Origin of the sequence: Planktophila turicensis (SeqCode), from assembly GCF_965234405.1 — a bacterium.
Taxonomy (GTDB): Bacteria; Actinomycetota; Actinomycetes; order Nanopelagicales; family Nanopelagicaceae; genus Planktophila; species Planktophila turicensis.
Map to the genome: position 1 here is coordinate 115,343 of NZ_OZ248346.1, position 224,526 is coordinate 339,868.

A 224,526-nucleotide genomic window follows, 5' to 3' on the forward strand; every position below is an offset into this window, starting at 1 on the left:
CAGAACCAAAGTCAGCGAATGCGATGCCACAGGGTGGCGGAGACATGGACTTCTAAGTTCACGCGTAATTAGTTACAGAAGGCCCTCGAGATTAACGTCTCGGGGGCCTTCTGCTTTACGATTAGAACATGAAGACATTTGATGCAGAACTCGTTGCACGTAACGCCGCCTTGGCTGAAGCGGAATTTGCAACACAGGTCGGCGACTTTGTCTCAGTTGAATTCGATGATGAAAATCGCGTAGCAACATATTTATTTGTTGCAGATATCGCTGGATACCGCGGATGGCGCTGGTGCGTCACCGTTGCTAAGGTTGATGAAGAAGCAGCACCAACAATCTGCGATCTCGTTGTTATTCCTGGCCCTGATTCACTTATGGCACCAGACCACGTTCCTTATATGGATCGCATCCTTCCTGAAGATATTCAGCCAGGTGTCATCGTTCCAAGCGTTCTTGAAGATACTCGTCTTGTTCCTGGTGTTAACGCACTTGTTCAAGATGAAGGACTTGATGCAACAGAAGTATTTGATCTTGGTCTTATGCGTCCACGAGTTCTTTCCATCGAAGGTCGCGATCAAGCAAGTAAGCGTTGGTACACAGGCGATCGCGGACCTAATACTCCGCTGGCACAAGGTGCACCAAAGCCATGCGCATCATGTGGATTCTTCTTGCCGATTGCAGGATCACTTCGATCATCATTCGGTGTCTGCGCCAATGCGATTGCACCTGATGATGCACGCGTAGTTTCAGTCGACCACGGCTGCGGCGCGCATAGCGAAGCGACTTTGTAAGCCCACTTACGCGTAAAACCCAGTAGCAAGGCCTTCGCTAAGTGCGATAAATTAGCCCCCTGTCCGAATCCCCCCGGCTCGCATGACTAAACGAGTACCGCAAATTTAAGGAGTAAGTGCAATGCCTACAGGAAAAGTTAAATGGTTTTCCCTTGAAAAAGGTTTTGGCTTCATTGCATCCGATGAAGGCGAAGATGTTTATCTCGCGTCATCAGCACTTCCTGAAGGCGTTTCAACAGTAAAGCCAGGCACCAAGCTTGAGTTCTCTGTAATTGATTCACGTAAGGGACCACAGGCAATGTCTGTGCACATCATCGATGCGCCAGTTTCTCTTGCAGAAAATTCACGTGTTAACAACGATGATCTTGCTGCGATGATTGAGGACACCATCAAGATTCTTGATCGCGTTGGAAATGGTCTCCGCAATGGACGCCACCCATCAGGTCCTGAAGCTGAACGTCTTGGCCGCGTATTGCGCGGAATCGCTTCTCAGCTCGAAGCTTAAATACCGGTACGGCGTGAACGTCGTATTGAGTAACGAATTCCTGTTGTACCTAAAACTGCGCCAACTACGCATGTCCAAATAATCTTCGATTCAGCACCAACTGCAATCGCGACGACGCCTGCGGCAAGCCAGCAGATAACGCCGATAGCGATTAGAGTTACAACAGCTTTGATATTTGAGCCTTGTTGGTTCGATGACATAAGAGAAGAGTAATGCGAATTAAGGTCGATGAGAACGGAAACTGGCGCTCGTTTCGCCATCGCAATTTCCGCATCCTCTTTCCCGCAAATGCCCTCTCCAATATCGGCACATGGGCGCAGCGCGTTGCGCAAGATTGGTTAGTCCTCGAACTCACCGATAACAATGGTTTCTATCTTGGCCTTGTCACTGCAATTCAATTTGCACCTGTGCTGCTCTTTAGCTTGCAAGGTGGAGCGATGGCAGATCGCATCGATAAGCGAAAGTTGTTAATCTGGACAAATATCGTTGCTGCCCTTGCTTGTTATGCACTTGGAATCCTTGTTGTCACCGAAGTAATCCAGCTCTGGCATGTATTTGTATGTGCGGCAATATTAGGTATTTCATCAGCGCTCGATGCACCTATTCGCCAGAGCTTTACCGCTGAAATCGTGGGGCACTCCGACGTTGCCAACGCGGTAAGCCTGAATTCAGCTAACTTCAATGCAGGTCGCCTTGTGGGGCCGGCGCTATCTGGCTTCCTTATTGCGCGCTTCAGCACTGGTCCTTCATTTCTGATTAATGCAACCACGTATCTCTTTGTAATTCTTTCACTGCTCTTTATGCGCCCATCTGATTTCTTTATTCAGAAGAAGGAAGAGACTCTTGGAACAATTCGCGAAGGTCTTCGCTACGCCAAGGCTCGTCCTGATTTATATGTTGTTATGGCACTGGTCTTCTTTGCAGCTACCTTCGGACTTAACTTCCAGATCTTTAATGCGCTGATGGCTTCTAAGGAGTTCGGTAAGGGCCCTGCAGAATTCGGGTTGCTTGGAACTTATATCGCTGTGGGCTCGTTATCTGGCGCGCTACTCAGTGCGCGATTAGAAAGATTTAGAAATGCCAAGTTGGTAATCAAGCTAGGCGTCTGGTTCTCTATCGTTGTCATCGTTCTATCTGTTATGCCGACCTATACCTGGTATTCATTGTGGTTACCTATCTGCGGTATTTCAGCACTGACGATGTTGATTAGCGCTAACTCATACGTTCAGGTCAATAGCGATCCTGCAGTGCGTGGACGCGTCATGGGAATTTATCTCTTGGTCTTCATGGGCGGAACTCCGCTTGGATCAATGCTGATTGGTTATCTCACCGAGGCACTTGGAACTCGCGAAACTATTGCGATGTGTGGTGGCTTCTCTTTATTGATGTGCGTACTTATCTGGTTCTTCTTCAACGATAAAGTTGAACGGCCAGATGACCTACGTGTTTCTAGCGTCCTACGACAATAAGTAGAACGAGGCCAACCAGAGTTAGCGCTGTGATTAAACGGCGGCTCTTATAGTTCAATCTCTTCCTCCACATGTGAAGGTACAAACTGCACAGTCAGATAAGCGATAAGAATCAATACCGGAACCATGATGTAAGCGCGTGAAATACCGAAGGCATCACCCAATACGCCGAGCAAGAATGGCGCTCCACCGATTGCAAGCCCAGCACCCAAAGATGCTTTACCGATAGCTAAATCAGGGCGGTGTTCGCTTAAACCAATCATGCGAAGTGAGCCCAGTGCGAATTGGCTTGAAATACCAAGGCCTGCGGCAAGGAGTGCGATGAAACTAAGCAATAGATTATGTGAGAACCAGAGAACGGCGAAACCAATAAATTGAACGCCAATAATGATGATCAACTGTTGATCAGGGTGCCAACGCTTCAGGATGCGACCCCAGAACCAGCGACCAAGTCCCATACCGGTACCAAGGGCTGCGATAACAAGAGTTGAAATAGCAGGAGATGAATCGGTGCGATCGATAACAAGGGCTGCTGCCCAGAACGATGTAGCGAATTCGCTGGAGATCATGGCAACAAAACCGATCCACGAAATCCAGAACTTAAGTGAGAGCTTTCCAGATTGAGGACCATGTTCACTTGGTACATGTTCTTCTGGGCTCTTATCGCGCATGACAAAGTAGAGAAAAGCGGCAAGTGGTAGAGCTAGCAATAGACCAAAGCGCCATAGGTCGCGATACGCAGTTGCAATACTTCCGACAATGAGCGTGCCGGTAACGTAACCAGCGGACGCGATTGCATTTGCCTGCATGATTGCCACAGATGAAATTTTCTTGTCATAGTGAGCATTAAGAGATGTGACAAAGTTATTAATGACGATTGAAATACCGATGCCAGTGATCAGTGCTGCCGTAATTGTTACTGGAACTGCAGTTGACGATACAAAGGTAATTAGTCCTACGGAGAAGACGCCGATTCCAATCCAGCCAGTCTGTCCGCGACCAAAGCGGTGAACAAGATGAGGATTGGCAAAGCCGGCGATGATTGAGGCTAGGCCAAGTGCTGTTCCATGAAGGCCTGCGATAGTAAGCGAAGTGCCCTGATCTGCGCGCAACAATGGCTGAGAAGGACCGAAGCCACCTAAGAAAATATTTACAACGACAGTCTGTAAAGCAATTGTCCAGAAGTACCTATCGCGTTTGATGAGGTGCGGCATTAGAGATTAGAGACGACGAAGTCGATAGATGCTGTTAAAGCATCGATATCAGCTGGGTCGATTGCAGGGAACATTCCGATGCGAAGCTGGTTCTTACCAAGCTTGCGATATGGCTCTGTATCCACAATTCCATTTGCACGAAGCGCTGCTGCAACCTTTGTTGCATCAATTGCATCGTCGAAGTTAATTGTTCCAACAACCTTGGAACGTTGTGCGGGATCAACTACGAATGGTGTTGTGTAGCTTGTCTTCTCAGCCCATCCGTACAGACGTGATGCTGAATCTGCGCTACGACCCGCTGCGAACTCAAGTCCACCGTTAGCGTTCATCCACTTGATCTGCTCATCGAGCAACATCAAAGTAACAAGAGCTGGTGTGTTGTAAGTCTGATCAAGGCGTGAGTTTTCAATTGCTGTTCCGAGATCGAAGAATGCTGGGATCCAGCGGCCTGATGTCTTGATCTTCTCTGCGCGTGCAATTGCAGCTGGGCTCATTAGAGCAAGCCACAATCCACCATCGGAAGCGAATGACTTCTGTGGTGCGAAGTAATAGGTATCGAAATCTTTTGCATCGACATCAAGGCCGCCTGCAGCAGATGTTGCATCGACGAGAACGAGTGCGCCATCTGTTCCTGCTGGGCGCTTGATAGGCATTGCAACGCCAGTTGAAGTTTCGTTATGTGTCAGTGCGTAAACATCGATACCTGCTTCAGCAATTGCTGCTGGGTGAGTGCCTGGCTCTGACTTAATAACTGTTGGCTCGCCAAGGAATGGTGCTTCCTTTGCAGCTGATGCGAACTTTGATGAGAATTCGCCGAAAACTAAGTGCTGTGAACGATCTTCAATGAGACCAAATGTTGCGATATCCCAGAACGCTGTTGATCCACCGTTGCCGAGAATGACTTCATAACCTTCAGGCAATGAGAAGAGTGAGTTAAGACCTTCGCGAACGCTCTTAACAACGTTCTTTACCGGCTTCTGTCGGTGTGATGTTCCGAGAATGTAATTACTTCCAGGCGCAGTCAACGAAGCAAGTGCTTCGGGACGTATCTTTGATGGACCACAACCAAAACGACCATCTTTAGGCTTGAGATTATCTGGAATAACGATGTCTGCGCTCATGACCTAAGACTACGGGTAGTACCTATGTACCGCCCAATCCGAATTGATGTTAGCCCGCTCATAGCGCAAGCGATCATGCAGGCGTGAGTAACGGCCCTGCCAGAATTCAATATTGACCGGCGTCACACGATATCCGCCCCACTGCGGTGGGCATGGAACCGTTGTTCCTTCGGGCCACTTCTCTGCTGCGCCTTTGAAACGTTGTTCAAGTTCTTCGCGAGATGCAAGGGGAGCGGATTGCGCAGATGCCCAAGCACCAATCTGTGAAGACCACGGACGAGTTGCAAAGTAATCTTCAGATTCTTCACGCGAAATTTTTTCTGCAAATCCACTTATCGAAACTTGGCGCTCCATTGCATACCAAGGAAAGAGCAGAGTAACTTGCGAATTTAATTCAATCGCTTGTCCCTTGCGAGATCCGTAATTGGTGAAGAATGTAAATCCGCCTTGCGAAACATCTTTCAATAGAACTGTGCGAGTTGTAATTGCATCCGCGCCACTTTCATCGGTGCCAAGAGTTGAGAGCACCATCGCATTTGCTTCGACGATAAAGGCGTTGCCGGCAGCTTCTGTCAGCCAAGAGTGGAAGGCGGCAAAGGGATCGTCGGGCAGAGATTCGAGGCCGACCTCGCCATAAGAGCGGCGCATTGCACGGATGGCATCGCGTTGAAGTTGTGGCTCATTTTCGCTCATGGATGTATCGAACCTCACTTTCGTCATGAGTGCATCCCCGCATCCTTTGGTGGAAAGCACCCCTGCGGGAGGTGCAGAATTGCCCACAGGATTACCAGAGGGAGCTCACCGTGTCAGATGATTTCAAGCCAGGTCTTGAAGGCGTAATTGCATTCGAATCAGAGATTGCAGAGCCAGATAAAGAAGGTAGCGCGCTTCGTTACCGTGGCGTTGATATCGAAGACCTCGTAGGTCGCGTCTCATTCGGAAACGTATGGGGACTTCTTGTTGATGATGAATTTAATCCAGGTCTTCCTAACGCTGAAGTTTTCCCACTTCCAGTTCACTCAGGCGATGTTCGCGTAGACGTACAGTCCGCAATCGCAATGCTTGCTCCAGCTTGGGGCTTTAAGCCACTCCTCGATATTTCAGATGAAGAAGCACGTAGCAACCTTGCTCGCGCATCAGTCATGGTTCTTTCATATCTTGCACAAGCTGCTCGTGGAATTGTTTCACCTGCGGTTCCTGAATCAGAGATTGATAAGGCACACACAGTTGTCGAGCGCATGATGATTCGCTGGCGCGGAGAGCCAGATCCACTTCACGTTCGTGCAATCGATGCATACTTCGTATCTGCTGCAGAACACGGAATGAATGCTTCAACATTTACAGGTCGCGTTATTGCATCAACTGGTGCAGATGTTTGTGCCGCACTCTCAGGTGCAATCGGTGCAATGTCAGGCCCACTTCACGGTGGCGCGCCATCACGTGTATTGCACATGATTGAAGAAGTAGAAAAGACTGGAAATGCCGAGGCGTACGTTAAGGATCTTCTAGATCGCAAGGAACGCCTCATGGGATTCGGTCACCGCGTTTATCGCGCTGAAGATCCACGTGCACGCACACTTCGTCGCACAGCCAAGGAACTTAACGCCCCACGTTACGCAGTTGCTGAAGCGCTTGAGCAAGCAGCACTTAAGGAACTTCGCGAGCGTCAACCAGATCGCGTTCTTGAAACTAACGTCGAATTCTGGGCTGCAATCATCTTGGACTTCGCAGAAGTTCCAGCACCACTCTTTACATCAATGTTTACCGCTGCACGTACTGCTGGATGGTCTGCACACATCCTCGAGCAGAAGCGCACCGGTCGCTTGATTCGTCCATCAGCTCGCTACGTCGGAAAGGCTGCTCGTAAGCCTGAAGATGTAAAGGGCTGGGATGCTTCTGTCGAGCAACTTCACAAGTAACTAAGTAGTCTCGCACCATGCGAAATATCGTCTGGTTCCGTCGAGACTTACGAATCGGTGATCATCCAGCGCTCGTTGCTGCCCTCGAAGGCGCCGACGAAATCGTTCCGGTATTTATCCTCGATAAGCAGCAGATCAGCGAAGCCGGCAGCAAGTTACTGGCTTATATGAGCAATTCTCTGCGCGCACTCGATGAATCATTGGGCAATCGCTTACACATCATCGAAGGTGATCAAATAGAAGTTCTCAAAGAACTTATTGCGCTCTATGACGTTAAAGAAGTTCATATCTCTACTGAATATGAACGTTATGGCGCAGAACGCGATGCCCGTGTTGAAGCAGCAGGTATTCCACTCGTTCGCACCGGAAGTCCTTACGCAGTAGCTCCAGGACGGGTTGTAAAGCCAAGTGATGCAACGCCATACAAGGTCTACACACCTTTCTATAAAGCGTGGTGTGCACATGGTTGGCGTGCACCTGCAAAGACTCCGAAAGAGATTAAGGCTCCAAATCCTGCCGATAAGTACCGCGCATTTCCTGACTTTCCTATTCCTGCAGGAACGACAATTATTGAAGCGGGCGAAGCTGCAGCACTCAAGCGCTTTAAAGAATTTACTAAAGATGGTCTCGATAGCTATGACGAGAACCGTAACTTTGCCGGCATTGATGGCACTTCAAAGATGAGTAGCTATCTAAAATTCGGCGAGATTCACCCGCGCACGCTTCTTGCTAATTTAGGCGAAAGCAAAGCGCACGACACTTTCCGTAAGGAGATCGCCTGGCGTGAATTTTATGCAGATGTTCTCTTTAACAATCCGCATACAGATACCGATTACTACGCCCCCAAGTTTAAAGAGATGCGTTATGACAAGCCGGGTGCACAGTTCAAGGCTTGGTGTGAAGGCAAGACTGGCTACCCATTTGTCGATGCAGCCATGCGCCAATTAGTTGTCGAAGGATGGATGCATAACCGCACCCGCATGGTCGTTGCCTCATTCTTGGTAAAAGATCTCCACCTCGAATGGCAGCTGGGTGAACGTTTCTTTGCAGAGCACCTCACTGATTACGACCCAGCTTCAAATGCTCATGGTTGGCAGTGGACAGCGGGCACTGGCACAGATGCATCTCCGTATTACCGCGTCTTCAACCCGATCGAACAAGGTCGTCGCTTTGATGAAAATGGCGATTACATTCGCAAATATGTTGCAGAGCTGGCTCACTTAAGTGCTGCAGAAATTCACGAACCATGGCTTTTCTTAGATGGTTATTCGCATGGATACCCAGAACGCATCGTTGATCACGCAGTAGAACGCATCGAATCTCTCGAAAGACTGAAAGAGATTAAGGCTGATAAGCCAGAACAACCAGAACGTAAGTAGTAGAAATTACTATCTGCAAGTTATTCGCAATTTTACAATCACGATTCACTTCTCTATCTTTCTCACTAATTAGTTTCTAGCGAGAGGTGGTCACGATGTTCTTCATTAAGCGTCGCGTTATTGACTACTGCCGCATCACCAGCACCAGCTGCTGTCTCTAAGTTTCACCTTCAAACTTTTCTGTTCATTTTCTTTCCAATTTAAATCTAATTACTAACAAAGGGATAACTATGTTTACATCGAAGAAAGTATTTGCAGGAGCGGTCGTTGCTGCCCTGATTTCAACAGTTGGAATTTTTCCAGCAGAAGCAGCTCCAAAGAACCAGGCACGTGCTGTTGCGCAGCCTGATTGGCTAGAGCAGAACCTTGATAACCCAAAGGTTCGCATTATTGAAGTAAGCACCGAGCCAGGTATCTACGAGCGCGGTCACATCAAGAACGCTGTGAAGTTTGTTTGGCATACCGATCTTGTTGACACTGTTAATCGCGACATCATCAACGCAAAGAACTTCAGCAAGCTAGTTCAGAAGGCTGGAATCAGCGATGACACAACTGTCGTTCTCTACGGCGATAAGAACAACTGGTTCGCTGCATGGGGCGCATGGATCTTTAACATCTACGGTCAGAAGGATGTTCGCGTCCTCGACGGTGGTCGCGTTAAGTGGGAGAAAGATGGACGCGCACTTACAACCGCAGTTCCAACATTTGCAGCAGGAAACTTCGCAGTTTCTAAGGGCGATAAGACACTTCGCGCAACACTGATCAACGATGTTCTTCCAATCGCAAAGAAGCGCGTTAAGGCAGATCTGATTGATATCCGTTCAGCTGATGAATACAACGGTAAAGTCTTTGCTCCAGCTGGTTTCCAGGAGCTCGCGGTTCGCGCCGGACATATCCCAGGTGCGATCAACATCCCATGGGGCCTTAACGTAAATTCAGATGGAACATTTAAGACAGTTGCAGAGCTCAAGAAGCTATACGCGGATAAGGGTGTCGATGGAAAGCAGAACATCATCACGTACTGCCGTATCGGTGAGCGTTCATCACTTACTTGGTTCGTTCTTAGCGAAATCCTTGGATATAACGTGAAGAACTACGACGGTTCATGGACTGAATACGGAAACTCTGTAGGCGTTCCAATCGTCAACAATGCAGGAACTATTTGGGGAGCTGCATAATTTCTACTCTTCATACACAGAGCAGCAACTCCGGTAACCCCGGGGTTGCTGCTTCTGCATGGACACGTGCAGAAAAGATTCGCACTGCAATCTCTTTTGCAGTTATCGCATCCTTACTTCTGACTGCATTTATTCTCTCTTCAAATGTCAATAACTCAACTGCACCAATCTCTCTTCTGATTGGTATGAGCCTTGGCCTATTGCTCGAACGTGGCCGTTTCTGTTTCTTCTGTATCTTCCGCGATGGAATCGAAGATAAGAACACCACCCCATTTATTTCAGTTCTCGTTGCAATCGCAACAGGATCAATCGGTTATGCGCTGATCTTCGGTCAGTTCTTACCTGATACCAGTACAGATCGCCTGCCACCGGTGGCTCACATCGGACCCGTCAGTTGGGTATTAGCAGTAGCTGCATTCGCTTTCGGTATTGGTATGGCGCTTTCGGGTGCATGTATCAGCGGCCATCTATATCGACTTGGTCAGGGTTACCTTCGCGCAATACCTGCGCTGATTGGAACTCTTATTGGTTTTGTTATTGCCTTCCTAACGTGGAACTGGCTCTACCTCAATGCAATCTCTGATGCACCAACAATTTGGTTGCCACATTACGTCGGATATTCAGGTGCGCTACTTATTACTTTGGCAGCTCTGCTTGGCCTTGCCTTCTTTGCAATTCGCAAGGGCGTTAACTCAGATCCAATTCGTAAAGAACCAGCTACATCACTTTCACTTTCAGCATCGCTGAAATCGCTGATTACAGATCGCTGGAGCCCAATCGCAACAGGTGCAATCGTTGGAGTAGTCGGAACTATCGCCTACCTTCGCGTTGAACCGCTTGGTGTTACACGTCAGCTCAGCACAACAGCGCGCACATTTATGGATGCCCAAGGCATTGGCACTGACACTCTCGTTGGTCTTGATCGCATGGCTGGATGTATTGCAGTTGTCGCCGAGACAATTACCAATAACGGCTGGCTTGTTATTGGACTTGTTGGAACATCATTTGCTGCAGCTTTTGCAGGTGGCCGATTCAAATTTTCAAAGCTCACCGCAAAGAATTCATCGACTGCTCTTATCGGTGGAATTCTTCTTGGCTGGGGCTCAATGACTTCTTTGGGTTGCACCATCGGTGTGCTTCTCTCAGGAACTCAAGCATTTGCACTCTCCGGTTGGCTCTTCTTCGCCTTTGTATTCCTCGGTAGTTACGTTGGAATCAAGTTGAAGTTTCATACAACTGGCTGAGAACGAACCACACCAACTCCGCTGCGCTTTGCTTCATACATAGCTGCATCTGCGCGCTCAAGTAGCGCGCCTTTGCCATCGTTATAGACATGGCCGATTGCAACGCCCACTGTGATCAGATGGCCTTCAATCGTAAATGGATAACTCACCGTTGCCTGCAGCGCTTGTGCAGCTTCTAGCGTCTCTTCGTAACTCCCTGAGATCAGCACGCCGAATTCATCGCCACCTAACCGGGCAAGAATCGCGCCTGTTGGAAGTGATCTACTAAACCGCGCAGCAACTTGTTGGAGCAATACATTTCCGAGTTCGTGCCCGTAGGTGTCATTCACGGGCTTAAACTCATTGAGGTCAAGAAGCAGTAGCGCACCTTCTGTCTTTGAGAAATTATCTAGCTCTGCAATTAGCCTGCGACGATTTGGTAAGCCAGTCATATCGTCGGTGCGGGCCATCACTTTCTCTTCACCCAAATTCTTCGCTTGCCGAATCACGATTGTCATGCGCGTAAATGCAAGAAAGAGAGTTCCGATTGCAGGGGCGACAATAAACATTGGAAATATGCCAGGTCGCAGAGCGATGAGTGCCAACAACGTTGGACTCATAAAGATAGAGAGTGCGATAAAGACAGGATGAATGGTGACATCGTGTCCACCCTTGCTCTGCTGTAACCAGAGCGATGATGCAATCAGGACGATTCCAACTAGCCATCCGTCGTCTGTTAACTGTCCAAATCGATAGTTGTCGCTGACGGCAAGCCAGAGAAAGAGCAGATCTGATGCGGAAAAAATCGCGATACCAAGAAATAACAGCGCCGGCCGCGCCTGAAGTCGATGCGTGACAAGTGCAACCGAAGCAATGACCAGAAGAAGCAAATCACACACTGGATAAAGAAGTGAGAAGAATTGATCTTGCAGGTTAATCAGAGATTGTGGAAAGACGCGCGATAGAAAGAGCGCAGTAGCAATTGATGAAATACCAAGACCAAAGATTGCAGAGTCCAATAGTTCAAGTGGATTAAGTCGTCGCCCGCGCACCAATGAACGCGGAATCGCAACAAGGGCGCATGGGTAAAAGAGTGCGTAGCTAGCTTGCGCAAAGAGCTGTGCGCTAACGGGCAGCAGATAGAACTCGCCATAGCTATTGAGCAGCGAACCGATTCCCCAGAATGTAATTGCAAGACAAGCGCTTGCAACTGCGACGGGGTCGTTACTCAAAGGCGATTGGGCGATTGCGATGACTGCAGCAATCCAAATTACGTTATAGAGAATGAGATCAAGGAAGATAGAACGCTCTTGCGTGAAGAGCTTAAAAACAAGATGTGAAGCCAGAAGAGCATGGGGGAGCCATCGGAGAACGCGGTACATCTAGTGAATTAAATAAGTAAGGCTTCCACCTATAAATAGGGGAAGCCTTACTTCTAAAGCGTTTTTTAAGAGTTAGAAACCCTTTGCACAGAGGAGATTCGCTGAAGCCTTCGCATCTGCTGCGTTGGTCTTGAGCTGTCCTGGAGCGCTGAGAAGAAGTGCCTTCTTCGCTTCGAGGTCCTTTACCTGTGTTGAGAGCTTGGTCTTTGAACCACTGAGAACGAGAACAGCATTTGCAAGCTTTGAGATTGCAGTCGCAAGCTTCTGCTTATCTGCAGAGTTTGTTGATGCATTCATCGTTGCCTGGAACTGCGTTACCTGTGCTCGTGCTTTATCAAGTGCTGCAGTTGTGCTGGCAAGGGCCGCGGATGCAGATGCGAATTCAGCATCAAGAGCTGCGGTCTGCTCTGAAACGTTTGCAAGATCTGCCTGAGCCTTCACTGCTGCTTGGTACTGACCAACTGCAGTAAGGCACTCAGCTGAAAGCCATGTGAGCTTTGAATTCTTAACCAATGGGTTCTTCGCGCACTTGTACTTGTAACCAGAAACGGTAGTTGTTGCATTCACCTTCTTGCAGGCGACACCGTTGCTAATTTTGGTTGCAGCAGATGCTGGCGCTGCAGAGATGCCGCTTGCCATAAGGACTGCAGCTACGAGTGAGACTGAAACTTTGCGAAACATAATTTCCTCCATTAGATACGTCGCTATGGTATCTAGCCAATATTGATTTTTACGCGTGACTGGGCGGTAGGACCATGGAATTTCATGTGAATTAGCACCGTCATACGTCCTGTATGATTAAGCCATCGAAGCATCCCGCATCGATGTACTTCCCCCCAAAGTGCGCCACATGGCCACTTACTTGCGAGTCTTATCAAGACCCTGATGGCGCTGGTTTTAAACCAGATCTGACCATCTAACCGAGACGCGCTTGTCGTCTCGATTGGTGTCTATTTTCATGTCTCTACAAACACGTACCGCTGCTCCCGGAAAAGCTCGTCGCGCAGCCAAAGGTAAGCCCCGCCATACATCAGCTCAGAAGGCAGCCCGTAAGACTGTGGTTGCAAAGCCAGCTGCTCGCGGAACTGCAAAGCGAAGCGCTCCTGTAAAGGAAGCAGCATCAACTGCAGCACGCACAACGGCACAGACTTCACGTTATTCAGATCGCGAGAACGTCACTAAGAAGGATGTACGTCTTGCAGATCGTTCAAAGCTACGCGCACAGCGTTTCCAGGAGCGCACAGCTTCTAAGTCAAAGAACATCGAGGGTGCTCCAAAGGGCAACCCAAAGCAGTCACGCGAAGAGCGCACATTTGAAAAGCCAAAGAAAGCTTTCAAATCTGCAGGAGATCGTCCAGCAAAGACTTTCAAACCAGCTGGAGAACGTCCAGCTACTAAGCCACAGTCACGCGCTGCAAAGTTCATTGCAGATCGCACAGAACGTGCAGAGCGTCCTTTCCGTCCAGAGCGTTTAGAGCGACCAGCGAAGTCTGACGTTCGTCCAACAACACGTCGCGAGGCAGTTAAGGCGAAGGTTGCTCACTCTGATGACGGCCGTCCAAACTTCGTTCCACAGAAGCGCGAAAAATATAATCCTTCAGCACCGCAGTCAGCTGCGCAGCGTCGTGGAGATTCACCACGTACACCTGCTAAGCCACCACGCGATCGTCGTAACGATTCACGCAACGATTCACCTGCGTATGCACGCGATGATTTCCGCGCATCAAAGACACATAACAAGGCAGCTGTCGATTTTGGCGCTGACGATAATTACATTTCAGTCAACCTAGCTGATGCGAACCTCGTAGAAGCAACGCCACTTACTGAAGTAACAACATCATTCCGCGATCTCGGTATTGCACCTGCGCTCGCAAATGCATTGAATGCGCAAGGAATTACGCATCCATTCCCAATCCAGATTGCAACACTTCCCGATGCTCTTGCAGGCCATGACATCTTGGGTCGCGGTCAGACTGGTTCAGGAAAGACTCTTGCATTCAGCCTCGCGTTGCTGACAAATATTTCAAATAAGGTCGCGCGCCCTCACAAGCCATTGGCACTTATCTTGACCCCTACTCGCGAACTCGCGCAGCAGATCGACGAAGTTCTTCGTCCACTTGCACGCGCTGTTGGCCACGAATCAGTAGTTATCGCAGGCGGAATGCCGTATGCAAAGCAGATCACTGCAATGCGTAAGGCGACAGCAATCTTGGTTGCAACTCCTGGTCGTTTGATTGACCTTCTCAACAAGAATGAAGTTCAGCTCGATCAACTTCAAATCACAGTTCTTGATGAAGCAGATCAGATGGCAGATATGGGCTTCCTTCCTGTCGTTAAGGAAATTCTTGATCAGGCACAACTCGATGGACAGCGTCTCTTGTTCTCAGCAACTCTCGATCGCGGTGTTGATTCACTCGTTCGTCAGTACCTCAAGAACCCAAAGACTCACTCATTGCAGAATGACCGTGCCTCAGTTTCAACAATGGAACACCACGTTCTTCAGATGCACCCTGGCGATAAAGATGACATCACATCGCAGATTGCAGCTCGTAATGGAAAGACGATTCTCTTCGTAAAGACTCAGCGCGGTGCAGATCGTCTTGCTGACAAGCTTGCTAACGCAGGTGTACCAGTTGGTGCGTTGCACGGTGGAAAGTCACAGGCAGTTCGTACTCGCACACTTGCACTCTTTAAGGAACAAGAGAACTCAGCTCTCGTTGCAACAGATGTTGCAGCACGCGGAATCCACGTTGATGGAATCTCACTCGTTGTTCACGTTGATCTTCCACAAGATCACAAGGATTACCTGCACCGTTCAGGTCGTACAGCTCGCGCTGGCGAATCAGGAACTGTTGTGACTTTGTCTTCATCAAAGAATCAGCGCGCAGTATCCGGCCTTCTCTCACGCGCAGGTGTGACACCGAAGTTTCACGATGTGCGCCCACTCGACGAAAAGCTCATGGTTATCACCGGTGCTCAAGAGCCTTCAGGTGTTCCTTACGTACCGCCAGTGATGGAGCGCAAGGCTCCTGCAGGTGGCTCACGTTCAGGCGGAGCTCGTCGTGGTGGTTCAGGTAAGTCTGGCGGATACCGTGGTGGCAACAGCCGCCGTGGACGCTAATTACTAACTAACGCTGCTTCTTACGAACATTCATTCCGATCTGGCGTACAAATTTTCTTGGAACAGTTGAGATAACTGCAACAAGAATTTTGTATTGCCAGCCAGGAATGCTCACTGGTTTATTTGCGACTGCATCAATCCATGATTGCTCAACTAATTTATCTGAGTTAAGCCACATAAATTTTGGTAGCCCACCCATCTTCATGCGGCCGCGCTCATGAAATTCAGTGCGAGTAAATCCTGGGCAGAGCGCTGAAACTTTCACTCCGCTGCTGGCAAGTTCGGTGTTGAGAGACTCTGAGAGAACTGTTAAATACGATTTAGATGCGCTATATGTTCCGCCTGCAATAAAGCCTGCAACGGAAGAGACGTTGATTATTGTCCCTGAATTACGTTGCTTCATTCCTGGAATAGCTGTGTGCATCAGGCGCATCGGTGTGCGCACTAATACATCGAACATCTGCTGCTCTGCCGTTATATCGCTAGCGCTAAATGCCTTATTAATTCCAAAGCCTGCATTATTAATCAGCACATCAATTTCGTAGGTCTTGATGTAATCCTCAACGGATGCGCAACCTTCATTTGTCGAAAGATCTGCCGGCAGAACAAAAGTCTGCACGCCATACTTTTCACGAAGCCCCGCTGCGCGCTCATGAAGACGTGCTTCATCGCGCGCAACGAGTGCGACGTTATAACCCTTAGACGCTAGTAACCGAGTAAAACTTTCGCCGATTCCAGCAGTTGCACCAGTTACAAGCGCCCATTGAGCCATTTAGATCTCGATTCCCTTTGGTTCTTCTTCGCGGATATGCCATGAAGATCCGTATTCGGCAATTAAATCAAGGAAGGGTTGTGCTGGGAACCATTCAGGGCCAGCTATTCCTGCTGGTTTCCAACTTCCATTTGCGATGAGCTCCATTGCAATAAGCGGATTGATAGCGGTCTGCCATACAACTGCTTGATTGCCATAGTTCTTCATCGACCATTCATTATCAACAACGTTGTAGATATAGACAGCCTTTGGCTTGCCATCCTTACCTAAACCTTTAACAAGAGTTCCTGCACAGGTCTTTCCGTGCATCTTGTCACCAATTGTTGCTGGGTCTGGCAGAAGAGCTGCAAGAAGTTCGCGCGGTGAAACTTCAACGCCTTGCACGGAAACTTTCTCTTTCTTATCGAGACCAAGTGTGTGAATAGTCTTCAAGGTCTCAATGAATTGAGCGCCGAGTCCATATTTAAAGCGAACTTCTTTCGCCTTCACCTTCATTGGAATCAGAACGGCTTCTTCATGCTCAACGTTGACACATTCGACTGGTCCGATGCCTTCAGGGAAGTCATAGGTTTCAAGTTCGCTAAATGGTTCGGTTGTATACCAACCGCGACCTTCTTCGAAGATCAAAGGCGGATTAAGACACTCTTCGATTGTTGTCCAGATTGAAAATGATGGAGCGAAGTCATAACCGTCAACAGTTAGGTTTGATCCATCCATCACAGCCAAATAATCAATACGAGAGAAGAGTTCATCTTCGGCATAACGCGCGAAGACATCGCTCATTCCAGGTTCGATACCCATTCCAACAACTGCGTAGTTGCCGTTCTTGTTCCAGGTATCTGCGCGAGCGAATTGTTCGTCGCCAAGTTTTACACCGGGCTTATTAAATGGATCGTCGGGATGCGCCTTTGAAAGGGACATCGCCATATCCATGTAATTAACTTTCTCTTCTTCACATGCTAAAAAGATTGGCATTACAAAACGCGGATCTACCGCGTTCACGACAATATCGGGAGCTGCTTTACGAATGAGAGCGCGAATATCGTTCACATCAGAGGCATCCACCTCCTCCGCAGAGAATCGTGGGTCATTTACCTTTGTTACGGCTGCTTGAGCTCTGGACAGACTGCGATCTGCAACGACCATCGAAGTAATAAATGGTCTACGTGATGCGATATTTGCGATTGCACTGCCAACTCCGCCTGCGCCGATAACGAGCGCTTTCATGGGTGGCCTTTCATTCTTAGTTCTACGCGCTTCGAATTAAGCGCGTTAAGGGAAGGCTAGCCGTACCGATAACCTTTGCCAAGCATCTTCACTGTTGAAGGCGCCACGTCCCCGTAGCTCAGTGGATAGAGCAACCGCCTCCTAAGCGGTAGGTCGCAGGTTCAACTCCCGCCGGGGACACTCACCTAAAGTAGGTTCTATGAAGATAAAGATTGTCGTTGTTGCTTTAACAATGGCACTCTCCACGGTTTTCATCCCCGTTTCTTCATCTCACACACGTTCGGTCACTATAAATATTGTCGGTGATGTCCATGGGGAAAGTGCGATTAATCGTAAAGCCATTCCTGCTCTAAAGAAATACTTTGCAGATGGCGACCTCAACATCTTCAATCTCGAAACTTCCGTTACTTCTGAGACTAAGAAAGTAGAGAAGGAATATAACTTCAAGACCGATGTAGCGTTTTTAAAGTCCTTACGCGCTGTCGGTTTTAACGTTGCCAACGTTGCCAATAATCACAGCTATGACTACGGGCTTGATGGATTCATTGATACGTTACAAAATTTGAGATCAACTGGTTTCACCTATGTTGGTGGAGGCAGGAATAGCGAGAGCGCCTACCAAGGTCGCATATACACAATCAATGGAATCAAGATTGCACTTCTGGGTCTTGCCAAGGTTCACGGTGGACCTGAATCAATCGCGAAGAAGGATAAAGCCGGCACAACTAATGGTTATGACTCAGCTTCATCCGAAGCGGCAATCACTCGCCTGGATAAAGCAAGCGATGTACTCATAGTTCTTACCCACTGGGGAGAAGAAGGCACATTTACTCCACGTAACTATGAGATTGCCAGTGCAAAGAGGTGGACCTCACTTGGTGCTGACATCATCGTAGGAAGCCATTCGCATACTCTTCAGCCAATTACCTATGTAAATAAGAAGCTTGTGGCCTATTCACTTGGTAACTTCATCTTTTATTCATCGCATATAGATAATCGAAAAACTGCAATCCTTAAGATTCAAATCAATTCAAAGAAACGCATCTCTTACAAAGTCAGGCCCTTCATCATTAATAATCTGACGAAGGTCCCAGAAATTGAGGTTTCTGAAGCTACGGCTTAAGCAAATACAACAGTGCGATGACCGACAATAAAGATTCGATCTTCGGCATATAACTTCACTGCACGAGCAAGAACTCGGCGTTCAATATCGCGACCAAGGGCAATCATCTCTTCTGGAGTTGCTGAATGGTTCACGTGTGCAACATCTTGTTCGATGATTGGACCTTCATCTAGATCTGCTGTAACAAAGTGAGCAGTTGCGCCAATAATCTTTACGCCACGGTCATGCGCCTGGTGATAAGGCTTTGCACCTTTGAAGCCCGGTAAGAATGAGTGATGAATGTTGATGATTTTTCCTGGCATCGCAGCGCAGAATGTTGAAGAGAGAATCTGCATGTAACGAGCGAGAACTACGAAATCAATCTTGAGTTCTGCAATCTTGGCCAGCATTACCTTCTCTTGCTCAGCCTTGTTCTCGGCTGTAACTGGAAGATAAAGGAACGGAATTCCGTGTGATTCAACGAGTGACTTGAGCTCTTCACGGTTAGAAATAACCAATGGAATTTCAATAGGGAGTTCGCCGAGTTCAAGCAGGTACATCAAATCGCGTAGACAGTGGCTCTCTTTAGTAACAAGAACAAGCGCGCGGGGCTTCTCCGCGGTCGGGCGAATGTGAAGTGCTGGTGAGAACTTACCGAGACCTTCATTAAGGCTCTTGTGTGCTGCATCTAGTCCCTGTGAAGTCTCAAAGCGAGTACGCATCACAAAGGTATTTGTCGTGTGATCTGTGAACTGTTGGTTCTCAATGATGTTGCCGCCGCAATTAAGTACGGCAGTAGTCATCGCGTGAACGATGCCTGGCTGATCCGCACATTGCAGGGAAGCGATGAGATCCATGTTCGTAAGTTTAAAGGGAACTAGTGAGTAATGGTAAATCGCTGCATCCACTTAGGTGCCCACCAGTTGCGCTCACCAAAGAGGCGCATCAGAGCAGGTACCAATAGGGCGCGAACGATTGTTGCATCGAGAATCACCGCAAGGGCAACGCCGAATCCCATCGACTTGATGGAAGTGACGCCGCTTGAGATAAAGGCTGCGAAGACAACTGCGAGAAGAACTGCAGCTGCAGTGATGATTCGCGCAGAACGTTGAAGTCCAGTTGCAACGGCTTCGACATTATCTTTGCCAGCTAGGTGTTCTTCGCGAATGCGTGAGAGCAAGAAGAGTTCGTAGTCCATAGAAAGCCCAAAGACGACGACGGCAATCAAGATAACAATGGATGTATCTAGTGTTCCAGTGAGAGTAAATGAACCAACTAGCCACTGAAGATGCCCATCAATAAAGACCCAAGTAAGAACACCCATAGTTGCAGCGAGTGAGAGAACGTTTAGGAGCACTGCCTTAATTGGAAGAATGATTGAACCAGTGAAGATAAAGATGAGCACTAATACGCTCAGCGCAATCCATCCAAGTGCCCAAGGCAGCGTTGATGAAATGCCATCTTGTGAATCGGTGTAATCCGCAGCTACTCCACCTACAAGAGTTCCTTCAGGTGAAGTTAGATCGCGAATCTCATGGATAAGCGCTTGTGCATCAGGTGTTCGCGGAAGCATTGATTGATAAGCAACAAGTCGAACATCTTGACCAATTACCTGTGGTGGAGCAACAGCGATAACGCCAGAAACTTGACCGATCTTTGCAGCATAGGCTGCGATCTCTTCGGTCTTATCAATTCCGTCGAAGATTACGATTTCAATCGGAGTTCCTGTTTGTCCAGGGAATCGCTCTGATTGGAGCGCAGTTGCAACGGCTGCAGGATTATCTGCAGGAAGCATTCGTGAATCACCTTGTGCAAATTTAATGTTCTGCACAGGTGCGGCCATGATGCCAAGAACAATGAGTGAAAGAATGACAACAGCGGTAGGGCGCTTCATCACCATACGTGCAGTGTTTGCCCAGCGGCCATCTTCTTTCGGCGTGATTGCTGATTTTCTGATGACGCCCTTATCGATCTTCTTTCCTACGAGAGCAAGAATTGGTGGCAATCCCAAGATTGCGCCGACAACAGCAAGTGCAACTACAGATACACCGGCATAGCCAAATGATTTAAGGAATGGAAGTGGGAAGAAAGTCAGCGAGACCATGGTGACAAGAACGGTAAGACCTGAGTAGAAAACAGTCTTTCCAGCAGTTGCCATAGTGGTGACGACAGAATCTTCAACGCTCTTGCCATGATGGATCTCTTCACGGAAGCGGTTGACCATCAAAAGCGCGTAATCGATTCCAAGTCCTAAGCCCATACCTGTTGTGAGGTTGAGTGCGTAGACACTCACTTCAGTAAAGAGTGAGATGAGATAGAGAATAAAGAAGGCTCCCAAGATTGCGGCAACGCCGACGATAAGTGGCATTGCAGAAGCGGCGAGAGCGCCAAATACAAAGGCAAGAAGAATAAAAGTGAGTGGAATAGAGATTGCTTCTGAGATTTTTAAGTCTTTGCCAATCTTCTCAGTGATGGCATTTCCAACTACGCCAACGCCACCTGCATAGAGAGTGAGGCCATCAATTTTTCCATCGTACTTTTCCTGGAAGATCGCGCCGAGCTTCTGGCTCTTAGGCGTAAATGCTTCTCCGTCGCCGTAGATAAGAATGAATCCAGCTTTACCGTCTGAAGATTTCAGAGTTTGTTCGCCACCTGAACTCCAGAATGAAAGTGTCTTAGTAACGCCTTCTTCTTGCGCCATCTTCTTCTCTAACGCAAGCGCTTTCTGAGTAACGATTGGATCAGTGATATCGGTATCACCGGAATCAAGAACAACTGCAACTGCAGGATCTTGAACCTTTAATTCGTCGCGAAGATATTCATAGACCTTGTATGAATCACTGTTTGGGTTTGAGTAACCACCTGAATCGAGTCGGCTGAAGATAAGAGAACCGATTGCTCCTGTGAGCAAGATTCCAATGACAAAGAGGGCAACTGCACTCTTCTTATAACGGACAAGAACATGACCAAGGCGCTCAAACATGAGTTAAGTATGTAGGATTGCGTTATCGGTTTCGAATTCAAAGAACAGGTGTTCCCTCATGAGCGATGTGTTTCCTGCAACAACTGAGGATGAACGCGACCCTCGTGAAGACCAGAGTGAAGATCGACGTCGCGAAGAAGAGATAAAAGGCGATAAGCCGCCACATCACGGTTAATTTATTCTGAAGTAGAAGCTGGCTTTGAAACAGAGTCGGTCTTGTAGAAACCTGAACCCTTAAATACAACGCCTACCGCCGAATACACCTTACGAACTTCGCCCTTGCATTCAGGACATTCTGTCAGCGGTGATTCAGAGAAACTTTGGAAAGCTTCGAAGGCGTGGTCGCACACGGAGCATGCATATTGATACGTAGGCACAATGTGACCTTTCTTCTATTCGTTCTTGGGTATCTATGCCTAAGTCTAAAGAAGTGAGACGATAGGCGCGAATCCACGCGGGTTCTGAGCACCGATATCGAAATATAAGAGGAGTATGTGAGCATGAAGAAGGTCAGCGTTATCGCATTGGTCATTGGAGCAATTTTCCTAACACCTATGACTGCCTTCGCCAATACTCTCGTTGCAACCTCTCCGCTTTCGGGTGCAACTCTGCAAAGCGCACCTAGCGCCGTGACCATCACAACAGAGCTACCTTTGATGGATACCGGAAACGAAGTCTCAGTGACTGATCCAACGGGTGTGCGTGTAGATGATGGCGCGCTCACCATCGATGGCATCAATGCCGTTATTGGCCTTAAGCAGTTGGTAAAGACCGGAATCTATAGCGTCAACTATTCGCTCTTGGCAGAAAATGATGTTCCGCTCATGGGAACTTTTACATTTAACTTTGCTGAACCTACTGTGATTGCAACAGTGGCTCCTGAACCATCAAAAATTCCAACACCTTCAGGAAATAATCTTGGAACAACAATTTTTGTTCTTGGACTTCTTGCAGCAGCAGTGATTGTCACTATTGCGCTCTCTCTATATGCGCGAAAGTTATATAGAGATCGATGAATTTTCTGTCAGGCAATCTGACTTCTGTTGAATTTCTAGGAACTCTCAACAAATCAGTTTCAACTCTCGCCGCATTTGCATTTATCGGTTGTCTCCTGGCCACGTCCTTTCTATTGCCAGAGCGCGAGGGCGCCTTTGAAAAGAGCTCCTTGGCGCTGCGTAAGAAGCTCCGTATCTTCGGATTTATCTGGCTCGCGACAAGCACCTTTCAGATCATTCTTACCCTCGCAAATATCTTAGGAACATCTCTTCTCGACGCCTTTGATGCGACATCACTTAACTCATTTCTCACACAGGTAGATCTCGGTAAATATCTGGCATACCAGCTGGCCTTAATTGCCGTAGTAGTTGTGGGAATTAACTTCGTCCAAAAAGTTCTCGCCAGCACCATCTTCTTGGGACTTTCACTTCTTGCTCTTGTAATACCGGTCTTTCAAAGCCACTCTGCAGCAAGCGGTTCCCACTCATTAGCAATTGGCGCTCTCGTTATTCACGTTGCCGGTCTATCGCTCTGGGTCGGGGGAATTCTCGCGTTACTTCTTATCTCATCCGATGATCGCACCATGGCACTTCCTCGATTTAGCCAACTGGCTTTATGGGCTGCAATCTCTGTTGTGGTCAGTGGAATTGCGAGTGCGTGGACGCGACTTAACTTTGAGGCAGCATGGTCAACTGCGTATGCAAGAGTCATTCTTCTCAAAGCGCTCTTCACATTTGTCTTGATTTTCCTTGGCTATCGAAATCGCAAGACTCTTCTGCAAAGCAATAAGACCGGTTGGAATTTGATGGGCCGAGTTCTTGCAGTTGAAGCGCTGATCATGGGCGTGACAGTTGTCCTTGGCAGTTGGTTATCAAGTTCTCAACCACCACTTGCACCTAATATTAAATACAGCCCAGCACTTTCTATCGTTGGAATGGCTACTCCAGAAGCACCTAGCTTCACGCGATTGCTTATCGCATATAACCCAGATGCACTTTTTATCGGAATACTCATCATCCTTGTCGCTCTCTACATTAAGGGCGTAGTAATTCTGAAACGTCGTGGTGATTCATGGCCGGTAGGAAGAACGATTGCATTCGCGCTCGGTATCTCTGCACTCGACTTTGCAACAAGTGGCGGCTTAGGGGTCTACGCCCTCTTCTCTTTTGAATATCACATGATCGCTCACATGGTCATCGGCATGGTGGCGCCAATCGGAATCGTGCTGGGAGCGCCGATTACTCTGGCTCTGCGCACACTTCCCCTTGGACGCACAAAAGATGAACGTGGCGTTCGAGGCATGTTGATTGCATTCCTACATTCACGTTATTCAGTGATTCTCACCAACCCATTGACCGCACTTGCCTTATTCGATGGCTCACTCTTTGTTCTGTACTTCACTGATCTCTTTGGAAACCTCATGCAATCGCATGCCGGCCACCTCTTTATGAATATCCACTTCTTCCTTGCTGGATTCCTCTTCTTCCATGTCATCATCGGAATTGATCCCAATCCAAAGAAGATTCCTCACATTGTTCGCATCGTGATGCTCTTTGCTGCCATGAGCATCCATGCATTCTTTGCAATCTCATTGCTTGCGACAACTACCTTGATTGATCAGGGTTACTACGCATCTCTTCAAACACCATGGCTCACTGACCTACTTGCAGATCAGCATGCAGCAGGTGCGATTGCATGGGGGATGGGCGAAGTTCCAATTATCTTGGCGCTGATTGCCACCTTTATTCAATGGATGCGTGATGATTCACGCGAAGCCAAGCGCATCGACCGCAATGAAGCTCGTCTTGCCGCCATGGGTGAACCTGATGAATTAGCGCAATACAATAATTATCTCAGCCAATTGCAACGTCGCGATGAGAGGGAAGGAAAGCAATGAGTCTCGAAAATATCTTTACGCTCCCATCTGAGTACAACGATTTACGCGATAGTTTGCGATCCCTTTCCGAGAATGAAATTGCCCCATTCGCACGCGAAGTTGATGAAGATCATCGCTATCCCCAAGAGGCACACGATGCACTTGTGAAGTCAGGGTTATTTGCAGCGCACGTTCCTTCCGAGTTTGGTGGAGATGGCGCAGATGCACTTGCAACATGCATCATCATCGAAGAAGTCGCACGTGTGTGTGGTGCCTCATCTCTTATTCCGGCAGTTAATAAATTGGGCTCTCTTCCATTGATTCTTGGTGGAAGCAAAGAACAGAAAGAGCGTTGGCTCCGTCCGCTCGCACAAGGAAAAGGTTTCTCTTACTGCTTATCCGAATCCGAATCTGGTTCAGATGCTGCATCCCTGAAGACAAAGGCCGAACGAAAAGGCGATTCTTGGGTAATTAACGGAAGTAAGAAGTGGATCTCAAATGCAGGTATCTCTGAGTTCTACACAGTCATCGCTCAGACAGATCCTTCACTTGGCTCTAAAGGAATAACAGCATTTATCGTTGAAAAATCAGATCCTGGCGTCTCCTTTGGTGCACCAGAGAAGAAGATGGGATTCCGAGGTTCACCAACGCGCGAGGTCTACTTCGACAATGTAACTATCGGAGATGATCGACGCATCAGCGAAGTCGGAAAAGGTTTCGCACTCGCGATGGATACCCTCGATCACACCCGCATCACCATTGCAGCGCAGGCACTTGGATTAGCGCAAGGCGCACTCGATGCTGCGAAGAAGTATTCACATGAACGTAAGCAATTTGGCAAAGAGATCTTTGATTTCCAGGGCGTTCAATTTATGTTGGCCGATATGGCAATTGCTGTTGAAACTGCTCGCCAGATTACTTACGCGGCTGCAGCTAAAAGTGAACGTGGCGATAAGGATTTGAAGTTCTTCTCTGCGGCAAGCAAGACCTATGCAACAGATGTCGCCATGAAGGTCACTACTGATGCGGTGCAGGTACTTGGTGGATATGGATACGTTTCAGATTACCCAGTCGAGCGAATGATGCGCGATGCCAAGCTGACTCAAATCTATGAAGGCACCAACCAGATTCAGCGAATTGTTATCGCTCGCAATCTTCCTTAATTAAATTTTTGAAATCTAAGAATTAAATCGGGCGTTGCTGCCGCATGTAATGGAAAATCCCATGGTTCGCGCGGTAGATCTTCACTTGAAATCTCATCTGGATGAATGAGACCAATCGACCACGCAGCTAGTTGCGGAAGTGCGCGGTCGTAATAACCACCACCTTGGCCAAGACGATAACCGCTTCGATCGATGCGAAGCGCCGGAACAACAACAATTTCAATCTTGCCAATATCGCTGATCGCCGGACCAACGGGTTCAAGAATTTTCTTTGCCTTCTCTAAACCTTCTGGCTCGCCAGTCCAGCGAACCCATTCGAGCTGATCGCCATTGATGCGGGGAAGAACGAGAGTTTTTCCTGCTGCGATGAGTGCTTGGTTGAGTTGATGAGTATCTGGTTCATCGCCATATGACATGTAACTTGCGATTGTGGTTGCGCGAGTAAATTCTGGAGAACTCACAAGAAATTCAAAGGTATGTTCGATGTAACGCGCGTTACGTTCTTGGCGGTATCGAGTTCGAAGTGATGACTTTTCATCGCTGATACCCATGAAATCCCCTAGTACGTAGACCTGTGCAAGTAAGGTTAGTGATTATGTCAGAACGATTGCGCGTAGATGAAGTACTTACTTCTCTTTTAGAACTATGCCGTCCTCTCGACCCATTTGATATGCCGCTTCTTGATGCGCACGATGCAACTCTTGCTGAAGATATCTTCGCTGGCGAACGTCTTGTCATGAAAGCCGGAAGCCGTATTCGCTCAACTCAGATCGGTCTTGCAGCTTCAATCGGACTTGATCACCTGCCCACTCGACCACATCCACGTGTTGTCGTGATTTCGGCTGGCCCAGATTTAGTTGAACCAGGAACTCCGCTCAAAGCTGATGAAGAGTACGAGACAAATTCTTGGCTGCTTACGACCGCTGTGCGCGAAGTCGGCGCAGTTGCATACCGCGTTCACTCGATTCCTGATGATGAATCACAATTGCAGAGCGTGATTGAAGATCAGCTGGTCCGCGCAGACCTGATCATTATTAGTGGCGAACGCCATGACGACTCTTTCGATCTCATCACTCGCACCCTCGAAAAGATAGGTGAAGTGAAGACAATTGAAATTGCCATCGAATCTAGCGGTCGCCATAACTTCGGAACCATCGGACCGGATAAGACTCCGGTAGTCACTTTGCCGGGCGACCCAATCGCTGCCTACATCTCATTTGAACTCTTAGTCAGGCCAATGATTCGCACCATGCTTGGTACAGCAACAATTCATCGCCCATCAGTAAAGGCGAAGCTTGAAAAGGCGCTTACTTCATCAGGTGGCGATCGCTCATACGTTCGCGCAATCTTGAGCGAAGACGGAAAGTCTGTAACGCCACTGAGCTCGCAGGATGAGCAGGCAACGCTTTCTGATGCCAATTCATTTATCGCAGTACCCGAAGGCGAAACTTCTCTCACAGCAGGCGCCGATGTCACCGTTGTGGTGCTCGAACGTCGATACCTCTAAAGCACTATTTCTATGTGGCCCGTAGTTCTTCACGGAGATGAAATCACTCTACGGCCAGCCAGATTTCGAGATCGCGCTCGCTGGAATAACGTCCGTGCCGAAAACCGAGAGTGGTTAAGCCCTTGGGAGGCAACGCTTCCGCTGATTCCAGAAGATAGTCCGGCGAGCGAATTTCACACAAAGCGCCCGTCTTTCTTTGAGATGGTCGCAAATCTCAATCGCGAAGCTCGTGCAGGTCGCTCATATTCATTCCTCATCTGGAACGGCAGCAATCTGGTCGGACAGATAACTATGGGCGGCGTTATGTATGGCGCGCTACGTGGGGCTCATATTGGATATTGGATCGATCGCAATTTCGCCAACCGTGGATTTACAACCCAAGCGGTGAAGTTGGTATCTGCCTTTGGTTTTTCACAGTTGGGGCTACATCGCATTGAGATAAATGTGCGCCCTGAAAATGCAGCATCATGCAGGGTTGCCGAGAAGGCAGGCTTTGAATTAGAAGGCCACCGCAAGGCTTTTCTGCATATTGATGGAGCATGGCGAGACCATGTCTGCTTCGTTAAGAACAATGAATTAATCAAGTAAACCCCCCTTGAAATCCACGGGGTTAAAGCCCTGCACCTCTAATCTTTACCCATCATGGCTTCGGGAATTATCTATCTAGCGATTATTGGCATGTGGGTTGCCTATTTTCTGCCTCGCTGGGTACATAACAAGAACGAATTTTCAGGAAAGAGCGTTGAAAGATATAAAAGCGCTCTTCGTGTAGTTGCCAGTAATACCCCCGGAGCGAATACAACTTCCGGTGTCATCTATACAGATGTAGATCGCGAAGGACGAGTAGCGCAACAACTCATGCGCCGCAGAATTATTTTCTCTCTCATCACAGCCACAATGATTCTCACAACGGTAGGTGCAATCATGCAGACCTTCACATATTTAGCTATCGCTCTTCCAGTAACTGGATTAGTTATCTACATCGCCCATGTGCGACGTCAAGAAAATAGTGATCGCATTCAACGTCGTCGCGTTGATCAATTACATCGCACCACCGAAGGTGTTTCACATACAAACCTTGCGGATGTTCTGACAACAAAGACACATCATGAAGTAAAGATTAATCAGGACCACTGGGTACCTCTAGCAGAGCGCGAACTTACTGGCGTTACCTTGCTTCCTAAGGGCACGGCGCAATCACGTGCACAGTGGCAACCAAATGAGATTCCAGTCCCAACATATGTCAATGCGCCAAAGGCTGTTCAGGCAAAGCGCGTCATTGATCTGACCGAGCCAGGTAAGTGGACTGAAGAACAAGAGCGTCTTGAGCGCGAAGCACTTGCGGCAGCTGCACCTTCACGCGATGAAGTATTTGATCAGCAATTAGCTGATGAAGCAGTACAGCGTCTGCGCGATGTTCGCGCAGCGAATCAGTAAGTAAACCTTTAAATCCAGCTCGGGAACCACATGCGAGAGCGCCATGCCTCGTATGTGATGACATCGCCTAAATAGACAGGCAAGAAGTAGAGAAAGTTAAAGAAGAGCACGATAAATGCTGCAGCAATAATTACTTCTCCCGCGCGCGCATAATGAGAAAGAATCCAGCGCGCACAATAAACAAGGGCAAGAATCAAGAATGGCTCAAAGACAATTGCATAGAAAGTAAAGACTGTGCGTTGTTGATAGAAGAACCACGGCAGATATCCAGCTGCAATTCCGGCAACAATCAAGGTAAGTGCCGGCTCCATCTCTTTAAGAACAAGCGCGCGGATCCACATTCCGAATACAACAAAGATTGCGATTGCACCTAGCCACCATAAGAAGGGTGTGCCCAGTGCGAGAATTTCTTGAGAACAACTTTCACTTCCACATCCTTGCGGAGTTTCGTAATAGAAAGATGTTGGTCGACCCATGACAAGCCAACTCCAAGGGCTTGCTTGATAGGTGTGTTTATCTGTTAAGCCTGTATGGAATCCCAACATTTGTTGGTGATAGTAAATGAAGGAAGAGAAGACATTTGATGAGTAGCTACGATCCCAACCGCGGTTACTTGCAAACCATCCAGCCCAAGAAGATATGTAAATGACTAGTGGAGTAATTCCAAATTGTCCGATGCGCGAAAGTGTTGGCTTGATCAAGTCACGCCCTGAATGGTGAGTAAATGCTCGGTACAGTCCGATTGCTCCAAAGATTGCAATGAAATAGAGAGCGCTCCACTTTGTTCCAAGTGCAAAGCCCAGTGCTATTCCGGTCCACCAATAGCGTTTAGTGAGGAAGAAATATGTAGCAACGAGAATAAAGAAAGCAAGGAAGTTATCAAGTAGCGCAGTTCTCGAATGCACTAAAGCAAGACCATCGATTGCCATTAAGCCTGCAGCAAGGGCTGTAAGTACTGTCTTTCTAAAGAGGCGATGAGCGATAAGTGCAATCAGCAGAATCATCAATGAACCCACGAGGGCGCTGGTAAATCTCCAACCAAAGCTATCGTCGCCAAATACTTTGATTCCAAGTGCAATCAACCATTTACCAACAGGTGGATGCACAATGAATTCAGCTTTATCTCCAGAGACTTCAACGCCGTATGCCAGTAAATCGCGTGCACCATCGACGTAATAGACCTCATCGAAGATAAATCCCTTTACTTGACCCAGATCAACGATGCGGAGAATGAAAGAGAGAAGTGCGATGAGTATCGGAGCAATAGCTGCAACCATAAGTACAGAATATGGGAGGATTCGCATATGGCCCTAGTTCTTGCAGCGACTCCACTTGGAAATCCGCTCGATGCAAGCCAACGCCTCAAGAACGCTATCGAATCTGCCCAAGTAATTGCCGCAGAAGATTCACGTCGATTCCATCGCTTAGCCTCAGATTTGGGCGTCACATTTACCGCTCGCATCATCTCTTTCTTTGAAGGTAATGAAACAGATCGCACCCAAGAAATTCTTCAACTGCTTCGAGAAGGCAAAGAAGTACTTGTTGTCACAGATGCAGGAATGCCAACAATCAGCGATCCTGGTTTCCGTTTGATGCGAGATGCAATTGCTGAAAATCTTCCTACTGTTGTTATTCCTGGACCAAGTGCTCCAACGATGGCGATCGCCCTCTCTGGACTTCCCACAGATCGCTTTACCTTTGAAGGTTTCGCACCGCGTGCACAAGGTGCGCGCAATACTTTCTACGAGTCACTCCGCTTTGAAGAGCGCACGATGGTGATTTTTGAAGCGCCTCATCGACTCCATGAATCACTTGTCGATGCTGCAGCAATTCTTGGTGAATCTCGCAAAGGTGCAATCTGTCGCGAAATGACAAAGACATACGAAGAAACAATCCGAGGCACTTTGGCTGAACTCATTACCTGGGCTGCTGGTAAAGAAGTACTTGGTGAAATCACATTGGTGATCGCCGGAGTTGAGGCTGGCTCGCAGAGCAAGACCGCCGATGATGCAGTTGCTCGAGTCCGCGAATATGAGGCCGCTGGAATGGACCGAAAAGGCGCGATCGCTACCGTCGCCGATGAATTCGACCTACCTAAGAAGATCGTTTATGCAGCCGTAGTCGATGCGAATAAGATGAGCAGATGAAGTCTTTCTACCTGACTACGCCTATTTACTATGTAAATGATGCGCCACATATTGGACATGCATATACAACTGTTGCCGGCGATGTCCTGACTCGTTGGCATCGCCAGCGCGGTGAGTCAGTTTGGTTCCTTACCGGAACAGATGAACACGGTCAGAAAGTCATGCGCACTGCAGAACAGAACAGCGTTGCACCGCAAGCATGGGTCGATAAGTTAGTTGCCGATGCGTGGAAACCTAATTGGCAAGCGCTCAATATCGCTAACGATGACTTTATCCGCACCACCGAACCGCGCCACACAGAGCGCGTTCAGAAGTTTTTGCAATCACTGAAAGATTCTGGCCATATCTATGCAGGTAAGTACGAAGGTCCTTACTGCGTTGGCTGCGAAGAATTTAAGCTACCTGGTGATCTCATTGATGCCGATGGTGAAAAGCTCTGCCCAATTCACAGCAAGCCAATCGAACTCGTTAATGAAAATAACTGGTTCTTCAAGCTCTCTGAATTCGCGCAACCACTTTTAGATCACTACAAGAACAATCCTGAAGCGTGCCAACCAGAAAGTGCGCGCAACGAAGTCGTTTCATTCCTCGAGGGCGGCGTTTCAGATCTCTCAATTTCACGTTCCACATTCGACTGGGGAATTCCTGTTCCTTGGGATACCGATCAAGTTGTCTATGTCTGGTTCGATGCTTTGCTCAACTATGCAACTGCAGTAGGACTTACCGATGCCCCAGATTCAGAAGGTGGCAAGAAGTTTGCAGCGACCTGGCCTGCAGATGTTCACCTCGTCGGAAAAGATATCTTGCGCTTCCACGCAGTGATCTGGCCAGCGATGCTTATGGCTGCCGGAATCGAAATTCCTAAGAAGGTATTTGCGCACGGTTGGTTGCTCGTCGGTGGCGAGAAGATGTCAAAGTCCAAGCTCACCGGTATTGCTCCATCAGATATCACCGACCACTTTGGTGTCGATGCATTCCGCTATTACTTCTTGCGCGCGATTCCATTCGGCAGCGATGGATCTTTCTCTTGGGAAGATATGAGCGCTCGATACACATCTGAACTCGCAAATGACTTTGGCAACTTGGCTTCACGTCTTGCTGCAATGATTGAAAAGTACTGCGGCGGAAAAGTCCCTGCAGTTGCTAAGGATGCGGGTCTTTCTGAGGCACTTCAGGTAACTGTCGATAAGGCAGATGCAGCAATGGTCGCTCTCGATTTCCAAGGTGGAATCAACGCGGTGATGGATTACTGCAAGCAGGTCAATGGCTTCGTCACAATCAAAGAGCCTTGGATTCTTGCGAAGGATCCTGCGAACCAGGCTGTTCTTGAAGAAGTTTTATATAACACCGCCGAAGCTCTTCGCGCACTTGCTGTTCTGCTCCACCCAGTTATGCCTGCAACTACAGAAATCTTGTGGGAATCATTGGGTGCAAAAGAGGCACTTGGTGAAATCGGAAAACAAGAAATTTCTAAGGTTGCGACCTGGGGTCAGTTGCCACAAGGTGCAACTGTCACAAAGACTCCGGTCTTATTCCCACGGTTAGAAGTTAAAGAGTAAATCTCTTATGGCCGATCGCCACAACCGCGATATAGATCGTCAACCTGCTCCACTTCCTGAACCGCTTCCTGTCCCAACAGTTGATGCGCATGCGCATATTGAAATCGTTACCAATGAAGCTCCAGATTCAGATGCAGTTCGCCAAGTTCTTGATGATGCCAAGTCAGTAAATGTTGATCGCATTGTGCAGGTTGGATATTCCGCAGAACAATCGCAGTGGTGTGTCGATATGGCCAATGCGTTTCCAGGCCGCGTACTAGCAGCTGTTGCCCTGCACCCCAATGAAGCACCCGTTGTTCCAGATCTGGAAGCTGATTGGGCAATCATTGAAAAGCTTGCACAAGATCCACGCGTTCGAGCAATTGGTGAAACCGGTCTTGATTACTTCCGCACCGAACCTGCGCTTCAAAAGCGTCAGCAAGAATCCTTTAAATGGCATATTGATTTAGCAAAGCGCACCAATAAAGCACTTGTGATTCACGATCGCGATTCACATGACGATGTTCTTTCGATTTTGCTTGAAGTAGGAGCACCAGAAAAGACTGTCTTCCACTGCTTCTCAGGCGATGTTGAGATGGCGAAGACTTGTATCGATCGTGGCTACATCCTCTCTTTCGCCGGCACTATGACATTTAAGAATGCGCCAGCTCTGCGTGATGCGGTCAAACTTGTTCCGCATGACCAGCTACTGGTTGAAACAGATTCACCGTTCTTAGCTCCATCTCCTCACCGCGGGGCTCTCAATACTCCGGCGCAGATTGCAAACATTGTGCGAGCTATGGCCGCTGAACGCGATGAAGATGTGGCAGAGCTAGCCACCGCACTATCTGTAAATGCTGAACGTATCTTCGGATCCTTTGCATGAGCCTGCTCGGCGCTGCTGAAATTCGTGAGCTTGCTGAAGCTCTCGATCTCAAACCTTCAAAGTCTCTGGGACAGAACTTTGTTCACGATGGAAATGTCTGTCGCAAGATTGTGCGAACAGCAGGTTTAACCCCAACTGATATCGCACTCGAAATCGGACCAGGACTTGGCTCGCTGACATTGGCAATGTTGGAAGAAGCGCAAGCAGTCGTGGCTGTTGAGATTGATTCTCGCTTGGCGAGCCAATTACCGATTACTGCTGCAAAACATTCAGAGCGCGCAGATATCTTGACTGTCATTAATCAAGATGCGCTGACACTGAAGAGCTTGCCGATTGATCCAACTGTCTTGATAGCTAACTTGCCATACAACGTCTCTGTTCCAGTCTTTCTGCACCTACTTGAAATCTTGCCTTCACTGCGCAGCGGAGTTGTCATGGTGCAGGCCGAAGTTGCAGATCGATTAGCGGCCAAGCCGAATTCAAAAGAGTATGGAATCCCCAGTGTTAAAGCTGCATGGTGGGCTGATGTCACTGGCGCAGGATCTGTATCGCGCAGCATCTTCTGGCCACAACCCAATGTGGATTCAAAGTTAGTTGGCTTTAAGCGCCGCGAGACACCGGGCGATGAAGAACTTCGCAAGAAGGTATTCGCAATTATTGATTTAGCTTTTGCACAACGTCGTAAGATGCTTCGTTCGGCGCTCTCATCAATGTATGGCGGATCTGCTGCAGCCGAAGCGGTATTAACTGCTGCAGGAATCGACCCAACTCTTCGCGGAGAGGCGCTTGATATTCATGGCTTCTGCGCAATTGCATCTCAACAGGTAGAGTCTTAACGTGGCTAAGAATTCAGTGACGGTACGAGTACCTGCAAAAGTTAATTTGCAGCTATCTGTCGGACCTCGTGAGGCCGATGGGTATCACAACCTTGTCTCTGTCTTTCAAGCGATTTCCATCTTTGATGATGTCACCGTTACCAAATCAAACCCTGGAAGTGGCGTCACCATCTCTGTCACCGGCGAGCACACACACGGCGTTCCTGAAGATCACTCAAATCTTGCAGTAAAAGCTGCACAGTTAGTTGGCCAGAAGTTTGATTTCGATGTCGATGTACATATTGAAATTAAGAAATCGATTCCCGTTGCAGGCGGCATGGCAGGCGGAAGCGCCGATGCCGCAGGCACTTTGGTTGCGATGGATGCCCTCTTTCAGCTCGAGATGTCACGAGAAGAGTTGCACGCACTAGGTTCGCAACTCGGTAGCGATGTTCCTTTCATGATCTCTGGTGGCACTGCAATTGGTCAGGGCCACGGTGATCAACTCACTGCAGCGCTTTCTCGCGGTACCTATCACTGGGTATTGGCACTTTCCAGCGTTGGTTTATCAACACCTGCTGTCTACACCGAATGCGATCGCATGCGCGCTGAACTCGATATCGCACCTCCTCAAGTTTCAGATCAATTGATGCAATCACTCCTTGCAGCTGATGCCGATGCAGTAGGTCGCGCGCTTACCAACGATTTACAGAACGCAGCATGTTCGTTGCGCCCAGCACTGAGCCTTGTTCTAGAAGTTGGTCGTGATTACGGCGCACTTGGTGCAATTGTTTCGGGTTCCGGTCCAACAGTTGCGTTCTTGGTTGCCGACGAGGATTCAGGACTCGATTTAGCTGTGGCGCTCACAGCAAGTGGTGTTGTGGGAAGCGTTGCTCGTGCGCATGGACCAGTGCACGGCGCAAAAGTTATTTAATTAATTCTCGTCAAACTCTGTAACAAGCTTGCTCAGTAACTCTGCCAACGTTTCACGATCGCCTGCCGATAAAGTTCCAAGCAGTTCGCGTTCATTTTCAAGAAGGCCTTCAAGTGCTGAATCAACTGCACGCATTCCAGATTTTGTGAGAGTAACGAGAGAACCGCGACCATCATCAGGATCTTGTTCGCGAGTAATCAGCTGAAGTTCTTCGAGGCGATCAAGGCGATTTGTCATCGTTCCGCTTGTCACCATGGTCTCTTGCATTAGCTGGCCAGGTGAAAGTTGATGTGGTTCGCCGGCACGACGCAGAGCTGCCAAAACATCGAAGCCCCAATTTTCAAGATCACCGAATGCATCGCGACGAGCGATATCGAGGTGGCGGGCGATACGAGTAATGCGGCTAAGGACTGCCAGGGGAGAGAGGTCGAGATCCGGCCGCTCGCGCTTCCAGGCTGCTATGAGGCGGTCTACTTCATCCCGCTCAAGAGGATTCGAATTGCTCTGCATAAGAAATGAGTTTAGTGGTCGCGAGCACTACCGAAGATAAGGGAGAATATAGGTTCCGCCATTGTGTAGTGGCTAGCACATGGGCCTTTGAAGCCCAGGGTCCAGGATCGATACCTGGTGGCGGAGCAATTTCGAAGTAGACTGCACACATGAGCCTTGAAACAGTAGTGATTCTCGCTGCTGGAGAAGGCACTCGTATGAAGTCGAGTACCCCCAAGGTTCTCCATCCAATCTCAGGTCGTTCCCTTGTTGGCCACGTTCTCCATGCTGTCGATGCGCTCGCTCCAAAGCATGTGCGCGTTGTTGTGGGCGCAGGTCGCGAACAAGTAGAAGCTCACCTTTCAGAAGTTGCTCCACATGTCACAACAGTCTTCCAAGAAAAGCGCGGCGGTACAGGCCATGCAACTCAGTTGGCACTCGATGGATTGAAAGCGACCGGAACAATCTTGGTTCTTGCCGGCGATACTCCGATGCTTACTGGAACTTCTCTTGCTCAACTTCTTGAGCAACACCATGCCGGTGGATTCACCGCATCAGTGCTGACAGCAGAACATCCCGATCCAACTGGGTACGGCCGCATCATTCGTGGCGATGATGATTCACTCTTGCGCATTGTTGAAGAACGCGATGCCGATGAAGTTCAGCGCGATATTCTCGAAGTTAACTCAGGCGTCTATGCATTTGATGCAATCAAACTTGCAGGAGCAATTGGAAAGCTTAAGAACGATAATTCACAAGGCGAGCTCTATCTCACCGACGTTATTGAAATTCTTCGCAACGAGGGCGGAAAGATTGCGGCAGTTCTTATCGATGACTTCATTGAAATTCTTGGCGTCAATGACCGCGTTCAGCTTGCTGAATCAGCAGCTCTTTTGCGCGATCGCATCAATGAAGATTTGATGCGCGCTGGCGTGACAATCGTTGACCCATTAAGCACTTGGGTTGATGCAACAGCTACGGTTGCAAACGATGTGGTCTTGATGCCAGGCACTGCAATTAGTGGCACAACCACAGTAGCTACCGGCGCGGTTATTGGCCCACGTACAACTCTTGTTGATTGCACCGTAGGTGCGGGTGCTCGCGTTATTGAATCTCGCGCAACTGAAGCAATCATTGGCGATGGCGCAAACGTTGGTCCATACACATTCTTACGCCCTGGAACTAAGTTGTTACCAAACTCAAAGGTCGGCGCATATGTCGAAATGAAGAATGCCACTTTGGGCGAAGGTTCAAAAGTTCCGCATCTCTCATATGTAGGAGACGCAGTTATCGGTGAAGGCAGCAATATCGGCGCCGCAACTATCTTTGTTAATTACGACGGCGTTGAAAAGCATTACACAGTCGTTGGCGATCATGTTCGAATCGGAAGCGATTCAATGTTGGTAGCCCCAGTCACAATCGGCGATGGCGCTTACACAGCTGCCGGATCTGTGATTACTGAAGATGTTCCTCCTGGCGCGATTGGTGTCGGTAGGGCAAAGCAGCGAAATGTAATAGGTTGGGTTCTGCGTAAGCGTCCCGGCACTAAATCTGCTGAGGCGGCATCGCGCCACAGCACCGATGAGCAGAAAGGCTAACTTCCTTGAGCGAGATCCGTTTATCCTCAGAGAAAAAACTTCGTCTTTTTTCAGGCCGCGGATTTCCAGAATTATCAGAGCAAGTTGCCACCGAACTAGGTATTCCTCTTACCCCAACATCTGCATACGACTTTGCTAATGGCGAAATCTTTGTTCGCTTTGAAGAATCAGTTCGCGGTTGCGATGCATTCGTAATCCAGTCACATGCTGCGCCAATCAATAAGCAGATCATGGAACAACTCATCATGATCGATGCGCTCAAGCGCGCATCTGCAAAGCGCATCACTGTTGTTGCACCGTTCTATGCATATGCTCGCCAAGATAAGAAGAGCCGTGGTCGCGAACCGATTACTGCGCGCCTCATGGCAGATCTTTTTAAGGCAGCAGGCGCCGATCGCCTCATGGTTGTTGATCTTCACACTTCTCAGATTCAAGGATTCTTCGACGGACCCGTCGATCATTTATTCGCACTTCCAATGCTTGCCAATTACGTCGGCAGCAAGGTCGATCGCTCAAAGCTCACCATCGTTTCACCTGACTCAGGTCGCGTTCGGGTTGCAGAACGCTGGTCAGAACTTCTCGGTGGTTGCCCAATCGCGTTTATTCATAAGACTCGCGACCCACTTATTCCAAATGAAGCAGTTGTTGGAAAAGTCGTCGGCGATGTCGAAGGCCGCACATGCGTCGTTATCGATGACATGATCGATACTGCAGGAACAATCACCAAGGCTGTCGATGCTCTCTTCGAAGGTGGCGCAAAAGATGTCATCATCGCTGCAACACATGCAGTCTTCTCAGGCCCTGCAGTCGATCGTCTCAAGGATTCACGCGCCGTAGAAGTAGTCGTCACAGACTCACTTCCATTGTCTGAGGACCAGAAGTTCGACAAGCTCACTGTGCTCTCAATTGCCCCACTTCTGGCTCGCGCCATCCGCGAAGTCTTCGAAGATGGCTCAGTAACTAGCCTTTTTGACGGCCACAGCTAAGTCACGCTAATCTTCACCTCGTTCCGGCGAGGGTGAAATTTATCCGTGATCGACGGCGTAGGTATTAACTCCTGCTGGAACTTCGCAACATAAAGAAGTCCGATAACAGCAACTAAATGAATTTATTAGGGGAGTTTTAAAATGGCAGAAGTATCAATCAAGGGAACAACACGTACCGAATTCGGTAAGGGTGCTTCACGTCGCGCACGCGTTGCAGGTCTCGTTCCAGCTGTTATCTACGGACACGGCGAGAAGCCACTTCACATCACTCTTCCAGCACGCGAACTCGGCGTAGCTCTTAAAGAGTCAAACGTTCTTCTTAACATCGATATTGATGGAAAGGCTGAGCTCACACTTCCAAAGTCTGTAGTTCGCCACCCACTCAAGCAGATCCTCGAGCACATCGACCTCGTTCTTGTTCGTCGTGGAGAAAAGGTAACTGTTTCAGTTCCAATCCACACTGAAGGAAAGCACGATCCAGACGGCATCCTTGAGACACAGCACAACTCAATCGAAGTTGAGGCAGAGGCAACAGCAATTCCTAAGTTCCTCGTTCTTAACATCGAAGGAATGGCTGCTGGAACTTCAAAGCATGCTTCAGATGTTGTACTTCCTGCTGGCACAACTCTTGTTAGCCCAGCGAACACAATCATCGTTCACCTTTCAGAGCGCTCAACAGCTGTTGAAGAAGTTGCTGTTGCAGCTCCTGCTGCTGATGCAGCTGCGGCACCTGCTGCAGATGCAGAGAAGAAGGACTAACAACCCGTACGATTTCGCGTTATGACGTGGTTGGTAGTGGGTCTCGGTAATCCCGGGGATGAATACGCTGCCACCCGTCACAATGTGGGTCAGATGGTCATTGATCATCTAGCTAAACGCCACAATGTAAAACTTTCTACACATAAATCTCGTACCGATATCGCCGCTTACAAATTGGGCGTTGGGGTCGATGCGCATTCAGTAATTCTCGCTAAATCAAAGAGCTATATGAATGAATCGGGTGGGCCTATTAAGGCACTCGCATCTTTTTACTCTGTTGAGCCAACAAAAATTATTGTTCTGCACGATGAACTCGATATTCCATACGCAGCTATTCGCACCAAGGTTGCTGGTGGCGATAATGGCCATAATGGTTTGAAATCACTTACATCTTCCTTTGGAACAGCTGATTACTTCCGTGTGCGTCTAGGCATCGGTCGTCCGATGGGGCAACAAGATCCTGGCGATTTCGTTCTCAAGCAATTTAGTAAAGAAGAGAAGAAGTCCATCGACGAATTTATTGATCGCGGAGCAGATTGCGTTGAGTTCCTGATTGATAAAGGGCTTGATCTCACGCAATCAAAGTTCAACTCTTAATCAGGCCGCATGAAGACTCTCTACGCCAACGGTGAGATTTGGTGCTCAAGAGGGCGGTATACCGAAGCTGTTCTTGTTGAGAACCACAAGATCATCGCTCTTGGTAGCGATGCTTTATCTGCACAGTACGACGAGAAAATTGATCTCGAAGGAAAGTTCCTCGCTCCAGGATTTATCGATGCACATGCACATCCGCTCTTTGCTGGACGCGAAAGCCAAGGGCCATTGCTTAATGGCCTGCAAAGCGTTGATGAGATGGTCGCAGAAGTCGCACGATATGCAGCCGCACATCCCTATAAAAGCTGGATCATTGGCGGTGCATACGAAGCATCTGTTGTTGCGGGCGGAGATTTTGAAGCTGCTTGGCTAGATAAGGCAGTCAGCGATATTCCCGTTGTTTTGCATGCAGTTGATCATCACACAGTCTGGGTAAATTCCAAGGCGCTCGAACTTTCAGGCATTACTGACGCTACACAAGATCCCGATGGTGGCTCTATTGCACGGTATGCAGATGGATCACCTAAAGGAACGCTGCGCGAACCTTCTGCGATTGATTTAATCCTTTCCAACACACCAGTGCGAACTATCGAAGATGACGTCGCAGCAATCGCCTGGGCTTGTGAACAATACCGAGCAGCAGGTGTCACAAGTACTACAGATGCTTGGGTTGAACCAGGTATGCCTGAGGCATATATCGCCGCATCTCGTAGCGGCGCTTTAACAATCGATACAAACCTCTTCTTCCTGGCCCAACCAGAATCCTGGCGTTCGCGCAGTGATGACTTCTTACACTTCCGCAAAGAGATTGAATCACTCGGTGAAGGTTCCAAACTTCATGCAAAGACGGTGAAGTTCATCTGTGATGGTGCGTTATCAGCGGGCACTGCCGCACTTCTTGATCCTTATCTCGATGATCCACAATCACGTGGATTAATGATCTGGAACGATGATGAACTACTGGATGCAATGGTTCACTTTGATGCAGCAGGCTTTCAGATTCATGCCCATGCCATAGGCGATGCAGCAATTCGGCAAGCACTTGATGCGATCGAGGCGATGCAAAGAGTTAATCCACGGTGGGATCGCAGACCAGTCATTGCCCATGCACAACTGATTCACCCAGATGATCTGCCACGTTTTGCAAAGCTTGGTGTGATTGCCAATATCCAACCGCTCTGGACATATCTTGATCCAATGAATGCACAGCTCATCGAGCCACGCATCGGGGCAGATCGCAATAATCAGCAGTATCAATTGAATTCACTACAGAAGAGCGGAGCACGCATCGCCTACGGAAGCGATTGGCCGGTAACGAGCCACGTACCGCTGGAAGCACTTGCCGTTCCTACGCACAGAACAGCGCCAGGAAGCGATAAAGCTTGGAGCCCACAGGAAGCTATTTCTATTGAAGATTCGTTGGTTCATTACACAGAAGATGCTGCGTATTCAAACTTCTGGAACAAGGGAGTAATTGCAGTTGGTGCAGATGCTGATTTTGTAATTCTGAATCAGAACCCAATGAAGACTGATATCAGCCAGTGTTACGTAGTCCCGCAGCCACACCGTTAATTGTTAAGAGCAAGGCGCGGATAAGCGTTGGATCTGCTTCACCTTCTGTGCGCACACGGTGCAAGAGATTTACCTGCAGCAACTGCAATGGAGCAAGGTAGGTATCGCGCACCTGCAAAGTACGAGCCAACACTGCTTGATCACCAAGAAGTGAACTCTTTCCGGTTAGCGTAAGAATTTCAGCAACTGTTAATTCAAACTCTTCCTTGATTGTTTCGAGGAAGTGGCGAAGCTCAGCCGGCACCAAGGTGTCGACATAACGCTGAGCAGTTGTTAAATCTGTCTTTGCAAGTGTCATCTCGACATTGCTAATAAAGGTTGAGAAGAAGTGCCACTCTGCGAGCATCTTCTTAAGTACATCTGTCTTTCCTGCTTCACGAGCTGCCTTGAGCCCAGAACCCACACCGAACCAACCGGGAACAATCTGACGTGATTGGGTCCAACCAAATACCCATGGAATCGCGCGGAGTGAATCAAGACCACCTGCTGCATCAGGACGTCGTGATGGACGAGAACCGAGGAAGAGATTTCCTAGTTGTTCTACCGGAGTTGAAGCATAGAAATATGCAGGTAGATCAGGATGGTCGATTAAAGAACGATAACGAGTAAATGAGTTGTCGCTGACAAGGTTCATGCACTCATTCCACTTAGCTAAATCTTCTGGGCTTTGACGTGGCCCACGGTTAAGGACCGTTGCTTCAAGAGAAGCGGCCAAAGTGAGTTCAACGTTCTCGCGAGCAAGGGCAGGAAGCGCGTACTTATCGGAGATAACTTCACCTTGTTCAGTCATCTTGATCTGGCCGTCGACAGAACCCCATGGCAGAGCAACAAGTGCTTCATAGGTAGGTCCGCCACCGCGACCGACAGAACCACCACGACCGTGGAATAAACGAAGTTTGACGCCATATTTGATGGCAACGTCGCGAAGCTTGCGCTGTGCGCGATGGATTTCCCACTGTGATGTTGCGATACCTGCATCTTTATTGGAATCTGAATACCCGAGCATTACCTCTTGTACGTTATCGCGAAGTTCAACGAGCTTGCGATAAGTAGGATCAGCAAGAAGTTTTTCAAGAATTTCACCTGCAGCGCGAAGTTCGGCAACAGTTTCAAGAAGTGGGGCAAAGCCAATCTTGGCAACCTTCTTATCGATATCGACAAGACCTGCTTGCTTACCAAGAACGGTTGCTGCAATGAGGTCGTCAGCGCCCTTTGTCATAGAGACGATGTATGTCTCGATAACTTCAGGCCCGAATCGTTCAATCAAATCATCGATTGCAATAAAAGTGCCAAGTGTCTTAGCTCCTGCTGCATCTAGCTTTGAGGCATCGAGCTTTTCAGACGAAGCGAGTTGCTTAACAAGAACTGGGAATTTATCTTCATGAGATAGATCGATGTAGTCGCCAGAGATCATCTGCTTGATTGCGTTGTGGTGAGCATCTGAATGTTCGCGAATATCAAGAGTTGCATGTGTCAGACCAAAGGCAGCAACGGTGCGGATGGTGCGCTCGAGTAAGCCCGTTGCAAGGAGTTCACCACGGTGAGCAAAGAGTGAATCGCGCATCAAAGTAAGGTCTGCAAGGAGTTCTGCTGTGTTCTTGTAATCGCGTCCTGGAACGTGTGGCCCATTGACGCTGTGGCGATTACGGGTAAATGCGAGACGGTGCACGATGGCAGTTGCCTTAAGTCGGTATGGCTCTTGCACATTAAGACGCAAGAAGCGCTCTTCGAATTCAGGGATGTTCTTGAGGTCTTCTTCAACAGATGCGCTGAGTTCAGGGGTTGCACCTGCAATACGAGTAGATACCGAAAGCATCTGGCGCAGGCGGTTCATTGCTGCGATTGTTGTACGAATGGCATGGCCCGCTTGAAGAACAACTGCTTCTTCCGTGATTTGAGGAGTGATATTTGGATTACCGTCGCGGTCTCCGCCGATCCAGGTACCGAATGTCAGTGGGCGAGCAGTAACAGGTAAATCAATATCAAGGCGCTTGAGTTCGCGAGCAAAGTCATTGAGAACTTCTGGAACAGTATTTGTTGCAAGGTCATCGAGGTAATAGAGAGCGTTCATCGCTTCATCGAGCGGTTCAGGACGATCAAGGCGAAGTTCATCGGTCTGCCACAGAAGATCAACAGTCTCTGCCAGACGCTCTTCTTGTGTCACAGTCTTTGGAGTATCGAGAAGCGATGCAATTTCACCGAGCTTGCTCAAGATGGAACGGCGCGCTGCCTCTGTTGGGTGCGCTGTAAAGACTGGACGAATATCGAGATCGTTAATCCACTTTTCAAGATCAGCATGAGAAATTTCGTGACCAGAAACAGGATTCTTAATCGCATCTTCAATCTTGTCGATGGCTCGAGTAATCCAAGAACCACCTTGTGCACGAACTTCTGCAAGAACGCGTGAACGGTGAACTTGTTCTGCGACATTTGCCAAGTGGAAGTAAGTACTAAAAGCACGTACCAGCTGAACTGATTCATCGACCGACAGCTTTTCTAGAATTTCGATTCCGCCACCTTCGCGGACTCCCTTGCGAACACTTTCAACGAGATCAAGGAGATCTTGTCCTTCTTGTCGAACAAGAGACTGTCCCAGGAGGTCACCAAGTCTGCGCACATCGCTGCGCAACGTCGCATCATCAGATGCAACGAGGTTCTTGGTTTGTGGGCTCTCCGTCACCCGAGAATTATCACAGATAGACGGGTGCCGATAGACTGTAATTGTTCGCCCCCCTTCTTTTTGAAGTGGGGCTTTAAGCCGTTTGTTGGATGAATAGGGGTGCGCGATGAGAGGAATTCTCTCGGTATTACATAGTGATACTGAAGTCTCTTCTGCGCTCAATGATTCAGCCAAGATCATTGCGCCTGCATCTAGCTATCCATTTTTGATCGCTCTGGCTGCACAAGAGAAGCCACTTCTGATTGTCACCAGTTCCAGCCGCGGCAGTGAAGATCTCTCTGAATATCTCAAGAGCCTTCATCCCACTGTCTTTGAATTTCCTGCCTGGGAGACCCTTCCGCACGAGCGCTTGAGTCCACGCAGTGACACCGTGGCTCGCAGACTTTCGACTTTATATTCACTGACCGAAAATCCAAGTAATCCAATTGTTGTTGCACCAGTGCGCGCAGTTATTCATCGCTTCATTGCAACTCTCGCAAAGAACCCGTTATGGACACTCGAAATTGGTCAAGAGATTGGCCTTACTGAACTCATTAAGCATTTAACGGAGTTAGCTTTTTCTCGCACTGACCTTGTCGAAAAGCGTGGAGAGTTTGCGGTTCGTGGTGGCATCGTCGATGTCTTCTTGCCACTTGCGATGCATCCAGTACGCATTGATTTCTTCGGTGATGAAATTGAAGAGATGCGCTACTTCGAAGTTGCAGATCAGCGCACCAGCGAAGCTGTTGTTGGAAAGTTAGCAATCTTGCCGTGCCGTGAATTCTTACTCACCGACAGCATCCGCGAGCGAGCAGAGAAGATAAAGAGCCAATACCCAAGCGCTCTGGAAATTCTCGACAAGTTAGCGCAAGGAACAATCGTTGATGGCATGGAATCTCTCATTCCATTGCTCACAGATGACTTTGAAACAATTCTTGAACGTATGCCCAAGGGCACTCAAGTTGTTTTCATTGACGACGAACGGATTCGCTCTCGCACCGCTGATTTGATTGAAACCAACCAAGAGTTTCTAGAAGCCTCTTGGTCCAATGCCGCAATCGGAGGATCGGCGCCGCTTCCAGTAAAGAACATCACGTACTTTGATTGGAAAGAGCTACAAGAAGAGATTGCTCGCCTGGCTTTGCCCGTGCGCGCACTCAATGCATTTGGAAGCGACCTCGATGACGATGCACGCTTCCTTGATATCTCAGCTATCGATCCGATGCGCGGAAATGTGGAAGCGCTCTGCGAGCTACTGCGCACTGGTTTAGAGGCTCACCAATCAGTCATCTTCTCAACCACTGGTCATGGAATGGCAGAGCGTTATGCAGGAATCTTCCGCGATGCAGATCTGCCTGTGCAGATGGTCCAGAACTTAAGCGCCCAACCTACTAAAGGCTCAATTCACGTTACTCAATCCTCTTTAGGTTATGGATTTAAGAGTGATCACGCCGAAATTCTCTTTGTTACCGAACGCGATTTGTCGGGCAGTAAGACCAGCAGTAAAGATGGTGCGCGCATGCCATCAAAGCGCAAGCAAGCTATTGATCCACTCGAACTTCGCGCAGGTGACTTTGTTGTTCACGAACAGCATGGAATCGGACGTTATGTCGAACTTATTCAACGAACTGTCGGGGGAGTTACCCGCGAATATCTAGTAATTGAATATGCACCAGCTAAGCGCGGCCAACCTAGCGATCGCATCTTTGTTCCCACAGATACTTTGGAACAGGTAAGTAAATACGTTGGTGGCGAAACACCTACGGTGCACCGCATCGGTAGCGGTGAATGGCAGAAGGCAAAGGGTCGTGCACGTAAAGCGGTTCGTCAGATTGCCGGCGAACTCATTCGACTTTATGCAGCGCGCACAAGTGCTCCAGGCTTTGCTTTTTCACCTGATACGCCGTGGCAGCGTGAACTCGAAGATGCCTTTTCTTACATCGAAACCCCTGATCAGTTATCGACTATCGAAGATGTAAAGCGCGATATGGAACGTCCATACCCAATGGATCGCATCATCTGTGGCGATGTGGGTTATGGAAAGACTGAGATTGCAATTCGTGCCGCTTTTAAAGCGGTGCAAGATGGCAAGCAAGTCGCCGTTCTTGTTCCTACAACTCTGCTGGTCCAACAACATTCAAAGACATTTGCAGAACGCTATGCAGGTTTTCCCATCAAAGTCGCAGGTCTCTCGCGTTTTAACACCGCAAAAGAGAGCAAAGAGATCCTTGCTCAACTCACATCGGGGGCTGTCGACGTTGTAGTTGGTACCCACCGAATTCTTTCGCAGGATGTGCAATTTAAAGATCTTGGCCTTGTTATCGTCGATGAAGAACAGCGCTTTGGCGTTGAACAGAAGGAATCGCTCAAGAAGATGCGCACGACAGTCGATGTCTTAGCGATGTCTGCAACGCCTATTCCGCGCACACTTGAAATGGCTGTTACCGGTATTCGCGAGATGTCCACGATTACAACGCCACCAGAAGAGCGCCATCCCATTCTTACCTATGTAGGACCTGCTGAAGATGCGCAAATTAAGGCTGCCATCCACCGCGAACTACTTCGCGATGGTCAGATCTTCTATATCCATAACCGCGTCGAATCCATTGATCGCGCAGCTTCAAAGATTCAAGAACTCGTTCCAGAAGCGCGCATTCGAATTGCTCACGGTCAGATGTCTGAAGGCCAGTTAGAAGATGTCATTTTGGCATTCTGGAATCGCGACTTCGACGTTCTTGTCTGCACCACCATTGTGGAAAGCGGTCTTGATATTGCTAACGCCAATACTTTGATTGTCGAACGCGCAGATAACTTCGGCCTTTCGCAGCTTCACCAATTACGTGGTCGAGTCGGTCGCGGGCGCGAACGTGCGTATGCATACTTCCTTTATCCGCAGGATCAACCTCTCACAGAGATTGCGCTCGATCGCCTGAAGACAATTGCCACCAACACGGATTTAGGTTCTGGAATGCGCGTTGCACTCAAAGACCTTGAAATTCGCGGCGCCGGAAACTTGCTAGGTGGCGAACAGTCAGGTCATATCGCCGATGTTGGCTTTGATCTATACATGCGCATGGTGGGCGAAGCTGTTAACGATTACAAGACAGGCATCATCGAAACTGAAGAGAAGAACCACGAATGCAAAGTCGAACTTCCAGTTAACGCACACCTTTCTGAAATCTATGTTCCAGGTGAGCGACTTCGTCTCGATCTCTACCGCCGTTTAGCGGACGTTCGCAATAATGAAGATGTGGAATCAATTCGCGAAGAGTTGGTTGATCGCTTCGGCGAACTCCCTGAAGAGGCGCATTCACTTTTGCAGGTCGCGCAGCTTCGTGCATTTGCGAAATCACTTGGGATCACAGAAGTAGTTGCGGCTGGAAAGTTCCTCCGAATCTCGCCCCTAGTTCTGCCGGAATCAAAACAGCTGCGCCTGAACCGACTATTCCCAGGTTCGCTCTATAAATCGGCGACAAATACTGTGATGATCACAATTCCTCGCGCAGCAGCATGGACCCCAACTGCACAAGGTTCGGCCTTGATAGGGGATACTTCTCTTCTGGAGTGGGCGTCAAAGTCCCTCGATGAATTAACGAAAGCGAGCACTAAGTGAAGAAGTTTCTAGCACTCTTGGCCGTCGTATCGGTATTGGGTCTTTCTGGATGCGGCAAAGTAGATAGCGCAGCAACTCTTGGCGACATCACAATCTCGCAAGCTTCTGCTCAGGCAATCGTTGATGAAGTCCTCGCTGAGCGCGCAAAAGTTGATACTTCACAGATGCAGCTTCAGTCAGGATCTGCACTCAACCGCAGCCAACTTCGTTTTACTATCGTCACAACTCTCTTTGATGAGATTGCTAAGGAACTTAAGCTCAGCATTACATCAACTGAACTCACACAAGCTGAGTCTGAACTCATTACTCAAAGCGGTGGCCAAGAAGCACTTGCTCAGAACCTTGTCGCTGCTGAAATCGCACCAAAGAACTTTGATCGTTATATCCGCGCAATCGTGACTTCAAATAAGATCCAAGATGCACTCATTGCATCTGGTGTTGCGCAAGAAGAAGTTTCAGCACGAATTTCACAACTTGTTAATGCGAAAGCTGCGCAGTTGAAGGTTGAAGTAAATCCACGCTACGGAACATGGGATCCAACAACTGGAGATATCGTTGCAACGGATTCAGCTGGATTAGCTGTCACTAATTCTGGCAAGTAACTAAAGAACTTTCATGGCTGATTCACAACTTCAACGCCTCGTTGAAGTCATGGATCGTCTCCGTTCACCCGGGGGCTGCCCGTGGGATGCAGAGCAAACTCACGAATCGTTGATCAAGTATTTACTTGAAGAGTCCTACGAATTTATCGATGCCATCGAAACCGATGATCGCGCAGGAATGCGTGAAGAGCTTGGCGATGTTCTCTTGCAGGTCTATTTCCATTCACGTATTGCGCAAGACCATCCAACTGACCCATTCTCAATCGAAGATGTTGCCGGCGCAATCGCAGATAAGTTAATTAGCCGCCACCCACACGTCTTTGAAAATCTTGAGGTCAGTGGCACAGATGAAATCATTGAGAACTGGGAAGCAATCAAAGCTCGTGAAAAGGGGCGAACATCAGCAATTGATGGGATTGCGATGTCACAACCTGCACTGCCACTCGTTGCGAAGATTCTCTATCGCGCTGAGAAGTACAACGTTGATCTGGATCTGAATTCTTACTCCACTGAAAAAGCGACAGAAAAGTCTGTGGGCGAGGCACTTGCATCAGTAATTGCGTGGGCCCATGAAAACGATATTGACCCTGAAAACGCCTTGCGTGCGCAGGCCCGCGAGATGATCCGCCAGATTCAAGCGTCAGAAAAGCAGGCTTAGCTTCGCGGTAGTATTGCCTCCTGCCGTTCAGAGTTGAGCGCTGATCTTAAAATGCTTAAATCCACACATTCTTGGGAGACACCTCATGGCAATTATCGATGCAATCTACGCTCGTGAAATTCTTGATTCGCGCGGAAATCCAACTGTTGAAGTAGAAGTTCAGCTCGAAGACGGAACACAGGCACGCGCTGCCGTTCCAAGCGGTGCTTCCACTGGAGCTTTCGAAGCTTCAGAACTTCGCGATGGCGATAAGGCTCGTTACCTCGGCAAGGGTGTTCAGAAGGCGATTGCTTTCGTTAATGATGAGATTGCTCCAGCTATCGAAGGTTATGACTCACAAGATCAGCGCCTTATCGATTCAGAGATGATCGCACTCGATGGCACTCCAAATAAGTCACGTCTTGGTGCAAACTCAATTCTTGGTGTCTCACTTGCTGTTGCTAAGGCATCAGCTGATTCATCTGATCTCTCATTGTTCCGCTACGTAGGTGGACCAAATGCGCACGTTCTTCCAGTTCCAATGATGAACATTCTCAACGGTGGCGCACACGCTGATACAAACGTTGATATCCAGGAATTTATGATCGCTCCAATTGGCGCAGAATCATTCCGCGAATCACTTCGCTGGGGCGCTGAGATTTACCACGCACTCAAGGCGGTTCTTAAGAAGCGCGGACTTGCTACATCTGTCGGCGACGAGGGTGGATTCGCTCCAAACCTCGATAGCAACCGTGCAGCACTTGATTTGATCATCGAAGCAATCACAGCAGCAGGCTTCAAGCCAGGTTCAGAGATCGCACTTGCGATGGATGTTGCTGCAACAGAATTCCACGATAACGGTAAGTACAAGTTCGAAGGATCACTTCGCACATCTGATGAAATGATCGCGTACTACGCAGAGCTCGTGAGCGCTTACCCAATCGTCTCAATCGAAGACCCACTCAACGAAGAAGATTGGGCAGGCTGGAAGTCAATGACTTCATCTCTTGGCTCAAAGATTCAGATTGTTGGAGATGACCTCTTCGTAACAAACCCAGTGCGTCTTGCAAAGGGAATCGAAACAGATACAGCTAACGCACTTCTCGTAAAGGTAAACCAGATTGGTACTTTGACTGAGACTCTTGATGCAGTTGATCTTGCACACCGCGCTAACTACCGCAGCATGATGTCTCACCGTTCAGGTGAAACAGAAGACACCACAATTGCTGACTTGGCTGTTGCAACTAACTGCGGTCAGATCAAGACAGGTGCACCATCACGTACAGAGCGCGTAGCTAAGTACAACCAGCTTCTTCGTATTGAAGAAGAACTCTCTGACGGCGCTGTATATGCAGGCCGCCAGGCGTTCCCACGATTTAAGGGATAAATTCTTCGATGGCGCGCAGATCCTCTGGAAGAAGGAAGAGTTACCGTTCACGTAACTTGAACTTCAACCGTAACCAGGGATCTGGGCGTACATTCGCAGTTGCCGCAATCTTCTTTATGTTGGCGCTCTTTCTCGCCCCACCAATTAAGAGTTACTTTGTTCAGCGCGCGCAGATCAGCGCTCTTCAATCTCAACTCAAGAGCGATAACGCCGCTCTCGTTGCTGCTCGCAAAGAGTTAACACTCTGGCAAGATCCTGATTACATCAAATCTCAGGCTCGCGAACGTCTGCACTTTGTGATGCCAGGTGAACGTCAGTACATCGTCACAGGCACTGACGGAACTACTTCCGACGAAGCTGCACAGACAGATGTTGTAACCAATCTTCCTGAAGGACAACCTTGGTACACCCGCATGATTGCATCCATTACTGAAGCAGGGAAAGCATGAGTATTGAGAGTCGCAAAGCCACCGAAGAAGACCTTAAAGTTATTGAGAACCAATTAGGCCGCACTCCTCGTGATGTACATGCGATCTCATATCGCTGCCCATGCGGAAAGCCTGCCGTAGTTGAAACACCACCACGTCTATCTAATGGTGAACCATTTCCAACCTTCTATTACGCAACATGCCCACGTTTAACTGCAGCTATTTCCACCCTGGAAACAACAGGGATGATGGAAGAGATGACCAAGCGACTTGAGACAGATGCTGAACTTGCTGGCGCATATGCCGCAGCTCATGATGATTACATCGCAGCTCGATCAGCGCTCAAGATTGAAGTTCCTGAAGTAGAAAATATCTCTGCCGGTGGAATGCCTAATCGCGTGAAATGTCTGCACTCACTCATTGCACATTCACTCTCTGCAGGTCCTGGAGTTAATCCACTGGGCGATGAAGCTCTCGCTGAACTTCCTGAATGGTGGAAGCACCTCCAATGCGAGTAAGCACATGCGAGTAGCAGCCATTGATTGCGGCACTAACTCAATCCGCCTTCTGATTGCAGATGTCGATGGCACCAACTTCCGCGAGATCGTTCGTGAAATGGAAGTTGTACGTCTAGGACAAGGCGTCGATAAGACTGGCCAATTCCATCCTGATGCAATTGCTCGAACTCTCGTAGCCGTTGATAAGTACGCGCTCGAGATTGCAAAGCGCGGAGTAGAGAAGATTCGTTTCTGCGCCACCAGCGCTACTCGTGATGCAACCAACCGCGATCTCTTTATCAATGGCGTAAAAGAACGCCTTGGCATCGAACCTGAAGTAATTCCAGGAGAAGTAGAAGCTGCCCTCTCTTTCCAAGGGGCAACAAAGGATTTCGATAAAGCCGACGGCCCATTCCTTGTTATTGATATCGGTGGCGGATCAACTGAATTCGTTTTCGGTACTGACCACGTTGAATTTGCCAAGAGTATGAATATCGGATGCGTCCGTATGTCTGAACGCCACTTCACTGGTGGAGATGCTGACCCTGGCCAAATCGCTGCAGCGATTGAAGATATTGATGAAGCTATTAAGCAGGCAGGCAAAGTCGTTCCTATCACTCAAGCAAAGACGCTGATCGCAGTTGCAGGTACTGCCACAACTGTTGCTGCAGCTGGCCTTGATCTACCTGCCTATGACCGTTATGCCATCCACCTTTCACGCATCTCTGCCGACAAGGTTCATGCAATCTCAAAGAAGTTTCTTTCATTGAAGCGCGAAGACCGCGAAGCACTTGGCTATATGCACCCAGGTCGCGTTGATGTAATTGGAGCAGGTTCGCTAGTTCTATCGCGCATCATGCTGGCCACTGGCGCTACCGAATTCGTTGCATCTGAATCAGATATTCTCGATGGAATGGCTTGGTCGCTTGTATAAGTCGATCGAACTTCTCGATAAGGCGATTGTTAAGTGCCATCAATGTCCACGGTTAGTCGAGTGGCGAGAAGAAGTAGCAGTAACAAAACGTAAGTCATATGAGAACGAGAAGTACTGGGGTAAGCCAGTTCCAGGGTTTGGCTCAAGTAAACCTAAGATGCTTATTGTCGGTTTAGCACCTGGTGCCCACGGCGCAAACCGCACAGGTCGAATCTTCACTGGTGACTCATCAGGAGATTGGCTCTACGGATCACTTCACAGAATCGGTATTGCAAAGATTGCGACATCAACTTCTCGCGATGATGGACAAGAGTTGCGAGAAACACGCATTTCAATGGCAGTTCGCTGTGCGCCTCCAGAGAACAAACCCACAACCGAAGAGCGCGATGCATGCGCACCATTCTTTGAAAACGAGTTACAACTGATTGCTCCCACCGTACGTTCCTTTGTTGCGCTCGGAAGCTTTGGTTGGCAGGTACTTATCAAATCTCTCAAAGCCCAAGGTCATAAAGTCCCCGCTGGAAAATTTGGCCATGGATCGACAATCAAGTATTCACATGAAGGCGTTAACTATTTAATTGTTGGTAGTTATCACCCAAGCCAACAGAACACATTTACAGGCAAACTCACCAAACCAATGTTGGATTCAGTACTGAAAAAAGCAGCTAAGTTCGCGGGAGTTCTTTAACTTTTCACCTAGTAGACTTTCGCCTCTATTGGCCCCCATAGTCCAATGGCAGAGACAGAGGACTTAAAATCCTTCCAGTGTCGGTTCGAGTCCGACTGGGGGCACAGTTCACAACCTTTTCTAAAACACTACGCTCGCTAGAAAGTGGAAATTTCCCCGCTTTGCCGTATTTTAGGAAGCGTACGGAGAGACTTTCTTCGCACATATATAAGGAGAAATTAATGCGCAGTTCTAACCCAGTCCTTACCGGCCGCGGTTTCGCTCGTATCAAAGAAAGCACCACTCAGGTTCAAGATCTCAATACGCTCGAGAGCCGCCCAACATCTGCACCAATGTCTATCGACGATGTCGTCATTAAGACAGCCGGACTCTTTGCAGTCCTCGTTGCAGTCGGAACCTTTGCATGGCGTGCAAATAGCCCTGGCCTTGCACTCATTGGTTTCATCGGTGGATTTGTTCTCGCGATGGTCAATTCATTTTCTAAGAAGGTTCGCCCAGCTCTTGTCATTGCATACGCTGCTTGCCAAGGTCTAGCGCTCGGAACAATCAGCGCGCTCTATGAAGCGCAGTACAACGGCATCGTAAGCCAGGCAGTCATCGGTACAGCTTGTGCATTCGGTGGAGTACTTCTTGCTTACCGCAGCGGAAAGATTCGTGTAACTCCAAAGTTCACACGCATCATGATGGGCTCACTCATCGGTTACTTTGTCTTCGCTCTCATCACAATGTTCACAGGTCGCCCAACAGGCGGACTTGGATTCCTTATTGCAGTAGCTGCAGTAGGACTTGCAACAATGTTTATCGTGATGGATCTCGATCAGATTGAAAAGGCAGTTGCTGCACGCGTTCCTCAAGAAGAGTCATGGCGTATGGCATTTGGTCTTATGGTCACACTTGTGTGGCTCTACCTCGAAGTCTTGAGATTGATCTCAATTCTCCGTAACGAGGACTAATTACTTAACGGCTAGATTGCCCGAGATGCGAAGCCCGCGTCTCGGGCAATTTTGTTGATACCAGCACTGCAAAGAGCATTAAGACCGCGCTGACTAAGAACGCAGGTCTGTAGCCATAACCATCCGCGATGGCACCGAGAATTACGGGAGCTACCATCGCACCGGCATCACCTGACATCTGGAATAAGCCAATTACTTGGCCGCCTTTACCTTCAAGAACATCTCCGACGATGGCAGATGGAGTTGTCGAGATAAATGCACCACCAAAGCCAACAATCACACTTGCTGCAATGAACATCCATGGCTCAGTTGTGAAGGCGATTGCGACGATAAAGAGCGTGATGAATGAAGTTCCAATAACAGCTGAATAGCGACGTCCATTGATGTCGGAGAGCTTTCCAGCTTTAAGTAGAAGCAGGCCGTTGATAATTGTTGTGATGGTAAATCCAAGGCCCATAAAGCTCGGGCTCACTTTTATCTCTTCCACCATGAAGAGCGGCAGGATTGATCTGCTCATTCCGAATAGAACCCACGAGGTGCAGAAAGAGATGATGAGCGCGCTGCGGTAAGGCTTGATTGCAAGAGCAGATTTAATTGTGATGGTTTCGCGCTCTTGTTGCGCAGTTGGTTTAGCAGCAAGAGTTGAATTGCGAAGTAATACGGCGCCCGATGCACTGGCAGCGATAAGTAAGAACCCATAAATAATCAGCGGTGCTCGTAGTGAGAACCCTGAGAGAGCTCCTCCAACTACTGGTCCTGCCATCATTCCAATCAGGAATGAGCCGTTGTAAAGCGATTGTGCCCGGGCTCGATGGTCATCATCGACTGCGCGAAGCAAGATAGATCCAGCTGCTACAGAGAACATAGAAGAGCCAAAGCCGCCTACTGCGCGGAAGATAAGAAGTTGTTCGTAGTTCTGTGCAAGGCCTGCGGCAAATGAAGTGAGAGATACAAAGCCGATTCCGAATGAATATACGAGACGTTCACCGAAGTGATCGACAAGTTTTCCGGAGATCAAACCTGTTGCAAATCGTGCAAATGCAAAGGTTGCAAGAATTGCTCCCACTTGCGCATTGCTCACTCCGAATGACCGAGCGAAGAGCGGCAAGGTAGGAGAGATGATTCCGAAACCGACCGCAACAAAGAAAGAAGCGAAGACAAGAACACCAACCTCCCGCGGGAATTCCGCAAAGGGGTTGGTGAATTTGTTTTTCATGAAAGTGGGAATGGGCTCGGTTTAACCGAGCGCCTCGCCAGCTGCTTCGTTACGAGCAGATGCATAGTCAGCATTTGTGCGTAGCGGAGTCTCGCGAAGGAGCAGAGCCAAGAAGAAGCCGATAGCTACAACTGGTGCTGCCACGATGAAGACCACATGGAAGGAATCAACGAAAGCGTTGAGCGCAGCAATCTTGCCATCTGCTGGAAGCGCAGCGATTGCAGCAGTGTTGTTCTCAATCTGTCCTACTTGCTCAGGTGAGAAGCCAGACTTGGCGAGGTAATGGCCAAGCTGATTGGTGAGGATCGTTCCAAATGCTGCGGTTCCAAAGACTGAGCCAAGTGATCTAAAGAATGTATTTGAGCTTGTTGCTACGCCCATATCCTTGAAATCAACTGAGTTCTGAAGCGCTATAACGATGGTCTGCATTGAAAGACCAAGGCCTGCGCCCACCATGATTGCGTAGATAGAGATTTCCCAATAAGGAGTATCGATATCGAGGCGAACCATTGCAAGGATTCCAAGAGTCATGATTGCTGTTCCCATAATTGGGTAGCGCTTGTAATGGCCATGCTTTGTGATTGCTTTACCGCTAAAGATAGAAGTGGAAACAATTCCGAGCATCAGTGGAATCAATTTCAATCCAGCTTCAGTTGCTGAGTAGCCCTTAACAACCTGCATATACAAAGGAAGCATCACGATTGCTCCGAACATACCGGCACCAATGATTGCACCTAGGATTGATGTCAGAGAGAAGGTGTGGTTCTTAAATAGATTCAAAGGAATGATTGGTTCGACGGCTTTTGATTCCCACTTAATAAATAGAACTGTGATGAGAAGTCCGCTGCCGAGGTAAGTAATTGTCTTCGAGTTGGTCCATCCATCTTGTGGTCCGTAGATAGAGACCGCAAGGAGTGTAAGAGTCACGCCAGCAACAAGAAGGATTGCGCCAAGATAATCAATCTTATGTTCGCGCTTGACCTTAGGAATGTGGAGAACTGCAGAGGTAATAACAAGAGCTGCAATTGCAAAAGGAATATTGATGTAGAAGATCCAACGCCATCCTGTAATTCCAAGGATTGTTGAACGGTCAGAGAAGAAGCCACCTAGAAGTGGGCCTGCAACTGATGAAAGTCCCCAGACTGCACCAAAGTAACCTTGGTACCGGCCACGTTCACGCGGAGGAACGATGTCTCCGATGATGACGAAGGTAAGTGCCATGAGGCCACCTGCGCCAAGTCCTTGTACGGCGCGGGTGGCAATGAGCTGTTCCATGTTCTGTGAAGCACCTGCAGCAATTGAGCCGATAAGGAATGTCACGATTGCGAATTGGAAGACGATGCGTCGACCGTAAAGGTCGGAAATCTTTCCGTACAACGGCGTTGATGCAGTTGAAGTAAGTAGGTATGCAGTGACGACCCATGTGTAGTGGTCGAGACCATTGAAATCTTCAACGATGCTCTTAAGAGCGGTTGAGACAATTGTTTGGTCGAGCGCCGCAAGCAGCATTCCCGTCATGAGACCGCTGAGGATGATCATAATCTCGCGGTGTGAGTGCTCTTTTGCTGGCGCGTTTTTTGTCATAGGAGGTAAGTTTACTGTGTGAAATCAGTTATCGCCGAAAACCTCGTAAAGACCTATGACAAAGGCACAGTGCGCGCACTTGATGACCTCAGCCTTGATGTAGAAGAAGGAACTGTTCTCAGCGTCCTTGGACCCAATGGTGCAGGAAAAACAACAACGGTCCGAATCTTGTCGACATTGTTACGCCCAGATTCAGGAAAAGCGAGCGTTGCAGGTATCGATGTCATCAAAAATCCCGAAAAAGTTCGTGAGGTAATTGGGCTCTCTGGTCAATATGCAGCAGTAGATGAAATTCTTACCGGTTATGACAACTTGGTGATGTTCGGCGAGCTGTATCACTTGGGCAAGAAACAATCAGTTATTCGTGCAAATGAATTACTCGAGCGCTTCTCATTAACTGAAGCTGCAAAGCGCCCCATCAAGACTTATTCAGGTGGAATGCGACGTCGCCTCGACCTTGCTGCATCACTAATTGTGAAGCCAAAAGTTCTCTTCCTCGATGAACCTACAACTGGCCTTGATCCTCGCGGTCGCCAAGAGATGTGGGGAGTTATCCAGGAACTTGTTAAAGGCGGAGTAACACTTCTACTTACGACGCAATATCTGGAAGAAGCAGATCAGTTAGCTGATGAAATTGCAGTAATTGATACAGGCAAAGTAATTGCTCGCGGTACATCTGATGCACTCAAGAAGCAGGTTGGTGGCGAACGTCTTGAAGTAGTTGTAGAACAGGCCCATGTTGCAAAGACGATGGAAATCGTTGCTGCTGTTAGTGGTCAGAAGCCAGCTCTCGATGAAGGTCTACGTCTGATCTCAGCTCCAGTTTCAACAGGGTCAGCTGCACTCTTTGAAGTACTTAAATCTTTAGATACAGCAGGAATCCACGCACTCGATGTGGGATTAAAGCGCCCATCACTAGATGATGTATTCCTTTCATTGACAGGCCACGTAGCTGAGGAGAAGAGCGCATGAGAGCGTTAAATGACATCTACATCATCACTCGTCGTCAGCTTCTTCTGCTCACCCGAGTTCCTGAAGTTCTCATCTTTTCAACCATTCAGCCGGTCATGTTCGTCTTGCTCTTCCGTTATGTATTCGGTGGATCAATTGAGACAGGACAACCTGGGGGATATGTACAGCTCTTGATGCCAGGAATCTTTGTGCAGACCGTCGCATTTACATTGGCAGGAACTGCTTCTGGCCTTGCTGAAGATATGAAGAAGGGGCTGATCGATCGATTCCGTTCACTGCCTATTTCTCAATCCGCGCTCGTTATCGGACGGACACTCGGTGACTCACTTCTTAACATCGTCGTTCTTGCAGTGATGGGTATTGCGGGTTATCTCGTTGGATGGCGCCCTACAGGCGGTTTATCAAATGTTGTTCTCGGATTTATCTTCTTACTCTTCTTCGGTTACGCACTCTCTTGGGTGGGCGTACTTGTAGGACTTTCAGCAAAAGATGCGCGCGTGGTGCAGAACGTCAGTTTTATCGTGACATTCCCACTGACATTCCTATCGAATGCATTTGCTCCTACAACAGGTATGCCACGTGCACTTCAGTACTTTGCAGAGTGGAATCCGGTATCAACCATGGTTGCGGCGTGCCGCGAACTCTTTGGTCTTGAAAATCAATTTGGCGCTACTGCTGGATCATTTCCAAGTGAGCACCCATTGACCACTTCACTGATTTACATGGTCGTGATTATGGTGATATTTATTCCACTCAGCGTCCGCAAGTACCGTAATTACGCAGACTAGAGAGTGATTAAGCGTAGAACTCTGCTGCTTTAATCTCGACCTTGATTTCGCGACCGTTAGGTGCGGTGTATGAAACAGTTGCACCGATTTCAGCGCCAAGTACTGCTGCACCAAGTGGAGATTTTTCAGAGTAAACATCGAGATCACCTGATGCGATTTCGCGAGAGCCGATTAAGAACTTCATCTCATCTCCTGCAATCACTGCAGTAACAACCATTCCGGCACCAACTTTTCCATCGGCGCTTGCAGGTGGTGTTCCAATATGAGCGTTCTCGAGCATCTGCTTGAGTTGACGGATACGAGCTTCCATCTTTCCTTGCTCATCGCGCGCTGCGTGATAGCCACCGTTCTCTTTGAGATCGCCTTCAGCACGAGCTGCTTCAATCTTTGCAGTGATCTCTTTGCGACCTTCACCTTCGAGGGTCGCGAGTTCAGCAGCTAAACGATCAGCTGCTTCTTGGGTAAGCCATGTCTGTTGTGAACTCATAGTGGGCAATCCTAGCGCGCGCTTTTAAGGGATGAGTCGGCAGCGTTCGATGCCTACATTGACCGCATCTGCACGTGTAGGGATGCTGATTACACGCTGAACATCCTTGGCACCAGCTTCGATGGTGTCTTCAATCTGCCCTACTACGTTCATATCGAAGTCGCGGGCAGCAAGAGTGCAGATAACTTTCTGCGAAGCATCTTCACGATAAATCGAATATCGAATTTCAGGGTTACGAGGATCTTGGGTAATGAATGAAATTAACTCACTTCGTAGCGCAGGTTGGGCATGATGAAGTCCGGCCCACAAAAGCCACGCTGCACCGAGAATTGCAGTGACAGCTGCATATCGAACCCAGGTGCGCGCAGGCTTGATTCCATAACGATCATTGAAATCGAATTGGCTCTTATCCTGCGACATGGGAGAATCTTCTCATGGCTAAAGATGTAGAAGTAGGTGTGGCTGGTTCGCTCACAATGATCGTGCTCTTCACCACGATGACTCTCTTGCTGCGAAATTTCTACAAGCGATTTAAACGTTTCCAAGATAATCCCGCTCCTCTTCAGGAGAATGAGGACAGTGACTAAAAAGCTCCTACAAGCCTTTACTGTGCTTGTACTTGCCTCCATCTTTATCGGACTTGGCATCTGGCAATTACAGAGAGCTCAAGAGATGGATGATCAGAAGAAAGTCTTGGTCGATACAACTATTTATCCTCTGGCGCAGAAGGCAACACCCACCGGAACTATTCCGCCTGAAAGCATTGCAAAGCTAGTAACTACCGAAGGCCATTACATCGCAACCTATAAGGCGCCTAATCAGAAAGATGGATCAGGAAATGTCGCTGACTGGGAAGTTGCCCTTCTCGAAAAAAATGGTGAAAACGCAATTTTGGTGGTGCGCGGATTATGGGCCGATCGTTTAACCAACCCAGAGATCGTGATGGCTAAGCAGATCACCTTGACCGGCACCCTGATGCCGAAACAGAATGATGACCGCGCAGCAAATACTTCCAGCCAACTATCTCGCCTCGATAGTTCAATACTTGTCTCTTCATACCCCGGACAGCTCTACGACGGATTCATCCTTGCTACCAACGAAGTTGTCGACGGTCAGAAAGTTGAACGCGCAAGAATCTCAGCGCCGGAACTTACTTCGGGAGTCCCCGGCTATTACTGGCAACATATTTCCTACGTAGTTGTCTGGTGGTTTATGGCGCTTCTGGTTCTTTGGGCGCCTTTCTACCGTCGCAAGGATTAGGCTGTACTCATGGCAAAGTCAGGCATGGCAAAGACAGGTAATTCAGCGCTGCTGCGCTTTCGAGTGATGGCAATCCTCTGCGGAGTAAATCTCTTGCTCCTTATCTTGGGATACATGCCAGCGAAGTACCTCTTTGATGCCCTCGATAACAACGGCTGGTTGATCGCAATTCCGATTGCCCACGGTTATCTCTACATCGTCTACATCCTGACCGCTCTTCAAATTGGCGTGCAGAAGAAGATGTCACTCTTCTCAATCCTGGGGCTTACCTTGGCCGGAACTCTGCCGGTGGCTTCCTTTATCGCTGAACGCCGAATGGTGAAGAAGTACAGCTAATTCGGTCTTAAGTTAACTCTTGATGACGTCTTTCTGATTAATGGCGTGTCGCACCAAAAGTCCGAATCACTCGTTCTATCTTTTACGAGTCAGAAGCAATCTCCATCTCTTCCCCACCGCATCAGTGATGCGGCTAGTTAAAACTAAAGAGAATGGTTAAGCCTTGGCTACTTCAAAGTCGGCAGCAAGTGCGAAGAGCAACCCCGCACGCAAAACCTATGTCCTTGATACCTCTGTACTTCTGGCAGACCCCGGGGCGATAAAACGATTTGAAGAGCATGAAGTCATCATTCCGATCGCCGTCATTGGCGAACTCGAGACAAAGCGCGATCATCCTGAACTCGGCTACTTCGCCCGAGCAGCTCTGCGCGCCCTCGATGATCTCCGTATTGAACATGGCCGCCTTGATGCACCGCTCACGGTAACTCCCGAAGGTGGCACCCTCTCTGTAGAGCTCAACCACACTGATTTGAGCACACTGCCTCATGGTTTCTTGCGCGATGGAACCAATGATTCGCGCATCCTGGCGATCTCAAAGAACTTGATGTCAGATGGAAAGCACGTTGTCCTTGTCACCAAAGATCTTCCGCTTCGCGTCAAAGCATCATCTGTCGGAGTTGAGGCACAGGAATATCTCGCCGAACTCGTTTCCAATAGCGGATGGACCGGCATCGAAGAGATCTCTGTTGGCCATAACGTGATCGATGAGCTCTATGCCTCAGATCGCGCAGATCATGAATCTGCTCATCAGTATCCGGTTCACACCGGAATCGTTCTTCACTCTGAAAAGGGAAGTGCGCTCGCCCGCGTTACTGCAGATAAGCAGTTGCAGTTGGTCCGTGGAGATCGCCAAGCTTTCGGACTTCACGGCCGATCTGCCGAACAACGAATCGCCCTCGACCTTCTGCTCGATGACAGCATTGGAATCGTGTCGATGGGAGGCCGTGCCGGAACTGGAAAGTCAGCGCTCGCACTCTGCGCCGGACTAGAAGCTGTGATGGAGAAGCGCCTCCATAAGAAGGTAGTCATCTTCCGTCCGCTCTATCCCGTCGGGGGACAAGAGCTTGGATACCTGCCCGGCAGCGAAGGCGAAAAAATGTCGCCGTGGGCTCAGGCAGTCTTCGATACTTTGGGTGCGCTGGTCAGCCAAGCTGTCATCGATGAAGTCATCGACCGCGGGCTGATCGAAGTTTTGCCGCTGACCCATATCCGCGGCCGCTCTCTTCACGACTCATTTGTGATTGTCGATGAAGCCCAATCGCTCGAACGCGGAGTTCTGCTCACTGTCCTCTCCAGAATTGGCCAGGGATCGCGCGTTGTCATGACCCACGACATCGCCCAGCGCGATAACTTGCGAGTTGGCCGCCATGACGGCGTCGTCGCCGTGGTCGAAACGCTCAAGGGCCACCCGCTCTTCGCCCACGTGACCCTGACTCGGTCAGAGCGCTCGCCGATCGCCGCGCTGGTCACTGAGATGCTTGAAGGGCCGCAGGCGTAGAGCGCCTTAAATAGCCCTCTTTAAATGTCACAGTAACAAATCGGACATTTAGGACTTTGCCCTAACTGACCTGCGCTTTTACCTATCCACAGCGTTGGCCTTTCCTGAGAATTTGCGACTCACGCACGACAAAATTTGCGACTCACCCCATCCCTTGCCAGCCTTTACCCATTCCCCCACGGCCTTAGCCTCATTTCGAGGTCGATGAGCCGCGGGGCAAGAGACAGGAAGGAGCAGATCTATGAAGGCACATCTACGCGAGTTCTTCATCGCTCTCTCCACCCTGCGTATCGCCAGGGCAACAAAGCCAGCTCTCTGGACAATCGTCGGCTCGATGCTCTTCATCGCCACCGCCCAGACAACTGCCTACGGTCTTGATTTCCCAATGACAACTCGAATGACCCTTTCAGAGTCAAAGAACCTGACAGTGGCAAAGCTTCCAGACCTTTCGCTGACAACTCAGATCTCTGAGATGGCGTTGGTTGCCGATATCAGCGCGCAGGTCGAAATGGCCCGCAACGAGATGGGCGCCAAGAAGGTCACCAAATCAATCATGGATGCCGAGTACCAATGGGGCGAAGATGAGTACGCATGCCTCAATCGTCTCTGGACTAAAGAGAGCCACTGGAATTACAAGGCTCATAACAGCCGTTCCGGTGCACATGGAATTCCGCAGGCACTTCCTGCAATCAAGATGGAGGTCATCTCCAGCGATTGGCGCACCAACCCAGTTACGCAGATTCGTTGGGGACTTCGCTATATCGATATTCGCTACGAGACTCCATGCCAGGCATGGTCAAAGTTCAAACGTAGCCGTTACTACTAAGACTTAATTTTCTGGCTTTATTCCGATAGTCAGCGGGCGCATAGTTTCCGCAAAGAAATCGTTGCCCTTATCGTCAACAACAATAAATGCTGGGAAGTCGACAACATCAATCTTCCAGACCGCTTCCATCCCTAGCTCTTCAAAATCTAGAACTTCAACTTTCTTGATGCAATCTTGAGCAAGGCGCGCAGCAGGTCCACCGATAGATCCAAGATAGAAACCGCCGTGCTTTGCACATGCATCTGTTACAGCCTTGGAGCGATTGCCCTTTGCCAACATGACAAAGGAACCACCAGCTGCCTGGAATTGATCAACGTATGAATCCATGCGGCCTGCAGTTGTCGGTCCAAATGAACCTGATGCAAAACCTGTTGGAGTCTTGGCAGGACCGGCGTAATAAACAGCGTAATTCTTGATGTAATCAGGAAGCGGCTTGCCAGCATCGAGCATCTCTTTGATCTTTGCGTGGGCAATGTCGCGAGCGACCACAATCGTTCCGGTCAGTGAAACACGGGTCTTTACAGGGTGCTTAGAGAGCTCGGCGCGGACCGCATCCATTGGCTGGTTGAGGTCAATGGCAACAACGTTGTCGTTGAGGTGCTCGTCGGTGGTCTCAGGCAAGAAGTGCGCTGGTTCGGTCTCGAGCTGCTCAAGGAAGATTCCATCCTTGGTGATCTTCGCCTTTGCTTGGCGGTCAGCCGAACATGAGACTGCAATAGCAATCGGCAACGAAGCACCGTGGCGCGGCAAGCGAACGACGCGAACATCGTGACAGAAGTACTTGCCACCGAACTGTGCGCCGATTCCAAGCTTCTGCGTTAACTTAAATACTTCTTCTTCCAACGCTAGATCACGGAATCCGTGGCCAGTTGCAGCATCTCCTGTTGTAGGCAGGTTATCTAGGTAATGAGTACTTGCAAGCTTTGCTGTCTTTACTGTGTGCTCGGCACTTGTTCCGCCGATAACAATTGCCAGGTGATACGGAGGACATGCCGCTGTTCCGATAGAACGTAGCTTTGCATCGAGCCAATTCATAAATGCAGTTGGGTTAAGAACAGCCTTTGTCTCTTGATACAAGAATGACTTGTTGGCGCTGCCGCCGCCTTTGGCGATAAACATAAAGTTGTACTCATCTTGGTGATCGCTATCTGCATAGATTTCGATCTGAGCAGGCAAGTTATTGCCAGTGTTCTTCTCTTCCCACGTTGTTACTGGGGCCATCTGCGAATAACGAAGGTTGAGCTTTGTATATGCATCGTAAACACCTTGAGAAAGTGCGACTTCATCCTTGGAAGTAGTCAGCACATACTGACCCTTCTTGCCCATAATCAGCGCAGTACCTGTGTCTTGGCACATCGGCAGAATTCCACCGGCTGCAATGTTGGCATTCTTCAATAGATCAAGGGCCACAAAGCGATCATTGGCTGATGCTTCTGGGTCTTTCAAAATCTTTGCTAACTGTTCAAGGTGTTCTGAGCGCAGGTAATGCGAAATATCGTGAATTGCTGTTTCAGTCAGAAGCGTGAGAGCAGATGGTTCAACTTGCAGAAATTCCTTATCGCCAAGCTTTACAACGCTAACGCCTTCTTTAGAGACAAGGCGGTACTTCGTTGTATCTGCTCCAATGGGCAGAAGATCTGAGTAAGTAAAATCTGGAGACATTATTCTTCCTCAGCAGCCTCAGAAACCTTAGCCGGCTTCTTTGCTGCGTCTAACTTCTTCTTTGCGCCATCGAGCCACTCTTGGCAGATCTTTGCTAACTCTTCGCCACGTTCCCAGAGCTTGAGTGATTCTTCTAAGGTCGCGCTGCCATCTTCAAGTGATTCAACAATTTCAGCGAGCTCATCGCGTGCTTCTTCATATGAAGGCTTGATTTCGCTGGACTGGGAATCTTTAGTGGCCATGTGCTCAATCTACTCTCTACTTTTTATTCATTCACTGTGGCGCTGGTCTCGCCCTTTGCTACACGGATACGTAAACGAGTACCCGCCTTTGCCTTGGAAGCATCGCGAACAATCGAGCCATCTTCTAACTGCACAACGGCATAGCCACGATCCATCGTTGATTGTGGCGAAAGGGAGCGAAGGTGGTCACGCACGCCCTTTAGTTCCTTCTTCTCGATTTCTAGAAGCGAGGCAAAGCTACGGATAGAACGGTCGCGCCAGCCCTTAATTTCGTCGCGGCGCGTGGTGACCATAACGCTTGGATCCTTCATCACTGGGCGATTGCGTAACTGTGCGATCTGATTGAGTTCGTAATCAATCGTTGAAACCAGGCGGCGATACATGCGATCGCGGATCTTCTCGATATCACTTATCTCTTGTGCAATATCTGGAACAACGCGCTTTGCAGCATCGGTTGGGGTTGATGCTCGGTAATCAGCGACAAGGTCCAGAAGCGGTGAATCCTTTTCGTGGCCAATAGCGCTGACAATCGGTGTGGTGCACGATGCAGCAAGGCGCACTAGTGATTCATCGCTAAAGGGAAGCAAGTCTTCAAATGAGCCACCACCACGAGTGATGATGATGACATCAACTTCGGGGTTGGCTTCTAGTTCAGAGAGCGCTGCAGATACTTCAACAACAGCTGCTGCGCCTTGCACTGCCACCTCGCGGATTTCAAATTGCACTGATGGCCAACGACGTCGTGCATTTTCAACAACATCTTTTTCGGCATCGGTATTGCGACCGCAGATCAGCCCAACAGTTCGCGGCAGGCGAGGCAGTGCAATCTTTCGATCTGAGTTGAAGAGACCTTCAGATGCAAGCTTCTCTTTGAGAGCTTCAAGACGTGCAAGTAATTCGCCCACACCCACTTGGCGAATCTCTTTGGCAGACATTGTGAGCGAACCATTTTTGGTAAACCACGATGGCTTTGCATGGATAACTACGCGCGCATTTGCCGGCAGCGGTTGAACACTTGCTAAAACAGTTTTGTAACACATCACCGAGATACTCATATCGGCGCTGGTATCGCGCAGGCGCATAAAGGCCATTCCGCCGCTGCGTTCATTGAGTTCAGATATCTCGCCCTCAATCCAGATAGGGCCCAAGCGATCGATGTACTCCTTGATGGCTTCAGAGACCACCCGCACTGGCGCGGGGGATTCACTTGAAGTTTCGAACATAGCGAGAGCCTAATAGACTGCGCGACATGAGCAAGAGAGTTCTTCTAGCCGCGCCACGTGGATATTGCGCAGGCGTTGACCGCGCAGTTGTGGCTGTTGAAAAGTCACTCGAACTCTACGGAGCTCCGGTCTATGTCCGCAAAGAGATTGTCCATAACAAGCATGTGGTCTCAACCCTCGAACAACGCGGCGTCATTTTTGTTAACGAGACCGATGAAGTTCCTGAAGGTGCAACCGTTGTCTTCTCAGCACACGGCGTATCTCCTGCAGTGCATGAAGCAGCAGCGGCTCGTAACCTCAAGACCATCGATGCAACATGCCCACTTGTGACCAAGGTCCATAACGAGGTTAAGCGTTTTGCAGATGATGAAACTGAAATCTTGCTTATCGGCCACAATGGCCACGAAGAAGTTGAAGGAACTGCCGGTGAAGCTCCCGGAAAAGTTCGCATCGTCGACGGTTTAGATGAAGCGCGCACAATTCAGCCAACACCGGGAAAGAAGTTGGTCTGGCTTACTCAGACAACCCTTTCGGTTGATGAAACTATGCAATCTGTTGCAATCCTTAAGGATCGTTTCCCAGAGATCGCTAACCCGCCATCAGATGACATTTGCTACGCAACACAGAATCGCCAGGAAGCGATTAAAGCGATTGCCCCACAGGCCGACCTTGTGATTGTTGTGGGATCAACTAACTCTTCTAACTCAGTCCGCCTCGTAGAAGTTGCACTCGAATATGGTGCAAAGGCTGCCTATCTCGTGGACTACGCAGCTGAGGTAAAGGATGAATGGTTCGTGGGCGTTGAAACTATCGGTGTGACAAGTGGCGCATCAGTTCCAGAAATTCTCGTTGATGATCTTCTCAAGCACTTGAGCACACATGGCTACGGTGATGTAGAAGAAGTCCGTGCAACGGAAGAGACTTTGTTATTCGCTCTTCCTAAAGAGCTCCGTGCAGATTTAAAGAGCGCTAAGCAGTAGCTTCTAAACGCTTTGAAGGACGGTTCTTCGCTTTTTCGTTGAGGAACATAAACCAGCTGTAGAGCGCACTAATAAGTAAGAACGGTGCAACGCTGGCAAGAGATGCGATGAAATCAATTCCAACGCGTGATGGACGAAGACCATCGCTCATAATTGTGTAGATAAGTGTTGTTGCTGCATAGGCAAGTGGTGGAGTAACTGCTGATACGTAGCGAGTTCCTGTGCGACCGTATGCAACGCCACCGTAGGTAACGAGGCAGATAACCAGGCCTGAAAGGATTCCTGCGCCGCTGCGGATCCACATTTCGAGCCAGACAAATACGAAGATAAAGAAGGATTGCAGAACAACAACGCCTTGCTTCTTGAGTCCAGGACCTGAGAGCGCTGGTTTCTTTACTGCTGTTGCCATTTCTTACTCCTCTACTACTTCTACATCAATGAAATCGTCGCCATCCAAATCAGGATTGGCGAGATCAGGGTTATTGAGCGCTCGAACATCTGCAGGTGCATCAGGATATTCGATTGCGAGCTTCTCTTTATCACCTGTAACTCCGAGCTTATGAATGCGTCGAGCAGGTGAGAGAACAGTCTTTTCAGCTGTTGGGACTAAATCTTCATACGCCTTAGAAGTTGAGTTAATCGCCTTACCGACAGCAACAATTTTGGTGTGAAGAAGAGTGATGTTCTTGAGGAATGTAGCCGCAACCTTGGTGATGTCATCAGCGTTTTCGGCTAATTGGTTACGAGTAAAGATATGTCCGACGGTGCGAAGCAGAGCCATTGTGGTTGTCGGTGTGGCAAGTGTGACGCCGACTTTAAATGCCTTTTCGAGCAGTGTGGGATCGATACGAAGTGCCTCTGCCAGAAGGGTTTCAAAAGGAAGGAAGAGAACGACGAAATCAGGTGAACCTTGTGACTTGTGATAACCGCGCTTTGATAGAGCATCAACGTGCTTGAGTAAATCTTTTGTATGTAGCGCTAAGAGTTCATCGCGCTGCCCTTGATCTTCAGTGCCGAAAGCTTCGAGGAAGCGATCAAAAGGAAACTTGGAGTCGATAAATAACTTTGAACCACCAGGCATGCGTACGGTGATGTCAGGGATACCTGAAGAATCAGAATCTGTCGTAGATCGCTGTGCATCGTATTCGTGGCCCTCGCGAAGACCGGCTTGTTCAAGAAGTAGTTGTAGCTGTGCTTCGCCAAATTTTCCGCGAGTCTGAGAACTAGCAAGTGCGCCAGCGATCTTTTTTGTCTCATCAAAGAATGTTGTCGATGCTTTACGCATTTCATCGATGGTGCTAACCAATTGTGTTTCGGATGCAATTCTTTTCTCAGCAGCTTCTTGCGATTGCGTGCGCATACGTTCGACAGTTGCCTTCATCTCTTCCATCTGCGTTGCAATCTTGGTATCTGCTTGCGACTTTTCTTCGGCAGCTTTGAGACGTTCATCAGATGCTTTAAGAAGCACCTTCACATCATTGAGTTCTTGCGCCAATGAATCGGAAGAGCCCGCAGAATTTTTAATCCGAGAAATCCAGATACCGAGGCCCAACCCAAGAAAGAGGCCGATAATCAGAGTTATTAAGGTCACGAGTGCGCTGGACATGGGGCAATCGTGGCAGGAGGCACTGACAATTACGCGTAGGCTGTCCTACTTATGAGCCTCTCTATTGGAATCGTCGGTCTTCCGAATGTCGGAAAGTCGACCCTTTTTAATGCTCTGACCAAGAACAATGTCTTGGCCGCTAACTATCCCTTCGCCACCATTGAGCCCAATGTCGGCGTCGTGGGCGTTCCGGATGAGCGTCTAGCCAAGCTCGCCACAATCTTTGGCTCCGAAAAGCTTCTTCCAGCCGCGTTGTCGTTCGTTGATATCGCAGGCATCGTGAAGGGCGCATCTGAAGGCGCTGGCCTTGGAAATAAGTTCCTCGCCAATATCCGCGAGACCGATGCAATCTGTCAGGTCATCCGCGTCTTCACCGATGGCGATGTTGTTCACGTTGATGGTCGTATCGATCCATCGAGTGACATGGAGACCATCAATATGGAACTCGCGCTCGCAGATTTACAGACAATCGAAAAGGCAATCCCACGTCTTGAAAAAGAGGCGCGTGTTGCAAAAGAGAAGGCGCCAATTCTTGAAGCGGTTAAGGCTGCAAACGAATGGTTGCAATCAGGAAAGCCGCTGTCACAATCAAAGATTGATCGCGAACTTCTTCACGAACTTCATTTGCTTACTGCAAAGCCATTCCTTTATGTATTTAACGTCGATGCTGCAGAACTTGCCGATGAAGAGCTGCGTAAGAAATTATCAGCACTTGTTGCACCTGCTGAAGCAATCTTCTTGGATGCAAAGACAGAAGCGGAACTTGCCGAACTTTCTGATGAAGATGCTCTCGAACTTCTGCAGGCAATTGGTTTAACAGAACCAGGTCTTGCAACTCTCGCGCGCGTTGGTTTCGACACTCTTGGTCTTCAAACTTACCTAACAGCAGGTCCAAAGGAAGCACGCGCTTGGACAATTCATAAAGGCGATACCGCACCAATGGCAGCGGGCGTCATTCACACAGATTTCCAAAAGGGTTTCATTAAAGCTGAAATCGTTTCTTTTGCCGACTTGGTAGAAGCGGGCTCTATGGTCGAAGCGAAAGCTAAGGGCAAAGTGCGTATGGAAGGCAAGGAATACATCATGCAAGACGGAGACGTAGTGGAGTTCAGATTCAATGTCTAATACACCAGTTCAAAACACAGCCCGCGCACGCCTTAACCAGGCTCACCTCAAGGATCTTCCAAAGAAGACCCGTGACAACCTTCGCAACGTAGCGATCATCGCTCACGTTGACCACGGAAAGACAACACTCGTTGACGCGATGTTGTGGCAGTCCGGAGCCTTTGCTGCACATAAGAAGCAAGAAGAAGGCCAAGACCGCATGATGGATTCAATGGATCTTGAACGCGAAAAGGGAATTACGATTCTTGCGAAGAACACTGCGGTTCGCCGTGGTGACACCATCATCAACATCATTGATACACCAGGCCACGCAGACTTCGGTGGCGAAGTTGAACGTGGTCTTGAAATGGTTGATGGCGTAATCCTTCTTGTCGATGCATCTGAAGGTCCGCTTCCACAAACTCGTTTCGTATTGCGTAAAGCGCTACAGAAGAATCTTCCAGTTATTTTGTTGATCAATAAGGTCGACCGCCCTGACTCACGTATTGCAGAAGTTGTCGACGAGGCATATGCACTCTTCCTTGATCTCGATGCAAATGAAGAGCAGATTGAATTCCCAGTTGTGTACGCATCTGCTAAGGCAGGCCGTGCATCACTTACTCGTCCAGCTGATGGTGGAATGCCAGAAGAAGAGAACCTCGACGTACTGTTCGACACAATCTTCTCTGCAATTCCAGCACCGGTTTATCACGAAGGTGCGCCGCTTCAGGCACACGTAACAAACCTTGACTCTTCACCATTCCTCGGACGTTTGGCTCTCTGCCGCGTTCACGAAGGTGTCATCAAGAAGGGCCAGACAGTTTCTTGGATTAAGACTGATGGAACTACAGAACGCGTAAAGGTTTCAGAACTTCTGATGACTGAAGCTCTCGAGCGCGTACCTGCACTTGAAGCAGGTCCTGGAGACATCATTGCGGTTGCTGGTATCGAGACAATCACATTGGGTGAAACCCTTGCTGATCTCGAAAACTCACACGCGCTTCCACTTATTACTGTCGATGAACCATCAATTTCGATGACAATCGGTATCAATACATCTCCACTAGCGGGCAAGAGCGGCAAGATGCTTACTGCGCGCCAGGTTAAGGATCGTCTTGATAAAGAGCTCATCGGTAACGTTTCACTCCGTGTTCTCAACACCGAACGCCCAGATACATGGGAAGTTCAGGGACGTGGCGAACTTCAGCTCGCTGTTCTCGTTGAAATCATGAAGCGCGAAAGCTTCGAACTCACTGTTGGTAAGCCACAGGTTGTTACCAAGATGATTGACGGAAAACTTAACGAACCAATGGAGCGCCTAACAATTGATGCACCTGAAGATTACTTAGGTGTTCTTACTCAGTTGATGGCTCTTCGTAAGGGCCGTATGGAGCAGATGGTTAACCACGGAACCGGTTGGATCCGTCTTGACTACAAGGTTCCATCACGTGGACTTATCGGTTTCCGTACCGAGTTCCTTACAGAAACTCGCGGAACAGGTCTTCTGCACCACGTATTCGACTCATACGAACCATGGTTCGGTGAACTTCGCACACGTGCAACAGGTTCTCTTGTCTCAGACCGTATCGGCGCAGTGACTTCTTATGCACTTGCAGGTATTCAAGAGCGCGGTTCAATCTTCGTTGAACCAGGCGATGAAGTTTACGAAGGCATGGTTATCGGTGAGAACTCACGTTCTGACGATATGGATGTCAACTGTGTTCGCGAAAAGAAGCTCACCAACATGCGTGCTTCAGGTACAGATGATTCTGAAAAGTTGATTCCACCTAAGAAGCTCAACATGGAAGGTGCTCTCGAATTCTGTCGTGAAGACGAGTGCGTTGAAGTAACTCCTGCAGTCGTTCGTATTCGCAAGGTGACTCTCGATGGCGCAGAACGCGCTCGAGCAACATCACGTGCGAAGAAGAATAACCAGAACTAGTTATTACAAGGAGCTGTCGTGAATCGAGTTATTCGTTTACTCGCATTTACGACAGCTTCCTTATTTCTCACGACGCTTTCAATTGCTCCATCTCATAGCCATTCAGCTCTCGTTAGCTCGATTCCTAAGGCAAGTGCGACTCTCACTACGGCACCGGCAAGTATTACTCTCAATTTCAATGAAGATATCTTGGAGTTAAAAGGTAAGCAGATTTCAACCGTTTCACTTGCGACAGTTGCTGGAAAAGTGATTGCACTCAAGAAGCCGCAAATAACAGCGAATCGACTTACTGCCCGCGTCTCGTCACCAGCTCTGAAGTCAGGCAAATATCAAATCTCGTATCGAGTTGTATCAGCCGACGGCCACGTCATCACTGGTGGCTACACATTTTCCATAGCTCTCACTAAGGGCAAGTGAGCCATACACGCTGATTGTCAGCCCCTTAGGGTTGAATACGAACTGTGAGTAAAGCCCCTGTAACGCCGCTTCGCCTGGTGCGAGCCGAAGTTCAGAGCGGTTCTCTCGTTCTCTCTGATCAGCAAAAAGCAGCAATTGCCCATCGCGGTTCACCACTCATTCTAACTGGCGCAACCGGTACCGGTAAGACAACGGTTCTGATTGAAGCCGCGCTCTCGCGTATTGCAGCAGGGCAATCTCCAGATTCAATTCTTTTACTTACATATGGGCGCGAACGTGCATCTGAAATGCGCGATGCGATTGTTACACGTTCTGAAAAGACAGCCTTCGAACCTCTGGCGCGCACATTTCACTCACTTGCTTACTCAATTCTTAAGATGCGTACTGGCGATAACTATCGCGAAATCGTTCTACTCTCTGGCGCCGAACAAGAAACCTTTATCTCTCAACTGCTCGATGGCGATATCGAAGATGGTTACAAGAAGTGGCACGATGATTTAAAGAAGAGCCCTGAATCGCTAGGCGAACCACTGCAGACACAAGGCTTTGTCCGCGAACTCCGCGATTTGATTATGCGTGCAAACGAACGCGGAATTACACCTGATGCACTTGCTACACGAGGCCATCAACTTGGAGAAAAGTATTGGGAAGGCGCCGCTGATTTCTGGAAACGTTACTTAGGCGCGATGACCCTGCAAGAAGTATTGGCAGGAGATGCCAAGGTCCGTATCGATCCATCTGAAATCATCAACTCAGCAATTAACTATTTGCGCGCTAACCCTGAATTGCTCACTGAACTGCGTGCTCGATTTACCACGATCATCGTCGATGAATTCCAAGAGAGCGATCCTGCTCAGCGCACCCTGCTTTCACTATTGGCAGGCTCAGATCTCGTTATCGTGGCCGATAGCGCAAGCGCTGTTGGTCGCTTCCGCGGTGCAGATCCTGAAGGTATTGCCGATGTTATCAACGCCTACATCAAAGCAGGTGCAAAGACGATTGAGTTAACAGAGAATTTCCGAGGAACACCGGTCGCGCAGACTGCCCGCTTATCTTCTGAATCAGAAGAAGCGCAGTACATCGCCTACCAATTCAAGCGCGCACATTTGATGCAAGGTGTTCCATATTCACAGATGGCAGTGATTGTGCGTTCGCATGGGCAGACAGCATCAGCCATTCGACGAGCATTCGCTCAGGTATCTATCCCAACTGCTGGTGATGTCGAAGCGCTAGCTAATAACGCTGCCATTGCTCCATTCTTACTACTAGCTCGCGTTGCCACAGGCGCACAGCCTCTCAATCTCGATACTGCTGAAAAGTTACTGACATCTGAATTCGGGGGAGCAACATCGGTCTCACTTCGTCGCACACGTGCTGCGTTGCTTGCTGCCCGTGATGAAGTCAGCGATAAGCGCTCTGGCACACAGTTGATTCTCGATGCCATCACAACGGGTGATGTTGCAATTGAAGACTCTGCCGAGTTGTTACGAGTACATCATCTGCTTGCTCAAGCTAAGAAATCAATCGCCAAGAAGAACGCAACCATTCACGATTTGTTATGGGCTATCTGGGATAACGCAACCAATAGCGATAACGAGAAGATTGCTGAAAGCTGGCGGACTGCAGCACTTCGTGGTGGTTCACGCGGAGCATCAGCTGACCGTGATCTCGATGCCATGATTCAACTCTTTGATACTGCAGCGCGTCACATTGAACGTTTCCCTGGCGCAAAACCAGATCTATTCCTCACCGAAATTGCCAACGAAACAATTGTCTCTGACCTCATCACCGCCCGCGGAGTACGCCCTGATGTCGTTGAAATTCTTACTGTGCACTCTGCCAAAGGTCGCCAGTGGCGGTACGTTGCAGTTGCTGGAGTGCAAGAAGGTGCCTGGCCAAACCTCAAGCAGCGCAGCTCATTATTGGGTGCCGAACGACTTGTCGAACGAGTACGCCATGGTGATGAGCTTGCACAAGTAACTCTCGACATGATTGCCGCATCTTCGCTGGCAGAAGATGAAGCGCGTCTCTTCCATGTTGCAACTACCCGTGCACGTCAGTCACTACTTGTCACTGCAATTTCTCGCGAAGATGAAACCCCATCGATCTTCTTTGAAGATCTTGCTGACTCTCTTGGCACTTCAGCATCCGATGTAGAAGTTCCGAGGCCGCTTACAGCTTCGGCACTCGTTGCCACTCTGCGTCGTGAGGTAAATCTGACTGGCAACACATCTGCTGCTTCACTTCTGAAGACCTTAAGTGCCAATGGAATTCATTTGGCACAACCATCTCAGTGGCTCGGAACAGCGCCGATAACGAGCGAACTGCCTGTCATCGATGAAGGCGCGCTTGTTCCGGTATCTCCTTCGGGTGCTGAAAACTTCACTGAATGCGGTCTGAAATGGTTCCTCGAAAAGAGCGGCGGCACCGATGGCGATTCAACTGCGCAGTTGCTGGGCTCTGTTATTCACGAATTCGCTCGCATAAAGGTAGAAGAACCTGGAATCACTGATGAAGCGTTGCAGACCAAACTGATTGATTCATGGCCACTGATCGACGATAGCCAAGGTTGGATCAGCCATGCGTCCCTCGCTCGCGCTAAGAAGATGCTCGAGCGCTTCTCTGTATTCCACCAGAAGTCTTTATCTGACAATAACCGCACCGTTGCCGGAGTCGAAAAGAGCTTTGAGATCACCGTTGGCCGTGCGCTCATCCGCGGAAATGTTGACCGCATTGAAGTTGATAGCGATGGCAAGCACTACATCATCGACTTTAAGACCGGTAAGAAAGAGATTTCAGGAGATGATGCCAAGAGCAACTTGCAGCTTGCGTGTTACCAGCTTGGCGTTGTTCTCGATGGCTTTGAAGAGAAGTTGAAGTCAACTGATGTCACAGGTGCGCAACTTGTCTATTTAGCAAGTAAGAACAAGAGCTACAGCACTCGCGAACAAGATGCACTCGTTGATGTCGAAGCAACTACTGCCATCCTTGAAGAGATTGCAGTTGGTATGGGTGGTGCAACATTTACGGCCCGCAAGAACGATATGTGCAAGCAGTGCAAGGTAAAGCCTTCCTGTCCGCTCTACCTCGAAGGTAAGGCGGTGCATCAATGAACGAGAAATACTCACCTGACAAAGTCGCCGAGATGATTATCTCGATTGACCCAACTTTCCATCTTCCCTCTGATGAGCAACGCCCCATCATCTCGATTTATGACAATCCACTCGAACCTGCAGTTGTCATCGCAGGTGCTGGTTCTGGTAAGACGGAAACGATGGCAGCTCGCGTTGTGTACTTAGTTGCCAATGAAATCGCCAGACCTGATCAGATTCTCGGACTTACCTTTACTCGCAAGGCAGCAGGCGAACTCAATACCCGTATCCGAAAGCGCCTTCGTCAATTCCAGCAGGCGCAAGATAAGCAGGGTATTCCGCGCACTTTTAGCAGCCTTGATACAGCAGTGACTACTTATCACTCTTATGCAGGTCGCCTCTTGAGCGAACATGCCATCCGTTACGGCATCGATGCAGATGTTCAACCACTCGGTGAAGCAGCTTTATGGATGAGCGCCAATAAGTTGGTGCGCGAATGGGATGACGGCACCTTTGCAACGACAGATGCAGCAAGCACCGTGGTCAAGGATCTCTTAGGCCTCACCTCAATGGTTCTCGAACATCGCGCTACCGTGGCTCAAATCTGCGAAGCTGATGAAAAGTTACTGCAAGAAGTTATTGCGATGACAGGTCAGACAAATGATGAGACTCGCAAGGTTGCCAAAGTTCTCAATCAGCGCATCGCGATGCTTCCAATGATGGAGGCATTCCTTGAAGCGCGTCGCCAATCCGGCGAACTCTCATTCGATGATCAGATTGCACTTGCTGCAGATATCGCAGTCAACTTCCCTGATGTCGGAATTCTTGAGCGAGCCAAGTACCCCATTGTCTTGCTTGATGAGTATCAAGATACTTCGCAATCACAAGTGCGTTTACTCTCGGCGCTCTTTGGCCAGGGACATCCAGTCACAGCAGTCGGTGATCCTTGCCAATCTATCTACACATGGCGCGGTGCATCTTCTGGAACCATCAGCGCATTTAACGCAAACTTTCCCAAGGCTGCAGGTTCTACCGGCAAAGATGTCTACGAACTTCTGACTACCTATCGCAACGATGAATCCATTCTTACTCTTGCAAATGAAATCTCAGCCGATGTCCGCAAAGACGAGGGCATCACCGTTGCAGCGCTTAAAGCCCGTAAGGGTGCCGGAAAAGGAAATCTCACCTGCGGCGTCTTTGAAAACCTTGAAGGTGAAGCAAGTGCAATCGCTGAATACTTTGCACCGCTCTGGAATAACCCCGAGCGCATAAAGGCAGGCGCAAAGGTTCCAAAGACTTTTGCTGTCCTTGTCCGAAAGCGCGCACAGATAGCGTTGATTCAAGAAGCGTTGGCCGAAGCCGGAATCCCTTCTGAAGTCCTTGGTTTAGGTGGACTTGTGCACGTTCCTGAGGTCGCAGATCTCGTTGCGATGCTTAAGGTCATCAACAATCCTGATGCAGGCGCATCATTGATGCGTCACCTAACTGGCCCGCGTATCAACTTAGGACCTCGCGATATTGCAGCCCTTGGTCGCTTTGCTCGATCACGCTCTGAATCTTTATCTGCCGATAGCCGCAGCATTGTGAAGAATATTGTTGCTGGCAATCCACAATCAGCTGAAGCAGATGATCAATTTATCGGTAGCGTCATTGATGCACTCGATGAAATCGAAGGTTGCGATAAATCTAAGTTCAGTAGCGCTGGATATGAGCGCCTGACAACCTTCGCCTCTGATCTGCGCCGCTTACGTTCACGCGCATCTGCTCCAATTACTGATCTGATTGTTGATATCGAGCGTTACCTCAACCTTGAAACAGAAGTTATGTTGCGCGATGGTGGAACCCATGGCCGTCGACATCTTGATCGTTTTATGGATGAAGCAGCAAAGTTTGCTCGTAGCGGTGGCACTCTCTCTGCATTCTTACAATGGCTCGATGTTGCCAGTGAAGAAGAGGGCGGTCTTAAAGCTGGAGCGCCAGATGTCGATGCATCTGTCGTTCAGATTCTCACCATCCATATGGCAAAGGGAGCCGAATGGGATGTCGTTGCAGTTCCAGGGCTAGCTGAAGGAACGTTCCCTGGTGCAAATACATCTGATCCCGATAATTGGATTACCAACGAACGCCATATTCCATTTGCCTTGCGCGGAGATGCAAACATCTTGCCGGTATTTTCTTGGAACGCAGCAACAACTAATGCAGCTGCAAAGAAGGCAATCGATGCCTTTGCCCAAGAGTGTGTTGATTTCAAGATGCGCGAAGAGATTCGACTTGGTTACGTTGCAATGACTCGTGCGCGCACACATCTCTTCTGTTCCACATCATTCTGGCGCGATGGCGCAAAGCCGGTGGCTCCATCAGTCTTGTATGAAAAGGTCGTTGAGGTCGCAAGTGCAGTAGGGACAGTGCTTTCAGCCCCTGAGGCCCCTGCCAGCACTGATCGCAACCCCGCAAAAGATATTGAGATTACTGCCCAGTGGCCACGAGATCCTCTTGGCAATCGTCGCGCAGAGTTCAATCGGACTGTGGCCCTGGTTGATTCCTCAGCACCTTTCGACCTTGCAACACCACCAAGTGAAGAGATGCGCGGTTTAGTTGAAGATGCGCAAGCAATTATCGCTGAGTTTAATGAGTATAAAGCGGGTGCTCTCGATGTTGCTCTACCTGCGCGTCTTTCTACCTCAACGTTGATTGCGCTGCACCAAGATCCTGCAGAACTTGCTCGCACAATCCGCCGCCCTATGCCACGTGCAATGGATGAGTACTCACATCGTGGAACCGCATTCCACTTATGGATTGAAAACCACTTCAATGCCAAAACGCTCTTCGATGATGAAGATTTCGATTTGCTGACGCCATTTGAAGAAGATCAGAAACTCGAAGATCTTAAATCGAAGTGGCTGGCATCAAGCTGGGCTTCACTGCAACCACATGCAGTCGAGGTTCCTTTTGAAACTGTAATTGCGGGTGTTCTTGTTCGTGGTCGCATCGATGCTGTCTATAAGACAGATGCTGGTTTCGAAGTAGTCGATTGGAAGACTGGTTCTAAAGTCCTAGGCGAATCCTCTGCCGTACAGCTCGCTGTCTATCGTCTAGCGTGGGCGAAGTTACAGGGTGTTGCAGTTGATCAAGTAACTGCTGTTTTCCATTATGTGCCCACAAATACAACAGATCGACGAGCGAACCTCCTTACGGAAGCTCAACTCATCGATCTGTTGAGTGTGAAGTAGTACTACTTTTTCTTCTTGGCGCTCAGTTCGAAACGGTCAAGGTTCATTACCTTGTTCCATGCAGCGATAAAGTCTTCAACAAACTTCTTCTCTGCATCGTTGCTTGCATAGACCTCAGCAAGTGCGCGCAGCTCTGAATTTGATCCGATGACCAAATCAGCGCGGGTAGCGCTCCACTTTACTTTTCCGGTCTTGCGATCGTGTGCCTCAAAGAGGTTGGTATCGCCAGCCTTTGGAGCCCACTGATACTTAATATCGAGGACGTTGATAAAGAAGTCAGTACTAAGAACTTCCTTCTTATGGGTCAAGACACCTGTCTTTGATCCATCGTAGTTAGCGCCGAGTACGCGCAGACCACCCACGAGCACAACGAGCTCTGGGGGAGTCAGCGATAGCAGAGCTGCCTTTTCTACCAATGGAACTTCAGCAGGACGTGTATCTGCCTTGTTGGCGTAGTTACGGAATCCATCTGCACTTGGCTCAAGAACTGCAAAGGAAGCGACATCTGTCTGCTCTTGCGTTGCATCTGTGCGGCCAGGAGTAAATGGAACCTTCGCCTTAATGTCATTGTTCTTTGCTGCAAGTTCGATACCGACGCAACCGGCCAAGACAATGAGGTCTGCAAGTGAGACCTTCTTATCTGACTTCTTATTGAAGTTGGTCTGAATCTTTTCGAGGATAGCAATAACCTTCTTGAGTTCCTTAGGGTTATTTACCTCCCAATTACGCTGTGGTTCAAGGCGGATACGTGCACCATTTGCCCCACCGCGCTTATCGGTGCTGCGGAATGATGATGCAGATGCCCATGCAGTTGTCACCATCTGAGCGATTGTTAACTCACTCTTCTCGATGCGCTTCTTCAGAAGATCAATCTCTGCCTTACCAATGACCTTCTTTGGCTTTGCAGGAAGTGGATCTTGCCAAATCAACTGCTCCTTTGGAACAAGTGGTCCTAGGTAGCGAGCGATTGGTCCCATGTCGCGGTGAGTTAACTTAAACCACGCACGTGCAAATGCATCAGCAAATGCATCGAGATCTTCGGCAAAGCGACGTGAAACCTTTTCGTATGCAGGATCCATACGCATTGCTAAATCTGTTGTGAACATAACGGGAGCATGTGTTTTGCCCTTGATGTGTGCGTCAGGGACAGCCTTTGCAGCAGATTCATCTGTTGGGATCCACTGTGTGGCTCCTGCTGGTGACTTTGTCTGCTTCCACTCGTACTTGAAGAGAGTCTTAAAGTAGGTGTTATCCCACTTCGTTGGAGTTGGAGTCCATGCACCTTCTAGGCCACTTGAAATTGTCTCTGCACCATTACCTGCGCCATTGCTGTTCTTCCAGCCAAGACCCATCTCTTCGATTGGCGCGGCTTCGGGTTCTGCTCCTACATACTTTCCAGGATCTGCAGCACCGTGTGCCTTACCGAATGTATGACCACCAGCAATAAGTGCGACAGTCTCTTCATCATTCATCGCCATGCGTGCAAATGTTTCGCGGATATCGCGAGCAGAAGCTAGAACATCTGGCTTTCCATCTGGACCTTCAGGGTTTACATAGATCAAACCCATCTGCACAGCGGCAAGTGGATCTTCTAATTTACGATCTCCGCTGTAACGCTCGTTGGTAAGCCACTCTTGCTCTTTACCCCAGTAAGTCTCATCTGGTTCCCACACATCTGCGCGACCACCACCGAAACCAAATGTCTTAAGCCCCATTGATTCAAGAGCACAGTTACCTGCAAGGATCATGAGATCTGCCCACGATAAACGCTTTCCATACTTCTGCTTGATTGGCCAAAGAAGTCTGCGCGCCTTATCGAGGTTAACGTTATCTGGCCAGCTATTCAGTGGTGCAAAACGTTGCATACCTGCACCTGCACCACCGCGACCATCGTGTGTGCGATATGTACCAGCGCTATGCCACGCCATACGAATAAAGAATGGACCGTAATGTCCGTAATCTGCTGGCCACCACTCTTGTGATGTCGTCATCAACTCTTCAATATCTTTCATTACCGCTTTGAGATTGAGCTTTGAAAATTCTTCTGGGTAATCAAAGTTTTCGCCCATTGGATCTGACACTGGTGAGTGTTGGCGAAGTACGCCGAGATCAAGTTGGTTAGGCCACCAATCAGTGTTGTAGGTGCCTTCCTTATTGAGCTTGCTACCTGTGTAAGGGCACTGCGCTGCCGATGTCTGACCTGCAGCGCCATTAGTTGAGTATGAAGGAGTTGATTCTTTAGTCATGGGCCAAGGCTAATCAATCCACGGCAATTGCACTATTTGAAGTTGCTACTCGAAGATTTCTACCCCGATGGGAAGGTGGTCACTCACCCCTGTAGGCGCAAAATTTCTCACCGAATATTCACCGAATGCGAGGTCGGGGGTGAGGATGTAATCGAATTGAATCTTGGCGCCCCAACTTGGATAGGTGTTCTGGGTGACAAGGGATTTCCATGACGATGCAACGATCGGCAGATTCTTCGGAAGGTTGAGATCGCCTAAGACAATGGCGCGAGTGCCGGTTGATTCTGCAATCTGTAACGCCCACTTCTTCACGCGACGTAGCTGCGCAAGATTAAATCCTGGAACAAAAGAGAGATGCGTATTGACAACGGTAAATCCATTTTCTAGAACTGCCGCAATTGCTAAACGTGGTTCATCCTTCACATAGATAAATCGCGGCTTACCTTTTCCGGTTTCATCACCAGGGACAACAAGTGGAAGACCGAGTGGAGAATTTCCTAAGTTAAGACGATGCCAACTCAGAACTGGAACTTTGGAAACAATCCCTATTCCATAAGATTCGTGCATTAACTCTGCATGGCTCGAAGTCGACGAAATAATTTCTGGTTCTGCAGAATTTAACTTTCTCCATGATTCACCCGGTGTGCCAATTACGCTGGGCGCCATCGCCCAATCGCGGGCCCCAATACTTTCGGCGATATCTCTCATCTGGGGGCGAGATTGGGAACGCGGCAAAAAGTGATCGACTTCCTGAAAAGCGAATACATCGGATTCAAGGGATTGCACGGCGCGGTTGAGAGAGCTGGTATCAACGCTTGCCTGTGGGGGAATGGCCATTCCATGCAGGAGATTCCACGAGGTGAGGCGCACCCCCACAGACTAGTAACCTGCACCTGTGAGCGCGATTCATCAGCACCCTTCCCACATAGATCGCGCCGGAGAACTGCGCACCAATCAAGGCACTCTCGATACTTTGTGGCAACAAGCCAAGATTCTTCATATCGCTGAAGGTCGCATCGCATCAGTCGATGAAAAACTCACATTCTCTAGCGCACTACAGATTTCCGAGCTTCTGGCATCAGGAAAGTTCACTGAAGGTTCTCGCTACTTCTTAGGTCTTGATCTCGATACTCGCGCTCCTTATTTTGCGTGGGATTCACAGTGGGTAGGTGAAGTTTCTGATGAGGTGAAGAGCGTTGGTTTCACAACTCTTCGCGAAGTCGGTGCGCAGCTTTCACCAATGGAATTTGAACTCTCACTTCATGCAACTGCCATCAGTAATTGGCATCGTGCACATCCGCGTTGTCCTCGCTGTGGTGGGCCAACACGTGTTGATCTCGGCGGAGCTGCGCGCTTCTGCGATGCAGATCAAAGTCAGCATCACCCTCGTACAGATTCAGCTGTTATCGTTCTGATTAAAGATCGCGATGATCGTATTTTGCTGGGGCATCAACCAGTGTGGCCCGAAGGTCGCTTCTCTACTTTTGCAGGATTTCTCGAACCAGGTGAAACATTTGAACAATGTGTTTCTCGTGAAGTCTTTGAAGAATCTGGCATCACAGTGAGCGAGATCAAGTATCTCGGCTCACAACCATGGCCCTTTCCTGCAAGCATCATGATTGCATTTGAAGCAGTAACTGATAACCCTGGCGTTGCAAAGGGTGACGGTCAAGAAATTACTGAAGTGAAATGGTTTAGCCGCGCAGAACTTAAAGCTGCAGCAGCCGATGGTTCACTTCTTCTTCCGCCAACTATCTCTGTTGCACGCAAGATGATTGAAGGATGGCTCGGCGAAAGCGCGCAGGGCGGCGAGACGTGGCGATAGAGGACGAGATCCTCGCTGCACTCGACCCAGATCAGCGCGCAGTAGCACTAGCAACCCGAGGACCAGTCTGCGTTATTGCAGGAGCGGGCACCGGTAAAACTCGTGCAATTACCCATCGCATCGCATATGCCGCAGCTATCGGAACGATGGATCCGCAGAAAGTATTGGCACTTACCTTCACTGCAAAAGCAGCGGGAGAAATGCGTGCTCGACTTCGTTCACTCGGTGTTCCCACCGTTGCAGCGCGCACCATTCACTCAGCGGCCCTGAAGCAACTGCTCTACTTCTGGCCATCTGTATTCGGTGGTCGCACACCAGATTTGATGACTACAAAGACCGGATTTCTTACCGAAGCAATTAATCGCGCTGGATTAGGCGATTCAATCCGCGCAACAAACCGCGAACTCATGCGCGATATTGCATCTGAAATCGAATGGGCAAAAGTTTCACAAGTTGCCCCAAGTGATTATGTGGATGAAATCTCTAAGCGCATGCAGAAACCTCGTGTCTTACCTGAGCAGATGGTGCAGATTTATACAGCCTATGAATCTGTAAAGAAGCAAGAGCTAGCAATCGACTTTGAAGATGTTCTTTTGCTCTGCGCTGCCATGCTTGAGGAAGAACGCGAAGTTCGCGAACGAGTTCAAGATCAATACAGATACTTCACTATCGATGAGTATCAGGATGTATCGCCAGTTCAACAACGCCTAATCAATGCTTGGCTTGGAAAGCGGAACGATATCTGCGTCGTTGGTGATCCTGCACAAACTATTTACTCATTTGCTGGAGCCACTCCAGTATTTCTCAATACCTTTACCCAACGCTTTCCTGATGCTGAAGTCATTCGCCTCAGCACCGGATATCGCTCAACTCCTGAAATTACCTTTGCTGCAAATGCGCTCTTGCGTTATGGATCTATGGGCCAAGAACTTGTTGCCCAAAACGACCACGGCAGTGCGCCTAGCGTCGTTGGCTATGCAGATGAAGCTGCCGAAGTAACCGGTGTGCTCTCAGAAATTACTTCTCTTTTGAGCGCAGGAACCCCACCACATGAAGTCGCAATCTTGGCTCGTACCAATTCACAGTTGAAGAGCGTTGAACGAGCAATGGTGAAGGTGAACTTGCCATACCAAGTTCGCAGTACAGAACGATTCTTTGATCGCAAAGAAGTTCGTGATTTCTTAGGCGAAGTTCGTAAAGCTTCCGTTATTCCTGCAGAAGGTCAAGGTTGGATCGATGAACTTCGCACACTTGCGCAGCCTTATTTAACAGATGAAGCAATCGATGGAATTGCCGCGCTTCTACATTTAGCGCGCGAACTCGATAGCGATGAGAACTTCACCCCGAAGACTCTGCGCGGTTACCTACGCGAAGTTGAAGATCGCGTGCAGCAGAACAATCCACCAACAATGCCTGTCGTAACCCTGGCAACTCTGCATGCAGCAAAAGGTCTTGAATGGGAACGCGTCTTCTTGATTGGCGCATCTGAAGGCCAGCTACCTGTTTCGGATGCTTCGATCGATGAAGAGCGCCGCCTCTTTTATGTGGGAATCACCCGCGCCAAGGCTGATTTACATATCTCTTACCGCAAGAGCCCCAGCCCATTCCTGCGTGAATCTGGGTTACTCGCCGGTTCTTAGCTCATCTCAGGCTCTTCCCGCTATTAATTAGGTTGCCAGAACGAATACCCCTCGCGTACCCTTACTCCATCTACTAGAAGAAGGAGTTGAAATGAATTCAGTATTCGCTTCAACAACAGCAGGCGCTCGTGCGTCTGTTCCTTCTGCTGCTCATACAACCTCAACAGCCACAGCTAAGCGCACTCATAAGCGTGCAGCTTGGCCCACAGCAACAAAGTCAGCGTTTTACGCCAACTTTTATGCAGTGGTTGAGGCCACAGGAGCTCTAGTCGAGTAATTCGAACAGAACCCACAAGGGCCTCAAATCCACAAAGGATTTGTAGGTCCTTTTTTATTTCCACATCAACCAAATAGAAACCACATAGATACGAAAGTAAGTAAAAGAGAGAAGAGGTGAGAGCTATGACAGTTCTCTTCAGCGAACTACAGGTACCAGGCTGGGCAGATAGCGGCGAAAAGATTGGCTTGAAGGATGTGACCTTCACATATGACAACGCCAAGGCTTTTACGCTCCCATGCCATTCTGCAGACCCTGAGCTCTTCTACTCAGAGACAGACCAGGGAATTGCAGAAGCGAAAGCGCTCTGCGGCACATGCCCATCACGTAACAAGTGTCTCGATGGCGCGCTTTCACGCCAAGAGCCATGTGGCGTATGGGGCGGCCAATTGATTGAAGATGGCGTGATCATCGAACGTAAGCGTCGCGCCGGTCGACCACCACGTCAGGTGATTGCAGCTGCTCGTTTAATCGAGAGTGAGATTTAGTAACTCCTGATTGAGATTAGAAAGCACATCCGCAGAGTGGATGGCGAGCAATCGCCACCACCTGTGGTTGGGCAACTCTTTGATAATCAACGGTAGTGATTTTTCCAAAGAGTTCAGCGTCTTTCAGTACTTCTCCTTCTGAAAGAGTTGCAGCATCGCAATAGGCAACAACGTTTGATGCAGCAAGGGCAGCAACTGCGTGAGCTGCAATATGAGGATATTCCTGAGTAACTTCAGCGCTCAGAACCCTTTGCGAAATAACGCCACTTTGATCACGTTCCACCAGTTCTGCGCAACGCAAACACGGCGTCTTTCCCGGAATTACTATCTGGCCAATTTTTGCGCGACCGCCTTCAGGGTGTGGAATATGTATAAATGTTTGTCCGTAGCTCATCCATAGAGCGAGCTTCTCTGGATCAATATCTCCGCAGACAATCACAAGGTCAGGTGTTGATGCTTCATCAAGATAATTGGCGCTTTTATCAAGTGGAAAGAGCGAGTAATCGCGCCTTACATCTTCGCGATTCTTGATAAAGGCAAAGCCATATTGAGCAGAAGTAATTCCATCGACGGCGATATCGAGATCACCGATCTGCGCAGTGCGCGCTCCCGGTGCAAAGCGGCTCTGCGTAAAACCGCTTGCGAGTAGAAGTGAATAGAGAAGAGTGGCAACGCGATTGTTGCCCGAAATCTCAATAAGGAAATTTTGGCGCGCACTCAGTAGCGCAACACCACCATCTGTGACATCGCTTCTCCATGTTGTCTGCTCGAGTTCAGGTGCAATTCGATTCTGAAGTTGGATGTATGCCCCATCACGTTGCGGCTTACTATTTTTGGAAGCTCGACCATCAATCTTCGAGATAAAGCGATCGCTAATTGTGATTGCGCCCTGCCTTGTATCAAGGAGCGATTGCTGGGCAAGCTCGGTCATCAGGTTATGGATTGCAATCGATGAGACCCCAGCGATGCGAGGGATATCGTCTTCGCGTACCCCTTGCGCAAGATGCTCGGCGATAATTTTCTGCTCAGCTGTGTAGATGCGAATTGCTCGCGTTGACGTTCCTAAGAAAAATTCGCCAGGAGTTGTAGTTTCAAAGAGTGATGTACCGCGCTTGAGTGTTCTCATAGCCGGGCATTCTCCGGCGAGCGCCGCAAGTGTTAAGCGAGCGCCCTTACTTGCTGTGGAAAAAGAAATAACCCCCGCCCATAAGGGCGAGGGTTATAACTACGTATAGTGACGTAAAACTTATTCTGGCTTCTTGCCGAGAATGCGATTTACCTTGGTGCCACACACTGGGCAGATGCCCTGTGCCATGCGACGACCAGAGTCTGAGATCTTTACAGTTCCCTCGAAATCACGCTTCTCTTTGCACTTAACGCAGTAAGCGTCACCCTTGTATGTCTCTACCTCTGTCATTTTTGCCTCCGTTCGACCCATGTGCTTGGCGCTCATGTGTACTGGCTGGAACGATACTCCCGCTCACGCTCAAAATACCGATTCCACGCGGGGATTGTGCGTAGAGATTTGGGCAGGGATTGGGCTAGATCTTCTCGAGTTCAACGGGGGCCAAGAGGGCTCGCTCGGCTGCCTCGTAGCCATCGAGATAGGCGCTGGCCAGCTCGGAATCCTCGAATCGAGCCAGGACCTCAGTGAATTCAGAGCCATGGTCGAAGTATTGGAGGTGGATCGCCTCGTGGAAGAGGACGTAATCCAGGGCGTAGGCGGGGGCGAGCTTGAGGCGGTCAGAGATCCGGATAGAACGGTCGACGCTCGTGCATGAGCCCCAGCGCTCGCGCATCGCCCGCCAGGTGACTGAAACGGGGCGTTCGGTGATTTCAGGGGCTAGCTCAGTCAGCAACTGGTCGATTCGGGCGATGAGATCGGCCTCGCCGGGGGTCTTGGACTCCTCTTGGCTGCGAATCTTGGCGATCATCTCGGGGACGATGGCGCGCTCATCGGCCTTGCTCAGGCGGGCCGGAATAGAGATGACGATACGCCCGCCTTGGCGATAGGCGGAGATGCTCTTTTTGCGACGGGTTGAACGGATAACAAGGATTTCACCCTCGTCGACCCCGGGAAGTGTGACCTCTTCAAAGTTATTTGAAAAGTCTCCAGTAGTCATTGAGGAAATGTATTAGATGCAATAAATAATGGAGGAGAAATCAAAGTTTTTGACAGAAAAAAAATTCTGTGTCTCCGCCATTTTCATTTGATTCTGCCCTCTATTCGTCGTACTTTTCGCATACGAAGTCCTCGGATAACCGTTTGATATCAGCAAGGGGAAGGCTGATATCAAAATGTGCGCCCGGGGACTTCGCTTTTCTTTTCCTTCAGGTTTTTGCGATTAGAGCAGGCCGCTGAGGTCATCCGGAACTTCGGTCGACGTTAAGAACTTCTCGGGTTCAAGCAACTCTTCAGCGCTCGGCAAAATTCCGCTCCAGATTTGATCGCGGGCCGCAATATCTTTCGATTCGCGCACCTTTTGCCAGAAGGCGCTCGCTTCTCGCGCCAACTTTGGAGTTACTTCGAGTCCCAACAGTGTTTTGAAGAGTTGTTGTGATGGTGCATTGGTTGCGCGTTGACGTCGATACATCTCGCGAAGTTGAGTAAGCGCTGGAAGTCGATCACCTGCAGCCAAAGCTGTTACTTCATCTGCCCAACCATCGACGAGTGCCAGTGCTGTCTCTAACTTTGAAAGTGCTGCGCGTTGTGCTGGAGTTTCCTCAGGTGTGAAGATTCCATTGTTGAGTGCAATAGTGAATGAGTTTTCACCGGATTCAGGATTGAGTTGTGAAGGATCAAAGTTCTGCATCGCATCTTCTGCTTGGCGTTGAATGGCTTCCATATCGATATGGATTCCGCGACCATAATCAACTATTGCGCTACGAATATAAGAAACAATCCAAGGGTTATGTTCAAAGAGGCGGGCAATCGCTGCTTCGCGAAGGGCGTGGAATAAGTAGACCTCTGTCTTTGGAATCTCGAGATCAGCGCTCCACTTCTCAATATTTTCAGGGATAAGAAGCGGGCGAGCGGGATCAAGAAGTGGCAGACCAACATCATGTGCACCTGTTGCAGTGGCAGAGATGCTGCCAATGGCTTGGCCTAGCTGTGTTGCAATGAGTGAACCAATGAATGTACGCAGAAGCCCCGCAATAGTGCCCATCGGTCCTGCCATGGCCTCGCCATTTTCAGGATCGTGCGCCTGTTGCGCCATCGCTTCATCGAGCAGAGTTGAAATTGCAGCAGTGAGACCAGTTGCAAGCGGCTCCATAGTTGCCTGCCAACCTTTGAGGGTCTCATCAACCCAATCAAGTCGGCTGACAGAGCGGTGAGATGTGTTGCCAGTTGTTGCTGGAAAGACTGTTGCTTCATTGAGCCAGAGGTCGGCAATTTCAAAAGCGTTATCTACAACGGTGACATCTTTCGTTCCGATGGGTTGTGAACCTTGTGCTTGCACAAACTTCTTTGCAGTATCGCGAACTACAGTGGGAGGCAGAGCCTCTTGACCACCTTGAGCAAAAGCTGCAAATGGATTTACAAATCCGGCTGGATTAATTCCTAATTGTTCAAATTGTTTCTGAATCTGCTCTTGCATCTGACGCATCATCGCGTTTAAGTCTTCTGGCTTACCATTTTCTTCATCGCCATCATCAGGCGTGAATCCAAAAGGTGTCATCAAGATCTCCTTTAAGCGCGATGGCCCTAGTGGCCAGATTGATTCTATCGAGAGCAAGTATCGACAGTCGCATCTAAGGTATGTAACAAGTGGAGTGGGCACTTTCTTCCCGAAAGCACTAAGATTTTTACATGTCCCCAATAAGCGCAGCTGCCGGAACCAGTGCATTTGCCGCCCTTATTTGGTGGGTAGTCCCAGCAGCAGGCCTCTTTGGCGCAATTGGATATGTCATCTGGGTATCTAAATTTAAGTCAAAGTTCGAATCCGAGACTTCACGATCTGTTGGGCAGTTCCAGAGATTCCAAGAGTCTTTCCGCGAACAACCAATCCAGGAAGAAATTCCTCCCACTACATCTTCACTTCCTGAAGATCAGATTCGTTAATTCATTTAGCAAGTGGCTCGTTCAGTGCGATTCTCACATACGCCTCGCACCATCAAAGTTTTCTTTATAGCCCTCTTCTTACTTCCTCTTGTACTTCCAGTTAATTTCGCCGTTATTCAACCGGGTGAAGGAACGCCACTATTTCCTAAGGTGCTGACTGTCGATAAGAAGGTCGCAACAACATATAAACCAGATGGCCAGATCTATCTTCTCTCTATCTGGGTATCAAATCCTGATGCGAAAATTCTCGGGGCAGAGGTACTTACATGTTGGGCTCGCGCAGATTGCGTCGTCTTCCCGCGTTCTGTTATTTATAAGAAGAACACAACGTCAAAAGCTGAAGAGAAGAAGGCAAAGATTGAGATGGAAGATTCTCAAAGTGATGCACTCCTTGCAACGAAGGCGCTTATTAAGAAAGAGTTTCCCGGCGTTGATACTTCCAAACTCACAGACCGTGCGATAAAAGTTTCACTTCCAAATGTGGGTGGCCCAAGCGGAGGACTTATCTTCTCCTTGGCTTTGATCGAGTTGCTAACCCCTGAAGATATTTTGCAAGGAAGAAAAGTTGCCGGTTCCGGCACCATTTCACCCACCGGAAAGGTCGGTGCAATCGGGGGAATTTCGGAGAAAATTATCGCCGCCAAAAAGGCAGGAGCGAGCATTCTCTTTGCCGCTCGCGATAATTGCGATGAAATCCCAGGTGATGTCAGCGGTATCGCTGTAGTGGCCGTATCCAGCCTTGATGAAGCTATCTCTTTCCTCCGAGAGCCCTCTCACTCCAGTTTTCGGGGTCTGAGTGGTTGCACTAACCTAGGAGCATGAATAGAAATCGCAGCCCATTTGTTATAACTGCCGCAATCCTCGTTGCCTTAGGTGCACTAGTTACCTATTTCAGCGGTTATTACGTCGACTGGCTCTGGTTCCAATCTGTTGATTTCACAGATGTATGGACAACCGTTCTTGCAACAAAGATTCAACTCTTCCTCGTCGTAGGAATCGTTACCTCCCTCATCATCTCTCTCAATGTTTATCTCGCTTATAAGCGCCGCCCTCTCTATGTTCCTGTCAGCATCGAAGTCAGCGGACTCGAAAGATTGCGTGCGCAGATCGAGCCAATCCGTACCTGGGTATTTGTTGGCGTTGTTGCAGCACTCACCTACTTTGCTGGCTCATCTGGAATGGTCTTCTGGCGCGAATGGTTGCTCTTTAAGAATGCAACAGATTTCGGCGTCACCGATCCACAATTTGGATTAGATATCTCATTCTTCGCTTTCCGCCTTCCTATGTTGCAGGCAATCATCGGTTGGGGAATCTCAACTCTCGTCCTTGCCGCACTTGCTTCTGCCTTTATTCACTACATGTACGGCGGAATTCGCACCAATGTGCAGACTGATCGCACAACGGTCGCAGCTCGTGTTCAGATTTCAATCCTTCTTGGACTCATCGTTCTTCTCAAGGCTGTTGCTTACTGGTTCGACCGTTACGCACTTGCCCTCAAAGAGAGCAAGTTGATCACTGGTCCTACCTATACCGATGTCAACGCGGTGCTTCCTGCAAAGGCAATCCTTTCTGCAATCGCAGTTGTATGTGCACTTCTCTTCTTCGCAAATATCGTGCGTCGCTCATGGTTGCTTCCTGCAGCTGGAACAGCGCTCCTCGTAGTCTCTTCCGTTCTTATCGCTGGAATCTACCCAGCAGCTATCCAGCAGTTCCAGGTAAAGCCATCTGAATCATCAAAGGAAGCGCCATATATTCAGCGCAATATTGATGCCACCCGAGCTGCCTATGACCTCAACCAGGTAGAGATGAAGGATTACAACGCAACGCTTTCAACGAGTGCAGGTCAGCTTGCAAAGGATGCGGCAACAATTGCAAATATCCGCTTGATGGATCCAAATGTTCTTTCTGCAACATTCCGTCAGCTTCAGCAGATCAAGCCTTATTACACATTCCCAGAATCACTCGACGTTGATCGCTACACAGTCAACGGAGTTTCTCGCGATGCTGTCGTAGCTGTTCGTGAATTGAATATCGATGGAAACCCAAGCCGTAACTGGATTAACGACCACCTTGTCTACACACACGGTTTTGGTTTCGTTGCGGCATATGGCAACACTGTCGATGCTGATGGAAAGCCAAACTTTATTGTCGGAGATCTTCCACCAACTAAGGGTCTCGGCGGATTCCAGCCACGTGTTTACTTCGGTGAAAACGTTCCGGATTACTCCATCATTGGTGGAAAGAAGACAAACTCACCAGTTGAATTCGACTATCCAGATGATGCATCTGCAAATGGTCAGAAGAACTACACCTACACAGGCAATGGCGGAGTCCCTGTTGGAAGCCTTCTTAATAAGTTGATCTTCGCTGTGAAATATGGCGAGCAGCGCATCCTTCTTTCAAACCTCATCAACGCAGATTCAAAGATTCTCTTCAACCGTTCACCACGTGAGCGCGTTGCCAAGGTTGCCCCATGGCTAACACTTGATGGAGATCCATATCCTGCAGTTGTCGATGGCAAGATCACATGGATTATTGATGGCTACACAACGAGTGCTGGTTATCCATATTCACAATCAACTTCACTTGCAACAGCGACAAACGATGCGCTGACTTCAAATTCAGCATCAATTACAGCGCAAGCAAATCGCACAGTTAATTACATTCGTAACTCTGTAAAGGCAACTGTTGATGCATATGACGGAACAGTGACCTTGTATCAGTGGGATACCAAGGATCCCGTTCTTAAGACTTGGATGAAGGCCTTCCCTAACTCTGTGAAGCCAAAATCAACTATCTCTAAGGGTCTGCTCGAGCACATCCGCTTCCCTGAAGATATGTTCCGAGTTCAGCGCGATATCTTGAGCTCGTATCACGTGAAGAGCGCAGCAGCGTTCTACGGCGGACAAGATTTCTGGCGCGTACCTCGTGATCCATCAACATTTGGAGCTAACGCTGGTGCGCAACCTCCTTATTACATGACAGTGCAGATGCCAGGTTCAGCAAAGCCTGCCTTCTCATTGACAACACCATTTGTACCTCGCGGTGGACGTGAAAACCTTTCTGCATTTGCTGCAGTGAACTCCAATGCAGGTCCTGACTACGGCAAGATCACTGTGCTGCAACTTCCACGAAGCACCAATATCGCTGGTCCTTCACAGGTTGCATCTAACTTTGAAGCGAAGCCAGAAGTTGCAAATGCGCTATCGCTTCTGCGCCAAGGTGGTTCAGATGTAGTTCTCGGAAACTTGCTCACACTTCCAGTAGGAAATGGTCTGCTCTATGTGCAGCCGGTCTACGTTCGTGCAACAGGTAACTCATCTGCATATCCATTGCTGCAGAAAGTACTTGTCTCATTCGGAGATGTCATCGGATTTGATAGTTCACTTAAGGGTGCACTTGATCAAGTATTCGGTGGAAACTCTGGAACAAATGCATCTGCTTCATCACCAACTACATCAAATAGTTCTGCAGATCTTGCGAGTGCGCTACAAAGTGCAAAGCAAGCAATTGCTGATGGACAGGCTGCACTTGCTAAGGGAGATTTCGCTGCATACGGTCGAGCACAAGACCGATTGAAGGCAGCTATCGCTGCTGCGATTTCTGCGCAGTCACGTAAGTAATCTCTTCGCGTATAGCCAGCTACCTATGCGATTTGGTGGAAGTACCCACCTCGTCGTAGACTGACACTTCCGACGCGGGGTGGAGCAGCTCGGTAGCTCGCTGGGCTCATAACCCAGAGGTCGTAGGTTCAAATCCTGCCCCCGCTACCAATGTAAGTAAATGTAGGTAAAGGCGCTGATTTCAGCGCCTTTTCTTATTTTCCAACCCTGCGAGATACCCTAAAGCGTGGCCAACTCAGTGAAGGTAAATAAGAGAGCCGGATACGCACTCCATGTCATGACAGCTAGCGGAGCCGTTGCCGGTCTGCTCGCTCTCCAAGCGGTCATCGATAACAATATTCGTGGCGCATTGATCTGGTTAGTTGTCTGCCAAGTTCTCGATGGACTCGACGGTCCTATTGCGCGCAGAATCGATGTCGTTATACACGCACCTCGCGTAGACGGATACGTTCTTGACCTCATCGTTGATTACCTGACATGTGTTGTCGTCCCGGTAGCTTTGCTGGTTCGCCTTGAACTACTTCCTAGCGAATTCCAAACGTTGATTGCTGGGCTTATTCTTTTGATGTCGGCGCTCTGGTTTGCTCGCACCGATATTGAGACCGAAGATTATTGGTTTAACGGCTTTCCGGCAGTCTGGAACTTAGCCGTTCCTACCTACCTCGTTCTTGATCTCTCTGAGAACACCGTGGCAATCGTGACACTTGTTCTCTGCTTCTCGCAGTTAACGATGCTGAAGTTCCCACATATCGTCCGAGTTTCAACACTTCGCTTTATCACCTTGCCATTTGGCACGCTCTATATTGCAACGCTCTTCTATCTCTCTTGGAGTTATTCCAACGAAACCGGAATTAAAGAGTCCATGGCCTCAGAATTGATCATGATTCTTTTCCCTATTTACATCGCAGCCATCTCTCTCTGGAGAACAATGCAGAGTGATCCTGAAGAGAGTGCAGAAGCTAACTAAGTAATTACTTGATACGTAGTTACTTGATACGTAGAGAATTAGTGACAACGAAGAGGCTGCTGAGCGCCATTGCCGCTGCTGCGTACATAGGAGAAGCAAGTCCTGCTGCAGCGATAGGAAGACCAATCGCGTTATAAGCAAAGGCCCAACCGAGATTTACCTTGATGGTGCGAAGTGTGCGTCGTGAAAGGGCGAGAGCCTCGATAACCCCCATCAATTGTGGGCGCATTAAGGTGATATCTGCCGTTGCAATTGCAGTATCGGTACCTGTTCCCATTGCAATGCTTAAATCTGATTGCGCAAGAGCTGCAGCATCATTGATTCCATCACCGACCATCATCACGTGGCGCCCAGCTGATTGCAGTTCAACAATCCTTGCCAACTTCGCCTCAGGTGTAGCAGTTGCAATGATGCGATCAGAAGGTATGCCAACAGCAGTTGCAATTTTGTTCGCACTCTCTGCATTGTCACCCGTTAGCAACCAGGTTTCGATGCCACGTTCATGTAAAGCCGAAATTGTGGCAGGCGCATCTGCCTTAATCACATCACCAGTTGCAAAGACAGCGACAGCAACGCCATCCCAAGCCAAAACAGATACCGCGCGAGATTGAGATTCACCTTCTGCAATCGCTCGAAGAATCTCTGCATCAAATGGAGTTGAACTGTGAGCCACGGATGCAGGTGAACCAATAATGACAACCGGTGCCTTATCTGCGATAACAACACGGCCTGCTGTTCCGATACCCGGAGTCTCGGTGAAATCTGTAACTGGGATCTGCTGTGCGCCCTGTGCAATACAGAAGCTTGCGATTGCCTGTGCAACAGGGTGGTTACTCTGACTTTCCAGAGCTAAAGCTGAAGAGAGAATATTTCTCTCATTGGTCAATTCTGCGAACTCTCGTCCAAGTACCTTCTGCGCAGATGTTGGGATAGCAACATCAAGAACCTTCATCGCCCCATCAGTCAACGTTCCGGTCTTATCGAGTACAACGACATCGATAGAACGTGATGCTTCGAGAACTCGAGGATGGCGAATAACAATTCCGCGAAGGGCTCCGCGACCAGAAGCGACGAGAAGTGCGACTGGAGTTGCGAGGCCAAGTGCGCATGGGCAGGCAATAACAAGGACTGTGATCGCAGTAGAGATGGAATAAGTGAGCGATTTATCGCCGAAGTAGTACCAAGCTTCAAACGTTGCAATCGCTAAAACCGTTACTACAGGCACAAATATCGAGGCGACCTTATCGGCTAGCGCTTGAATAGGTGCCTTACTTCCTTGCGCCGTAACGACCATCGCTGTGATGCGCGCTAGCTCTGTATCGCTACCAATGCGTGTGGCTCGCACAATAATTCGGCCATTGTTATTGAGCGCAGAACCAATAACTAAAGATCCTGGCGAAACTTCAATTGCTCGCGATTCACCAGTAACCAATGAGTTATCAACTGAACTTTGCCCTGAGATTACGATGCCATCTGTTGCAATACGCGCACCTGGCTTGACGACGAATTGATCTCCGACGACGAGATGTGAAATGGGAATGATTACTTCAGTTCCGTTGCGAATGACAGCAACTTCCTTCTCGCCAAGTGCCAGAAGCGTGGAAAGTGCGCTGCTCGCACTCTTCTTCGCTCGCGATTCGAGATATCTACCGAGAATGACAAAGAGAAGTACGCCTGCCGCTACTTCGGTATAGACATCGCCCTCTTGGGTATAGGTGGCATAGATAGACCAGATGTATGCCGTGAGAGATCCCAGCGAAACCAAGGTATCCATAGTGGGGTGAAAGATGTTTCGAATTGCAGCGCGATGGATGGGGAATGCGACAAAGAGAATAAGTGGAGCAGTGAGTGCAATCACCAACCATGAGGCAAAAGAGTGCACCGCGTGTGGTGGAAGTGGAATTGAGTAATCGTTAAAGAGTGCAATCAGCCAATCGTTGATCGGTTGATGCCAGCTCATCACCATAGAGATTGCAATAGATGGAACTGCAAAGAGAGTTGCGAAGAAGAGTGCACGTGCTGCGCCTTTGCGATGGAGCGCAGGGCTGGCACCGTCAGAGAGAAGAGTTGCTCCATAACCTGCGGCCTTGATCTTCTTAATTACGAGGTCCGACGATAAGTCAGCGGGAGCAAGAACATGAACTGTCTCTGAAGCAAAGTTAACGGATGCTGAAACGCCGTCCATCTCATTGAGTGCGCGTTCAATACTGTTGACGCAGGCTGAACAAGTCATTCCGGTTACTGCAAAAGTTTGTGCAAGAAGCGGCGATGATTCAGACGGAGAGTAATTCTCATCTGAAGCCACCGGGCTCTTATGCTTCATGAGGTCAATCTGGATATCTTCCATTGCTATCCCGAAACCTTGAGCGCGCTGACCACGTAATCGTGGAGCGCTGCATTTGTTGAGAGACCATTTCCACCCAGGGATCCATCAAGACCATCAAGGTTGGTGAAGCGTCCACCTGCTTCTCGCACAATAATGTCGAGAGCAGCCATATCCCAGAGAGCAAGTGATGGTTCGGCGGCGATTTCGACTGCGCCTTCTGCAACCAACATATGTGACCAGAAATCACCATGTGCGCGAGTGCGCCAAGCGCTCTTCATCAGGTTATTAAATGATTCAAGGCGATCGCCCCAGCCAATGAAATCAGAGTGCGAGATTGATGCATCTTCAATCGATGAAACTGCAGAGACGCTAATCTTCTTAGGAACTTCCTTGTTAACAATGACAAATGCTCCGCCGCCTTCAAAGGCATACCAGCGACGAAAGAGTGCAGGGGCGCTTACAACGCCAACAACAACTTTCTCAACGCCGTCAGCATCTCTCTCCATCAAACCAATAAGTGTTGCCCAGGTTGGAACTCCGCGCAAGAAGTTCTTTGTGCCATCAATCGGATCGATGACCCAGTAACGATTCTTTTCTGTTCCTTGCGTACCGAACTCTTCTCCAACTATTCCATCTTCAGGACGATGTGCGTGAAGCAGTGCGCGAATGGCATCCTCTGCAGATTTATCAGCATCGGTAACTGGTGTGTTATCTGGCTTAGTTGTGACGGTGAGATCGAGGGCTTGATATCGCGAGAGCGTTATTGCATCTGCCGCATCAGCTAATCGGTGGGCGAGTGCGAGGTCTTCACCGCGTCGCGTGCTCATAGTGCGAGTCTAACGCTCCCGAGCAATTACTCGTCGGTGAGTGGCTTCACTTCCAAGAGAGAGCGCAAACTGGTGACTCTAATGAGGCGTTCATCATGCAAGGCGGCATCTGAGTCGATCCACGGATTGAGAGCGCAGGATGCTTCGTGATGAGAACAGTTCGGCATACATGTTTGAGTGACTTGATAGATATCGGGAAACGATTCGATGATGCGCTCTTTATTGAGGTGAGCAAGGCCAAATGCGCGAATTCCAGGGGTATCAATAATCCAGCCACCATTGACGAGCGGCAGAGCAATCGCGCTCGATGATGTGTGGCGACCACGACCGGTTACATCGTTTACATCGCCGGTCATGCGATCTGCTTCGGGAACGAGATCATTAATAAGAGTTGATTTACCAACGCCTGAGTGACCAACAAGCACCGAGATCTTCTCATCAAGGATTTCAAGAATTCCCGCAACATCCTTTGCCCGATCTTCACTCTTTGAAGAAGTAGTAATGATGTCCACGCCGAGGGCTGCGTACTCTTTGATGAAATCTGGCACAGGGGAGACATCTACCTTTGTGACCACAATGATGGGTTTAATCGATTCGTGGAATGCGCTGACCAGGAAGCGATCAATCAGACCACGGCGCGGTTCAGGGTTTGCAGACGCTACGACAATAAGTAGTTGATCAATATTTGCAACGATAGTTCGCTCAACTCGGGCTGCATCATCGACTGTGCGACTCAATGAGTTTGTGCGCTCGTTGACAGTAACAATTCGGGCAAGCGTTCCTTCAGTTCCTGTTACATCTCCAACAATTTCAACAAGATCTCCGACAACAACTGATTTAGGTCCTAGTTCACGCGCCTTCATTGCTGTGATGACTACGCCATCATCGGTAACGCAGGTAGTGCGCCCTCGATCTACAGTTGTGACAAACGCTGTGATGGAGTCAGAGTGAGAAGGTCGATCTTTGGTACGTCTACGCGTTGTGCGAGATGGTCGGATACGTGCATCCGATTCGTCGTATTCGCGTGGACTCATAGAACCAAACTATTCCAGAGCCCTGGGAAATCAGTCAGGGTCTTACGAGTTGTAGCAACATTTTCAACGAGAACATCGGGCACGACTAAGCCAATGACCGCTCCTGCAGTTGCAAGGCGATGGTCTTCATATGTGTGGAAAATTCCGCCATGTAAAGGTGCAGGAGTGATGTGAAGAGCTGTCTCTTCTTCGACCACGTTGCCACCAAGTGAGTTAATTTCGCGGGTTAGGGCAGCGAGACGATCTGTTTCATGCAGACGCAGATGGCCGATGCCGCGTAGGTGCGAAGGAGAATCAGCAAGGGATGCAAGGGCTGCAATAGATGGAGTGAGCTCGCCAACATCATGAAGATCAATATCAATACCGTGAATTGCATCGCCACCGGTAAGAGTTAAACCATCGGCGGTAAATTCAACGTTCGCACCCATTTGGGTGAAAATCTCGCGCAGTTGATCACCAGGTTGAGTAGTGCTCTTTGGCCAATCAGCGATGGTGATGCTTCCACCGCAGACCATTGCGATTGATAAGAATGGTGAAGCATTCGATAGATCGGGTTCAATCACGAGATCTTGTCCGCGAAGCGATCCTGGTTCAACTCTCCAGGATTCTGCGCTCTTATCAACATGAACTGTTGCACCGAAGTCGCGGAGCATCTGCACAGTCATATCGATATGCGGCATTGATGGAAGTGAACCACCGCGATGTTGCGCTGTAATTCCGTTGGTCATACTTGGAGCAACAAGTAGAAGTGCTGATAAAAATTGGCTTGATGCACTTGCATCGATAGTCAGTTCGCCGCCAGGAATAGATCCTTTAGCTTTAATCACCATTGGAAGTGAATAGCGACCTTCATGTTCAATCTCAATGCCAAGCTCTTCAAGTGCTTTTATGACCGGGCCAAGTGGTCGTTCGTAAGAACGAGGATCACCATCGAATGAGATATCACCTTGTGCAAGGGCCGCAAGAGGTGGAAGAAAGCGCATTACTGTTCCGGCATTTCCGACATCAACCTTTGCTGGTCCTCGAAGAGGCGCCGGAGTTACAGTCCAAGCATCGTCATTTCCAGTTATTGCAACGCCCATTGCTTGCAGGCCGGCAGACATCAATTCAGAGTCGCGCGAAATCAGTGGTCGACGAAGTGTCGATGGTGAATCAGCTTGTGCAGCAAGGATGAGAGCTCGGTTAGTTACCGACTTTGAACCCGGGATAGTCACACGTGAAGAAACTGGCTTTCGTCCGCGAAAGGGCGCGGGCCAGAGTTCGTGTGCTGTCATGCATTAAGTCTAACCGCTCGAACAGCGCCTAAGATTCGTAATATGTGCGGTAGATATGCCCAGACTCTTGGCGCTGAAGAGATAGTAGAGCGCTTTGAATTAGCGGGTTCGACTCTCGATCAATCGCTACCGCTCAATTGGAATATTGCACCGACCAACGACATTTACATCATCCGCAATGAATCTGATTCTCGTATTCTCGATTCTGCATCGTGGGGAATTATCGCGCCATGGCAGAAATCATTTGCTGATGCCCGCGCATCGCAGTCACATGCGATTAATGCGCGCAGCGAATCCATTCACGAGAAGCCAACATTTCGCCATGCCTTTAGAACTTCACGTTGTTTGATTCCTGCAACTGGTTATTACGAATGGGCGACTTCACTTGGCAAGTACGCACCAAAGCAACCGTTCTATATTTCCCGCGAAGATGGAGAACAACTTTCTATCGCAGGAATCTGGAGTTCATGGCAGAGTGAAAAAGGGCAGGTAATTCAGAGCGCTGCAATTATTACTCGCGAAGCAGTTGGCGAACTTGCAACGATTCACAGTCGCATGCCGGTCTTCATGCCGATCGAACGGTGGAACGATTGGCTCGACCCACAATCGCGTGACATCAACCGCTTGATAAATATGTTGAATATTCCAGAACCAGATGCAGGCCTGATGGCTCAACCCGTTGCGTCTAGAGTCAACGTAGTAGCAAACAACGGCCCTGAACTAATTATTCCCATTGAGCTCGGAGCGCCAGAGACCCTCTTTTGATATAGCCTAGGCGTAATGACATCGAAAGATTTGGTACTAGAAAGCGCTGCCGATCGCACCATTCGGTTCGAGCGCGATGCTCTTGTGTTCACAAATCAGTTATATGCAGCAGCTCTTCGCTATACAAAGAACCCTGAAGATGCTCGCGATCTTGTGCAAGATACCTACCTGAAGGCATTTGCCTCTTTTCATCAATTTGAAGAAGGTACCAATTTACGTGCTTGGCTCTATCGAGTACTTACAACAACATTTATCAATACCTATCGCAAAGGTCAGCGCCAACCGCAGATTGCCAATAATGAACTCGAAGATTGGCAAGTAGCAGAAGCGCAATCACATACAAGTGATCTCGGAAAATCTGCAGAGCAAGAAGCGCTTGAGAACCTTCCTGATAGTGATATCAAACGAGCACTACATGAAATTCCTGAAGAATTCCGCATCGTTGTCTATCTCGCAGATGTTGAAGGCTTCTCTTATAAAGAGATTGCAGAGATTGTGGGCGCACCCGCAGGAACTGTTATGTCACGTCTTCACCGCGGACGTAAACAGCTCCGCGAAAAACTTGCCTCCTATGCAAAGGAGCTCGGTTACACAACCGATGCCCCAGTGACCGACTCTTCAAAATCAAAGAAGAAGGGAGGCGCAGAATGAGCTACATCGAGATTCAATGCGGCGATGTTTTAGCATCGGTCGTATTTATCATTGAAGGCGAACTACAAGAGATTCCTCAAGCTGCCGCCATCCAATCTCACCTTGTTACTTGTGCTCCATGTTCTGCTGAACTCGAGCATGAACGTTTGATGCAGCAGATGTTGCAAGATGTCCTCAAGCGCACCTGCGATGAGCAAGCGCCTGAAGATCTTCACCAGAGCATTCACCGCCAACTGCGCGCACAGATGGCAGGGGCAGGCGCTACTGAGGTAGTAACTCAATTCAGCATGACTGAGATTTCAATTGAGATTGATGAATTTGGAAATGTGGAGCATCGAGAAATTCAGATCGAACAGACACATATCCAGCACTTTATCGACGACGAGGACTAATCTCCTTCGTATGAGACCTGCAGAAGAGGTATTGGGAGCCGTTGGTTTCTCTGTCCTCTCAGTTCGCCCCGGTGATACCTGCGTAACAATGGGTGTTTCAGACCTTCCTGTTGTTGCACCATCTATCTATCTCTCACTGATGGAGAGCGCATGTGTTGCAGCGCTATCTGAATACTTAGATGCAGGCGAGACTACTTTTCTTACTCATTCTTCTCTGGAAATTGTCGGCTCTGCAACCGCTGGCGTTGAAATCCGCGCCAATGCACGAGTCATAAATATTGAAGGGCGCGAGCTCACCTTCGAGTGCGAGGTCTATGACGGTGAGCGCCATCTTGCGCAAGCAGAAATAAGAAGAGCGACTGTCGAGCGATTATCTTTCCTCGCTCGTACAGCCGCTCAATCTTTAATTCAGTAATTTCCTTCGGAAATTAAGCCTCTTATTCGGGCTTAGATTGCTTTCAGCAATTAAGCCTTCTTGGTCTCCCAGAAGATCGCTGCAATCTCATCAATCTTTGCGATCAATGAATCTGCAACTGCAACATCTTGAGTTCCCTTTGTTCCTGCAGCTCCTGCAAGCTTTGTCGCCTCGTTGAAGAGTGAGTGCAACTGTGGGTACTTCTCAAAGTGTGGAGCCTTGAAGTAATCAGTCCAGAGAACCCAGAGGTGCTCCTTAACCTGATGTGAACGCTCTTCCTTAATTGCAACAGAGCGTGAACGGAAATCTGCATCTGGGTTAGCTGCATACTTTTCCATGCAAGCCTTCACTGAGAGCGCTTCGATCTTTGCTTGAGCAGGATCGTAGACACCACATGGAAGGTCGCAGTGTGCGTGGACAGTGATTTTCGGTGTAAGAATATTTCTCATAAGCGCGAGGGTACTCGAAGCCTTAGAATCTCGCCATGGCAAAGCATGCATCGATGATTATTGAAGGCGATTCGATGGAGCCAACCTATAGCGCCGGAGATTGGTTGATGGGGCGATGGGCTAACTACAAACTCACAGGCCTCAACCGCATCAAAGTCGGTGATGTTGTCGTGATAGAACGCGATGAACAGCCCGGAATCTTCTATGTAAAGCGCGTGAGTGAAACCCGCTGGTCAGGCGATCAGCTTCCAGCAATCTATCTATTGAGCGATAACGAGGCAGGAACTGATTCTCGTACGTGGGGTTGGATTCCCGTCACTGCAGTGCGAGCAAAGATTCAGTTTAGAATGAAAAGAGCCCGCGGAAGAAAAAAGAGCTAGAGGCTAGCGAGCTTCTCTTTGACTGCAATCACTGATGGATTGGTAAGTGCAACGCCATCTGAGAACAAAAGAGTTGGAACAACGCGGTTTCCGCCATTTACCTCTTCAACGAAAGATGCGTAATTCATCTCTTGCTCAACATTGATCTCACGGAATGTAATTCCATTTTCGTTGAGTTGACTCTTCAGTCGCTTGCAATATCCACACCAATCGGTGCTGAACATGACGAACTCTTGTCCAGATAAAGCTAGCTCTTGAACTGGAGTACTCATCGCGTGAAGGCCTCGACCATTAACGCCTTTGCCTCATCCTCGTGCAAGTGGTGGTTACCAGTTGCAGGAGAAGCAGATGCGCGACGAGAGATGCGACGAAGAACGCGACCATCGACAGATGTTCCACCGATTGCCTCAGTTGTGCTGAGTGCAACGTGTGGCCATGCGCCTTGGTTTGCAGGTTCATCTTGTACCCAGAGCAAGTTAGCGTTTGGATGCTTCTTCGCTTCAACTTCCATCTGTGCAACAGGAAGAGGATAAAGGCGCTCAACGCGAACGATTGCTGTGCTGCTGTCATTGAGACGATTACGTTCTGCAACGAGGTCGTGATAAATCTTTCCTGAACAGAAGATCAAGCGAGATGCGTTATTCACCGTTGAATCACCGATGACAGGAAGGAATGTTCCTGAAGTGAAGTCACTGATTGATGACGCTGCAGCCTTAAGACGCAACATCGACTTCGGTGTGAAGACAACCATTGGACGTCGCTTTGGATTTGCTGCGTGGAAGCGCAACAAGTGGAAGTAAGAAGCTGGAGTTGATGGCTGTGCGACAGTCATATTCTTCTCAGCGCAGAGAGCTAAGAAGCGCTCAATACGAGCTGATGAGTGATCTGGGCCTTGGCCTTCATAACCATGTGGAAGCAAGAGCACTACAGATGAACGCTCGCCCCACTTCTGAAGTGCTGAAGAGACGAATTCATCGATGATTGTCTGCGCACCGTTTGCGAAGTCACCGAACTGACCTTCCCAGAGAACGAGCGCTTCATCGCGGACAACTGAGTATCCGTATTCAAAGCCCATCGCTGCATATTCGCTGAGCAATGAGTCGATGACGAAGAATTGATTTGCATCAGAGATGAGCGAACGAAGTGGTGTCCACTCGCTGCCATTCTCCTTGTCGATGATTACTGCATGGCGGTTTGAGAATGTTCCGCGACGTGAATCTTGTCCTGCCAAGCGAATTGGTCGGCCTTCCTTAAGAAGTGAACCAAATGCCAGCATTTCACCGGTTGACCAGTCGATAGTGCCATCGTTGATTGACTCTGCACGCTTTTGCAGCTGTGGCAGAAGCTTTGGATGGACGTTAAATCCTTCAGGGATTGCAGTCTGTGTCGCTGCAATCTCGCGGATGAGTTGTTCTGAGATAAATGTTGGTACATCTTCTGCATTAGGAACAATAGGAGGCACGAAGTTTGGATCGTGCTCTTCTTGGTAATTAGCAACGGATGCAAATACTTGCTCGAGTTGACTCTGGTACTCAACTTCAATCTGTTCAGCTTCAACAGGAGTGATATCTCCGCGACCGACGAGTGCTTCGGTATACAAAGTACGAGTTGTGCGCTTTGCATCGATGAGCTTATACATAAGTGGCTGAGTGAAGCTTGGTTCATCACCTTCGTTGTGTCCGCGACGGCGGTAGCAGACCATGTCGATGACGACATCTTTATTAAATGCTTGGCGATATTCGAAGGCAAGATGGGCAACGCGCACACATGCTTCAGGGTCATCACCGTTGACGTGGAAGACAGGAGCTTCAACTAACTTCGCAACATCTGTTGAGTAACGAGATGTACGTGAAGAACTTGGTGATGTTGTAAATCCAACCTGGTTATTCACAACGATATGGATAGTTCCACCTGTGCGATAGCCCGGCAAGCCAGCCAACTGCAAGGTTTCAGCGTTGACGCCTTGACCGGCAAATGAGGCATCTCCGTGAAGAAGGATTGGAAGAACCGAGTACGTACCCTTTGTATTGAGACGATCTTGCTTGGCGCGCACAATTCCTTCAAGAACCGGGTTTACCGCTTCAAGGTGTGAAGGGTTTGCAGCGAGATAAATCTTTGTTGTCGCACCTGACTGAGCAGTGAAGACACCTTCAGTACCTAAGTGGTACTTCACGTCTCCTGAACCGTGAACTTCATTTTCAGCGTAATGTCCCTGGAACTCTTGGAAGATCTGTCCAACAGACTTACCTGCAATATTTGCAAGCATGTTCAGGCGTCCACGGTGTGGCATACCGATACAGACTTCATCGAGTCCACGTTCTGCAGCTGCAGAAACAATGGCATCGGTCAATGGAATAACAGATTCGCCACCTTCAAGTGAGAAGCGCTTCTGTCCCACGAACTTTGTCTGCAAGAAAGATTCAAAAGCTTCTGCGCTATTGAGCTTACGCAAGATGCGGAGCTGTTCCTCGCGTTCGATAGATGGCAGACCAACTTCAATATGTTGCTGCATCCACTGACGCTCTTCAGGGTTTGAGATATGCATGTACTCAACACCGATTGAGCGGCAATATGAATCACGAAGGATTCCAAGAATCTTGCGAAGTGGAAGGAATGCCTTTCCACCGAATCCACCTGTTGCGAATTCACGATCGAGATCCCACAAAGTAAGTCCGTGAGTTACGACATCGAGATCTGGATGTGTGCGCTGCACGTAAACGAGCGGATCAATATCTGCCATGAGGTGGCCCCATGTGCGATATGCCTGGATAAGTTGCTGAACACGTGCTGTCTTATCGATCTCATCATCTTTGGTAAATGCAAAGTCTGATGCCCAACGAATTGGCTCGTATGGAATACGCAGCGCTGTAAAAATTTCATCGTAGAAATTATCTGCACCAAGCAAGAATTCATTAATGCGCTTTAAGAAATCACCTGACTGTGCACCTTGAATAACGCGGTGATCGTAAGTACTTGTCAGAGTAATGACCTTGCTAATAGCCATGCGGGCAAGCGTTGCTTCACTTGCTCCCTGGAATTCAGCTGGGTAATCCATCGCTCCAACACCGATGATCAACCCTTGTCCCTGAACAAGACGTGGAACTGAGTGAACAGTTCCGATTGTTCCTGGGTTAGTCAGCGAAACAGTTGTTCCTGCGTAATCTTCAACAGTCAGAGTTCCGCCGCGGGCCTTCTTCACGATCTCTTCATAGGCAACCCAGAACTGACCGAAATCAAGTCCTTCGCAGCCCTTAATAGATGGAACAAGGAGCTGACGAGTTCCATCTGGCTTTGCCAAGTCGATCGCAATACCCAAGTTGATATGTTCTGGCTTACCAAGCGCTGGCTTTCCATCGAGTTCGCCGTAGAAAGCATTCATCTCTGGCATCGCACGAAGCGCCTTGATCATTGCGTAGGCAATGATGTGTGTAAATGAAACTTTTCCACCACGTGTGCGCTTGAGGTGGTTGTTAATAACAATGCGGTTATCAATCATCAACTTCGCAGGAATTGCACGAACTGATGTTGCAGTTGGTACTGTCAATGAAGCTTCCATGCTCTGAACAACGCGAGCTGATACTCCGCGGATTGGTTCAAGAGTTGATGCACCAGGTGTAGCCAAAGTTGGAATTGGTTTTGCAACTGGCTGGGCCGGAGTTGCTGGAGTTGTATCAAGAGTGCGAACAATTTGTTGTGATTGCACTGGTGCAGCTGCGACAGGTGCAGCTGGAGTTACTGGAGTTACTGGTGCTGTTTGCGTTACGGAACTTACTTGCGTAGTTGTTGGTTGGACTGGAACCCCTGCCACGGCACCGTAGTTACGGGCTCCGTCAACAGAAATATTTGGTGGAGTCACAGGCTTTGGTGTTGGTGGAGTTCCGCCCTTAGGTGCGTTTGCAACAGCAGCACCTGCTTGAGGATTGTTCTGGAAGTAGGTAACCCACTCAGTTGGAACAGAGGTTGGATCTGCTTGATAGCGCTCGAACATCTCTTCTACGAGCCAATCGTTTGCGCCGAAGTCCTGACCTGATTGCGACACTGAGCGCTCCTTTGCGTTCTCACATACTTACTTATTACATACATCTAGCGTGCGGTTGCAGGCTAAGACTATCGGCTGTGAGCGTGCTGAAAAAATGGCAAAAGCCCTCCAGAGTGCGCGAGATTGGGCACATTTCTACCTTCAAAAGGCGAGGTATCCCAATCCTTGAGAGAGTTCGCTCATGTCATCTGAGAGCACCCGTCCACTCGCCATCATCACAGGTGGAAGCCGAGGCCTGGGCCTAGAAGTCGCAAAGGCTCTCTCACTGCAGGGATTCGATCTCGCTCTCATCGCTAAGGATGCGCAGCGCCTAGAAGCAGTAGCTCAGCAGTTGCGTGATGCGGATACGCATCAGAACGGATCTGCCACCTCTCACATCTCCACATATGCCTGCGATCTCGAACAACCTCACCTTGTTCGCGAACTCATCGATTCACTCAACCAATCACTTTCCACTCCGACGGTTCTTGTACTTGCCCATGGCGTCATGAGCGAGAAGATGTCGAAGACATTAAAGACAAACGATGCCGAATGGCGACGAGTCATGGCTATCAATCTCGACTCTGTATTCCAACTCGTCAATGGAATTGCACCTGCAATGGCAGATGCTCGCAATGGTCGCGTAATTATCTTCTCTGCCTGTCTTGGTCGAATGTCAGGACCAGGAAATGCAGGAGGACTTGCTCCTTACAGAATTTCTAAAGCTGGCGTTAACGCACTCGTTCGAAACCTTGCACATGAAACAGGTCTAGGCGCTCGCGGATTCCTCGTTGATGCAACATGTCCAAACCATTCACGCACCGACATGGGTGGCCCAGATGCACCACGTTCTGCAGAAGAAGGTGCAGCTACAGCAATCTGGTTAGCAACAAGAGAATTTAGCGTTGGAGATACAACAGGCGTTCTTTGGGAAGATCAACAGATAGTTCCTTGGTGACGCGAAGCTCGACTGCATCGCATTGGTACTTTTAACTGTTCTCGTTCTTGGCAATAACGAAAGCGAAATACAAGGTTGGTAGAGCAAGAGCCAGAATGATTACTGCGCCAATATAGAAAGCCCCTTGTATTTGATAGTAAGCAACACCAAGAGCAATTAAGTTAGCCAAAATCGCTGGCGATCTTCCGTAATTCTTACCCCGCGCATATCCACGACCTGCTGCAAATAACCCAAGTGCACCAAGAGCAGCAAATGAAATTTCACCTAGAAGTGGCGCCAACTCTTCATTCTCATGAGTAAAGCTAAAGAAGACTAGCCATAGACCTAGGGCAAGCACGATGGCAGCTTCGATATAGAGAAGGGTTGCCACGATAGAGCGATGTGAAGGTGAGAGTGCATCATTTGCAGCCATGAAGCAGACTTTAGCAGGCACTTATCAGTCAACGCTTAATCGGAAAGAGCTATGACTTTTTCTCATGATGGGCTCCGCGACTCACTCACCATGCTCGCTGCCCCACCATATTTCTATGAGAACTTACGTCGAGAACTAGCAACAGCCGAGAGAAATCGATCGCGCTTCACATTAATTAGATTTCAACTTTTTCCAAGAGATGAGCAAGCGAGCCTCGCATCAGAAGAATCTCAATACGAACTAGCAATACTTTCTTTCGCTGAAGTATTGAAGACATCTGTACGAGCGGAAGACCTATGTGCCCGACTTGGAAGATTTGAATTCACAGTCATATTGAAAGCACCTTTGGCTGTCGCGGAGTCATTGACTTCAAGAGTTGTCGCTAGTTGGAGCAGCCACCAGGAATGGAGCAAGGCGGCCTTATGTAAGTCTGCGATTGTGACTGCCAAAATTGGCGAGAGCTCCCTAGAAATTCTCAATCGACTCGATAACCAAGAGTTAATCGGCATAACTCAGAGTTAACTCATTTCCTATCTATCCACAGGAACCGTAGAAAGCAGAGGCACGTTGTCAGTGCCACCCTAACTTCGCCCCATGGAAACCATGGATCCCGACATCGTCTTCGGACCTATCGCGGAACTTATGTCGGATCCAACTATTGAAGAAATTTGGATTAATTCACCGCAGAGAATCTTTGTTGCAAGAAACGGCAAGAGCCAATTAATTAATCTCGTTTTGACAAGTGATTCGGTCAGACAATTAATTGATCGAGCATTGATCTGGAGCGGCCGTAGATTGGATTTATCTCAACCATTTGTGGATGCCCGATTACCTGATGGAAGTCGACTGCACGTTGCGATTCCTGAAATCACCGCTGAGCACTGGGCAGTCAATATCCGCAAACATTTAATGCGACAGAAATCGATTCTTGACCTTGCTGCCATGGGTGTAATGAGTGAAGAAATTGCCGCTGAATTATCGAGCGCAGTTAAGTCTGGATTGAACATACTTGTGAGTGGTGGAACGCAGGCAGGTAAAACCACTTTACTCAATGCACTCATTGCCGAAATACCTCGAACTCAGCGAGTAATCACCATTGAAGAAGTATTCGAACTTCAGCCTATGGTTCCAGATCTAGTTCAAATGCAGACAAGAAGTGCAAACTTACAAGGCACGGGAGCTATCTCCTTGCGACAACTCATCAAAGAAGCTTTGAGAATGAGACCTTCTCGAATTGTGGTTGGTGAAGTCAGAGAAGCTGAGGCGCTCGATTTACTTCTTGCTCTTAATTCTGGATTACCGGGAATGGGAACTCTGCATGCTAACTCAGCAAGAGATGCAATCACAAAGTTACAAACCCTTCCCTTATTAGCTGGTGAGAATATCTCTCACAAATTTATCGCCCCGACAGTTGCATCAGCAATTGATTTAGTCGTTCAGGTCTCCCTTGCTGTCGACGGGGCGAGAAGACTTATTGAAATTGTTCGTGTCACTGGAAGATATGAGAACGACAGAGCTGAAGTTGAAACCCTGTGGCGCTGGACAGGCCAATCCTACGAACGAGGCTTGGCGAGATTATGAAAAAATCCAGGATCACCCAAATCGCAATCGTGCTGACTTCAGGACTCGTCGCATTCTCCTTTTCTCAATCCATATATATCGCAACGGCATTTTCCTCCTTTATCGCCATCTTTCTCTTCATCGCTCAACGAAAGAGTGAGAGCAAGCGCACGGCAGCCATACAGAGCAGTGTCCCGGAGCTAATAGATATTTTGATTTCGGGTGTTCAGTCAGGGCTCTCACTAAATGAGTCCCTAGCCGGCATGGCAGAACGTGGCCCGGAAATATTTAAAGATGAGTTCAAGAGTTTCAACCAATCGATGCGTCTTCATGGAGATTTTCGCACAGCACTCATTCACGTCAAAGAGTCGCTAGCTGAACCTAATGTTGATCAGGTTGTAGAAGCGCTACTTATATCTCGCGAGCTAGGTGGCGCAGAGCTACTCAACATCCTGAGATTGCTCTCTAAGTTCATTCGCGAAGATCTGACTCTACGTCGTGAAATAGTTGTTAAACAGAGTTGGATTAAGAACTCTGCACATTTATCTGCCGCCGCTCCTTGGATTCTTCTTCTGCTTCTCTCGACACAACCGAGCACCAGTGAGGCATTCTCAACGAGTGGAGGAGTGCTCATTCTTATCTCTGGACTTGGATTTACCGCCTTGGCATATGTATGGATGAATCACTTGAGCAAAATGCCATATCCGAATCGAATCTTCATTGATGCAGAAATGACTCGTGCACAATGAGCTCGATACTTTCAATCACAATGCTATTTCTGATCCCAACATTTTTCCTTATTTACAAAGACTTCTCATTTGAGTCGCTTAGTTTAAATTCCATTCGACGAATTGGGGATAAATCAGGGGTGCGAGAGAAATTAACTGAACTCGGCTACCCCGAAGAGAGCCACTATGAGAATTTCAGATATCGGCAGATCATAATTTCATTCGTTCTGGTATCTGCTCTGTTCCTTCTCTGGATACTTTCTCAAATTCCCTTCACCACACTGGTCGCTATTTCTATCTTCATTATCTGCGCTGTAGTTCTACTGACTGAATATCGGTTAACTGAGGAAGTGAAGAAATATCGCGAGAGTATTGAATCCGATTTCCCGGTCATCGTCGAAGCGCTAACGCTTGCTCTTTCCGCAGGCGAGACTCCACTCAGCGCCATGCAACGTATATCTGCACGAGGAAGAGGGGCACTTTCGCAAGAGTTCAAGAAGGTCATTGAAATGGTTTCATCAGGGATACCTTTTTCGAATGCGCTCGATGAAATGGGGCGACGTGTCAGCTCCCTGGCCGTTAGAAGGTTCGTTGATTCAATAGTTATAGCGATAACAAGAGGCGCACCGCTTATTGATGTCCTACATAGCCACGCACGTGAGGCGAGAGATTTTCAACGAAATCGAACCCTGGCCGCCGCCGCAAAAGCAGAGCTTTCCATGATGATTCCGGTCGTATTTCTCATACTCCCGATATCAATTCTCTTCGCTCTCTGGCCTTCGTTATCCAACCTCAATCTATTCGCACAGAGTTAAGCCGTAAAAAACAAGTATTCATCACAGGAAGACATCCAAAGAAAACCAACCGAAAGGAAAGAGAAATGACAGAAGTAATTCAAGAACGATTGATTAATGCCGAGTTATATGTTGCTTTAAAGTTGAAGCAGATCAGGCATTCACGTATATACAAGGCTCTACTCGATGATCGCGGCGATGTGCCTGGATGGGTTCTTGTAGTCCTGATGACTACAGGTCTAGTCACTGCGCTCTGGACCATTGCTGCACCGCGCCTCACTGCAATCCTTAAGAACTCTCTCGACGCCATGAATGGAATTCGCTAATTGTTGTTGAAGAAGCTGAGAAAGTTTTTATCGGAAGAGAGAGGGAGTGTGGAAAGTTCTCTAGTTCTAATTCCTTTACTCACTCTCTTTCTCATTTCGGCGCAACTTACTCTCGCTGTACATGGCAGGAATATGGAGAAGGTTTCCGCTCAAGACGAAGCATCTTCTAGAGCCATCAGTGGAGAATTCTCTGAGAGCGATACTTTTCTTCATATTGATTCTCCAGATCCAAATCAGAATTTGGATCTAGTAATCAGTTACCGCTCTCGATCGCTTCCAAAACTCTTACCGGGTATTACCGACTCGTTAGGCAATGAAATCCGTACCGAAGTTTCGGGAATTGCACTGATTGAGAATCAACGATGATGGACTCCATTCGTACCTCACTGAAGGCGTTGCGAGACGAAGAGCGCGGAAGCGCCTCTGTGGAGTTTGTCTTACTTGCAATCCCACTCTTCATTCCACTTTTCATCTTCCTCAATTCATTTGCCTCATCGAGCGAAGCCCAAGAAGTTCTCAGAACTCTTGCTCGAGAATCAGCGCGAGGTTTTGTATCAAGTTCAAATGATGAAATCGCATTTGCAGTCGCGGAGGAAATTGTCTCGGAAGGCTCCAAAGTACTTAGCTTCGCGAATGATTCAAGCGGGTCCAGAGTCACCATGGAAGTTGACTGTCTTTCCAAGCCATGCATTTCACCAAATAATTCCGTGAGAATTTCGTTAACGCTCAATCGCGACGGAGAGCCTGCGATTACGGTGAGAGCTCTTGAATATGTCTCTCCGTGGGCCTAGCGCCGGGGGTTGGTAATCAGATGATCCGGAGATTTATTCGCGATGAACGCGGTTCACTTTCTGTTCTCATCATGAGTCTCTTCCTGATGATTGTGACGACGCTCCTTATTCTCACCAACATCTCATCGGTCTATTTAGCAAAGCGATCACTCACTCAAATTACTGAAGCCGCTGCACAACGTGGAGTACGAAATCTAGATTTAGATGCTTATTACCGAAGTCAGTACAACGCCACAAGGTTGTCCCTCAATGTATTAGGCGAAGGAGAGCGGGATCCGGGAATCCCAATCGATTGTCAAAAGGGCGCAAAAGATGCACTTGATTCAATGGCTCAATTAGGTAGTGATGGAAGTGGGTTAATTCGCGAAAACCTTACTGAGATCAAAGTAGAAGAGATTGAGTGCGATGGATTTCAAATATCTTTGAGGACTTCTGCCACGGTCTCCCTCCCATTCATACTTCCCTTCACCCGAATAAGAGACGTTCAAGTGGTATCTGAAGTGGGCTCCTTTGGTGAGCGAAAAATAACCACCAATTACTATGGAATTAATATCGGTTAACTTCTCGCTATCCTTCACCTATGGCTCGCGAATACAACCTCGAAATCAATGAGATTGGCGCGACCCTTACTTCGATTGAAAAGGTATTAGATCTTCCAAAGCTTGAAGCAGAAGCGGTAGAGCTAGAGGCTGCAGCCGGAGTTCCGAATCTGTGGGATGACCCCGAGAAGGCTCAAGCTGTGACAAGTAAGTTGTCACGAGTGCAATCCACGATTGCTCGCCTTAAGGGATTACGTCGTCGCGTTGATGATCTGCCGGTTCTCTTTGAATTAGCTGCAGGTGAACCAGATGGATCAGCCTTGCTTGATGCCGAAAGCGAACTCGACTCAACGGTTAAGGCGATTAGCGAGTTAGAAGTAACAACTCTTCTCAATGGTGAATATGACGACCGCGATGCTTTGATCACGATTCGCTCTGAAGCAGGAGGCGTTGAAGCAGCCGACTGGGCAGAGATGTTGATGCGCATGTATCTGCGTTACTGCGAACGCCATGAACATAAGGTCGATGTCCTTGAAACTTCCTACGCTGAAGAAGCGGGAATTAAATCAACAACATTCCGCGTAAGCGCCCCATACGCATATGGAACGCTTTCGGTTGAACAGGGCACTCACCGCTTAGTTCGTATCTCGCCATTTGATTCACAATCTCGTCGCCACACATCTTTTGCTGGCGTTGAAGTTGTTCCTGTTGTTGAACAGAGCGATCACATTGAGCTAGATGAGAAAGAAATTCGCGTCGATGTCTATCGCTCATCTGGTCCTGGGGGACAGGGTGTTAACACAACGGACTCTGCAGTTCGCTTAACTCACATTCCAACAGGAATTGTTGTCTCATGTCAGAACGAGCGTTCGCAGATTCAAAATAAAGCTACAGCTATGGCTGTTCTGCAATCAAAGCTATTGGAACGTCGTCGCCAAGAAGAGCAGGCAAAGATCAATGCTCTAAAGGGTGATAACTCAGGATCATGGGGAAATCAGATGCGCTCCTATGTTCTGGCGCCTTATCAAATGGTGAAAGATCTTCGAAATAACCATGAAACAGGCAATACATCTGCAGTACTTAATGGCGAGATTGATGATTTCATCGAAGCGGGAATTCGCTGGCGCCGTAGCGCATCTCACTCTTAATCCTGTGAATTGCCATTAAATACCGCGAATCAACCCAGAAATTCCGCTCGCGCTCCATAAACTAAGCCCAGGTCTCAAACGTGCACCCCTGCACGAACATAAGGAGCAGCGCGTGATTAAGTTTGAAAATGTAACGAAGATTTACTCAGGTCAGGATCGCCCTGCCCTCGATAGCGTAAGCCTTGAAATCACTAAGGGCGAATTCGTCTTCTTGGTCGGTATGTCAGGTTCCGGTAAGTCAACCTTCTTACGTTTGATTCTTCGCGAAGAGCGACCAACTTCAGGAATCATTCACGTTGCTGGAAAAGATCTTGGAACTCTTGCAAACCATAAAGTTCCAGAACTTCGTCGCCAGCTCGGAACTGTCTTCCAGGATTTCCGTTTGCTTCCAAATAAAACTATTTCAGAGAACATTGCATTCTCACTTCACGTTCTTGGTTACTCGCAGAAAGAGATCAATCGCGAAGTTCCAGAGATGCTTGAACTCGTTGGGCTTGAAGATAAGGGCGATCGTCTGCCATCTGAAATTTCTGGTGGAGAGCAACAGCGCGTGGCAATTGCTCGCGCATATGTAACTCGTCCATCAATCATCATCGCCGACGAACCAACAGGAAATCTTGACCCTGCACTCTCTGTAGGAATCATGAAGTTGCTCGATCGCATCAATCGTGAAGGCACCACAGTATTAATGGCTACACACGATTCAGGAATTGTTGATCAGATGCGCAAGCGCGTAATCGAACTTGATGGCGGCCATGTAATCCGCGACCAGGTTCGTGGCGTTTATGGATACACGGGTTAATTCGCAAAGGGATATGAGGTAGAAAAATGCGCGCAGGATTCTTAATGAGTGAAGTCCGAATTGGACTTCGCCGTAACCTCACTATGACCTTTGCCGTCATTGTTACTGTTGCTATCTCGCTCTCACTCCTTGGCATCGGATTACTTTCAAATTCACAGGTAAGTGCCATGAAGGATTATTGGTATGACAAGATCGAAGTATCTGTATTCCTCTGCGGATCTCTCTCTGAATCACCTTCATGTGCTGGTGGAGTTGTCACTCCAGAACAGCGCGCAACAATTAAGGCAGATCTTGATGCACTTCCTGTTGTAGATAGCGTCTTTTATGAATCACAGACTGAAGCATTTGAGCGCTTTAAAGAGCGCTTTAAGGATTCGGCAATTGCGCAGAACGTCACAGCAGATCAGCTTCCTGAATCATTCCGAGTAAAGCTGAAAGACCCAACACAGTTTGATGTTGTCGTTAGCGCATTTAGCGGACGACCTGGCGTAGATATTGTGCAAGATCAGCGCACCATTCTTGAGAAGTTCTTCCGCTTGCTTGGCGTGCTTCGCAATGGCGCACTTGCAGTTGGACTTCTCTCCGTTCTCACAGCGGCGTTGCTTATTAGCAACACACTTCGTATCGCAGCATTTAACCGTCGCCGTGAAACTGGCGTGATGAAGTTGGTCGGAGCATCTTCTTGGTCGATTCAACTTCCATTCCTTCTCGAAGGAATTTTCTCAGCCTTTATCGGTTGGGGACTTGCGACCGGACTTCTTGCGGGGCTTAAGTACGTAGTCCAAGAGAAGGTCGCGCCTCTTCTTACCTTCACCAAGTTCTTCGGTTGGGGCGAAGTTGCGGCAGCTTCTGCGTGGTTGCTCCTTACAGGCCTCGTTGTTTCAACGATTGCTTCGCTCATTACCCTTCGCCGTTATTTGAAGGTTTAATTAGCCCTTCAAAGTAATACTTGCTGGGAGGTGAGCTCATGGTTAAAGAACTAGGTAAGAAGCTCATCGCTCAGAACAAGAAAGCTCGTCACGATTTCTCCATTGATGATGTCTATGAATGTGGCATCGTCTTAATGGGAACAGAAGTGAAATCACTCCGTGCAGGCCGCGCATCTCTGATCGATGGCTTTGCCATGGTTGAAAATGGCGAACTCTGGCTACATGGCGTTCATATTCCTGAATACACAGAAGGAACGTGGACAAACCACACACCTCGTCGTAAGCGAAAGCTGCTTGTTCATAAACTGGAACTTCGCAAGATTGCTGCGCGCACAAAGGATTCTGGAATCACTCTTGTACCATTGCAGCTCTACTTTAAAGATGGAAAAGCGAAGATTGAAGTCGCTGTTGCCAAGGGTAAGAAAGCGCACGATAAGCGTTCTACTTTGATGGAGCAGCAAGCAACCCGTGAAGTAAACCGCGAACTATCTCGACGCCAATCCGGCAAAGACTCCTTCTAGTTTTCACGCTTAGATTTTCGGGAATTTCTCACTTGTCTTATGCGTTCTCTATACTGAATGCACAACTTAATAAAACGCTCTTCAACGTTCACGGGGGTGAACGGTCTCGACTTTAGTTGTTGAGGCAGGGGAAGCGGGCCGAGGAAGCCGGGATGATCTCGTAAACCATGAAACCTGTGCACAAATAACTGCAGACAACAGTCGCAGTGATTTCGCTCTAGCTGCATAAGCTAGTACCGAATCCGTCAGCCCGGGCGCGCTCTCGTCCCGGAACCTGGCGTCGCTAGAGAGCTTTTCATCGAGATAGCGTTGCGAATATCTCGAGAGAACAGTTTCGCAAATGAGTTCGTTGAATACTTGTGTGTAAGAGATTCAGGACTGAGAAAACGATAAACACACTACGCCCGTAGAAGCCCTGTTTTAATTCTGAAGGACCCGGGTTCGATTCCCGGCACCTCCACAAAAAGGTTCAGCTACAAGTTCTGCAATCTATCGAATATTGTCGAGCTTCTTGCTTGCACCACTTTTGTACCAAGTAGATGATCATGAATTGCCCGTCGATCATCACGGAAGATGAACACTCCATCGACGACGTAATTCAGAAACATTGTCATCGATCCCAAGACTGTGGCGAAAATTCCCTTAAGTAGGATTTCTCGAAGAATCATCTTTCCGAGCGAGAGCGGCTCTCCATTCTTTGCACTTACAACCTGTTGCCCCATTAAGTCGTGACCTGGAGTTGCGCCACGTTCTGCAATCATAAAGAACCAAATAAGCCACCCAACCCCAAAGGTGATGCCAAAGAGGATGAGATCAATGAGGTAGGCGACAATTCGACTTTGTGGTGTAGCAAGGGCAGCGCTAGAAGCTTTAGTTGAGTGGATTGTGTAGTTATTCATGGCCGTAACGTTAAGAGCGTTGTTACAGATTTAAATCAGGAGATTGATTTCTGTGGAGTGCATGCCCCTTATTGCAAGTGACAAGTAACGTCTTAATTACAGTGAGTTCTTTTACTCTGCCTTGTCGCCATCTTCAGGACCAGGCTTTAGCCCTTCAAAAATCTCTTTGCAGATTGGGCAGACGGGATACTTCTGCGGATCACGAGAAGGAACCCATTTCTTTCCGCATAAAGCGCGGACAGATTTACCGGTTACTGCTGATTCAACAATTTTCTCTTTCTTAATGTAATGAGCGAAGCGATCATGCCCACCATCATCTTCTTGTTCTACGGGGCGAGTGAGTGTGTCTGTATCTGCACCAGTAATAGGTGAATCAAGCGTTGGAAGACCGCGGTCGAAAATACCCATGCTCCTAGTATCTAATATGACTGTAGAATCTCCCAATGAAAGACTTACTACGCACAGAGCACCTTTCCCGCGCTGATGTCGATTTACTCCTCGATACAGCAGCTGACTTTGCGAAGAATCCGCTCCGCTCCAACACAGCGTTGAGCAATAAGACTGTCGCGATCTACATGACCAAGCCTTCAACACGTACTCGCCTTGCCTCAGAAACAGCAGTGGCGCACCTTGGCGGAACACCTATCTTTATCCGTGGCGATGATCTACAGCTTGGTCGCGGAGAAACAATCGCTGATACAGCAAAAATCATCAGCGGTTTCTGTGATGCGCTAATTATCCGTACCTTTAAGCAATCTGATGTCGATGAACTCGGCGCTGAATCTTCAATTCCTGTTATCAACGGTCTCACTGATGATGATCATCCAACTCAGCTTCTTGCAGATTGGGTAACAATCCGCGAAAACTTTGGCAACGACATCAAGGGCCGCAAATTTGTTTATCTCGGCGATGGAAACAATATGACCCATGCCTGGTTAATCATGGGCGCAATCATGGGCGCACATGTTGTTGCAGCAACTCCTGATGGCAAGTGGGCACCCGATGCCGCAGTTGTTGCAAAGGCGAAAGAGATTGCCGCAAAGAGCGGTGGAACAATTGAAGTAACAACAGATGCAGAAGCTGCAGCAAAGGGCGCATCGGTTCTCTACACAGATGTGTGGATGTCGATGGGCGACCCTGAAGCAGAGCGCGCCGAAAAGATGAAGGCACTTGCGCCATATGCAGTGACCGAGAATTTGATGTCACTAACTGAGAAAGATTCCATCTTTATGCATTGCCTACCTGCGCACCGCGGTGAAGAAGTTGAAGCATCAGTCATCGACGGACCAAAGTCAGTCATCTGGCGCGAGGCGTATCACCGCCGCACAACGATTCAAGCGTTGCTCTATCACCTCACCCGCGGTGAGCTAAAGGGTTTGCCGAGATAATTACTAAGCAAGCCCCTAGCTAACAATCGCTGCGGGACTTCTTATTAATTATCTCTTTATGTCGAGATAGTTCTGCGGCAATCGGCCGAATCTGATGCAATTCACATAGCCGCGTTGAGGTCTAACCAGTACCTTTATTGCCATGAGAGTTGCTGTTCCTAGAGAAATCAGAGATGGCGAGAAGCGCGTAGCGCTCGTGCCAGATGTCATCAATAAGTTAACGCGACTTGGTTATGAAGTCGTCATTGAATCCGGAGCAGGCGTTCATTCGCAAGCAACGGATGATCTCTTTACAGCTGCGGGTGCCACAGTTAAGAGTGGCAACGTTATTAGTGATGCTGATGTGGTTCTCTCCGTTACCTCACTGACACCAGCGCAGATGGGCAGCCTCAAGAAAGGCGCCGTCACAATCTCTTTCCTTTCTCCAGTTACAGCAGTTGATTCAATCGATGCAGCAACAAGTGCCGGAGTAACAGCGTTCTCACTTGAACTTGTTCCACGTATTTCACGTGCGCAATCAATGGATGCGCTGACTTCACAGGCGCTCTGCGCTGGTTATCGCGCGGCTCTTGTCGGCGCCGAACTTTCACCACGATTCTTCCCAATGCTAATGACAGCTGCAGGAACAGTTACACCGGCTCAGGTACTTGTGCTTGGTGCGGGTGTTGCAGGACTTCAAGCAATCGCAACAGCTCGCCGACTTGGCGGCGTTGTGAGCGCTTATGACGTTCGTCCTTCATCTGCTGATGAAGTGAAGTCAATGGGTGCAACATTTATCAATCTCGAACTCGAAGCACTTGAAGGTGCTGGCGGGTATGCCCGCGAAATGTCAGAAGAGCGCGCTGCAAAGCAACGTGAACTTTTGACTCCGTACATTGCAAAGTCACATGTAGTGATTACAACGGCTGCAGTTCCAGGACGCACAGCACCTCGCTTAATGACAGCGCAGATGGTTGATGCGATGGAAGCCGGAACAATCATCGTTGACTTAGCTGCAGAAACAGGCGGAAACGTCGAAGGATCAAAGCCCGGTGAGATTGTTGTTACTGAAAAAGGCGTTCAGATCTGGGGCGGTAAAGATGTGCCAAGCCAGCTCCCATTCCACGCTTCGAGCTTGTATTCACGTAACGTCGTAAACCTTCTGACCTTGATGACCACACCTAGTAAAGATGGAGCACCAGTTGCTCTCAACATCGATTTCACCGATGAAATCATCGACAAGTCAGCCACAACTCATGGCGGTACCAAGCACACACCAGGAGCAAGCGACAATTCAACTAAGACTGGGGCGGGTAGCAACTAATGGATGCAATCGCAATCATTTCCATCTTCGTTCTCGCAGTCTTTGTGGGGTTTGAAGTTGTTTCGAAAGTCTCTTCAACTCTTCACACACCACTGATGTCAGGTGCGAACGCAATTCACGGTGTCATTCTTGTTGGCGCCATCATCGTCGCTGATCACAGCGAATCAAATCTTGAACTCGGCTTATCTCTTGCCGCGATTGTTCTTGCAACCATCAATATGGTCGGCGGCTTTGTTGTTACAGATCGCATGCTCGAAATGTTTAAGCCGAAGAAGAAGGGGGGCGAATTATGAATAGCACTCTCTATAGCTTGATCGGCCTCGCAGCCGGCGTTGCTTTCATCTTGGCTCTCAAAGGGCTTTCCCATCCAAAGACTGCTCGTCGCGGAAACCTGATTGGCGCATTCGGCGCCACCGTTGCAACTCTCTCTGTCTTTCTCTACGTCACTCCATCACACGGAGAAGAGGTAGGTCATTCACTTCCACTTCATAACTTCTGGTGGATTCTTGGCGCAATTGCAGTAGGCCTCATTATTGGAGTGCCTGCAGCTCGCAAGGTCGAAATGACTCAGATGCCTCAACTTGTTGCACTCTTTAACGGTGTTGGTGGCGGAGCAGCTGCTCTCGTTGCAATCGTTGAATATCTCAACCTTGGCGCAGAAGCCACAACTGCAGAAGTTATCTTCACTGTCTTTACCGTTGTTGTTGGCTGTGTTTCATTCAGCGGTTCGATCATCACATTTATGAAGCTGCAAGAGTTGATGACAACGCGCCCGGTTGTATTCCCTGGCGGACGTTTCGTTATTGCAGGAACTCTCGCAGCAGTACTTGGTACTTCTGTTTGGGTTGTTGCAGCGCTCGGAACCACACCACTACTAGCACTTGCAGTGCTCTCACTTCTCTTCGGTGTGCTCTTCGTACTTCCAGTCGGCGGCGCAGATGTGCCAATCGTTATCTCACTCCTTAACGCCTTCACTGGTCTTACCGTTGCAGCAAGTGGATATGTACTCTCATCAACACTTCTCATCATCGCTGGAACTCTCGTTGGTGCATCAGGAACTATCTTGACTCGCTTGATGGCGGAGGCAATGGGCCGCTCACTCTTCGGAACTTTGTTCGGCGCATTTACTGCAAAGCCACAAGAAGCATCAAGTTCCGCAGAAGAACGTCCAGTGCGTTCAGGTTCTGCTGATGACGTTGCAATTCTTCTTAACTATGCACGTCGCGTTGTAATCGTTCCTGGCTTCGGTCTTGCTGTTGCTCAAGCCCAGCACACTGTCCGCGAACTCGCTGATTTGATGATCTCTAAGGGAATCGATGTTGCCTATGGAATTCACCCAGTTGCAGGTCGTATGCCAGGACATATGAACGTTCTACTTGCTGAAGCAAACGTTCCTTACGATCAGCTAGCTGAAATGGATGAAGTAAATCCAACTTTCGGTCAGACAGATGTTGCGATTGTTATTGGAGCTAATGACGTTGTGAACCCTGCAGCGCAGACAACTCCAGGATGCCCTATCTATGGAATGCCAATTCTTGAAGTCAATCACGCATCGAACATCATCTTCCTGAAGCGCTCAATGCGCCCTGGTTTTGCTGGTATCGAGAATGAACTTCTCTATGATCCAAAGACGATGTTGCTCTTTGGAGACGCAAAGGCATCTCTTACAAAGGTAGTCTCAGCGCTCAAGGCTCTGTAAACCTTCTCTAGAACTATCCCTCTTGTAGGTCAGTGGGAGCGTTATGCACGTCGAGAACATCGCCAGATAACTTATCTGTGCGGTTCAGTGGCTTCTTCGCATCTTCCTTATAGATCGCAGGGATTGAGCCCAAGAGACCCTTCTGGAAATCTTCAAATGCTTGAAGCACTTCGCGCTTTGTATTCATAACAAAAGGGCCCATCCAGGCAACTGGTTCCTTGATTGGTTGGCCACCAAGAATAAAGAGTTCGAGGTTTGGTGAACGTGACTCTTGCTGATTTGCAGCACGCACAACGATTGTGTCGCCATCTCCGAAGACAGTGAGCTGACCCATTGAAACCGGACGCTGTTCGTCACCAACAAAGCCATGACCTGACATTGTGTAGACAAGTGCGTTGTAATCCTTGCGCCAAGGAAGGCGAAGTTCTGCACCCGGTGCCACAGTTGCGTGAATCAAAGTAATTGGGGTCTGTGTGGTTCCAGGACCTACATGGCCATCAAGTTCACCAGCAATGATACGAACAAGGGAACCGCCATCAGTTGAAGATAGAAGTGCAACGTCGTTTGCACGAACATCCTGATATGCAGGAGGTGACCACTTCTTAGCTGCAGGGAGATTTACCCAAAGTTGGAAACCGTGGAACAAGCCACCTGACATCACGAGATGTTCTGGGGGAGTTTCAATATGAAGAATTCCGCCACCAGCTGTCATCCATTGCGTATCTCCATCAGAGATAGTTCCGCCGCCACCATTGGAATCTTTATGATCGAAGATGCCATCAATAATGTATGTAACTGTTTCAAAACCACGGTGTGGGTGCCACGGAGTTCCCTTTGGTTCTCCTGGTGCATATTCAACTTCGCCCATTTGATCGAGGTGAATAAATGGATCGAGCTCTGCTAAATCAACACCCGCAAATGCACGACGAACCGGGAATCCTTCTCCTTCAAAACCTTGCGGAGCAGTTGTAATGCTCTTAACGCGACGCGCACGTAGACCTGTTGTATCGCTGATGCGCGGAAGGATGGTGATGTCACTGACGGTTACTGCTGGCACGGTGGCTCCTTTGACTTGCCTTAAATGTAGTTGAACTTTCAACTAGTCGCAAGGCGAACTAAACGGGCTCATTCATAGAGCGTGCAGGAGTAAAGAACTCTTTTCCGAGCGGAGATGTCCAGGTGCAGGAGCCATCGCTAAAGCTTTGAATTCTCCAGCCATCGTGAGTCTTGAGTCGGTGATGCCTTCGACAGAGTGCGCCGATATTTTCAGGAGAGGTTGAACCTCCGGATTCCCAACTTTCAGCGTGATCGAGATCGGAAAGTAGGGCCGATCTTCGACAACCTGGAAAACGACAAGTTCGATCTCGAGCGATAAGAAAATCCTTGAGATGTTGCGGTGGTTCATAACTTTCGCGCCCGAAATCCAGGAGATTTCCAGTTTGTGGCTCGGTAATGAATCTCTTCCACTTCGCGTCCGATGCGAGTTCTCGCGCAACCGATGCAGGAATTGGTCCATAGCCCGCAAGCTGACCAGGATTTTCAGAAAGACCGAGAAGTGTTGGCAGATCGACAGTCACATTGACGGTGAGCGGACGACGTTGCGGAGTGACGGTCTCAGAGATTTCAGCGAGGAAGTTAGAGCAGATTGTTGAAAGTGCATCAGCGCGCTTCTGATCAATTGTGCGATCTGTATCGCTTTTGTTCTGTGAGAGATGAAGTTGATCTTGGCGCAAGATGAAGGCTTCGATGGAATTCATAACAATCTGCGCATCGGCCGCGGGTAAAATCGCGACGACTGTAGACATACCATCCGCTTCGTTATAGCAACTGACTCGTCGAAGCGCGGTCGCTCGAGATGTCATCTCTTCGAACTCTTCGGGAATGGCTTTAGCAATATCAGTTCGCACGCGCGCTGCTACTTGCCCCGGTGTATGTAGTTCGGCGAAGGAAATGGCGCGCTGTTCTACTTCGAAGATGACTGAATCCGGTGCACCATTACGAATCGCAATTGCTGCTTCGCGAGCAATTACAGTGGCATGCGCAGCAGAAATTTCTCCGGTAGCAAGCGCCGAACAAGTGTTAGGCAAGTTATTAACCAAAGTACGCGCAATATCAATGCGTGACTGTGCAGTCGCTGGTGCCAATCGAAGTGCGGTCGAAACATCTTCGCGCTCTGCCTCATCGACACCATAAAGCGGCCCTTCACCTTCGCTGGGCTGCAGTCCAGCAACTGCGGCAATTGCACGTTGACGCAAGGCATAGAGCCAGCCATCTTGGCGGTCGAGAGCTGCGAGGTAGTTAATGCGATCAGCGGCGCTGAGTGAGCACGGATCAATTTCTGAGAGACGAGCCAATGTTGCGGCACCCGGAATCGTGCGGAGAAGTTCTGACACATGTGCAGAGAGCCCCGCTACATCGATAAGGCGTGCTGTCGTCATGGAGGCGATATTCGTTGAGCGCACTGACAAAGCGTTCTGTCTATTCGCTTGACTATCGACACCTGGGGAAAAGTATTTTCGAGTGGGTGGCTCTGCGTGCGTAAATGGGCGGGTTTATTACAGTCGGTAGCGGCGTTAGAATGGGAATGTGAATAAGCATGCACCCAAGCTCAACAAGGTGATTCTGTATTACAAATTTACGCCAATCGCCGATCCTGAAGCTGTGCTGCTCTGGCAGAAATACTTGTGCCAATCTCTGAATCTCAAAGGCCGCATCCTGATTTCAAAGCATGGAATCAATGGAACAGTCGGCGGAGAAATGGCCGATGTAAAGAAGTATGTGCGCGAAACTCGCCGCTACGAAGGTCTGAAGAAAACTGTCTTCAAATGGTCAGATGGAACAGGCAACGAATTTCCTCGCCTTCGTGTTGTCGTCAAAGATGAACTCGTCGCATTCGGCAGCCCCAACGAAATTGAAGTTGATGAAAACGGCGTAGTCGGTGGCGGTGTACATCTTCGCCCAGAGCAAGTCGAAGAACTTGTGAAAGAGCGCGGCGATGAGGTCGTTTTCTTCGATGGTCGTAATGCCTACGAAGCAAAAATCGGAAAGTTTAAGAATGCAATCGTTCCTGATGTAGATACATCACGCGATTTCATCCGCGAAATCGAGAGTGGCAAGTACGACCACATCAAAGATAAGCCAGTCGTTACTTATTGCACCGGCGGAATTCGTTGCGAGATTTTATCTGCAGTCATGAAGAAGCGCGGATTTAACGAGGTCTACCAAATCGATGGTGGAATCGTTAAGTACGGCGAACGTTTCGGCGATGAAGCAAACTGGGAAGGTTCGCTCTACATCTTCGATGATCGTATGGCGATGGATTTCAGCGATAAAGCAAAGGTCATCGGCGAATGCGACAAGTGCAGCGCGCCAACAAAGGATTTCCGCAACTGCAACACAGCTTCATGTCACCAACTCATTCTTCTCTGCGATTCCTGTGCATCACTGCCATCAAACCTCAGCTGCACACACGATCAATCTCGTCAGCACGATTCCGAACTCGTCGGCTAACCACTCATGATTTGGTGGCCCTCTGAGATCCCCACTCTGCAATATGGGCTCGTCACTCTGCGCCAAAGCGCTGAAAAAGATATCGATTCGATTTTTAATGCCTGCCAAGACCCACTGATTCCAGCATTCACCACAGTTCCGGCGACATACACACTTGATCACGCAATTGATTTCGTGCGATCAGATCCATTTAGCCTCGCAGAACGTCGTGAGCTGAGATTTGTTATCGAATATGGAAATGGCGCTGATGCAAAATTTGCCGGAGTGATTTCGCTTCACACCATCAACATCAAGAATCACACCGCTGAAATCGGTTACTGGCTTGAGAAATCGATGCGCGGAAAAGGCATCGGAACAATCGCTGCCAAGATGATTACTGATTATGGATTGCGCACAATTGGCTTTAGACGCATTGATGGCCTTGCGGATGTAGAAAACGCCGCTTCACAGAAACTTCTCACAACTGCGGGCTTCCAAAAAGAAGGAATATTGCGCAACAAGGTCACACGTGATGATGGTCGGCAGATTGATATGGCACTCTTTGCAACGACCGATACGACCTGGACACCGCTAGAGCGCTAATTTCACAGAGAGGAATGCCATGGCAAAGAACCTCTTCCGTTCAACAGCGCTAGTCATTGCAGCTCTCTCGCTCTTCGCAACAGCGCTCACAGTGCCAGCCCGTGCCGATGACAATCCTCCACGAAAAATCATGACTGGCTGGATTCCTTATTACTCCATGAAGACCGCGCTTCCTGATGCGCTGAACAATGCGGATTTAGTTCGCGAAGTAATGCCTTTTTGGTACACCTTGAAATTTGATGGAAAAGCAAAAGCTCCATACGTTGCAGATTTATATGCACCAGCAAATCCAAGTGTTCCTATCTCTGAACCACTGACAGCCATGCGCAATGCCGGATTTTCGATTATTCCAACAATCACAGATGGAACGAGCAAATTAGTTTTGGCAGGACTTCTTAAGAATCCAACTTCGCGCACACAAGTCGTAAATGCGATTATGAATTTAGTACGGACAAATAATTACGATGGCGTTGATCTAGATTTTGAAGGTTTTGCTTTCGTTGATGGAAACACCACATGGGCAAGCACGGCACCTTCGTGGGTTGCACTCGTGAAAGAGCTAAGCGCCGCACTGCGTGCAGAGAAGAAATTGCTTTCAGTCTCAACGCCATATGTACTGAACCCAACTGGGGCTCAAAAGGGTTACTTTGTATATGCATGGGCTGCCATTGCGCCTTACATCGATAAGTTGCGAATCATGACGTATGACTATTCCGTCTCGAAGGTAGGTCCAATTGGCCCAATTACCTGGACGGAACGCACAGTTCAATATGCAGTTTCGATCATGCCTGCCTCAAAAGTTTATGTCGGAGTCCCTGGATATGGACGCGACTGGGTAACAGCAGTAACTGGCGTCTGTCCTGCCAACGTTATTAATACAGTAAAAGCTGGTGCGAAGGCTGCAACATTTGTGATGCGCGATGCACAGGCGCTTGCAGCAACATATGGCGCAGTTCCAACATATAACGAGCAATTTGGCGAGATGACCTTCTCGTATCAGAAGGTCTATAACGGAACCACCGCAACAGGTTTATCTACATCGTGCACAGCATCGCGCACTGCTTGGTATCAAGATGCCAGAAGCTGGGCGCTACGCGCAGACCTTGTTACCAAATATCGAATCGGTGGAATTACAGCATGGACTTTCGGCATGGAAGAACCCCTTGCCATGGAAGCAATTCGCACAGTTGCTAAATCAGTTGCCCCTGATCAAGTAACGCTGACCGCTGCAATTGATAAGAACGTTGTTGATTATGGAAATCCAATTACTGTAAATGCGTTGTTAACAATTAAGGACAAATCCGCCGTTGCTGGTGTACCAGTTCGCATCGAAGGTAAATCACAAGGTGATTCAACGTGGCGACTTCTTGCAACTGCCACATCAGGCATTGATGGAAAGATTGAGAAAGCTGTCATTGTCGGAAAGAGCACTGCTATCCGAGTCGCATCAGATGCAACGTGGGAACGCACTGAAGGCTTAAGCCCAGAGTTCCCAGTTTCAGTCAATCGCCTTCTCGTCGTATCAGCGCCTGCAACGGTTAAGTCTGCGACTGCAATAACCATCAGTGGAAATATCAGGCCACGTCTTGCAGGAAGTTCGGTTGCGCTCGAACGTCTTGTTGGAAAAGAGTGGAAAGCAGCCGGAACGGCAGTTCTGACAGATGCTCAAGGCAATTTCACGATCACGCTTAGCGGTTATCCACGAGGAGTTGTCCCACTTCGAGTAACTGTTGCTGCAGATTCGCTCTGGAACGTTGTGAGCAGCCCAACCTTTAATATCATTATCCGGTGATGGTAAAGACTGCAGATAAAATCGAAGAAGAGATTCGTGCAATCTTTTCTGGCGATACACCTTGGGTCACCATCGTCTGGGATGACCCGGTCAACCTGCAAACGTATGTGGTCTATGTATTTATGGAGCTCTTCGGATATTCAAAGGCACGTGCAACAGAGTTGATGTTGCAAGTACATAACGATGGCAAGGCCATTGTTTCTACCGGCAGCCGCGAAGAGATGGAACATGATGTGGCACGCCTTCACGAATATGGGCTTTGGGCCACCTTGCAACGTGGCGATCAGCTATGACCGCGACCGAAGGATTTAAGCGCCATGGCGACCATTCATACGTAGCAACATTTGCCGACAGTGAAAAGGAAGTGCTCCTCAATCTCTGCGAACAAATCATTGAGTTGCTGGCTGAGCGACATGACCATGGCCACGATGACCCACTGGCAGCGATGGTTGGAATTACTTCACACGACTCTCCACCAGAAGATGAAGTACTACACCGCCTGCTTCCCAATGCATATGCAGATCAAGTGGATGCATCAGAATTTAGGCGATACACAGAGGCAACTTTGCGACAAAAGAAACAAGCACATGCAATCTCAATGCGCATCCATCTGAAATCTTCCGATGATGGAGTCATTGATTTAGATCATGACAATGCCAACGCATGGCTTGGTGCAATCAACGACATTCGCCTTGCACTCGGTGTCAGATTAAAGGTGCAGAACAATTCTCAGGAAGATCTTGAACTTTTGGCGCCCGATGATCCTTTGCGCGGTGTCTATGCGGTCTACACATGGCTCGGTTGGCTACAAGAGACTTTGCTATCGGCCCTCATTGATGATGCCGATGAAGATGAAGAATCACAGCTCGGTAACTCGTAAGTTCTCTCCACTAGAAATTCTTGTGTAGGATTCACATATGTCACTCGAGATTTCACGCGCATTTGTTGATGCAATTCTCGAACAGTCGCGTGCGGAATATCCCGATGAATGTTGCGGAGTAATCCTTGGACCAGCTGGTTCAGATAAAGCCCTTCGCCATAAGCCGATGCTTAATGCAGCGCACTCACCAACATTTTATGAATTTGATCCGAAAGATCTCCTTGCGCTCTATCGCGAAGTTGATGACAACGATGAAGAGATTGTCGTCATCTATCACTCGCACACTGAGACTGAGGCCTACCCATCTCGCACAGATATCGCCTATGCCGGAGAGCCAGGTGCGCATTATGTGCTGGTCTCTACACGCGAAGAGATTGCACCTGCAACAGAGTTTCGTTCATATCGCATCATTGACGGCGTAGTTACCGAGGAACCCGTCACAATCACCGACTGATATTTTCAATTAGAGTTCACGGCTCTTTTTCGACATAATTACCACTATGGCAATCGACGTACGTATCCCAACAATTTTGCGCCCATATACCAAGGACCAAAAGTCCGTTGAGGCATCTGGTGCAACCCTCTCTGCAGTTATTGCAGATCTCGATGCGCAGTACGCCGGTCTCGGAGAACGTCTTCTTGAAAACGGAGCGCTCCGTCGCTTCATCAACGTCTACGTCAACGATGAAGATGTTCGTTTTCTTGGTGGACTTGAAGCGCAGATTAAAGATGGCGACTCCATAACAATTTTGCCTGCAGTCGCTGGCGGATAATTTTGGCTCGTTACGACTCTCTCGAATCGTCAGTAGGTAACACACCACTTATTGGCCTTCCTCGACTCTCACCTGCTCCCAATGTTCGTCTCTGGGCAAAGATGGAAGATCGAAATCCAACCGGTTCCATTAAAGATCGCACAGCGATCTCAATGATTGAGGCTGCAGAGAAAGATGGCTTACTTAAGCCTGGCTCAACAATTCTTGAACCAACAAGTGGCAACACAGGAATCTCACTCGCCATGGCTGCAAAGGTGCGCGGTTACAAACTCATCTGTGTGATGCCAGAGAACACAAGCCCTGAACGTCGCCAACTGCTTGAGATGTGGGGAGCAGAGATCATCTCTTCACCTGCAGCTGGCGGTTCAAATGAAGCAGTCCGTGTTGCGAAAGAAATTGCAGCGCAAAATCCAAGTTACGTATTCCTATATCAATATGGAAACCCTGCAAATACAGCAGCGCATTACAACGGCACCGGTCCAGAAATTTTCAAAGATCTTCCAACAATCACTCACTTTGTTGCTGGTTTAGGTACCACCGGAACTCTTATGGGTGCAGGTCGCTATCTTCGCGAACAGAATCCAGATGTTCAGATCATTGCAGCTGAACCTCGTTATGGAGAACTTGTATACGGACTTCGCAATATTGATGAAGGCTTTGTTCCAGAACTTTATGATGCAACTGTTTTAACTCGTCGCTTTTCTGTGGGCGCAGAAGATTCAGTGAAGCGCGTACGTGAATTACTTGAAGTTGAAGGAATTTTCGCAGGCATCTCAACAGGTGCAATTCTTCATGCAGCGATTGCTATGGGCAAGGAAGCAATTCGCGACGGACGAGATGCTGATATCGCATTCATCGTCTGCGATGCAGGCTGGAAATACTTATCTACTGGCGTTTACGGCTCGCAAATCGAAGAGGCAACCGAAGGGCTCGACGGCACTCTTTGGGCTTAACGCCTTCTCGCGGTTAGACTTAATCCATGAGTAACGCGCCAATCGGTATCTTCGATTCTGGCGTCGGCGGACTCACAGTCGCTCGCGCAATTCTCGATCAACTTCCCAACGAATCAACTCTCTATATCGGCGATACCGCTCGCGGACCGTATGGCCCTCGTCCACTCGCTGAAGTTCGTGACTTTGCACTCGAGACCTTGGACTTCTTAGTTGACCAAGGCGTGAAGGCTCTGGTTATTGCTTGCAACACTGCAAGTGCTGCGATGCTTCGCGATGCACGCGAGCGTTATTCAGTGCCAGTTATCGAAGTTATTCAACCCGCGGTTCGACGTGCAGTTGCGGCTACTCGCTCAGGAAAAGTTGGAGTAATCGGAACTAGAGCAACTATTGAATCAAAGGCTTATCTCGATGCATTTGCTGCAGCGCCCCAGCTATCTATTGAATCAATTGCTTGCCCACTCTTTGTTGAGTATGTCGAACGTGGTGAAACTTCCGGAGATGCAATCACCAAGGTTGCCCGCGAATACTTGCAGCCGATGATTGATGCCGAAGTAGATACCTTGGTTCTTGGATGTACTCACTACCCACTCCTTACAGGTGTTATTTCTTATGTAATGGGTAATGGAGTTTCACTTGTTTCGAGCGCCGAAGAGACGGCAAAAGATCTTTATCGCGTTCTTGTTGAAAATTCACTCTTGCGTCAGCCATCAGAGACACCTGCTACACACCGTTTTCTCGCTACTGGCGATGCCAAAGCTTTTGAAGTACTTGCACGACGCTTCTTAGGACCTGAAGTAGGTTCTGTTCAACATCAAGTTCTCTAATACCAATACATTCAGAAAATGGGGCATGACATGGCACGCAACGACGGACGATCAGTAGATCAGCTTCGCGACATCAAAATCACACGAGGTTGGCTCGATCACGCCGAGGGTTCTGTGCTTGTTGAATTTGGAAAGACTCGTGTGCTCTGTGTTGCTTCCTTTACTCCAGGTGTTCCGCGTTGGCTTAAGGATTCAGGCAATGGCTGGGTTACATCTGAATATTCAATGCTTCCGCGCGCAACACACACTCGTTCAGATCGTGAAAGCGTAAAGGGCAAGTTGGGCGGACGCACACAAGAAATTTCTCGCCTCATCGGTCGTTCATTGCGCGGCATCGTGGATATGAAGGAACTTGGCGAAAATACAATCGTGATTGACTGCGATGTTTTGCAGGCAGATGGCGGAACTCGCACAGCAGCAATTACAGGTGCATACGTTGCACTCGCAGATGCAATCTCCTGGGCACAGAAGCAAGGCCATGTGAAGGCAGGGGCAAAGCCACTTGCTGATTCAGTTGCAGCAGTAAGCGTTGGCATTATTGATGGAGTTCCAATGCTTGATCTCTGTTACGAAGAAGATGTTCGCGCTGAGACAGATATGAACGTTGTCTGTTCAGGCGATGGTCGCTTTATTGAAGTACAAGGAACTGCAGAAGGTGCACCATTTGATCGCGCCCTCCTTGACTCACTACTTAACTTGGCAGTTGCAGGATCTGCAACTCTCACTGAACTCCAGAAGCAAGCTCTCGCGAAGTAAATGGCACATAAGCTCTTACTTGCAACGCGCAATAAAGGAAAGATCGAAGAGTTCCGCCGCATCCTTGATGCTGTTGCTCCTGGAGAGATTGATTTAGTAGGTCTTGATCAATTCCCAGATTTACATGATGTCGTCGAAGATGGCGCCACTTTCGAAGCAAATGCTCTGAAGAAAGCGCGAGAAATGTCTATTGCAACCGGAATTCCCGCCATCGCTGATGACAGCGGACTCTGCGTCGATGCACTTAATGGCGATCCTGGAATTTTCTCAGCTCGATGGGCTGGAAACCATGGTGACGATGCAGCAAATACTGCAAAGGTATTGGAACAACTTGCAGATGTTCCTGATGAGAAGCGAAGCGCTCACTTCACCTGCGTCGCTGCTCTCTATCTCCCTGATGGCAGAAGCCACTGCGAAGAAGCCCAATTCAATGGCTGGATTCTGCGCGCACCAATTGGCGAACAAGGATTTGGCTACGACCCAATCTTTAGACCTGATGGATTGCAGCTCTCCAGCGCACAAATGAGCGCAGAAGAGAAGGATGCGATTAGCCATCGAGGGAAATCACTCCGAGCAATAGCACCGCATGTGATCACTTTGCTCAAATCCCTAGGTTAAACTTTCCTTATATTCCACCGTTTCATAACTCAAGGAGATATACCGTGGCAGTAAAGAAGAAGTCAGCAGCCAAGAAAGCTGCACCTAAGAAGGTTGCTAAGAAGTCTGTAGCCAAGAAGTCTCCTGCAAAGAAGACGGCTGCGAAGAAGAAGTCTGTGGCCAAGAAGACCACAGCTAAGAAGTCAGTAGCGAAGAAGTCGACTGCGAAGAAGGCAGTTGCAAAGAAATCTGTAGCGAAGAAGAAGACCACAACCAAGAAGGCAGTTGCGAAGAAGGCAACAGTCAAGAAAGCTGCGAAGAAGTCTCCTGCGAAGAAGGCAGCGACAAAGCTTGTTGTTCCTCCAGTTCCAGCAACTGGTTCAGCACGCGTCAATGTTTCAACAACACCAACTCCAGCAAAGCCTGCTGCTGCAAAGGCGCCAGCAAAGCCATCTGCAGCGCCACGTCAGGGATCTTCAAGTAAGACTCTCCTCGCAGTACTTGTCGGAGTAGTTCTTCTTGCGGCAATCGTTATTTCAAACTCAAGCAAAGATTCTGATGATGCAGCACCTGCTGTAGAGCCTTCGATTGAAGCTTCTGCAGAGCCAATGGCGACAGAGTCTGCCGAAGCTACAGATTCTGAAGCAACTGAGGTCGCATCAGGTGAAGCTCCATCACGTTTCATTGGAAACTGGAAAGATAGCTCTAAGTCAGTAATGGTCATTACATGGAAGGCGCCTGCTGGAGATGTAAAGGGCTACAAGGTTGAGACTCGCTCAAACATGGGCGCATGGAACGTAGTTTCAGAAGTTTCAGCAACAACACTTTCATCTGAGTTTGCTAAGACTTCAGAAGATGGTTCAACATCATTCCGCGTCACTGCAGTTTATGCAGATGGTGCTGAAGGCGCTGCGAAGGCATTTGGATTCGCAGGTCAGTTCGAATAATTCATTAGTTAGAAAAATCCCCATCCGATCACCGGGTGGGGATTTTTCTTTGCATCAAAATTACTTAAGCGACTTCACTATCTCCGCTACATAAACAGATACACCTGTCGGCACGAGGTGCACTCCATCGGGAGCGAAATATTCAGGGTGCCCTTCAGAGATCGCGCTCCAATCAACAACAGTTGTATTTGGGTACTCGGCTGCGATCTCATTGATGAGCTCGTTATTGGCCACACGCCAAGGACGTGGAACTGCCGTATTTACGACGATAATTTGAGGTTGATTCTTTACTAGTTCAAATATCTCACGTACCTGTTCGCGGCCTAGAGCATTGTTATTGCCAAGATTGAAGATAACGGGGGAGTCGGCGGCGTTGGCTAGATCAACCTTCATCACCTCAAGAAGCTCGCCGGCTTGTCTACCGATGCGAGCATTCATAATGGCAATCGGAGCGTTCTCACCAAGTGATGACCGAATACCAAGGATGACCGAGTCGCCAGTTACCCAGAGCCCGCCTGTATTGACTTGTTCTGTTGCGATGGGTTCTGAAGTCAGTAAAGCCTCTAGCTTTGCACGCTGATCATTGGCGATTCCAATTGCACGAACGCTAATGACTGCAGCAATAGCAATGACTACAACGGTGAGAATCGCAAAAGAGCGTGTCTGCACTGTTCGCTCTTTCTTGGTTCGATACTTAAGACCTTTATACCAATATTGAATGACGCCACGGCGAATCGGAAGTTCGACATATCGAAGCGAGATATCGCTAAGCGCAAAGACAATCAGAATGCGTAGCGCGTAGAGAGCCCATTCTTGTCCTGCAAGATCGACAGATGGTCGAGTGACTTGAAAGATTACCCAGTGCCATAAGTAAATCGCATAAGAACGTTCACCGATCCAGAGAAATACTGGGTTCTGTAATACCGGTGCAAAGCGCGATGCAGGGTGAACGACAGACATCACAATTGCAGCACCGCAGATACCGGCAAGCGGGAAAGCAATTTTGTAGAGCGTTGGTTGGCTCTCATCAATCAATAAGAACGCTGCGATGATTCCGAAGAATCCAAGAAACCCAACTGCATCGATAAAGTCTTGTGCCTTCTTCGATACGGTCTTTGTAAAGTTCTGAGGAATCCAGCTCACTGCAAGGGCGGCTCCCAAGAAGAGCCCGATGCTATGTGTATCTGTTCCAAAGTAGACGTGGCTTACCTTCGAAGCATTTGATGCATCGAGTGAGAAAGAGACAAAGAGAAGTGCGGCACCAGATGCCGCAGCAATAATGAGAGATGCAGCAGGAATGTGTTTCTTGCCAAATTTCTTGAGAATGAAATAGAGAATCAGTGGCCAAACAAGATAAAACTGCGCTTCAACAGCAAGTGACCATGTGTGCTGCAAGAGCGGCGGTCGACCGATGCTTTCAAAGTAATCCTGATGGCGAGCAACAAGCCACCAATTCATAGTGCCGGTCAATGAGAAAGGGGTATCAGTCAGAAGTCTCTTGATCGTATCGGGAGCCCAAATTCCGATAGCAATAGTTGTTGAAACGAGCATAAAGATTAGAGCGGGCAATAAGCGACGAGCACGGGCTAGATAGAAGCCCCGCAAATCAAGGCCACCACTTTGGGCGATGGAATCAAGCAATAGGCGAGTGATGACATAGCCAGAGATAACGAAGAAGAGATCAACGCCGAGGAAGCCACCTGGAATCCAAGTGAAGCCCAAGTGGTAGAACATCACTGCAATTACAGCAATAGCGCGAAGGCCATCGATTGCAGGAATGTATTGGATACCGCGATTGGTAGCCATAGAAATTACTTACGCTTTGCGGCCGGCTTTTTAGAGGCTGACTTCTTTGCAATCGCCTTCTTCTTCGCCGGCTTCTTTGGCGCTGCGATTGCAGGACGAGTGCGCTTGCTTTCTACTTTAATTGGAGCAGATTTCTTGACTGTTCCATCTGAATTGAGGGAATCGTTAACAACAGCCTGCATCTTGTTAAGTCGCGCAAATGCCGAATCTAATTTTTCGCGAGATGCTGCAATGGCGGTTTCAGCAGCTGTGAGCGCACTTGCCTGCGAACGGTAAAGGCGCTCAGATTCAGCGATGATATCTGCAAGCCATGCTCGGTATTCGATAACATCTTCTGCAGCTTCTGAAATCACGCGCTCTGCTTCGCGGCGAGCAGCCGTAGTAAGTGCAACTGCTTCGCGGCGCTTAGAGTCAACAACAGAATCCGCTTCGCGCACCTTTGCATCTGCAATTGTTGATGCTTCGCGACTTGCATCGCGAACAATTTCAGAAGCTTCGACTTCAGCAGCTGAAATATATTTACGTCCACGAGATTCGGCTCCAGCAAGAATGCTGCGAGCTTTATTCTCAGCACTTTCAATCGCATCCTGAGCCGTGCGGGTAGTCTCGTTTACGAGTCGTTCGGCAGCAGCATGAGCTTTAGCTTCACGCGCTTGCGCCGACTTGATCATCGACATGGCCGTTTCGGTAGCTAGGATTTCAAATTCTTCGCGGCTTAAGCCGGTGATGTCGCGGCGAGACTTGAGGTCAGCAAGTTGTGATTCGAGTTCGCGAATGCGATCGACAGGGTTTGCCACTGGTGCGCGTTCTGCTTCATCGCGAAAACCAACCCAGTTGCGGAAGCTCTTCTCTGCCATGGTCTAACTCTCAATCAAATCTCGGGGATATTGGTGCAAGAGCCCAAGATTAGAGCATCAAGCTACTTTCGGTAAATGGCGAATGAGACAGCTAAGTACTGCGAAATCCATGCGGCAAGCACAAAGATATGAAAGAGCTCGTGGAAGCCGAAGTACTTTGCGTTGCGCCCCGGCAATTTAAGCGCATAGAAGATGGCGCCGATTGAGTAGAGAAGGCCACCGATGAGAATAGGCAGAATCACCCATAGCCCACCCTCTTTATAGAGCTGTGGTGTGTAGATAACTGCAACCCAGCCGAGAAGTAGATAGTTCGCGACATAGAGAAAACGTGGTGCGCCAACCCAGAAGACCCGGAGTGCAACACCAACAAGAGCTCCTGTCCAAACAACTGCAAGAAGAACGTTGCGATCTCGATCATCAAGGAGTGCAACAGCAAATGGTGTGTACGAACCTGCGATAAGTAAGTTGATATTTGCATGATCCCAACGTCGCCAAATTTTCTTCTTACGTGGAACCCATGGAACGCGGTGATAAATCGCAGAAACGCTAAAGAGCATGATTGCAGTGAGTGAGTAGAGAGCCACCGCCCACTTAAATGATTCGCCACTGAGAATAAAGAGTACGAGTGAAGCAATGATGACAAGCGGTGTTGCAGCTAAGTGAAACCAGCCACGCAACTTCGGAGGCACCTGGTTTGGTTCGATGGGCGTTGGCTCCGTATTCATACCCGTAAGCCTAATCGTTTCTGAGGTTTCGAACCGATGGAACCATGAGAGATGCAATAGATGCCACCAATGTCACGCCCCCGGTAACGAAGAGAATCGTATTCACGCCAAAGTGCATAGCTAGCGGGCCTGCAAAAACAATGCCAAGTGGAGCAATTCCGTAGGACCCCAGAGTGTCATAAGAGCTGACACGAGAGTATGACTCTTCCGGGACGTGACTCTGTAGGGAGGTATTCCAGGTAACCATAAATACTTCAAGGCTGATGCCTGAAATAACTGATGCAAGAACAGAGAAGATGATGTGCGAATCAAACGCGAGTGTGAAATCCCAAACGGCAGATAACGCAATCAAAATCATGGCAAGGAAGAGTGGACGTCCAATCTTTACCTTGAGCACCCAGATGCCGCCGATGAGCATGCCCACTGAAAGTCCGGCAAGGTTGTAAGACCATTGTTTTGGACCGCTGACTGGATCATTGAAGTTAAGTGGACCTAGTACCGAGAGCATCGATTCAAATGCCATGTTGATCAGCGCAAAAGAGAGCACCATTGCAATAACCCAAGAGCGCGAGATGAATTCTTTCCACCCTGCAGCAAGATCGTGAATGATTCCTGGGCTCTTATCTTTCACTTTTCCAATGATGGGTAAGTTCCAGACGATTGCACCTGCAATAAAGAATGAAATTGCATCAACAAGTAAGCCCCAACCAGCGCCCACAGTTGATACGAGAATTCCACCACCGAGCGTTCCGAGGATGTATCCAAAGTTGGTAGTTAATCCAATTACCGCATTACCTTCTTGCAACTTCTCTTTTGGCAATATTTCAGGCAGAACTCCAGACATCGCTGGCCACCAAATTGCGTTGAGAATTCCAAAGAGCGCTCCCATCAGCGCAAGCAACCAAGTACTTGAGAAACCAACGATGAGCGAAATAGCGCTGAGAGCCGCGAGGAAGCTACCAATCATGTCGCTTCCACCAACTAGACGATTACGTTGGAATCTATCGGCGATGACTCCACCAAAGAGCATGAATGCAAGAAGTGGCACAAAACGTGCAGCCATAACAATTGAGAGATCTTTACCGGTTGAGTTAGGAAGACTGAGTACTCCGTAAGCAAGTGCAATGGGGGAGACGCCATTTCCCACATTCGAAATAAATCGAGAGATGGCCAAACTAGTGAAGCCCGGATACCCCCGGACATCTCGCAACTGAGTCAGCATCTGAGAAGGATACCTACCCTCGAGTAATAAAAATTGAGCGTAAAACGGCGTCTCATCTCCAAAAATAATCCCCGAAATTAACCAGTTTGGTGATGCAAATTCTTCGCAACAGGCGCACACTTTCTTCTGTCGGCGATCACTGAGGCTCCTCGAGGACTTCATGGGTCACTGAACTTACGAATCAAACGATTCGCACTGATATAGCACTCACGGAGGCTTACTACATGTCAGTAACACTCGACAGCAACCAATGGAACCTCGTTTACGCGGTCTTCTCATTCGGTTTGGTTTCAATGCTCGCATGCACTGTGTACACCCTCGTATCACAGTCACGAGTTCTAGCTAAGTACCGCAATGCTCTAGTGATGTCATCAATGGTTACATTCATTGCTGCATACCACTACTGGCGCATCTTCAACTCTTTCACTGAATCTTCAGAAGGAATGGTTGTAAATGTTTCAGGCGAGCAGGGCGCATTCAACGAGGCATACCGCTACGTTGACTGGCTACTCACAGTTCCACTACTTCTTGTTGAAGTAATTGCTGTTCTTGCACTTGCTGCAGCAGTTGCAAAGTCACTCATTATGCGACTTGTTCCAGCAGCAGCAGCGATGATCGCACTTGGTTACCCAGGTGAAATTTCATCAGACCAGAACACACAGGTTCTTTATGGTGTTCTTTCAACAATCCCATTCCTTTACATCCTCTACGTACTATTCGTAGAGCTTGGAAAGTCATTGGAGCGCCAGCCAGCAGGTGTAGCAGAAACTGTAGGACGTCTACGTCTTCTTCTCATTGCTACATGGGGCGTTTACCCAATCGCGTACATCTTCAACATCGTTGGTGATGCTTCAGCATCATCATTCGTTGCAGTTCAGGTTGGATACACAATCGCTGACGTTCTAGCGAAGTGCGTATTCGGTCTCACAATCTTGAAGATCGCACGCATGAAGTCACATGCTGAAGGCATGCCAGCAGATCACTAATTATTTAACGTAATTAGGGAAGGGCGTCGGGAAACCGGCGCCCTTCTGCTTTACCCTTTACATATGAATATGCAGCGCATTAATAATTTTCGTATGGGTGCATATGCAGCCCTTGCAGCAGGTCTCATCAATCTCCGTTACCAGACAGGTAGCGATAGCAATATGTCTAAGAGCTTGCTACTAATTGTTCCTGGTGCGCTTGTTCTTGGGCTTTCATTAACAACAGCTGGAAAGAAACTTCTAGATAGCAAGACCGCCGCAGCGATTGGTATCACTGGCGGCGGCCTCTTACTTATCTATAGCTTTATTTTGTAGCGATTAACCCTTTGCTGCAATAAAGCCAGCTGCAAGATCTGCCTTAATATCTTCGATATTTTCTAGGCCAAGACTCAAACGAACAAGTCCTGGAGTAACTCCAGCTTCAAGCTGTTCAGCTGGTGAAAGCTGTGAGTGTGTTGTCGTCGCTGGGTGAATTACCAAAGAACGAACGTCTCCGATATTTGCAACGTGGCTAAAGAGTTCGAGAGATTCGACGAACTTCTTTCCAGCTTCGATGCCACCCTTGAGTTCGAAGGAAAGTACTGCGCCGGGTCCCTTTGGAGCATACTGAGTAGCCAGTGCATTCCAAGGTGAAGATTTCAGCGCAGCGTAATTTACCTTTTCAACATCAGGATGAGCTTCTAGCCATGTTGCCACTGCCTTTGCATTTTCGATGTGGCGTTCAATGCGAAGTGAAAGTGTCTCAAGACCCTGTGCAAGCAACCATGCGTTAAATGGTGAAACTGCAGCTCCGACATCACGAAGAAGTTGAAGACGAATCTTGAAGATATATGAAAGGTTTGCACCGAATGCAGAACCAACGCCCAGAGCTTGCGAGAAGACCAAGCCATGGTAGCTAGGGTCTGGCTTATTAAATCCTGGGAAGCGATCTTGATGCTGCGCGTAGTCAAACTTTCCTGCATCGATGATTGCGCCAACGACAGCGTTTCCATGGCCTGAAAGGAACTTTGTTGCTGAGTGAACTACTACGTCAGCACCAAATTCAATCGGCTTAATGAGGTATGGCGTTGCCACTGTGTTATCAACAATGAGTGGAACACCGACTGAGTGAGCAATATCTGCAACTGTCTTAATATCAAGGATTTCATTCTTTGGATTTGCAATAGTTTCACCGAAGAATGCCTTTGTATTTGGCTTTACAGCCTTCTTCCATGATTCAGGATCGCTTGGATCTTCAACGAAGGTGACTTCTACACCAAACTTAGGAAGTGTGTAGTGGAACAAGTTATAAGTTCCGCCGTAAAGGCTTGGGCTAGAAACAATATGGTCGCCCGCTTCTGCAACGTTGAGAATTGCAAATGTTGTTGCAGCTGAACCTGATGCAAGAAGTAGCGCTGCAACTCCACCTTCAAGCGCAGCAAGGCGTTGCTCGACTGCATCCTGCGTTGGGTTCATGATGCGTGTGTAGATATTGCCAAGTTCAGCTAAGCCGAAGAGGTTGGCAGCGTGTGTTGTATCGCGAAATTCGTAAGCAGTTGTTTGGTAGAGCGGAAGTGCGCGAGCACCTGTAGTTGGATCTGCAGTCTGCCCTGCATGAATCTGCAGAGTCTCAAAGGACCAATTGTTAGACATAGTTATCTCCATCGCGGTAGATGTCATGCACTGAGAAGCGAGAAGAAAATCAACTTTGATTTTCGCGCTTGTCAGTTACCTGACCTGTTCGTCACCCGGAGCACCCCACCGCGGTGGAGGGTTGCCGTCTACTGAGCCGGGGCTAATACGTAGAACTCGTGAACACCAGAATTTTATACAGAAGAATTTCAAATGAAAAATTGCAGTTCAATCTCCTTTGCGAATGATTCGCATTTTCATTTTCTAAAGGAGAGATCTGCCTTTTTCATCGCATTCGTAAGGATTCGAATGGCGTTTGGCCCCATGCCGTGAAGCGATTTCACCTCATCGAGAGAAGTTTTTCGTAGGTCGCTCAATTTGTAATAGCCATCATCAATGAGTGCTCTGCGGGCAGGGGCTGCTAAACCAAGTTCTCGCCAAGGGCCATCAACGGCTGCATAGGCATCGAGATCTACTTCTCCGCGGGTAACTTCACAGTTGCTCATCGCACGCGCTGCTTTACGAGCAGCGGCAGCGCGCATAGCTTCGCCACGTAACTTCTTAGCTTTTGCTGGAGATTGTTTAGCCATGGTGATGAAAGCCCTTCTGGTGCGGGAGGCGGGACTTGAACCCGCACGCCGAAGCACAAGTTCCTAAGACTTGCGTGTCTGCCATTTCACCACTCCCGCTGGAGTTGCATCACGAAGGTTACGCGCCTTTCGCTGATGCAACAAATCCGTGCGTAACTACTCGGTGAAGCGCTAGTTAGTGAGCGCTCCACGACGAGAAACTGCATCGACTCCTGCTGACACGAGCAAGACCGCGCCAGTTACTAGGAATTGAATTCCTGCACCGTATCCAAGAAGTCCCATACCGTTGTCGATGACAGCAACAACAAGTCCTCCAAGGATTGCATCGCGCATGCGTCCTTTTCCACCGAAGAGTGAAACGCCACCAATTACGGCTGCACCAACTGCATAGAGCAGAGTTGATGATCCACCAGTTGAAGGCGAGATTGAGTTCATGCGGGATGCAAAGAGCATTCCAGCAACAGCTGCGAGTGAAGAACAGAGGACGAATGCAATTGTGCGAACGCGCTTTACATTGATACCGGCACGACGTGCAGCTTCTGCATTTCCACCGACAGCGTAGATATGTCGACCGAATGCAGTCTTTGAAAGCAAGAATGTTCCAGCGATAAGAATTACGAGAATAAGTGGAGCTACGTAAGGAACGCCCTTAGTGCTGTTGGTCTCTGACAATCCACGTTCCTGGTTGAGTTGGAAGACGGCAACACCAGTGATGATAAGTAGTGCAAATGTTTTCATCGCCCAGAGCTGAGTAAGTTCAACTACCAGACCCGCCTTGCGACGTGAATTGATGCGACGGAGGCCGCTGAGTACGTAGAGCGCAGAAGCTACTGCCCACAAGATCCATCCCTGCATCGGTGTCATATTGCTATTTTCAACAGCCAAGATAGTTTCATCAGCGATTGGAATAGTTCCGCCTTCACCAGCAAGGAGAAGCAGAATGCCCTGGAAAGCCAAGAAGGCAGCCAAGGTGACAACGAATGAAGGAATTCCAAGTCGTGAAACCAGGATTCCGATAAATGTTCCGAGCGCTGCACCAACGACGATGCTCATTCCGAGTGCGGTGTACCAGCTCCAACCGTGGTCGGTCACAAGAAGAACAAGTACTGCGCCGCATACACCTGATGCATAACCAGCTGAAAGATCGATTTCTCCAAGCAAGAGCACAAATACAAGGCCCATAGCAATCACCATTACTGGAGCTGCTTGAGTTAATAGATTTGCAAAGTTGCGGTTGGTAAGGAAGTACTCAGACATAAAGCCGAATACGGCGATCAGCGCAATAAGGCCAAGTACTGCAGGAAGTGAACCAATATCTCCTGATTTGATTCGAGAGAGGTAATTCGTTGCCGCTCCCTTAAGGGATTCTTTCTCTAAAGTCGCTTGAGTAGTCATTACTTTGTCACTCCTTCAGATTTACCAGTCGTAATTAGTTCGATGACCTGATTTGTTGTTACATCAGTCTTCTTTACCTGTGCAGCCATTTTTCCGAGATAGAGAGCGGCAATATTGTCAGCAACTTGGAAAATATCGTTGAGGTTGTGGCTGATAAGAACAACAGCCAAGCCCTTATCGGCAAGGCGACGAACAAGGTTAAGTACCTGTTCTGTCTGCGCAACACCAAGGGCCGCAGTTGGCTCATCCAGAACAACCACCTTTGAGTTCCAGAGAACTGCGCGTGCGATGGCAACTGTCTGACGTTGACCACCTGAAAGAGATGAAACAGTCTGACGAATTGATTTCACAGTTCGAACATTGAGGCCATCAAGAGTCTTACGTGCAAGTGACTCCATTGATGTCTCGTTAAGTGTGATGCCCTTCTTCTCTTCGCGACCAAGGAACATATTGTGAACGATGTCGAGGTTGTCGCAGAGAGCAAGATCTTGGTACACGATTTCAATGCCGAGCGCAGTGGCAGCTCGTGGACCATCGATATCGACCTTATTGCCTTCAAAGATTATTTCGCCGCTTTCTGGTGTGTAGATACCAGCGATACATTTAATGAGAGTCGATTTACCAGCACCGTTATCTCCGACGAGGGCTGTTACTTGCCCTGGATAGATATCTAGGTGAACATCTTTCAATACGTGGACCGGACCAAAGGATTTATTGATTCCTTTAAGCGATAGCAACGGTGTGCTCATGAGCGCCTCTCGATAAATATTTCATTTAGTGAATTAACTTTAATAATGCGAATCCGGTCCGAGGTAACCCCCGGACCGGATCCTTAAGCATTTGCTATATGAAGCAAGGTAAAGCTTTGGTTTCTAATGAATTAGATACCGTTTGCCTTACAAACAGCTTCTGTTGCAATCTTGCAAACATCAGCACGCTTCTGGAAGCCATCAGCGATGACAACCTTGACGTTAGCCTTTGTGATTCCAACTGGTACGAGAAGAACTGATGGAACATTGCGCTTTCCATCGTTTGTCTTGCCCTTTGCAGTTGTGACCTTCTTGCCCTTTACCAATGCAACTGCGAGATCAGCTGTTGCGTTAGCTTGTGCCTTAATACCCTTGTAAACAGTATTTGAAAGGTCTCCTGTAAGTACTGCTGCAAGTCCGTCTGCTGTTGCATCCTGACCTGAAACGCATACCTTGCCGTTAAGTCCGTTCTTCTTAAGAACAGCTACTGCTGCAAGTCCAAGACCTTCGTTAGCTGATACAACTGCATCAAGCGTTCCGCCTGCCTTTGTGAGCTGCTGCTCGAAGATAACTCCACCCTTTGCGTTATCCCAGTCTGGGACAGCCTGATCGTCAACAAGTGTGTATGCACCTGACTTGATTGATGGGCGAAGAACTGAGTCGTAACCCTGCTTGAAGAGTGTTGCGTTGTTATCTGTTGGTGAACCGTTCAAGTAAACGATCTTTGCTGACTTCTTACCAGCTGCATCGAGGCAAGCCTTGATTCCCTGGCCTTGAAGCTTTCCAACAGCTACGTTGTCGAATGAAACGTAGTATGAAGCTGAACCAGCAAGTGTTAGACGATCGTAGTCGATTGTCTTAACGCCAGACTTTGCAGCCTTCTTCTGGATTGCAGCTGTTGATGGTGAATCAAGTCCAGCCATGATCAAGACCTTGACGCCCTTTGCGAGCATCTGATCTGCGATTGTTGCGAACTTTGCCTTATCTCCGTTTGCATTCTGAATGTCAGCAGTTACGCCAGCCTTCTTAAATGCAGCTGCAAGGAAGACGCGGTCTGCTGTTTCCCAGCGAGCTGATGAAGCAGCATCAGGAAGGATTACGCCAACCTGTACGCCAGCAGCTGTTGCTGATGATGCAGACACGAAGCCTGTGAGTGCGAGGGCAGCTGATGCGATGACCGCTGCTACTGCGCTACGACGCTTTGTCATATATGTAGTGACCTTTCGAAAAAGTCGAAGACCAGGAGAGAAGATTTTTCTCATCCTTTTGTGGTCTCTGACGGGTGATGTAAAGGTATTAGCGTGTTCAATAAATGGCGATACTTCTGAGTTAACGATTAGGTAACGCTTGGCGCTGATTTGGGCGTCCTCACGCGTGCGTGAGCGGGTAACCTTGCCTAATGCCCAGCCTCGCCGACCAGCTCGCAGCCGATATCCAGGCTGCCCTTGCCGAGGCATTTTCCAAGGGGCTTATCGAAGGTAGCGCCCCTGAAAACATCACCCTCGAGCGCCCTAAGAATCGCGACCATGGCGATTACGCCACTTCTATTGCGCTTCAGTTAGCGAAGGCGGCCGACAAGAATCCTCGCGAGATCGCGACCATCTTGCAGGGCGCAATCGCTTCTATCGCAGGAGTCGCCAAGGTAGATATTGCAGGTCCCGGTTTTATCAACATCACATTGGACCGCGCCAGCCAAGCAGAACTTGTTCGCACCATTCTTACTAATAAATATGAATATGGTCGTGGCCATGCGCTCGCTGGAGTAAAGATCAACCTCGAATTTATTAGCGCCAATCCAACCGGGCCGTTGCACTTAGGTCACACACGTTGGGCAGCGGTCGGTGATGCACTCGGTCGCGTTCTTAGCGCAGCAGGTGCACAAGTCACTCGCGAGTTCTATATCAATGATCGTGGTCGCCAAATGGATCTCTTCGGTCAATCTGTTCAAGCTGCCGCTCTAGGTAAGCCAATTCCTGAAGATGGTTATCAAGGAAATTACATCGCAGACCTCGCAAAGGAAGTTGTTGCTGCAAATCCAGCAATTTCAACGAGCGAAGAATTTCGCGAAGCCGCTTACAAAGTTCAGCTCGTGCAACAGCAGAGTGTTCTTAACACCTTCCATACTGTCTTTGATGTTTGGTTCTCAGAGCGCTCGCTCCACGAGTCAGGGGCTGTCGAACATGCACTCGACAAACTTCGCCAACAAGGCCACGTCTTCGAACAAGATGGCGCTGTCTGGTTACGTACAACAGATTTTGGTGATGATAAAGATCGCGTAATTCTTAAGGAAGATGGCGACCTCACATACTTCGCATCAGATACTGCTTATTACATCAATAAGCGCGAACGTGGCTTCGATATCTGCATCTATATGTTGGGCGCCGACCATCATGGTTATATCCATCGCCTCAAAGCAACTGCTGCCTGCGCAGGAGATGATGCTAATTACAACGTCGAAATCATGATTGGTCAGCTGGTAAAGATTATGGAAGGCGGCGAAGAACTCAAGCTTTCAAAGCGCGCCGGCACCATCATTACTCTTGAAGAACTCGTTGAAAAAGTTGGCGTTGATGCAGCGCGCTACACCTTGATTCGCTACCCGGTAAATACGCCGATGGTGATGGATATCGATGTGTTACGTCGTAACACCAACGAGAACCCTGTCTATTACGTGCAGTATGCACATGCGCGTATTGCCGCAGTTCTGCGTAACACTGCTGAACTAGGAATCAAATCTGATCTTGGCTCATTTGATCCATCCCAACTTTCTCATGATCGCGAGAACGAATTACTTGGAGCACTTGCCGAATATCCAAACGTCGTTGCAAGTGCTGCTGAATTCCGCGAGCCACATCGTGTAGCTCGTTACCTCGAAGAACTTGCCGGCGTCTATCACGGCTTCTATGCAGATTGCCGTGTCCTACCAATGGGTGATGAAGCGATTGCACCTATTCACTCTGCGCGTGCTGCACTCTGCGCAGCAACGATGCAAGTTCTTGCAAACGGTCTTGATCTACTGGGTGTCTCTGCACCGGAGAGGATGTAACGATGGCGCAGAACGCTTCAACAAATATGTGGTCAAAGAATGCATCCCTTGATGGCGGAACTTTGAGCCTTGCTGGAATTCCAGCTGCGCAATTAGCAAAAGAGTTTGGTACACCTGCATTCTTCCTCGATGAAGATGCTTACCGTTCACGCGCACTTGCGTGGCAGAACGGATTGCAATCCGAGTTCGGCGCACATGCAGGAACTATCTACTACGCTGCAAAGTCCTTTATCTGCACTGCTGTAGCTCAATGGATTGCTGATATCGGAATCGGTATCGATGTCTGCACCGGGGGAGAACTCGCAGCAGCTCTTGCTGGTGGAATCGACCCACAGAAAATCGAAGTTCACGGAAACAATAAGTCTGTTGCTGAAATTGATCGCGCAGTATCTGTTGGCGTAAAAACAATCGTGATGGATTCACTCTTTGAAATTGAGCGCGTAGCCGCAGCTGCGAAGAAGTACGGTGTACGCCAAGCGGTAATGCTCCGCTTAACACCGGGCATTGAAGCTCATACACACGAGAAGATTTCAACTGCTCATGAAGATGTGAAGTTTGGTTTCTCTATCGCTTCCGGTGCTGCATGGGCAGCAGTCGAAGCGGTTGCAACACATCCCGAACTCGAACTCCGCGGAGTGCACTGCCACATTGGTTCACAGATCTTTGGTTCAGAGGCACATGAAATTGCAACTGATCGCTTAATGGGCTTTATGGCTAAGTATCGCGATGCATACGGCGCAGAACTTCCCGAACTCGATCTCGGTGGAGGATTTGGAATCTCTTATGTGAACGGAGATGTCACTGTCGAACCAGCTGATGTCCTGCCGCAGATTCATACCGCAGTAAAGAAGGCATGCTCGACTTACAACTTAGCAATGCCGCTCGTTTCACTTGAACCAGGTCGCAACATTGTTGGCCCAACAATGTTTACATTGTATGAAGTAGGAACTGTTAAGGATGTTGTCATCGAAGGTGGCAAGGTGCGCAAATATGTATCTGTCGATGGCGGCATGAGCGATAACGCACGTACTGCGCTTTACGATGCTGAATACACCGCAGTGATTGCACAACGTGCATCAACTGCTCCTGTCGCACTTACTCGCTTAGTCGGAAAGCATTGCGAAACAGGCGACATCATCATCAATGAAATTCAACTTCCATCAGATATTGCACCTGGTGATCTCGTTGCGACTCCTGCTACCGGCGCATATGGCCGCAGTATGGCGAGCAATTACAACCATGTGCCTCGACCACCTGTTGTTGCAGTAAAAGATGGAAAAGCCCGCGTAATAGTGCGCCGAGAAAATGAGGCAGACCTGCTCTCACTTGATGTGAAAGAATAGGTATATGAGCCCCGCAGATAAACCAGTTCGCGTTGGCATGCTCGGCTGCGGCGTTGTCGGAAGCCAAGTAGCCCGCCTACTCCTTGAAGATACTGCCGAGCTCTCTACTCGCGCCGGAGTAAAGATTGAACTTACTCGTATCGCTGTTCGCACAATTAAGGATTACCCAGGCCTAGACCCTGCTCTCTTCACAACAGATCCATTCTCCATTGTGAATGACCCTGAAATCGATTTGATCGTTGAAGTTATGGGCGGCATCGAGCCTGCTCGTGAATTAGCAATGACTGCAATTAATAATCGCAAATCAATTGTTACAGCTAATAAGGCGCTCCTTGCTAGCCACGGTGCTGATCTCTTTACCGCGGCATATGCCAAGGGTGAAGATATTTATTACGAAGCATCAGTAGCAGGTGCGATTCCAATTATTCGCCCACTTCGCGATTCATTGGCTGGTGACTTCGTCACACGCTTAATGGGAATCGTAAATGGAACAACAAATTACATTCTCACAAAGATGCATGAAGATAATCGCGAATTCGCTGATGTTCTCAAAGAGGCACAGGCGCTTGGTTACGCAGAAGCAGACCCAACTGCAGATATTGAAGGTTTCGACGCAGCTGCAAAGGCGGCAATTCTTTCTGGTCTTGCCTTCCATACTCGCGTAACCGTCGATGACGTTTACCGCGAAGGAATCTCAAAGATCACTCTTGAAGATGTAGCTATTGCTAAATCAATGGATCACGTCATTAAGTTGCTTGCTATCGCAGAGCTCACACCTGCAGATGAAATCTCTGTGCGCGTTCACCCTGTCATGATTGATAAGAGCCACCCTCTTGCATCAGTGCGCGATGCATTTAACGCCGTCTTTATCGAAGCCGAATCAGCTGGACCACTTATGTTCTACGGTCGTGGCGCAGGTGGACAGCCAACGGCTTCTGCAATCTTGGGCGATATCGTTGCTGTTTCTCGACATATTGCGCTCAACTCAATTGGTCAGCGCGAAACTGATTATGCGGATCGCGATATCGCACCGATTGAAACCACAAAGACTAAGTTCCTTATTCGCCTCGAAGTTGAAGATAAATCAGGTGTCTTGGCAGCGATTGCCAAGGTATTTGCTGATCAAGGCGTATCGATTCAGACTGTTGATCAGAACGGTCGCAACGAGGATGCTGAACTCATCATCGTCACCCACCGCGCAACTGAAGGCGAACTTAAGGCAACAGTTGAAGCGCTCAAGAAGATGTCAATGGTCACCAAGATTTCAAGCGTTATCCGCGTAGAAGGAGCAATCTCGTAATGGGAATCTTTACTAAGAAGTCAGGCGCACACCAATGGCGCGGAGTGATCGAGGAATATCGCGATCGCCTACCTGTCTCTTCAAAGACTCCTGTCGTCACATTGCGCGAAGGTGGAACACCTCTTATCTATGCAGGCGTTCTCTCAGAAATGCTCGGCAACAATGTCTGGGTAAAGTTTGAAGGAATTAACCCAACAGGTTCATTTAAAGATCGCGGAATGACAATGGCGATCTCGAAGGCTGCTGAAGATGGCGCGAAGGCTGTTATCTGCGCATCCACCGGAAATACATCTGCCGCAGCTGCAGCGTATGCAGTTAAAGCAGGAATGATTCCTGCCGTACTTATTCCTGAAGGCAAGATCGCAATGGGCAAGTTGGCGCAAGCCGTTGTGCATGGCGCAAAACTTCTGCAGGTCGACGGAAACTTTGATGATTGTTTAGTTCTTGCTCGCGATCTTTCTGAGCACTATCCCGTTTCACTTGTTAACTCAGTTAACCCCTATCGCATCGAAGGCCAGAAGACTGCAGCGTTTGAAGTTGTAGACATGCTTGGCGATGCTCCAGATATTCACACATTGCCAGTTGGAAATGCAGGAAATATCACTGCATATTGGAAGGGCTACAACGAATATCGCAATGACAAGATTTCAAAGAAGTTGCCACAGATGTGGGGATTCCAAGCTGCAGGCGCTGCTCCACTGGTAACGGGTAAGCCAGTTGCCAAGCCAGAAACAATTGCAACTGCAATCCGCATCGGAAATCCAGCTTCATGGGATCAAGCAATTGCTGCTCGTGATGAATCAGGCGGATTGATTGATTCAGTTACTGATGAAGAAATTCTTGCGGCGTATCACTTGCTCGCATCAAAAGAAGGAATCTTCTGCGAGCCATCTTCAGCTGCTGGCCTTGCAGGTCTTATCAAATATAAGAATGCTGGAAAGCTTCCCAAAGATAAGACAATCGTTATTACATGCACAGGTAACGGCCTTAAAGATATTCCGTGGGCACTTGAGGGTGCAGCAGATCCCGTCGTCGTTCCTGTTAATGCAGATGCGGCAGCTAAAGCTCTTGGTTTAGTGAAGAACTAAGGAAAGAATTGCCCCATGGCCAAGCCAACATTTAAAGCCAATCCCATTCAGGTACAAGTTCCTGCAACCTCTGCAAACTTAGGTCCTGGCTTTGATTCATTCGGTTTAGCTTTTGGAATGTATGACCGATACGTCGCACAGATTCTTGATGAAGGTGGCCTCGATATCGATGTCACCGGCGAAGGCGCCGATGAAGTTCCTCGTACTGATAAAAACTTGCTCGTTAAGGCGATGTATAAAGGATTTGATTTCTTGGGTGGAAAGCCAAAGGGTGTAGCAGTACGCGCGCTCAATGTAATTCCACATGGTCGAGGTCTTGGTTCATCTGCTTCAGCAATTATCGGTGGGCTCGTTCTTGCTCGCTCATTGGTGCTCACTGGCACAGACAAGATGAGCGATGAAGCGCTTCTCAATCTTGCTAATGAGATGGAAGGCCACCCAGATAATGTGGCTGCAGCACTTTATGGTGGAGCAACAGTTGCTTGGCAAGATGTCGTGAAAGGGAAAGCCGTTGCACACGCTGTTCATCTACCGGTTGATCCGCGCATCAAGGTAATGGCATTTATTCCTGCAACGCCGCTGGCTACCAAGAAGGCGCGCACGATGTTGCCTGAAACTATTCCATTTGCAGATGCGCTTCGAAATTCATCGAATGCTGCTCTACTGACACAAGCGCTCACAATTCGCCCTGATCTACTTTTCACAGCGACAGAAGATTTCTTACATCAGTCATATCGCCAGGACGCGATGCCAGCTTCATTTGCACTTATGACAAAGCTTCGCGCAGCAGGAATTGCTGCATTTATCTCAGGAGCTGGTCCAACTGTTCTCGCACTCCACACTGAAGGCGATGAAGAGAGCATCCAACTTTCACGTGCTGGCGGAGCGAAATTTGAGGGTAAATCTCTCGAAATTGCTAGCCGCGGAGCCACCCTGCTATAGTTTTGCCATCAGTTCGAACCCAGTAAGTAAGGGTGAAAATTAAGAATTGATAATCACAGAAGTAAAAATCAAAAAGTAAAACCCCTGATTAATAAACCCAGGGCTTAACTCATACGTTTAGCCCCAAAGTGAAAAGAAATACATGACAACAACAGAACCAGTTCGTTCTAGCAGCCCAGAACTTTCAAGCATGACCCTTCCTAAGTTAAAGGAAGTTGCGTCACAGCTCGGTATCGAGGGTGCAGCGAAACTAAAGAAGGATGATCTCGTTACAGCAATTGCAGATCTCCAGGCAGCCAACCGCGAAGCAGCAAAGGCAGAGCGCGAAGCTCGCCGTGAAGCTCGCAATGCTAAGAAGAACAATCGCGATAACAATGCAAAGAATTCAGATGACTCTTCAGATGAAGGCGACGATGAAGATGATTCATCAGATAACGCACCTTCAAATAACGACCGTGGAAACGATCGTGAAGACCGCGGCAGCCGTAACCGCCGCGATCGCAACCGTGGACGCGATCGCAACCGCGACCGTGGCAACCGCGAAGAGCGCGAACCAGTAATCGGTGAAGATGATGTCTTGGTACCAGTTGGTGGCCTCGTCGACATCATGGATAACTACTCATTTATTCGTACGGGTGGATACCTTCCAGGTCCTAACGACGTCTACGTTTCACAAGGACAGGTACGTAAGTACGGTCTTCGTAAGGGAGATGTTGTAACAGGTCAAGTTCGCCAACTTCGTGAAGGCGAAACTCGTCAGAAGTACAACCCACTTATCTCTCTCGAGACAATCAACGGATTGCCATATGAAGAAGCACGTGGCCGCGTTGAATTTGGAAAGCTTGTTCCTCTCTATCCGCAAGAGCGTCTTCGCCTTGAGACAGAGCCAAACATTCTTACAACTCGCGTCATCGACTTGATCGCACCAATCGGTAAGGGCCAGCGCGGACTTATCGTTTCGCCTCCAAAGGCCGGTAAGACCATGGTCTTGCAATCAATTGCTAACGCAATCACAACAAACAATCCTGAATGTCACCTGATGGTTGTTCTCGTTGATGAGCGTCCTGAAGAAGTTACAGATATGCAGCGCAGCGTTAAGGGTGAAGTAATTGCTTCTACCTTCGACCGCCCTGCAGATGACCACACAACAATCGCAGAGCTCGCTATCGAGCGCGCAAAGCGCCTCGTTGAAATGGGACACGATGTAGTTGTTCTACTTGACTCAATCACACGTTTGGGCCGCGCATACAACATCGCAGCACCTGCATCAGGCCGCATCCTTTCTGGTGGTGTTGATTCAGCTGCTTTGTATCCACCAAAGAAGTTCTTCGGTGCTGCTCGTAATATTGAAGATGGTGGATCACTCACCATTCTTGCAACAGCTCTTGTTGATACCGGATCACGTATGGATGAAGTTATCTTCGAAGAGTTCAAGGGCACAGGAAATATGGAGCTCATCCTCGATCGCAAGATGGCTGATAAGCGCATCTTCCCTGCGGTTAACGTTGTTGCATCAGGTACACGTAAGGAAGAAATCCTTATGGGAACTGAAGAACTCAACATTGTCTGGAAGCTTCGTCGCGTTCTTCACGCTCTCGAACCACAGGCTGCACTCGAACTCTTGCTAGAGAAGATGAAGGGCACTAAGTCCAACGTTGAATTCTTGATGCAGATTCAGAAGACAACAGCTGGGCCAGACGACAGCAAGTAAGTCACATAGGCTTCACAGGAAACCCCGTTCAGAAATGAGCGGGGTTTCTGCTTTCACATTGCTTGCACTCAAGCAACACAGAGGAAGCACAATCTTGACCCCCATAGTTCCATCCATACGCAGGAACTAATGAAGGAGAAGGCAATGAAGTTCATTTCAGCTCAGAACGTAGCGCTACTCGTAGCGGCAGGATTGATCGCAAGCAGCGGAACAGCAATCGCTGCTGATACAAAAGATGCTGCAGTCGCAAGAGCGCAAGCTCAGGCTGCTTATCAGAGCTCGATGTCGACATATATCGCTTCTCACCGTGCAATCGTTGATGCGCGACGTGCCGCAAATGCAAAAGCGCTTAGCGATTTCCAAAGTGCACTTAATTCAGCAACAACAGATGCGCAGTTGCAGGCAGCCAAAGATGCACGCAAAGCAGCCGTTACTGCAGCAAATGCAACAGCTGCGGCTTCCCTTGCAGCTCTTGTGAAGCCAGCAAAACCAGTTAAGCCAGCGAAGGTAGCGCCTACTCCAAAGGCATCTGCATAAATTCTTCTCCGACGGGTGGCAGGGGCCGCAGAATCCAGCGTGGATTTTGCGGTTTTCTGCTTTTAAGAGAGACTTAGCGCCTATTGCCACACCTTATGGCGATGACCTGGTTCACCAGTACTGCTGGACCCAGACTCAAGAAAAGGAATATGAATATGAAGAAAGATATCCACCCAGAGTACAAAGATACTCAAGTAACTTGTGGTTGCGGTGAAAAGTTTGTTACCCGCTCAACAGTTGCAAGCGGTTCGATCTATGTTGAAGTTTGTTCAGTCTGCCACCCGTTCTACACAGGCAAGCAGCGCATCCTCGATACCGGTGGACGCGTCGCGAAGTTCGAAGAGCGTTTCGGTAAAAACAAGTAGCTTTCTAAAGAGACCGCATCGCAACCCATTAGTGGTTGCGGGGCGGTCTTTTTATTTCTCCAAAGAAAATTTTGTTTTACAGAGAGAAGGGATGAAGTCATATGGCTAACGATCGTTTCGCATCGGCACATGAAATGGTGCGCGAGTATCAAGAGCTCGAAGCAAAGATGGCTGACCCTTCTATTCACGAAGATCAGGGCAACGCCCGCAAACTCGGTCGTCGTTATGCACAGCTAGGCCCCGTTGTTGCAGGCTTCAACGCTTGGAAGTCAGCAGCTGATGACCTCGAAGCAGCTAAAGAGATGGCTGCAGAAGATGCTTCATTTGCATCTGAAATTCCGGCAATGGAAGTTGCTGTTGAAGCTGCTGCCGATAAGTTAGAAGAGCTATTACTTCCACGCGACCCTAACGATGATCGCGATGTCATTATTGAAGTAAAGGCCGGAGCCGGCGGCGATGAATCAGCGCTCTTTGCTGGAGATTTAGTACGTATGTATCAGCGCTATGCAGAAAAGCGCGGCTGGAAAGTTGAAATCATCGATATGACTGAGTCAGAACTCGGTGGATATAAAGATATTTCTATGGCTGTGAAGTCAAAGGGAACTCCAGAACCTGGAACAACACCGTACGCACGTCTTAAATTTGAAGGTGGCGTACACCGCGTACAGCGCGTTCCAGAAACTGAGAGCCAAGGACGTATCCATACTTCTGCGGCAGGTGTACTCATTCTTCCTGAAGCAGAAGAAGTAGATGTTGAATTGAATATGAACGATGTGCGCGTAGATGTGTATCGCTCATCAGGTCCTGGTGGTCAGTCTGTAAACACCACTGACTCTGCCGTTCGTTTGACCCACGTTCCAACAGGAATTGTTGTTTCATGTCAGAACGAAAAATCACAGCTTCAGAATAAGGAATCAGCGCTTCGTATTCTTCGTGCCCGTCTTCTTATGGATGCGCAAGAGAAGGCTGAAGCGGCTGCAATGGCAGAACGTAAGAGCCAGGTCCGCACCGTCGATCGTTCAGAGCGCATTCGTACATATAACTATCCTGAAAATCGCCTCAGCGATCACCGCGTTAATTACAAGGCTAATAACCTTGACTCTGTTCTTAATGGCGAGCTCGATGAAGTCGTGCAAGCTCTTCTCGATGCTGATCGCGCTGCAAAGCTTTCATCAACGAATTAAGTCACTACTATGGAACTGACTTTTAAAGAATTCTTGCGAGGCGGCAAAGAACAGTTGGCGACGGCTGGATTTCCTGAAGTAGAAGCAGAACATTTACTAGCCCACACCTTGGGCCTTTCACGGATGGATCTACATAACCCACTGACCGTTGAAAATGCACTCGCAGCTATTGGCGATATGACTATCGTCGAAGAGACTTTCTGGAAATTACTTGATCGACGTTGTGCTCATGAACCGCTGCAATATCTGACTGGCGTTGCATATTTTCGCCACCTTGAATTAAAGGTAGGACCCGGAGTATTGGTGCCACGTCCTGAAAGCGAACTCCTTGTTGAAGCGGTGTTGACTCACATTGAGAAGTTAAGCGGTGCGGTAAGCGTTGTTGATTTGGGTTCTGGTTCAGGTGCTCTCGCACTTGCAATTGCAACAGAAGCTCCACAGACACATGTGATTGCAGTCGAAAAGAGCGCTGAAGCAATTCATTGGCTGAAAGAGAATGTCTCCTTTATCGACGAAAAGGTCCGTATTCTCGAAAGTGATGTCGCTACCGCTCTCGAAGGCGTTAAGTGCGATGTTGTCATTGCCAATCCTCCATATATTCCTGACGCCCAAGAACTTCCTCGCGATGTCGCAGATCACGAGCCTGCAGTTGCGCTATTTGGGGGAGCAGATGGGATGAAATCGCCTCGCCTCTTTATCTCAACAGCGGGGCGCCTCTTAAAGCAGGGCGGATTCCTGGCAATCGAACATCATGAAGATCAAGGTGGCGCGATTGCCGATGTACTCAGCGCAGATTTCACAGATATTCTTCTGCATCAGGATTTAACCGGCCGCCCAAGATTTACGACAGCAGTGAGGAGATAGCGATGCCACGCATTGACCTCAAGCAGGGCGAACAGAAGAAGCACGTTGCTCGCGCACTCAAAGAGATTCGCGCCGGATATGTCATCGTTGCTCCACTTGAACATGGCTATGTTTATTTAGCAGATGCATTCTCTCCCTTTGCAGTTCGTGCAATGCATGTACTTCGCGGAGATGAAATCGGAGTGGCTGCCCAAGTCCTTGCATATTCATTGGACACTGTTAAGGGAATTTCACGTTCAGTTTCTCCAAGCACACAGGATCTCTGCAAGAAATTCTGGCCCGGACTTCTTTCTGTAACACTGCAACCAAGTTCACTTCTTAGTTGGGATCTTGGCGACAATAAAGAACTCGATTGGTTTAACGTCCGAGTACCAAAATCTAAATTTGTACGCGCACTCTTGAAAGAGTCGGGTCCACTTGCAGTAGCAAGTGCATCAGGTGCCGGGCACGAACCGATGTTGAAAATTGATCGTGCAAAGGTAAAGGATTGGGATGTCGCAGCAATTTTCGATACCGGCGCTCTGAAATCCGGCCCACGTTCGACCATCATTGAGGCCGACGCTGTAGATCTACGCCTCGTGCGCGAGGGCGCGATTTCATTTGATGAGATGGAAAAGGTCGCACCGAACATTTCTTACATATAAAGCAAAAGGGGGCCTGAACTATTAGGCTGGGCCCATGTCCGAAACTTTCTATGGCCCTGATTTCAATCTTCTCTCGAAGCAAGATCCAGATATCGCAGCGGTGCTTTTATCTGAGCTCAAGCGTCAGCAGAACAACCTGCAGCTGATTGCTTCAGAGAACTTCACTTCACGCGCAGTGCTTGCCGCTCTTGGTTCAACTCTCTCCAACAAGTACGCCGAGGGATACCCAGGAAAGCGTTACTACGGCGGATGCGAAGAGGTCGATAAGGCCGAAACAATCGCGATTGATCGCGCAAAGGATTTATTTGGCGCAGAACATGCAAATGTGCAGCCACACTCAGGTGCCAGCGCAAATATCGCTGTCTACCAAGCATTCACAAAGCCGGGCGACACCGTCCTTGCCATGTCACTTCCACATGGTGGCCACCTGACTCACGGTTCGAAGGTCAACTTCTCAGGTAAGTGGTTCAACATTGTTTCTTACGGAGTTCGCCAAGATAACGAACTCATCGATTACGACGAACTGCGTGAACTAGCGATCGCTAATAAGCCAAAGATGATCTGTTCTGGTGCAACTGCTTACCCATCACTGATTGATTTTGAAAAGGTTCGCGCAATCTGCGACGAAGTCGGTGCAATCATGTGGGTCGATGCAGCGCACTTCATCGGACTAGTTGCAGGTAAGGCGATTCCTTCACCGGTTCCATATGCAGATGTTGTCTCATTTACAACACATAAAGTTTTGCGCGGTCCACGTGGCGGAATGATCTTGTCGAAGGCAGAGCACGCAGCTGCAATTGATAAGGCAGTCTTTCCTGGAATGCAGGGTGGACCAATCATGTCTGCAGTTGCAGGTAAGGCGATTGCATTGGCTGAATGCGCAACACCGGCTTACCAAAAGTATGCAAAGGATGTCATCATCAATGCGCAGGCACTTGCAGCAGCTCTTGAAGGCGAAGGCATGCGCGCAGTATCTGGCGGCACTCAGACCCACCTCGCACTTATTGATATTCGTTCCACAGGCGTTAATGGCAAGGTTGCTGACGAGCGTTGTGGCGCGGCAGGAATCGTTCTTAATAAGAACTCGATTCCTTATGATCCAGAAGCACCTTCAGTCACATCAGGTATTCGCGTAGGCACACCTGCAACAACTACCCAGGGAATGGGCGTTGAAGAGATGAAAACAATTGCATCTCTGATTGCACGTGCGATTAAGACTGATGATGCAGCTGCACATGCTGCGATTAAATCTGAAGTCCACGCACTTACTTCGCGTTTTCCTATCTATCAGGCGTAAAGACAACTCTTAAGAGATGCGCGAGTACCTGGTCACCCTGCTTCTGGCAGCAGCGCTCTGTTATGTAGTGACTCCTTTTGTTCGTACCTGGGCGTTGAAGTTCGGTGCTGTGGCACAGATTCGTACTCGCGATATTCATACAACTCCGACTCCACGTTGGGGTGGCCTAGCAATGTGGATTTCAATGGCGCTCACCTTTGCCATGGTCAGCCACTTATCTCTCGTTGGAAAATCTTTTGGCCGAGAAGCGCTCGGTATTTTCTTGGCCGCAACACTTCTTCTTGCTATCGGTTTAGTTGATGATCGCTTCGAGCTCGATGCACTTACCAAGTTAGCTGGACAAGCCCTTGCTGCCGGAATTTTGTTGCTCTTTGGTATTCAAGTTCTCTGGTTGCCTATCAATGGCGTTATTACTTTGCCGCCAAGTATTGGCCAGTTAGTTACTGTCTTAATCGTTCTCATCACTATTAACGCCGTTAACTTCATCGATGGCCTTGATGGGTTAGCTGCCGGAATCGTGGCTATTTCAGGCGCTGCCTTCTTCGCCTTTGCTTACCTATTGGCAGTTGTTTACGGCTTTAGCCGTGCAGGTGCACCATCGCTTATTACTGCAGTAATTATTGGCGTCTGTATTGGCTTTCTGCCCCATAACGCCCATCCAGCAAAGATCTTTATGGGCGATTCAGGATCGATGTTCTTAGGGCTTCTGCTTGCAGCATCTGCGATCACACTGACCGGACAGATTGATCCCAATGCCATCTCAGCAGAGAAGTTGGGGCCAACGTTGCTTCCTTTGATGCTGCCATTTGCAGTTCTAGCAATTCCTTTGATCGATCTCTTCTCAGCAATCATTCGTCGTCTGCGCGCAGGTCAATCACCATTTAGTTCCGACAAGGAACATATGCATCACCGCATTCTCCGTGCGGGTAATTCTCATCTTCGTACATCAATCATCATGTACCTATGGACTGCAACGATTGCATTTCCTGTAGTTGTCTCAGCATTTGCACCGTTGTGGGTTGCAGCAGTTGTTGCGGGCGCGATGTTGGCATTCACTCTCTATTACGCAAAGAGTGGAGTAAGAGAAAATGTCCCAGCAAAATAATTCAAGCAATGAGGCGCAGTTATTGCGTGGAGCGCTAACTCCTACATTTATTGTCGGCATCATTGCGATTGGATTTGCAACCGCACTGCAGGGGCGACCAGGATTATTTGCAGCTTTACTTGCTCAAGTAATTGTTGTTATCTACTTCCTTGTTCATATTGGGGTTTCTCGAATTTCGCGCGACCTTGATCCCATGAGCACTATGGCAATTGCGATGTTTTCGTACTTCGCCAAGTTCTTGCTCCTTGGAGTTTTCTTCTGGGCGCTGGGCCAATTTGTCTCGGATGAGAACCTTGATCGCAAGACCTTCGGCATCACAGCCGTTGCGCTCACCTTCGCCTGGCTAGGCGGGGAGATAGCTAGTTATCTAAAGCTGAAAACTCATCTACCATTGCCGCATGACCGACCACAAAGCTAACCGCCGCGACGAGAACGCCCTTTGGACGATCTTCGGCTACCTACTCTCAGGGCTTCTTTTCTGGGGTGGAGTCGGCTTCGCCGCCGATAAGTTCTTTGGCACCAGCATCTTGACCCTGGTTGGCCTGCTCGTAGGTATGGGCGGCGCCCTTTATCTCGTCTGGCTCAGGTTCGGACGAGAGTAACGAGTCCGACAGTCTGGCTAGTGGGCGCGAGTAAATCAGCTCTACCCAGAGTGACCAGCCCCACCCAAAACCCCTGAATTCCGATTTCACAGCCGAGAGGTTTTCCCCATAAGGTTGCCCTGCTTTACCGCTTCCCCAGCGATTGGTCTATAAGCCCTTTTAGTATCAAGGAGAGTGCGTGCGCGCCTTTGTTCGTCTGAGCTCTGAAGGTGAAGGATTCGTCCCACCTAGCGCTAACGACTTCGTCCTCCCTCCAATTTTCGAGAATATTTCTTGGTTCACTAAACCAATTCTTCTTGTATTTCTCTCAGTAGTAATCATCTCTGTCTTCTTTATTCTCTCTTCACGCAAGGCTGCTGTCGTTCCATCGAAGATGCAGTTTGCTGGAGAAAGCGTCTACGGATTTATCCGCGACGGGCTTGCTAAGGATGTTCTTGGCCCAGAGTTCATGCGCTTTGTTCCGTACCTATTTACCCTCTTCACATTTGTACTTGTAAATAACTTATTCGGAATTGTTCCGTTATTGCAGTTCCCATCTTTCTCTCGCGTTGGTTTCGCTTACGCGCTCGCGATCATTACTTACTTGGTTTATCACTATGTTGGAATGAAGCGTCAGGGAGTCGGCCACTACCTCAAGGGCATTGCATTTATGCCAGGAGTGCCAAAGCCAATTTATGTTCTTCTTACACCGATTGAAATCGCAACATTCTTTGTTGTGCGTCCATTCACCCTCGGTCTTCGTCTCTTCGCAAATATGTTTGCGGGACACCTTCTCCTTTTGGTCTTTATCCTCGGTGGAGAGCACCTCTTGCAAGGTGTAATTGGACTCAAGCTCGTGAGCCCATTTGCATTCACAATGGGAATCGCGCTTACCTTCTTCGAGTTTATGGTCCAGTGCCTACAGGCATATATCTTTACTCTTCTGACCGCCCTCTATATCGCCGGATCACTCGCCGACGAGCACTAACAACTAACTTTGGGAAGGTAACTTCGCCTCCTCAAGCATGAAAGGTATAAACATGACAGGCTCACTTAACGTCATCGGTTACGGCATTGCTGCAATCGGACCTGCAATCGCAACAGGCATGATCTTCGCCGCATACATCAGCGGAGTTGCTCGTCAGCCAGAGTCACGCAGCGTCCTTCAGCCAATTGCGTTCCTTGGTTTCGCGATGGCAGAAGCTCTCGCACTCTTCGGCCTCGTACTCGCATTCGTTCTCTAATCGATTACCTCTACACACCAATATTGGTAACGATTTAAGGAGAAATGATGCAACGAATTAATATTTTGTCAGGCGAAGGGAGCTTGAATCCGCTCATCCCTCACACAGCTGAGATTGTCGTCGGATTTATCGCTTTCACACTTCTCTTCCTTGTCCTCAAGAGCAAAGTCGTGCCTATGTTTGAAAAGGCATATGCAGCACGCACTGAAGCTATCGAGGGTGGAATCGAACGTGCTGAAAAGGCGCAGCTCGAAGCACAACGTGCACTTGTTCAGTACAACGAACAACTTTCGTCAGCACAGGGTGAAGCATCAAAGCTTCGTGAAGATGCTCGCATTCAAGGCGCAGCAATTCTCGAAGAACTTCGCACAAAGGCTCAAGAAGAAGCAGCTCGCATCACAGCAGCAGCTCACGCATCTATCGAGGCAGAACGTCAGCAGGCAATCACTTCACTTCGTAACGAAGTTGGTGCACTTGCAGTTGAACTTGCTTCAAAGATTGTCGGAGAAGCACTTGATGACCAGGCCCGTCAATCACGGATCGTGGATCGCTTCATCGAAGATCTCGAAAAGTCCAAGAAGTAAGTAGAAGAGAAAGAAGAGAATGAGAATCCATCTCGGAGGCAGTAGCCGTCAGTCACTCGTGGCTGCACGCGCGAAGCTCGATGCTGCCGTAAAGGGCGCAACCGCTGCATCTGCAACTGAGCTCTCATCTCAACTCTTCTTCGCAGCAGACGTTCTTTCAAAGAACACTTCAATCCGCCGCGCCTTTGCCGATCCTTCACGCGATGCAGCCTCAAAGGGCGCGCTCGTTAAGGATCTCTTCGGAAAGACTCTCGCAGCTACAGCGCTAGAAATACTCACAGATGTCTCAACTCTTCGTTGGTCATCTGCAGGAGACCTAGTTCATGTGCTCGAGCAGCTGGCGATCGAAGCTGAAGCATCTGCTGCAAATATCAACAATGAACTCGATCGCGTCGAAGATGAACTCTTCGAAACATCACAACTCGTTGTCGATAACTTTGAATTACGTAAAGCACTTGTCGGAGCCGGTACACCAGAGGCTAAGGCAGCTCTCATTACCGAAGTTCTCTCAAAGAAGGCATCTGCGTCAACTGTGAAGCTTGCAGTTGCTCTCGTCGGAAGCCTTCGCGGACGTAGCATTGAAGCGGCATTTGCTGACTATCTCTTTGGTCTAGCTAACCGCCGTAATCGTTTAATCGCGGTAATTCGCGTGGCATCAGAAATTACAGATGCTCAGAAGTCTCGTCTTGCAACTGCGATTGAAAAGCAGGTTGGTCAGCCAATCCGCGTCAATATCGAAGTTGAGCCAACGCTCCTCGGTGGAGTTTCGGTCAAGTTTGCAGATGAACTCGTAGATGGAAGCGTTTCAAATCGACTTGCAAGTGCCGGACGCGCACTTGCTGGAAACAAATAAAGGGGAAACTCATGGCAGAGCTCAAGATCCAACCGAATGAAATTCGGGATGCCTTAGCGAACTTCGTTAAGTCATACGATCCAGGCACAGCGGCTCGTGATGAAGTCGGAACAGTTAGCCAGGCAGGCGATGGAATCGCTCGCGTTGAAGGTCTTCCTTCAACAATGGCAAACGAACTTCTTCAGTTCGAGAACGGAACACTAGGTCTTGCACTCAACCTCGACGTGCGCGAAATCGGTGTTGTTATCTTGGGCGATTACGCAGGCATTGAAGAAGGAACATCTGTGCGTCGTACAGGTGAAGTTCTCTCTGTTCCTGTCGGCGACGGATTCCTCGGTCGCGTTGTTGACCCACTTGGTCGACCAATCGATGGCAAGGGCGACATCACCCCAGATGCACGTCGTGCTCTAGAACTTCAGGCTCCTTCAGTAGTTCAGCGTCAACCTGTTAAGGAACCAATGGCTACAGGTATCAAGGCAATCGATGCGATGACAGCGATCGGTCGCGGTCAGCGTCAGTTGATCATTGGTGACCGTCAGACTGGTAAGACAGCAGTTGCTATCGACACAATTATTAACCAGCGCGAAAACTGGCTATCAGGCGATAAGAAGAAGCAGGTTAAGTGCATCTACGTCGCTATTGGTCAGAAGGGTTCAACAATCGCATCTGTTAAGGGTGCTCTTGAAGAAGCTGGCGCAATGGAGTACACAACAATCGTTGCATCTCCTGCATCAGATCCAGCAGGCTTTAAGTACCTCGCTCCATACACCGGTTCTGCAATTGGTCAGCACTGGATGTACAACGGCGAGCACGTTCTTATCGTCTTTGATGATCTCTCGAAGCAGGCTGAGGCATATCGTTCAGTCTCACTTCTCCTTCGTCGTCCACCAGGCCGCGAAGCGTACCCAGGAGACGTTTTCTACTTGCACTCACGTCTTCTCGAGCGTTGCGCAAAGCTCTCTGATGAATTGGGCGGCGGTTCAATGACTGGCTTGCCAATTATTGAAACAAAGGGAAATGACGTTTCAGCGTTTATTCCTACAAACGTAATTTCTATTACTGACGGTCAGTGCTTCCTTGAAACAGATCTCTTTAACGCAGGCGTTCGCCCAGCGATTAACGTAGGTATCTCTGTTTCACGTGTTGGTAGCTCTGCGCAGACAAAGGCGATGAAGAAGATCGCTGGTCGTCTGCGTCTTGACCTCGCTCAGTACCGCGAACTCGAAGCATTCGCTGCTTTCGGTTCAGACCTTGATGCTGCATCAAAGGCTCAGCTCGAGCGCGGTGCCCGCATGGTTGAACTCCTTAAGCAGGGTCAGTACTCACCATATTCAGTAGAACGTCAGGTTGTTTCTATCTGGGCAGGTACAACAGGCAAGCTCGATGATGTTGCTGTTGCTGATATCCGCCGCTTCGAATCTGAACTTCTCGACTTCATTGCTCGCGAACGTAAGGACATCTTCACAGTGATCTCAGAGACTAAGCAGCTCGAAGATGACACTGTTGCAAAGATGGAGACAGCAGTTGCTGACTTCAAGAAGCAGTTCAAGCCATCTGTTGCTGCAGCTGTTAACGAGGCGCCTGCACAGGCTCTCGAAGGCGAAGGCGCAGAAGCAATTACAAAGCACGTCCCACCGGCGGTGAAGAAGTAACTCATGGGTGCTCAACTTCGCATATATCGCCGACGGATGCGTTCCGTTAAAGCGACTAAAAAGATTACGAAAGCAATGGAGTTAATCTCTGCTTCTCGTATCGTTAAGGCGCAGCAACGTGTTTCAGCATCGACTCCTTATGCAAATGAGTTAACACGTGCGGTATCTGCAGTTGCTTCATACTCTTCAACAAACCACCCGTTGACTACAGCACACGACAACCCACGTCGCGCAGCGATTTTGATCATCTCTGCAGACCGCGGTATGGCCGGTGCTTACTCAACGAATGCGATTAAGGAAGGCGAGAAGCTCGCTGCCCTACTTCGTGAACGTGGCTTGCAGGTCTCGAACTTCCTCGTGGGCCGCAAGGCAGTGAACTACTACAAGTTCCGTAACCGCGAGATGGCTGGAACATGGACAGGTTTCTCAGATAACCCAACATATGAAAACGCAAAGGAAATTGCAGATGCACTTCTGTCAGCATTCCTTGCAGATTCAACTGAAGCAAATGGCGTCGATGAAATTCACATCATCTTCACTCAATTTAAATCAATGTTGACTCAGGAAGCCACAGCTAAGCGCATGATTCCTCTCGAAGTTGTCGAGTCATCAGCGCCAGTTCCAACAGGCTTACTTCCAATGTATGAATTCGAGCCAAATGCAGGAGAAGTTCTTAACGCTCTTCTTCCTCGTTATATCGAAGCACGTATCTTTAACGCGATGTTGCAATCTGCAGCTTCAGAGCATGCAGCTCGTCGTCGCGCTATGAAATCAGCAACTGACAATGCTGAGGATCTCATCAAGTCGCTCACACGACTTGCGAACGCTGCCCGTCAGGCAGAAATTACCCAGGAAATCAGTGAAATTGTTGGCGGCGCAGATGCGTTGGCCTCAGCTAGTGCAGGGAGTGAATGATGTCAGCAACAGGTAAAGGCCGCGTAGCCCGAGTTATTGGACCGGTGGTGGATATTGAATTCCCCGCAGATTCAATGCCTTCGATCTTCAACGCGCTTCACGTAGAGACCACCATGAGTGGCACTACTCGTACCTTGACCCTCGAAGTAGCACAGCACATTGGTGACAACCTCGTGCGCGCTATCTCGATGCAACCTACAGACGGAATGGTGCGCGGTGCTGAAGTAACAGACACTGGTTCAGCTATCTCTGTCCCAGTCGGTGACGTCACAAAGGGCCACGTCTTCAACACTCTCGGAGAATCCCTCGACGTTCCAACATCATCACTTGATATCAAGGAGCGTTGGTCAATTCACCGTAACGCACCTGCATTCGATCAGCTTGAGTCAAAGACTGAAATGTTCGAAACCGGTATCAAAGTTATCGACCTTCTTACACCTTACGTAAAGGGTGGAAAGATCGGTCTCTTCGGTGGTGCAGGTGTAGGTAAGACTGTTCTTATCCAGGAAATGATTTATCGCGTAGCTGAAAACTTCGGTGGTGTTTCTGTATTCGCCGGCGTTGGAGAACGTACTCGTGAAGGTAACGACTTGTTCCTTGAAATGACTGAGACGGGCGTTATCAATAAGACAGCCTTGGTCTTCGGTCAGATGGATGAGCCACCTGGCACGCGTCTTCGTGTTGCTCTGTCAGCACTCACAATGGCTGAGTACTTCCGCGATGTTCAGAAGCAGGACGTTCTCCTCTTCATCGATAACATCTTCCGCTTTACTCAGGCAGGTTCTGAAGTATCAACACTTCTCGGCCGTATGCCATCTGCAGTGGGCTACCAGCCAACACTTGCAGACGAAATGGGTCAGCTTCAGGAGCGTATTACTTCAACACGTGGTCACTCGATTACATCTATGCAGGCAATTTACGTTCCTGCAGATGACATCACCGACCCAGCTCCACACACAACATTCGCCCACTTGGATGCAACAACAGTGTTGTCTCGTCCGATTTCAGAGCTTGGTATCTACCCAGCTGTGGATCCGCTCGATTCATCATCTCGTATCCTCGATCCTCGCTACATCGGCGAGCACCACTTCCGTGTTGCTAACCGCATTAAGCAGATCTTGCAGCGCTACAAGGATCTCCAGGACATCATCGCAATTCTCGGTATCGATGAATTGTCAGAAGATGACCGCGTACTCGTAGGTCGTGCACGTCGTATCCAGCGCTTCTTGTCACAGAACACATTCGTGGCGAAGGTCTTTACTGGTATCGACGGTTCATTCGTCCCACTTGCAGACACAATCGCAGCATTCGAAGCACTTGCTGATGGAAAGTACGATCACATTCCAGAACAGGCATTCTTCATGTGCGGTGGCCTCGACGATGTCGAGCGCAATGCAGCTGAATTGGCGAAGAAGTAAAAATGGCTCTTAACGTCGCACTAGTATCGCCAACACAACAGGTGTGGTCAGGCGAGGCAACTTTTGTCTCTGCTCGCACCACAGAAGGTGATCTTGGAGTTCTTCCAGGTCACTCACCTTTGTTTGGCGTACTAGTCGACGGAGCTGTAAGCATTAAAGGCACCGACGGAACAACACAAGAATTCCAAGTTCGCGGAGGCTTCTTATCTGTCTCTAACGACCGCGTTTCAATTCTTACTGAATCAGTAGGTTAATTACTCTCTAGAAACTTTTGCGCCGAGGCTCACTAATTGCTCGGCGAAGTTCGGATACCCACGATCAATATGGAATGCGCCATCGACTGTTGTTTCACCGTCAGATACGAGCGCTGCCAATACAAGACCCGCGCCGGCACGGATATCAGTTGCCTCAACTGGGGCTCCAGATAGCTGTGGGATACCGTCGATAGAGGCGTGGTGGCCGTCTACGGTGATCTGAGCACCCAGGCGCATGAGTTCGTTGACGAACATAAAACGTGATTCAAAGACATTTTCGGTGACGATTGAATGGCCATCTGCAACAGCGTTCATGCCGATGATGAATGGAAGTAAGTCGGTAGCAAATCCCGGATAGGGAAGTGTTGCAACATCGATAGCGCGGGGACGCTGATTCATCTGGACGCGAATTCCATCTTGTGTTGATGTGACGATTGCACCAGCGTGAGTAAGTTTTTCGAGCATGACTTCCATATGGTCTGCGCGTCCACCGTGGATGGTGATATCGCCTTGGGTCATGGCTGCTGCAAATGCCCATGTTCCGGCGATGATGCGATCGGTAATTGTGGTGTGATCAGTTGGCCTTAACTCTTTAACGCCTGTGATGGTGATGAGCGGTGAACCAAGTCCATCAATCTGTGCGCCCATTCCTATAAGGAATTCACCAAGGTCGACAAGATCTGGTTCGCGCGCTGCATTATCAATTGTTGTCACACCTCGAGCGAGAACTGCAGCTGTCATCAAGTTCTCTGTTGCACCCACTGATGGGAAATCTAGCTCGATTGCTGTTCCTGTTAAGCCGTTAGGTGCTTCGGCGATGACGTAACCATGTTCAACGTGCGCTGTAGCTCCGAGTGATTCAAGGCCCTTGATATGAAAATCTAATCCGCGAGAGCCAATTGCATCTCCACCAGGGAGCGCGACTTCTGCTTTTCCAACGCGTGCAACGAGTGGACCAAGTACGTTGATTGATGCGCGCATCTTGCGAACGAGATCATAATCTGCGCGGTGCAGGGGAGCAGCAGGAACGTCAATGGTGACGACAGAACCTTCGTGCTTGACGGTGCAACCAAGGCGAGTAAGAAGGTCGGCCATGATGTCGACATCTGCAATATCTGGAACGTTGCGGATAGTTGTTGTGCCGACTGCCAGAAGGGATGCTGCCATCAGCTTCAGGACAGAATTCTTAGCTCCTGTAACGGTTACTTCGCCCTCAAGACGGCAGCCCCCGGTGATCCGGAAGCGGTCGAGCGACGAAGATGCCATATCCGAAGTCTACTTATAGGCTACGGACATGGTTAATTTAACGCGTATTTACACAAAGACAGGCGATGACGGAACTACATCTCTTGGAGATATGAGCCGTACTTCAAAGAATGACCCTCGTCTTGAAGCATATGCAACAGTTGATGAAGCGAACTCCACCATTGGTGTTGTTCTTGCAACTGATGAATTAACCGATGAAGTTCGCGCCCTCTTGGTGCGCATTCAAAATGACCTCTTCGATGTGGGCGCTGACCTCTGCACTCCAGTAGTTGATTCACCAGCATTTGAGCCACTTCGCGTCCTTGAATCACAGGTCGTTTACCTCGAAGAGCAGATAGATCACTTCAATAAGGATCTTGAAGCGCTTCGCTCATTCGTTCTTCCATCAGGCACACCAGCTGCTGCCCACCTTCACGTTGCCCGCACAGTTGTTCGTCGCGCAGAGCGCCGCACATGGGCTGCTATTCACGCATTTGGCGGCGGTGTAAACCCACTGACAGCTAAGTACCTCAACCGTTGTTCAGATCTTCTCTTCGTTCTTGCTCGTGTTGCCAACAAGAAGATTGGTGATCAGCTCTGGGTTCCTGGAGCTAATCGTTAATTAGAAGCTTTTGAGATGAGCGCGAGCAGCGCTCTCTTCTTCAGGAAATACAAAGATGCGTGGCCCGACTTTGGTCTGTGTCAGCGTTGCCTTAATTCCGACTGCAATTAATCTCTGGCGCAGAATTTCACCTTCGATGTGATTTGAAGGTTGGGCAACAGCGACCAAAGTTCCGTATTCATCTTCATCGCCAGCAATAGGTTTGCGCGCAATCAGTGATGAACCCTTAGCTGATGTCCACTTAAGAATGAGGATGAGAAAGAAGACGACAGGAAATCCTGCCAAGCTCATGAGGAAGAGTTTGTTGTCGACTCCACCCAGCATTAGCTACCTACCTTGGTAAATGTGACTGTCTGAGTTCCTTCAGGCTTTGCTTCCTGATGGCAGACCACTTCAATACTGGAAACGTACTCAAGGGATGAAAGCGGTTCGGGGGAGATAAGAAGAATTGTCTTTACTTCGCGAGCAACGCTGGCGCCTGAAATTGTGCGCAGGTTTCCGATGAGATCTCTATTTTGCGCATAAACCTTTGAATTTACTTCCCACCAGACGCATCCTTGTTCGGAGGCAACCTGTACTGCGCCGCAGATAAATGTGCGGCAGGCAGCTACTTGGGAAGCCAAGTTGCCCTTTGCAGAGATAACGCCGACAAGTTCTTTACTTGTAGGAATCTTTGCGTAGATTCCTGATTCATATTCATAACCAACGGGTGGCCACTTTGGCTTCGGTGACGGAGTCACCTTTACCTTCTTACGCGGCTTTGGCTTTGGCTTTGGCTTTGGTTTTACCGAAGCTTTTGCTGTTGGCGCCGCAGTTGAAGTCGATGTAGAACTCGCTGTTGGTTTTGCAGTGGCCTTAGCTGTTGGCTTGGCTGTCGCCTTAACCGTTGCTTTCGCGGTCGGTTTTGCAGAAGTTTTTACAGTGGGCTTAGCCGTTGCTTTAGTCGTGGCCTTCGCTGTCACCTTTGTGGTGGGTGTTGGAGTCGGCTTCTTTGTTGCAGCGATAGCTGAGCTTCCTGAAACTGTGAGAACGAGAGCCAGGAGAATCGCGAGATTGCTTAGTCGCGCTCCCACTTGAAGCTTCGAACTGCCCAGATAATTCCGACTACGAGCCATGCAGTAATAATGGCAAAGGTACGGCCAGTTTCCCAATTGCCGGCTACTTCACGCGTAGCAAATGAGTCAGGAAGGAAGATTGAGCGAGCTCCTTGTGTCATCCACTTCAGAGGGAATATCGCTGCCACTTGCTGCATCCATTGTGGAAGATCGGTGAAGATAAAGAAGACACCGCTAAAGAATTGAAGAACGATGACAACGGGTGAAACCACTGCGGATGCACCGCGTCCACTCTTTGGAACATTCGAGAATGCAATTCCAAGAACTGTTGAACATGCACTGCCAAGAACAAGGAGTGCGACAAGGAGCAACCACTTATCGGCACCAGTTGGGAGATTAACTCCAAAGAATGCAACGCCTGCTGCGAGAAGTAGGAAGACTTGAATCAACATGCTCAGCGTTACAAGTATTGCCTTGCCGATGAAGTAACTGCTTGCCGGCATCGGGGTTCCGCGTAAACGCTTTAAGGTGCCGAATTCGCGCTCCATCGGAATCATGATGGCTAGCTGCTGGAAGCCAGTATTAACAAGGCCCGATGCAATCATACCGGCGACGAAGTACTGGCTAAATGTGACGCCTTCAGCAATTGAATTAGAAAAGACGGAACCAAAGATTGCCAGCAAGATAAGCGGGAAGAGCATGGTGAAGACGACGGATTCGCGCTGGCGCATGAATTGTTTAATCTCAAGGCCGCCACGTTGGATACCAATCGAGAGCGCAGTTGGCTTACTCATGGGTGCCTCCAATCATTTCGAGGTAGATATCTTCAAGGGATGCTCGCTTTACATTGAGCTCTGGAACTTCTCCACCGAATTGCGACGAAAGCTGATTCACGAGTTGTGTTGGGTTTGCTGACTTCTCGCTACGAAGCTCTGAACCATCGCGCCAAGAGACCGTTGCAAGAGAAGTTGCCCGACCACCAAGCAGTGCCGGAGTTGAGACTTCAATTATCTTTCCGCGATTGATAACAGCGACTCGATCAGCAAGTGCTTCAGCTTCATCGAGGTAATGGGTGGTCAGAAGAATTGTTGCGCCTTCATCACGAAGTTTGCGAATCAACTGCCAAAATGCGCGACGCGCTTCTGGATCAAAACCTGTTGTTGGTTCATCAAGGAAGATGAGTTCGGGGCTGCCGATAATTCCGAGCGCCACATCGAGTCTGCGACGTTGCCCACCTGAAAGTGTGCGACCTAGTGCATCTGCTTTCTCAGTTAACCCGACTAACTCAATGACTTCTCGAGCGTCTTTTGGATGCTCGTAATACTTTGCAAAGTGCGAGACAGATTCGTAGACAGTTAAATCACCAGCATCAGCAGTTGATTGCAGAACGATTCCAATGCGATCACGCCAAGCTTGACCAGCGCGCCCCTTTGTCGATGGATCAAAGCCCAGTACCTGAACTTCACCTGAATCTCGGTCGCGGAAGCCTTCGAGAATTTCTACTGTGGTGGTCTTGCCGGCGCCGTTGGGGCCAAGCAGCGCAAAGATTTCGCCCTGTTTGATATCGAGATCGAGGCCATCGACTGCCTGGTTGGCTCCATAGCTCTTGCGAAGCCCCGAAACGCTGATGACTGTGCTCATATGGCTATCTTGTCACTGAGTCAGTAAAAGTGCGAGAAAATAACGCCATGAGCCCGCGTAAGAATTATCCCAAAAATCGTAGGCCTAAAAGTGGCGATGATGAACCAATCACAATCGCTTCTAATCAAAGTTTTGAAGAAGATGACAATGGTTTATGGATCGTTAGAAAGTTAACGGGATCTGCTGCAAATAAACCATATCGCTGCCCTGGTTGCGACCAGTTAATTCCGATGGCAACGCCACACACAGTTGCATGGCTTGAAGGCGATGAAGATAACCGCAGACATTGGCATAACGCATGCTGGACCAAGCGAAACAATCGCCGTCCTCGTACAGAACGTACGCGCAATGCCCCTAGATATTAACCGAGGCGACCCTTTAGCAATTTAGTTACTTTCACAATTAACTTATCGCTTCCTGGTGTACGAGAGAAACTTGTAAATGCAATCGGCAATTGGAATCTGGCACGCACAACAGTGCGCGGATAAGTGAATTCGAGAATTCCTTCAGGTCCGTGGATGCGACCGTAGCCGCTATCTTTCACACCGCCGAATGGCACTGAATCAACAGCTGCAAATGAGATCACGGAGTTAATGGCAACCATGCCGGTGTGAAGCTGTGAAGCAATGTGCTTGCCGCGACGCTTCGACCAGACAGCAGCGCCAAGTCCGTACCGACTGGCATTGGTAAGGCGAATTGCTTCAGCCATTGTTTTCACACGGTTAATTGCAATTGTTGGCCCGAAGGTTTCTTCAGTCATTGCAATCGAATCTTCGGGAACATCGCAGAAGATCACTGGTTCAACAAAGGGAGCTTTTACAGAGCCAGAGCCACCCATCAAAACTGTGGCACCACGTGCGATTGCATCATCGATATGAGATTGAATAATCGGAATCTGCTTGGGCATTGTGGTCGGCCCATATTTTCCATGCCCTGGTGCACCTGGGCGGATATCTTTCGCAATCTCAAGAACTTTCTCAATGAACTTATCGGCAACGCGTTCATCAACATATACGCGCTCTGCACCGATACATGTTTGGCCAGCATTGGAAAAAGCTGACCAGACTGTGGCATCAGCAGCTCGCTTGATATCAGCATCGTGAGCGACGATGACAGGATCTTTACCGCCGCATTCAAGGACTACAGGGGTCATGTGGGCCGCGCAGGTTGCAGCAACAATCTTTGCGGTTCTCGTTGAACCCGTGAAAGCTAACTTGTCGATGCCGCTCTCGCAGAGGAACTTTCCTGTTTCCCCAAGACCGGTAATGCAGGTAAATACATCGGCAAAGAGAGATGAATCTATAAATGATTGTGCGAGGTATTCACCGACTGCAGGTGTGTATTCACTCGGCTTAAAGACAACGGTATTGCCAGCGGCAAGTGCATAAGCGATAGAGCCAAGGGGAGTAAAGACGGGATAGTTCCAAGGTCCAATGACTCCAACGACTCCCACAGGTGATCTTTCAACCGTTGCTGACATATTTGCCATCAAGAGACCAGGAGAGCGATGAGAGGTACGCATTACAGATTCTGCGTGACGAGCAGCCCACGCAATATGACCTGCTGCAAGGGAAGCTTCTAGCTTTGCATCACTGACTGGCTTTCCAGTTTCGAGTGAGACTAGCTCTGAGAGTGAATCAATATTGTCGAGTAGATCAGTGCTCCACTTCAGCAAGACTTTGCGGCGTCCACGGAAACCCAGCTCGCGCCATTCGCGTGAAGCTTCACGAGCGCGTTCAACGGCAGCAACGACGGCTGTCTCGTTATAAATCTCGTGAGAAGAAATCACTTCATTTGTTACTGGATTATGCGAATCGAATGTTGTCGTTGAGTCAGCCATGAGCAAAGACTAGACTCCCAACTATGTCGGAACCAATCCGCCCCAGCACAATTCTTCCGGGTCTACGCACACCTTTTACGGTGACCACCGAAGATGGCCAGACTTTAATCGGCGAAGTAAGCGCACCGCTAGATAACCCAACTGCTGCAATTCTCTGTTGCCATCCCAACCCAACGGGTGGTGGAATGATGGATAGCCATATCTACAAAAAGGCTGCCAACCGCCTACCTGCGATGGCTGGCATCACCGTTGTTCGTTTTAATACTCGCGGCACAACGAGTGAAGCCGGAACAAGTACCGGTACATACGACAATGGTCGCGCAGAAAAATACGATGTGGAAGCGATGATTCGATACTGCTTCGATACATTAAAACTTACGCAGCTTTGGGTTGTTGGTTGGTCATTCGGAACCAGCATTGCAATTAGCCATGCACGCGATCCACGCGTTAAAGGACTCATTCTCTTAAGCCCAACACTTCTCGATATCGTCGATGGCGATCTTGAATTCTGGGCTCAAGACGGAAGACCAATCACAGCACTTATTCCCGAACATGACGATTACTTAAAGCCTGATCAAGCAAAGGTTCGATTCGCCGTTGTTCCACAGATCAATCTCATTGCAGTTGATGGTGCAAAGCACTTATGGGTTGGCGAACCTTATGTTCATCGCGTTCTGTCGGAAATTACTCAGATAGTGGCGCCGGAACGACTTCCTTTACCTACCGACATCTAGCGATTGAAATCTAGTTAAGACTTCTCAGCGCGAGGATAGACAACTTCTTCCAGAATAAGGATGATCGAAGCAGCTACTGGTACTGCCAAGAGTCCACCGACAAGACCAAGAAGTGATGTTCCCAAGAGTGCGGCAATGATTGTGACTGCGCCTGGAACATTGAGTGTGCGCTTCATAATCTTCGGAGTCAGAATGTAATTTTCGACTTGGACGTAAACAACGTATCCAACGAAGGCAATGACACCGACTGTGACAGATTCAGTCAGAGCAATAATGGTGAAGATTGCTGAACCAATGAAGTGGCCAATCAAAGGAACCAATCCACAGATAAAGATGATGATTCCGATTGCAATAGGGGATGGAAGGCCAAGGAGTGCTCCAAAGATTGTCATAAAGAGAGCTGCAAAGAAGGAGACCAGAATCTGGCTGCCAACGAAGGCGCCCACGCGGGAAATAATCGCCTCGGTAAGAGCTGCCACACGTGGTCTGCGGCTTGCAGGAACAAGCTTCAAACCAAGCTCAGTTGCTTGTGGCAGCGATGTGATGAAGTAAAGGGTTAGAACCAAGATTGTAAGCGCTGTAAATGTTCCAGAGAGAACAGATTTTCCAACACCGATTACTCCACCGAATGCGGTGATCAGAAGCGTCCCATCGGAAGTAACGCTATTTAACTTCTTCTGAAGAGAATCGATGATTCCATATTGCTCATTGAGGTTTGCAATAGTTGTGTTGTTTTTGAGGTTCTCAAGAAGTGCGGGTGCTGTCTCGATCAGGTGTGTTCCTTGCGTGACTAGCGGCGGAACTACGAGTGCTGCAAAGAGTCCGACAAAAGCAATAACTGCAACAAAAATTACAGCGACTGCGCCGGCTCGAGATAGTCCGCGTCGACGAATTGCTTCGACAGCAGGATTAAGGCCAGTTGCCAAGAAGAGTGCAACGAGGATCAATACAAATACGCCAGAGGCGCTAGCAAGTGCTCGCATCATGACAAATGCGGTGAGAGCCCCCACTGTTGCCACAAAACCGAAATAGAAGGGATGTCCGCGGTCGATAGGTGCGCCAGCGGCACCAAAATCAGGAGTTGCGGGTGATTCTTTTGGTTTTCTCTTCATGCGCTCTGAAATGGCCATGCTTTATTGTAAAGGTACGAGAGAATAACCCCATGGCCTTACGGATAACTGGACTCGGCGAAGAAATCGCAGCAGTCACAGGCCTACCGTGGAATGTGCCTCTGGAAGAGTGGCCTGAAGACCCAATGCTCGCCGAGAAGCGCGGTATCTCGCGCCACATCGTGCGCCTAGTCCGTTCTACCGATGATCCTGACTCTGAGGTCTATGCGGTTAAAGAGACTGTCTCTGAATTTGCTAACCGTGAATACAAAATCCTTCGCGAGCTAACACACCTAGATTCTCCAAGCGTTCAATCGATTGCCGTAATTGAAGGTCGCACCGATAAGAATGGCGAAGAACTTCCTTGCGCTCTCGTTACTCGCTTCTTACCGTACTCACTTCCATATCGCGTAGTTCTAAGCGACAAGACCGTAACTGCAGAAGATGTCACCTTGATGGCAAACGCACTGGCGTTATTGCTTGTTCGCCTGCACTTGCTTGGTTTTTGGTGGGGCGATTGTTCACTTTCCAACACACTCTTCCGCCGAGATGCTGAGGCGTATGCGGCATATCTTGTAGATGCCGAAACTGGTGAGTTCCAAAAGTCGTTGACTGCAGGTCAGCGCGAACACGATCTAGAAATCGCACACTTCAACGTTGCTGCAGAACTTGAAGATCTGCAGCTGTCTGGAGTTCTTTATCCAGGTATGGATCCAATCCGCGCGAGTACCGCTCTTATTAAGCGATACCACCGACTTTGGTCTGCACTGAAAGATCGCCAAGTACTTGATCCAACTGATCGCCATGCAGTTGAACGCGCAATGCGCCAGTTGCATGACCTTGGCTTTGCAGTGGAAGAAGTATCTGTATCAATGGAAGAGGGCGAGAACGAAGGCAAGTTGGTCTTCCAGCCAAAGCTTGTTGCTGCCGGGTATCACAAGAACCGTCTTCGTGAATTGATGGGTCTTGAAACTGAAGAGCTACAGGCAAAGCGACTACTTGCATCATTCGATCGATTCAGAGGCCGCGAAAAATCTCCTAAGCCACCGATGCATGATTCTGCAAAGCGTTGGCTCGATGAAGTATTTCGTCCGACCGTTAATTTGATTCCACCAGAGCTAGAAGGACGAATTGAACTTGCTCAATTTTTCCATGAAGCCCTTGAACACCGCTGGTATTTGAGTGAGCGCGCAGGCCACGATGTTGGACTAGAGTTTGCTGCGAAGTCATATGTAACAGAAGTTTTGCCATACCGTCGCGACTCTGGAGTCGATGTACGCGTTGATGGCGCGATGCAATAGCGAGGAAGATGCCATGAGTTTGCCACCTAACTTTTCACAAGCGTTTGATCTCAGCTCACTTGGAAAGCCAAAGGCAGATACATCAACTCCAGCTCCAGGCCTCGAAGTAACCGCGCAAAATTTACAGACCGAAATTCTTCCGCTCTCGGAAACCAAGCCAGTTGTCATTTTATGTTGGACTCCTCGCTCTATTGAATCCCTCGAACTTCTTCGCACTCTAGGAAAACTTGAAGCAGAAGATTCAGGAAAGTGGGTCCTTGCTTACGTCAATATCGACGAACAGGCGCCAGTGGCTCAAGCTTTGCAAGCGCGAACAATTCCTTACGGTGTTGTCTTCATCGGAGGACAAGCAATTCCATTCTTAGAACAACCGCTGAGTGAAGCCCAACTTCGCGAAGTTATTCTCAAGATTCTGACCGTTGCAGCACAGCAGGGAATCGGTGATGAGCCAGTTGAAGCAACTGAACCTGAAGAGGATGAAGCGCTAGCTGCCCTTGATCAAGGTGATTACGCAACTGCCGAAGCTGCATATAAGCGACTGCTCGCCAGAAAGCCAAACGATAATTATGCAAAGTTAGGTCTTGCCCAAGTTCAACTTCTTGCACGTACTCATGGCGTCGATGCAGCGAAGGTAATGGAAGAAGCCGTAAAGAACCCTGACGATATTGAACTTCAGATTCAATGTGCCGACGTTGAAGTAATGAGCGGTTATCTCGAGCCAGCATTTGATCGTTTGCTTCGGCTCTTGGTTCTCTTTGACGGAGACGAACAGAAGCGCATTAAAGATCGCCTCCTTGAACTCTTCGCCCTGGTTGACCCAGCAGATCCACGCGTTATTAAGGCTCGAACTCAGCTTGCGAATGCCCTCTTTTAATGGCTAAAGACATTCACCATAAGTTAGAGCAGAGACTTCTACATACAGTCTTCTTCCTCTTTGGCTTTGGCATCATGGCGTGGGTTCCACGCTTTCCTGAAGTAAAGGCAAATCTAGGTCTGCAAAATGGTGCATTCGGTTCATTGATGAGTACTGGATCCATCGGTGCATTCTTTGGTCTACTCACCGTCGGACACATCATCCATAAATATGGCGCTCTTAAAGTAACTATTGCATCGATACTCATTCTCTTTTCAAGCTTGGGTGTGCTCGTTCACCTCAATTCAAGCTTCTTATTCCTCATCTTCAATATCGCCTTTGGTTTCGGAATTACAGCAGTCCACGTCTGCCTCAATAGCCAGGGCTTTCACTTCCTTGAGCGCAGCAAAATCAATCTGATAACAAGTACTGCTGGATACTGGAGCGCAGGTGCGCTCAGCACAGCAATTCTTTCGGGTGTTTTAGTTGGCCGAGTAGGTCTCATAGCTCACGTCAACTTCTTATGCGTAACACTCACAATCGCAATGATTGCAATCGTCTTAAGACTTCGTCCTGTCTTACTTGAATCAAACACTGATTCCGATCACGACTACTCAATCAAAGATATCTTCACTGGTTTCAGAATTGATTGGCCGGTAAGTCTTGGAATGGCATGTGCTGTCTATCTTGAATTCGCAATTGGTGACTGGGGAACAATCTTTACTAAAGATCGCCTCGATATCGATGCCGGCCTCAGTACTGCGCCATACATTGTCTTCACAGCGATGATGATCTTTGGTCGACTACTTATCCACAAACTTATTCCACGCGCTCCACTGGATCTCTGGGTTAAGCGCGCTGCACTATTAGCTGGCGCTGGCTTCGGAATCTGCATCATCACCGCAACGCACCTGCCTGCAACGCTGAAGTGGTGGTCTTACGGCCTCTTCGTTCTAGCCTTCTTCTTCGCGGGGCTTGGCTCATCATTCTTAGGACCTTCCTTCTTTGCCGCAGCTAACCGCCGCTCATCCCTGCCTAGCGCTGTGGTTGTAGGCCAATTTGGCGTCGTCAATAACGTACTTCTCTTTGGAATTAAGTGGATTGTTGCCTGGACGATTCAATTCACAGGATCGATTGCGCTTGCGATGATGATTCCAACAGTGATGATGTTGGCAACTGTCTTCTTTGCTGATTCACTCAAAGAAAACTCAAAGTCTAAAGTTTAAACGCGCTCAAACCAGACTGTGGCAAGAGGCGGGATTCTCACCGTTGCATACAAGTTGGTATCAACATCGACAGCAAATGAGTTATTGGTAATTCCGCTGCCGCCATATTTAAGATCATCTGTATTTACCACTTCACGCCATACTCCTGAAACTGGAAGTCGAAGTGAATATTGCTCGTGTGGAACAGGCGAAAAGTTAGTTACGCAGACAACAGGAATTCCCTTATCTGACCAGCGAACAAATGCGAGAGTATTACCGGCTCCATCATCGCCAACGATCCATTGAAATCCATCTGCGAAGATATCTTTCTCCCACATTGATGGAAGTCCTTTGTAGCTCATATTGATATCGGCAAGCGCTTTCTGGACACCGTTATGTTCTGCAAATTCGGTGAGATACCACTGAAGCCCTGCCTCTTGGTTCCACTCATCGTTCTGTGCAAATTCTTGTCCCATAAAGAGCAACTTCTTACCTGGGTGCGCCCACATAAATCCATACAGCGCGCGAAGTGTTGCCAGCTTCTGCCAACGATCTCCTGGGAATTTATTAACCAGCGAACCTTTGCCGTGAACAACTTCATCGTGAGAAAGCGGAAGCATAAAGTTTTCAGACCACGCATAAAGAATTGAGAAGGTAATTTCATTGTGGTGATACATGCGGTGAATGGGTTCGTGCTGCAGGTATACGAGGGTGTCGTGCATCCAACCCATATTCCATTTAAAGCCAAAGCCAAGACCGTTACTTGAAGTCTCTTTAGTAACCCCGCCCCAGGCAGTTGATTCTTCGGCGATCATCATGATGCCTTGGTGGTGCTTATAAGCAGTTGAGGTCGCCTCTTGTAGGAGCTGAACCGCCTCAAGGTTTTCACGTCCGCCGAACTTATTAGGAAGCCACTCGCCTTCTTTACGCGAGTAATCGAGGTAGAGCATGGATGCCACCGCATCAACGCGAAGGCCATCGATATGGAACTCTTCTAGCCAGTACAGCGCGCTAGCAACAAGGAAGTTACGTACTTCATTGCGACCAAAGTTAAAGATGAGAGTTCCCCAGTCAGGGTGTTCTCCTAAACGAGGATCAGCATGTTCGTAAAGTGCTGTGCCATCAAACTTTGCCAGTGCCCATTCATCTTTAGGAAAGTGCGCTGGAACCCAGTCGAGAATGACGCCAATATCTGCTTGGTGAAGTGCATCAACCAGGAAGCGGAATTCATCGGGTGAACCAAAACGTGAAGTGGGTGCAAAGAATGAAGTTACTTGATATCCCCATGAAGGCGAATACGGGTGTTCGGTAATTGGTAGGAATTCAACGTGAGTGAAACCTTGTTCGAGTACATATGCAACAAGTTCATCTGCCATCTGCAAGTAAGAAAGACCTGGTCGCCATGAACCGGCATGGACTTCATAGACCGAGACAGGAGAGCGCCAAGGTTGGTAGCTCTTTCTATCTTCCATCCACTGTGAATCGTTCCAGTTGTAATTCGATTCAGTGACAACAGATGCTGTGCGCGGAGGATGTTCTGTAGCACGCGCCATTGGGTCTGCGTGATCTACCCATGTGCCGTTGATTGTGCAGATTGCAAACTTGTAACAAGTATTTGGTCCAACGTCTGCAACAAAAATTTCCCAAATACCTGTGGAACCTGCGCGCACCATTGGGTGTGTATTGCGATCCCAGAAGTTGTGATCGCCAACAAGGCTGACCGCTTGGGCATTGGGAGCCCAGACTGAGAATGCTGTTCCGATAAGTGAGCCATCTGCATCGCGCTTGATATGAGCTCCGAGTACATCCCACAAGCGTTCGTGGCGACCTTCAGAGATGAGATGGAAGTCGAGTTCGCCCAGTGTTGAATAAGGATTGAGGTATGAACCCTGAGGAAGATAGTTATTTTCTTCACCCGCTGCACTGCTCTTAAAGAGGCGGGAGAAAAAAGACATGCGTAATCTTAAAGCTTTACCTGCGCAATGTGAACGACTTTGCCCGACAACCTTGTTGGATCAAGGCGCACATAGGTGTGTGCTGACCAGTTATATGAGGCTCCATCAATTAAATCCGTTACCTCAAAGTTATCGTGGTGCAATCCAAGGTCGCTCATATTCCAATGAACTGTTGTCTCTTGAGCAAATGATGGATCTAGGTTGATTACGACAAGAATTAGGTTATCTCCCTCGCGCTTTGAATAAGCGATGATGGAATCATTTTCGGTTGTATGGAAACGAAGGTTGCGAAGGCGTTGAAGAGCAACGTTCTTCCTGCGAATCGAGTTCAATTGAGTGATAAATGGCGAAAGAGTTAGCTTCTTCTTTGTAGCGCCATCCCAGTCGCGGACCTTGATTTCATACTTTTCAGAGTCGATATATTCCTCACCGCCCTCTTTAAAGCGACGGTGTTCGTAGAGTTCATAACCTGCATACATTCCCCATGAAGGAGTCAGCGTTGCAGCAAGGGCTGCTCGAATTGCAAAGATTGCTGGATTTCCTGATTGCAGATGGAAAGGCAAGATATCGGGAGTATTGACCCAGAAGTTCGGTCTGAAGAATGCGCTGGTCTGTTGAGAAACTTCCGTGGCATATTCAGTCAGCTCTTGCTTGCTGGTGCGCCATGTGAAGTATGTATAGGACTGGTGGAAGCCCGCCTTACCCAGCGCATGCATCATCGATGGCTTGGTAAATGCTTCGGCCAGGAAGATGACATCAGGATGTTCTGCGTGAATAGTCTTCATGATCTCAGCCCAGAAGTGGACTGGCTTTGTATGTGGGTTATCTACGCGGAAGATGGAGATTCCCTTTGAGATCCAGAGACGCAAGATGCGAAGTGATTCAGCAACGATTGCGTTGTAATCATTATCAAAGTTGATCGGATAGATATCTTGATACTTCTTTGGAGGATTCTCTGCGTATGCAATCGTTCCATCCGGACGAGTTGTAAAGAATTCAGGATGCTCAGTTGCCCATGGGTGATCAGGTGATGCTTGAAGAGCAAAGTCCATCGCTACTTCAAGACCCTGCTTCTTTGCTGTCTTTACGAAGTTTTCAAAGTCAGACATGGTGCCCAGTGCTGGATTAATCGCATCGTGGCCACCTTCTTTATTGCCGATTGCCCAAGGAACACCTGGGTCAGTCGCAGTTGGTGTCAGAGTGTTGTTCTTGCCCTTACGAAACTTGGTTCCGATGGGATGAACAGGTGGGAGATAGAGGATGTCAAAGCCCATGGCAGCAACTGCAGGAAGGCGAAGTTCAGCAGTCTTGAAAGTTCCACTGATGACATTTCCATCAGCGCCAACTTTGGCACCTTCACTACGTGGAAAGAATTCATACCAAGAACCGACTAGTGCACGCTCGTGATCTGCGCGGATTGGGTAGTGAATAGTTGATGTGACAAGGCGGCGTGAAGGATTGGCGGTGAAGTAGTCGCGAATTTCTTCTGTGGAGGTCTGTGAGAAGCGGTTCATGGCAGAGAGTGTTGTATCGCGCAGAATCTTGATAGCTGCAGTGAGCATTGATTTCGCAGATGGGTCTTCAGCCAACTTCTCTTCAAAGATGGCGCGCCCGATTGTGCACATGAGTTCAGCATCGATATCGGCAGGAATCTTGATTTCAGCATCATGGATCCATGTTGCAAATGGATGGTCATATGAATCGATGGTGAAGGTGTAATCGCCCTGTGCTGGAATGCGTACAGAGCCTTGATAACGGTCTCCGCCGTGCCATTCTTCACGCATTACTGAGCGAGAAAGCTCTTTACCTTGCGAGTTATAGAGAACTACATCAGCACCGAGTAAATCGTGGCCTTCGCGAAATATTGTTGCACTTACTGGAATCTCTTCACCGGCGATTGCCTTTACAGGAACGAAATCTCCCCCAAAAAATACTGTGGGGGAGATGTCGGTGACGGGGATTCTATTGATCAACCTGAACCTTCAGTGTTGCCAGCATCTGCTGAACGTACATCGAAAATACGATACTTATCAATAGCTTCTTGAACTACAGATTCCTTAACTTCTCCTGCCTTGGCTAGCTCTGCAAGAGTTGCAACGACGATTGATTCTGCATCGACCTTGAAGTGGCGACGAAGAGCACCGCGAGTATCTGAAAGACCGAAGCCATCAGTACCGAGTGAGTGGAATGCGTTCGGTACCCATGGAGCAATCTGATCCTGCACAGCGCGCATGAAGTCAGAGACTGCAATGACTGGGCCTTCAGTTCCCTTGAGCTTGTCATGAACGTAGGCTGTCTTCTTATCCTTCGGATTGAGCATGTTGTGGCGATCTACTTCTAGACCATCGCGACGAAGTTCATTCCATGAAGTTACTGACCAGACTGAAGCTGAAACGCCCCAATCTTCTGCAAGAAGCATCTGTGCCTTAAGAGCCCAGTTAACTCCAACGCCTGATGCCAAGAGTTGCGCGTTCTTCTTGCGCTGCTTTGAACCAGGTGCGTAGAGATAGATTCCCTTAAGCAGACCTTCGAGATCCAAGTTATCTGGTTCAGCTGGTTGCATGTATGGCTCGTTGTAAACGGTCATGTAGTAATAAATGTTCTCGCTGTTTTCACCGTACATGCGACGTAGACCATCTTTAAAGATATGTCCGACTTCGTATGCAAATGCTGGGTCGTATGAAACGACTGCAGGGTTTGTTGCAGCAAGTAGGTGTGAATGGCCATCTTCGTGCTGCAAGCCTTCGCCGTTAAGCGTTGTGCGGCCTGCAGTTGCACCCAATACGAATCCGCGGACCAACTGGTCAGACGCTGCCCAGAAAGCATCGCCTGTGCGTTGGAATCCGAACATTGAGTAGAAGATGTAGATCGGAATCATTGGTTCATCATGTGTTGAGTATGAAGAACCAACAGCGGTAAATGAAGCAACAGATCCTGCTTCGTTAATACCTTCGTGAAGAATGACACCAGCTGTTGATTCCTTGTAAGACAACATCAATTCGCGGTCTACTGCCATGTACTGCTGACCATGTGGTGAGTAGATCTTCAGTGATGGGAACAATGAGTCGAGACCGAATGTGCGTGCTTCATCAGGAATGATTGGAACAAGGCGGCTGCCAAGTCCTGGATCCTTGATGAGGTCCTTCAACATACGAACAAATGCCATGGTTGTTGCAACTTCTTGCTGTCCTGATCCACGACGCACTGATTCGTAAGCTTCATCAGCTGGCTGTGTCAGTGGGCGCGAAACCTTGCGACGGCTTGGAATTGATCCACCGAGTTCACGACGACGCTCTTCGAGGTACTTCATCTCTGCAGAATCTGCAGGAAGCTTGTAATAAGAAGGTGTGTACTTATCCAAAGCGCTATCTGGCAATGGAATTTCAAGGCGATCGCGGAATTCGATGATGTCTTCAAGAGTCATCTTCTTCATCTGGTGCGTTGAGTTACGTGCTTCGAAGTGCGAACCGAGAGTCCAGCCCTTAACTGTCTTAGCCAAAATTACTGTTGGGCGACCATTCTTTTCAGTTGCAGCTGTATATGCCGCAAACAACTTGCGATAGTCGTGGCCACCGCGCTTGAGGTTCCAGATCTGATCATCAGACCAACCAGAGACCATTGAAGCAGTGCGTGGATCTTTATTGAAGAAGTGTTCGCGAACAAATGCGCCACTTTCAGCCTTAAATGTCTGGTAATCACCATCAAGAGTGGTGTTCATCAAGTTAACAAGTGCACCTTCACGGTCTTGAGCTAGGAGTGGATCCCAACCGCGACCCCAGACAACCTTGATGACATTCCAGCCTGCACCACCGAAGATTGATTCGAGCTCTTGAATAATCTTGCCGTTACCGCGAACAGGTCCATCAAGACGCTGCAAGTTACAGTTAACAACGAAAGTAAGGTTGTCGAGCTTCTCGCGAGATGCAAGACCGATTGCACCCAATGTATCGACTTCATCCATTTCACCATCGCCAAGGAATGCCCATACGTTCTGATCGCTTGTGTCCTTGATGCCACGGTTATGGAGGTAGCGGTTAAAGCGCGCTTGATAAATTGCATTGAGTGGTCCGATACCCATAGACACTGTTGGGAATTGCCAGAAGTCCGGCATCAAACGTGGGTGTGGGTATGAAGATAATCCGCCAGCTGTATGTGAAAGTTCCTGACGGAATCCATCGAGCTGATCTTCTGAGAAACGTCCTTCAAGGAATGCACGTGAGTACATACCTGGAGATGCATGGCCCTGGAAGAAGATTTGATCTCCGCCGCCTGGGTGATCTTGTCCGCGGAAGAAGTGGTTGAAACCAACTTCATATAACGCAGCAGATGATGCATAAGTAGAGATATGTCCGCCTACGCCGATTCCTGGGCGCTGTGCACGGTGAACCAAGATTGCTGCGTTCCAACGAACTGCTGCGCGGATACGACGCTCAATATCTTCGTCTCCTGGGAATTCTGGTTCGTTCTCTGGAGAAATAGTGTTGATGTAATCAGTTGTACGAAGTGAAGAGAGTCCGATGTTCTTCTCGTGCGCTCGCTTGAGAAGTGACAACATCAAGTAACGAGCACGGACTGGGCCAGCAGCGGTCAGCGCTGCATCAAAGGACGCTTGCCATTCAGCTGTTTCAGAAGGATCTGTATCTACTAATTGGTCGATTATCTGATCTGGCGATCCAGCGAATTCGGTCATGCCCGTATTCTCGCGCCAAAGGGGGATGAGCGCAAAAAAATAGGCTGTGAGGCAGGTTAAACCCTTGTAAATATCCGTCTCATCCGTTGGACTTATCCCGTGGCAATGCGCATGGGTTTTGCTAAAGGAGAGCTCATCCTCGAGATCGGCTACGGGCCTGATTGTGATGATGCTCTACGCGCCGATATCAAGAAGATTGTGGCCACTGCTTTCCATGAAGATACAACCACCGAAGTCGTCGATGCCGTTCTCCTCTGGTTCCGCGATGGCGATGGAGATCTCGTCGATGAATTGATGGATGCAAGTACATACCTTTCTGAGACAGGACCCATTTGGGTGCTCACCCCGAAAGTCGGCCGCGATGGCCATGTTGAGCCAAGTGATATTCAAGATGCAGGACCTACATGTGGTTTGAGTCAGACATCAACGATTGCAGTTGCTAAAGATTGGACTGCAACTCGTCTAGTGGCACGCAAGGCGGGCAAGCGATAGATTCGCGCCATGACACTACAAATTGGCGATGCAGCACCAGATTTTGAATTGAAAGATCAGAACGGAAATAAAGTTCAGCTCTCTTCATTTAAGGGCAACAAGAACGTAGTCGTTCTCTTTATTCCATTCTCATTCACCGGAACTTGCACAGGCGAACTCTGTGCAATCCGCGATGACCTAGCTGCTTTCCAGAACGACAACGTTCAAGTACTTGCGATCTCTTGCGACTCAATGCACACACAGCGCATTTTTGCTGAGCAAGAGGGATACAAGTTCCCCGTTCTTGCAGACTTCTGGCCACATGGCGCAGCTGCAAAGGCATACGGAATCTTCAATGAAGATCTCGGTTGTGCAATGCGCGGAACATTCATCATCGACAAAGAAGGCATCATTCGCTGGACTGTCGTAAATGGCCTTGGCGATGCTCGCAACAATGGTGATTACAAGACTGCGATTGCAGCGCTCTAATCCCGCATACTTCACGCACGATTTTCGTTCTTTCGCGTATATAAAGTAGTATTCGCAAGTCCGAAAGCCAGCTCACGCTGGTACCGGGTGGTTAGCTCAGTGGTAGAGCGCCTCGTTTACACCGAGGATGTCGGGGGTTCGAAACCCTCACCGCCCACAGTTCTTTTCTTATCAAACTCTAGTTTCATCTCTTGATATCTCATCAACGTAAATTGAGCATGCAGAACAACCTCATCCTTCGCAGACTTTGTTGCTGCATTGAGCGGTTCGACGATGCAGTCGCCTAAAGCGCAGAGAAACCTAGTCAGATCAAATTGCACATCGGAATTTCCTCGACCTAGCTGTGTCAGCAAAATAGTCGTCAATGCCGATTTCTTGTCTTCAGGTACCAAAACAGAAGAAGCACGCCATGCGGTCACTGCCACCTTATCGTTCGAATCAAAGAGATGCTCATGTGTGATGAGTGGATAGAACTGCTTGTCAGCAATCTTGGTAAGTGTGTGCAGTGCCTGGCTTTTTGCTTGAGGATTTTCAGAGATCAATTCAGGCTTAAGGCGTTCAACCACTCTAGGAACTTCATTTCGCATAAGCGCCCATGTGAGTGTGTCTCGCACAAAGAAATCAGTTTCGAGGGCGCATTGTGAGACTAAGACATCGATGTATTCAGGCTTAGGAAATGTACCTGCGGCAAGTGCTGCTTTCAGGCGAACGGATTGATCGGGCGATTCCAAATGTGCTTTAAGAGTCGCCATAAGAAAAGGGTGTGGTTACTTACCTTCGTAAGCATTCTTCATCGCAGCTAGATCAATCTTCTTCATCTGAAGCATCATTTCCATGCGAGGAGAATAGCCGACTGTTTACTGGTTGATACGGGCCTTAAGGAGCTTCTTAATGAGCCCTTTAGTAAGTGGCTTATCTATTGGGATATGGATGGCGCTCTTGGTGGTGGAGTACTTCGCGAGTTCATCGGGAAAGAGATGAAGAATCGAACCACTAAATGGGTAATAACCAACATGCTTCTTATTCGCTAGCAATCCGGCGACGATTACATCACCGACCCTAAATGCGGGCATTCCGTAACTGACAATCTCTTCTGCTGCAGGAACAATTTCAAGAATTCGATCGCGAATTTCCAACATTGTTTCGCGATGCGGCGATGGAGCTGTGGCATAGAACTTCTTAACTGCTGCCGGAATCGCCTTTGCCATGCGTGAATATTACAAGTGAGGTGGATATCAAGTAAGGTTTGCTCAAGAATTACATATCGAGCCCACTTATCTTGAGGAGTACGCCGTGAAAGCCAGCGTCAGCGACCAGCGTTCTATCCTCGATATCCAGAAGTTCGATCTCCAATCCGCCACCTTGCGCAATAAGGCGGCAACCTTGCCCGAGCTCGCTGAACTCTCATCAACAACTATTAAGCAGAACAATGTCCGCGACCTTCGTATTGCAGCCGAGACTGAACTCAACGATGTGAAGCGCGAACTTGCTCGCGCTGAAGGCGATGTTGAGCAGATTGTTACCCGCATCGAGCGCGATGAAAAGCGCCTTGCTTCAGGCACTGGAACACCAAAAGAGCTTGAGCAAACTCAGCATGAACTTGGCACTCTCGGTGCACGTCGCGCTGAACTTGAAGAAGTCGAACTCGAAATCATGATGCGCGTTGATGGAATTAAAGAACGCATCACAGTCCTATCGGGCGAAGAGAACGAACTCGCGGCCGTTATTGCTGACCTCAATATTCGCAAAGAGAACGCTCTTGCTGCAGTTCATACTGAACTTGAAGGCATCGAAACTGATCGCAAAGCCACAACACAATCTGTTGGCTCAGAAATTCTTGCTCTCTACGAGAAGATCCGCGAAGCAAATAACGGTATTGGCGCAGCTGCTTTAGCTGGCAATCAGTGCAAGGGTTGCAACCTAACTCTGAACACCATCGAACTTCAACGTATTGCAGGCCTTAGTGCAGATGAAGTTGTTCGCTGCGAAGAGTGCCGCTGCATCTTGGTGCGTGATCACTAGTGGCACGTCACTTCAAACTTACTGCTGATGGCGGATCTCGCGGAAACCCAGGTCCTGCAGGATATGGAGCCGTAGTCACTGAAAGCGGAAAGATTGTTGCCGAACTCTTTGATGTAATCGGCGTTGCAACCAATAACGTAGCTGAATACAGCGGACTACTTGCGGGCCTTTCACACATTAATAAGTTGGACGCCCAAGCAACTGTTGAAGTCGCCATGGATTCGAAGTTAGTGGTCGAGCAGATGTCTGGTCGCTGGCAGATTAAGCATGCAGATATGCGCGATTTAGCTAAGCAATGCCGCGATGCGCATCCGGCCTCGCTTGTTACGTATTCATGGATTCCACGCGATGAGAATTCACATGCAGACCGCCTTGCCAATAAAGCACTTGATGGCGGCAGCGCACATAAGCCAGCACCAGTTATTCAACAGAACTTCCTTACCGATCGCCTGCGCAGCGCAGAGATTCCTACCTTTATCTACTTCGTTCGCCATGGCGAAACTGTTTTAACGCCAGCTCGTAAGTTTTCAGGAACTGGCTCACTTGATCCAGAGCTGATGCAAGAAGGCTTAGATCAAGCAGATCTCGTGGCAGAAGAGTGCGCAAAGTTAGGTGCGGAAATCCTGATTGCATCACCGCTAAATCGCACCCGCCAAACAGCAGAAGCAATCTCTCGAGCAACCGGTCTTGAAATCATCTTTGATAAAGCTTGGTACGAACTCTCTTTCGGTTCATGGGATGGAAAAGCTATTGAAGAGGTAAGGGAAGAAGAGCCGGATAATTACCAGGCTTGGATTAACTCATCTTCTTACGCACCTCCTGGCGGGGGAGAGTCCTATGACGAAGCTTCTATCCGCATTGAAGAAGCTCTCGAAAAATTAGTAGCTGAGTACCCTGGCAAGAAGATCATCGTGGTGACTCACAACGGAATCGTTAAAACTGCCGCTAAATTGGCAGTTGGTGGCCCTAGTGACGCCGTGTTTCACATGGATGCAACACCTTGTTCGATATCTTCTATCTCTATTTGGCCATCCGATGGTCTTCGCGCCCTGCGATCATTTAACGAAAGAGGACACCTCCGTTGATTTCATCTACTGAATGGCTCGTCACAGTTGGCGTGCTCGGCGCTGTCATCGTCTTCGACCTCATTCTTGCTATCGCACGACGCAATAAAGAGACAACGTCTCGTGAAGCTCTTGGTTGGACTCTCTTTTACGTAGTTGCAGCGATTGCTTTTGGGTATTTGCTTCCCAACTGGGCGCCACACGAGTACCGCAAGGAGTTCATCGCTGGATGGCTTACTGAGTACTCACTATCGGTCGATAACCTCTTCGTATTCATCATCTTGTTGGCAAATCTCAAGATTAAGAAAGAATCGCAGCAACTCGTTCTTCTTTACGGAATTATGATTGCGATTGTTCTTCGCGTCATTCTTATCTTCCTTGGCGTAGCACTGGTAACTCGCTTCACCTGGGTCTTCTTCTTCTTTGGTGGATTCCTTATCTTTACCGCCTACAAACTGGTCAACGAGAAGGAAGAAGTTGAGGGTGATGAAGCCAAGCTCGTAAGCTTCTTGCGAAAGCGCGGATTCAGTAACTTTGGAATCGCTCTCGTCGCACTCGGAGTCACGGACCTCATCTTCGCTCTCGATTCCATCCCAGCAATCTTGGGTCTTACAACAAGTAGCTACGTCGTTATCACTGCAAACATCTTTGCTCTGATGGGACTTCGCCAGCTCTACTTCTTACTCCAGGGTCTAATGGATCGCTTGATTCACTTATCGCGCGGACTTGCATTTATCTTGGCATTTATCGGAGTGAAGATGGTTCTCCACGCGATTCATAGTCTGGGCGTCCACGTTCCTGAGGTATCTCTTGAACTAAGCCTTGCCGTGATCATCACTACGCTCACAGTCACTGCAATTACTAGCCTTTTTGCGACAAGAACTTCTAAGGGCTCTAAACAGTAAATACCTGTGCAGATTTTGGAATGATGGCATTCCATCCGAGCTCAGTCGATAAACGTTGTTGCATGTGTTCTTGACCCTGTAATTCTCCATGGACAACGAACGCTTGCTTGGGCTGTTTCGCCTGCTTAAGCCATCCAATCAATTCATCTGAATCAGCATGAACTGAGAAACTTTCCACTTTAGAGATGTGTGCATTTACTGCAATGAGTTCACCATGAATCTTGAGTTCAGTGACACCTTCCTCAAGTAAGCGACCACGGCTACCTTGCGCCTGATAGCCCACGAGAATCACCGTGTTCTTTGGATCTGGCAGCATATTTGCAAGATGGTGAACAACTCGACCACCAGTGGCCATCCCGCTTGCAGAGATAATAATTGATGTGGTTTCAAGATCATTTATCGCCTTCGACTCTTCGGTCGTAGCCATCTGATGTAAGTCACCTGCATCGAATGGGTCTTGATCAAGGAATCGATCTGAAACTCCATCACGAATTTCAGGAGATCGTGCGGTAATTGCTTCTCGGTAAAGATTAAGAGCTGATAGCGCCATTGGTGAATCCACATAAATTGGAATTGCCGGAATCTTTTTCTCAAGAATGAGCTCTTTAAGCGCCATCAGAATCACTTCAGTTCGGTCAACTGCAAATGCTGGAATAAGTATCGAGCCACCGCGAGCGATTGCATCATTGAGCTCTTTCGCAAAAGTCTCTGGGGTGGTGTCATGGATTCGATCTCCATAAGTAGATTCGGTAACCACAACATCAAAATCCTTCTGTGGTGGATTGTCCGGGTTAGAGAGAAGAGGATGGTTATTTCTTCCCAGATCGCTTGTGAAGAGGAAGAACTTTCCTGCTACCTCAATCTCAACGTAACTTGAACCAAGAATGTGTCCGGATGGATAGAAAGTTACAAAGGCATCTGGAGCAATCTGCACGCGCTCACGAAAAGCGCGCTCACGTAGATGGTCGATTGCCTTTTCTGCATCGTCAGAGTTGTAAAGAGGCTGTGGATCCTTGTGGTTGGAGTAACCCTTCTTCGCTGCGTATTTTGCATCTTCCATCTGCAGACGAGCCGAATCTCGAAGAATAATTTTCGCAATGTCGTTGGTGTATCGAGTGCCATAAATCTCTTTGTTGAAACCTTGTTTGATTAAAAGAGGAAGGTAACCGCAGTGATCGAGGTGAGCATGGGTAAGAACCACAGCATCGATTTGCTTGGCATCGATTGGGAATGGATCCCAGTTCTTGCGCTGGACAGACTTGACGCCTTGAAAAAGACCGCAGTCGACCAGGATTTTGCTTTGTGGGCTGGAGATTAAGAAGCGACTTCCGGTCACGGTATCTGTTGCGCCAAGAAATGCGATAGTAACTTCACTCATATCCATAGGCTATCGTTTAAAAAGAGAAGTAGCCTTGCTTTATGAGCGGAAGAAAATTCAATTGGGCGCTTCTGGGCGCTTCTTCCGGGACACTATTACTGGGATTTATTGTCGAGCAGTCATGGATTCTTGCCGGCGTTATCGGACTCGTCCCTGCAATTACTTGGCTCGTAAATGACCTAAGAGATAAGACCATGGGATCCGATGTTTTGGCTGTTCTTGCACTCTTGGGTGCGCTCTTCACGGACGAACTTTTCGCCGCCGCAGTTATATCGGTGATGCTTGCAACAGGTCGAGTTCTTGAAAGCTGGGCCGAAGGGCAAGCAGAACGACAGCTCAAGGCTCTTCTTTCTAGAATGCCGCGCAATGTTCATCGAGTGAAATCTGATAAATCGATTGAAGAGATAGATATTGAAGATATTGAAATAGGTGATCGACTCTTAATTCGTTCAGGTGAAATCACTCCCACTGATGGCTTACTGCTTGCGTTAGCCACTCTTGATGAATCAGCGCTTACGGGTGAGCCTCTTCCAGTTCTTCGTCCATCAGGTGATGAAATATCAAGTGGGGTGCTTAATGCGGGTGCTCCGTTTGAATACACCGCAACGTCCACATCTGAAAACAGTACCTATGCTGGAATCATCAAATTAGTGAAAGCAGCCCAAGCAAAATCTGCGCCGGGTGTGCGACTAGCGAATACCTGGGCACTCCGATTTGTTCCAGCCGCACTTTTGATTGCAGCGCTGGCTTGGGCGCTATCTGGAGATATCGATCGGGCGGTGGCTGTACTAGTCGCCGCAACTCCTTGTCCGCTAATTCTTGCAGTACCAATAGCAATCGTTGCCGGTCTTTCGCAGGCAGCTAAGAACGGTGCGATTATTAAGGGCGGCGGAATTCTAGAACTTCTTGCAAAGACCGAGACTGTTCTTCTTGATAAAACCGGAACGCTCACCCATGGTGGCCCTGCTGTTTCAGATATCAATACTGAACCCGGAATCAGCGACGATGAGCTACTACAACTTGCTGCATCTGCTGATCAGTACAGCCCTCATATTGTCGCAAAGGCACTTGTTCAAGAAGCTCAAAAGCGAAACTTACTGCTTACCTCTTGTACTGATATCGAAGAGATCCCTGGACATGAAATCGCTGCAACTATCGATGGAGCCCGAATTGTTGTTGGACAAATGCGATATGAGAATCCAAATTGGTTGCATTTTGCAAAACCGCTTATGGTTGCGGTGGCGCGAGATGGAAGACTTATTGGAGTAATTGGTCTGGATGATCCAATTCGCGAAGAGTCTGCACAAATGGTTGCAGATTTGAGCTCTGTCGGTGTAAAACATATTGCTCTTGTTACTGGCGATAGAGAAGAGACAGCGCGAGAAGTGGCAGCGTCTGTAGGAATTACGGAGGTTTTCTCAAACGTCACAGCTGCAGGAAAATTAGAAATCACAGAAACAGCAAAATCAAAAGCATCAGGTTCTGTCATTGTTGTAGGCGACGGCATCAACGATGCACCCGCTCTTGCCGCAGCCGATGTGGGAGTCGCTATGGGCGCGCGAGGAGCATCTGCCGCTAGCGAGGCAGCCGATGTAGTTATTGTTGAAGATTCCATTGATCGCCTGACCCGCGCAATTCGTATTGCAAAATCTTCACGGCGAAAAGCGCTTCAAGCCGCTGGAATCGGAATGGGTCTCTCATTTATCGTGATGGGAACAGGCGCAATCGGATACACAAATGCGAGTCAAGGTGCCATCGCACAAGAGGTAATCGATGTAATTGCGATTCTTTGGGCGCTCACCGCACTCAAATCCAGCGCACAATAAATCCCGTACCATTAGGTAACGAAGAGTCGCCCGGATCACCGCGTTGTCGCAAGACACCGAGGAAAGTCCGGACTTCACAGAGCAAGGTGGTGGGTAACGCCCACCTGGAGCAATCCACGGGAAAGTGCAACAGAAAGTAAACCGCCAATAGCAATATTGGTAAGGGTGAAACGGCGGTGTAAGAGACCACCAGTACGAGTAGCAATATTCGTAGCTATGTAAACCCCACCTGAAGCAAGACCAAGAAGATAGTGCGTTGCTCGCGCAAGCTATCGGGTAGGTTGCTTGAATCTGTAAGTAATTACAGATCTAGATGGATGGTGATCGGTTCGCAAGAACTACAGGATCCGGCTTATAGGGCGACTCTTCTTCAAACCTTCTGAGTGAAGTTATGGCACTAAACTATTTTCTCCATGTGATGCGCACCTGTTACACCCGAAACAAACTTTATTATTCGTGAAGATTTAGTGTCAATAACTTTAAATCCTTCCCGCTCATACAATTTTCGAGCACGTTCATTTTCCAAAATAACCTTCAATGTGAGTGAAGAATATAATTCTGATTGAGCTCTTTCGGTAAGTTTATCTAGCAACATTTTCCCAGCGCCTAGTCCACGTGCTTTGCCGTCTACCGATATTGCTTCGATGTACATCTCATCTGGATTGGGAGAATAAGAAAACAACGAGAAAATCGCTCCAGCTCGCAAGAAGCGTAAAAGTCCTAGTTGTTTGTAGAGAATCTTTCCGCTCTCGGCTTTGAATCCAGAAGCATTGGATGTTGCAAACAGCGCAACACCGATTAGTTCGCTTTCTAGAAATATTGTCAAAGTTTGGTCAGGGTTAATTGATTCATTCCAGAATCGAAGCCGATCTTTTTGAAGCGGAATTGCTGTGGAGAATTTACTTGCGAAAGCTTCATCGAAAAGTTCTGCTACCCGGCCAGCTTGCGTAGCTAAATACCCCGCTCTAACCTCTAACGCTCCCATTGTTTATCCATTTCTAAACTCTATCGCATTAATGAAATTCAAGATTAGAGACTAAGAAGAGTCTCGCTACTTGAATTGATTCTCACTCAATGTAGAAAGCAATGAACCAAATAGAAGGATCCGGCTTACAGGGCGACTCTTCTCTAAATTAGTGATTAAGGATCATTTCTCACAAGGAAATGGTCCTTAATTGTTTTCAAAACTCAGCAGAACCTATAAAGGTTTATAAGGTTTTAGTGGGGATTTTGTGGGGAATGTGGGCTAAAACGTGGGTAGATTTCTGACTACAAACAACTTTGTCTGCAGTCAGAAACCTTCCTATTAAAGCGTTGGGTAATCCGTATAGCCCTTTTCGTCGCCACCATAAAACTTTGATCCATCTGCAACGTTGTATGGACCATCAGTCTTTAGGCGCTCCACTAAATCAGGATTTGAAATAAAGAGTTGACCGAGTGAAACCAAATCAGCTACGCCAGATTCGATGTATTCCAAATCCGCCTTGCCCTTCATTTTTTCACCAACAAAAGTGTTTACGATCAAAGAATTCGACCACCATGTGCGAACCTTCGTCAGAAGTCCATTTTGCATTGGGTTCTCCATGAAGTGAAGGTAAGCCAAATCGAGCGGTGCCAATTCTTTGATGAGTGCCTCATATGTGGCTTCAAAACCCTCTTCGGCTATTCCATTGAAGGGGTTAGCGGGAGAGATTCTGATGCCGACCTTCGATGATCCAATCTTTGCTGAGACTGCCTTCGCAACCTCAACAGCGAACTTAATTCGACCTGCGACTGAGCCACCCCATTGATCTGTGCGGAGATTTACATTTGTAGATATGAATTGGTGCACCAAATAACCATTGGCGCCATGAATTTCGACGCCATCAAACCCTGCAGCAATTGCATTTTCTGATGCACTTACAAAATCATTAATCGTTTGCAGAATGTCCGCTTCAGTCATTTCCTTAGGCACTTCGAAAGCTTGTGGACCTTTTGAGGTGTAAACCTGGCCTTCGGCGATTACTGCTGAAGGAGCAACGGGCACGAGTCCTTCTGGAAGCAGATCCTTATGGCCGATACGTCCTGTGTGCATGAGTTGAGCAAATATGACACCACCTTTTGCGTGGACGGCGCTTGTTACTTTCTTCCATGATTCAACTTGTTCTGCCGAATGCAATCCTGGAGTACTTGGGTAGCCCTGTCCCACGATTGAAGGTTGTGTGCCTTCAGTGATGATTAATCCTGCCGAAGCTCGTTGTGCGTAGTAAGCAGCCATCAAATCTGTGGCAAGTGCACCAGGATTTCCGGCACGGCTACGTGTCATGGGAGCCATCACAATACGGTTTTGAAGCAGTTTTCCAGCAAGGTCGTATGAACTAAATGCTTTTGTCATGTTTATTACTTTCTAAGAGATGAACCGAAGCAGGTAGCTTCAGATTTAAATTAGTACGGAGTTACTTTGTTGAGCGTTTTGTTCCGACAAACCAGATAAGACCTGCAACTACGTGCATTGAGGCCAATCCAATTGATGTCTTGGAGTCATCTGAAGCGCTAAATGGGGCAGCAGCGGTTACTACGCCAAAAATGAGTCCTATCGTCGATGACTTTGATAAGAAACTCTGGGATTTTTTCCCAATTATTGAAGTGACAAAAGCCGCAATCACAAGTCCGAATAAAGTTGAAGCAAAGACCATAGCCAGAGCGATTTCTTGAGATCCACCTTGATTTACGACCATTGTTGCATCGGCACCTTTGGCGATAAGGAAGATGATCGAGTTACCAATTGCAGCAATTGCTGCATAACCTGCAAATTTACGAACGTTGAGTGACTGCGTCATGTCTGTTTTCCTTCTTGTTTATGGGGTGATGTTCTTTCATGTGATTAGAGATTGCTTCTGATATTTCGATCAAAGACTTCATTTGAGCCTGGGTTAGGACCTCGCTGAAACAATGATTGATTTCTTTTGACTGCAAAGGAATTGCAGCCTCAGCTATTTTTCTTCCCTTAGCTGTGATGGAGACATCGAAGCAGCGAGAATCATCGGTATTTCTAGATTTCTTTACAAAACCAGTCTCTTCCATCCTTGAAATCTGATGAGACATTCGGCTTATTTCCCAACCAAGCCCCTGTGCAAGTCGATTCAGGTTCACGCTTGGGACAGTCAATTCAGAAAGAGCGACAAGCACTACGTATTCCGTTCCAGAAATTCCAGAGTGGTTAGTAATTTGTCGACCAAGGTGAGGAAGCAAACTGGTGCCGATTTTGTGGAATGCACGCCAGGCCTTGGAGTCGAGCTCCTTCATTCCCTTTTGTGCCACGAAAGTATTAAATCAGATATACTTGATATGTCAAGTAATAAGCAGATTTAGAAAGAGCCCCCCAATGAATAGTTATATGGTCGTTTCCACTTTTAAAGAAAGCGTTACACAAGACGAAATTCGAGCATTGATTCCAGCAGAGCAGTTGCAAGCTAAATTGTTGGAAGCGCAAGGTTTGTTGGGGAGCATCAAAGTTGCGATGCCTAAGCGCACGGTGTTTCTTGAGGCATTTGGCCAAGACGATCAAGGCGTCCTAGAAACCATCCACTCGCTTCCGCTAGCCGCGCTTTGGAACATTGAATTGTTCTCGATAACGCCACCAGCAGGATCTAGCGTATAAAAGTTCATATAGAACTAACAATCAAATCTTGAGAGATATGCCAGTTTCTTTCTCGGAAAGTTCCCAGAGCTTGCGAATGTTCGTCTTATTCCGAGTTCGCAATATGGGGTGCTTTACCGGGGCGCCGTTATTTCCAAATCTTGGACTGTAGAACTGACCACCTTTAGCTTCGGGATCAAGAGCAGCTCTAATTTGCGGCCGAGCACCTTCACCAGGCTCCATTCCCACGTGAGCAGCTAGGTACTTTGAAAGGGTTCCAGTCCAACCTGCAGCGCCCTTGTCGAAAGTCTCAACCTGTAAGTTTGTGTGAGACAACCCTGGGTGCGCCAAAAGGCTCATGGCTTTTTTTCCTGCATTTTTGAACTCGTTATCTAATCCAAGAGCAAAGAAATAGTTGGCTAATTTTGATTGGGCATATGCCTTCCATGGGGCGTACTTCTTGCGCAAATGTGGATCATCAAAGTTGATGTTCCACACCAAGTGGTGCGCAGTGCTGGTCACAGTAACAACTCGGGCTTGTTCTGCTGCCAATAAGTTATCCATTAGAAGTCCAGTAAGACTCCAATGGCCTAAATGGTTAACGCCAAACTGACTTTCAAAGCCATCTTCAGTTTTCATTTCTGGCATAGCCATAATTCCAGCGTTATTTATCAAGAGATCTAATTGGCTGAACTTGTTGCCAACTTCTGCAGCTGCGGCTCTGATACTGCCCTGAGAGGCAAGATCCAAGCGAAGTAGTTCTACTTGGGCTTTTGGTATGAGCTTTTGAACTTCTGCAACTGCTGCCTTGCCCTTTTCTTCATTTCTAGCGGCGAGAAGTACATGAGCACCTTTAGAGGCTAAAGCCTTAACCGTTTCAAAACCTAGACCGATATTGCCACCAGTAACTAGCGCAGTCTTGCCTTTAAGTGACGGGGTTTTATCTATTGAAAATGACATTAGTGGCCTCCGAAGATTCTTGATGCGTTGATGAGTCGAAACCTATCAACCTATTAGACCACCGTCAACTAGCAATCCCACAGAAGTTTCATAAATTTTTTGAGATTCTTAGAGGCATCAGACCACTCAGACTCATAGAAGATTTCCCGAGACTTCTTGGTCGATTTGAGTAGGCCAGCATTGCTCAGAATCTTTAGGTGGTGGGAGATAGTCGGACGAGCCAGATTCAGCCGTTCAGTAATCTGTAGGACATTGAGCGGCCCTTCCGTTTCAAGCATGATCAAAATATCTTGCCTATTGGGGTCGCCAAGGGCATTAAAAACTAATGAGCAATCCCTAGCAACTTTTCGAACCTGATTTTCCGTAACCATAAGATAAGGGTATCAACCCGTCGAAACTCTTCAACCGAATCCGAATTGAACTTTTGGAAGTTGTTTCAAGTTGATTAATCTTTGGGGGCAAAATTGAGGGCAATTGAACATTTTGAGCGTTGCTTCACGCATAACAATGTCGTCTCCGGCTTATAGGGCGACTCTTCTTTAACTTAATGTCTAGCGATTTCAATTTGGCCAGCTTTTGAGCTTTATGTGGTTTACTTCTTAAATGCAATCGGGTAGAAACGTGGCTGGCTTACTCCTGGCCATTATGTTTACAATTTCAAACTTGACCCCTGCTTACGCCCACCAGCCAATTAACCTCACCGCAACTAACTCAAGTGCTAATAAGGGACCAATCATTGTTGATGGCAAAGTCTCCTTTGTAATCAGAGCAAATTTCACAAAGCCAAATCAAAGTCAAGGATTTCGGGCAGCATTACAAGCAGGTGAGACATTGTATTTTGAGTACTTAATCATTGATAAAGCACCAGAGAATAAATTAGCTAAAAACAAATTACCAGTTGCCACAATCACCGATCCAGCTGGGAAAAAAATGGTAATCAATTTCACTGAACGTACTAAATTCTATTATCCATTTCTCGACACGAATTTCGTGTATTTGGCAAAATATAATCAAGCAGCTCTTGATGGAATATATAAGTTTACTTTGCGATCAAAGGTAAAGGCCGCAATCCAAGTTGTAGTTGGAACTCTAGAAACTTATGGTGAGGTTCTATCACCTGCCACCTGTCCAGCATGGGTGGAACCAATAGATGAGGTAAAGATTCTGCCTGCATATGCCGAAGGGCTAGTTGGTATGAAAAAAGAGGCTGCTGCATCTTGTGCTGAAAAATTAGGTTGGCAGTATCGAATTGGCCAAGAAGATAATCAAGTCTTTGCTTTAACTAGAGATTATCGAAGGGATCGTATAACTGTTTCAATAAAGAATGGCTTAATAACTCAAAGCTTAGTTGGTTAGGTAGTTTCCTCAGGTTTATTAGTTGTTTCTATGGGGAATCTATGGGCAATTGCATTTCTTGAGCGTAGCTTCATGCATAGTAGCGTCGTCTCCGGCTTATAGGGCGACTCTTCTTCACATAATTGTTACTGCGAGTAGCCAGATACCTATCCCATGATTTACTTGCACTACGGGTTTGGTAGTAATCGGGACTTGGTTAATAGCCAGGTCCCTTTTGCTTTCCCGCACCGCTTAATTAAATATGCAATAATTCGAATCCGCTTGTTTGGTAGTAATTGGGACTTGGTTAATCACCAGGTCCCTTTTGCTTTCTAAGTTCGTTTTTATCCACAAGTAGCCTCATTTAGAAATTCATGATTTGGCAAAGCCGTAACTTCGCTTCCGTGTTGGGGGCGTGTTGTAATTGGTAGCCTGTTCGTTTACCAAACAAGCGGAACGGGTTCAAATCCCGTCGCCTCCACCACAGTCTTAACTGTTTCAGCTCGATCTATTGGTAATGATCAAAAGAGCTACTTCAGATATGCATGGAAGGGCCTCGAGAGATCGGGGCCCTTTCCACTTCCCTGGTCTTATTGAGCCAGTCTTCTCCTTTGCCATTTCCAGATTTACAATTAATTCATGGCAGAGAAGAAAGTAATGGGACCGGCTTCGTATTTCCCCTCAATTGAGAAGAATTATGGAAAGCCAATCGAACACTGGATGAAGGAACTTAAGAAAGTTTCGAAGCTTGCCCACATGGAACAAGTGGCTCACCTCAAAGAGAAGTTTGAAATGGGTCATGGCCATGCAAATGCAATAGTGGCTGTTTTTAGACAGAAGAACGGTCTTTAGTTTTTGGCAACAAGAGAGCAGAAGCTTTATGAGATGCCCGTGGCTGACGTTTATGTTCACTATGTAAATAAAGTGGAGCGCAAAGATCGAACCGAGGCTGAGCTAATTAAAGTCATGTGCTGGCTGACGGGCTTTGATAGTAAGACGCTTAAACAGCACCTCAAGAAGCAAACTTCATTTAGGGATTTCTTCAAAGCCGCAAAGATTCACCCGAATGCCAAGCTGATTACTGGTTCTATTTGCGGCGTGAAGATTTCAGAGATCGAGGATCCTCTGATGAAGAAGATTCGCTATATGGACAAGCTCGTTGATGAGATTGCTAAGGGACGCCCAATGGAGAAGATTCTTCGTTCTGGCGAATAGCGCCAGAGGTTTTGTACCATTAATGCATGAAATCAATGACATGCATTCAACTTGGTGGCGCCTGTGATCAGGTATTTTCTGGAGATTCTTTCGACGAGCTAGCTAGCCAAAGCCAGCAGCACGGCAAAGAAATGTTTGGAGCTAACGATGGACCTCACATGGAAGCTATGGGAGCCATGATGGAACTCATGAAGACAGGTGGCATGGATGCCTGGAGGTCTGCGCGCAAAGCGGAATTCGAAGCACTTTAAATTTATTGCTGCTTATTCAGCAATCGGTGCGAGGCACTCTGAGATGCATTTTGGATCAATCACTTCTCCGGCCTTCACTTCAATATTGAGTTGAATCGAGTTAGGTCCAGGAACAATCTGCATGGTCTCGACCTTTTGATATTCATCTGTCGAACATGCACAACTACCGTCAGCACAACCCTGAATGGTCTCCAGTACCGCATCTTTATCTACAACATTCTCTAGATTCACCACGAGCGATGAGCCTGTTTGCGCTGACTTGATGTCCATTTAAGTCCCCTTTTTCTTGAATTCTACGCCCGTGTAGTTTCAAAGAGGGACCACTTAGTGGGGCTAGCACTTGAAGTTCCGATAATCGGTTTATTCACTCAAATTTAGATGGGGCAGTTAAACTCGTTACATGAGCGATCAACTTCCTCCATGTCCTGAATGTAAATCTGAATACTCATACGAAATGGGCGAGCTACTCGTGTGCCCTGAATGTGCTCACGAGTGGAACCCGAATGACGTTGAAATTGAGACGGTTCGAGTCATCAAAGATGCTTCAGGAAACGTTCTTGTCGATGGTGATGATGTAACTATCGTGAAGGATATGAAGGTCAAAGGAAGCTCAAATACTTTGAAAGTCGGAACCAAGGTACGAGGAATTCGACTCGTCGATGGTCCGGGAGATCACGACATCGAGGCGAAAGTTGATGGTTTTGGACCGATGAATTTGAAATCAAGCATTGTGAGAAAGGCTTAAACGATGACCGAAGGCAAGATTCGATCTGAAATTCTAGAAACAGGTAATCCCAAGATAAAATCTGCACGCATTGTCGTTGAGGCGTCTCCAGCAATAATTTTTGCAATCCTTGCGAACCCAAAGCGCCATAAAGATATTGACGGAAGCGCAACGGTCACTGCGAATGTCAGCGGTCCAGATGCATTAGTCCTAGGGTCAAAATTTGGTATGAAGATGCGCCTAGGAATCACGTACTGGATTAGAAATACAGTTGTGGAATATAGACAGGATGAATTAATTGCATGGCGACATTTTGGTCGTTGGAGATGGCGATACGAGCTCTTGGATCTAGGTAATGGCTCAACTCAAGTTACTGAAACCTTCGATGGCTCCTTTGCTCCAGAGCTTGCCCAGAGATGGCTTAACTTCCGTAAGGCTTATCCATGGACCCAGCTCGCTGTTGCAAAGTCATTGGTCCGCTTAAAGGCTGTAGCAGAAAGCGAGGGAAAGTAATGAGTGGAATAAGGAGCTTCTTGCTCAACATATTCGCGATACTTTTTGGAGCACTAGCGATTATCTCTGGCGAAGCCGATGATTCCCCAGGACTTCAGGGGATTGGCCTGATTGTCTTGATTATCGTTTTTGTGAAGTCATTCAAGAAATGGCAGAATTTAAGAAAGAACTTGTAAAGGAATCGCATGAAGTTTCTTATCTCAGTAATCGATGATCTCTCTAACTCAGGCACACCTGCTGAGATGGAGGCAATTAACGCCTTTAATGATGGACTGCGCGACAACGGCCAGTGGATCTTCGCTTGGGGACTTCAAGCTCCCGAAACAGCAACAGTGATTGATAATCGCAATGGTGCTAATACCGAAACAGGCAAGCCGCTATTTGATGCAAAAGAGAACTTCAGCGGCTTATGGCTTATCGAAGTTGCAGATGCAGAGACAGCCAAGAAGCTCGCTTATGAAGCTTCAAAGGCTTGCAATAGAAAAGTTGAGCTTCGCCCGCTTCACTAATGGAATCTATTGAGCCATGATTGCATCGTGTACATATTGCGCTAAGCCGTTTACGCGACCGTCGTAATACTTCTTAAATCGAGGATCTTGCACATACATAAGCGCGAGGTTCTTCTGCATCTCTACTGAACAGTCGTAGAACCATTTAGAGATAGCTTCTCGATGGGCGACAACGGCTCTTTGAGCTTCGGGTGCATGAATTGAAATGCTATTTCCGAATGCGTAAACAAAAAGTTCAGTGGCCGCTTCTTGATCTACCTTTGCGGCAGCGAAGTCAGCGTGGGTGTACTTAGAAGTCCGGGACTGAGATTGGGCATAAGCCTCGGTATCTCCCCAGCGCTCTTGGACCTCGTTTTCGTACTGCTCCATGATCGAGAGGTTACCCTTTATTGACGTTGGAAAGCGCCCACAAAACACAGAGAACGATTCCGATTGCAGAAAGAACCATCGCCAGAGTTACGGATTCACCAAGTAACAGTGCAGACCAACCCAAAGTCATGATTGCTTGCAGCTGCTGTACTTGAGATCCATGGGCAACACCGAAGTCACGAAGACCGCGATACCAAGCAAAGAAACCTAAGTACATGGATGAGAATCCGATGGCGAGTAAGCCAAAGAGCGCGTCCCCGTGGAAATCATAAGAAGAGTTTGTCTGTGCATACACAATCGCTGATGCTGGAATCGCAATCGGCAAGCTGACAACGACAACCCACGAAATGACCTGCCAGCCAGGCATATAAGAAGTCAGTGAGGCACCTTCTACGTAGCAATAAGAAGATGCAATCACCGCACCGATGATTAAGAGATCGGTGAATAAATCAGAGTCAGAAGTGCCGCCGCGGGTTATTGAGAAAGCGATGAGCAGAACGGTTCCAAGGCTTGAAGCGACCCAGAAAGAAGTGCCCGGATGCTTTCTATGCTTAATCACTGCGATGATTGCTGTGACAAGAGGCATCACTGCTGCAATGACGGAGACGTGTGCAGATGTTGTCCGTTGAAGGGCGAGTGCAATCAAAATAGGCCAACCGAAGACTGCGCCGAGCGCAGTAAATGCAGTTGGTCGCCATAGTTCTCGTGGAAGTTTTGGAACCTTGGCAATCAACATCAGCGGAATTGCGAGGCATGCGGCAATTACCGGGCGAGCAAAAGCAGTAAAGAGTGGGTCAAAACTCTTGAGCGCTAGTTTGGTAAAAGGGAGAGAAAGTGAGAATGCAAAGATTCCAAGGAAGGCAAAGAAGAGACCGCTTCGCTGAGTTTTAGTAAGTGAAGCGGCCATCTACTTAGTTGAGATTAACTTTGACAGACTTTCCAGTGCGAGCAGATTCGTGAGCTGCATCAGCAAGAATTAACGCTGCGCGGCCATCGTCATAGGTTGATCCAAGAACCTTGCCTGACTTAATTCCCTCAACGAAGAGTTTGAGTTCATTGCGGTATGAATCTGCGTAGCGCTCGAGGAAGAAGTCCATAAATGGTTCTCCTGCAGTCGTTGCATCCTTGGTAAATGACTTCACAGTTGAATCAGAGAGGTTGCTGATCTGCAGCATTCCCTTATCGCCGAAGATTTCAGCGCGCTGGTCGTAACCAAATGCGGCATGGCGTGAATTAACGATGGTGACGAGCTCGTTATTGGCACCCTTCATGACAACGCTGACGTTATCGAAGTCGCCTTCTTCTTTGATGTAATCACAGAAGCTATTGGCGCCAAAGGCAGTTACTTCAACGATATTTGGTACGAAGTTACGCGCCATATCGAAATCGTGGATTGTCATATCGCGGAAGATGCCACCAGAGACTGCAATGTAAGCCTGTGGAGCAGGCCCTGGGTCGCGGCTCGTAAGGATTACCTGCTCGATATTTCCGATAGTTCCATCGACAACCTTTGCCTTAAGTGCCAAGTACTGAGGATCTTGACGGCGGTTAAATCCAAGAGTGATGTTGATCTTCGCCGCATTTGCTTGAGCGCGGAATTCTTCAACGTTCTTGATATCAAGATCAAGTGGCTTCTCGCAGAGAGCGTGCACGCCAGCGGCAATACATTCACGAATAAGTGGAATGTGTGTTGCAGTTGGTGAGCCAATGATGACCGCATCAACTTCACCTGAAGCGATGACTGCTGAAGGATCATTGGAAACCTTGCCACCGAATGCAGCAGTTACCTTCTTCGCATTCTCTTCAAAGGGATCAACTATATAGACAAGCTCAAGTTCGGGGGTGTCATTGACGCTTCCAGCATGGACATAACCAATACGACCTGCGCCAATAATTGCGATTCTGATTTTCTGAGTCATTGCGTGAGCCTATTCCTTGATTCGTAGTTGGTGAAGTTACTTGTAGCGAGTCCCGATGAGATTGCCAATCTCAAGAACGGTCTTGATATTAGAAAGTGAATCGTGGTGGGTATAGAGAGGTCCCTCAAGAAGTCCCTGTTCAACATATTGAGCAAAGGCATGCACTTGATAGATAAGGCCGAGATGCTCGGGGATTCCAAGTTCATCCACCCACGTGGTCTGCGCTCCGTTGAATGTGGATTCATGGAAGGTAATCGAAGATGGGGTAAACCAAGGTGTTCCAAAGGTGATTGCACCCTTTGAGCCAGAAACGCCAGCCCAGTGTGGAAGCGTTGTACGAGCTGAAAGAACAAAGTTAGAACGTGATCCATTGGCAAAGCGCATAAATGCGTGGGTCTCTTCATCAATATCGTTGGGATGTAACTTTCCAAAGGCGTGAATCTCAGTTGGATTACCAAGGAACTGCTGCGAAAGAGCTGCTGGGTAGATGCCCATATCGATGATGGGATTTCCACCGCCTAAGGTGAAGAGGCGAGTAACTTCGAGATTGTTCTGGCAGAAGTTAGAGACAACGAGTTCAACATCTCCGAGTGCGCCATCAGCAACGAGCTGGCGCGCAATATCCATCTGTGGCAAGAAGCGAGTCCACATTGCTTCCATCGCAAGGACCTTCTTCGCCTTTGCTGCGGAATAAATCTGTTCAGCTTCTGCGTAATCCATAGTGATGGGCTTTTCGATCAGAACGTGCTTGCCAGCGTTGATAGCAACGAGTGCCACTCCTAAACGATCAGATGGCAGCGTGCCAATATAGATCGCATCGATATCTTCGCGCGCTGCTAACTCTTCATATGAGTTGTGGAATGAATCAAGGTTCCACTTCTGTGCAAATGCTTCGGCCTTACCTGGTGTGCGAGAGGCAACAGCAACAAATTGCTGCGTTGAATTAAGTTGCGCAGTCTTGACCATCGCATCTGAAATCCACCCGGCACCGAAAATACCCCAGCGAAGTGGCTTTGAATCAGCCGCTGCAAAAACATGTGGCTTTGGAAGTGTGGTCATTGCTTCACCTTACTTATCTGGGTTAGGAACGGTTACGTCGCGAACAAAGGATTCGAGGTCGTTAACTGATTGCAAGAATCCGCGAAGAGTGCGAAGAGTTCCACCAAAGTTGGTGAACTCTTCAACTTTGAGACCATCAACGTCATACATCTTTCTAAACTCTGGGAAGTTTTCTAGAAGTGGGTCAAGGATGCGAGCCTCAATCGGTTCGTTGACGCTATTGAGGTTGGGGGTAATGCCCATCTCATTGATCTTTACCTGCCATGCATATGGGGGAGAGATGACTGAATCTCCACCAAGAATTTCTGACCAGTGCATGTGATTGCGGAAGGCAGCAGACAATAAACGGGTGCGATATCCGCGTTCGGTGTAAATCTTGTGTGCATGTCTAAAGACTGCAACACCAGCCCACTCAAGAATCTCGGGATCGACTTTGGCGCCCATCTTTTCAGCGCCGACCTTTACCCAATCGTCTACGCGACCAACCATGATGGTGCAGACAGGTCCCATCTGAGAGATATCTAAGCCTTCTGCTTCGCGACGCTTTAGCCCGCGCTCGATTGCTTCAGCAACAGCGATTGTCTGTGCCACAGAGAATGAAACGGTCGCATTGAGGCTGACACCTTGGTATGTCGCTTCTTCAAATGCAGTGATTGCCTCACTTGTTACTGGAATCTTGACGATGATGTTCTTGGCAAGCTTTGAGAATTCAACAGCCTGATCAGTAAGAGCCTTTGCATTTCGATAAAGACGTGGATCTGTCTGAATAGATAAGCGGCCATTTCGTCCGTTGTACTTATCGAATTCACCTTCGAATAGCTTTGCAGCGTTGACCGAGAGCTCTTTCACCATCGCCCAACCGATTTCATCTTCGGTAGCCAGTGGATTCTTCTTGGCATAATCCTTGATGCGCTCAACCCAATGTGGAGCATCTGCCTTAATTGCAGTCAGTGCAATAACAGGATTACAGGTTGCACCAACGATTCCCCAATTAAGTGCATCGGTGAGCTCTTTGGGATCTGCTGAGTCATTCCAGAGAACAGTCTTCGAGTTCTCCTTCATATAAAGAAAAGGTGATTGGCTCATCTCTATTACTTCACTCGTGCAGCGCGAGTTGCAGCAAGGATGTGCTCGCGGGTGCGCTGTGCAATAGGAAACGGCATATCAACAGGGCAGCCATACATATCTTGCTCAATGATTGCGAAGATTTCCGGATTGATCTCAAGTGCGCGCTCAATGATTGGCGCGAACTTCGGAACACCTTCAAAGCCTGGCTCAGTCATAACACCCTTGGCTACTGCATCTCCGAAAGGAACATCATTCTTTAAAGTCTCAGCCAAGATATCGGGATGCACTTGCTTAAGATGCAAGTAACCAATGCGCTCTGGATATGCATTCATCATCTTGAGGTTGTCACCTAAGTAATAAGCAAAGTGGCCTGTATCGAGACAGAGATTTGAGTAAAGCGGATCTGTCTCTTGTAAGTAGCGCTCAACCTCTTGATAAGTACCGATATGGCTATCTGCATGTGAGTGGAATTGCTGATGAATGCCGAACTCCTCAAGAAGAGCCTTGCCAAGCTTGTTATGCCCTGCAGCAAGACGCTTCCACTGTTCATTTGAAAGTGTGCGCGATTCGCGCGCTTGGCCGGTCTTGTCATCGCGCCAGAGATCAGGAATAACTACTAGGTGTTCGACGCCTAACTTAGAGACAAGGTTTGCAACTGCAAGTGCCTGATCCCATGCGCGCTGCCACTGGCTCTCATCTTCTTTATGGAAACCTGTAAATACAGTTCCAGCAGTCATCTTGAGATTGCGCTTACCAAGTTCATCTTCAAGCTGCTTTGGGTCAGTAGGAAGGTATCCATAAGGTCCAAGCTCAATCCAGTGATAACCCGCCTCAACAACTTCATCAAGGAAGCGATCCCATGGAACCTGATGCGGCTCACTTGGAAACCAGACGCCCCATGAATCAGGTGCTGTGCCTACGCGGATTTGCTGTGTCATGAATGTGCTCCTATTTCTTATCTTCTACGCCGTTACCAAGCAACGGACGTTGCTGTGCAATCTCTGTTTTGTACTGGGCATACGCATCTTGGGTGCTCTTCAAGTTTGAAACGGGGGCGATAGGAACATCCCACCAACCTTCTCCGCCAGGTGAATAGAGCAGTGGATCGCTATTGATATGGATAAGAGTCGATGTAGCCGATTGTTTTGCAGTTTTCACTGCCTCATGTAGATCTGCAATTGCGCTTGCTGTCTGCTTGATATCGATGACGTTGATTCCAAGGCTTGCCGCATTTGCCGCAAGATCAACCGGAAGTTTTTCGCCGTTCTCGAAGTTATTGCCAGCTTGGTCTTTAAAGCGATATTGCGTGCCGAAACGTTGTGAACCAATATCTTCAGAGAGATGGCCGATGGATGCAAAGCCGTGATTTTGGATTAGAACGATGATGACCTTGAGTCCTTCGGCAACTGCAGAAACGATTTCGGTATGCATCATCAAATATGAACCATCTCCGACCATGACGATAGGTGTGGCTCCTGCGCGAGCTGCGCCAAGTCCTGCGGCGATTTCATATCCCATGCATGAGAACGCGTATTCGACGTGATACCCAAGTGGTGAACGTACGCGCCAGAGTTTGTGGAGATCGCCCGGCAGTGAACCAGCTGCGCAAATCACGGTATCCGTTGCATCCGTTGCTGATTGCACTGCATGAATGATTTCAGTCTGGCTTGGAAGTGCGAGCTTTTGATCTACAAAAGCTGCATCAACAACTACATCCCATTCGCCCTTATCGCTTGTGTACTTCTTCTGATACTCAGGTGAAGTTGAGAATCCGCTCAGAAGTTGTGTCAGCTCTGTCAGAGTTTCGCGCGCATCGGCAACAACTGGCAGTGCGCTTCCATGCTTATAAGCATCGAATGAGGCAATGTTGATATTGATAAAGCGAACGTCGGGGTTCTGGAAGGCAGTGCGGCTTGATGTCGTGAAGTCGCTGTAGCGAGTACCAATACCGATAACAACGTCAGCGTTATGAGCTGCTCTATTTGCAGCAGTTGTGCCGGTTGCACCTACAGAACCGAGAAGTTGTGGGTGATCCCAATTAAGTGAACCAACGCCCGCATGTGAAGTTCCAACAGGGATCTTGGTCTCTTCTACGAAAGATTGAAGCGCATCATGAGCATCAGAGTAAATAACTCCGCCACCTGCAATGATTAATGGGTTTTTTGCGCCAGCAATTACTCGTGCAACGTTTGCAAGAAGAGCCGCTTCCGCACGTGGGCGACGGATATGCCATTCGCGATCTACCAGAAATTCTTCGGGCACATCAATAACTTCCGCTTGCACATCTTCAGGAAGCGCGATGGTGACTGCGCCTGTTTCAGATGGATCTGTCAGTACGCGCATTGCACTTAAGAGCGCTGAGAAAACTTGTTCAGGTCGCTGTACTCGATCAAAGAAACGAGAGAGTGGCTTAAATGCATCGTTCACAGAGAGCGTTGCATCATGTGGCATCTCGAGCTGTTGTAGAACTGGATCTGAAGAACGATTGGCAAAGGTATCTGAAGGAAGAAGAAGTACAGGTAAACGATTTGTGGTTGCAACCGCTGCACCTGTGAGCATATTTGTAGCTCCTGGACCGACGGATGCTGTGCATGCGAAGGTGGCGCGACGGCGCTTCATGCGAGCAAATGCAGTTGATTCGTGAACCATGGCTTGTTCATTGCGCGCTTGGAAATAAGGCATAACTGATGGATCTTCAACAGAGAGTTGCTTGAGCGCTTGACCGATACCAGCAACATTTCCGTGGCCAAAGATTCCGAAGACACCTTGAATAGTGCGTTCGCGGTGATCGCCATCAACTGTGTATTGGTGTGAAAGGAATTCAACAATTGCTTGGCTAACTGTCATTCTGCGAGTGGCCATATCAATTCCTTCCTAAGCTCCGTAGGGCAATCTTGGGTCTGTTTGCTGCGATTGCCAAGTGTCACGAATCCAAACCTGGTCGGGATGATCCGTTGCATTCCATGTGCGTTCTGGGTCTGGTCCGGCCATCACATTGAAGAAGTAGAGGTCATATCCAGGTCCTGCTGCAGCTGGTCCGTGCCAACCGTAAGGAACGAGTGCAACGTCGCCTGAATGAATCTCTTCATTGACGTCGTAGGGGCGTGAATCGGCAGAAGTTCCGCGGAAATATCCGAATGGCGATGATGCTGTTGGGGTTGTTGCTCCGCGAGTGACTGCGCTTTCGAAGTAGTAAATCTCTTCCAGATTAGATTCTTTGCCAGCGATATATGCATCGTGCTTATGTGAAGGAGACCCTGACCAGTTTCCAGCCGGAACTATTACTTCGCAGACAATCATGCGATCAGCATCGAGAGTCTCGGGCATTCCTAAGTTATGGACTTGGCGAGTTTCGCGACCTGCTCCGCGAAGAGTTACTGAAACATCTTCTTTAGGAGTGAATCGAACTTCTTTCGCAACAGTTGCAGGAGTTTCACCAACTGCAATACGACCAACACCAGTTATTGATGCTGAAGTATTGATAGGTAGATAGATGAAATCTGAAGGTCCGTGGAATACGGATTTGCGGCCACGTAGTACTTGGCTTGAACTAGTTCCGTTGTGTGCGTACTCAACAAGAAATTCATCGCCTTCTAAAGCGAAGATGATGCGCTCGTTGGAATCACTAGGAAGTGAAAGTGCGGCGCCTTGTGAAAGTGTTCCAACGCGAAGGCCTGTGTATTTCCAGCCCGCGACAGGTGGGTTCTGCGGATCAACGCGGATATCCCAAGCGCCCTGAGCTAACTCAGCTTTCTTGAAATACCACTTGCCTGCAGAGGTCATCTCATCGACTAATTCTGTTTTGATTAATTCTGTGGGAAGCCGAGGTTAATTCCACCGTGGCTTGGATCAAGCCAACGTGAAGTAATTGCCTTTCCACGTGTGAAGAAGTGAACTCCTTCAACTCCGTGTGCCTTGGTATCACCGAAGAGTGATTGCTTCCATCCACCGAAGGAGTAGTAAGCAACAGGTACAGGAATAGGAACGTTGATTCCGACCATACCTACTTGAATTTCATTCTGGAAGCGACGTGCTGCGCCACCATCGTTTGTAAAGATAGCTGTTCCGTTTCCGAATGCACCGCTATTAATAAGTGCAACACCTTCGTCGTAGCTCTTTACGCGCACGATAGAAAGTACTGGCCCGAAGATTTCTTCGGTGTAAACCTTTGATGTTGTAGGGACTTTGTCGACCAAAGTCGGTGCAAGCCAGAATCCATTAGCATCGCCATCAACCTGTGGGTTGCGGCCATCAACCACAACTGTTGCGCCATCTTTTTCCGCGATATCGATGTATGAAGCAACTTTATCGCGGTGTTCGCGTGTAACAAGTGGACCCATATCGCAGCCACGGCGACCATCACCAGTACGGAGCTTGCCCATACGTTCGACAATCTTTGGAATCAACTTATCTGCAACTGGTTCGACAGCTACGACAACCGAGATAGCCATGCAACGCTCGCCTGCGCTACCGAAACCTGCGTTGATTGCAGAGTCTGCAACAAGTTCAAGATCTGCATCAGGAAGAACGAGCATGTGGTTCTTTGCGCCACCGAGCGCTTGTACGCGCTTACCTGAACGAGAAGCGTTCTCGTAAATATATTGTGCAATCGGGGTTGAACCCACGAATGAGATTGACTCGACATCAGGGCTGTTAAGCAATCCGTCTACAGATTCCTTATCGCCGTTGAGAACGTTAAATACGCCGTCTGGAAGTCCAGCTTCTTTCCAGAGCTTTGCAATCCACATTGATGCACTTGGATCTTTTTCAGATGGCTTAATGACTACGGTGTTTCCTGCTGCAATTGCAATTGGGAAGAACCACATTGGCACCATTGCTGGGAAGTTAAATGGGCTGATGATTCCGACAACGCCAAGTGGCTGACGCGTTGAATACACATCGACGCCAGTTGAAGCGTTCTCTGTGTAGAAACCTTTAAGTAGGTGAGGAATACCAGTCGCAAATTCAACAACTTCTTGGCCGCGGGTAATTTCACCGAGCGCGTCTGAGAGGACTTTTCCGTGCTCGCTTGTAATGATTTCTGCGAGTTCGCCCTTACGAGAGTTAAGAAGTTCGCGGAAGGTGAAGATGATTTGCTGGCGCTTAGCGAGTGACTCATCGCGCCACTTTGGATATGCATCCTTTGCAGCCTTAATAGCGGCATCAATTTCTGTCTGGTTAGCGAGAGCTACACGCTTTGTTTCGGTTCCAAGAGCTGGGTCGTAGACCGGGGAAGTTCTTCCTGAAGTGCTGACGAATTCTGCGCCATTGATCCAGTGGTTAACGACAGTGCTCATTTATTCCTCCTCGAAGCCAGACTGCGATACTAGGGGAGAAGTTGCTGTACCTGGAAGTCACATCTAGAATTCTCATCATTAAGGGGAGTACCTAGATACAGCCACCTCGTCAATACGGTGTAAAAACCCGGGGCGCTGGCCGCAGTGCGGTTAGGAAGACCTTGACCACGTTACTACTTACGCGCGTCAAGGAGAATAAATCATGGATGTATCACTACTCGTTTGGTCAGTTACGGTCGGAGCAATTCTCCTACTCGTTATTGCTGATCTACTCACCGTCAGTGCAAAGCCCCACGAAGTAAAGTTTAAAGAAGCTGCGGGCTGGTCAATTTTCTACATCGGAATCGCAATTGGTTTCGGCATCTGGGTCTGGCAGCAATATGGAAGCCAGATGGGAACCGAATTCTTTGCCGCTTATCTCGTTGAGAAATCTCTCTCCGTCGATAACCTCTTTGTCTTTGTCATCATCCTTGCTCAATTCGCTGTACCGAGTGCGTTCCATCAGCGCGTACTTCTTATCGGCGTAATTTTGGCGCTCGTACTTCGTGCCATCTTTATTGCAGTGGGTGCTGCCGCACTTCAAGCATTCGCGTTCACCTTCGTGATCTTCGGAGCAATCCTGATCTGGACCGGTGTTGGTCTCTTCAAGCATTGGGATGAAGATCCAGAACCTGGCGATAACGCAATTGTGAAGCGCATTCGTAAGCGCATCACGATGGTCGATGAATTCCACGGAACAAAGCTATTCATCCGCCAGAACGGCAAGCGCATTGCAACACCAATGTTCTTGGTGATGATTGCTATTGGTTCAACAGACTTGCTTTTTGCTCTGGACTCAATCCCGGCAACTTTTGGCGTAACTTCTGAGACCTTCTTGGTCTTCTCAGCTAACGCTTTTGCGCTCCTTGGGCTGCGAGCTCTCTACTTCCTCGTGAAAGGCTTGCTAGACAGACTTATCTATCTATCTCTTGGCCTCTCAATAATCTTGATGTTTATCGGGGTTAAGTTGATCATGACGTATCTTCATGAAGAATTCACTTCTATCCCGAAGATTTCTACACCTGTCGGCTTGGCCGTCATTGGTACTATTCTTGTTATCTCGACAGTTGCTAGTTTGATTAAGACAAAGTCTGATCCGACAGCAAAGGCACATGCCGGTCGTGTAACAGGAAGCAAGGACAATGAAGGCGAAGATAGCTAAGGCGTGGAAAGCTCTTCCAGGCCCAGTCCGTAAAACAATTGTGTTGGTCGTTGGATCAACTCTGATTATTCTCGGATCACTTCTTGTCGTGCTTCCAGGCCCATTTACTTTGCCATTGATCATCCTTGGGCTCTTTGTTCTTGGCCTCGAATTTGCATGGGCGCAGAGAACTCTTGAGCAAGTAAAAGCACAGGGTTCGAAGCTCAACCCAAAGAAGTTGTTTAAGAAGTAATTCTGGGCATGCATCAAACTCTCACTGTTGAAGAGTTGCACGAAGATCAGTGGGCTCGTTACAGAGATATCCGTCTTGCTGCACTTGAAAACGATGGTCATGCGTTCGGCGGAAATCTAGAATCTGAAAAAGCTTTCACCGAAGAGGAATGGCGATCAAAGGCGCGGCAATACATTGCCTTAGTCGCAGTGATAGATGGCGCTGATATCGGCATGATGACGGTAGAAAATCTCAGCGGAGATTTCGGAGCCACATGCTGGGTTGGAAGTTGCTGGGTGAATTCAGAATTTAGAAAGTATGGAGCACTACGCGCACTCTTTGAGTATCTCGATACGGATGCCGCCCACAGAGATTGGCTAATTCAAGGACTTGGCGTCTGGGTTGATAACGAAATTGCGATTAGAGCCTACGAAAAAATAGGCTTTGCAATGATGGGTGAGAAGCAGGAAAGTACGCGCAAGCCTGGAATGTATTACCAGCGGATGATCAGAAAGGCGCCCAACTAGTTACGAAAGCTGAACTCGGTACTGACGCTTGCCGGATTCAAGAACGTAAGTGTCATAGAGCCCGCGTGCTACTTCGTTATCTGCATCAGTGTTCCAATAAAGGCGTGAGCATTTCATTTCAAGAGCGAAGGCTTTGACGTAATCAATCAGTGCTCTGCCTGCACCCGATCCGCGAACTGCTGGATCTACAAATAGATCTTCAAGGTAGCAGTGTCCGTTGGGAGACCATGTTGAGTTTTGAAGGTTGTAGGTCGTGAAACCAACAACCTTTCCATCAAGTTCAGCAACAGCACATTTCATATTGAATTCAGGATCCATGATGCGAGTCCATGTGCGCTCAGTCTGTTCAGCAGGGACAGCGGTCTTATAGAAGTCGAGATATCCCTGCCAGAGAACGAGCCAGCGCTCTTTATCGCCTTGTGCGATTGGTCGAATTGAAAGCGTCATTTAGAGTTTAAATGAAGGGTATTCGTCGGTAACGAGAATCAGCGCATAGCCGTACAAGCGGTTCCAGAACTTAATTGTTCCGAGAACTATCGTGAGAGCCCATTCTGGATATCGTCCGGTTGACCATGTGATGACCCAGGCGATTACTGAGACCGGTAGTGAAATTGCAATATAAATAAGTCCAACGACCACTAATGGAATTGCTAAGAACCATTTAATGAGTGGAAGTCCGCGATTGAGTTTGCGACCACCATCTACATCGGGAAGAAGTACTGCAACATTTGGATTACGTTCAATTGATGGATATTCATCTGTGAGAAGGAATAGATAAGCAAAAACTCTAGTTTCTAGCTCAATGAGGGCGTGATTAAAAGAAAGTACATAGCTTGGATAGAGACCGCGAAAAAGGATCGCTAGGCCGGCTGGGATGACAATCATTCCCGTTGCCCAGCCGTTATCGGCCATTGGAGTAAATGCGGCCACAAAAGCAATCATTGGAGCGACCAAGATGCCTCGCCAGAAGACAGTCTTCTTATCGCGATTGTCGAGTTGGACATTGATGATTGTTTCAATTTGATTAGCCATGTACCAATCTTAGTCCTCGCATATACCCTTTCCCAATGACATCACGCGAATACGCAGTTATTACTGGAGCAAGTAGTGGAATCGGCGCAGCAACTGCACGAGCGCTAGCAGCAAATGGGTATCACGTGATTGCGGCCGCAAGACGAGTCGACAAATTAACCGCTCTTGCAGCTGAATCACCAAATATTGAGGCTGTTGAGCTCGATGTCACTGATCAATCCAGCGTTGACGCACTTGTAGCGCATTTAGGAAATGCACCTGTTTCAGTGTTGGTACATAGCGCTGGTGGTGCATTCGATGCCGATTCAGTAATGGATTCAGATCCAGAGCTATGGCAGAAGACTTTTGATATCAACGTTGTAGGCGCAGTGCGCATGGTTAAAGCGATTACTCCGCTCTTTCGCGAACATCGCAAGGGCCACATCGTTCTTATTACATCTACCGCCGCGCATCGCACCTATGAAAATGGTGGAAGCTATGCAGCAGCTAAGTTTGGTGAAGCATCTCTTGTCGATACCTTGCGCCTTGAACTCAACGGCGAGCCCATTCGAATTACTGAGATCGCTCCGGGCATTGTGAAGACAGAAGAGTTCGCGAAGATTCGCTACAAGGGCAATGTTGATGCGGCAGCGAAGATTTATGAAGGTATTGAAAAGCCACTTGTCGCTGACGATGTTGCAGAAGCAATCCGTTGGGTTGTTATGTTGCCAGATCACTTCAACGTTGACTCGATGATGATCAAGCCACTAGCGCAGGCAGTTTCACACAAGGTCTATCGCAAGCCAATTCGTTAAAGGGAGTCAAGACTGATGTTCTCTGATCTCAGCATTAAGCGCGCCCGTGTGGGAGTAACTCTCTCTTTTCTTACTCTCGGGTTTAGCGCAGGAAATTTCGTATCTCGTATTCCTGATATCAAAAGCAAGCTCGAACTTTCAAACTCTGCGCTCGGTATTTGCTTGCTCATGATGTCTGTAGGAGTGCTCGCGGCGCTTGGACCCGTGGGTAAATTTGCCGCAAAGTTGGGTAGCGCTCAGACACTTAAAGTTGCTACCGCAGCTCTCTTACTTGTACAGCCCTTCGTTGGTTTGGCTAACTCTGTCGTAACTCTTTCTGCAGCGCTCTTTATCTTCGGCATGACTGTTGCTTCGCAAGATGTATCAATGAATACACATGGAGTGACCCTGGAACAGAAATCTGGCCTGCGCTATATGAGCAGATTCCACGCCTTCTGGTCTGTCGGTGGACTTATCGGAAGTATTTTTGGTGGTTTATTCGCGCAAGCTGAGGTAAGTGTTTTTATCCATATCATCGTTGTGTCGATTGTTAGTGCCATTGTCACTGTCATTGGGTCTCGACTACTTCTTTCTGCAGATGCAGATAAGCACATTTACACAGAAGAGCAGAAGGCCAAGAAAAAGCGCCCACCACTAATTCTCATCATGGGACTACTTGGTATGGCTGCATCTGTCGGAGAAGGTTCGACAGGCGACTGGGGAGGCGTGCTTGCGCGCGAAACTTTTGGCGCATCTGCATTCGTTAGCACAATTCCTTTTATTGCATTCTCATTCACCATGGTCGTCGGTCGTTTCTTTGGGGATCAACTTGCAACAAAGTTTGGTCCCAATCGCATCCTTAAAGTAGGCGGATTCATTGGTGGAATCGGTTTAGCAACAGGACTCATTGTTGGCGGAACTGGTGGAGTTATCTTCGGTTGGTTGCTCTACGGAGCAGCTCTTTCAGCAGTGATTCCACTTCTCTTTAGCGCAGCGGGATCAATGGCCAATAAGCGATTTGCTGGAAGTATTTCACCAGCTGAAGCGGTCGCAATGATCTCGGGAATTTCTTACTTTGGATTTATTGTTGGCCCACCATTAATGGGATTTGTTGCAGACTTGATCACACTGCGTTGGGCGATGCTTATTCCGGCAGTGCTCGCCATCATCATTTCGGCAAGCTCTCGAATCTTTACGAGCGATTAACGACTCTGTAATTTTCTAGCGTTGAATCTGTTGCATATGCGATTCGAACTCCTGCAGCACGAGAAGCGCTAAGGCCCTCAACAATCTGCTGGGTAAGTACTTCACCAGGAGCAACAACTGCGACTCCAGGAGGGTATGGTGCAATCAAATCTGCAGAGATTCGTCCGACGGCATTTGTTGCGGAAACCATCTCGGTTTCCGCAAAGTAAGCATCACGCATCGAAGTAGCGCGTTGTGGAACAACGGACCAGCTCAGTGCTGTTGCACTTTCGCGACGTTGTTCTTGGCGCTTCTTTAAAATCGGAATAAGAGCATCGGCTAGCGCATCAAAGTCAGCTTCAGAATCTGCAATCGTTGAAAGGAAGACGATGGTGTCGCGATCTGCCATTTCCACGCGAATTCCCTTCGCTTGCAGATCTTGTTCGATTTCAACGCCTGATGCGCCAAGCTGCTGAACGCGAAGAACAATCTTCGACGGATCAAAGCGTCCTGCTGGAAAATCTGATGGGTAGAGAAAAATTGGCAGTGCGAATTCTGCTTGCACCATCCCTTTAAATCGGTGAATGTTGTTGAGAAGGTTGCCAATAAGTTCTTCGCCGCGAGTTTCAAGGAGTGCGCGAACTCCATCGATGGACGCAAGAGGTGCTCCTGCAGGCGATGTTGTATGAGTCGTCTCAAAACTTTGTTCGAGTCTTTCGGCACTTAGAAGAGTTGTGCGTGCCAGCAGTAGGGCAGAGGCGCTGTAACCAGGAAGTGCCTTATGTGTGCTGGTAATGAGTGCATCAGCGCCGACTTGGAGCGCATGGTGTGGAAGATCTTTATGGAAACCAAAGTGACCACCCCATGCCGCATCGAGAATCACTGGAACGCTTACTGCGTGTGCTGCGTCGATTAGTACAGGAAGATCTGAAATCGTTCCGAGGTAACCAGGTTCGGTCAGAAGAACTGCAATTGGTTTTTCGCCCAGTGCGCGCTTTAGCTCTGCAATACCGATTCCAATTGGCACGCCAGTTGCTGCATCAATCTCAGGTGACATCCAGATTGGTTCGAGTCCTGCAAGAACGAGTGCGCTTAAAACAGAACGGTGAGCAGTGCGCGAGACGGCAACTTTGTCGCCAGGCTTTCCGAGAGCGAAGATGATCGCTTGATTGGCGTGGGTAGAACCTCCGGTTGAGAAGCGCGCATAGTCAGAGCCCCACAATTTCGCAGCTAGTGATTCAGCTTTCTTTAGGGTCTGATTGGTTAATTTGATTTCATCTAGCCCACCGTAGAGAGGCGTATCGGAATCAACGACAGCGCCTAGCCCAGCGTCGAGCGCGCTGGTCTTCTGCTTGTGGCCAGGAATCGTGAAAGGTGTTCGAGCACTCTCGAAGTAAGAGAGATAGGCATCAAGAAGTGGTGCGCCATCTCGAAGGTTGCTCATGTGGCAAGCCTAACTTGTAGAGAGCCATGGTTGGGCTCGCATCAGAAAATGATGGGCTTAGACTTTCACCATGACATCAAAGGATCCCCTCCCACAATCACGCCACTTGGCCACTGAAATTCCAGGGCCACTATCAACTGCAGCAATGCAGCGACGTAAAGAGGCTGTATCTGGGGGACTAGGAACTGCGATGCCGGTGATTGTCAGCCGCGCACATGATGCAATTATTGAAGATATCGATGGCAACCGAATCATCGATATGGGTTCAGGTATCGGTGTAGTAAACGTTGGTAACTCTGCACCTCGCGTTGTAAAGGCAGTGCAAGAAGCTGTTGCAAACTTTACGCATACCAACTTCACCACTGTTCCTTACATGGGTTACATTGAAGTATGCGAAGCGCTTAATCGCCTGACTCCAGGAAAGTTTAAGAAGAAGTCGATCCTGCAAAACTCAGGTGCAGAAGCTGTTGAGAATGCAATCAAGATTGCTCGTCACTTCACAAAGCGTGCCGCTGTTGTTGTCTTTGAACATGCGTATCACGGTCGCACCAATCTCACTATGGCGCTCACTGCAAAGAACATTCCTTACAAGGATGGCTTTGGTCCATTCGCTAACGAGATCTATCGCATGCCGATGCCTTATGCATATCGCTACAACGGCAATCCTGCGACTATCGCTGAAGATTCACTCGCAGCTGTTATTTCAAAGATTGAGAAGGAAATCGGCGCACATAACGTTGCAGCAATCTTGATCGAACCTGTAGTCGGCGAAGGTGGATTTATCGTGCCACCAGTTGGCTTTATGCCAGGGCTTCAAAAGTTTGCTACTGAAAACAAGATTGTCTTTATCGCTGATGAAGTTCAGTCAGGCTTTGCTCGCACAGGAAAGATGTTTGCTGTCGAGCATGAAAATATGGAGCCAGACATGATCATCTCTGCAAAGGGAATCGCTGGCGGAATGCCACTTGCAGCAGTTACTGCTCGCGCTGAAATTATGGATTCATCTCACGTGGGTGGACTCGGCGGAACATACGGTGGAAACCCAGTTGTCTGTGCTGCTGCCCTTGCTGTTATTGAAACCATCGAAGAAGAGAAGCTCGTGGATCGCGCTGCGCATATCGGCACGATTCTCGTGGACTCACTCAACGCACTTAAGGCTAAGTACCCAATCATTGGCGATGTTCGCGGTCGCGGTGCAATGGTTGCAATCGAACTCGTTCACGCTGGCACTAAGGATCCAAATCCTGAAGCGATGGCCAAGGTCATCAAGTACTGCCAGAGCAAGGGCGTACTCATCCTTACTGCGGGTACATACGGCAACGTGATTCGCTTCTTGCCACCATTGGTTATTACCGATGAACTTCTGAAGGATGCCCTTGGCGTTCTTGCAGAAGGTTTCGCAACTCTGTAATTCAATGATCATCGATGTCTGGTCGGACATAGTTTGCCCATGGTGTTTTATCGGTCGTCGTCGACTTCAAAAGGCGATTGCAAACCATGGCGCGGGCCATGAAGTCACAGTGCGCCACCGAGCTTTTCAGCTTCAGCCAGATATTTCTGGGGTTGTACCTACGGCTGAACATTTGGCCCAGAAGTATCGTCTAGATAAGACGAAGGTCGCCGAGATGCAGGCCAACGTTTGCTCTATTGCCGACAGTGAAGGCCTTTGCTACAACCTCGAGAACACTCTCTCGGGAAATACGGCAGATGCGCACCGATTAATTCTGTGGGCCGAGACCATTGGCCGGGATGACGATCTTCTGGAAGCGCTCTATTCAGCATATTTTGAAAAATCGAAACCTGTCTTCTCGCATGAAGACCTCTTGGCAATTACAGATGAGATTGGGATTGATCGAACTGCGGCCTCGGCCCTACTTGCCTCCGATGAATACACCGACCGAATCCAAGAGGATCAGGCGCTCGCAGCATCGCTAGGTGCAAACGGAGTCCCGTTCTATGTGGTCGATATGAAGTTCGGAATCTCAGGGGCTCAGCCACAAGAGCACTTCGACCAGATCTTCAGCCAGATTCACGCGTAAGAATCACCGCGTTATCTCACCCCTAATGGGGTGATTTTGGCTTCCATTAACCCTGACTCTCCATCACCCTAACACCATGGCAATGAAGAAGGGTGAGAAGAACTCCGAGTTCGAAGTGACCTCTGGGGTCACCCTTTCGCGCACACTCATTCCAACTCTTCCGCCAAATTATTTATCACGAAAACACCTCTTTCCTCTCTTGGATCAAGCTTCTCCAAGTACCACTGTTGTCATTGCCCCCGCAGGTTATGGAAAAACTTCTTTAGTTGCTGAATGGGCACAGAGTAAAAAAGATCAAGTTATTTGGACCACTCTCACTGAGTCAGATTCACTCGAAGAGATGAGCGCAATATTTATTCAAGCAACTCGAAATATTCTTCCTGGATTCGCTCCCTGGTTTGATGAAGAACCAGGAATTCGCCCTGTTGAAAATGTGCGTCGTTGGGCTAACGAGCTGATTGCAACTGGAAAAGATTTCATACTTGTTATCGATAATCTCCGACAGAACACGGCACGAGATGTAGATATTGCAATTCGGCTTATCGAACAATTCCCACCCAATTTACAATTTGTAACAATTAGAGGAGACAAGATCGAGACCGTCTACGCAACCTTCTCTTCTCGTGGTCCACTTTCAGTAATTGGCGCGCAAGATCTTGAGTTCAGCGAACACGAGGTTTCAGTCTTGGCAAAAATGCACAGCGTGGATTTCGAAGATTGTGAAATCCGAGCTTCACTCGATGCAGCACACGGTTGGCCAGCTGCAGTCTCGATGATGCTTTATCAAATTGGAAAGAATCGAAAAGTAGTTGATTTCGAGAAACTCGTATCCTCAGAGACTGAACCTCTACGTGCACTAGTCGCTTCGCTAGTAGAAAATTTAGATCCTAAAACGCGATCATTTGTTACGGCTCTCTCCGTAATTCAGGAGTTTAGCCATGAGCAAGCTGAAGTGATTTTGGAAGATGAATATTCATATGACCTCATCAATCAGATTGCCTTAGAGGGCAGTTATTTCTCTCAAACTGGCGATCCAGAACTTACATTTGAATTTTCTAAACTCGTTCGAGAGGTTCTTCTCTCCGAATTAAGAACCGATAAGTATAAAAAGATGCGAATTCACGCAAATTTAATGAAATTCCATGAGCATCGAAACGAACCAAATTTAGCCCTTGAGCACGCTTACTTAGCAGGCGATTTAGAGCGGGTAGCTGAACTCTTTCCCGATGCAGCTCGGATATTGCAGGCGACAGGTAATGGCCTTGAACTAATCCGTTGGTCAATCTTTGCCGGCGACAGTTCTCAGCTCGGACTTCTCAAGAGAAATACGGTCGAACTTGCCGGCCGTATTGCGTTGATGGATTATCACGGTGTCAGCAGCCTTTGCGATCAAATGATTTTCGATGCACAGGGGACTGTACTCGAGGGTTTCATTCGACAGATTACTCATGGTGCTCGCGCGCATCTTGATCTTGTCTTTGGAAGATTTGATGCCTTCGACAACAATTTTGAAATTGCAATGAATCCACAAGATGGGCCGTTGATGCTTGGCATCGACGAGCAAGTCGGACTCCTTCGCCTTGCGGCGACAAAAGCCTTCATTCTGGATGATTCAGAGAAGTTAGAGCGCTACTACAAGCAGGCTCAATCAATTGCGCAGGCTTCCAAAATTCCTCTTACTCAACTACTTCTGAATGCAATGAAAGCGATGTTTCTGTTTCAAAACGGAGATTATCGCCATGCCTTTGAAGCAGCACAGATTCACTACACGCAATCTACGAAGCGAGGCTACGTAGGATTCTATGGGCCACTCGAATCGATATTCATCATCGCTCGCTGTCAATGGGAGTTCACTCGCGAGAAAGAGGCAAGATCACAATTTGCTGCACTTAAAGATTTCGGTGAACAGTGGAAGCAGTGGCATTGGCATTTCTATGCAGACGGTTACCAAGCACGAGATCTAGTTATTAAGGGTCTTGTTCCTGATGCTCTTGAAAATATCAAAGCAGCTCGCGAAAAGGCATCGACCCTCGAACATTCTGAAGGACTCATGTCGATTATCGACTTGAGTGAACTATTCGTGCGATATGAAGTTCGAGATAATGAACGATTGGCGGTACTCCTCCAACGCGCACCAAGCTTGCGATTTGTTGAGCAGATTAAATTGTCACTCGATGAACGACTTGGAAAGAAGAGTGTTTCTGAGGATGTGAAGAAACTTCCTTCCAAAACACCAAGAGAGAAGATTTGGAAATATTTAGCAGAAGTTGGTGAGGTAATTGATAGCGAGAATCAGGCGCTCAAGATCATGAAGAGCGCTCTCGATGTTGGAGCCACAGTAGGGGCGAAAGAAACCTTCCTTCGCCAATCAGCAGAGATGGGAAACCTGATTATGAAGATAGCCGCCGAAAATCCAACGGTCTACCTAGAAGAGCTTGCAACAGGCGTAGCCGAGAGAATCAAATCTCAGCATAATCGCCCATCAGAATTTGCAGCATCACTGACCAAGCGAGAGCTCGAAGTATTACGCCATCTTTCGACTGATCGCCCGATTAGTGCGATTGCAGCAACTCTTCACATCTCACTCAACACGATGAAGACTCACCTGAAGAATCTTTACCGAAAGATGGAAGTTGATGGTCGAGTCACGGCAGTAGAGAAGGCAAAGGCTCACTTCATTCTCTAGCGTCGTGCGATACTTCGCATGTGCACGAGAAGGTAATTGATACTCCGCGTCTAGAACTTCATCATATTTCTGCGCAGGGCATCATTGAGTTATATGAAAACAAGGATGATGTCACAGCGATAGCGGGCAGAGACTTCACAAACCCACATCAGAATCTTGTTAAAGAGAGCGGTCCATTGGGTTGGCGTGTTCCGCAGGTGAAAGTTGATCCATCAGTAAACAAGTGGTTTGTCAGATTTATAGTTCTCAAAGAGAGCAAGGAAATTGTTGGCAGCACTAGTTTTCATGGAGTGCCTGATTCCGAAGGAATGATGGAGATTGGCCTTGGCATCGAAGAGGCTTTTCAAGGCAATGGATATGCCAAGGAAGCTCTTAAAGGCATGTGGAGTTGGGTCTGTACCTTTCCTGAGGTAAAAACTTTGAGATACACCGTGAGCCCAGACAATCTGCCATCCATCGCTGTGATTAACTACTTTGGTTTCGAGTACAAGGGCCAGCAGATTGATGAGGAAGATGGCCCAGAGAATATCTACGAGATGAGTACTTCAGAATTTAAGAGTAAGTGGGGGCAACAATGAGCGATGACTTCGATGCAATCGTTGGGGATATCGATGACGAAATCGACCTCACGCTCTATGCAGATGCTGCCGAACTTGCTGAAGAGGTAACTGTTCAGATTCTGGCTGCGATTGAAAAAGGACTTAAATTAAAGAGCCAATTCCACTTGGTGCTCACCGGTGGCACCCTCGGCGTGCAAATCTCAGAAGCGTTAGTCAATGAATTCAATGCCGATTCAGATGGCTTTGCCGGTCTTCATATCTGGTGGAGCGATGAACGCTTTGTTCCTGCAGATAGCGTTGAACGAAATGCTTTCCCATTCCACAAAACAGTTACCAATACAAAGATTGTTATTCACGAAGCTCTTGCATCAGATGTCGCAAAGAGCATCGATGAAGCGGTGAGTGATTATGATTTAGCGCTAGAAAATGTTGATATCGATCTCAACGTTCTGGGACTTGGCCCTGACGGGCATGTGGCTTCACTCTTTCCTGGAATTGCAGATATCGATGACCATAGAAAAGTATTTGCAATCACTGATTCACCAAAACCTCCTGCTGTGCGCGTTTCATTCACGATGTCATTAATCAATAGCGCTGCAGAAGTTTGGATTGTTGCAGCAGGTGAAAGTAAGGCCGATGCGGTCACAAAGATTATTGAGGGAGATCTCTCAATACCGGCGAGTTATGTTCGTGGAAATTCACACACTCGACTCATCGTTGATACAGAGGCCTTTTTCTCCGAATAAATTAGGGAAAAACGGTGCGATTCGAAAGTTGCAGACCGTTTCCGATAGACTTCTCACCTCAACGTTGAGCGTTTTCTACAGCGAATAGGCATATTCATGACAACTACCAATTTCGGAATGGTCGGCCTTGGCCGCATGGGCGCAAATATCGTCCGTCGCCTGGCTCGTCACAACATCACATCTGCCGTCTATGACGTCAGCCCTGATGCTGTTAACGCTCTCGCTGCTGAAGGCGCACTCGGTGCAACCGATATGGCTCACTTAGCCTCACAACTTTCAACACCTCGCACCATCTGGATCATGGTTCCGGCATCAGTAACTGATTCAACAATCGCAGCGATGGCAGAACATCTTTCTGCAGGCGACACCATCATCGATGGTGGAAATAGCTATTACAAGAATGACCTCAAGAACGCTGAGCTTCTGAAGGCAAAAGGAATTAACTTTGTTGACGTCGGAACATCAGGTGGCGTTTACGGTCTAGCGCGCGGTTACTCGCTCATGATTGGTGGCGACGATGCAGTCGTAAAGTCACTGGATCCAATCTTTAAAGCACTCTGCCCAGGAGTTGAATCCGCAGAACGCACACCTGGTCGTACCGGTGAACCACAGCAAGCAGAATACGGATATTTGCATTGCGGTCCGGTTGGTTCTGGTCACTTCGTAAAGATGATTCACAATGGAATCGAATACGGAATGATGGCGGCATTCGCAGAGGGCCTTGCAATCTTTGAAGCAGCAGATGAGATGACTCCTGCATACGATCTTGATATTCCAGCAATCACCGAAGTCTGGCGCCGCGGAAGCGTTGTTGCCTCATGGCTTCTCGATCTCACAGCACAAGCGCTTGTTGAGTCAGAAGAACTTACAGAGTATTCAACACAGGTAAGTGATAGCGGTGAAGGTCGCTGGACAGTGCAAGCAGCAATCGAAGCTGGCATCCCTGCCCATGTATTGAGCGCTTCTCTCTATGCGCGCTTTGCTTCACGTAACAACGACGAATTTGCTAACCGAGTCTTAAGCGCAATGCGTTACAAGTTTGGTGGCCATAACGAAAAGCCAAAGGGAAATTAATGAAGGCAGATGCTTTAGTTCTATTTGGCGCGACCGGAGATCTTGCAAAGAAGAAGTTATTCCCCGCCCTCTATGACCTTGAAGACCTCGGCGAACTCGATGTCCAAATCTTTGGCGTTGCATCTTCCAAATGGACACAAGAAGTCTTTAAAGAGAATGTAGAACAGGCAGTTCGTGCTCGTAAGCCTGATGTAGATGAAGCAGCGCTCGGTAAGTTGCTCAATGAGATGCAGCTGATTGTTGGCGATTATGAAGACCCACAGACATTTGTGGCTCTTGCTGAAGCAATCAAAGACTTCAAACTTCCAGTAATTTACTTAGCAATCGCTCCTGAATATTTTGCTCGCATTACTGAAGCTCTTGCGATGGTCGGAATTACTCGCCGGGCACGAGTAGTTGTTGAGAAGCCATTTGGTCGCGACCTAGAGAGCGCCAAGGCACTCGATGTTGAGCTAAAGAAGTTACTTCCTGAAGAGCAGATCTACCGCATCGACCACTATCTTGGTAAAGAAGCTGTAGAAGATCTTCTGGTATTCCGCTTTGCCAACACTCTCTTTGAGCCAGTGTGGAACCGAAACTATGTATCCAACATCCAGATCACCATGGCAGAAAGCTTTGGTATCGATGGACGTGGAAAGTTCTATGACGGAGTAGGTGCAACCCGTGATGTACTGCAGAACCACATCTTGCAGGTACTCACCATGCTTACGATGGAACCGCCCATTGATATGGGTTCTGATGCCATGCAGAACGAGAAGATGAAGGTTCTCTCTGCGATTCGCGATATCAATAAGACCGATGTTGTGCGCGGCCAATTCGAAGGTTTCCTCGATGAAGATGGCGTAGCTCAAAATTCTGATACTGAAACTTTTGTTGCGATGAAGTTATTCATTGATAACTGGCGTTGGGCTGGCGTACCTATCTACCTTCGCACAGGTAAGAAAATGCCTGAGACCGTACTTGAAGTCATCGTTGAATTTAAGCAACCTCCACGTGCACTCTTCGGAAAGAGCCAATCAAACCAAGTGCGATTCCGTCTTGGCGCAAAAGATGGCGTAGATATCTCACTTCAGGCGAAGAAGCCTGGAACAAAACTTGTCACTGAAACTGTTGATCTATCAGTTGAATTCGTAGCTGAATTCGGAGATCGCCAAGGACCTTACGAGCGACTTCTGCGCGCTGCGATGTTGGGAGATCACTTCCGCTTCACACGTATCGACTCAGTGCTGCACTCATGGCAGATTCTTGAAGATTTGTTGAAGAATCCAAATCCCGTCATTCAATATGAAGGCGGCACATGGGGACCAGCTGAAGCTCAGG

General features: G+C 48.5%; 230 protein-coding genes, 6 tRNA genes, 2 other RNA genes and 1 riboswitch (2 of these 239 only partly in view). Of the genes, 154 read left to right on the forward strand and 84 right to left on the reverse strand.

From position 1 onward, the window contains the following. The 3 genes from groL to AC8GFK_RS00560 form a co-directional block, all read left to right on the forward strand. Positions 1–56 carry the end of a chaperonin GroEL gene (gene groL, locus AC8GFK_RS00550; protein ID WP_506625295.1) on the forward strand. 1,567 nt of this gene lie to the left of the window's left edge, so only the last 56 of its 1,623 coding nucleotides appear in the window; its start codon lies off the left edge, out of view; its stop codon occupies positions 54–56. A gap of 72 nt (positions 57–128) precedes the next feature. Further along, positions 129–791: a DUF3027 domain-containing protein gene (locus tag AC8GFK_RS00555; protein WP_095673009.1), complete on the forward strand. Its 663-nt coding sequence runs from the start codon at positions 129–131 to the stop codon at positions 789–791. 121 nt (positions 792–912) lie between these two features. Then, complete coding sequence (locus AC8GFK_RS00560; protein WP_095673010.1) at positions 913–1,296, forward strand: cold-shock protein; 384 nt, start codon at positions 913–915, stop codon at positions 1,294–1,296. Here AC8GFK_RS00560 and AC8GFK_RS00565 read toward each other — a convergent pair. Further along, positions 1,293–1,496: a DUF2530 domain-containing protein gene (locus AC8GFK_RS00565; RefSeq protein ID WP_506625296.1), complete on the reverse strand. Its 204-nt coding sequence runs from the start codon at positions 1,494–1,496 to the stop codon at positions 1,293–1,295. The genes AC8GFK_RS00560 and AC8GFK_RS00565 overlap by 4 nt on opposite strands. 12 nt (positions 1,497–1,508) lie before the next feature. Between AC8GFK_RS00565 and AC8GFK_RS00570 the strand changes: the two genes are divergently transcribed. Beyond that, complete coding sequence (locus tag AC8GFK_RS00570) at positions 1,509–2,765, forward strand: MFS transporter (RefSeq protein WP_506625297.1); 1,257 nt, start codon at positions 1,509–1,511, stop codon at positions 2,763–2,765. 47 nt (positions 2,766–2,812) lie between these two features. On the opposite strand, the gene AC8GFK_RS00575 is transcribed toward AC8GFK_RS00570, so the two are convergent. From AC8GFK_RS00575 to pdxH, 3 genes are read right to left on the reverse strand one after another with little or no spacing between them, the layout of a single operon-like run. Continuing rightward, positions 2,813–3,979, reverse strand: a complete 1,167-nt coding sequence (locus AC8GFK_RS00575) for an MFS transporter (RefSeq protein WP_506625298.1) — start codon at positions 3,977–3,979, stop codon at positions 2,813–2,815. Further along, positions 3,979–5,100: a phosphoserine transaminase gene (gene serC / locus AC8GFK_RS00580; RefSeq protein ID WP_506625299.1), complete on the reverse strand. Its 1,122-nt coding sequence runs from the start codon at positions 5,098–5,100 to the stop codon at positions 3,979–3,981. The genes AC8GFK_RS00575 and serC overlap by 1 nt, the downstream gene beginning before the upstream one ends. Before the next feature lie 9 nt (positions 5,101–5,109). Continuing rightward, positions 5,110–5,820, reverse strand: a complete 711-nt coding sequence (gene pdxH, locus AC8GFK_RS00585; RefSeq protein ID WP_506625300.1) for a pyridoxamine 5'-phosphate oxidase — start codon at positions 5,818–5,820, stop codon at positions 5,110–5,112. Positions 5,821–5,903: 83 nt separating this feature from the next. On the opposite strand from pdxH, the gene AC8GFK_RS00590 reads away from it, so the two are divergent. The 4 genes from AC8GFK_RS00590 to AC8GFK_RS00605 all read left to right on the forward strand — a co-directional run bounded on the left by AC8GFK_RS00590 (position 5,904) and on the right by AC8GFK_RS00605 (position 10,820). Next, entirely contained in the window at positions 5,904–7,019 is a 1,116-nt protein-coding gene (locus AC8GFK_RS00590; RefSeq protein ID WP_506625301.1) for a citrate synthase 2, read from the forward strand. Positions 7,020–7,036: 17 nt separating this feature from the next. Beyond that, complete coding sequence (locus AC8GFK_RS00595) at positions 7,037–8,398, forward strand: cryptochrome/photolyase family protein (RefSeq protein WP_506625302.1); 1,362 nt, start codon at positions 7,037–7,039, stop codon at positions 8,396–8,398. Between the two features lie 230 nt (positions 8,399–8,628). Beyond that, the gene (locus tag AC8GFK_RS00600; protein WP_506625303.1) at positions 8,629–9,576 is read left to right on the forward strand and encodes a sulfurtransferase; all 948 of its coding nucleotides are present in this window, start codon (positions 8,629–8,631) and stop codon (positions 9,574–9,576) included. After that, positions 9,561–10,820: a YeeE/YedE family protein gene (locus tag AC8GFK_RS00605; protein ID WP_506625304.1), complete on the forward strand. Its 1,260-nt coding sequence runs from the start codon at positions 9,561–9,563 to the stop codon at positions 10,818–10,820. The genes AC8GFK_RS00600 and AC8GFK_RS00605 overlap by 16 nt, the downstream gene beginning before the upstream one ends. On the opposite strand, the gene AC8GFK_RS00610 is transcribed toward AC8GFK_RS00605, so the two are convergent. Continuing rightward, positions 10,805–12,181, reverse strand: coding sequence for a diguanylate cyclase domain-containing protein (locus tag AC8GFK_RS00610; protein ID WP_506625305.1), 1,377 nt, complete (start codon positions 12,179–12,181; stop codon positions 10,805–10,807). The genes AC8GFK_RS00605 and AC8GFK_RS00610 overlap by 16 nt on opposite strands. 72 nt (positions 12,182–12,253) lie before the next feature. Beyond that, positions 12,254–12,862 (reverse strand): hypothetical protein, encoded by a 609-nt coding sequence (locus tag AC8GFK_RS00615; RefSeq protein WP_506625306.1) that lies wholly within the window; start codon positions 12,860–12,862, stop codon positions 12,254–12,256. A gap of 113 nt (positions 12,863–12,975) precedes the next feature. Between AC8GFK_RS00615 and AC8GFK_RS00620 the strand changes: the two genes are divergently transcribed. Beyond that, positions 12,976–13,101 carry a hypothetical protein gene (locus AC8GFK_RS00620; protein ID WP_506625307.1) on the forward strand — a complete coding sequence of 42 codons (126 nt, stop codon included), beginning with the start codon at positions 12,976–12,978 and terminating at the stop codon, positions 13,099–13,101. Between the two features lie 38 nt (positions 13,102–13,139). Next, positions 13,140–15,302: a DEAD/DEAH box helicase gene (locus tag AC8GFK_RS00625; RefSeq protein ID WP_506625308.1), complete on the forward strand. Its 2,163-nt coding sequence runs from the start codon at positions 13,140–13,142 to the stop codon at positions 15,300–15,302. 7 nt (positions 15,303–15,309) lie between these two features. Here the strand turns inward: AC8GFK_RS00625 and AC8GFK_RS00630 are convergent, their stop codons facing one another. Both AC8GFK_RS00630 and AC8GFK_RS00635 read right to left on the reverse strand, forming a co-directional pair. Continuing rightward, positions 15,310–16,074 carry an SDR family NAD(P)-dependent oxidoreductase gene (locus AC8GFK_RS00630; RefSeq protein ID WP_506625309.1) on the reverse strand — a complete coding sequence of 255 codons (765 nt, stop codon included), beginning with the start codon at positions 16,072–16,074 and terminating at the stop codon, positions 15,310–15,312. Further along, positions 16,075–17,301 carry a saccharopine dehydrogenase family protein gene (locus AC8GFK_RS00635; RefSeq protein ID WP_506625310.1) on the reverse strand — a complete coding sequence of 409 codons (1,227 nt, stop codon included), beginning with the start codon at positions 17,299–17,301 and terminating at the stop codon, positions 16,075–16,077. Positions 17,302–17,408: 107 nt separating this feature from the next. Here AC8GFK_RS00635 and AC8GFK_RS00640 point away from each other — a divergent pair. Together AC8GFK_RS00640 and AC8GFK_RS00645 are read left to right on the forward strand one after the other, a co-directional pair. Further along, positions 17,409–17,481: transfer RNA gene (locus AC8GFK_RS00640), tRNA-Arg, on the forward strand. Between the two features lie 19 nt (positions 17,482–17,500). Further along, positions 17,501–18,424: a CapA family protein gene (locus AC8GFK_RS00645; protein WP_506625311.1), complete on the forward strand. Its 924-nt coding sequence runs from the start codon at positions 17,501–17,503 to the stop codon at positions 18,422–18,424. Here the strand turns inward: AC8GFK_RS00645 and purU are convergent. The 3 genes from purU to AC8GFK_RS00660 form a co-directional block, all read right to left on the reverse strand. Next, a complete protein-coding gene (gene purU / locus AC8GFK_RS00650) occupies positions 18,421–19,260 on the reverse strand; it encodes a formyltetrahydrofolate deformylase (RefSeq protein ID WP_506625312.1) in 840 nt (279 codons plus the stop codon). The two genes, AC8GFK_RS00645 and purU, sit on opposite strands and share 4 nt — an antisense overlap. 20 nt (positions 19,261–19,280) lie before the next feature. Then, positions 19,281–21,386: an MMPL family transporter gene (locus AC8GFK_RS00655; protein WP_506625313.1), complete on the reverse strand. Its 2,106-nt coding sequence runs from the start codon at positions 21,384–21,386 to the stop codon at positions 19,281–19,283. 176 nt (positions 21,387–21,562) lie between these two features. Continuing rightward, the gene (locus AC8GFK_RS00660) at positions 21,563–21,763 is read right to left on the reverse strand and encodes an FmdB family zinc ribbon protein (protein WP_095673031.1); all 201 of its coding nucleotides are present in this window, start codon (positions 21,761–21,763) and stop codon (positions 21,563–21,565) included. 123 nt (positions 21,764–21,886) lie between these two features. On the opposite strand from AC8GFK_RS00660, the gene AC8GFK_RS00665 reads away from it, so the two are divergent. From AC8GFK_RS00665 to AC8GFK_RS00675, 3 genes are read left to right on the forward strand one after another with little or no spacing between them, the layout of a single operon-like run. Then, positions 21,887–22,402, forward strand: coding sequence for a copper resistance CopC family protein (locus tag AC8GFK_RS00665; protein ID WP_506625314.1), 516 nt, complete (start codon positions 21,887–21,889; stop codon positions 22,400–22,402). Continuing rightward, on the forward strand, positions 22,399–24,279 hold the full coding sequence (locus tag AC8GFK_RS00670; RefSeq protein ID WP_506625315.1) for a bifunctional copper resistance protein CopD/cytochrome c oxidase assembly protein: 1,881 nt from the start codon (positions 22,399–22,401) through the stop codon (positions 24,277–24,279). The genes AC8GFK_RS00665 and AC8GFK_RS00670 overlap by 4 nt, the downstream gene beginning before the upstream one ends. Next, positions 24,276–25,421, forward strand: a complete 1,146-nt coding sequence (locus AC8GFK_RS00675; protein ID WP_506625316.1) for an acyl-CoA dehydrogenase family protein — start codon at positions 24,276–24,278, stop codon at positions 25,419–25,421. Before AC8GFK_RS00670 ends, AC8GFK_RS00675 begins: the two co-directional genes overlap by 4 nt. Here AC8GFK_RS00675 and AC8GFK_RS00680 read toward each other — a convergent pair. Continuing rightward, a complete protein-coding gene (locus AC8GFK_RS00680; protein WP_506625317.1) occupies positions 25,418–25,972 on the reverse strand; it encodes a 5-formyltetrahydrofolate cyclo-ligase in 555 nt (184 codons plus the stop codon). The genes AC8GFK_RS00675 and AC8GFK_RS00680 overlap by 4 nt on opposite strands. 44 nt (positions 25,973–26,016) lie before the next feature. Here AC8GFK_RS00680 and AC8GFK_RS00685 point away from each other — a divergent pair, with 44 nt between their 5' ends. Genes AC8GFK_RS00685 through AC8GFK_RS00695 form a run of 3 tightly spaced genes read left to right on the forward strand, consistent with a single transcriptional unit; the run spans position 26,017 to position 28,365 of the window. Continuing rightward, complete coding sequence (locus AC8GFK_RS00685) at positions 26,017–26,928, forward strand: molybdopterin-binding protein (RefSeq protein WP_506625318.1); 912 nt, start codon at positions 26,017–26,019, stop codon at positions 26,926–26,928. Positions 26,929–26,940: 12 nt separating this feature from the next. Beyond that, entirely contained in the window at positions 26,941–27,516 is a 576-nt protein-coding gene (locus AC8GFK_RS00690; RefSeq protein WP_506625319.1) for a GNAT family N-acetyltransferase, read from the forward strand. Positions 27,517–27,570: 54 nt separating this feature from the next. Then, positions 27,571–28,365, forward strand: a complete 795-nt coding sequence (locus AC8GFK_RS00695) for a SepX/GlpR family protein (protein ID WP_506625320.1) — start codon at positions 27,571–27,573, stop codon at positions 28,363–28,365. A gap of 8 nt (positions 28,366–28,373) precedes the next feature. Here the strand turns inward: AC8GFK_RS00695 and AC8GFK_RS00700 are convergent, their stop codons facing one another. Then, positions 28,374–29,642 carry a dolichyl-phosphate-mannose--protein mannosyltransferase gene (locus AC8GFK_RS00700; RefSeq protein WP_506625321.1) on the reverse strand — a complete coding sequence of 423 codons (1,269 nt, stop codon included), beginning with the start codon at positions 29,640–29,642 and terminating at the stop codon, positions 28,374–28,376. A 27-nt stretch (positions 29,643–29,669) separates the two neighbouring features. Between AC8GFK_RS00700 and rsmI the strand changes: the two genes are divergently transcribed. Genes rsmI through AC8GFK_RS00725 form a run of 5 tightly spaced genes read left to right on the forward strand, consistent with a single transcriptional unit; the run spans position 29,670 to position 34,685 of the window. Further along, positions 29,670–30,512, forward strand: coding sequence for a 16S rRNA (cytidine(1402)-2'-O)-methyltransferase (gene rsmI / locus AC8GFK_RS00705; protein ID WP_506625322.1), 843 nt, complete (start codon positions 29,670–29,672; stop codon positions 30,510–30,512). Next, complete coding sequence (gene metG, locus AC8GFK_RS00710; protein WP_506625323.1) at positions 30,509–32,071, forward strand: methionine--tRNA ligase; 1,563 nt, start codon at positions 30,509–30,511, stop codon at positions 32,069–32,071. Before rsmI ends, metG begins: the two co-directional genes overlap by 4 nt. 7 nt (positions 32,072–32,078) lie before the next feature. Further along, complete coding sequence (locus tag AC8GFK_RS00715; protein ID WP_095673042.1) at positions 32,079–32,936, forward strand: TatD family hydrolase; 858 nt, start codon at positions 32,079–32,081, stop codon at positions 32,934–32,936. Then, complete coding sequence (gene rsmA / locus AC8GFK_RS00720) at positions 32,933–33,772, forward strand: 16S rRNA (adenine(1518)-N(6)/adenine(1519)-N(6))-dimethyltransferase RsmA (protein WP_506625324.1); 840 nt, start codon at positions 32,933–32,935, stop codon at positions 33,770–33,772. Before AC8GFK_RS00715 ends, rsmA begins: the two co-directional genes overlap by 4 nt. Position 33,773: 1 nt before the next feature. Then, positions 33,774–34,685, forward strand: coding sequence for a 4-(cytidine 5'-diphospho)-2-C-methyl-D-erythritol kinase (locus AC8GFK_RS00725; protein ID WP_095673044.1), 912 nt, complete (start codon positions 33,774–33,776; stop codon positions 34,683–34,685). Here AC8GFK_RS00725 and AC8GFK_RS00730 read toward each other — a convergent pair whose 3' ends face one another. Continuing rightward, entirely contained in the window at positions 34,686–35,195 is a 510-nt protein-coding gene (locus AC8GFK_RS00730; RefSeq protein WP_506625325.1) for a MarR family winged helix-turn-helix transcriptional regulator, read from the reverse strand. 54 nt (positions 35,196–35,249) lie between these two features. Between AC8GFK_RS00730 and AC8GFK_RS00735 the strand changes: the two genes are divergently transcribed. The 6 genes from AC8GFK_RS00735 to AC8GFK_RS00760 all read left to right on the forward strand — a co-directional run bounded on the left by AC8GFK_RS00735 (position 35,250) and on the right by AC8GFK_RS00760 (position 40,683). Then, positions 35,250–35,321, forward strand: a tRNA-Gln gene (locus AC8GFK_RS00735). Positions 35,322–35,344: 23 nt separating this feature from the next. After that, positions 35,345–36,772 carry a bifunctional UDP-N-acetylglucosamine diphosphorylase/glucosamine-1-phosphate N-acetyltransferase GlmU gene (gene glmU / locus AC8GFK_RS00740; RefSeq protein WP_506625326.1) on the forward strand — a complete coding sequence of 476 codons (1,428 nt, stop codon included), beginning with the start codon at positions 35,345–35,347 and terminating at the stop codon, positions 36,770–36,772. A gap of 5 nt (positions 36,773–36,777) precedes the next feature. Beyond that, positions 36,778–37,758, forward strand: a complete 981-nt coding sequence (locus AC8GFK_RS00745; RefSeq protein WP_506625327.1) for a ribose-phosphate diphosphokinase — start codon at positions 36,778–36,780, stop codon at positions 37,756–37,758. Positions 37,759–37,899: 141 nt separating this feature from the next. After that, entirely contained in the window at positions 37,900–38,517 is a 618-nt protein-coding gene (locus AC8GFK_RS00750; RefSeq protein WP_506625328.1) for a 50S ribosomal protein L25/general stress protein Ctc, read from the forward strand. 21 nt (positions 38,518–38,538) lie between these two features. Further along, on the forward strand, positions 38,539–39,114 hold the full coding sequence (gene pth, locus AC8GFK_RS00755) for an aminoacyl-tRNA hydrolase (RefSeq protein ID WP_506625329.1): 576 nt from the start codon (positions 38,539–38,541) through the stop codon (positions 39,112–39,114). Positions 39,115–39,123: 9 nt separating this feature from the next. Further along, the gene (locus AC8GFK_RS00760; RefSeq protein WP_506625330.1) at positions 39,124–40,683 is read left to right on the forward strand and encodes an amidohydrolase; all 1,560 of its coding nucleotides are present in this window, start codon (positions 39,124–39,126) and stop codon (positions 40,681–40,683) included. Here AC8GFK_RS00760 and ppc read toward each other — a convergent pair. Next, complete coding sequence (ppc, locus tag AC8GFK_RS00765; protein ID WP_506625331.1) at positions 40,646–43,363, reverse strand: phosphoenolpyruvate carboxylase; 2,718 nt, start codon at positions 43,361–43,363, stop codon at positions 40,646–40,648. The two genes, AC8GFK_RS00760 and ppc, sit on opposite strands and share 38 nt — an antisense overlap. Before the next feature lie 106 nt (positions 43,364–43,469). On the opposite strand from ppc, the gene mfd reads away from it, so the two are divergent. From mfd to AC8GFK_RS00815, 10 genes are all read left to right on the forward strand, one after another. Next, positions 43,470–46,955 carry a transcription-repair coupling factor gene (mfd, locus tag AC8GFK_RS00770; RefSeq protein WP_506625332.1) on the forward strand — a complete coding sequence of 1,162 codons (3,486 nt, stop codon included), beginning with the start codon at positions 43,470–43,472 and terminating at the stop codon, positions 46,953–46,955. Further along, positions 46,952–47,557, forward strand: coding sequence for a SurA N-terminal domain-containing protein (locus tag AC8GFK_RS00775; protein ID WP_095673053.1), 606 nt, complete (start codon positions 46,952–46,954; stop codon positions 47,555–47,557). Before mfd ends, AC8GFK_RS00775 begins: the two co-directional genes overlap by 4 nt. A 13-nt stretch (positions 47,558–47,570) precedes the next feature. After that, a complete protein-coding gene (locus tag AC8GFK_RS00780; RefSeq protein ID WP_506625333.1) occupies positions 47,571–48,215 on the forward strand; it encodes a nucleoside triphosphate pyrophosphohydrolase in 645 nt (214 codons plus the stop codon). A gap of 85 nt (positions 48,216–48,300) precedes the next feature. Next, a complete protein-coding gene (eno, locus tag AC8GFK_RS00785; protein ID WP_506625334.1) occupies positions 48,301–49,581 on the forward strand; it encodes a phosphopyruvate hydratase in 1,281 nt (426 codons plus the stop codon). Positions 49,582–49,589: 8 nt separating this feature from the next. Next, positions 49,590–50,030 (forward strand): FtsB family cell division protein, encoded by a 441-nt coding sequence (locus AC8GFK_RS00790; RefSeq protein WP_506625335.1) that lies wholly within the window; start codon positions 49,590–49,592, stop codon positions 50,028–50,030. Next, a complete protein-coding gene (locus AC8GFK_RS00795) occupies positions 50,027–50,527 on the forward strand; it encodes a DUF501 domain-containing protein (RefSeq protein WP_095673057.1) in 501 nt (166 codons plus the stop codon). The genes AC8GFK_RS00790 and AC8GFK_RS00795 overlap by 4 nt, the downstream gene beginning before the upstream one ends. Positions 50,528–50,531: 4 nt before the next feature. After that, positions 50,532–51,440, forward strand: a complete 909-nt coding sequence (locus AC8GFK_RS00800; protein ID WP_506625336.1) for a Ppx/GppA phosphatase family protein — start codon at positions 50,532–50,534, stop codon at positions 51,438–51,440. Beyond that, positions 51,433–52,128, forward strand: a complete 696-nt coding sequence (locus AC8GFK_RS00805; RefSeq protein WP_506625337.1) for a uracil-DNA glycosylase — start codon at positions 51,433–51,435, stop codon at positions 52,126–52,128. Before AC8GFK_RS00800 ends, AC8GFK_RS00805 begins: the two co-directional genes overlap by 8 nt. A 31-nt stretch (positions 52,129–52,159) precedes the next feature. Continuing rightward, a tRNA-Leu gene (locus tag AC8GFK_RS00810) sits at positions 52,160–52,232 on the forward strand. A 117-nt stretch (positions 52,233–52,349) separates the two neighbouring features. After that, the gene (locus AC8GFK_RS00815) at positions 52,350–53,081 is read left to right on the forward strand and encodes a Bax inhibitor-1/YccA family protein (protein WP_506625338.1); all 732 of its coding nucleotides are present in this window, start codon (positions 52,350–52,352) and stop codon (positions 53,079–53,081) included. A 4-nt stretch (positions 53,082–53,085) separates the two neighbouring features. Here AC8GFK_RS00815 and AC8GFK_RS00820 read toward each other — a convergent pair whose 3' ends face one another. Continuing rightward, positions 53,086–54,297, reverse strand: a complete 1,212-nt coding sequence (locus AC8GFK_RS00820) for an MFS transporter (protein WP_506625339.1) — start codon at positions 54,295–54,297, stop codon at positions 53,086–53,088. 21 nt (positions 54,298–54,318) lie between these two features. Further along, on the reverse strand, positions 54,319–55,881 hold the full coding sequence (locus AC8GFK_RS00825) for an MDR family MFS transporter (RefSeq protein WP_506625340.1): 1,563 nt from the start codon (positions 55,879–55,881) through the stop codon (positions 54,319–54,321). An 18-nt stretch (positions 55,882–55,899) separates the two neighbouring features. On the opposite strand from AC8GFK_RS00825, the gene AC8GFK_RS00830 reads away from it, so the two are divergent. Together AC8GFK_RS00830 and AC8GFK_RS00835 are read left to right on the forward strand one after the other, a co-directional pair. Further along, positions 55,900–56,853 (forward strand): ATP-binding cassette domain-containing protein, encoded by a 954-nt coding sequence (locus AC8GFK_RS00830; RefSeq protein WP_506625341.1) that lies wholly within the window; start codon positions 55,900–55,902, stop codon positions 56,851–56,853. After that, on the forward strand, positions 56,850–57,641 hold the full coding sequence (locus AC8GFK_RS00835) for an ABC transporter permease (RefSeq protein ID WP_506625342.1): 792 nt from the start codon (positions 56,850–56,852) through the stop codon (positions 57,639–57,641). Before AC8GFK_RS00830 ends, AC8GFK_RS00835 begins: the two co-directional genes overlap by 4 nt. Positions 57,642–57,648: 7 nt before the next feature. Here the strand turns inward: AC8GFK_RS00835 and greA are convergent, their stop codons facing one another. After that, on the reverse strand, positions 57,649–58,128 hold the full coding sequence (gene greA / locus AC8GFK_RS00840; RefSeq protein ID WP_095673063.1) for a transcription elongation factor GreA: 480 nt from the start codon (positions 58,126–58,128) through the stop codon (positions 57,649–57,651). 24 nt (positions 58,129–58,152) lie between these two features. Beyond that, positions 58,153–58,548, reverse strand: a complete 396-nt coding sequence (locus AC8GFK_RS00845) for a DUF4307 domain-containing protein (protein ID WP_506625343.1) — start codon at positions 58,546–58,548, stop codon at positions 58,153–58,155. A gap of 14 nt (positions 58,549–58,562) precedes the next feature. On the opposite strand from AC8GFK_RS00845, the gene AC8GFK_RS00850 reads away from it, so the two are divergent. The 5 genes from AC8GFK_RS00850 (at position 58,563) to AC8GFK_RS00870 (ending at position 62,048) form a co-directional block, all read left to right on the forward strand. Further along, positions 58,563–58,715 carry a hypothetical protein gene (locus AC8GFK_RS00850; RefSeq protein ID WP_190277013.1) on the forward strand — a complete coding sequence of 51 codons (153 nt, stop codon included), beginning with the start codon at positions 58,563–58,565 and terminating at the stop codon, positions 58,713–58,715. Then, positions 58,708–59,388, forward strand: a complete 681-nt coding sequence (locus tag AC8GFK_RS00855; protein ID WP_506625344.1) for an SURF1 family cytochrome oxidase biogenesis protein — start codon at positions 58,708–58,710, stop codon at positions 59,386–59,388. The genes AC8GFK_RS00850 and AC8GFK_RS00855 overlap by 8 nt, the downstream gene beginning before the upstream one ends. A gap of 9 nt (positions 59,389–59,397) precedes the next feature. Beyond that, a complete protein-coding gene (locus AC8GFK_RS00860) occupies positions 59,398–59,724 on the forward strand; it encodes a DUF3817 domain-containing protein (RefSeq protein ID WP_506625345.1) in 327 nt (108 codons plus the stop codon). Between the two features lie 163 nt (positions 59,725–59,887). After that, on the forward strand, positions 59,888–61,222 hold the full coding sequence (gene phoH2, locus AC8GFK_RS00865) for an RNA 5'-3' helicase PhoH2 (RefSeq protein WP_506625346.1): 1,335 nt from the start codon (positions 59,888–59,890) through the stop codon (positions 61,220–61,222). Positions 61,223–61,463: 241 nt separating this feature from the next. Beyond that, on the forward strand, positions 61,464–62,048 hold the full coding sequence (locus AC8GFK_RS00870) for an aggregation-promoting factor C-terminal-like domain-containing protein (RefSeq protein WP_506625347.1): 585 nt from the start codon (positions 61,464–61,466) through the stop codon (positions 62,046–62,048). 3 nt (positions 62,049–62,051) lie between these two features. On the opposite strand, the gene AC8GFK_RS00875 is transcribed toward AC8GFK_RS00870, so the two are convergent. Genes AC8GFK_RS00875 through xseA form a run of 3 tightly spaced genes read right to left on the reverse strand, consistent with a single transcriptional unit; the run spans position 62,052 to position 65,175 of the window. Next, entirely contained in the window at positions 62,052–63,710 is a 1,659-nt protein-coding gene (locus AC8GFK_RS00875; protein ID WP_506625348.1) for a fumarate hydratase, read from the reverse strand. After that, on the reverse strand, positions 63,710–63,952 hold the full coding sequence (locus AC8GFK_RS00880) for an exodeoxyribonuclease VII small subunit (protein WP_506625349.1): 243 nt from the start codon (positions 63,950–63,952) through the stop codon (positions 63,710–63,712). Before AC8GFK_RS00880 ends, AC8GFK_RS00875 begins: the two co-directional genes overlap by 1 nt. 23 nt (positions 63,953–63,975) lie before the next feature. Beyond that, positions 63,976–65,175 carry an exodeoxyribonuclease VII large subunit gene (gene xseA / locus AC8GFK_RS00885; protein WP_095673071.1) on the reverse strand — a complete coding sequence of 400 codons (1,200 nt, stop codon included), beginning with the start codon at positions 65,173–65,175 and terminating at the stop codon, positions 63,976–63,978. A 26-nt stretch (positions 65,176–65,201) separates the two neighbouring features. On the opposite strand from xseA, the gene AC8GFK_RS00890 reads away from it, so the two are divergent. Further along, a complete protein-coding gene (locus tag AC8GFK_RS00890; protein ID WP_506625350.1) occupies positions 65,202–66,155 on the forward strand; it encodes a 4-hydroxy-3-methylbut-2-enyl diphosphate reductase in 954 nt (317 codons plus the stop codon). On the opposite strand, the gene AC8GFK_RS00895 is transcribed toward AC8GFK_RS00890, so the two are convergent. Then, the gene (locus AC8GFK_RS00895; RefSeq protein ID WP_506625351.1) at positions 66,145–66,564 is read right to left on the reverse strand and encodes a hypothetical protein; all 420 of its coding nucleotides are present in this window, start codon (positions 66,562–66,564) and stop codon (positions 66,145–66,147) included. The two genes, AC8GFK_RS00890 and AC8GFK_RS00895, sit on opposite strands and share 11 nt — an antisense overlap. Positions 66,565–66,567: 3 nt before the next feature. Then, entirely contained in the window at positions 66,568–67,761 is a 1,194-nt protein-coding gene (locus tag AC8GFK_RS00900) for a DNA recombination protein RmuC (protein WP_506625352.1), read from the reverse strand. A gap of 51 nt (positions 67,762–67,812) precedes the next feature. Between AC8GFK_RS00900 and ychF the strand changes: the two genes are divergently transcribed. The 5 genes from ychF to AC8GFK_RS00925 are packed head-to-tail and all read left to right on the forward strand — an operon-like array spanning position 67,813 to position 77,546. Next, the gene (gene ychF / locus AC8GFK_RS00905) at positions 67,813–68,886 is read left to right on the forward strand and encodes a redox-regulated ATPase YchF (protein WP_095673075.1); all 1,074 of its coding nucleotides are present in this window, start codon (positions 67,813–67,815) and stop codon (positions 68,884–68,886) included. Next, entirely contained in the window at positions 68,879–70,807 is a 1,929-nt protein-coding gene (typA, locus tag AC8GFK_RS00910) for a translational GTPase TypA (protein ID WP_506625353.1), read from the forward strand. The genes ychF and typA overlap by 8 nt, the downstream gene beginning before the upstream one ends. A gap of 18 nt (positions 70,808–70,825) precedes the next feature. Next, positions 70,826–71,224, forward strand: coding sequence for a copper resistance CopC family protein (locus AC8GFK_RS00915; protein ID WP_506625354.1), 399 nt, complete (start codon positions 70,826–70,828; stop codon positions 71,222–71,224). 44 nt (positions 71,225–71,268) lie between these two features. Continuing rightward, complete coding sequence (locus tag AC8GFK_RS00920) at positions 71,269–74,337, forward strand: ATP-dependent helicase (RefSeq protein WP_506625355.1); 3,069 nt, start codon at positions 71,269–71,271, stop codon at positions 74,335–74,337. Beyond that, positions 74,334–77,546, forward strand: coding sequence for an ATP-dependent helicase (locus AC8GFK_RS00925; RefSeq protein WP_506625356.1), 3,213 nt, complete (start codon positions 74,334–74,336; stop codon positions 77,544–77,546). Before AC8GFK_RS00920 ends, AC8GFK_RS00925 begins: the two co-directional genes overlap by 4 nt. Positions 77,547–77,548: 2 nt before the next feature. Here the strand turns inward: AC8GFK_RS00925 and katG are convergent, their stop codons facing one another. Both katG and AC8GFK_RS00935 read right to left on the reverse strand, forming a co-directional pair. Continuing rightward, positions 77,549–79,792, reverse strand: coding sequence for a catalase/peroxidase HPI (gene katG, locus AC8GFK_RS00930; RefSeq protein WP_506625357.1), 2,244 nt, complete (start codon positions 79,790–79,792; stop codon positions 77,549–77,551). Positions 79,793–79,837: 45 nt separating this feature from the next. Further along, complete coding sequence (locus tag AC8GFK_RS00935) at positions 79,838–80,662, reverse strand: endonuclease/exonuclease/phosphatase family protein (protein WP_506625358.1); 825 nt, start codon at positions 80,660–80,662, stop codon at positions 79,838–79,840. Between the two features lie 25 nt (positions 80,663–80,687). Here AC8GFK_RS00935 and nudC point away from each other — a divergent pair, with 25 nt between their 5' ends. The 4 genes from nudC to AC8GFK_RS00955 all read left to right on the forward strand — a co-directional run bounded on the left by nudC (position 80,688) and on the right by AC8GFK_RS00955 (position 84,022). Then, positions 80,688–81,617, forward strand: coding sequence for an NAD(+) diphosphatase (gene nudC, locus AC8GFK_RS00940; protein WP_506625359.1), 930 nt, complete (start codon positions 80,688–80,690; stop codon positions 81,615–81,617). Then, positions 81,608–83,257 carry an ATP-dependent helicase gene (locus AC8GFK_RS00945; RefSeq protein ID WP_506625360.1) on the forward strand — a complete coding sequence of 550 codons (1,650 nt, stop codon included), beginning with the start codon at positions 81,608–81,610 and terminating at the stop codon, positions 83,255–83,257. The genes nudC and AC8GFK_RS00945 overlap by 10 nt, the downstream gene beginning before the upstream one ends. Before the next feature lie 91 nt (positions 83,258–83,348). Then, entirely contained in the window at positions 83,349–83,534 is a 186-nt protein-coding gene (locus tag AC8GFK_RS00950) for a hypothetical protein (protein WP_095673083.1), read from the forward strand. A 125-nt stretch (positions 83,535–83,659) separates the two neighbouring features. Further along, positions 83,660–84,022, forward strand: coding sequence for a WhiB family transcriptional regulator (locus AC8GFK_RS00955; protein WP_506625361.1), 363 nt, complete (start codon positions 83,660–83,662; stop codon positions 84,020–84,022). A gap of 16 nt (positions 84,023–84,038) precedes the next feature. Here the strand turns inward: AC8GFK_RS00955 and AC8GFK_RS00960 are convergent, their stop codons facing one another. From AC8GFK_RS00960 to AC8GFK_RS00975, 4 genes are all read right to left on the reverse strand, one after another. Continuing rightward, positions 84,039–85,148, reverse strand: coding sequence for a hypothetical protein (locus AC8GFK_RS00960; RefSeq protein WP_506625362.1), 1,110 nt, complete (start codon positions 85,146–85,148; stop codon positions 84,039–84,041). A 120-nt stretch (positions 85,149–85,268) separates the two neighbouring features. Next, positions 85,269–85,439 carry a DUF5679 domain-containing protein gene (locus AC8GFK_RS00965; RefSeq protein WP_095673086.1) on the reverse strand — a complete coding sequence of 57 codons (171 nt, stop codon included), beginning with the start codon at positions 85,437–85,439 and terminating at the stop codon, positions 85,269–85,271. A 124-nt stretch (positions 85,440–85,563) separates the two neighbouring features. Continuing rightward, a complete protein-coding gene (locus AC8GFK_RS00970) occupies positions 85,564–86,145 on the reverse strand; it encodes a M48 metallopeptidase family protein (RefSeq protein ID WP_506625363.1) in 582 nt (193 codons plus the stop codon). A 222-nt stretch (positions 86,146–86,367) separates the two neighbouring features. Then, positions 86,368–87,702: a zinc-dependent metalloprotease gene (locus tag AC8GFK_RS00975; protein ID WP_506625364.1), complete on the reverse strand. Its 1,335-nt coding sequence runs from the start codon at positions 87,700–87,702 to the stop codon at positions 86,368–86,370. Positions 87,703–87,833: 131 nt separating this feature from the next. Between AC8GFK_RS00975 and AC8GFK_RS00980 the strand changes: the two genes are divergently transcribed. The 5 genes from AC8GFK_RS00980 to AC8GFK_RS01000 all read left to right on the forward strand — a co-directional run bounded on the left by AC8GFK_RS00980 (position 87,834) and on the right by AC8GFK_RS01000 (position 92,675). Further along, positions 87,834–88,085, forward strand: coding sequence for a hypothetical protein (locus AC8GFK_RS00980; protein WP_506625365.1), 252 nt, complete (start codon positions 87,834–87,836; stop codon positions 88,083–88,085). A gap of 12 nt (positions 88,086–88,097) precedes the next feature. After that, positions 88,098–88,907 carry a S16 family serine protease gene (locus AC8GFK_RS00985; protein ID WP_506625366.1) on the forward strand — a complete coding sequence of 270 codons (810 nt, stop codon included), beginning with the start codon at positions 88,098–88,100 and terminating at the stop codon, positions 88,905–88,907. Then, positions 88,904–91,708 carry a UPF0182 family membrane protein gene (locus tag AC8GFK_RS00990; RefSeq protein WP_506625367.1) on the forward strand — a complete coding sequence of 935 codons (2,805 nt, stop codon included), beginning with the start codon at positions 88,904–88,906 and terminating at the stop codon, positions 91,706–91,708. Before AC8GFK_RS00985 ends, AC8GFK_RS00990 begins: the two co-directional genes overlap by 4 nt. A 73-nt stretch (positions 91,709–91,781) precedes the next feature. Further along, positions 91,782–91,858: transfer RNA gene (locus tag AC8GFK_RS00995), tRNA-Met, on the forward strand. 76 nt (positions 91,859–91,934) lie between these two features. Beyond that, entirely contained in the window at positions 91,935–92,675 is a 741-nt protein-coding gene (locus AC8GFK_RS01000; protein WP_506625368.1) for a CDP-alcohol phosphatidyltransferase family protein, read from the forward strand. A 19-nt stretch (positions 92,676–92,694) separates the two neighbouring features. On the opposite strand, the gene AC8GFK_RS01005 is transcribed toward AC8GFK_RS01000, so the two are convergent. Genes AC8GFK_RS01005 through aroA form a run of 4 tightly spaced genes read right to left on the reverse strand, consistent with a single transcriptional unit; the run spans position 92,695 to position 98,136 of the window. Next, positions 92,695–94,998: a heavy metal translocating P-type ATPase gene (locus tag AC8GFK_RS01005; RefSeq protein ID WP_506625369.1), complete on the reverse strand. Its 2,304-nt coding sequence runs from the start codon at positions 94,996–94,998 to the stop codon at positions 92,695–92,697. A 26-nt stretch (positions 94,999–95,024) separates the two neighbouring features. Further along, a complete protein-coding gene (locus AC8GFK_RS01010; protein ID WP_506625370.1) occupies positions 95,025–95,828 on the reverse strand; it encodes an inositol monophosphatase family protein in 804 nt (267 codons plus the stop codon). Positions 95,829–95,854: 26 nt separating this feature from the next. Beyond that, positions 95,855–96,862, reverse strand: coding sequence for a ribosome small subunit-dependent GTPase A (gene rsgA / locus AC8GFK_RS01015; protein ID WP_095673093.1), 1,008 nt, complete (start codon positions 96,860–96,862; stop codon positions 95,855–95,857). Further along, positions 96,859–98,136, reverse strand: a complete 1,278-nt coding sequence (gene aroA, locus AC8GFK_RS01020; RefSeq protein ID WP_506625371.1) for a 3-phosphoshikimate 1-carboxyvinyltransferase — start codon at positions 98,134–98,136, stop codon at positions 96,859–96,861. Before aroA ends, rsgA begins: the two co-directional genes overlap by 4 nt. 42 nt (positions 98,137–98,178) lie before the next feature. Between aroA and AC8GFK_RS01025 the strand changes: the two genes are divergently transcribed. The 4 genes from AC8GFK_RS01025 to AC8GFK_RS01040 are packed head-to-tail and all read left to right on the forward strand — an operon-like array spanning position 98,179 to position 100,359. Next, a complete protein-coding gene (locus tag AC8GFK_RS01025; RefSeq protein ID WP_506625372.1) occupies positions 98,179–98,901 on the forward strand; it encodes an SOS response-associated peptidase in 723 nt (240 codons plus the stop codon). A 15-nt stretch (positions 98,902–98,916) separates the two neighbouring features. Further along, positions 98,917–99,552: a sigma-70 family RNA polymerase sigma factor gene (locus AC8GFK_RS01030; protein WP_506625373.1), complete on the forward strand. Its 636-nt coding sequence runs from the start codon at positions 98,917–98,919 to the stop codon at positions 99,550–99,552. Next, positions 99,549–99,944: an anti-sigma factor family protein gene (locus AC8GFK_RS01035; RefSeq protein WP_506625374.1), complete on the forward strand. Its 396-nt coding sequence runs from the start codon at positions 99,549–99,551 to the stop codon at positions 99,942–99,944. Before AC8GFK_RS01030 ends, AC8GFK_RS01035 begins: the two co-directional genes overlap by 4 nt. Before the next feature lie 10 nt (positions 99,945–99,954). Next, a complete protein-coding gene (locus AC8GFK_RS01040; protein WP_095673098.1) occupies positions 99,955–100,359 on the forward strand; it encodes a thioesterase family protein in 405 nt (134 codons plus the stop codon). 50 nt (positions 100,360–100,409) lie between these two features. Here AC8GFK_RS01040 and sodN read toward each other — a convergent pair whose 3' ends face one another. Next, entirely contained in the window at positions 100,410–100,808 is a 399-nt protein-coding gene (gene sodN / locus AC8GFK_RS01045) for a superoxide dismutase, Ni (protein WP_017954721.1), read from the reverse strand. Positions 100,809–100,843: 35 nt separating this feature from the next. On the opposite strand from sodN, the gene AC8GFK_RS01050 reads away from it, so the two are divergent. Next, positions 100,844–101,188, forward strand: a complete 345-nt coding sequence (locus AC8GFK_RS01050; RefSeq protein ID WP_506625375.1) for a S26 family signal peptidase — start codon at positions 100,844–100,846, stop codon at positions 101,186–101,188. Here the strand turns inward: AC8GFK_RS01050 and AC8GFK_RS01055 are convergent. Further along, positions 101,185–101,460: a glutaredoxin domain-containing protein gene (locus AC8GFK_RS01055; RefSeq protein WP_506625376.1), complete on the reverse strand. Its 276-nt coding sequence runs from the start codon at positions 101,458–101,460 to the stop codon at positions 101,185–101,187. The two genes, AC8GFK_RS01050 and AC8GFK_RS01055, sit on opposite strands and share 4 nt — an antisense overlap. Next, complete coding sequence (locus AC8GFK_RS01060; RefSeq protein ID WP_506625377.1) at positions 101,457–105,227, reverse strand: multifunctional oxoglutarate decarboxylase/oxoglutarate dehydrogenase thiamine pyrophosphate-binding subunit/dihydrolipoyllysine-residue succinyltransferase subunit; 3,771 nt, start codon at positions 105,225–105,227, stop codon at positions 101,457–101,459. Before AC8GFK_RS01060 ends, AC8GFK_RS01055 begins: the two co-directional genes overlap by 4 nt. Before the next feature lie 181 nt (positions 105,228–105,408). On the opposite strand from AC8GFK_RS01060, the gene AC8GFK_RS01065 reads away from it, so the two are divergent. Beyond that, on the forward strand, positions 105,409–106,164 hold the full coding sequence (locus tag AC8GFK_RS01065) for an SDR family NAD(P)-dependent oxidoreductase (protein ID WP_506625378.1): 756 nt from the start codon (positions 105,409–105,411) through the stop codon (positions 106,162–106,164). Between the two features lie 31 nt (positions 106,165–106,195). Here AC8GFK_RS01065 and AC8GFK_RS01070 read toward each other — a convergent pair whose 3' ends face one another. Next, positions 106,196–106,576 carry a hypothetical protein gene (locus AC8GFK_RS01070; RefSeq protein WP_506625379.1) on the reverse strand — a complete coding sequence of 127 codons (381 nt, stop codon included), beginning with the start codon at positions 106,574–106,576 and terminating at the stop codon, positions 106,196–106,198. 51 nt (positions 106,577–106,627) lie between these two features. Here AC8GFK_RS01070 and AC8GFK_RS01075 point away from each other — a divergent pair, with 51 nt between their 5' ends. From AC8GFK_RS01075 to ssrA, 12 genes are all read left to right on the forward strand, one after another. Then, positions 106,628–107,098: a diguanylate cyclase domain-containing protein gene (locus AC8GFK_RS01075; protein WP_506625380.1), complete on the forward strand. Its 471-nt coding sequence runs from the start codon at positions 106,628–106,630 to the stop codon at positions 107,096–107,098. A gap of 72 nt (positions 107,099–107,170) precedes the next feature. Further along, a complete protein-coding gene (locus AC8GFK_RS01080; RefSeq protein ID WP_506625381.1) occupies positions 107,171–108,157 on the forward strand; it encodes a TadA family conjugal transfer-associated ATPase in 987 nt (328 codons plus the stop codon). Further along, entirely contained in the window at positions 108,154–108,885 is a 732-nt protein-coding gene (locus AC8GFK_RS01085; protein WP_506625382.1) for a type II secretion system F family protein, read from the forward strand. Before AC8GFK_RS01080 ends, AC8GFK_RS01085 begins: the two co-directional genes overlap by 4 nt. 20 nt (positions 108,886–108,905) lie before the next feature. After that, positions 108,906–109,679 carry a type II secretion system F family protein gene (locus AC8GFK_RS01090; RefSeq protein WP_506625383.1) on the forward strand — a complete coding sequence of 258 codons (774 nt, stop codon included), beginning with the start codon at positions 108,906–108,908 and terminating at the stop codon, positions 109,677–109,679. Positions 109,680–109,744: 65 nt separating this feature from the next. Continuing rightward, positions 109,745–109,984, forward strand: a complete 240-nt coding sequence (locus AC8GFK_RS01095; protein ID WP_506625384.1) for a hypothetical protein — start codon at positions 109,745–109,747, stop codon at positions 109,982–109,984. Positions 109,985–110,346: 362 nt separating this feature from the next. Beyond that, positions 110,347–110,775, forward strand: coding sequence for a TadE/TadG family type IV pilus assembly protein (locus tag AC8GFK_RS01100; RefSeq protein ID WP_506625385.1), 429 nt, complete (start codon positions 110,347–110,349; stop codon positions 110,773–110,775). A 71-nt stretch (positions 110,776–110,846) separates the two neighbouring features. Next, the gene (locus AC8GFK_RS01105) at positions 110,847–111,335 is read left to right on the forward strand and encodes a hypothetical protein (protein ID WP_506625386.1); all 489 of its coding nucleotides are present in this window, start codon (positions 110,847–110,849) and stop codon (positions 111,333–111,335) included. A 20-nt stretch (positions 111,336–111,355) separates the two neighbouring features. Continuing rightward, complete coding sequence (gene prfB / locus AC8GFK_RS01110) at positions 111,356–112,462, forward strand: peptide chain release factor 2 (RefSeq protein ID WP_095673113.1); 1,107 nt, start codon at positions 111,356–111,358, stop codon at positions 112,460–112,462. A gap of 112 nt (positions 112,463–112,574) precedes the next feature. Then, on the forward strand, positions 112,575–113,264 hold the full coding sequence (gene ftsE / locus AC8GFK_RS01115; protein ID WP_095673114.1) for a cell division ATP-binding protein FtsE: 690 nt from the start codon (positions 112,575–112,577) through the stop codon (positions 113,262–113,264). Between the two features lie 26 nt (positions 113,265–113,290). Further along, positions 113,291–114,193 carry a permease-like cell division protein FtsX gene (ftsX, locus tag AC8GFK_RS01120; protein WP_095673115.1) on the forward strand — a complete coding sequence of 301 codons (903 nt, stop codon included), beginning with the start codon at positions 113,291–113,293 and terminating at the stop codon, positions 114,191–114,193. 38 nt (positions 114,194–114,231) lie between these two features. Then, on the forward strand, positions 114,232–114,714 hold the full coding sequence (gene smpB / locus AC8GFK_RS01125) for an SsrA-binding protein SmpB (RefSeq protein ID WP_095673116.1): 483 nt from the start codon (positions 114,232–114,234) through the stop codon (positions 114,712–114,714). 92 nt (positions 114,715–114,806) lie between these two features. Next, positions 114,807–115,177, forward strand: a transfer-messenger RNA (tmRNA) gene (gene ssrA, locus AC8GFK_RS01130). 10 nt (positions 115,178–115,187) lie between these two features. On the opposite strand, the gene AC8GFK_RS01135 is transcribed toward ssrA, so the two are convergent. After that, positions 115,188–115,613 (reverse strand): RDD family protein, encoded by a 426-nt coding sequence (locus tag AC8GFK_RS01135; RefSeq protein WP_506625387.1) that lies wholly within the window; start codon positions 115,611–115,613, stop codon positions 115,188–115,190. 111 nt (positions 115,614–115,724) lie between these two features. Beyond that, the gene (locus AC8GFK_RS01140) at positions 115,725–116,021 is read right to left on the reverse strand and encodes a DUF3039 domain-containing protein (RefSeq protein WP_506625388.1); all 297 of its coding nucleotides are present in this window, start codon (positions 116,019–116,021) and stop codon (positions 115,725–115,727) included. 35 nt (positions 116,022–116,056) lie between these two features. Between AC8GFK_RS01140 and argF the strand changes: the two genes are divergently transcribed. From argF to AC8GFK_RS01160, 4 genes are all read left to right on the forward strand, one after another. Then, positions 116,057–117,001, forward strand: a complete 945-nt coding sequence (gene argF, locus AC8GFK_RS01145; RefSeq protein WP_506625389.1) for an ornithine carbamoyltransferase — start codon at positions 116,057–116,059, stop codon at positions 116,999–117,001. Between the two features lie 142 nt (positions 117,002–117,143). Beyond that, positions 117,144–118,304, forward strand: a complete 1,161-nt coding sequence (locus tag AC8GFK_RS01150; protein ID WP_506625390.1) for a Re/Si-specific NAD(P)(+) transhydrogenase subunit alpha — start codon at positions 117,144–117,146, stop codon at positions 118,302–118,304. Beyond that, on the forward strand, positions 118,304–118,597 hold the full coding sequence (locus tag AC8GFK_RS01155; RefSeq protein WP_506625391.1) for an NAD(P) transhydrogenase subunit alpha part 2: 294 nt from the start codon (positions 118,304–118,306) through the stop codon (positions 118,595–118,597). The genes AC8GFK_RS01150 and AC8GFK_RS01155 overlap by 1 nt, the downstream gene beginning before the upstream one ends. Beyond that, positions 118,594–120,003, forward strand: a complete 1,410-nt coding sequence (locus tag AC8GFK_RS01160; protein WP_506625392.1) for an NAD(P)(+) transhydrogenase (Re/Si-specific) subunit beta — start codon at positions 118,594–118,596, stop codon at positions 120,001–120,003. Before AC8GFK_RS01155 ends, AC8GFK_RS01160 begins: the two co-directional genes overlap by 4 nt. Before the next feature lie 13 nt (positions 120,004–120,016). Here AC8GFK_RS01160 and AC8GFK_RS01165 read toward each other — a convergent pair whose 3' ends face one another. Then, on the reverse strand, positions 120,017–121,060 hold the full coding sequence (locus AC8GFK_RS01165; protein ID WP_095673123.1) for a pirin family protein: 1,044 nt from the start codon (positions 121,058–121,060) through the stop codon (positions 120,017–120,019). Between the two features lie 58 nt (positions 121,061–121,118). After that, positions 121,119–122,441: an HNH endonuclease signature motif containing protein gene (locus AC8GFK_RS01170; protein ID WP_506625393.1), complete on the reverse strand. Its 1,323-nt coding sequence runs from the start codon at positions 122,439–122,441 to the stop codon at positions 121,119–121,121. A gap of 148 nt (positions 122,442–122,589) precedes the next feature. Between AC8GFK_RS01170 and trhO the strand changes: the two genes are divergently transcribed. The 12 genes from trhO to AC8GFK_RS01230 are packed head-to-tail and all read left to right on the forward strand — an operon-like array spanning position 122,590 to position 131,617. Then, positions 122,590–123,513 (forward strand): oxygen-dependent tRNA uridine(34) hydroxylase TrhO, encoded by a 924-nt coding sequence (trhO, locus tag AC8GFK_RS01175; protein WP_506625394.1) that lies wholly within the window; start codon positions 122,590–122,592, stop codon positions 123,511–123,513. Between the two features lie 6 nt (positions 123,514–123,519). After that, positions 123,520–124,095, forward strand: a complete 576-nt coding sequence (locus AC8GFK_RS01180) for a GNAT family N-acetyltransferase (protein WP_506625395.1) — start codon at positions 123,520–123,522, stop codon at positions 124,093–124,095. 19 nt (positions 124,096–124,114) lie between these two features. Further along, complete coding sequence (locus AC8GFK_RS01185; RefSeq protein WP_506625396.1) at positions 124,115–125,887, forward strand: glycosyl hydrolase family 18 protein; 1,773 nt, start codon at positions 124,115–124,117, stop codon at positions 125,885–125,887. Continuing rightward, on the forward strand, positions 125,887–126,180 hold the full coding sequence (clpS, locus tag AC8GFK_RS01190) for an ATP-dependent Clp protease adapter ClpS (RefSeq protein ID WP_095673128.1): 294 nt from the start codon (positions 125,887–125,889) through the stop codon (positions 126,178–126,180). The genes AC8GFK_RS01185 and clpS overlap by 1 nt, the downstream gene beginning before the upstream one ends. Continuing rightward, a complete protein-coding gene (locus tag AC8GFK_RS01195) occupies positions 126,177–126,767 on the forward strand; it encodes a DUF2017 domain-containing protein (RefSeq protein WP_506625397.1) in 591 nt (196 codons plus the stop codon). Before clpS ends, AC8GFK_RS01195 begins: the two co-directional genes overlap by 4 nt. Positions 126,768–126,804: 37 nt before the next feature. Beyond that, the gene (locus AC8GFK_RS01200) at positions 126,805–127,221 is read left to right on the forward strand and encodes a M67 family metallopeptidase (protein WP_095673130.1); all 417 of its coding nucleotides are present in this window, start codon (positions 126,805–126,807) and stop codon (positions 127,219–127,221) included. 46 nt (positions 127,222–127,267) lie between these two features. Then, complete coding sequence (locus AC8GFK_RS01205; RefSeq protein WP_506625398.1) at positions 127,268–127,540, forward strand: MoaD/ThiS family protein; 273 nt, start codon at positions 127,268–127,270, stop codon at positions 127,538–127,540. Between the two features lie 2 nt (positions 127,541–127,542). Next, positions 127,543–128,493, forward strand: a complete 951-nt coding sequence (locus tag AC8GFK_RS01210; protein ID WP_506625399.1) for a PLP-dependent cysteine synthase family protein — start codon at positions 127,543–127,545, stop codon at positions 128,491–128,493. A 26-nt stretch (positions 128,494–128,519) separates the two neighbouring features. Next, positions 128,520–129,317, forward strand: coding sequence for a glutamate racemase (murI, locus tag AC8GFK_RS01215; protein ID WP_506625400.1), 798 nt, complete (start codon positions 128,520–128,522; stop codon positions 129,315–129,317). A gap of 30 nt (positions 129,318–129,347) precedes the next feature. Beyond that, positions 129,348–130,073, forward strand: a complete 726-nt coding sequence (gene rph / locus AC8GFK_RS01220; protein ID WP_506625401.1) for a ribonuclease PH — start codon at positions 129,348–129,350, stop codon at positions 130,071–130,073. After that, positions 130,074–130,691, forward strand: a complete 618-nt coding sequence (rdgB, locus tag AC8GFK_RS01225; RefSeq protein WP_506625402.1) for an RdgB/HAM1 family non-canonical purine NTP pyrophosphatase — start codon at positions 130,074–130,076, stop codon at positions 130,689–130,691. Between the two features lie 44 nt (positions 130,692–130,735). Beyond that, a complete protein-coding gene (locus tag AC8GFK_RS01230; protein ID WP_506625403.1) occupies positions 130,736–131,617 on the forward strand; it encodes a histone H1-like repetitive region-containing protein in 882 nt (293 codons plus the stop codon). Positions 131,618–131,677: 60 nt separating this feature from the next. On the opposite strand, the gene AC8GFK_RS01235 is transcribed toward AC8GFK_RS01230, so the two are convergent. From AC8GFK_RS01235 to AC8GFK_RS01250, 4 genes are all read right to left on the reverse strand, one after another. After that, the gene (locus AC8GFK_RS01235; RefSeq protein WP_506625404.1) at positions 131,678–133,423 is read right to left on the reverse strand and encodes an acyltransferase family protein; all 1,746 of its coding nucleotides are present in this window, start codon (positions 133,421–133,423) and stop codon (positions 131,678–131,680) included. A 5-nt stretch (positions 133,424–133,428) separates the two neighbouring features. Continuing rightward, positions 133,429–134,280, reverse strand: a complete 852-nt coding sequence (locus AC8GFK_RS01240; RefSeq protein WP_506625405.1) for a F0F1 ATP synthase subunit B family protein — start codon at positions 134,278–134,280, stop codon at positions 133,429–133,431. 62 nt (positions 134,281–134,342) lie between these two features. Then, complete coding sequence (gene trhA / locus AC8GFK_RS01245; protein WP_506625406.1) at positions 134,343–135,005, reverse strand: PAQR family membrane homeostasis protein TrhA; 663 nt, start codon at positions 135,003–135,005, stop codon at positions 134,343–134,345. Between the two features lie 10 nt (positions 135,006–135,015). Then, complete coding sequence (locus tag AC8GFK_RS01250; RefSeq protein ID WP_506625407.1) at positions 135,016–136,227, reverse strand: MFS transporter; 1,212 nt, start codon at positions 136,225–136,227, stop codon at positions 135,016–135,018. Positions 136,228–136,451: 224 nt separating this feature from the next. On the opposite strand from AC8GFK_RS01250, the gene AC8GFK_RS01255 reads away from it, so the two are divergent. Next, positions 136,452–137,213 carry a bacteriorhodopsin-like gene (locus AC8GFK_RS01255; protein ID WP_506625408.1) on the forward strand — a complete coding sequence of 254 codons (762 nt, stop codon included), beginning with the start codon at positions 136,452–136,454 and terminating at the stop codon, positions 137,211–137,213. A 63-nt stretch (positions 137,214–137,276) separates the two neighbouring features. Next, entirely contained in the window at positions 137,277–137,528 is a 252-nt protein-coding gene (locus tag AC8GFK_RS01260) for a hypothetical protein (protein ID WP_506625409.1), read from the forward strand. A 3-nt stretch (positions 137,529–137,531) separates the two neighbouring features. Here the strand turns inward: AC8GFK_RS01260 and AC8GFK_RS01265 are convergent, their stop codons facing one another. The 6 genes from AC8GFK_RS01265 to AC8GFK_RS01290 all read right to left on the reverse strand — a co-directional run bounded on the left by AC8GFK_RS01265 (position 137,532) and on the right by AC8GFK_RS01290 (position 142,766). Beyond that, positions 137,532–138,857, reverse strand: a complete 1,326-nt coding sequence (locus AC8GFK_RS01265) for a bifunctional o-acetylhomoserine/o-acetylserine sulfhydrylase (RefSeq protein WP_506625768.1) — start codon at positions 138,855–138,857, stop codon at positions 137,532–137,534. A gap of 47 nt (positions 138,858–138,904) precedes the next feature. After that, positions 138,905–139,009: riboswitch (SAM riboswitch) on the reverse strand. 72 nt (positions 139,010–139,081) lie between these two features. Then, positions 139,082–139,414, reverse strand: coding sequence for a helix-hairpin-helix domain-containing protein (locus AC8GFK_RS01270; protein WP_506625410.1), 333 nt, complete (start codon positions 139,412–139,414; stop codon positions 139,082–139,084). 17 nt (positions 139,415–139,431) lie between these two features. Further along, positions 139,432–139,513 (reverse strand) — tRNA-Leu (locus AC8GFK_RS01275). Positions 139,514–139,585: 72 nt separating this feature from the next. Beyond that, complete coding sequence (locus tag AC8GFK_RS01280) at positions 139,586–140,809, reverse strand: sugar ABC transporter permease (protein WP_506625411.1); 1,224 nt, start codon at positions 140,807–140,809, stop codon at positions 139,586–139,588. Continuing rightward, positions 140,809–141,558, reverse strand: coding sequence for an ATP-binding cassette domain-containing protein (locus AC8GFK_RS01285; RefSeq protein WP_506625412.1), 750 nt, complete (start codon positions 141,556–141,558; stop codon positions 140,809–140,811). Before AC8GFK_RS01285 ends, AC8GFK_RS01280 begins: the two co-directional genes overlap by 1 nt. A 131-nt stretch (positions 141,559–141,689) precedes the next feature. Then, entirely contained in the window at positions 141,690–142,766 is a 1,077-nt protein-coding gene (locus tag AC8GFK_RS01290; RefSeq protein WP_506625769.1) for a sugar ABC transporter substrate-binding protein, read from the reverse strand. A gap of 191 nt (positions 142,767–142,957) precedes the next feature. On the opposite strand from AC8GFK_RS01290, the gene argS reads away from it, so the two are divergent. The 23 genes from argS (at position 142,958) to AC8GFK_RS01405 (ending at position 164,485) form a co-directional block, all read left to right on the forward strand. After that, positions 142,958–144,604 carry an arginine--tRNA ligase gene (argS, locus tag AC8GFK_RS01295; RefSeq protein ID WP_506625413.1) on the forward strand — a complete coding sequence of 549 codons (1,647 nt, stop codon included), beginning with the start codon at positions 142,958–142,960 and terminating at the stop codon, positions 144,602–144,604. 2 nt (positions 144,605–144,606) lie between these two features. After that, positions 144,607–145,947 carry a diaminopimelate decarboxylase gene (lysA, locus tag AC8GFK_RS01300; RefSeq protein ID WP_506625414.1) on the forward strand — a complete coding sequence of 447 codons (1,341 nt, stop codon included), beginning with the start codon at positions 144,607–144,609 and terminating at the stop codon, positions 145,945–145,947. 4 nt (positions 145,948–145,951) lie between these two features. Further along, positions 145,952–147,247 (forward strand): homoserine dehydrogenase, encoded by a 1,296-nt coding sequence (locus tag AC8GFK_RS01305; RefSeq protein ID WP_506625415.1) that lies wholly within the window; start codon positions 145,952–145,954, stop codon positions 147,245–147,247. Continuing rightward, on the forward strand, positions 147,247–148,335 hold the full coding sequence (gene thrC / locus AC8GFK_RS01310) for a threonine synthase (RefSeq protein ID WP_506625416.1): 1,089 nt from the start codon (positions 147,247–147,249) through the stop codon (positions 148,333–148,335). Before AC8GFK_RS01305 ends, thrC begins: the two co-directional genes overlap by 1 nt. Before the next feature lie 15 nt (positions 148,336–148,350). Further along, positions 148,351–149,277: a homoserine kinase gene (gene thrB, locus AC8GFK_RS01315; RefSeq protein WP_506625417.1), complete on the forward strand. Its 927-nt coding sequence runs from the start codon at positions 148,351–148,353 to the stop codon at positions 149,275–149,277. Between the two features lie 142 nt (positions 149,278–149,419). Continuing rightward, on the forward strand, positions 149,420–150,988 hold the full coding sequence (gene rho / locus AC8GFK_RS01320; RefSeq protein WP_506625418.1) for a transcription termination factor Rho: 1,569 nt from the start codon (positions 149,420–149,422) through the stop codon (positions 150,986–150,988). A gap of 144 nt (positions 150,989–151,132) precedes the next feature. Next, positions 151,133–151,525: a hypothetical protein gene (locus AC8GFK_RS01325; protein ID WP_506625419.1), complete on the forward strand. Its 393-nt coding sequence runs from the start codon at positions 151,133–151,135 to the stop codon at positions 151,523–151,525. Between the two features lie 155 nt (positions 151,526–151,680). Further along, a complete protein-coding gene (gene rpmE, locus AC8GFK_RS01330; protein ID WP_095673150.1) occupies positions 151,681–151,890 on the forward strand; it encodes a 50S ribosomal protein L31 in 210 nt (69 codons plus the stop codon). 101 nt (positions 151,891–151,991) lie between these two features. Further along, positions 151,992–153,074, forward strand: a complete 1,083-nt coding sequence (prfA, locus tag AC8GFK_RS01335) for a peptide chain release factor 1 (protein ID WP_506625420.1) — start codon at positions 151,992–151,994, stop codon at positions 153,072–153,074. Positions 153,075–153,083: 9 nt separating this feature from the next. Next, complete coding sequence (prmC, locus tag AC8GFK_RS01340) at positions 153,084–153,938, forward strand: peptide chain release factor N(5)-glutamine methyltransferase (protein WP_506625421.1); 855 nt, start codon at positions 153,084–153,086, stop codon at positions 153,936–153,938. Positions 153,939–153,940: 2 nt separating this feature from the next. Then, positions 153,941–154,582, forward strand: a complete 642-nt coding sequence (locus tag AC8GFK_RS01345; protein WP_095673153.1) for an L-threonylcarbamoyladenylate synthase — start codon at positions 153,941–153,943, stop codon at positions 154,580–154,582. 34 nt (positions 154,583–154,616) lie between these two features. Further along, positions 154,617–155,879 carry a serine hydroxymethyltransferase gene (gene glyA, locus AC8GFK_RS01350; RefSeq protein ID WP_506625422.1) on the forward strand — a complete coding sequence of 421 codons (1,263 nt, stop codon included), beginning with the start codon at positions 154,617–154,619 and terminating at the stop codon, positions 155,877–155,879. Positions 155,880–155,895: 16 nt separating this feature from the next. Next, positions 155,896–156,984 carry an MraY family glycosyltransferase gene (locus AC8GFK_RS01355; RefSeq protein WP_506625423.1) on the forward strand — a complete coding sequence of 363 codons (1,089 nt, stop codon included), beginning with the start codon at positions 155,896–155,898 and terminating at the stop codon, positions 156,982–156,984. After that, positions 156,968–157,402 (forward strand): Cg1360 family ATP-synthase-associated protein, encoded by a 435-nt coding sequence (locus AC8GFK_RS01360; protein ID WP_506625424.1) that lies wholly within the window; start codon positions 156,968–156,970, stop codon positions 157,400–157,402. The genes AC8GFK_RS01355 and AC8GFK_RS01360 overlap by 17 nt, the downstream gene beginning before the upstream one ends. Then, entirely contained in the window at positions 157,383–157,586 is a 204-nt protein-coding gene (locus AC8GFK_RS01365) for a hypothetical protein (protein WP_506625425.1), read from the forward strand. The genes AC8GFK_RS01360 and AC8GFK_RS01365 overlap by 20 nt, the downstream gene beginning before the upstream one ends. 178 nt (positions 157,587–157,764) lie before the next feature. Next, positions 157,765–158,553, forward strand: coding sequence for a F0F1 ATP synthase subunit A (atpB, locus tag AC8GFK_RS01370; RefSeq protein ID WP_506625426.1), 789 nt, complete (start codon positions 157,765–157,767; stop codon positions 158,551–158,553). A 46-nt stretch (positions 158,554–158,599) separates the two neighbouring features. Further along, positions 158,600–158,809 (forward strand): ATP synthase F0 subunit C, encoded by a 210-nt coding sequence (locus tag AC8GFK_RS01375; protein WP_190277026.1) that lies wholly within the window; start codon positions 158,600–158,602, stop codon positions 158,807–158,809. Positions 158,810–158,856: 47 nt separating this feature from the next. Then, a complete protein-coding gene (locus tag AC8GFK_RS01380) occupies positions 158,857–159,393 on the forward strand; it encodes a F0F1 ATP synthase subunit B (protein ID WP_190277027.1) in 537 nt (178 codons plus the stop codon). 19 nt (positions 159,394–159,412) lie between these two features. After that, on the forward strand, positions 159,413–160,246 hold the full coding sequence (locus AC8GFK_RS01385; RefSeq protein ID WP_506625427.1) for a F0F1 ATP synthase subunit delta: 834 nt from the start codon (positions 159,413–159,415) through the stop codon (positions 160,244–160,246). 11 nt (positions 160,247–160,257) lie between these two features. Further along, on the forward strand, positions 160,258–161,898 hold the full coding sequence (gene atpA, locus AC8GFK_RS01390; protein WP_095673161.1) for a F0F1 ATP synthase subunit alpha: 1,641 nt from the start codon (positions 160,258–160,260) through the stop codon (positions 161,896–161,898). A gap of 3 nt (positions 161,899–161,901) precedes the next feature. Then, a complete protein-coding gene (locus tag AC8GFK_RS01395; protein ID WP_095673162.1) occupies positions 161,902–162,813 on the forward strand; it encodes a F0F1 ATP synthase subunit gamma in 912 nt (303 codons plus the stop codon). Further along, positions 162,813–164,231 carry a F0F1 ATP synthase subunit beta gene (gene atpD, locus AC8GFK_RS01400; protein WP_095673163.1) on the forward strand — a complete coding sequence of 473 codons (1,419 nt, stop codon included), beginning with the start codon at positions 162,813–162,815 and terminating at the stop codon, positions 164,229–164,231. The genes AC8GFK_RS01395 and atpD overlap by 1 nt, the downstream gene beginning before the upstream one ends. Before the next feature lie 2 nt (positions 164,232–164,233). After that, positions 164,234–164,485 (forward strand): F0F1 ATP synthase subunit epsilon, encoded by a 252-nt coding sequence (locus tag AC8GFK_RS01405; protein ID WP_095673164.1) that lies wholly within the window; start codon positions 164,234–164,236, stop codon positions 164,483–164,485. Here the strand turns inward: AC8GFK_RS01405 and murA are convergent, their stop codons facing one another. Continuing rightward, a complete protein-coding gene (murA, locus tag AC8GFK_RS01410; RefSeq protein WP_506625428.1) occupies positions 164,486–165,751 on the reverse strand; it encodes a UDP-N-acetylglucosamine 1-carboxyvinyltransferase in 1,266 nt (421 codons plus the stop codon). 28 nt (positions 165,752–165,779) lie between these two features. Here murA and AC8GFK_RS01415 point away from each other — a divergent pair, with 28 nt between their 5' ends. Then, the gene (locus tag AC8GFK_RS01415; protein ID WP_095673166.1) at positions 165,780–166,352 is read left to right on the forward strand and encodes a cob(I)yrinic acid a,c-diamide adenosyltransferase; all 573 of its coding nucleotides are present in this window, start codon (positions 165,780–165,782) and stop codon (positions 166,350–166,352) included. On the opposite strand, the gene AC8GFK_RS01420 is transcribed toward AC8GFK_RS01415, so the two are convergent. From AC8GFK_RS01420 to AC8GFK_RS01435, 4 genes are read right to left on the reverse strand one after another with little or no spacing between them, the layout of a single operon-like run. Then, the gene (locus tag AC8GFK_RS01420) at positions 166,353–166,676 is read right to left on the reverse strand and encodes a hypothetical protein (RefSeq protein ID WP_095673167.1); all 324 of its coding nucleotides are present in this window, start codon (positions 166,674–166,676) and stop codon (positions 166,353–166,355) included. Beyond that, positions 166,676–167,425 (reverse strand): hypothetical protein, encoded by a 750-nt coding sequence (locus tag AC8GFK_RS01425; protein WP_506625429.1) that lies wholly within the window; start codon positions 167,423–167,425, stop codon positions 166,676–166,678. The genes AC8GFK_RS01420 and AC8GFK_RS01425 overlap by 1 nt, the downstream gene beginning before the upstream one ends. Then, on the reverse strand, positions 167,410–168,201 hold the full coding sequence (locus AC8GFK_RS01430) for an ABC transporter permease (RefSeq protein ID WP_506625430.1): 792 nt from the start codon (positions 168,199–168,201) through the stop codon (positions 167,410–167,412). Before AC8GFK_RS01430 ends, AC8GFK_RS01425 begins: the two co-directional genes overlap by 16 nt. Beyond that, positions 168,194–169,048, reverse strand: coding sequence for an ABC transporter ATP-binding protein (locus tag AC8GFK_RS01435; RefSeq protein ID WP_506625431.1), 855 nt, complete (start codon positions 169,046–169,048; stop codon positions 168,194–168,196). The genes AC8GFK_RS01430 and AC8GFK_RS01435 overlap by 8 nt, the downstream gene beginning before the upstream one ends. Positions 169,049–169,095: 47 nt before the next feature. On the opposite strand from AC8GFK_RS01435, the gene AC8GFK_RS01440 reads away from it, so the two are divergent. Beyond that, positions 169,096–169,413 (forward strand): Rv1322 family protein, encoded by a 318-nt coding sequence (locus tag AC8GFK_RS01440; protein ID WP_506625432.1) that lies wholly within the window; start codon positions 169,096–169,098, stop codon positions 169,411–169,413. Here the strand turns inward: AC8GFK_RS01440 and AC8GFK_RS01445 are convergent. After that, complete coding sequence (locus AC8GFK_RS01445) at positions 169,410–170,888, reverse strand: aldehyde dehydrogenase family protein (RefSeq protein WP_506625433.1); 1,479 nt, start codon at positions 170,886–170,888, stop codon at positions 169,410–169,412. The genes AC8GFK_RS01440 and AC8GFK_RS01445 overlap by 4 nt on opposite strands. Before the next feature lie 23 nt (positions 170,889–170,911). Between AC8GFK_RS01445 and AC8GFK_RS01450 the strand changes: the two genes are divergently transcribed. Continuing rightward, a complete protein-coding gene (locus tag AC8GFK_RS01450) occupies positions 170,912–171,622 on the forward strand; it encodes an alpha/beta hydrolase (protein ID WP_506625434.1) in 711 nt (236 codons plus the stop codon). Between the two features lie 14 nt (positions 171,623–171,636). Here the strand turns inward: AC8GFK_RS01450 and AC8GFK_RS01455 are convergent, their stop codons facing one another. After that, positions 171,637–172,752, reverse strand: a complete 1,116-nt coding sequence (locus AC8GFK_RS01455) for an AI-2E family transporter (protein ID WP_506625435.1) — start codon at positions 172,750–172,752, stop codon at positions 171,637–171,639. A 32-nt stretch (positions 172,753–172,784) separates the two neighbouring features. Between AC8GFK_RS01455 and AC8GFK_RS01460 the strand changes: the two genes are divergently transcribed. The 3 genes from AC8GFK_RS01460 to AC8GFK_RS01470 are packed head-to-tail and all read left to right on the forward strand — an operon-like array spanning position 172,785 to position 176,111. Next, entirely contained in the window at positions 172,785–174,032 is a 1,248-nt protein-coding gene (locus tag AC8GFK_RS01460; protein ID WP_506625436.1) for a DUF4032 domain-containing protein, read from the forward strand. Between the two features lie 13 nt (positions 174,033–174,045). Further along, on the forward strand, positions 174,046–174,906 hold the full coding sequence (locus AC8GFK_RS01465; RefSeq protein ID WP_506625437.1) for a tetratricopeptide repeat protein: 861 nt from the start codon (positions 174,046–174,048) through the stop codon (positions 174,904–174,906). Beyond that, entirely contained in the window at positions 174,906–176,111 is a 1,206-nt protein-coding gene (locus AC8GFK_RS01470; RefSeq protein WP_506625438.1) for an MFS transporter, read from the forward strand. The genes AC8GFK_RS01465 and AC8GFK_RS01470 overlap by 1 nt, the downstream gene beginning before the upstream one ends. On the opposite strand, the gene glgB is transcribed toward AC8GFK_RS01470, so the two are convergent. From glgB to aceE, 3 genes are read right to left on the reverse strand one after another with little or no spacing between them, the layout of a single operon-like run. Then, complete coding sequence (glgB, locus tag AC8GFK_RS01475; protein WP_506625439.1) at positions 176,108–178,045, reverse strand: 1,4-alpha-glucan branching protein GlgB; 1,938 nt, start codon at positions 178,043–178,045, stop codon at positions 176,108–176,110. The genes AC8GFK_RS01470 and glgB overlap by 4 nt on opposite strands. Positions 178,046–178,053: 8 nt before the next feature. Beyond that, positions 178,054–180,018 carry an alpha-1,4-glucan--maltose-1-phosphate maltosyltransferase gene (locus tag AC8GFK_RS01480; RefSeq protein WP_506625440.1) on the reverse strand — a complete coding sequence of 655 codons (1,965 nt, stop codon included), beginning with the start codon at positions 180,016–180,018 and terminating at the stop codon, positions 178,054–178,056. Next, entirely contained in the window at positions 180,015–182,735 is a 2,721-nt protein-coding gene (gene aceE, locus AC8GFK_RS01485) for a pyruvate dehydrogenase (acetyl-transferring), homodimeric type (RefSeq protein WP_506625441.1), read from the reverse strand. Before aceE ends, AC8GFK_RS01480 begins: the two co-directional genes overlap by 4 nt. A gap of 111 nt (positions 182,736–182,846) precedes the next feature. On the opposite strand from aceE, the gene AC8GFK_RS01490 reads away from it, so the two are divergent. From AC8GFK_RS01490 to AC8GFK_RS01500, 3 genes are all read left to right on the forward strand, one after another. Further along, complete coding sequence (locus AC8GFK_RS01490) at positions 182,847–183,227, forward strand: DUF3052 domain-containing protein (protein ID WP_506625770.1); 381 nt, start codon at positions 182,847–182,849, stop codon at positions 183,225–183,227. Positions 183,228–183,236: 9 nt separating this feature from the next. Next, positions 183,237–183,695 (forward strand): peroxiredoxin, encoded by a 459-nt coding sequence (locus AC8GFK_RS01495; protein ID WP_095673179.1) that lies wholly within the window; start codon positions 183,237–183,239, stop codon positions 183,693–183,695. Positions 183,696–183,780: 85 nt separating this feature from the next. After that, positions 183,781–183,852, forward strand: a tRNA-Val gene (locus AC8GFK_RS01500). Here AC8GFK_RS01500 and AC8GFK_RS01505 read toward each other — a convergent pair. After that, on the reverse strand, positions 183,812–184,447 hold the full coding sequence (locus AC8GFK_RS01505; protein ID WP_506625771.1) for a HEAT repeat domain-containing protein: 636 nt from the start codon (positions 184,445–184,447) through the stop codon (positions 183,812–183,814). The genes AC8GFK_RS01500 and AC8GFK_RS01505 overlap by 41 nt on opposite strands. Positions 184,448–184,552: 105 nt before the next feature. Next, on the reverse strand, positions 184,553–184,903 hold the full coding sequence (locus AC8GFK_RS01510; protein WP_506625442.1) for an iron chaperone: 351 nt from the start codon (positions 184,901–184,903) through the stop codon (positions 184,553–184,555). 85 nt (positions 184,904–184,988) lie between these two features. Here AC8GFK_RS01510 and AC8GFK_RS01515 point away from each other — a divergent pair, with 85 nt between their 5' ends. From AC8GFK_RS01515 to AC8GFK_RS01525, 3 genes are read left to right on the forward strand one after another with little or no spacing between them, the layout of a single operon-like run. Further along, complete coding sequence (locus tag AC8GFK_RS01515) at positions 184,989–185,717, forward strand: zinc ribbon domain-containing protein (RefSeq protein WP_506625443.1); 729 nt, start codon at positions 184,989–184,991, stop codon at positions 185,715–185,717. After that, a complete protein-coding gene (locus tag AC8GFK_RS01520; RefSeq protein ID WP_506625444.1) occupies positions 185,717–186,802 on the forward strand; it encodes a bifunctional RNase H/acid phosphatase in 1,086 nt (361 codons plus the stop codon). Before AC8GFK_RS01515 ends, AC8GFK_RS01520 begins: the two co-directional genes overlap by 1 nt. After that, a complete protein-coding gene (locus AC8GFK_RS01525; protein WP_506625445.1) occupies positions 186,799–187,686 on the forward strand; it encodes a TerC family protein in 888 nt (295 codons plus the stop codon). Before AC8GFK_RS01520 ends, AC8GFK_RS01525 begins: the two co-directional genes overlap by 4 nt. On the opposite strand, the gene AC8GFK_RS01530 is transcribed toward AC8GFK_RS01525, so the two are convergent. Beyond that, complete coding sequence (locus AC8GFK_RS01530; protein WP_506625446.1) at positions 187,676–189,064, reverse strand: MBL fold metallo-hydrolase RNA specificity domain-containing protein; 1,389 nt, start codon at positions 189,062–189,064, stop codon at positions 187,676–187,678. The genes AC8GFK_RS01525 and AC8GFK_RS01530 overlap by 11 nt on opposite strands. Before the next feature lie 41 nt (positions 189,065–189,105). Between AC8GFK_RS01530 and AC8GFK_RS01535 the strand changes: the two genes are divergently transcribed. Beyond that, a complete protein-coding gene (locus AC8GFK_RS01535; RefSeq protein WP_506625447.1) occupies positions 189,106–190,890 on the forward strand; it encodes a heavy metal translocating P-type ATPase in 1,785 nt (594 codons plus the stop codon). Positions 190,891–190,912: 22 nt separating this feature from the next. After that, positions 190,913–191,261: RNase P RNA component class A (rnpB, locus tag AC8GFK_RS01540), an RNA gene on the forward strand. A 26-nt stretch (positions 191,262–191,287) separates the two neighbouring features. Here rnpB and AC8GFK_RS01545 read toward each other — a convergent pair. From AC8GFK_RS01545 to AC8GFK_RS01560, 4 genes are all read right to left on the reverse strand, one after another. Next, positions 191,288–191,875: a GNAT family N-acetyltransferase gene (locus AC8GFK_RS01545; protein WP_506625448.1), complete on the reverse strand. Its 588-nt coding sequence runs from the start codon at positions 191,873–191,875 to the stop codon at positions 191,288–191,290. A gap of 321 nt (positions 191,876–192,196) precedes the next feature. Next, positions 192,197–193,264: an alkene reductase gene (locus AC8GFK_RS01550; protein WP_506625449.1), complete on the reverse strand. Its 1,068-nt coding sequence runs from the start codon at positions 193,262–193,264 to the stop codon at positions 192,197–192,199. Positions 193,265–193,325: 61 nt separating this feature from the next. Next, on the reverse strand, positions 193,326–193,709 hold the full coding sequence (locus AC8GFK_RS01555) for a DUF6069 family protein (protein WP_506625450.1): 384 nt from the start codon (positions 193,707–193,709) through the stop codon (positions 193,326–193,328). After that, the gene (locus tag AC8GFK_RS01560) at positions 193,684–194,190 is read right to left on the reverse strand and encodes a MarR family winged helix-turn-helix transcriptional regulator (RefSeq protein WP_506625451.1); all 507 of its coding nucleotides are present in this window, start codon (positions 194,188–194,190) and stop codon (positions 193,684–193,686) included. The genes AC8GFK_RS01555 and AC8GFK_RS01560 overlap by 26 nt, the downstream gene beginning before the upstream one ends. Positions 194,191–194,254: 64 nt before the next feature. Between AC8GFK_RS01560 and AC8GFK_RS01565 the strand changes: the two genes are divergently transcribed. Further along, positions 194,255–194,530 (forward strand): hypothetical protein, encoded by a 276-nt coding sequence (locus AC8GFK_RS01565; protein WP_506625452.1) that lies wholly within the window; start codon positions 194,255–194,257, stop codon positions 194,528–194,530. A gap of 21 nt (positions 194,531–194,551) precedes the next feature. Here AC8GFK_RS01565 and AC8GFK_RS01570 read toward each other — a convergent pair whose 3' ends face one another. Continuing rightward, positions 194,552–195,469, reverse strand: coding sequence for an oxidoreductase (locus tag AC8GFK_RS01570; RefSeq protein WP_506625453.1), 918 nt, complete (start codon positions 195,467–195,469; stop codon positions 194,552–194,554). A gap of 68 nt (positions 195,470–195,537) precedes the next feature. After that, complete coding sequence (locus AC8GFK_RS01575; RefSeq protein WP_506625454.1) at positions 195,538–195,840, reverse strand: ArsR/SmtB family transcription factor; 303 nt, start codon at positions 195,838–195,840, stop codon at positions 195,538–195,540. A gap of 250 nt (positions 195,841–196,090) precedes the next feature. Here AC8GFK_RS01575 and AC8GFK_RS01580 point away from each other — a divergent pair, with 250 nt between their 5' ends. The 4 genes from AC8GFK_RS01580 to AC8GFK_RS01595 all read left to right on the forward strand — a co-directional run bounded on the left by AC8GFK_RS01580 (position 196,091) and on the right by AC8GFK_RS01595 (position 198,270). Continuing rightward, positions 196,091–196,825: a hypothetical protein gene (locus AC8GFK_RS01580; protein WP_506625455.1), complete on the forward strand. Its 735-nt coding sequence runs from the start codon at positions 196,091–196,093 to the stop codon at positions 196,823–196,825. Positions 196,826–197,443: 618 nt separating this feature from the next. Then, positions 197,444–197,656: a DUF4287 domain-containing protein gene (locus AC8GFK_RS01585; RefSeq protein ID WP_506625456.1), complete on the forward strand. Its 213-nt coding sequence runs from the start codon at positions 197,444–197,446 to the stop codon at positions 197,654–197,656. 33 nt (positions 197,657–197,689) lie between these two features. Further along, a complete protein-coding gene (locus AC8GFK_RS01590) occupies positions 197,690–198,019 on the forward strand; it encodes a DUF2200 domain-containing protein (RefSeq protein WP_506625772.1) in 330 nt (109 codons plus the stop codon). 26 nt (positions 198,020–198,045) lie between these two features. Continuing rightward, complete coding sequence (locus AC8GFK_RS01595) at positions 198,046–198,270, forward strand: DUF1059 domain-containing protein (protein WP_506625457.1); 225 nt, start codon at positions 198,046–198,048, stop codon at positions 198,268–198,270. 12 nt (positions 198,271–198,282) lie between these two features. Here the strand turns inward: AC8GFK_RS01595 and AC8GFK_RS01600 are convergent, their stop codons facing one another. After that, complete coding sequence (locus tag AC8GFK_RS01600; RefSeq protein WP_506625458.1) at positions 198,283–198,540, reverse strand: hypothetical protein; 258 nt, start codon at positions 198,538–198,540, stop codon at positions 198,283–198,285. A gap of 130 nt (positions 198,541–198,670) precedes the next feature. Here AC8GFK_RS01600 and AC8GFK_RS01605 point away from each other — a divergent pair, with 130 nt between their 5' ends. From AC8GFK_RS01605 to AC8GFK_RS01615, 3 genes are all read left to right on the forward strand, one after another. Further along, positions 198,671–199,015 carry a zinc ribbon domain-containing protein YjdM gene (locus AC8GFK_RS01605; RefSeq protein ID WP_506625459.1) on the forward strand — a complete coding sequence of 115 codons (345 nt, stop codon included), beginning with the start codon at positions 198,671–198,673 and terminating at the stop codon, positions 199,013–199,015. 3 nt (positions 199,016–199,018) lie between these two features. After that, positions 199,019–199,507, forward strand: a complete 489-nt coding sequence (locus AC8GFK_RS01610; protein ID WP_506625460.1) for an SRPBCC family protein — start codon at positions 199,019–199,021, stop codon at positions 199,505–199,507. A gap of 185 nt (positions 199,508–199,692) precedes the next feature. Next, entirely contained in the window at positions 199,693–200,016 is a 324-nt protein-coding gene (locus tag AC8GFK_RS01615) for a YciI family protein (protein ID WP_506625461.1), read from the forward strand. Positions 200,017–200,022: 6 nt separating this feature from the next. Here AC8GFK_RS01615 and AC8GFK_RS01620 read toward each other — a convergent pair whose 3' ends face one another. Genes AC8GFK_RS01620 through AC8GFK_RS01660 form a run of 9 tightly spaced genes read right to left on the reverse strand, consistent with a single transcriptional unit; the run spans position 200,023 to position 209,728 of the window. Next, the gene (locus AC8GFK_RS01620; protein WP_506625462.1) at positions 200,023–200,385 is read right to left on the reverse strand and encodes a TipAS antibiotic-recognition domain-containing protein; all 363 of its coding nucleotides are present in this window, start codon (positions 200,383–200,385) and stop codon (positions 200,023–200,025) included. A 10-nt stretch (positions 200,386–200,395) separates the two neighbouring features. Continuing rightward, on the reverse strand, positions 200,396–201,292 hold the full coding sequence (locus AC8GFK_RS01625; protein WP_506625463.1) for a DMT family transporter: 897 nt from the start codon (positions 201,290–201,292) through the stop codon (positions 200,396–200,398). 4 nt (positions 201,293–201,296) lie between these two features. Further along, positions 201,297–202,304, reverse strand: a complete 1,008-nt coding sequence (gene iolG, locus AC8GFK_RS01630; protein WP_506625464.1) for an inositol 2-dehydrogenase — start codon at positions 202,302–202,304, stop codon at positions 201,297–201,299. Between the two features lie 36 nt (positions 202,305–202,340). Then, complete coding sequence (locus AC8GFK_RS01635) at positions 202,341–203,363, reverse strand: Gfo/Idh/MocA family protein (RefSeq protein WP_506625465.1); 1,023 nt, start codon at positions 203,361–203,363, stop codon at positions 202,341–202,343. Positions 203,364–203,372: 9 nt separating this feature from the next. Then, entirely contained in the window at positions 203,373–204,449 is a 1,077-nt protein-coding gene (locus AC8GFK_RS01640) for a transaldolase family protein (RefSeq protein WP_506625466.1), read from the reverse strand. 5 nt (positions 204,450–204,454) lie between these two features. Next, a complete protein-coding gene (locus AC8GFK_RS01645; protein ID WP_506625467.1) occupies positions 204,455–205,369 on the reverse strand; it encodes a sugar phosphate isomerase/epimerase family protein in 915 nt (304 codons plus the stop codon). 10 nt (positions 205,370–205,379) lie between these two features. Further along, complete coding sequence (gene iolD, locus AC8GFK_RS01650; protein WP_506625468.1) at positions 205,380–207,293, reverse strand: 3D-(3,5/4)-trihydroxycyclohexane-1,2-dione acylhydrolase (decyclizing); 1,914 nt, start codon at positions 207,291–207,293, stop codon at positions 205,380–205,382. A gap of 12 nt (positions 207,294–207,305) precedes the next feature. Continuing rightward, complete coding sequence (iolB, locus tag AC8GFK_RS01655) at positions 207,306–208,214, reverse strand: 5-deoxy-glucuronate isomerase (RefSeq protein ID WP_506625469.1); 909 nt, start codon at positions 208,212–208,214, stop codon at positions 207,306–207,308. 23 nt (positions 208,215–208,237) lie between these two features. Then, positions 208,238–209,728, reverse strand: a complete 1,491-nt coding sequence (locus AC8GFK_RS01660; protein WP_506625470.1) for a CoA-acylating methylmalonate-semialdehyde dehydrogenase — start codon at positions 209,726–209,728, stop codon at positions 208,238–208,240. A 202-nt stretch (positions 209,729–209,930) separates the two neighbouring features. Between AC8GFK_RS01660 and AC8GFK_RS01665 the strand changes: the two genes are divergently transcribed. Genes AC8GFK_RS01665 through AC8GFK_RS01675 form a run of 3 tightly spaced genes read left to right on the forward strand, consistent with a single transcriptional unit; the run spans position 209,931 to position 211,667 of the window. Then, a complete protein-coding gene (locus AC8GFK_RS01665; protein WP_506625471.1) occupies positions 209,931–210,929 on the forward strand; it encodes a TerC family protein in 999 nt (332 codons plus the stop codon). Beyond that, entirely contained in the window at positions 210,910–211,161 is a 252-nt protein-coding gene (locus tag AC8GFK_RS01670) for a PGPGW domain-containing protein (protein ID WP_095673201.1), read from the forward strand. Before AC8GFK_RS01665 ends, AC8GFK_RS01670 begins: the two co-directional genes overlap by 20 nt. Before the next feature lie 8 nt (positions 211,162–211,169). Then, positions 211,170–211,667 carry a GNAT family N-acetyltransferase gene (locus AC8GFK_RS01675; protein WP_506625472.1) on the forward strand — a complete coding sequence of 166 codons (498 nt, stop codon included), beginning with the start codon at positions 211,170–211,172 and terminating at the stop codon, positions 211,665–211,667. On the opposite strand, the gene AC8GFK_RS01680 is transcribed toward AC8GFK_RS01675, so the two are convergent. Continuing rightward, on the reverse strand, positions 211,668–212,114 hold the full coding sequence (locus AC8GFK_RS01680; protein WP_506625474.1) for a GNAT family N-acetyltransferase: 447 nt from the start codon (positions 212,112–212,114) through the stop codon (positions 211,668–211,670). Then, positions 212,115–212,699, reverse strand: coding sequence for a hypothetical protein (locus tag AC8GFK_RS01685; RefSeq protein WP_506625475.1), 585 nt, complete (start codon positions 212,697–212,699; stop codon positions 212,115–212,117). A 35-nt stretch (positions 212,700–212,734) separates the two neighbouring features. Here AC8GFK_RS01685 and AC8GFK_RS01690 point away from each other — a divergent pair, with 35 nt between their 5' ends. After that, a complete protein-coding gene (locus AC8GFK_RS01690) occupies positions 212,735–213,493 on the forward strand; it encodes an SDR family oxidoreductase (protein WP_506625476.1) in 759 nt (252 codons plus the stop codon). Positions 213,494–213,508: 15 nt separating this feature from the next. After that, positions 213,509–214,678 (forward strand): MFS transporter, encoded by a 1,170-nt coding sequence (locus AC8GFK_RS01695; RefSeq protein ID WP_095673206.1) that lies wholly within the window; start codon positions 213,509–213,511, stop codon positions 214,676–214,678. Here AC8GFK_RS01695 and AC8GFK_RS01700 read toward each other — a convergent pair. Continuing rightward, a complete protein-coding gene (locus tag AC8GFK_RS01700; protein ID WP_506625477.1) occupies positions 214,665–216,101 on the reverse strand; it encodes an aminotransferase class I/II-fold pyridoxal phosphate-dependent enzyme in 1,437 nt (478 codons plus the stop codon). The two genes, AC8GFK_RS01695 and AC8GFK_RS01700, sit on opposite strands and share 14 nt — an antisense overlap. A gap of 70 nt (positions 216,102–216,171) precedes the next feature. Here AC8GFK_RS01700 and gabT point away from each other — a divergent pair, with 70 nt between their 5' ends. From gabT to zwf, 7 genes are all read left to right on the forward strand, one after another. After that, the gene (gabT, locus tag AC8GFK_RS01705; RefSeq protein ID WP_506625478.1) at positions 216,172–217,512 is read left to right on the forward strand and encodes a 4-aminobutyrate--2-oxoglutarate transaminase; all 1,341 of its coding nucleotides are present in this window, start codon (positions 216,172–216,174) and stop codon (positions 217,510–217,512) included. After that, positions 217,487–218,140, forward strand: a complete 654-nt coding sequence (locus AC8GFK_RS01710) for a DsbA family oxidoreductase (protein ID WP_506625479.1) — start codon at positions 217,487–217,489, stop codon at positions 218,138–218,140. The genes gabT and AC8GFK_RS01710 overlap by 26 nt, the downstream gene beginning before the upstream one ends. Positions 218,141–218,216: 76 nt before the next feature. Then, the gene (locus AC8GFK_RS01715) at positions 218,217–220,826 is read left to right on the forward strand and encodes a LuxR C-terminal-related transcriptional regulator (protein WP_506625480.1); all 2,610 of its coding nucleotides are present in this window, start codon (positions 218,217–218,219) and stop codon (positions 220,824–220,826) included. A 20-nt stretch (positions 220,827–220,846) separates the two neighbouring features. Next, positions 220,847–221,404 carry a GNAT family N-acetyltransferase gene (locus AC8GFK_RS01720; RefSeq protein WP_506625481.1) on the forward strand — a complete coding sequence of 186 codons (558 nt, stop codon included), beginning with the start codon at positions 220,847–220,849 and terminating at the stop codon, positions 221,402–221,404. Then, on the forward strand, positions 221,401–222,132 hold the full coding sequence (gene pgl / locus AC8GFK_RS01725) for a 6-phosphogluconolactonase (RefSeq protein WP_506625482.1): 732 nt from the start codon (positions 221,401–221,403) through the stop codon (positions 222,130–222,132). The genes AC8GFK_RS01720 and pgl overlap by 4 nt, the downstream gene beginning before the upstream one ends. A gap of 96 nt (positions 222,133–222,228) precedes the next feature. Then, complete coding sequence (gnd, locus tag AC8GFK_RS01730; protein WP_506625483.1) at positions 222,229–223,206, forward strand: phosphogluconate dehydrogenase (NAD(+)-dependent, decarboxylating); 978 nt, start codon at positions 222,229–222,231, stop codon at positions 223,204–223,206. Continuing rightward, positions 223,206–224,526 carry the 5' portion of a glucose-6-phosphate dehydrogenase gene (zwf, locus tag AC8GFK_RS01735; RefSeq protein WP_506625484.1) on the forward strand. The gene runs 68 nt beyond the window's last position, so only the first 1,321 of its 1,389 coding nucleotides appear in the window; its start codon is at positions 223,206–223,208; its stop codon lies off the right edge, out of view. The genes gnd and zwf overlap by 1 nt, the downstream gene beginning before the upstream one ends.

Excerpts from the sequence above, each read along its gene's own strand:
- xseA (WP_095673071.1), bottom strand. The coding sequence starts at position 65,175 with ATGTTCGAAACTTCAAGTGAATCCCCCGCGCCAGTGCGGGTGGTCTCT.
- AC8GFK_RS01610 (WP_506625460.1), top strand. The coding sequence starts at position 199,019 with ATGACCGAAGGCAAGATTCGATCTGAAATTCTAGAAACAGGTAATCCC.
- AC8GFK_RS01590 (WP_506625772.1), top strand. The coding sequence starts at position 197,690 with ATGCCCGTGGCTGACGTTTATGTTCACTATGTAAATAAAGTGGAGCGC.
- AC8GFK_RS00965 (WP_095673086.1), bottom strand. The coding sequence starts at position 85,439 with ATGACAGAGGTAGAGACATACAAGGGTGACGCTTACTGCGTTAAGTGC.
- AC8GFK_RS00800 (WP_506625336.1), top strand. The coding sequence starts at position 50,532 with ATGCGAGTAGCAGCCATTGATTGCGGCACTAACTCAATCCGCCTTCTG.
- ftsX (WP_095673115.1), top strand. The coding sequence starts at position 113,291 with ATGCGCGCAGGATTCTTAATGAGTGAAGTCCGAATTGGACTTCGCCGT.
- AC8GFK_RS01050 (WP_506625375.1), top strand. The coding sequence starts at position 100,844 with ATGGCAAAGCATGCATCGATGATTATTGAAGGCGATTCGATGGAGCCA.
- glgB (WP_506625439.1), bottom strand. The coding sequence starts at position 178,045 with ATGTCTTTTTTCTCCCGCCTCTTTAAGAGCAGTGCAGCGGGTGAAGAA.
- AC8GFK_RS01270 (WP_506625410.1), bottom strand. The coding sequence starts at position 139,414 with ATGGCTAAACAATCTCCAGCAAAAGCTAAGAAGTTACGTGGCGAAGCT.
- AC8GFK_RS00555 (WP_095673009.1), top strand. The coding sequence starts at position 129 with ATGAAGACATTTGATGCAGAACTCGTTGCACGTAACGCCGCCTTGGCT.
- AC8GFK_RS01195 (WP_506625397.1), top strand. The coding sequence starts at position 126,177 with ATGACCGCGACCGAAGGATTTAAGCGCCATGGCGACCATTCATACGTA.
- AC8GFK_RS00610 (WP_506625305.1), bottom strand. The coding sequence starts at position 12,181 with ATGTACCGCGTTCTCCGATGGCTCCCCCATGCTCTTCTGGCTTCACAT.
- AC8GFK_RS01255 (WP_506625408.1), top strand. The coding sequence starts at position 136,452 with ATGTCAGTAACACTCGACAGCAACCAATGGAACCTCGTTTACGCGGTC.
- AC8GFK_RS01640 (WP_506625466.1), bottom strand. The coding sequence starts at position 204,449 with ATGAGCCAATCACCTTTTCTTTATATGAAGGAGAACTCGAAGACTGTT.
- rdgB (WP_506625402.1), top strand. The coding sequence starts at position 130,074 with ATGGCACATAAGCTCTTACTTGCAACGCGCAATAAAGGAAAGATCGAA.
- rho (WP_506625418.1), top strand. The coding sequence starts at position 149,420 with ATGACAACAACAGAACCAGTTCGTTCTAGCAGCCCAGAACTTTCAAGC.
- AC8GFK_RS01470 (WP_506625438.1), top strand. The coding sequence starts at position 174,906 with ATGGCTAAAGACATTCACCATAAGTTAGAGCAGAGACTTCTACATACA.
- AC8GFK_RS00850 (WP_190277013.1), top strand. The coding sequence starts at position 58,563 with ATGGCTAAAGATGTAGAAGTAGGTGTGGCTGGTTCGCTCACAATGATC.
- AC8GFK_RS00955 (WP_506625361.1), top strand. The coding sequence starts at position 83,660 with ATGACAGTTCTCTTCAGCGAACTACAGGTACCAGGCTGGGCAGATAGC.
- gnd (WP_506625483.1), top strand. The coding sequence starts at position 222,229 with ATGACAACTACCAATTTCGGAATGGTCGGCCTTGGCCGCATGGGCGCA.
- AC8GFK_RS01585 (WP_506625456.1), top strand. The coding sequence starts at position 197,444 with ATGGCAGAGAAGAAAGTAATGGGACCGGCTTCGTATTTCCCCTCAATT.
- eno (WP_506625334.1), top strand. The coding sequence starts at position 48,301 with ATGGCAATTATCGATGCAATCTACGCTCGTGAAATTCTTGATTCGCGC.
- serC (WP_506625299.1), bottom strand. The coding sequence starts at position 5,100 with ATGAGCGCAGACATCGTTATTCCAGATAATCTCAAGCCTAAAGATGGT.
- AC8GFK_RS01080 (WP_506625381.1), top strand. The coding sequence starts at position 107,171 with ATGGAAACCATGGATCCCGACATCGTCTTCGGACCTATCGCGGAACTT.
- AC8GFK_RS01550 (WP_506625449.1), bottom strand. The coding sequence starts at position 193,264 with ATGACAAAAGCATTTAGTTCATACGACCTTGCTGGAAAACTGCTTCAA.
- AC8GFK_RS01140 (WP_506625388.1), bottom strand. The coding sequence starts at position 116,021 with ATGGGTATTTTCGACCGCGGTCTTCCAACGCTTGATTCACCTATTACT.
- AC8GFK_RS01570 (WP_506625453.1), bottom strand. The coding sequence starts at position 195,469 with ATGTCATTTTCAATAGATAAAACCCCGTCACTTAAAGGCAAGACTGCG.
- AC8GFK_RS00990 (WP_506625367.1), top strand. The coding sequence starts at position 88,904 with ATGAATAGAAATCGCAGCCCATTTGTTATAACTGCCGCAATCCTCGTT.
- AC8GFK_RS01100 (WP_506625385.1), top strand. The coding sequence starts at position 110,347 with ATGATGGACTCCATTCGTACCTCACTGAAGGCGTTGCGAGACGAAGAG.
- AC8GFK_RS01385 (WP_506625427.1), top strand. The coding sequence starts at position 159,413 with ATGAGAATCCATCTCGGAGGCAGTAGCCGTCAGTCACTCGTGGCTGCA.
- AC8GFK_RS01695 (WP_095673206.1), top strand. The coding sequence starts at position 213,509 with ATGTTCTCTGATCTCAGCATTAAGCGCGCCCGTGTGGGAGTAACTCTC.
- AC8GFK_RS00975 (WP_506625364.1), bottom strand. The coding sequence starts at position 87,702 with ATGACACCTTTTGGATTCACGCCTGATGATGGCGATGAAGAAAATGGT.
- AC8GFK_RS00690 (WP_506625319.1), top strand. The coding sequence starts at position 26,941 with ATGTGGCCCGTAGTTCTTCACGGAGATGAAATCACTCTACGGCCAGCC.
- sodN (WP_017954721.1), bottom strand. The coding sequence starts at position 100,808 with ATGAGAAATATTCTTACACCGAAAATCACTGTCCACGCACACTGCGAC.
- iolG (WP_506625464.1), bottom strand. The coding sequence starts at position 202,304 with ATGACTCAGAAAATCAGAATCGCAATTATTGGCGCAGGTCGTATTGGT.
- AC8GFK_RS01305 (WP_506625415.1), top strand. The coding sequence starts at position 145,952 with ATGAGCCCCGCAGATAAACCAGTTCGCGTTGGCATGCTCGGCTGCGGC.
- AC8GFK_RS00560 (WP_095673010.1), top strand. The coding sequence starts at position 913 with ATGCCTACAGGAAAAGTTAAATGGTTTTCCCTTGAAAAAGGTTTTGGC.
- aceE (WP_506625441.1), bottom strand. The coding sequence starts at position 182,735 with ATGACCGAATTCGCTGGATCGCCAGATCAGATAATCGACCAATTAGTA.
- AC8GFK_RS00880 (WP_506625349.1), bottom strand. The coding sequence starts at position 63,952 with ATGGCCACTAAAGATTCCCAGTCCAGCGAAATCAAGCCTTCATATGAA.
- AC8GFK_RS01530 (WP_506625446.1), bottom strand. The coding sequence starts at position 189,064 with ATGAGTGAAGTTACTATCGCATTTCTTGGCGCAACAGATACCGTGACC.
- AC8GFK_RS01235 (WP_506625404.1), bottom strand. The coding sequence starts at position 133,423 with ATGGCTACCAATCGCGGTATCCAATACATTCCTGCAATCGATGGCCTT.
- AC8GFK_RS01380 (WP_190277027.1), top strand. The coding sequence starts at position 158,857 with ATGCAACGAATTAATATTTTGTCAGGCGAAGGGAGCTTGAATCCGCTC.
- AC8GFK_RS01025 (WP_506625372.1), top strand. The coding sequence starts at position 98,179 with ATGTGCGGTAGATATGCCCAGACTCTTGGCGCTGAAGAGATAGTAGAG.
- gabT (WP_506625478.1), top strand. The coding sequence starts at position 216,172 with ATGACATCAAAGGATCCCCTCCCACAATCACGCCACTTGGCCACTGAA.
- AC8GFK_RS01085 (WP_506625382.1), top strand. The coding sequence starts at position 108,154 with ATGAAAAAATCCAGGATCACCCAAATCGCAATCGTGCTGACTTCAGGA.
- AC8GFK_RS00570 (WP_506625297.1), top strand. The coding sequence starts at position 1,509 with ATGCGAATTAAGGTCGATGAGAACGGAAACTGGCGCTCGTTTCGCCAT.
- AC8GFK_RS00615 (WP_506625306.1), bottom strand. The coding sequence starts at position 12,862 with ATGTTTCGCAAAGTTTCAGTCTCACTCGTAGCTGCAGTCCTTATGGCA.
- AC8GFK_RS00780 (WP_506625333.1), top strand. The coding sequence starts at position 47,571 with ATGGCTGATTCACAACTTCAACGCCTCGTTGAAGTCATGGATCGTCTC.
- AC8GFK_RS01280 (WP_506625411.1), bottom strand. The coding sequence starts at position 140,809 with ATGACTACTCAAGCGACTTTAGAGAAAGAATCCCTTAAGGGAGCGGCA.
- AC8GFK_RS01690 (WP_506625476.1), top strand. The coding sequence starts at position 212,735 with ATGACATCACGCGAATACGCAGTTATTACTGGAGCAAGTAGTGGAATC.
- AC8GFK_RS01700 (WP_506625477.1), bottom strand. The coding sequence starts at position 216,101 with ATGAGCAACCTTCGAGATGGCGCACCACTTCTTGATGCCTATCTCTCT.
- AC8GFK_RS01600 (WP_506625458.1), bottom strand. The coding sequence starts at position 198,540 with ATGGACATCAAGTCAGCGCAAACAGGCTCATCGCTCGTGGTGAATCTA.
- AC8GFK_RS00730 (WP_506625325.1), bottom strand. The coding sequence starts at position 35,195 with ATGCAGAGCAATTCGAATCCTCTTGAGCGGGATGAAGTAGACCGCCTC.
- AC8GFK_RS01670 (WP_095673201.1), top strand. The coding sequence starts at position 210,910 with ATGAAGGCGAAGATAGCTAAGGCGTGGAAAGCTCTTCCAGGCCCAGTC.
- AC8GFK_RS00655 (WP_506625313.1), bottom strand. The coding sequence starts at position 21,386 with ATGTTTGAGCGCCTTGGTCATGTTCTTGTCCGTTATAAGAAGAGTGCA.
- AC8GFK_RS00790 (WP_506625335.1), top strand. The coding sequence starts at position 49,590 with ATGGCGCGCAGATCCTCTGGAAGAAGGAAGAGTTACCGTTCACGTAAC.
- murI (WP_506625400.1), top strand. The coding sequence starts at position 128,520 with ATGAGTAACGCGCCAATCGGTATCTTCGATTCTGGCGTCGGCGGACTC.
- clpS (WP_095673128.1), top strand. The coding sequence starts at position 125,887 with ATGGTAAAGACTGCAGATAAAATCGAAGAAGAGATTCGTGCAATCTTT.
- prfB (WP_095673113.1), top strand. The coding sequence starts at position 111,356 with ATGGCTCGCGAATACAACCTCGAAATCAATGAGATTGGCGCGACCCTT.
- rsmI (WP_506625322.1), top strand. The coding sequence starts at position 29,670 with ATGGCCCTAGTTCTTGCAGCGACTCCACTTGGAAATCCGCTCGATGCA.
- AC8GFK_RS01285 (WP_506625412.1), bottom strand. The coding sequence starts at position 141,558 with ATGAGCACACCGTTGCTATCGCTTAAAGGAATCAATAAATCCTTTGGT.
- AC8GFK_RS01170 (WP_506625393.1), bottom strand. The coding sequence starts at position 122,441 with ATGACGACAGCACGCCTTATCGATGTAGCGGGGCTCTCTGCACATGTG.
- AC8GFK_RS00715 (WP_095673042.1), top strand. The coding sequence starts at position 32,079 with ATGGCCGATCGCCACAACCGCGATATAGATCGTCAACCTGCTCCACTT.
- AC8GFK_RS00960 (WP_506625362.1), bottom strand. The coding sequence starts at position 85,148 with ATGAGAACACTCAAGCGCGGTACATCACTCTTTGAAACTACAACTCCT.
- AC8GFK_RS00685 (WP_506625318.1), top strand. The coding sequence starts at position 26,017 with ATGTCAGAACGATTGCGCGTAGATGAAGTACTTACTTCTCTTTTAGAA.
- metG (WP_506625323.1), top strand. The coding sequence starts at position 30,509 with ATGAAGTCTTTCTACCTGACTACGCCTATTTACTATGTAAATGATGCG.
- AC8GFK_RS01565 (WP_506625452.1), top strand. The coding sequence starts at position 194,255 with ATGAATAGTTATATGGTCGTTTCCACTTTTAAAGAAAGCGTTACACAA.
- AC8GFK_RS01395 (WP_095673162.1), top strand. The coding sequence starts at position 161,902 with ATGGGTGCTCAACTTCGCATATATCGCCGACGGATGCGTTCCGTTAAA.
- thrC (WP_506625416.1), top strand. The coding sequence starts at position 147,247 with ATGGGAATCTTTACTAAGAAGTCAGGCGCACACCAATGGCGCGGAGTG.
- AC8GFK_RS00950 (WP_095673083.1), top strand. The coding sequence starts at position 83,349 with ATGAATTCAGTATTCGCTTCAACAACAGCAGGCGCTCGTGCGTCTGTT.
- AC8GFK_RS01360 (WP_506625424.1), top strand. The coding sequence starts at position 156,968 with ATGTCCCAGCAAAATAATTCAAGCAATGAGGCGCAGTTATTGCGTGGA.
- AC8GFK_RS01160 (WP_506625392.1), top strand. The coding sequence starts at position 118,594 with ATGAATAGCACTCTCTATAGCTTGATCGGCCTCGCAGCCGGCGTTGCT.
- AC8GFK_RS00925 (WP_506625356.1), top strand. The coding sequence starts at position 74,334 with ATGAACGAGAAATACTCACCTGACAAAGTCGCCGAGATGATTATCTCG.
- AC8GFK_RS01415 (WP_095673166.1), top strand. The coding sequence starts at position 165,780 with ATGGTTAATTTAACGCGTATTTACACAAAGACAGGCGATGACGGAACT.
- AC8GFK_RS00700 (WP_506625321.1), bottom strand. The coding sequence starts at position 29,642 with ATGGTTGCAGCTATTGCTCCGATACTCATCGCACTTCTCTCTTTCATT.
- AC8GFK_RS01465 (WP_506625437.1), top strand. The coding sequence starts at position 174,046 with ATGAGTTTGCCACCTAACTTTTCACAAGCGTTTGATCTCAGCTCACTT.
- AC8GFK_RS01505 (WP_506625771.1), bottom strand. The coding sequence starts at position 184,447 with ATGGCGACTCTTAAAGCACATTTGGAATCGCCCGATCAATCCGTTCGC.
- AC8GFK_RS01660 (WP_506625470.1), bottom strand. The coding sequence starts at position 209,728 with ATGAGCACTGTCGTTAACCACTGGATCAATGGCGCAGAATTCGTCAGC.
- AC8GFK_RS00870 (WP_506625347.1), top strand. The coding sequence starts at position 61,464 with ATGAAGGCACATCTACGCGAGTTCTTCATCGCTCTCTCCACCCTGCGT.
- AC8GFK_RS00820 (WP_506625339.1), bottom strand. The coding sequence starts at position 54,297 with ATGAAAAACAAATTCACCAACCCCTTTGCGGAATTCCCGCGGGAGGTT.
- AC8GFK_RS00630 (WP_506625309.1), bottom strand. The coding sequence starts at position 16,074 with ATGGCTCAATGGGCGCTTGTAACTGGTGCAACTGCTGGAATCGGCGAA.
- AC8GFK_RS01595 (WP_506625457.1), top strand. The coding sequence starts at position 198,046 with ATGAAATCAATGACATGCATTCAACTTGGTGGCGCCTGTGATCAGGTA.
- AC8GFK_RS01495 (WP_095673179.1), top strand. The coding sequence starts at position 183,237 with ATGACACTACAAATTGGCGATGCAGCACCAGATTTTGAATTGAAAGAT.
- AC8GFK_RS01105 (WP_506625386.1), top strand. The coding sequence starts at position 110,847 with ATGAGTCTCTTCCTGATGATTGTGACGACGCTCCTTATTCTCACCAAC.
- argS (WP_506625413.1), top strand. The coding sequence starts at position 142,958 with ATGCCCAGCCTCGCCGACCAGCTCGCAGCCGATATCCAGGCTGCCCTT.
- AC8GFK_RS01055 (WP_506625376.1), bottom strand. The coding sequence starts at position 101,460 with ATGAGTACTCCAGTTCAAGAGCTAGCTTTATCTGGACAAGAGTTCGTC.
- lysA (WP_506625414.1), top strand. The coding sequence starts at position 144,607 with ATGGCGCAGAACGCTTCAACAAATATGTGGTCAAAGAATGCATCCCTT.
- prfA (WP_506625420.1), top strand. The coding sequence starts at position 151,992 with ATGGCTAACGATCGTTTCGCATCGGCACATGAAATGGTGCGCGAGTAT.
- AC8GFK_RS01490 (WP_506625770.1), top strand. The coding sequence starts at position 182,847 with ATGGGTTTTGCTAAAGGAGAGCTCATCCTCGAGATCGGCTACGGGCCT.
- AC8GFK_RS01090 (WP_506625383.1), top strand. The coding sequence starts at position 108,906 with ATGCTATTTCTGATCCCAACATTTTTCCTTATTTACAAAGACTTCTCA.
- AC8GFK_RS01625 (WP_506625463.1), bottom strand. The coding sequence starts at position 201,292 with ATGGCCGCTTCACTTACTAAAACTCAGCGAAGCGGTCTCTTCTTTGCC.
- AC8GFK_RS00845 (WP_506625343.1), bottom strand. The coding sequence starts at position 58,548 with ATGTCGCAGGATAAGAGCCAATTCGATTTCAATGATCGTTATGGAATC.
- AC8GFK_RS01420 (WP_095673167.1), bottom strand. The coding sequence starts at position 166,676 with ATGCTGGGTGGAGTCGACAACAAACTCTTCCTCATGAGCTTGGCAGGA.
- AC8GFK_RS00980 (WP_506625365.1), top strand. The coding sequence starts at position 87,834 with ATGTCCCCAATAAGCGCAGCTGCCGGAACCAGTGCATTTGCCGCCCTT.
- AC8GFK_RS01035 (WP_506625374.1), top strand. The coding sequence starts at position 99,549 with ATGAGCTACATCGAGATTCAATGCGGCGATGTTTTAGCATCGGTCGTA.
- thrB (WP_506625417.1), top strand. The coding sequence starts at position 148,351 with ATGGCCAAGCCAACATTTAAAGCCAATCCCATTCAGGTACAAGTTCCT.
- AC8GFK_RS00900 (WP_506625352.1), bottom strand. The coding sequence starts at position 67,761 with ATGTCCAGCGCACTCGTGACCTTAATAACTCTGATTATCGGCCTCTTT.
- AC8GFK_RS01635 (WP_506625465.1), bottom strand. The coding sequence starts at position 203,363 with ATGACCACACTTCCAAAGCCACATGTTTTTGCAGCGGCTGATTCAAAG.
- AC8GFK_RS00675 (WP_506625316.1), top strand. The coding sequence starts at position 24,276 with ATGAGTCTCGAAAATATCTTTACGCTCCCATCTGAGTACAACGATTTA.
- murA (WP_506625428.1), bottom strand. The coding sequence starts at position 165,751 with ATGGCATCTTCGTCGCTCGACCGCTTCCGGATCACCGGGGGCTGCCGT.
- AC8GFK_RS01715 (WP_506625480.1), top strand. The coding sequence starts at position 218,217 with ATGGCAATGAAGAAGGGTGAGAAGAACTCCGAGTTCGAAGTGACCTCT.
- AC8GFK_RS01620 (WP_506625462.1), bottom strand. The coding sequence starts at position 200,385 with ATGGAGCAGTACGAAAACGAGGTCCAAGAGCGCTGGGGAGATACCGAG.
- AC8GFK_RS01150 (WP_506625390.1), top strand. The coding sequence starts at position 117,144 with ATGAGAGTTGCTGTTCCTAGAGAAATCAGAGATGGCGAGAAGCGCGTA.
- AC8GFK_RS01460 (WP_506625436.1), top strand. The coding sequence starts at position 172,785 with ATGGCCTTACGGATAACTGGACTCGGCGAAGAAATCGCAGCAGTCACA.
- AC8GFK_RS01070 (WP_506625379.1), bottom strand. The coding sequence starts at position 106,576 with ATGGCTGCAAATGATGCACTCTCACCTTCACATCGCTCTATCGTGGCA.
- trhA (WP_506625406.1), bottom strand. The coding sequence starts at position 135,005 with ATGAATACGGAGCCAACGCCCATCGAACCAAACCAGGTGCCTCCGAAG.
- AC8GFK_RS01675 (WP_506625472.1), top strand. The coding sequence starts at position 211,170 with ATGCATCAAACTCTCACTGTTGAAGAGTTGCACGAAGATCAGTGGGCT.
- AC8GFK_RS00635 (WP_506625310.1), bottom strand. The coding sequence starts at position 17,301 with ATGAAAGCGCTCGTTATCGGCGCAGGCGGAGTTGGCAGTGCAATCGCA.
- rsmA (WP_506625324.1), top strand. The coding sequence starts at position 32,933 with ATGAGCCTGCTCGGCGCTGCTGAAATTCGTGAGCTTGCTGAAGCTCTC.
- prmC (WP_506625421.1), top strand. The coding sequence starts at position 153,084 with ATGGAACTGACTTTTAAAGAATTCTTGCGAGGCGGCAAAGAACAGTTG.
- AC8GFK_RS01200 (WP_095673130.1), top strand. The coding sequence starts at position 126,805 with ATGTCACTCGAGATTTCACGCGCATTTGTTGATGCAATTCTCGAACAG.
- AC8GFK_RS00670 (WP_506625315.1), top strand. The coding sequence starts at position 22,399 with ATGAATTTTCTGTCAGGCAATCTGACTTCTGTTGAATTTCTAGGAACT.
- AC8GFK_RS01365 (WP_506625425.1), top strand. The coding sequence starts at position 157,383 with ATGACCGACCACAAAGCTAACCGCCGCGACGAGAACGCCCTTTGGACG.
- AC8GFK_RS00970 (WP_506625363.1), bottom strand. The coding sequence starts at position 86,145 with ATGACTACTGGAGACTTTTCAAATAACTTTGAAGAGGTCACACTTCCC.
- AC8GFK_RS00895 (WP_506625351.1), bottom strand. The coding sequence starts at position 66,564 with ATGGCAACAGCAGTAAAGAAACCAGCGCTCTCAGGTCCTGGACTCAAG.
- AC8GFK_RS01645 (WP_506625467.1), bottom strand. The coding sequence starts at position 205,369 with ATGACACAGCAAATCCGCGTAGGCACAGCACCTGATTCATGGGGCGTC.
- rpmE (WP_095673150.1), top strand. The coding sequence starts at position 151,681 with ATGAAGAAAGATATCCACCCAGAGTACAAAGATACTCAAGTAACTTGT.
- AC8GFK_RS01290 (WP_506625769.1), bottom strand. The coding sequence starts at position 142,766 with ATGACAAAGCGTCGTAGCGCAGTAGCAGCGGTCATCGCATCAGCTGCC.
- AC8GFK_RS01680 (WP_506625474.1), bottom strand. The coding sequence starts at position 212,114 with ATGACGCTTTCAATTCGACCAATCGCACAAGGCGATAAAGAGCGCTGG.
- AC8GFK_RS01260 (WP_506625409.1), top strand. The coding sequence starts at position 137,277 with ATGAATATGCAGCGCATTAATAATTTTCGTATGGGTGCATATGCAGCC.
- AC8GFK_RS01030 (WP_506625373.1), top strand. The coding sequence starts at position 98,917 with ATGACATCGAAAGATTTGGTACTAGAAAGCGCTGCCGATCGCACCATT.
- pth (WP_506625329.1), top strand. The coding sequence starts at position 38,539 with ATGACGTGGTTGGTAGTGGGTCTCGGTAATCCCGGGGATGAATACGCT.
- AC8GFK_RS01205 (WP_506625398.1), top strand. The coding sequence starts at position 127,268 with ATGGCAATCGACGTACGTATCCCAACAATTTTGCGCCCATATACCAAG.
- mfd (WP_506625332.1), top strand. The coding sequence starts at position 43,470 with ATGAGAGGAATTCTCTCGGTATTACATAGTGATACTGAAGTCTCTTCT.
- typA (WP_506625353.1), top strand. The coding sequence starts at position 68,879 with ATGTCTAATACACCAGTTCAAAACACAGCCCGCGCACGCCTTAACCAG.
- AC8GFK_RS00795 (WP_095673057.1), top strand. The coding sequence starts at position 50,027 with ATGAGTATTGAGAGTCGCAAAGCCACCGAAGAAGACCTTAAAGTTATT.
- AC8GFK_RS01135 (WP_506625387.1), bottom strand. The coding sequence starts at position 115,613 with ATGAATAACTACACAATCCACTCAACTAAAGCTTCTAGCGCTGCCCTT.
- AC8GFK_RS01345 (WP_095673153.1), top strand. The coding sequence starts at position 153,941 with ATGCCACGCATTGACCTCAAGCAGGGCGAACAGAAGAAGCACGTTGCT.
- AC8GFK_RS01535 (WP_506625447.1), top strand. The coding sequence starts at position 189,106 with ATGAGCGGAAGAAAATTCAATTGGGCGCTTCTGGGCGCTTCTTCCGGG.
- ychF (WP_095673075.1), top strand. The coding sequence starts at position 67,813 with ATGAGCCTCTCTATTGGAATCGTCGGTCTTCCGAATGTCGGAAAGTCG.
- AC8GFK_RS00695 (WP_506625320.1), top strand. The coding sequence starts at position 27,571 with ATGGCTTCGGGAATTATCTATCTAGCGATTATTGGCATGTGGGTTGCC.
- AC8GFK_RS00665 (WP_506625314.1), top strand. The coding sequence starts at position 21,887 with ATGAAGAAGGTCAGCGTTATCGCATTGGTCATTGGAGCAATTTTCCTA.
- AC8GFK_RS01605 (WP_506625459.1), top strand. The coding sequence starts at position 198,671 with ATGAGCGATCAACTTCCTCCATGTCCTGAATGTAAATCTGAATACTCA.
- AC8GFK_RS01075 (WP_506625380.1), top strand. The coding sequence starts at position 106,628 with ATGACTTTTTCTCATGATGGGCTCCGCGACTCACTCACCATGCTCGCT.
- AC8GFK_RS00565 (WP_506625296.1), bottom strand. The coding sequence starts at position 1,496 with ATGTCATCGAACCAACAAGGCTCAAATATCAAAGCTGTTGTAACTCTA.
- purU (WP_506625312.1), bottom strand. The coding sequence starts at position 19,260 with ATGGATCTCATCGCTTCCCTGCAATGTGCGGATCAGCCAGGCATCGTT.
- katG (WP_506625357.1), bottom strand. The coding sequence starts at position 79,792 with ATGACTAAAGAATCAACTCCTTCATACTCAACTAATGGCGCTGCAGGT.
- AC8GFK_RS01095 (WP_506625384.1), top strand. The coding sequence starts at position 109,745 with ATGACAGAAGTAATTCAAGAACGATTGATTAATGCCGAGTTATATGTT.
- aroA (WP_506625371.1), bottom strand. The coding sequence starts at position 98,136 with ATGACAGCACACGAACTCTGGCCCGCGCCCTTTCGCGGACGAAAGCCA.
- AC8GFK_RS00595 (WP_506625302.1), top strand. The coding sequence starts at position 7,037 with ATGCGAAATATCGTCTGGTTCCGTCGAGACTTACGAATCGGTGATCAT.
- AC8GFK_RS00625 (WP_506625308.1), top strand. The coding sequence starts at position 13,140 with ATGTCTCTACAAACACGTACCGCTGCTCCCGGAAAAGCTCGTCGCGCA.
- glmU (WP_506625326.1), top strand. The coding sequence starts at position 35,345 with ATGAGCCTTGAAACAGTAGTGATTCTCGCTGCTGGAGAAGGCACTCGT.
- AC8GFK_RS00860 (WP_506625345.1), top strand. The coding sequence starts at position 59,398 with ATGGCAAAGTCAGGCATGGCAAAGACAGGTAATTCAGCGCTGCTGCGC.
- rsgA (WP_095673093.1), bottom strand. The coding sequence starts at position 96,862 with ATGAGTCCACGCGAATACGACGAATCGGATGCACGTATCCGACCATCT.
- AC8GFK_RS01555 (WP_506625450.1), bottom strand. The coding sequence starts at position 193,709 with ATGACGCAGTCACTCAACGTTCGTAAATTTGCAGGTTATGCAGCAATT.
- rph (WP_506625401.1), top strand. The coding sequence starts at position 129,348 with ATGGCACGCAACGACGGACGATCAGTAGATCAGCTTCGCGACATCAAA.
- pgl (WP_506625482.1), top strand. The coding sequence starts at position 221,401 with ATGAGCGATGACTTCGATGCAATCGTTGGGGATATCGATGACGAAATC.
- atpA (WP_095673161.1), top strand. The coding sequence starts at position 160,258 with ATGGCAGAGCTCAAGATCCAACCGAATGAAATTCGGGATGCCTTAGCG.
- AC8GFK_RS01430 (WP_506625430.1), bottom strand. The coding sequence starts at position 168,201 with ATGAGTAAGCCAACTGCGCTCTCGATTGGTATCCAACGTGGCGGCCTT.
- AC8GFK_RS01180 (WP_506625395.1), top strand. The coding sequence starts at position 123,520 with ATGATTTGGTGGCCCTCTGAGATCCCCACTCTGCAATATGGGCTCGTC.
- AC8GFK_RS01445 (WP_506625433.1), bottom strand. The coding sequence starts at position 170,888 with ATGGCTGACTCAACGACAACATTCGATTCGCATAATCCAGTAACAAAT.
- AC8GFK_RS00600 (WP_506625303.1), top strand. The coding sequence starts at position 8,629 with ATGTTTACATCGAAGAAAGTATTTGCAGGAGCGGTCGTTGCTGCCCTG.
- AC8GFK_RS00815 (WP_506625338.1), top strand. The coding sequence starts at position 52,350 with ATGCGCAGTTCTAACCCAGTCCTTACCGGCCGCGGTTTCGCTCGTATC.
- glyA (WP_506625422.1), top strand. The coding sequence starts at position 154,617 with ATGTCCGAAACTTTCTATGGCCCTGATTTCAATCTTCTCTCGAAGCAA.
- AC8GFK_RS01355 (WP_506625423.1), top strand. The coding sequence starts at position 155,896 with ATGCGCGAGTACCTGGTCACCCTGCTTCTGGCAGCAGCGCTCTGTTAT.
- AC8GFK_RS01450 (WP_506625434.1), top strand. The coding sequence starts at position 170,912 with ATGTCGGAACCAATCCGCCCCAGCACAATTCTTCCGGGTCTACGCACA.
- AC8GFK_RS00760 (WP_506625330.1), top strand. The coding sequence starts at position 39,124 with ATGAAGACTCTCTACGCCAACGGTGAGATTTGGTGCTCAAGAGGGCGG.
- AC8GFK_RS01185 (WP_506625396.1), top strand. The coding sequence starts at position 124,115 with ATGGCAAAGAACCTCTTCCGTTCAACAGCGCTAGTCATTGCAGCTCTC.
- AC8GFK_RS01435 (WP_506625431.1), bottom strand. The coding sequence starts at position 169,048 with ATGAGCACAGTCATCAGCGTTTCGGGGCTTCGCAAGAGCTATGGAGCC.
- AC8GFK_RS01440 (WP_506625432.1), top strand. The coding sequence starts at position 169,096 with ATGAGCCCGCGTAAGAATTATCCCAAAAATCGTAGGCCTAAAAGTGGC.
- AC8GFK_RS01240 (WP_506625405.1), bottom strand. The coding sequence starts at position 134,280 with ATGGCAGAGAAGAGCTTCCGCAACTGGGTTGGTTTTCGCGATGAAGCA.
- AC8GFK_RS01155 (WP_506625391.1), top strand. The coding sequence starts at position 118,304 with ATGGATGCAATCGCAATCATTTCCATCTTCGTTCTCGCAGTCTTTGTG.
- atpD (WP_095673163.1), top strand. The coding sequence starts at position 162,813 with ATGTCAGCAACAGGTAAAGGCCGCGTAGCCCGAGTTATTGGACCGGTG.
- AC8GFK_RS01065 (WP_506625378.1), top strand. The coding sequence starts at position 105,409 with ATGTCATCTGAGAGCACCCGTCCACTCGCCATCATCACAGGTGGAAGC.
- AC8GFK_RS00835 (WP_506625342.1), top strand. The coding sequence starts at position 56,850 with ATGAGAGCGTTAAATGACATCTACATCATCACTCGTCGTCAGCTTCTT.
- AC8GFK_RS01545 (WP_506625448.1), bottom strand. The coding sequence starts at position 191,875 with ATGGGAGCGTTAGAGGTTAGAGCGGGGTATTTAGCTACGCAAGCTGGC.
- AC8GFK_RS01325 (WP_506625419.1), top strand. The coding sequence starts at position 151,133 with ATGAAGTTCATTTCAGCTCAGAACGTAGCGCTACTCGTAGCGGCAGGA.
- AC8GFK_RS00875 (WP_506625348.1), bottom strand. The coding sequence starts at position 63,710 with ATGTCTCCAGATTTTACTTACTCAGATCTTCTGCCCATTGGAGCAGAT.
- AC8GFK_RS01615 (WP_506625461.1), top strand. The coding sequence starts at position 199,693 with ATGAAGTTTCTTATCTCAGTAATCGATGATCTCTCTAACTCAGGCACA.
- argF (WP_506625389.1), top strand. The coding sequence starts at position 116,057 with ATGAAAGACTTACTACGCACAGAGCACCTTTCCCGCGCTGATGTCGAT.
- AC8GFK_RS00645 (WP_506625311.1), top strand. The coding sequence starts at position 17,501 with ATGAAGATAAAGATTGTCGTTGTTGCTTTAACAATGGCACTCTCCACG.
- AC8GFK_RS01040 (WP_095673098.1), top strand. The coding sequence starts at position 99,955 with ATGAGACCTGCAGAAGAGGTATTGGGAGCCGTTGGTTTCTCTGTCCTC.
- iolB (WP_506625469.1), bottom strand. The coding sequence starts at position 208,214 with ATGACCTCTGCAGGCAAGTGGTATTTCAAGAAAGCTGAGTTAGCTCAG.
- AC8GFK_RS01455 (WP_506625435.1), bottom strand. The coding sequence starts at position 172,752 with ATGGCCATTTCAGAGCGCATGAAGAGAAAACCAAAAGAATCACCCGCA.
- AC8GFK_RS00575 (WP_506625298.1), bottom strand. The coding sequence starts at position 3,979 with ATGCCGCACCTCATCAAACGCGATAGGTACTTCTGGACAATTGCTTTA.
- AC8GFK_RS00680 (WP_506625317.1), bottom strand. The coding sequence starts at position 25,972 with ATGGGTATCAGCGATGAAAAGTCATCACTTCGAACTCGATACCGCCAA.
- AC8GFK_RS01575 (WP_506625454.1), bottom strand. The coding sequence starts at position 195,840 with ATGGTTACGGAAAATCAGGTTCGAAAAGTTGCTAGGGATTGCTCATTA.
- AC8GFK_RS01665 (WP_506625471.1), top strand. The coding sequence starts at position 209,931 with ATGGATGTATCACTACTCGTTTGGTCAGTTACGGTCGGAGCAATTCTC.
- AC8GFK_RS01010 (WP_506625370.1), bottom strand. The coding sequence starts at position 95,828 with ATGAGCACGCGACGCGGTGAAGACCTCGCACTCGCCCACCGATTAGCT.
- AC8GFK_RS01685 (WP_506625475.1), bottom strand. The coding sequence starts at position 212,699 with ATGGCTAATCAAATTGAAACAATCATCAATGTCCAACTCGACAATCGC.
- AC8GFK_RS00620 (WP_506625307.1), top strand. The coding sequence starts at position 12,976 with ATGATTAAGCCATCGAAGCATCCCGCATCGATGTACTTCCCCCCAAAG.
- smpB (WP_095673116.1), top strand. The coding sequence starts at position 114,232 with ATGGTTAAAGAACTAGGTAAGAAGCTCATCGCTCAGAACAAGAAAGCT.
- AC8GFK_RS01510 (WP_506625442.1), bottom strand. The coding sequence starts at position 184,903 with ATGGCAAAGGCGATTCCGGCAGCAGTTAAGAAGTTCTATGCCACAGCT.
- AC8GFK_RS01005 (WP_506625369.1), bottom strand. The coding sequence starts at position 94,998 with ATGAAGCATAAGAGCCCGGTGGCTTCAGATGAGAATTACTCTCCGTCT.
- AC8GFK_RS00890 (WP_506625350.1), top strand. The coding sequence starts at position 65,202 with ATGAGCAAGAGAGTTCTTCTAGCCGCGCCACGTGGATATTGCGCAGGC.
- greA (WP_095673063.1), bottom strand. The coding sequence starts at position 58,128 with ATGAGTTCACAACAGACATGGCTTACCCAAGAAGCAGCTGATCGTTTA.
- iolD (WP_506625468.1), bottom strand. The coding sequence starts at position 207,293 with ATGGCCACTCGCAGAATGACAGTTAGCCAAGCAATTGTTGAATTCCTT.
- AC8GFK_RS01265 (WP_506625768.1), bottom strand. The coding sequence starts at position 138,857 with ATGGAGATAACTATGTCTAACAATTGGTCCTTTGAGACTCTGCAGATT.
- AC8GFK_RS00750 (WP_506625328.1), top strand. The coding sequence starts at position 37,900 with ATGGCAGAAGTATCAATCAAGGGAACAACACGTACCGAATTCGGTAAG.
- pdxH (WP_506625300.1), bottom strand. The coding sequence starts at position 5,820 with ATGACGAAAGTGAGGTTCGATACATCCATGAGCGAAAATGAGCCACAA.
- AC8GFK_RS01405 (WP_095673164.1), top strand. The coding sequence starts at position 164,234 with ATGGCTCTTAACGTCGCACTAGTATCGCCAACACAACAGGTGTGGTCA.
- AC8GFK_RS01250 (WP_506625407.1), bottom strand. The coding sequence starts at position 136,227 with ATGCTGACTCAGTTGCGAGATGTCCGGGGGTATCCGGGCTTCACTAGT.
- AC8GFK_RS00825 (WP_506625340.1), bottom strand. The coding sequence starts at position 55,881 with ATGACAAAAAACGCGCCAGCAAAAGAGCACTCACACCGCGAGATTATG.